The organism is Micromonospora sp. WMMD710 (assembly GCF_029626045.1).
Lineage (GTDB): Bacteria > Actinomycetota > Actinomycetes > Mycobacteriales > Micromonosporaceae > Micromonospora.
In genome coordinates, this window is record NZ_JARUBD010000001.1 from 6,173,121 (window position 1) to 6,403,143 (window position 230,023).

211 protein-coding genes, 4 tRNA genes, 6 pseudogenes and 1 riboswitch (2 of these 222 only partly in view) are annotated in these 230,023 nt (G+C 71.2%); of the genes and pseudogenes, 161 read left to right on the plus strand and 60 right to left on the minus strand.

Features of this window, described 5'->3' with window-relative positions; translation table 11 throughout:
• The 8 genes and pseudogenes from O7620_RS28620 to O7620_RS28655 form a co-directional block, all read right to left on the minus strand.
• Positions 1–1,022, minus strand: the 5' portion of a protein-coding gene (locus O7620_RS28620) for an ISAs1 family transposase (RefSeq protein ID WP_278127191.1). It extends 142 nt beyond the left edge of the window; 1,022 of the gene's 1,164 nt are visible here — the first part of the coding sequence; its start codon is at positions 1,020–1,022; its stop codon lies beyond the left edge, outside the window.
• A 407-nt stretch (positions 1,023–1,429) separates the two neighbouring features.
• Positions 1,430–2,011: an NADH-quinone oxidoreductase subunit B gene (locus tag O7620_RS28625; protein ID WP_151493145.1), complete on the minus strand. Its 582-nt coding sequence runs from the start codon at positions 2,009–2,011 to the stop codon at positions 1,430–1,432.
• 2,286 nt (positions 2,012–4,297) lie between these two features.
• Positions 4,298–4,930, minus strand: a complete 633-nt coding sequence (locus O7620_RS28630) for an ISAs1 family transposase (protein ID WP_278126227.1) — start codon at positions 4,928–4,930, stop codon at positions 4,298–4,300.
• A 57-nt stretch (positions 4,931–4,987) separates the two neighbouring features.
• Positions 4,988–5,769: pseudogene (locus O7620_RS28635) on the minus strand (transposase family protein).
• Between the two features lie 105 nt (positions 5,770–5,874).
• A complete protein-coding gene (locus tag O7620_RS28640; RefSeq protein WP_278126229.1) occupies positions 5,875–6,021 on the minus strand; it encodes a hypothetical protein in 147 nt (48 codons plus the stop codon).
• Between the two features lie 51 nt (positions 6,022–6,072).
• Positions 6,073–6,288, minus strand: coding sequence for a transposase family protein (locus tag O7620_RS28645; protein ID WP_278126231.1), 216 nt, complete (start codon positions 6,286–6,288; stop codon positions 6,073–6,075).
• Positions 6,289–7,001: 713 nt separating this feature from the next.
• A complete protein-coding gene (locus O7620_RS28650) occupies positions 7,002–8,024 on the minus strand; it encodes an ISAs1 family transposase (protein ID WP_278126233.1) in 1,023 nt (340 codons plus the stop codon).
• An 11-nt stretch (positions 8,025–8,035) separates the two neighbouring features.
• Positions 8,036–9,067 (minus strand): annotated as a pseudogene (locus O7620_RS28655) (M28 family peptidase); the annotation flags it as partial.
• Positions 9,068–9,362: 295 nt separating this feature from the next.
• On the opposite strand from O7620_RS28655, the gene O7620_RS28660 reads away from it, so the two are divergent.
• From O7620_RS28660 to O7620_RS28690, 7 genes are all read left to right on the plus strand, one after another.
• Positions 9,363–10,607 carry a fused response regulator/phosphatase gene (locus O7620_RS28660; RefSeq protein ID WP_278126235.1) on the plus strand — a complete coding sequence of 415 codons (1,245 nt, stop codon included), beginning with the start codon at positions 9,363–9,365 and terminating at the stop codon, positions 10,605–10,607.
• On the plus strand, positions 10,604–12,337 hold the full coding sequence (locus O7620_RS28665; protein ID WP_278126237.1) for a sensor histidine kinase: 1,734 nt from the start codon (positions 10,604–10,606) through the stop codon (positions 12,335–12,337). The genes O7620_RS28660 and O7620_RS28665 overlap by 4 nt, the downstream gene beginning before the upstream one ends.
• Positions 12,334–12,786 (plus strand): response regulator, encoded by a 453-nt coding sequence (locus O7620_RS28670; RefSeq protein WP_278126238.1) that lies wholly within the window; start codon positions 12,334–12,336, stop codon positions 12,784–12,786. Before O7620_RS28665 ends, O7620_RS28670 begins: the two co-directional genes overlap by 4 nt.
• On the plus strand, positions 12,779–13,588 hold the full coding sequence (locus O7620_RS28675) for an inositol monophosphatase family protein (protein WP_278126239.1): 810 nt from the start codon (positions 12,779–12,781) through the stop codon (positions 13,586–13,588). Before O7620_RS28670 ends, O7620_RS28675 begins: the two co-directional genes overlap by 8 nt.
• A gap of 143 nt (positions 13,589–13,731) precedes the next feature.
• A complete protein-coding gene (locus tag O7620_RS28680; RefSeq protein ID WP_278126241.1) occupies positions 13,732–14,748 on the plus strand; it encodes a hypothetical protein in 1,017 nt (338 codons plus the stop codon).
• Positions 14,749–14,784: 36 nt separating this feature from the next.
• On the plus strand, positions 14,785–16,350 hold the full coding sequence (locus O7620_RS28685) for a fused MFS/spermidine synthase (RefSeq protein ID WP_278126243.1): 1,566 nt from the start codon (positions 14,785–14,787) through the stop codon (positions 16,348–16,350).
• Between the two features lie 71 nt (positions 16,351–16,421).
• On the plus strand, positions 16,422–18,059 hold the full coding sequence (locus tag O7620_RS28690) for a serine/threonine-protein kinase (protein WP_278126245.1): 1,638 nt from the start codon (positions 16,422–16,424) through the stop codon (positions 18,057–18,059).
• Between the two features lie 38 nt (positions 18,060–18,097).
• Here O7620_RS28690 and O7620_RS28695 read toward each other — a convergent pair whose 3' ends face one another.
• Both O7620_RS28695 and O7620_RS28700 read right to left on the minus strand, forming a co-directional pair.
• Positions 18,098–18,766, minus strand: a complete 669-nt coding sequence (locus tag O7620_RS28695) for a TrkA family potassium uptake protein (RefSeq protein ID WP_278126246.1) — start codon at positions 18,764–18,766, stop codon at positions 18,098–18,100.
• A 17-nt stretch (positions 18,767–18,783) separates the two neighbouring features.
• Positions 18,784–20,118 (minus strand): potassium transporter TrkG, encoded by a 1,335-nt coding sequence (locus O7620_RS28700; protein WP_278126247.1) that lies wholly within the window; start codon positions 20,116–20,118, stop codon positions 18,784–18,786.
• 142 nt (positions 20,119–20,260) lie between these two features.
• On the opposite strand from O7620_RS28700, the gene O7620_RS28705 reads away from it, so the two are divergent.
• From O7620_RS28705 to O7620_RS28740, 8 genes are all read left to right on the plus strand, one after another.
• On the plus strand, positions 20,261–21,382 hold the full coding sequence (locus tag O7620_RS28705) for a glycerophosphodiester phosphodiesterase (protein ID WP_278126249.1): 1,122 nt from the start codon (positions 20,261–20,263) through the stop codon (positions 21,380–21,382).
• 700 nt (positions 21,383–22,082) lie between these two features.
• Positions 22,083–23,282 carry a substrate-binding domain-containing protein gene (locus O7620_RS28710; RefSeq protein WP_278126251.1) on the plus strand — a complete coding sequence of 400 codons (1,200 nt, stop codon included), beginning with the start codon at positions 22,083–22,085 and terminating at the stop codon, positions 23,280–23,282.
• A gap of 3 nt (positions 23,283–23,285) precedes the next feature.
• On the plus strand, positions 23,286–24,029 hold the full coding sequence (locus tag O7620_RS28715) for an ABC transporter ATP-binding protein (protein ID WP_151492453.1): 744 nt from the start codon (positions 23,286–23,288) through the stop codon (positions 24,027–24,029).
• Positions 24,026–24,808: an ATP-binding cassette domain-containing protein gene (locus tag O7620_RS28720; protein ID WP_151492454.1), complete on the plus strand. Its 783-nt coding sequence runs from the start codon at positions 24,026–24,028 to the stop codon at positions 24,806–24,808. The genes O7620_RS28715 and O7620_RS28720 overlap by 4 nt, the downstream gene beginning before the upstream one ends.
• The gene (locus O7620_RS28725; RefSeq protein WP_151492455.1) at positions 24,808–25,698 is read left to right on the plus strand and encodes a branched-chain amino acid ABC transporter permease; all 891 of its coding nucleotides are present in this window, start codon (positions 24,808–24,810) and stop codon (positions 25,696–25,698) included. Before O7620_RS28720 ends, O7620_RS28725 begins: the two co-directional genes overlap by 1 nt.
• Positions 25,695–26,798 carry a branched-chain amino acid ABC transporter permease gene (locus tag O7620_RS28730; RefSeq protein WP_278126255.1) on the plus strand — a complete coding sequence of 368 codons (1,104 nt, stop codon included), beginning with the start codon at positions 25,695–25,697 and terminating at the stop codon, positions 26,796–26,798. Before O7620_RS28725 ends, O7620_RS28730 begins: the two co-directional genes overlap by 4 nt.
• Positions 26,799–26,913: 115 nt before the next feature.
• Positions 26,914–29,049, plus strand: a complete 2,136-nt coding sequence (locus O7620_RS28735; RefSeq protein WP_278126257.1) for a DEAD/DEAH box helicase — start codon at positions 26,914–26,916, stop codon at positions 29,047–29,049.
• Between the two features lie 150 nt (positions 29,050–29,199).
• Positions 29,200–30,129, plus strand: a complete 930-nt coding sequence (locus O7620_RS28740) for a hypothetical protein (protein WP_278126259.1) — start codon at positions 29,200–29,202, stop codon at positions 30,127–30,129.
• A gap of 10 nt (positions 30,130–30,139) precedes the next feature.
• Here the strand turns inward: O7620_RS28740 and O7620_RS28745 are convergent, their stop codons facing one another.
• Positions 30,140–30,556, minus strand: coding sequence for a helix-turn-helix domain-containing protein (locus O7620_RS28745; protein WP_151493105.1), 417 nt, complete (start codon positions 30,554–30,556; stop codon positions 30,140–30,142).
• 249 nt (positions 30,557–30,805) lie between these two features.
• Between O7620_RS28745 and O7620_RS28750 the strand changes: the two genes are divergently transcribed.
• Positions 30,806–31,255 (plus strand): hypothetical protein, encoded by a 450-nt coding sequence (locus O7620_RS28750; RefSeq protein ID WP_278126262.1) that lies wholly within the window; start codon positions 30,806–30,808, stop codon positions 31,253–31,255.
• 57 nt (positions 31,256–31,312) lie between these two features.
• Here O7620_RS28750 and O7620_RS28755 read toward each other — a convergent pair whose 3' ends face one another.
• The 4 genes from O7620_RS28755 to O7620_RS28770 form a co-directional block, all read right to left on the minus strand.
• On the minus strand, positions 31,313–32,473 hold the full coding sequence (locus tag O7620_RS28755; protein WP_278126263.1) for an SAM-dependent methyltransferase: 1,161 nt from the start codon (positions 32,471–32,473) through the stop codon (positions 31,313–31,315).
• A gap of 86 nt (positions 32,474–32,559) precedes the next feature.
• On the minus strand, positions 32,560–34,248 hold the full coding sequence (locus tag O7620_RS28760) for a DEAD/DEAH box helicase (protein WP_278126265.1): 1,689 nt from the start codon (positions 34,246–34,248) through the stop codon (positions 32,560–32,562).
• Positions 34,249–34,752: 504 nt separating this feature from the next.
• Positions 34,753–34,980, minus strand: a complete 228-nt coding sequence (locus O7620_RS28765; RefSeq protein ID WP_030329796.1) for a DUF3107 domain-containing protein — start codon at positions 34,978–34,980, stop codon at positions 34,753–34,755.
• Positions 34,981–35,044: 64 nt separating this feature from the next.
• On the minus strand, positions 35,045–35,683 hold the full coding sequence (locus O7620_RS28770) for a TetR/AcrR family transcriptional regulator (protein ID WP_151493365.1): 639 nt from the start codon (positions 35,681–35,683) through the stop codon (positions 35,045–35,047).
• Positions 35,684–36,633: 950 nt separating this feature from the next.
• On the opposite strand from O7620_RS28770, the gene O7620_RS28775 reads away from it, so the two are divergent.
• The 6 genes and pseudogenes from O7620_RS28775 to O7620_RS28800 all read left to right on the plus strand — a co-directional run bounded on the left by O7620_RS28775 (position 36,634) and on the right by O7620_RS28800 (position 43,947).
• Positions 36,634–38,928, plus strand: coding sequence for a hypothetical protein (locus O7620_RS28775; protein WP_278127192.1), 2,295 nt, complete (start codon positions 36,634–36,636; stop codon positions 38,926–38,928).
• 23 nt (positions 38,929–38,951) lie between these two features.
• A complete protein-coding gene (locus O7620_RS28780; RefSeq protein ID WP_151492288.1) occupies positions 38,952–39,926 on the plus strand; it encodes an alpha/beta hydrolase in 975 nt (324 codons plus the stop codon).
• A 5-nt stretch (positions 39,927–39,931) separates the two neighbouring features.
• Positions 39,932–40,774: a DUF3152 domain-containing protein gene (locus O7620_RS28785; RefSeq protein WP_151492289.1), complete on the plus strand. Its 843-nt coding sequence runs from the start codon at positions 39,932–39,934 to the stop codon at positions 40,772–40,774.
• Between the two features lie 162 nt (positions 40,775–40,936).
• Positions 40,937–41,674, plus strand: a complete 738-nt coding sequence (locus tag O7620_RS28790; RefSeq protein WP_278126269.1) for a DUF3152 domain-containing protein — start codon at positions 40,937–40,939, stop codon at positions 41,672–41,674.
• Between the two features lie 41 nt (positions 41,675–41,715).
• Positions 41,716–42,964 (plus strand): annotated as a pseudogene (gene moeZ / locus O7620_RS28795) (adenylyltransferase/sulfurtransferase MoeZ).
• Between the two features lie 95 nt (positions 42,965–43,059).
• Positions 43,060–43,947 (plus strand): prenyltransferase/squalene oxidase repeat-containing protein, encoded by an 888-nt coding sequence (locus O7620_RS28800; protein ID WP_278127194.1) that lies wholly within the window; start codon positions 43,060–43,062, stop codon positions 43,945–43,947.
• Here O7620_RS28800 and O7620_RS28805 read toward each other — a convergent pair.
• On the minus strand, positions 43,944–45,185 hold the full coding sequence (locus O7620_RS28805; RefSeq protein WP_278126273.1) for a glutamate-5-semialdehyde dehydrogenase: 1,242 nt from the start codon (positions 45,183–45,185) through the stop codon (positions 43,944–43,946). The genes O7620_RS28800 and O7620_RS28805 overlap by 4 nt on opposite strands.
• Positions 45,186–45,195: 10 nt before the next feature.
• Positions 45,196–46,353: a glutamate 5-kinase gene (gene proB, locus O7620_RS28810; protein ID WP_278126275.1), complete on the minus strand. Its 1,158-nt coding sequence runs from the start codon at positions 46,351–46,353 to the stop codon at positions 45,196–45,198.
• Positions 46,354–46,366: 13 nt separating this feature from the next.
• Between proB and O7620_RS28815 the strand changes: the two genes are divergently transcribed.
• The 5 genes from O7620_RS28815 to O7620_RS28835 all read left to right on the plus strand — a co-directional run bounded on the left by O7620_RS28815 (position 46,367) and on the right by O7620_RS28835 (position 54,221).
• Positions 46,367–46,702, plus strand: coding sequence for an MGMT family protein (locus tag O7620_RS28815; RefSeq protein ID WP_278126277.1), 336 nt, complete (start codon positions 46,367–46,369; stop codon positions 46,700–46,702).
• Between the two features lie 11 nt (positions 46,703–46,713).
• A complete protein-coding gene (locus O7620_RS28820) occupies positions 46,714–48,132 on the plus strand; it encodes an MFS transporter (protein ID WP_278126279.1) in 1,419 nt (472 codons plus the stop codon).
• A 27-nt stretch (positions 48,133–48,159) separates the two neighbouring features.
• On the plus strand, positions 48,160–49,644 hold the full coding sequence (locus O7620_RS28825; protein WP_278126280.1) for an aminotransferase class V-fold PLP-dependent enzyme: 1,485 nt from the start codon (positions 48,160–48,162) through the stop codon (positions 49,642–49,644).
• 2,643 nt (positions 49,645–52,287) lie between these two features.
• Positions 52,288–52,869 (plus strand): NADH-quinone oxidoreductase subunit B, encoded by a 582-nt coding sequence (locus O7620_RS28830; protein ID WP_151493145.1) that lies wholly within the window; start codon positions 52,288–52,290, stop codon positions 52,867–52,869.
• Between the two features lie 35 nt (positions 52,870–52,904).
• On the plus strand, positions 52,905–54,221 hold the full coding sequence (locus O7620_RS28835) for a DUF2252 domain-containing protein (protein ID WP_278126282.1): 1,317 nt from the start codon (positions 52,905–52,907) through the stop codon (positions 54,219–54,221).
• Between the two features lie 16 nt (positions 54,222–54,237).
• Here O7620_RS28835 and O7620_RS28840 read toward each other — a convergent pair whose 3' ends face one another.
• Positions 54,238–55,284 carry a glucose 1-dehydrogenase gene (locus tag O7620_RS28840; RefSeq protein ID WP_278126284.1) on the minus strand — a complete coding sequence of 349 codons (1,047 nt, stop codon included), beginning with the start codon at positions 55,282–55,284 and terminating at the stop codon, positions 54,238–54,240.
• Between the two features lie 96 nt (positions 55,285–55,380).
• On the opposite strand from O7620_RS28840, the gene O7620_RS28845 reads away from it, so the two are divergent.
• Together O7620_RS28845 and O7620_RS28850 are read left to right on the plus strand one after the other, a co-directional pair.
• On the plus strand, positions 55,381–56,175 hold the full coding sequence (locus O7620_RS28845) for an NADH-quinone oxidoreductase subunit C (RefSeq protein WP_278126286.1): 795 nt from the start codon (positions 55,381–55,383) through the stop codon (positions 56,173–56,175).
• Positions 56,175–57,137 (plus strand): complex I subunit 1 family protein, encoded by a 963-nt coding sequence (locus tag O7620_RS28850; RefSeq protein WP_139588231.1) that lies wholly within the window; start codon positions 56,175–56,177, stop codon positions 57,135–57,137. The genes O7620_RS28845 and O7620_RS28850 overlap by 1 nt, the downstream gene beginning before the upstream one ends.
• A 193-nt stretch (positions 57,138–57,330) precedes the next feature.
• Here O7620_RS28850 and O7620_RS28855 read toward each other — a convergent pair whose 3' ends face one another.
• Positions 57,331–58,350, minus strand: a complete 1,020-nt coding sequence (locus tag O7620_RS28855; protein ID WP_278126288.1) for a glutathione S-transferase C-terminal domain-containing protein — start codon at positions 58,348–58,350, stop codon at positions 57,331–57,333.
• Between the two features lie 78 nt (positions 58,351–58,428).
• Between O7620_RS28855 and O7620_RS28860 the strand changes: the two genes are divergently transcribed.
• From O7620_RS28860 to O7620_RS28900, 9 genes are all read left to right on the plus strand, one after another.
• Positions 58,429–58,857, plus strand: a complete 429-nt coding sequence (locus O7620_RS28860; protein ID WP_151488727.1) for an ester cyclase — start codon at positions 58,429–58,431, stop codon at positions 58,855–58,857.
• A 383-nt stretch (positions 58,858–59,240) separates the two neighbouring features.
• Positions 59,241–59,852 carry an NADH-quinone oxidoreductase subunit I gene (locus O7620_RS28865; RefSeq protein ID WP_151488728.1) on the plus strand — a complete coding sequence of 204 codons (612 nt, stop codon included), beginning with the start codon at positions 59,241–59,243 and terminating at the stop codon, positions 59,850–59,852.
• Positions 59,853–59,877: 25 nt separating this feature from the next.
• Positions 59,878–60,435: an NADH-quinone oxidoreductase subunit J gene (locus tag O7620_RS28870; protein ID WP_151488729.1), complete on the plus strand. Its 558-nt coding sequence runs from the start codon at positions 59,878–59,880 to the stop codon at positions 60,433–60,435.
• Positions 60,432–60,785 carry an NADH-quinone oxidoreductase subunit NuoK gene (gene nuoK / locus O7620_RS28875; protein WP_278126290.1) on the plus strand — a complete coding sequence of 118 codons (354 nt, stop codon included), beginning with the start codon at positions 60,432–60,434 and terminating at the stop codon, positions 60,783–60,785. The genes O7620_RS28870 and nuoK overlap by 4 nt, the downstream gene beginning before the upstream one ends.
• Entirely contained in the window at positions 60,782–62,716 is a 1,935-nt protein-coding gene (locus O7620_RS28880; RefSeq protein WP_278126291.1) for an NADH-quinone oxidoreductase subunit L, read from the plus strand. The genes nuoK and O7620_RS28880 overlap by 4 nt, the downstream gene beginning before the upstream one ends.
• Entirely contained in the window at positions 62,713–64,221 is a 1,509-nt protein-coding gene (locus O7620_RS28885) for an NADH-quinone oxidoreductase subunit M (protein ID WP_278126293.1), read from the plus strand. The genes O7620_RS28880 and O7620_RS28885 overlap by 4 nt, the downstream gene beginning before the upstream one ends.
• Before the next feature lie 55 nt (positions 64,222–64,276).
• Positions 64,277–65,761: a proton-conducting transporter membrane subunit gene (locus O7620_RS28890; protein WP_278126294.1), complete on the plus strand. Its 1,485-nt coding sequence runs from the start codon at positions 64,277–64,279 to the stop codon at positions 65,759–65,761.
• Between the two features lie 111 nt (positions 65,762–65,872).
• Complete coding sequence (htpX, locus tag O7620_RS28895; RefSeq protein ID WP_278126295.1) at positions 65,873–66,748, plus strand: zinc metalloprotease HtpX; 876 nt, start codon at positions 65,873–65,875, stop codon at positions 66,746–66,748.
• A gap of 144 nt (positions 66,749–66,892) precedes the next feature.
• Positions 66,893–68,152 (plus strand): MFS transporter, encoded by a 1,260-nt coding sequence (locus tag O7620_RS28900; protein ID WP_278126296.1) that lies wholly within the window; start codon positions 66,893–66,895, stop codon positions 68,150–68,152.
• A gap of 73 nt (positions 68,153–68,225) precedes the next feature.
• Here O7620_RS28900 and O7620_RS28905 read toward each other — a convergent pair whose 3' ends face one another.
• A complete protein-coding gene (locus tag O7620_RS28905) occupies positions 68,226–69,026 on the minus strand; it encodes a MerR family transcriptional regulator (protein WP_278126297.1) in 801 nt (266 codons plus the stop codon).
• 71 nt (positions 69,027–69,097) lie between these two features.
• Here O7620_RS28905 and O7620_RS28910 point away from each other — a divergent pair, with 71 nt between their 5' ends.
• Positions 69,098–69,625 carry a dihydrofolate reductase family protein gene (locus O7620_RS28910; RefSeq protein WP_278126298.1) on the plus strand — a complete coding sequence of 176 codons (528 nt, stop codon included), beginning with the start codon at positions 69,098–69,100 and terminating at the stop codon, positions 69,623–69,625.
• Positions 69,626–69,691: 66 nt separating this feature from the next.
• Here the strand turns inward: O7620_RS28910 and O7620_RS28915 are convergent, their stop codons facing one another.
• On the minus strand, positions 69,692–70,126 hold the full coding sequence (locus O7620_RS28915; RefSeq protein ID WP_278126299.1) for a hypothetical protein: 435 nt from the start codon (positions 70,124–70,126) through the stop codon (positions 69,692–69,694).
• Positions 70,127–70,356: 230 nt separating this feature from the next.
• Complete coding sequence (locus tag O7620_RS28920) at positions 70,357–70,851, minus strand: YajQ family cyclic di-GMP-binding protein (protein WP_151488738.1); 495 nt, start codon at positions 70,849–70,851, stop codon at positions 70,357–70,359.
• 147 nt (positions 70,852–70,998) lie between these two features.
• On the opposite strand from O7620_RS28920, the gene O7620_RS28925 reads away from it, so the two are divergent.
• Positions 70,999–71,082: transfer RNA gene (locus O7620_RS28925), tRNA-Tyr, on the plus strand.
• Positions 71,083–71,251: 169 nt separating this feature from the next.
• The gene (locus O7620_RS28930; RefSeq protein ID WP_278126301.1) at positions 71,252–72,178 is read left to right on the plus strand and encodes an epoxide hydrolase; all 927 of its coding nucleotides are present in this window, start codon (positions 71,252–71,254) and stop codon (positions 72,176–72,178) included.
• A 378-nt stretch (positions 72,179–72,556) separates the two neighbouring features.
• Here O7620_RS28930 and O7620_RS28935 read toward each other — a convergent pair whose 3' ends face one another.
• Positions 72,557–72,712, minus strand: a complete 156-nt coding sequence (locus tag O7620_RS28935) for a hypothetical protein (RefSeq protein WP_192580167.1) — start codon at positions 72,710–72,712, stop codon at positions 72,557–72,559.
• Between the two features lie 49 nt (positions 72,713–72,761).
• On the opposite strand from O7620_RS28935, the gene O7620_RS28940 reads away from it, so the two are divergent.
• From O7620_RS28940 to truA, 56 genes are all read left to right on the plus strand, one after another.
• The gene (locus O7620_RS28940; protein ID WP_278126302.1) at positions 72,762–75,287 is read left to right on the plus strand and encodes a bifunctional diguanylate cyclase/phosphodiesterase; all 2,526 of its coding nucleotides are present in this window, start codon (positions 72,762–72,764) and stop codon (positions 75,285–75,287) included.
• Between the two features lie 93 nt (positions 75,288–75,380).
• Positions 75,381–75,453, plus strand: a tRNA-Thr gene (locus O7620_RS28945).
• A gap of 24 nt (positions 75,454–75,477) precedes the next feature.
• Positions 75,478–75,550 (plus strand) — tRNA-Met (locus O7620_RS28950).
• 133 nt (positions 75,551–75,683) lie between these two features.
• Positions 75,684–75,851, plus strand: a complete 168-nt coding sequence (rpmG, locus tag O7620_RS28955) for a 50S ribosomal protein L33 (protein WP_092378713.1) — start codon at positions 75,684–75,686, stop codon at positions 75,849–75,851.
• A gap of 129 nt (positions 75,852–75,980) precedes the next feature.
• The gene (locus O7620_RS28960; RefSeq protein ID WP_151488753.1) at positions 75,981–76,427 is read left to right on the plus strand and encodes a MaoC family dehydratase N-terminal domain-containing protein; all 447 of its coding nucleotides are present in this window, start codon (positions 75,981–75,983) and stop codon (positions 76,425–76,427) included.
• Position 76,428: 1 nt separating this feature from the next.
• Entirely contained in the window at positions 76,429–76,821 is a 393-nt protein-coding gene (locus tag O7620_RS28965; RefSeq protein ID WP_151488754.1) for a MaoC family dehydratase, read from the plus strand.
• A 129-nt stretch (positions 76,822–76,950) separates the two neighbouring features.
• Positions 76,951–77,023: transfer RNA gene (locus O7620_RS28970), tRNA-Trp, on the plus strand.
• Between the two features lie 211 nt (positions 77,024–77,234).
• Positions 77,235–77,627 carry a preprotein translocase subunit SecE gene (gene secE / locus O7620_RS28975; RefSeq protein WP_151488755.1) on the plus strand — a complete coding sequence of 131 codons (393 nt, stop codon included), beginning with the start codon at positions 77,235–77,237 and terminating at the stop codon, positions 77,625–77,627.
• Between the two features lie 39 nt (positions 77,628–77,666).
• Positions 77,667–78,389, plus strand: a complete 723-nt coding sequence (nusG, locus tag O7620_RS28980) for a transcription termination/antitermination protein NusG (protein WP_139582412.1) — start codon at positions 77,667–77,669, stop codon at positions 78,387–78,389.
• Positions 78,390–78,578: 189 nt separating this feature from the next.
• Complete coding sequence (rplK, locus tag O7620_RS28985; RefSeq protein WP_151488757.1) at positions 78,579–79,010, plus strand: 50S ribosomal protein L11; 432 nt, start codon at positions 78,579–78,581, stop codon at positions 79,008–79,010.
• Between the two features lie 77 nt (positions 79,011–79,087).
• Positions 79,088–79,804, plus strand: coding sequence for a 50S ribosomal protein L1 (gene rplA, locus O7620_RS28990; RefSeq protein WP_151488758.1), 717 nt, complete (start codon positions 79,088–79,090; stop codon positions 79,802–79,804).
• Positions 79,805–79,886: 82 nt separating this feature from the next.
• Positions 79,887–80,804, plus strand: a complete 918-nt coding sequence (locus O7620_RS28995) for an ATP-binding cassette domain-containing protein (protein ID WP_278126304.1) — start codon at positions 79,887–79,889, stop codon at positions 80,802–80,804.
• Positions 80,801–81,490, plus strand: coding sequence for a hypothetical protein (locus tag O7620_RS29000; RefSeq protein WP_278126305.1), 690 nt, complete (start codon positions 80,801–80,803; stop codon positions 81,488–81,490). Before O7620_RS28995 ends, O7620_RS29000 begins: the two co-directional genes overlap by 4 nt.
• 340 nt (positions 81,491–81,830) lie before the next feature.
• Positions 81,831–82,379 (plus strand): 50S ribosomal protein L10, encoded by a 549-nt coding sequence (rplJ, locus tag O7620_RS29005; RefSeq protein ID WP_151488761.1) that lies wholly within the window; start codon positions 81,831–81,833, stop codon positions 82,377–82,379.
• A gap of 51 nt (positions 82,380–82,430) precedes the next feature.
• Positions 82,431–82,814, plus strand: coding sequence for a 50S ribosomal protein L7/L12 (rplL, locus tag O7620_RS29010; RefSeq protein WP_151488762.1), 384 nt, complete (start codon positions 82,431–82,433; stop codon positions 82,812–82,814).
• A 571-nt stretch (positions 82,815–83,385) separates the two neighbouring features.
• Complete coding sequence (locus tag O7620_RS29015; RefSeq protein WP_151488763.1) at positions 83,386–86,817, plus strand: DNA-directed RNA polymerase subunit beta; 3,432 nt, start codon at positions 83,386–83,388, stop codon at positions 86,815–86,817.
• An 80-nt stretch (positions 86,818–86,897) separates the two neighbouring features.
• Positions 86,898–90,788 (plus strand): DNA-directed RNA polymerase subunit beta', encoded by a 3,891-nt coding sequence (locus tag O7620_RS29020; protein WP_278126307.1) that lies wholly within the window; start codon positions 86,898–86,900, stop codon positions 90,786–90,788.
• A 92-nt stretch (positions 90,789–90,880) separates the two neighbouring features.
• Positions 90,881–91,249 (plus strand): hypothetical protein, encoded by a 369-nt coding sequence (locus tag O7620_RS29025; RefSeq protein ID WP_278126309.1) that lies wholly within the window; start codon positions 90,881–90,883, stop codon positions 91,247–91,249.
• A gap of 715 nt (positions 91,250–91,964) precedes the next feature.
• Positions 91,965–92,345 carry a hypothetical protein gene (locus O7620_RS29030; RefSeq protein WP_151488139.1) on the plus strand — a complete coding sequence of 127 codons (381 nt, stop codon included), beginning with the start codon at positions 91,965–91,967 and terminating at the stop codon, positions 92,343–92,345.
• Between the two features lie 524 nt (positions 92,346–92,869).
• Positions 92,870–93,244 (plus strand): 30S ribosomal protein S12, encoded by a 375-nt coding sequence (gene rpsL, locus O7620_RS29035; RefSeq protein ID WP_007465318.1) that lies wholly within the window; start codon positions 92,870–92,872, stop codon positions 93,242–93,244.
• A 1-nt stretch (position 93,245) separates the two neighbouring features.
• Positions 93,246–93,716 carry a 30S ribosomal protein S7 gene (gene rpsG, locus O7620_RS29040; protein WP_076466673.1) on the plus strand — a complete coding sequence of 157 codons (471 nt, stop codon included), beginning with the start codon at positions 93,246–93,248 and terminating at the stop codon, positions 93,714–93,716.
• A 74-nt stretch (positions 93,717–93,790) separates the two neighbouring features.
• Entirely contained in the window at positions 93,791–95,887 is a 2,097-nt protein-coding gene (gene fusA, locus O7620_RS29045) for an elongation factor G (RefSeq protein ID WP_151488133.1), read from the plus strand.
• A 214-nt stretch (positions 95,888–96,101) separates the two neighbouring features.
• Positions 96,102–97,295 carry an elongation factor Tu gene (tuf, locus tag O7620_RS29050; RefSeq protein WP_151488132.1) on the plus strand — a complete coding sequence of 398 codons (1,194 nt, stop codon included), beginning with the start codon at positions 96,102–96,104 and terminating at the stop codon, positions 97,293–97,295.
• A 350-nt stretch (positions 97,296–97,645) separates the two neighbouring features.
• A complete protein-coding gene (rpsJ, locus tag O7620_RS29055) occupies positions 97,646–97,954 on the plus strand; it encodes a 30S ribosomal protein S10 (protein WP_007073037.1) in 309 nt (102 codons plus the stop codon).
• An 11-nt stretch (positions 97,955–97,965) separates the two neighbouring features.
• Complete coding sequence (gene rplC / locus O7620_RS29060; RefSeq protein ID WP_151488131.1) at positions 97,966–98,631, plus strand: 50S ribosomal protein L3; 666 nt, start codon at positions 97,966–97,968, stop codon at positions 98,629–98,631.
• Complete coding sequence (gene rplD / locus O7620_RS29065; RefSeq protein ID WP_151488130.1) at positions 98,628–99,278, plus strand: 50S ribosomal protein L4; 651 nt, start codon at positions 98,628–98,630, stop codon at positions 99,276–99,278. The genes rplC and rplD overlap by 4 nt, the downstream gene beginning before the upstream one ends.
• Positions 99,275–99,577, plus strand: a complete 303-nt coding sequence (rplW, locus tag O7620_RS29070; protein ID WP_007465304.1) for a 50S ribosomal protein L23 — start codon at positions 99,275–99,277, stop codon at positions 99,575–99,577. The genes rplD and rplW overlap by 4 nt, the downstream gene beginning before the upstream one ends.
• A gap of 12 nt (positions 99,578–99,589) precedes the next feature.
• The gene (gene rplB, locus O7620_RS29075) at positions 99,590–100,429 is read left to right on the plus strand and encodes a 50S ribosomal protein L2 (protein WP_030329891.1); all 840 of its coding nucleotides are present in this window, start codon (positions 99,590–99,592) and stop codon (positions 100,427–100,429) included.
• Positions 100,430–100,441: 12 nt separating this feature from the next.
• Positions 100,442–100,723, plus strand: a complete 282-nt coding sequence (rpsS, locus tag O7620_RS29080; RefSeq protein WP_151488129.1) for a 30S ribosomal protein S19 — start codon at positions 100,442–100,444, stop codon at positions 100,721–100,723.
• Between the two features lie 41 nt (positions 100,724–100,764).
• On the plus strand, positions 100,765–101,259 hold the full coding sequence (gene rplV / locus O7620_RS29085; RefSeq protein WP_278126313.1) for a 50S ribosomal protein L22: 495 nt from the start codon (positions 100,765–100,767) through the stop codon (positions 101,257–101,259).
• A complete protein-coding gene (gene rpsC, locus O7620_RS29090) occupies positions 101,259–102,128 on the plus strand; it encodes a 30S ribosomal protein S3 (protein WP_007465294.1) in 870 nt (289 codons plus the stop codon). The genes rplV and rpsC overlap by 1 nt, the downstream gene beginning before the upstream one ends.
• 3 nt (positions 102,129–102,131) lie before the next feature.
• Entirely contained in the window at positions 102,132–102,557 is a 426-nt protein-coding gene (gene rplP / locus O7620_RS29095) for a 50S ribosomal protein L16 (protein ID WP_007465292.1), read from the plus strand.
• Positions 102,557–102,793, plus strand: coding sequence for a 50S ribosomal protein L29 (gene rpmC / locus O7620_RS29100; protein ID WP_007465283.1), 237 nt, complete (start codon positions 102,557–102,559; stop codon positions 102,791–102,793). Before rplP ends, rpmC begins: the two co-directional genes overlap by 1 nt.
• The gene (gene rpsQ / locus O7620_RS29105) at positions 102,790–103,068 is read left to right on the plus strand and encodes a 30S ribosomal protein S17 (protein ID WP_109817183.1); all 279 of its coding nucleotides are present in this window, start codon (positions 102,790–102,792) and stop codon (positions 103,066–103,068) included. Before rpmC ends, rpsQ begins: the two co-directional genes overlap by 4 nt.
• A gap of 97 nt (positions 103,069–103,165) precedes the next feature.
• Complete coding sequence (rplN, locus tag O7620_RS29110) at positions 103,166–103,534, plus strand: 50S ribosomal protein L14 (RefSeq protein WP_007073026.1); 369 nt, start codon at positions 103,166–103,168, stop codon at positions 103,532–103,534.
• The gene (gene rplX, locus O7620_RS29115) at positions 103,531–103,851 is read left to right on the plus strand and encodes a 50S ribosomal protein L24 (protein ID WP_007465276.1); all 321 of its coding nucleotides are present in this window, start codon (positions 103,531–103,533) and stop codon (positions 103,849–103,851) included. The genes rplN and rplX overlap by 4 nt, the downstream gene beginning before the upstream one ends.
• Positions 103,851–104,417: a 50S ribosomal protein L5 gene (gene rplE, locus O7620_RS29120; protein WP_088987580.1), complete on the plus strand. Its 567-nt coding sequence runs from the start codon at positions 103,851–103,853 to the stop codon at positions 104,415–104,417. Before rplX ends, rplE begins: the two co-directional genes overlap by 1 nt.
• A 1-nt stretch (position 104,418) precedes the next feature.
• Positions 104,419–104,604 (plus strand): type Z 30S ribosomal protein S14, encoded by a 186-nt coding sequence (locus tag O7620_RS29125; RefSeq protein ID WP_007073023.1) that lies wholly within the window; start codon positions 104,419–104,421, stop codon positions 104,602–104,604.
• 116 nt (positions 104,605–104,720) lie between these two features.
• Positions 104,721–105,128 carry a 30S ribosomal protein S8 gene (rpsH, locus tag O7620_RS29130; protein WP_007465270.1) on the plus strand — a complete coding sequence of 136 codons (408 nt, stop codon included), beginning with the start codon at positions 104,721–104,723 and terminating at the stop codon, positions 105,126–105,128.
• A 16-nt stretch (positions 105,129–105,144) separates the two neighbouring features.
• Positions 105,145–105,687: a 50S ribosomal protein L6 gene (gene rplF, locus O7620_RS29135; protein ID WP_124860508.1), complete on the plus strand. Its 543-nt coding sequence runs from the start codon at positions 105,145–105,147 to the stop codon at positions 105,685–105,687.
• Positions 105,684–106,073: a 50S ribosomal protein L18 gene (rplR, locus tag O7620_RS29140; protein WP_151488126.1), complete on the plus strand. Its 390-nt coding sequence runs from the start codon at positions 105,684–105,686 to the stop codon at positions 106,071–106,073. Before rplF ends, rplR begins: the two co-directional genes overlap by 4 nt.
• Before the next feature lie 33 nt (positions 106,074–106,106).
• Positions 106,107–106,721, plus strand: coding sequence for a 30S ribosomal protein S5 (gene rpsE / locus O7620_RS29145; RefSeq protein ID WP_074314587.1), 615 nt, complete (start codon positions 106,107–106,109; stop codon positions 106,719–106,721).
• Positions 106,721–106,903 (plus strand): 50S ribosomal protein L30, encoded by a 183-nt coding sequence (gene rpmD / locus O7620_RS29150; RefSeq protein ID WP_151488125.1) that lies wholly within the window; start codon positions 106,721–106,723, stop codon positions 106,901–106,903. The genes rpsE and rpmD overlap by 1 nt, the downstream gene beginning before the upstream one ends.
• Positions 106,903–107,346 carry a 50S ribosomal protein L15 gene (gene rplO, locus O7620_RS29155; protein WP_030329906.1) on the plus strand — a complete coding sequence of 148 codons (444 nt, stop codon included), beginning with the start codon at positions 106,903–106,905 and terminating at the stop codon, positions 107,344–107,346. Before rpmD ends, rplO begins: the two co-directional genes overlap by 1 nt.
• 233 nt (positions 107,347–107,579) lie before the next feature.
• Complete coding sequence (gene secY / locus O7620_RS29160; RefSeq protein ID WP_151488124.1) at positions 107,580–108,908, plus strand: preprotein translocase subunit SecY; 1,329 nt, start codon at positions 107,580–107,582, stop codon at positions 108,906–108,908.
• Entirely contained in the window at positions 108,909–109,562 is a 654-nt protein-coding gene (locus O7620_RS29165) for an adenylate kinase (protein ID WP_151488123.1), read from the plus strand.
• Between the two features lie 87 nt (positions 109,563–109,649).
• Positions 109,650–110,501: a type I methionyl aminopeptidase gene (gene map, locus O7620_RS29170; protein ID WP_151488122.1), complete on the plus strand. Its 852-nt coding sequence runs from the start codon at positions 109,650–109,652 to the stop codon at positions 110,499–110,501.
• Positions 110,502–110,657: 156 nt separating this feature from the next.
• The gene (locus O7620_RS29175; protein WP_278126320.1) at positions 110,658–111,230 is read left to right on the plus strand and encodes a DUF1707 domain-containing protein; all 573 of its coding nucleotides are present in this window, start codon (positions 110,658–110,660) and stop codon (positions 111,228–111,230) included.
• Between the two features lie 399 nt (positions 111,231–111,629).
• Complete coding sequence (gene infA, locus O7620_RS29180; protein ID WP_007073013.1) at positions 111,630–111,851, plus strand: translation initiation factor IF-1; 222 nt, start codon at positions 111,630–111,632, stop codon at positions 111,849–111,851.
• A gap of 91 nt (positions 111,852–111,942) precedes the next feature.
• Positions 111,943–112,056, plus strand: coding sequence for a 50S ribosomal protein L36 (rpmJ, locus tag O7620_RS29185; RefSeq protein WP_043965539.1), 114 nt, complete (start codon positions 111,943–111,945; stop codon positions 112,054–112,056).
• 267 nt (positions 112,057–112,323) lie between these two features.
• Positions 112,324–112,704 (plus strand): 30S ribosomal protein S13, encoded by a 381-nt coding sequence (rpsM, locus tag O7620_RS29190; RefSeq protein WP_007465236.1) that lies wholly within the window; start codon positions 112,324–112,326, stop codon positions 112,702–112,704.
• An 87-nt stretch (positions 112,705–112,791) separates the two neighbouring features.
• Positions 112,792–113,199, plus strand: a complete 408-nt coding sequence (rpsK, locus tag O7620_RS29195; protein ID WP_030329919.1) for a 30S ribosomal protein S11 — start codon at positions 112,792–112,794, stop codon at positions 113,197–113,199.
• Between the two features lie 13 nt (positions 113,200–113,212).
• Positions 113,213–113,839 carry a 30S ribosomal protein S4 gene (gene rpsD, locus O7620_RS29200; protein ID WP_030489600.1) on the plus strand — a complete coding sequence of 209 codons (627 nt, stop codon included), beginning with the start codon at positions 113,213–113,215 and terminating at the stop codon, positions 113,837–113,839.
• A gap of 99 nt (positions 113,840–113,938) precedes the next feature.
• The gene (locus O7620_RS29205) at positions 113,939–114,961 is read left to right on the plus strand and encodes a DNA-directed RNA polymerase subunit alpha (RefSeq protein WP_053653923.1); all 1,023 of its coding nucleotides are present in this window, start codon (positions 113,939–113,941) and stop codon (positions 114,959–114,961) included.
• 34 nt (positions 114,962–114,995) lie between these two features.
• Positions 114,996–115,553 carry a 50S ribosomal protein L17 gene (rplQ, locus tag O7620_RS29210; protein ID WP_151488121.1) on the plus strand — a complete coding sequence of 186 codons (558 nt, stop codon included), beginning with the start codon at positions 114,996–114,998 and terminating at the stop codon, positions 115,551–115,553.
• Positions 115,554–115,620: 67 nt separating this feature from the next.
• A complete protein-coding gene (gene truA, locus O7620_RS29215) occupies positions 115,621–116,451 on the plus strand; it encodes a tRNA pseudouridine(38-40) synthase TruA (RefSeq protein WP_278126325.1) in 831 nt (276 codons plus the stop codon).
• A gap of 71 nt (positions 116,452–116,522) precedes the next feature.
• Here the strand turns inward: truA and O7620_RS29220 are convergent, their stop codons facing one another.
• Positions 116,523–117,572, minus strand: coding sequence for a hypothetical protein (locus O7620_RS29220; protein ID WP_225854138.1), 1,050 nt, complete (start codon positions 117,570–117,572; stop codon positions 116,523–116,525).
• 102 nt (positions 117,573–117,674) lie between these two features.
• Here O7620_RS29220 and O7620_RS29225 point away from each other — a divergent pair, with 102 nt between their 5' ends.
• From O7620_RS29225 to O7620_RS29235, 3 genes are read left to right on the plus strand one after another with little or no spacing between them, the layout of a single operon-like run.
• Positions 117,675–118,280: a methyltransferase gene (locus O7620_RS29225; protein ID WP_151488119.1), complete on the plus strand. Its 606-nt coding sequence runs from the start codon at positions 117,675–117,677 to the stop codon at positions 118,278–118,280.
• 40 nt (positions 118,281–118,320) lie between these two features.
• Positions 118,321–120,000 carry an ATP-binding cassette domain-containing protein gene (locus O7620_RS29230; protein WP_278126326.1) on the plus strand — a complete coding sequence of 560 codons (1,680 nt, stop codon included), beginning with the start codon at positions 118,321–118,323 and terminating at the stop codon, positions 119,998–120,000.
• Positions 120,001–120,037: 37 nt separating this feature from the next.
• Positions 120,038–121,000 carry an aldo/keto reductase gene (locus O7620_RS29235; protein WP_278126328.1) on the plus strand — a complete coding sequence of 321 codons (963 nt, stop codon included), beginning with the start codon at positions 120,038–120,040 and terminating at the stop codon, positions 120,998–121,000.
• Positions 121,001–121,122: 122 nt separating this feature from the next.
• Here the strand turns inward: O7620_RS29235 and O7620_RS29240 are convergent, their stop codons facing one another.
• Both O7620_RS29240 and O7620_RS29245 read right to left on the minus strand, forming a co-directional pair.
• Positions 121,123–121,656: a hypothetical protein gene (locus O7620_RS29240; RefSeq protein ID WP_278126329.1), complete on the minus strand. Its 534-nt coding sequence runs from the start codon at positions 121,654–121,656 to the stop codon at positions 121,123–121,125.
• Between the two features lie 65 nt (positions 121,657–121,721).
• Positions 121,722–127,565, minus strand: coding sequence for a ThuA domain-containing protein (locus tag O7620_RS29245; protein ID WP_278126331.1), 5,844 nt, complete (start codon positions 127,563–127,565; stop codon positions 121,722–121,724).
• Positions 127,566–127,858: 293 nt separating this feature from the next.
• Positions 127,859–127,968, plus strand: a riboswitch (TPP riboswitch).
• Between O7620_RS29245 and thiE the strand changes: the two genes are divergently transcribed.
• The 7 genes from thiE (at position 127,963) to thiC (ending at position 133,683) form a co-directional block, all read left to right on the plus strand.
• Positions 127,963–128,589 carry a thiamine phosphate synthase gene (gene thiE, locus O7620_RS29250; RefSeq protein ID WP_278126332.1) on the plus strand — a complete coding sequence of 209 codons (627 nt, stop codon included), beginning with the start codon at positions 127,963–127,965 and terminating at the stop codon, positions 128,587–128,589. Its footprint overlaps the riboswitch before it by 6 nt.
• Complete coding sequence (gene thiO / locus O7620_RS29255) at positions 128,586–129,743, plus strand: glycine oxidase ThiO (protein WP_151488135.1); 1,158 nt, start codon at positions 128,586–128,588, stop codon at positions 129,741–129,743. The genes thiE and thiO overlap by 4 nt, the downstream gene beginning before the upstream one ends.
• A complete protein-coding gene (thiS, locus tag O7620_RS29260) occupies positions 129,734–129,934 on the plus strand; it encodes a sulfur carrier protein ThiS (protein WP_151488114.1) in 201 nt (66 codons plus the stop codon). The genes thiO and thiS overlap by 10 nt, the downstream gene beginning before the upstream one ends.
• Positions 129,931–130,710, plus strand: a complete 780-nt coding sequence (locus O7620_RS29265; protein WP_278126333.1) for a thiazole synthase — start codon at positions 129,931–129,933, stop codon at positions 130,708–130,710. The genes thiS and O7620_RS29265 overlap by 4 nt, the downstream gene beginning before the upstream one ends.
• The gene (locus O7620_RS29270; RefSeq protein WP_278126334.1) at positions 130,707–131,291 is read left to right on the plus strand and encodes a thiamine phosphate synthase; all 585 of its coding nucleotides are present in this window, start codon (positions 130,707–130,709) and stop codon (positions 131,289–131,291) included. The genes O7620_RS29265 and O7620_RS29270 overlap by 4 nt, the downstream gene beginning before the upstream one ends.
• The gene (gene thiD, locus O7620_RS29275) at positions 131,288–132,073 is read left to right on the plus strand and encodes a bifunctional hydroxymethylpyrimidine kinase/phosphomethylpyrimidine kinase (protein ID WP_151488111.1); all 786 of its coding nucleotides are present in this window, start codon (positions 131,288–131,290) and stop codon (positions 132,071–132,073) included. The genes O7620_RS29270 and thiD overlap by 4 nt, the downstream gene beginning before the upstream one ends.
• Before the next feature lie 17 nt (positions 132,074–132,090).
• A complete protein-coding gene (gene thiC, locus O7620_RS29280; RefSeq protein WP_278126337.1) occupies positions 132,091–133,683 on the plus strand; it encodes a phosphomethylpyrimidine synthase ThiC in 1,593 nt (530 codons plus the stop codon).
• Between the two features lie 190 nt (positions 133,684–133,873).
• On the opposite strand, the gene O7620_RS29285 is transcribed toward thiC, so the two are convergent.
• The 4 genes and pseudogenes from O7620_RS29285 to O7620_RS29300 form a co-directional block, all read right to left on the minus strand.
• Entirely contained in the window at positions 133,874–137,185 is a 3,312-nt protein-coding gene (locus O7620_RS29285; protein WP_278126338.1) for a hypothetical protein, read from the minus strand.
• A gap of 77 nt (positions 137,186–137,262) precedes the next feature.
• Entirely contained in the window at positions 137,263–137,571 is a 309-nt protein-coding gene (locus O7620_RS29290) for a cupin (RefSeq protein ID WP_278126339.1), read from the minus strand.
• A complete protein-coding gene (locus tag O7620_RS29295; RefSeq protein ID WP_278127196.1) occupies positions 137,568–138,518 on the minus strand; it encodes an LLM class F420-dependent oxidoreductase in 951 nt (316 codons plus the stop codon). The genes O7620_RS29290 and O7620_RS29295 overlap by 4 nt, the downstream gene beginning before the upstream one ends.
• A 2-nt stretch (positions 138,519–138,520) precedes the next feature.
• Positions 138,521–138,933: pseudogene (locus tag O7620_RS29300) on the minus strand (hypothetical protein).
• Between the two features lie 268 nt (positions 138,934–139,201).
• Here O7620_RS29300 and O7620_RS29305 point away from each other — a divergent pair.
• Together O7620_RS29305 and O7620_RS29310 are read left to right on the plus strand one after the other, a co-directional pair.
• Positions 139,202–140,230, plus strand: coding sequence for an ABC transporter substrate-binding protein (locus O7620_RS29305; protein ID WP_278126340.1), 1,029 nt, complete (start codon positions 139,202–139,204; stop codon positions 140,228–140,230).
• Positions 140,231–140,330: 100 nt separating this feature from the next.
• Positions 140,331–141,182 carry an ABC transporter permease gene (locus O7620_RS29310; protein WP_278126342.1) on the plus strand — a complete coding sequence of 284 codons (852 nt, stop codon included), beginning with the start codon at positions 140,331–140,333 and terminating at the stop codon, positions 141,180–141,182.
• 84 nt (positions 141,183–141,266) lie between these two features.
• Here O7620_RS29310 and O7620_RS29315 read toward each other — a convergent pair whose 3' ends face one another.
• A complete protein-coding gene (locus tag O7620_RS29315) occupies positions 141,267–142,424 on the minus strand; it encodes an ABC transporter substrate-binding protein (RefSeq protein WP_278127197.1) in 1,158 nt (385 codons plus the stop codon).
• Positions 142,425–142,892: 468 nt separating this feature from the next.
• Between O7620_RS29315 and O7620_RS29320 the strand changes: the two genes are divergently transcribed.
• From O7620_RS29320 to O7620_RS29335, 4 genes are all read left to right on the plus strand, one after another.
• Complete coding sequence (locus tag O7620_RS29320; protein ID WP_278126344.1) at positions 142,893–146,054, plus strand: nitrate- and nitrite sensing domain-containing protein; 3,162 nt, start codon at positions 142,893–142,895, stop codon at positions 146,052–146,054.
• Entirely contained in the window at positions 146,051–146,458 is a 408-nt protein-coding gene (locus O7620_RS29325; protein ID WP_007465177.1) for a roadblock/LC7 domain-containing protein, read from the plus strand. The genes O7620_RS29320 and O7620_RS29325 overlap by 4 nt, the downstream gene beginning before the upstream one ends.
• An 89-nt stretch (positions 146,459–146,547) precedes the next feature.
• A complete protein-coding gene (locus O7620_RS29330; protein WP_088950207.1) occupies positions 146,548–146,913 on the plus strand; it encodes a DUF742 domain-containing protein in 366 nt (121 codons plus the stop codon).
• Positions 146,894–147,517, plus strand: a complete 624-nt coding sequence (locus O7620_RS29335) for an ATP/GTP-binding protein (RefSeq protein WP_278126347.1) — start codon at positions 146,894–146,896, stop codon at positions 147,515–147,517. The genes O7620_RS29330 and O7620_RS29335 overlap by 20 nt, the downstream gene beginning before the upstream one ends.
• A 43-nt stretch (positions 147,518–147,560) precedes the next feature.
• On the opposite strand, the gene O7620_RS29340 is transcribed toward O7620_RS29335, so the two are convergent.
• From O7620_RS29340 to O7620_RS29370, 7 genes are all read right to left on the minus strand, one after another.
• Entirely contained in the window at positions 147,561–148,649 is a 1,089-nt protein-coding gene (locus O7620_RS29340; RefSeq protein ID WP_278126348.1) for a uroporphyrinogen-III synthase, read from the minus strand.
• Complete coding sequence (gene nirD / locus O7620_RS29345; RefSeq protein WP_151488098.1) at positions 148,649–148,996, minus strand: nitrite reductase small subunit NirD; 348 nt, start codon at positions 148,994–148,996, stop codon at positions 148,649–148,651. Before nirD ends, O7620_RS29340 begins: the two co-directional genes overlap by 1 nt.
• The gene (gene nirB, locus O7620_RS29350; protein ID WP_278126349.1) at positions 148,993–151,488 is read right to left on the minus strand and encodes a nitrite reductase large subunit NirB; all 2,496 of its coding nucleotides are present in this window, start codon (positions 151,486–151,488) and stop codon (positions 148,993–148,995) included. Before nirB ends, nirD begins: the two co-directional genes overlap by 4 nt.
• Positions 151,485–152,924, minus strand: a complete 1,440-nt coding sequence (locus O7620_RS29355; RefSeq protein WP_278126350.1) for an FAD-dependent oxidoreductase — start codon at positions 152,922–152,924, stop codon at positions 151,485–151,487. Before O7620_RS29355 ends, nirB begins: the two co-directional genes overlap by 4 nt.
• Complete coding sequence (locus O7620_RS29360) at positions 152,921–155,053, minus strand: molybdopterin oxidoreductase family protein (protein WP_278126351.1); 2,133 nt, start codon at positions 155,051–155,053, stop codon at positions 152,921–152,923. The genes O7620_RS29355 and O7620_RS29360 overlap by 4 nt, the downstream gene beginning before the upstream one ends.
• A gap of 169 nt (positions 155,054–155,222) precedes the next feature.
• A complete protein-coding gene (locus tag O7620_RS29365) occupies positions 155,223–155,498 on the minus strand; it encodes a hypothetical protein (RefSeq protein ID WP_278126353.1) in 276 nt (91 codons plus the stop codon).
• Positions 155,495–155,824 carry a hypothetical protein gene (locus O7620_RS29370; RefSeq protein ID WP_278126354.1) on the minus strand — a complete coding sequence of 110 codons (330 nt, stop codon included), beginning with the start codon at positions 155,822–155,824 and terminating at the stop codon, positions 155,495–155,497. Before O7620_RS29370 ends, O7620_RS29365 begins: the two co-directional genes overlap by 4 nt.
• Positions 155,825–156,089: 265 nt before the next feature.
• Here O7620_RS29370 and O7620_RS29375 point away from each other — a divergent pair, with 265 nt between their 5' ends.
• The 9 genes from O7620_RS29375 (at position 156,090) to glmM (ending at position 162,683) form a co-directional block, all read left to right on the plus strand.
• Complete coding sequence (locus tag O7620_RS29375) at positions 156,090–156,857, plus strand: helix-turn-helix transcriptional regulator (protein WP_278126356.1); 768 nt, start codon at positions 156,090–156,092, stop codon at positions 156,855–156,857.
• Positions 156,848–157,045 (plus strand): DUF397 domain-containing protein, encoded by a 198-nt coding sequence (locus O7620_RS29380; RefSeq protein ID WP_278126357.1) that lies wholly within the window; start codon positions 156,848–156,850, stop codon positions 157,043–157,045. Before O7620_RS29375 ends, O7620_RS29380 begins: the two co-directional genes overlap by 10 nt.
• 190 nt (positions 157,046–157,235) lie before the next feature.
• Positions 157,236–157,931 carry a class I SAM-dependent methyltransferase gene (locus O7620_RS29385; protein WP_278126359.1) on the plus strand — a complete coding sequence of 232 codons (696 nt, stop codon included), beginning with the start codon at positions 157,236–157,238 and terminating at the stop codon, positions 157,929–157,931.
• A gap of 53 nt (positions 157,932–157,984) precedes the next feature.
• Positions 157,985–158,272, plus strand: coding sequence for a DUF6364 family protein (locus O7620_RS29390; RefSeq protein WP_278126360.1), 288 nt, complete (start codon positions 157,985–157,987; stop codon positions 158,270–158,272).
• Positions 158,262–158,555 (plus strand): hypothetical protein, encoded by a 294-nt coding sequence (locus O7620_RS29395; RefSeq protein ID WP_151488090.1) that lies wholly within the window; start codon positions 158,262–158,264, stop codon positions 158,553–158,555. The genes O7620_RS29390 and O7620_RS29395 overlap by 11 nt, the downstream gene beginning before the upstream one ends.
• Before the next feature lie 128 nt (positions 158,556–158,683).
• Positions 158,684–160,066, plus strand: a complete 1,383-nt coding sequence (locus tag O7620_RS29400) for a nitrate/nitrite transporter (RefSeq protein ID WP_278126362.1) — start codon at positions 158,684–158,686, stop codon at positions 160,064–160,066.
• 209 nt (positions 160,067–160,275) lie between these two features.
• Positions 160,276–160,719: a 50S ribosomal protein L13 gene (gene rplM / locus O7620_RS29405; protein ID WP_007465158.1), complete on the plus strand. Its 444-nt coding sequence runs from the start codon at positions 160,276–160,278 to the stop codon at positions 160,717–160,719.
• A gap of 20 nt (positions 160,720–160,739) precedes the next feature.
• Positions 160,740–161,207 carry a 30S ribosomal protein S9 gene (gene rpsI, locus O7620_RS29410; protein WP_110563055.1) on the plus strand — a complete coding sequence of 156 codons (468 nt, stop codon included), beginning with the start codon at positions 160,740–160,742 and terminating at the stop codon, positions 161,205–161,207.
• Positions 161,208–161,324: 117 nt separating this feature from the next.
• Positions 161,325–162,683 (plus strand): phosphoglucosamine mutase, encoded by a 1,359-nt coding sequence (gene glmM, locus O7620_RS29415; protein ID WP_278126365.1) that lies wholly within the window; start codon positions 161,325–161,327, stop codon positions 162,681–162,683.
• Positions 162,684–162,744: 61 nt separating this feature from the next.
• Here glmM and O7620_RS29420 read toward each other — a convergent pair whose 3' ends face one another.
• A complete protein-coding gene (locus O7620_RS29420; RefSeq protein WP_278126367.1) occupies positions 162,745–163,941 on the minus strand; it encodes a pyridoxal phosphate-dependent aminotransferase in 1,197 nt (398 codons plus the stop codon).
• An 89-nt stretch (positions 163,942–164,030) separates the two neighbouring features.
• On the minus strand, positions 164,031–164,534 hold the full coding sequence (locus O7620_RS29425) for an MmpS family transport accessory protein (protein ID WP_278126369.1): 504 nt from the start codon (positions 164,532–164,534) through the stop codon (positions 164,031–164,033).
• A gap of 772 nt (positions 164,535–165,306) precedes the next feature.
• Here O7620_RS29425 and glmS point away from each other — a divergent pair.
• Positions 165,307–167,220 (plus strand): glutamine--fructose-6-phosphate transaminase (isomerizing), encoded by a 1,914-nt coding sequence (glmS, locus tag O7620_RS29430; RefSeq protein WP_151493273.1) that lies wholly within the window; start codon positions 165,307–165,309, stop codon positions 167,218–167,220.
• A gap of 58 nt (positions 167,221–167,278) precedes the next feature.
• On the opposite strand, the gene O7620_RS29435 is transcribed toward glmS, so the two are convergent.
• Entirely contained in the window at positions 167,279–168,895 is a 1,617-nt protein-coding gene (locus O7620_RS29435) for an alpha/beta hydrolase (protein WP_278126372.1), read from the minus strand.
• Positions 168,892–169,188: a type VII secretion target gene (locus O7620_RS29440; RefSeq protein WP_278126374.1), complete on the minus strand. Its 297-nt coding sequence runs from the start codon at positions 169,186–169,188 to the stop codon at positions 168,892–168,894. Before O7620_RS29440 ends, O7620_RS29435 begins: the two co-directional genes overlap by 4 nt.
• A 170-nt stretch (positions 169,189–169,358) precedes the next feature.
• On the opposite strand from O7620_RS29440, the gene O7620_RS29445 reads away from it, so the two are divergent.
• The 6 genes from O7620_RS29445 to ung all read left to right on the plus strand — a co-directional run bounded on the left by O7620_RS29445 (position 169,359) and on the right by ung (position 174,748).
• A complete protein-coding gene (locus tag O7620_RS29445; RefSeq protein WP_151489895.1) occupies positions 169,359–169,727 on the plus strand; it encodes a holo-ACP synthase in 369 nt (122 codons plus the stop codon).
• 54 nt (positions 169,728–169,781) lie between these two features.
• Positions 169,782–171,251: an NAD(P)H-hydrate dehydratase gene (locus tag O7620_RS29450; protein ID WP_151489894.1), complete on the plus strand. Its 1,470-nt coding sequence runs from the start codon at positions 169,782–169,784 to the stop codon at positions 171,249–171,251.
• Between the two features lie 89 nt (positions 171,252–171,340).
• The gene (gene alr, locus O7620_RS29455; RefSeq protein WP_278126375.1) at positions 171,341–172,459 is read left to right on the plus strand and encodes an alanine racemase; all 1,119 of its coding nucleotides are present in this window, start codon (positions 171,341–171,343) and stop codon (positions 172,457–172,459) included.
• Positions 172,456–173,562: an alpha/beta hydrolase gene (locus O7620_RS29460; protein ID WP_278126377.1), complete on the plus strand. Its 1,107-nt coding sequence runs from the start codon at positions 172,456–172,458 to the stop codon at positions 173,560–173,562. Before alr ends, O7620_RS29460 begins: the two co-directional genes overlap by 4 nt.
• Positions 173,559–174,047 (plus strand): tRNA (adenosine(37)-N6)-threonylcarbamoyltransferase complex ATPase subunit type 1 TsaE, encoded by a 489-nt coding sequence (tsaE, locus tag O7620_RS29465; protein WP_278126378.1) that lies wholly within the window; start codon positions 173,559–173,561, stop codon positions 174,045–174,047. Before O7620_RS29460 ends, tsaE begins: the two co-directional genes overlap by 4 nt.
• Positions 174,047–174,748, plus strand: coding sequence for a uracil-DNA glycosylase (gene ung / locus O7620_RS29470; protein WP_278126380.1), 702 nt, complete (start codon positions 174,047–174,049; stop codon positions 174,746–174,748). The genes tsaE and ung overlap by 1 nt, the downstream gene beginning before the upstream one ends.
• Before the next feature lie 34 nt (positions 174,749–174,782).
• Here ung and O7620_RS29475 read toward each other — a convergent pair whose 3' ends face one another.
• Positions 174,783–175,487 (minus strand): helix-turn-helix transcriptional regulator, encoded by a 705-nt coding sequence (locus O7620_RS29475; protein WP_278126381.1) that lies wholly within the window; start codon positions 175,485–175,487, stop codon positions 174,783–174,785.
• Positions 175,488–175,778: 291 nt separating this feature from the next.
• Here O7620_RS29475 and tsaB point away from each other — a divergent pair, with 291 nt between their 5' ends.
• From tsaB to O7620_RS29495, 4 genes are read left to right on the plus strand one after another with little or no spacing between them, the layout of a single operon-like run.
• Positions 175,779–176,456 (plus strand): tRNA (adenosine(37)-N6)-threonylcarbamoyltransferase complex dimerization subunit type 1 TsaB, encoded by a 678-nt coding sequence (gene tsaB / locus O7620_RS29480; RefSeq protein ID WP_278126382.1) that lies wholly within the window; start codon positions 175,779–175,781, stop codon positions 176,454–176,456.
• The gene (rimI, locus tag O7620_RS29485; protein ID WP_192580261.1) at positions 176,453–176,935 is read left to right on the plus strand and encodes a ribosomal protein S18-alanine N-acetyltransferase; all 483 of its coding nucleotides are present in this window, start codon (positions 176,453–176,455) and stop codon (positions 176,933–176,935) included. Before tsaB ends, rimI begins: the two co-directional genes overlap by 4 nt.
• Positions 176,928–177,974: a tRNA (adenosine(37)-N6)-threonylcarbamoyltransferase complex transferase subunit TsaD gene (gene tsaD, locus O7620_RS29490; RefSeq protein WP_278126385.1), complete on the plus strand. Its 1,047-nt coding sequence runs from the start codon at positions 176,928–176,930 to the stop codon at positions 177,972–177,974. Before rimI ends, tsaD begins: the two co-directional genes overlap by 8 nt.
• 14 nt (positions 177,975–177,988) lie before the next feature.
• Positions 177,989–178,243: a hypothetical protein gene (locus O7620_RS29495; protein ID WP_030330028.1), complete on the plus strand. Its 255-nt coding sequence runs from the start codon at positions 177,989–177,991 to the stop codon at positions 178,241–178,243.
• 21 nt (positions 178,244–178,264) lie between these two features.
• Here the strand turns inward: O7620_RS29495 and O7620_RS29500 are convergent, their stop codons facing one another.
• From O7620_RS29500 to O7620_RS29535, 8 genes are all read right to left on the minus strand, one after another.
• On the minus strand, positions 178,265–179,002 hold the full coding sequence (locus tag O7620_RS29500; protein WP_278126387.1) for a DUF4142 domain-containing protein: 738 nt from the start codon (positions 179,000–179,002) through the stop codon (positions 178,265–178,267).
• A gap of 124 nt (positions 179,003–179,126) precedes the next feature.
• Positions 179,127–179,426: a DUF1707 domain-containing protein gene (locus tag O7620_RS29505; protein ID WP_151489886.1), complete on the minus strand. Its 300-nt coding sequence runs from the start codon at positions 179,424–179,426 to the stop codon at positions 179,127–179,129.
• A gap of 19 nt (positions 179,427–179,445) precedes the next feature.
• The gene (locus O7620_RS29510; protein WP_151489885.1) at positions 179,446–180,627 is read right to left on the minus strand and encodes an ROK family protein; all 1,182 of its coding nucleotides are present in this window, start codon (positions 180,625–180,627) and stop codon (positions 179,446–179,448) included.
• 21 nt (positions 180,628–180,648) lie between these two features.
• Positions 180,649–181,911 (minus strand): ABC transporter permease, encoded by a 1,263-nt coding sequence (locus O7620_RS29515; RefSeq protein ID WP_278126389.1) that lies wholly within the window; start codon positions 181,909–181,911, stop codon positions 180,649–180,651.
• On the minus strand, positions 181,908–182,732 hold the full coding sequence (locus O7620_RS29520; RefSeq protein ID WP_151489883.1) for an ATP-binding cassette domain-containing protein: 825 nt from the start codon (positions 182,730–182,732) through the stop codon (positions 181,908–181,910). The genes O7620_RS29515 and O7620_RS29520 overlap by 4 nt, the downstream gene beginning before the upstream one ends.
• A 115-nt stretch (positions 182,733–182,847) precedes the next feature.
• The gene (locus O7620_RS29525; protein ID WP_151489882.1) at positions 182,848–183,942 is read right to left on the minus strand and encodes a substrate-binding domain-containing protein; all 1,095 of its coding nucleotides are present in this window, start codon (positions 183,940–183,942) and stop codon (positions 182,848–182,850) included.
• Between the two features lie 179 nt (positions 183,943–184,121).
• Positions 184,122–184,601, minus strand: a complete 480-nt coding sequence (gene ybaK, locus O7620_RS29530) for a Cys-tRNA(Pro) deacylase (protein ID WP_151489881.1) — start codon at positions 184,599–184,601, stop codon at positions 184,122–184,124.
• Between the two features lie 10 nt (positions 184,602–184,611).
• Positions 184,612–185,808 carry a methyltransferase domain-containing protein gene (locus tag O7620_RS29535; protein ID WP_278126393.1) on the minus strand — a complete coding sequence of 399 codons (1,197 nt, stop codon included), beginning with the start codon at positions 185,806–185,808 and terminating at the stop codon, positions 184,612–184,614.
• 259 nt (positions 185,809–186,067) lie between these two features.
• On the opposite strand from O7620_RS29535, the gene groES reads away from it, so the two are divergent.
• From groES to O7620_RS29550, 3 genes are all read left to right on the plus strand, one after another.
• Positions 186,068–186,382 carry a co-chaperone GroES gene (groES, locus tag O7620_RS29540; protein WP_030330046.1) on the plus strand — a complete coding sequence of 105 codons (315 nt, stop codon included), beginning with the start codon at positions 186,068–186,070 and terminating at the stop codon, positions 186,380–186,382.
• Positions 186,383–186,452: 70 nt separating this feature from the next.
• Positions 186,453–188,093, plus strand: a complete 1,641-nt coding sequence (groL, locus tag O7620_RS29545) for a chaperonin GroEL (RefSeq protein ID WP_278126394.1) — start codon at positions 186,453–186,455, stop codon at positions 188,091–188,093.
• Between the two features lie 124 nt (positions 188,094–188,217).
• A complete protein-coding gene (locus O7620_RS29550; protein WP_278126396.1) occupies positions 188,218–189,897 on the plus strand; it encodes a molybdopterin-dependent oxidoreductase in 1,680 nt (559 codons plus the stop codon).
• 69 nt (positions 189,898–189,966) lie between these two features.
• On the opposite strand, the gene O7620_RS29555 is transcribed toward O7620_RS29550, so the two are convergent.
• Positions 189,967–190,350 (minus strand): WhiB family transcriptional regulator, encoded by a 384-nt coding sequence (locus O7620_RS29555; protein ID WP_139583648.1) that lies wholly within the window; start codon positions 190,348–190,350, stop codon positions 189,967–189,969.
• Positions 190,351–190,602: 252 nt separating this feature from the next.
• Between O7620_RS29555 and O7620_RS29560 the strand changes: the two genes are divergently transcribed.
• The gene (locus O7620_RS29560; protein ID WP_151489877.1) at positions 190,603–191,421 is read left to right on the plus strand and encodes a response regulator transcription factor; all 819 of its coding nucleotides are present in this window, start codon (positions 190,603–190,605) and stop codon (positions 191,419–191,421) included.
• Between the two features lie 257 nt (positions 191,422–191,678).
• Here the strand turns inward: O7620_RS29560 and O7620_RS29565 are convergent, their stop codons facing one another.
• Positions 191,679–192,098: a DUF5319 domain-containing protein gene (locus O7620_RS29565; RefSeq protein ID WP_278126398.1), complete on the minus strand. Its 420-nt coding sequence runs from the start codon at positions 192,096–192,098 to the stop codon at positions 191,679–191,681.
• Between the two features lie 186 nt (positions 192,099–192,284).
• Here O7620_RS29565 and guaB point away from each other — a divergent pair, with 186 nt between their 5' ends.
• On the plus strand, positions 192,285–193,847 hold the full coding sequence (guaB, locus tag O7620_RS29570; protein WP_151489875.1) for an IMP dehydrogenase: 1,563 nt from the start codon (positions 192,285–192,287) through the stop codon (positions 193,845–193,847).
• A 31-nt stretch (positions 193,848–193,878) separates the two neighbouring features.
• Entirely contained in the window at positions 193,879–194,997 is a 1,119-nt protein-coding gene (locus O7620_RS29575) for a GuaB3 family IMP dehydrogenase-related protein (protein WP_278126400.1), read from the plus strand.
• 57 nt (positions 194,998–195,054) lie between these two features.
• Here the strand turns inward: O7620_RS29575 and O7620_RS29580 are convergent, their stop codons facing one another.
• On the minus strand, positions 195,055–196,176 hold the full coding sequence (locus O7620_RS29580; protein WP_278126401.1) for a sugar phosphate isomerase/epimerase: 1,122 nt from the start codon (positions 196,174–196,176) through the stop codon (positions 195,055–195,057).
• 287 nt (positions 196,177–196,463) lie between these two features.
• Here O7620_RS29580 and O7620_RS29585 point away from each other — a divergent pair, with 287 nt between their 5' ends.
• A complete protein-coding gene (locus O7620_RS29585) occupies positions 196,464–197,888 on the plus strand; it encodes a M1 family metallopeptidase (protein WP_278126403.1) in 1,425 nt (474 codons plus the stop codon).
• A gap of 106 nt (positions 197,889–197,994) precedes the next feature.
• A complete protein-coding gene (locus O7620_RS29590; protein ID WP_278127199.1) occupies positions 197,995–199,452 on the plus strand; it encodes a M1 family metallopeptidase in 1,458 nt (485 codons plus the stop codon).
• Between the two features lie 119 nt (positions 199,453–199,571).
• Here the strand turns inward: O7620_RS29590 and O7620_RS29595 are convergent, their stop codons facing one another.
• The gene (locus O7620_RS29595; RefSeq protein WP_278126405.1) at positions 199,572–200,690 is read right to left on the minus strand and encodes an LCP family protein; all 1,119 of its coding nucleotides are present in this window, start codon (positions 200,688–200,690) and stop codon (positions 199,572–199,574) included.
• A 146-nt stretch (positions 200,691–200,836) separates the two neighbouring features.
• Between O7620_RS29595 and O7620_RS29600 the strand changes: the two genes are divergently transcribed.
• Positions 200,837–202,534: a GMC family oxidoreductase gene (locus O7620_RS29600; RefSeq protein ID WP_278126406.1), complete on the plus strand. Its 1,698-nt coding sequence runs from the start codon at positions 200,837–200,839 to the stop codon at positions 202,532–202,534.
• Positions 202,535–202,591: 57 nt separating this feature from the next.
• The gene (guaA, locus tag O7620_RS29605; RefSeq protein ID WP_278126407.1) at positions 202,592–204,148 is read left to right on the plus strand and encodes a glutamine-hydrolyzing GMP synthase; all 1,557 of its coding nucleotides are present in this window, start codon (positions 202,592–202,594) and stop codon (positions 204,146–204,148) included.
• Between the two features lie 7 nt (positions 204,149–204,155).
• Here the strand turns inward: guaA and O7620_RS29610 are convergent, their stop codons facing one another.
• On the minus strand, positions 204,156–204,458 hold the full coding sequence (locus O7620_RS29610; RefSeq protein WP_278126408.1) for a PspC domain-containing protein: 303 nt from the start codon (positions 204,456–204,458) through the stop codon (positions 204,156–204,158).
• 143 nt (positions 204,459–204,601) lie between these two features.
• Here O7620_RS29610 and O7620_RS29615 point away from each other — a divergent pair, with 143 nt between their 5' ends.
• The 3 genes from O7620_RS29615 (at position 204,602) to O7620_RS29625 (ending at position 207,859) form a co-directional block, all read left to right on the plus strand.
• The gene (locus O7620_RS29615) at positions 204,602–205,552 is read left to right on the plus strand and encodes an NUDIX hydrolase (RefSeq protein WP_278126409.1); all 951 of its coding nucleotides are present in this window, start codon (positions 204,602–204,604) and stop codon (positions 205,550–205,552) included.
• 116 nt (positions 205,553–205,668) lie between these two features.
• Positions 205,669–206,577, plus strand: a complete 909-nt coding sequence (locus tag O7620_RS29620) for an NUDIX hydrolase (protein ID WP_278127200.1) — start codon at positions 205,669–205,671, stop codon at positions 206,575–206,577.
• 346 nt (positions 206,578–206,923) lie between these two features.
• Positions 206,924–207,859, plus strand: a complete 936-nt coding sequence (locus tag O7620_RS29625; protein ID WP_151488596.1) for a CDP-alcohol phosphatidyltransferase family protein — start codon at positions 206,924–206,926, stop codon at positions 207,857–207,859.
• A gap of 58 nt (positions 207,860–207,917) precedes the next feature.
• On the opposite strand, the gene O7620_RS29630 is transcribed toward O7620_RS29625, so the two are convergent.
• The 3 genes and pseudogenes from O7620_RS29630 to O7620_RS29640 form a co-directional block, all read right to left on the minus strand.
• Positions 207,918–209,171, minus strand: a complete 1,254-nt coding sequence (locus tag O7620_RS29630; protein ID WP_151488597.1) for a phosphatidylserine decarboxylase — start codon at positions 209,169–209,171, stop codon at positions 207,918–207,920.
• A gap of 491 nt (positions 209,172–209,662) precedes the next feature.
• Positions 209,663–209,896 (minus strand): annotated as a pseudogene (locus tag O7620_RS29635) (hypothetical protein); the annotation flags it as partial.
• Positions 209,893–211,662 carry a PspC domain-containing protein gene (locus O7620_RS29640; RefSeq protein ID WP_278126411.1) on the minus strand — a complete coding sequence of 590 codons (1,770 nt, stop codon included), beginning with the start codon at positions 211,660–211,662 and terminating at the stop codon, positions 209,893–209,895. The pseudogene O7620_RS29635 and the gene O7620_RS29640, both read right to left, overlap by 4 nt.
• A 157-nt stretch (positions 211,663–211,819) precedes the next feature.
• Between O7620_RS29640 and O7620_RS29645 the strand changes: the two genes are divergently transcribed.
• The 14 genes and pseudogenes from O7620_RS29645 to O7620_RS29710 all read left to right on the plus strand — a co-directional run bounded on the left by O7620_RS29645 (position 211,820) and on the right by O7620_RS29710 (position 227,139).
• Positions 211,820–213,082, plus strand: coding sequence for an ATP-binding protein (locus O7620_RS29645; protein WP_278126412.1), 1,263 nt, complete (start codon positions 211,820–211,822; stop codon positions 213,080–213,082).
• A gap of 2 nt (positions 213,083–213,084) precedes the next feature.
• Positions 213,085–213,771, plus strand: a complete 687-nt coding sequence (locus O7620_RS29650) for a response regulator transcription factor (RefSeq protein ID WP_278127201.1) — start codon at positions 213,085–213,087, stop codon at positions 213,769–213,771.
• Positions 213,772–213,857: 86 nt separating this feature from the next.
• Positions 213,858–214,168, plus strand: a pseudogene (locus tag O7620_RS29655) (transposase); the annotation flags it as partial.
• Between the two features lie 118 nt (positions 214,169–214,286).
• Positions 214,287–215,543, plus strand: coding sequence for an ammonium transporter (locus O7620_RS29660; RefSeq protein ID WP_151488601.1), 1,257 nt, complete (start codon positions 214,287–214,289; stop codon positions 215,541–215,543).
• A gap of 50 nt (positions 215,544–215,593) precedes the next feature.
• Positions 215,594–216,679, plus strand: coding sequence for a hypothetical protein (locus O7620_RS29665; protein ID WP_278126413.1), 1,086 nt, complete (start codon positions 215,594–215,596; stop codon positions 216,677–216,679).
• Positions 216,672–219,311 (plus strand): nitrate- and nitrite sensing domain-containing protein, encoded by a 2,640-nt coding sequence (locus tag O7620_RS29670; protein WP_278126414.1) that lies wholly within the window; start codon positions 216,672–216,674, stop codon positions 219,309–219,311. Before O7620_RS29665 ends, O7620_RS29670 begins: the two co-directional genes overlap by 8 nt.
• A complete protein-coding gene (locus O7620_RS29675) occupies positions 219,311–219,745 on the plus strand; it encodes a roadblock/LC7 domain-containing protein (protein WP_278126415.1) in 435 nt (144 codons plus the stop codon). The genes O7620_RS29670 and O7620_RS29675 overlap by 1 nt, the downstream gene beginning before the upstream one ends.
• 107 nt (positions 219,746–219,852) lie before the next feature.
• A complete protein-coding gene (locus tag O7620_RS29680) occupies positions 219,853–220,134 on the plus strand; it encodes a DUF742 domain-containing protein (protein ID WP_255473645.1) in 282 nt (93 codons plus the stop codon).
• Complete coding sequence (locus tag O7620_RS29685) at positions 220,112–220,732, plus strand: ATP/GTP-binding protein (RefSeq protein WP_151488606.1); 621 nt, start codon at positions 220,112–220,114, stop codon at positions 220,730–220,732. Before O7620_RS29680 ends, O7620_RS29685 begins: the two co-directional genes overlap by 23 nt.
• Positions 220,733–221,400: 668 nt before the next feature.
• Positions 221,401–223,041 (plus strand): ABC transporter substrate-binding protein, encoded by a 1,641-nt coding sequence (locus O7620_RS29690; RefSeq protein WP_278126418.1) that lies wholly within the window; start codon positions 221,401–221,403, stop codon positions 223,039–223,041.
• A gap of 149 nt (positions 223,042–223,190) precedes the next feature.
• Entirely contained in the window at positions 223,191–224,117 is a 927-nt protein-coding gene (locus tag O7620_RS29695) for an ABC transporter permease (protein ID WP_151488608.1), read from the plus strand.
• A complete protein-coding gene (locus tag O7620_RS29700; protein WP_278126420.1) occupies positions 224,110–225,078 on the plus strand; it encodes an ABC transporter permease in 969 nt (322 codons plus the stop codon). Before O7620_RS29695 ends, O7620_RS29700 begins: the two co-directional genes overlap by 8 nt.
• Positions 225,079–225,104: 26 nt before the next feature.
• On the plus strand, positions 225,105–226,133 hold the full coding sequence (locus O7620_RS29705; RefSeq protein WP_278127203.1) for an ABC transporter ATP-binding protein: 1,029 nt from the start codon (positions 225,105–225,107) through the stop codon (positions 226,131–226,133).
• Positions 226,126–227,139, plus strand: coding sequence for a dipeptide ABC transporter ATP-binding protein (locus O7620_RS29710; RefSeq protein WP_151488610.1), 1,014 nt, complete (start codon positions 226,126–226,128; stop codon positions 227,137–227,139). Before O7620_RS29705 ends, O7620_RS29710 begins: the two co-directional genes overlap by 8 nt.
• 149 nt (positions 227,140–227,288) lie before the next feature.
• Here the strand turns inward: O7620_RS29710 and O7620_RS29715 are convergent, their stop codons facing one another.
• Positions 227,289–227,681, minus strand: a complete 393-nt coding sequence (locus O7620_RS29715) for a chorismate mutase (protein ID WP_151488611.1) — start codon at positions 227,679–227,681, stop codon at positions 227,289–227,291.
• 265 nt (positions 227,682–227,946) lie between these two features.
• Here O7620_RS29715 and pcrA point away from each other — a divergent pair, with 265 nt between their 5' ends.
• Positions 227,947–230,023: the 5' portion of a DNA helicase PcrA gene (gene pcrA, locus O7620_RS29720; RefSeq protein ID WP_278126423.1), read on the plus strand. 329 nt of this gene lie beyond the right edge of the window; 2,077 of the gene's 2,406 nt are visible here — the first part of the coding sequence; its start codon is at positions 227,947–227,949; the stop codon falls past the right edge of the window.

Sequence of the window (230,023 nt, forward strand, 5' to 3'; positions counted from 1 at the left end):
ACGGCGGGTCCGGTGCCTGTCCGGGCTTGGTGGAGGTCTTCACGGAACGTCACGTCGCGTACGTGATGGAGGCAGTTCTCGATGTGCCAGTGGCGGCGGATCCAGGTTTGCAGGTCGCGGGGTAGGGCTTGGCCGGCGGGTAGCGACACGGTCAGGTAGGCGGTCTCGCGGCTGGTTTTGCCGGCGACGGTGCGGGTTCGGGTGATCCGCACGGCCTGCTGGGCGTGCGGGAAGGCGATGCCGCCGGGCGTGGCGACGGTGACGGCTTTGACGGTGTGGGTCTCGCGGCGGCCGTGACCGCGGTCGCGGGTGCGGTCACCGACCGGGATCTGCGCCCAGGGCAGTCGTTTGAGCTGCTTGAACAGGGTCGGCTGGTTGGCCTTCACCTGCACGAGCAGGTGCGCTCGGCGGGCGGTGACCTCGTTGGCGTGACCGGTCTGGGTGTGCAGGGCATCGGCGGTGAACAGCACCCCGGCCAGGGAGCCGAGCACCTGTTCGACGGCGTCGAGCAGCGGCGCGAACGCCGGGATCTCATTACTCTTGGCGTCCACGGTGACCTGGGCGAGGACAACGCCGGTCCCGGTGTTCAGCGCGGAAAGCAGGTGCACCTGGCGGCCGTCGCCGATGCGGGCGCCGCGCAGCGTCTTGCCGTCGATGGCGATCACCGTGCGACACCGCCCCGGCGTGATCACCCCGACGGGAGTCCGGGTACGCAGCCAGCGGGCCAGGACGGTGCCGAGCAGCGCGTCGTCCAGGCGTGTCAGCAGCCGCCAGACAGTGCTGCCGACCGGCACCCCTGCGGGGAACCCGAGCCGACGCTGGGCCTGTTCGTCCAGGTCGTGCAGCCAGTCCGTGATCGCGGCGAACGACGACGCCCCGGCCATGACGGCGCAGACCGCCACCGCCAGCAGCCCGGTCAGCGGATACCGCACGCCTCGTGGGTCGCGTGGATCAGGAACAGCGGCGAGCGCGTGTAGTAGACCGCCGTGTTCACCGTCGGTGACTGGTGCCGCCTCGGCGATGGAGGTGGATGCGGCTACGGCACGTGCGGGGATGAGAGATGATGCCATCAGCGGGTGGGGTCTTCCTCGGAGTCGTGAAGCGGCGCAACTCCATGATCACCGATGCGGCCTCACCCGCTCCTTGCGCCTCCACAGAGGCCGAACTCGTCTCGAAATCCCTGGTCAGCGGCCCGTCAGCCGACTACGCAATCGCCCTGGGGGGTGGGGATGGGATCAGTGAGGTCAGGGTCCAAGTAAGGGATGTCTCGTAACTGGGTGAAGGCGTTGCCCCGGGCCGGGCCGGTGGTCAGCCGGTATGGCCATCGATGCGCCGAACTCCTCGGTGAGCACGTCGATGATGTGGGCGGACCGCTGGTCCACTGAGCTGCTCATGAAGCGCAGGCTAGCCCGGCCCGGCCACCCCGGTGTCAACCGGCGGCGGGTGGGCGTACCGGCGGGGCGGTGAGCGAGTCGACGGAGCGCGCGGCGGCGGCTTCGCGGGGCGGGGCGTCCAGCGGCGCGGCGAGCAGATCCCGCTGCGGCACGCCGCCGATGCCGGACTGCTCGGCGGCGATCTTCTCCTGCAGGCGCAGGATGCCGTGCAGCAGCGCCTCCGGTCGGGGCGGGCAGCCGGGCACGTACACGTCGACCGGGATGAGCTGGTCGACGCCCTTGGTCACCGAGTACGAATCCCAGTAGGGGCCGCCGCAGTTGGAGCAGGCGCCGAACGAGATGACGTACTTCGGCTCGGGCATCTGGTCGTACAGCCGCTTGATGGCCGGGGCCATCTTGTCGGTGACCGTGCCGGAGACGACCATGAGGTCGGCCTGCCGGGGGCCGTGGGCGAACGGGATCACGCCGAGCCGGATGAAGTCGTGCCGACCCATGCTGGTCGCGATGAACTCGATCGCGCAGCAGGCCAGGCCAAAGTTGAACACCCAGAGTGAGTAGCGGCGCCCCCAGTTCAGCACGAACCGGATCGGCTCACCGAGCACTGCCGGTAGCTGCACGCCTGCCCCCTTCTGTCCTCCACCCGACAGTCAACCACAGGGTCCGGCCGCTTCACCGGGAGCGGCGAGCGCCCGTGCTGCTCGACTCGGCGCACCGTCCATCCCGGCCCGGCCGGCACGGCTGGCAGGGCCGGGATGGACACTGAGGTTCCCCCGATAACGCGGAGGCGTTCGGCGTCGCTGCTGGTGGTGCCCGGCCGGCGCCGGTCTCGGCCTTCTTCACCCACGTGCGCAACGTCTCGGGATGAACCCCGAGTTGGCCCGCGATCCGGCGGATCGGGCTGACCGGAGACGCCGGTCCCGGCGGGCCTCGACCGTCAGCCGGGTCGCACGCTCACACAGCTCGGGGCCCTGCCCCTGGCCCCGATCCTGCTCCTTGCCCATACCCATACTGCTGCTGTTGAGCCGCAGAATATCCACCTCCCGTCCCGCTCCGGGAGATGGAAGGATAATAAGGAGTGGCAGAACGAAGGCTCGCGGCCTGCTGACCACCCCAGTTCATCGCCGGTGCAGCGCTAGGCGGTGCAGAACCATACTGGCTGGAGGACGGATACCCCGACGCCCCGTAGGCAGCCGAGGTCGAAGGGCCAGACAGCGGTGCGGAAGCGACCGGCGCGCGCGTGGGGCTGAAGTGTGCGGCGGCGCCAACCCCAGGATGTTCCGGCGAGTAGACGCCTTCCTCGGTCGACCTCGCGGAGGCCTGGCGGGTCTGGTAGTCATCGGCTGGGAGGGCGGGACGGTGGTACATTTCTCGATCCACGTACGCAGGCGCGTTCTTGGCAACCCACTGTGCGAGTGTTTGCGTCCTTAGCACGGGGCGGGGGGCTGCGCCCCAGGTCCGCGACGGCGTCGGGACGGGCGCCGGCGCCGGCGCCGGTGAGCCGGGGTGCGATCCCGGGATGACGCCCGGTGATGCGACAGGCGAGGGAGCAGCAGGCGCGGCAGGCGAAGGCGCGGTTGCTGCCCGAGTCGCGGGCGAGCCTGATGCCGCGAGAGGGGGTGGCACCAGATAGGGAGGGGGTACGCGCGGTGCTTGCTGGGCTTGGCTGTCGAGTGCCGCGGCGCGCCTCACATTCAGGCGATTTACGCTCGGTCCGGCCTGTGAGGCTGACGGCCCGCCGGCGGGGGCGGCGACGACGCGGCTGACCTGCTCGTAGCCGGCGTGCATCGGCAACGTCGGCGATGTGTTGCTGGTGGAAGCAGAGGTGGCGCTGGTGGAAGCACGCAGCCACGCATATCTTTTGCTGGCACCAGCCGCTGCCAGGGCAGTTTCATTCATGGTCGACGCCGAAACTTGTCGCTGCTTTGCCTTGTTTATGAGCTCCTGCTCTTCAGGCGTGAACGTAACCCCGTTCCCTCCAGAAACCCAGCGAATCAGAGACGAATAGTCCACATTGTGTTGCTCTGCGTATTCGGAATAACTCATGACGGGGCCGCTCTGATTCGCAGCCGCCCACGCCAAGGCATGGCTCTTGCGTTCGCTGACCGTGAATTGCCTATGGGCCCAATACCTTGCCTTGTCTATGAGCTCCTGCTCTTGAGGCGTGAACGTAACCCCGCTCCCTCCAGAAACCCAGCGAATCAGGGTCCCGTGGCCCAGATTATTCTGCCGCTCATAGTCGGAATAACTCATGACGAGGCCGCTCTGATTCGCAGCCGCCCACGCCAAGGCATGGTTCTTGCGTTCGCTGACCGTGTATTGACTAAGGGCCCAATACCGCTTTGCCTTGTTTACGAGCTCCTGCTCTTGAGGCGTGAACGTAACCCCGCTCCCTCCAGAAACCCAGCCACTCAGGGTGTCGGGGTGTAACTTGTACCGCCGCGCATAGTCGGTATACCCCATGACGGCGCCATTTTGATTCGCATGCGCCCACCTCAAGGCATGGTTCTTGCGGTCGGAGAGCTCATACTGATCGGACGCATGCCTCCTTGCCGTGTCTATGAGCGCCTGCTGGTCAGCCGTGAACGTAACACCACTGATCCCGTCGGATATCCATCTACCCAGTGTCGAATTGGGAATAGAGTATGTCGCTGCATACTCCGTAATACTCACATCGTGGCCACTCTGATTCGCAGCGGCCCATCGCAAAACATGGCGCTTGCTCTCATCTCTTTCATGGGTCCTGCTCTCATCTCTTTCCATTCCTAGTTAGCCGCCTTTGCAGTCAGATTTCGAAGTCTTCCTACTACACAACGGATGCGCGGGGGCCGCCGGTTCAACCTCGATCGGGCCTGTCATTCGAACAGGGCTATCGCGTAGTCAGTTGGGGGGTGTCCGACCCAGGGTCATTGCGTTGTCGGGTAGCTGCTGGTCACGGCGGTGATTAGGTGGTGTGAGCAGCGGTTGGCTTGGCGGGTGGCTCGGGCGATGTTGGTCGCGCCGGTGGTGCGGTGCCAGCCGATCGCGGTGTTACGCAGGGTTGCGATGACGGCGGGTCCGGTGCCTGTCCGGGCTTGGTGGAGGTCTTCACGGAACGTCACGTCGCGTACGTGATGGAGGCAGTTCTCGATGTGCCAGTGGCGGCGGATCCAGGTTTGCAGGTCGCGGGGTAGGGCTTGGCCGGCGGGTAGCGACACGGTCAGGTAGGCGGTCTCGCGGCTGGTTTTGCCGGCGACGGTGCGGGTTCGGGTGATCCGCACGGCCTGCTGGGCGTGCGGGAAGGCGATGCCGCCGGGCGTGGCGACGGTGACGGCTTTGACGGTGCGGGTCTCGCGGCGGCCGTGACCGCGGTCGCGGGTGCGGTCACCGACCGGGATCTGCGCCCAGGGCAGTCGTTTGAGCTGCTTGAACAGGGTCGGCTGGTTGGCCTTCACCTGCACGAGCAGGTGCGCTCGGCGGGCGGTGACCTCGTTGGCGTGACCGGTCTGGGTGTGCAGGGCATCGGCGGTGAACAGCACCCCGGCCAGGGAGCCGAGCACCTGTTCGACGGCGTCGAGCAGCGGCGCGAACGCCGGGATCTCATTACTGAGCCATTTTCATCCTGCGTTGCGGTCGGCTTCGACGTGGTGCAGGACGAGGATGGCCTGCACGATCGCGGTTGCTCGGCGTGGGCAGCGGCGCAGCTTGACCAGGATTTTCCAGGTCTTGAGTGTGGCGATCGCGCGTTCGCCTCGGGCGCGGATCTTCGCGTGGGCCCGGTTGACCGTCTTGTGCCGGTGTGACAGCTTCGGTCGGAAGCGGTGCCGCTTGAACGGGGTGCGCACGCTGCCGTGGGCGCCTTGGTAGCCCTTGTCCGCGAAGGTCATCACGTGGGCGCTGGTCAGGGCGTCGATGATGCCGTGGGTGCGGGCGGCGGTCAGGTCGTGCGTCGAGCCGGGCAGCGCGGCCGATGCCCAGACGAGACGCCCGGCCGCGTCGGCGATGACCTGCACGTTCACGCCGTGGCGTTTGTGCTTCCCGGAGTAGTACGGCTTCTGGTCGGCGACCGGTCGATCGGGATCAGGGTGCCGTCGAGGATTGCGTAGGCGAGCAGCCGGATCCTGGTCATGGCCGTGGCCAGGTTGTCGGCGGTCGCGGCGAGCAGGTCGATGGCCTCGCGGACATAACGCCAGGCCGTCGTGATGCCAATCTCGAATCCGGCGGCCAGGCGGGTCAGGGTGTCGCCGTTGCGCAGGTGGGCCAGGGCGAGCAGGGCTTGCCGGCCGGGGTCGGGGCGTCGCCACCGGGACCGTCGCTGCTGGCGGCGGGTTCGGATGAGGGCGGCGAGGTGGTTCAGGCTGCGGGTGGACAACGGAATCGCGGCAGGGTAAGACAGCACAGCGAGGCTCCCGGTTGGGGCATCTGATCTTGGTCGACTGCTGTCTTACCGGGAGCCTCGTCCTTCATGGACATCGGCCTCCCGAACCGCCCGTGACCTGCACCGTCACGATGAAAATGGCTCACTCTTGGCGTCCACGGTGACCTGGGCGAGGACAACGCCGGTCCCGGTGTTCAGCGCGGAAAGCAGGTGCACCTGGCGGCCGTCGCCGATGCGGGCGCCGCGCAGCGTCTTGCCGTCGATGGCGATCACCGTGCGATACCGCCCCGGCGTGATCACCTCGACGGGAGTCCGGGTACGCAGCTAGCGGGCCAGGACGGTGCCGAGCAGCGCGTCGTCCAGGCGTGTCAGCAGCCGCCAGACAGTGCTGCCGACCGGCACCCCTGCGGGGAACCCGAGCCGACGCTGGGCCTGTTCGTCCAGGTCGTGCAGCCAGTCCGTGATCGCGGCGAACGACGACGCCCCGGCCATGACGGCGCAGACCGCCACCGCCAGCAGCCCGGTCAGCGGATACCGCACGCCTCGTGGGTCGCGTGGATCAGGAACAGCGGCGAGCGCGTGTAGTAGACCGCCGTGTTCACCGTCGGTGACTGGTGCCGCCTCGGCGATGGAGGTGGATGCGGCTACGGCACGTGCGGGGATGAGAGATGCTGCCATCAGCGGGTGGGGTCTTCCTCGGAGTCGTGAAGCGTCGCAACTCCATGATCACCGATGCGGCCTCACCCGCTCCTTGCACCTCCACAGAGGCCGAACTCGTCTCGAAATCCCTGGTCAGCGGCCCGTCAGCCGACTACGCAATCGCCCTGCCAGGACCCCGCCGGGAAGGCAGCCAGGGCTATTGCGTAGTCGCTTGAGTGCCGGCTGACCTGCGGGAACTCGCGGTCAACCGTCCGGTGTAGGTGGTCGGCTTGGCGCGGCTTGGCCGGGCAACGAAGCTGAAGTGGTTCGACCGAAGGCCCGTAGCTCCGTAGGCCGATGGATCGGGACGGCCACGACGGAGGGCTGCACTGGAGCTGACCTGCGCAAACGGACTACGCAATACCCCTGGGTCGTGTCTAGTACGGCAGCCCCTAGAGAAGCATGATCTTGCGGAACGCAGGGACCGTCGTAACAGCAGTGCAGGTCCCGTCGTAACGAAGGTGCCTGCCGTCGCCATCTTCTGGACGGCAAGCGGCTGAGGGCGATCCCTGCCTGCGCTGACACCCCAGGGCCATTGCGTACGATCGGTGACTTTACGTGACTGCGTCGATGAGTTGGGTTGATCGGCGGTTGGCGGTTCTGGTGGCGCGGGCGATGTTGGTTGCGCCGTTGAGGCGGTGGTAGCCGATCGCGGTGTTACGCGGGGTAGCGAACACGGCGGGTCCGTTGCCGGTCCTCGCGTGGTGGGCGTCCTCGCGGAACGTTACGTCTCGGACGTGGTGGAGGGCGTTCTCGATGAGCCACTCGTTGTGGGCGAACGCGCCCAGGTCGACCGGCTGGGCCAGGCTGGCGGGCAGGCTCATGGTGTAGTGGGCGGTCTTGCTGCTGGTCTTGCCCTTGATTGTGCGGGTCCTGGTGATCCGCGCCGCTTGCTGCGCGTGCGGGAACGCGAGGCCACCATCGGTGCGCACGGTCAACGCTTTGACGGTGCGGGTTTCCCTGCGGCCGTGCCCAACCTCGCGCTGCTGGTCACCGGCCGGGACCTGGTGCCACGGCAACGCTCTGAGCTGCGCGTACAGCCTCGGCTGGTTAGCCTTCGCCGCGACCATGAGGTCCCCGCCCCGGGCGGCGACGGCGCGGGCGTGCCCGGTCTGCGCGTGTAGAGCGTCCGCGACGATCACCACGCCGCGCAGCGACCCGAGCTGGTCGACGACCTGGTCCAGGAGCGGGGCGAACGCGGGGATTTCGTTGGGCTTCGCCTCGATCTGGACCTGGCCGAGCACGATCCCGGTCCGGGTGTCGTACGCAGCGAGCAGGTGCACCTGCCGGCCGTCGCAAGTGCGGGCACCACGCAGGACTTTGCCGTCGATGGCGATGACCAGCCGCCACCGCCGGCCCATGACCTGCAGCGGGGTGCTGCGCGCGCGTAGCCACCGCGTCAACACCTGCTGCAACACGCCCGCGTCGACGCGGATCAGCAGCCGCCACAGCGTCGTCGCCGCCGGGACCGTGTCGGTGAAGCCGAGCGTGCGCCACGCCGGGCGCTCGAGGTCACGCACCCAATCGTGTACGGCGGTGAAGGTGCACGCCCCGGCCAGCACCGCGCACACCGCCACCGCGACCAGGTGAACACGATGGCGGCGGCGAGCGCCAACACGGCCAGCCGGTACCAGATCGGCCGGTACGGGTCGAGCAGCTCCGCGTACCCCGGTCGGATCGTGGTGATCGCCAGCCAGAGCAGCTGGGCGGCGACCGGCGCGGCCAGGATCGGCACCAGGGCCAGCGCGAAGCCGGCGGCCAGCCGGCCGGCGCCGGCCCGGCCACTGCGGCGGGTCAGCCACGCCAGCGCGGCCACCGCGCCCACGGCGAGCAGGGCCAGCGGCAGGGTGAGCCAGCCCGGGTAGCGGACCAGCAGACCGGGGACGGGGAAGTAGGTGGCGTCGTGCCCGGAGCGCAGGTCGGTCAGGTCGGTGCGGCCGAACTCCCGGGCGAGGCCCAGCGCGTTGTCCCCGTGCTGCTGGAGGCTGCCCCGGTCCATCGCCTCGGGGGTGTCCAGCGGAGTGTGGTAGATCGCGCCGCCGTCGATGTACGCCGAGTTCAACCCGACGAACTTCTGGTCCAGGAACGCGGTGAAGTCGGTGTCGTTCGGCAGCGCCCGGTAGATCTCCACCGCGAACGAGGTGCCGACCGGATGCGGGGCGGCCCGGCCGAAGACGTCCACCAGCTTCGCGTTGTTCACCGACGTCTCGAACATGATCACCGGGCCGGTGGAGCCGCGGGCCTCCAGGTTGAGCACCACCCCGCCGTCGGCGGCCAGCGGATGGCTCGCGGCGAACGCGGACGCTCCGCACAGACACGCCTCCTCGGCGTCGGTCAGCACGAAGACGATGTCGTTGCGCGGCCGGGGGCCGACCGTCAGCGCCCGCGCCACCTCCAGGATCGCGGAGGTGCCGGCCGCGTCGTCGTTGCCGCCCGGCCCGGTCTGCACCGAGTCGTAGTGGGCGACCAGGAACACCCGGCCCGTCGAGTCGGTGCCGGGCAGCCGGGCCACCACGTTGCGGACCCGGGCCAGCGTCGCCCCGCCGGCCGCCCCGCTGAGCTGACCGGCCTCCGGCGCCACGGTGTCCTGCACCTCGGTCTCCAGGCCAAGCCCGCGCAGGCGCTGCTCGATGTGCGGGCGGGCCTGCCCGTCGCGGCCTGGGTGGGGGGTGCGCCCACGGGGAGTCCTCGGGGGTGGTGGGGCCTGGGGTGGCACCATCCTGCCGTCCGGCGACCCCGGGCGGGATGGCCGGTCGGCCACCGATCGCCCCGTATGTTCGTCGGCGGGCAGTGACGCGCCCCATCCCCGCCCGCGCCTCGGTCACCGTGTTGTGTGCGACCGTTGTCTAATACAGGATCAGCGGGGCACTCGGAAGGAGCCCGACATCACCAGCGAACTCCCGCGTCTCGCGGCGGTGACCCGGCCGCACCGGGGAGCCGGCCTGGCCGGTTCTGCCGTCGTGCCGTACCCGCACGGCGGCCTGGCGCGGCACGCGAACCTGCCGCCGGGCGAGCGGTTGCGGGTGCTGCTGGTGGAGGACGACGAGGGCGACGCCTTCCTGGTCGGTGAGCTGCTCGCCGAGACCAACTCGATGATCGAACTGCTGGTCGCCACCAGCCTCAGTGAGGCGCGGCAGCGGATCACCGGCGTCGACTGCGTCCTGCTCGATCTTGGCCTGCCCGACGCGCAGGGGCTGGACGGGCTGCGTCAGGTGCTGGAGATGTCCAGCGGCGCGGCCGTCTGCGTGCTGACCGGCCGGACCGACGAGCACCTGGGCATCGTGGCGGTCGCCGAGGGCGCACAGGACTACCTGGTCAAGGGCCAGGTGGACGGGGTGCTGCTGACCCGGGCGCTGCGCTACGCGGTGGAGCGCAAGCGGGCCGACGAGAACGCCCGCCGGCTGCGCGAGGTCGAGCTGCGCCAGGCCGAGTCGGCCCGCCTCGAACGCGGTCTGCTGCCCCAGCCGCTGATGACGACCGACCAGGTGGCGGTGCACACCTTCTACCGGCCGGGCCGGCACGCCGCGCTGATCGGCGGCGACTTCTTCGACGTGGTGCAGACCCGCCCGGACCGTCTGTACCTGATCGTCGGGGACGTCTGCGGGCACGGGGTGGACGAGGCGGCGCTCGGCGTCGAACTGCGGGTGGCCTGGCGGGCGCTGGTGCTCGCCGGCGTGCCGGACGACGAGGTGCTGCCCGCGCTGGAGCAGGTGCTGATGAGCGAGCGCCGACTCCAGGAGATCTTCGCGACGGTGGCCACCACCCGCCTGGACCTGGACGCGAACCGGGCCACCGTCCGACTCGCCGGGCATCCGCCGCCGCTGCTGCTCTCCGGCGGCCAGGTCGCCCCGGTACCCGCGCCCGGCGGCCTCCTGCTGGGCGTACGACCCCGCCGGCCGATCGCCTACGACCTGGAGTTCGACACCGATGACTGGTCCCTGCTGATGTACACCGACGGCCTGATCGAGGGGCGGGTCGGCGACGGCAACGAGCGCCTCGACGTGCCGGGTCTGAGCGGACTGCTCGACGAGCCGGCCAACCGCGAGGTGTCGCTGCCCGAGCTGCCGGCGTGGCTGGTCGGCCGGGCCGAGCAGATCAACGGCGGTCCGCTCGCCGATGATGTGGCCATGCTGCTGGTCAGCCGGGGTGGTGGCCGGTGAAGCCGGTGGTCGGCGGCTGGAGTCTGCGCCGCCGGGTGATCACCCTGCTCACCGTCGTGGGTGTGCTGCTGATCGGTCTGGCCACCGCGGAGGCGGCGATGGCCGCCCGCAACCGCACCCAGATCGACGCCATCCTCAACCAGACGGGCCCGCTGCGGGTGCAGTCGCAGGAGCTGCTCAACGCGCTGCTCGACCAGGAGACGGCGGTTCGCGGGTACGCGGTCAGCGGTAAGCCGGCCGACCTGCGTCCGTACCGGGAGGGGCTCGCGCAGGAACAGAACGTCGTCGGCGCGATGCGGGCGCTGCTCGACGACTATCCGCAGATCGGCCAGGAGCTGCGGATCGTCGAGGAACGTGCCGGCCAGTGGCGGCAGTCGGTGGCCGAGCCGGTGATCGCTATCACCGAGCGCAGCGGCACCAGGGCGGGTCAGGCGCTGGTCACCGACCAGGCCCGGCAGCAGTTCGACCAGGTCCGCTCCGCGGTGGGGGACCTCCAGCAGGAGATCCTGGTCGCCCGGGAGAAGGCCGCCGCCGCGGTCCGCAGCAGCAGCAACATCCTGGTCGTCCTGTTGATCGTCGCCGCCCTGGTGGTGGTCGTGGCCGGCGCGGTGCTGCTGCTCTCGCTGGACCGGATGGTGATCCGGCCGCTGACCGGGCTGGCCACCCAGGTCCGCGAGGTCGCCGAGGGCGACTACCAGCACCGCATCGCGACCGTCGGCCCACCCGAGTTCATCCGGCTCGGCGACGACGTGGACGCGATGCGCCAGAAGATCGCCTCCGACCTGGCCGAGGTCCGGGAGGCCCGGGAACGCATCGAGTGGGTCAACAGCCAGCTGCAGAAGCAGGCCGAGGAGTTGACCCGGTCCAACCGTGACCTGGAGCAGTTCGCGTACGTGGCCTCGCACGACCTCCAGGAGCCGCTGCGCAAGGTGGCCAGCTTCTGCCAGCTGCTCCAGCGTCGCTACGCCGGGCAGCTCGACGAGCGGGCCGACCAGTACATCGCGTTCGCCGTCGACGGCGCGCAGCGGATGCAGCGCCTGATCAACGACCTGCTCGCGTTCTCCCGCATCGGCCGCCTCACCACCGGTTTCACCGAGGTCGACCTGAACAAGGTGCTGGGTGACGTGGCCGGCCAGACCGAGGCCGCCCGGCAGTACGCCGACGCGGAGCTGACCTGGACCGAGATGCCGGTGATCCGCGGCGAGGAGCCGCTGCTCACGAACCTGCTGGCGAACCTGGTCAGCAACTCGATCAAGTTCCGCCGTGCGGACGTGCCGCCGAAGGTGCACGTGTCGGCCCGGCTGGTCGGCACCGAGTGGGAGATCACCTGCCAGGACAACGGCATCGGGATCGAACCGGAGTTCGCTGACAAGATCTTCGTGATCTTCCAGCGGCTGCACTCGAAGGACGCGTACCCGGGCACCGGCATCGGGTTGGCCATCGTCAAGAAGATCGTGGAATACCACGGTGGCCGGGTCTGGGTGGACACCGACGTGGCGGAGGGCACCGCGATCCGGTTCACTCTGCCGGCGCTCCCCGAGGACGTCGAGGCGGCTGCCGCCGCGGCCGCCGCCGTCGACTCGCCGGAGCAGCCGCAGCCTCCCGCGACGGGCGACGCGCCGGTCTCGACCGAGGCGCCGGAGCAGTCCACCGACCCGGACCGGCGGGACCGGGCCGACGGAGCCCCGGAAAGCGGTAGAACGGGTGACATGAGGGAGACGGTGGGATGACCGCGCCAGCGGACGGCAAGAGCCCGATCGAGGTCCTGCTCGTGGAGGACGATCCGGGTGACGTGTTGATGACCCAGGAGGCGTTCGAGGAGCACAAGCTCCGCAACCGGCTGACCGTCGTGTCCGACGGCGCCGAGGCGCTCGCCTACCTGCGGCGGGAGGGCCCGTACGCCGACGCGGTGGCACCCGACCTGATCCTGCTCGACCTCAACCTGCCCCGCCGCGACGGCCGGGAGGTGCTGGAGGAGATCAAGAAGGACGAGGATCTGCGCCGCATCCCCGTGGTGGTGCTCACCACGTCCCAGGCCGACGAGGACATCCTGCGCAGCTACCAGCTGCACGCCAACGCCTACGTGACCAAGCCGGTGGACTTCGAGCGCTTCATCTCGGTGGTCCGCCAGATCGACGAGTTCTTCGTCAGCGTGGTCAAGCTGCCGCCGCGTGGCTGACACCCTGCTCGACGACGTCGGCGATCTCCTCTGGGAGGCCGCCGAGCAGGTCGTGCTGCCGCTGTTCCGCAAGCTCGACGACGCCGACGTGTCGGAGAAGGCCCCGGGCGAGGTGGTCACCGTCGCCGACCGCCGGGCCGAGGAGCTGATCTCCGCGAGGCTGCGTCGTCTGCGCCCCGGCTCGATGGTGGTCGGCGAGGAGGGCGTCGCCGACAATCCCGAGCTGCTGCGGCACCTGCGCGACGGCGGGGACGTCTGGCTGGTCGACCCGGTCGACGGCACCGCCAACTTCGCTGCCGGCCGCCGCCCGTTCGCCCTGATGGTGGCGCTGCTGACCGACGGTCGGCCGACCGCCGGCTGGATCCTCGACCCGCTGGCCGAGACCCTGGCCTCGGGTTGGGCCGATGACGGGGCCCTGCTTAACGGCCAACCGGTGGACGGCGGCGCCGGGGTGCCGCCGCCGGGCGAACTGCGCGGCGCGGCGATGACCCGGTTCCTGCCCCCGGAGACCCGCGACCGGGTCCGCGCCGGCGGCCGGCGACTCGGCGAGCTGCTGCCCGGCCAGCACTGCGCCGGCCGGGAGTACCTGGACATCCTCACCGGTGAGCAGCAGTTCACCATCTTCTGGCGCACCCTGCCGTGGGATCACGCCCCGGGCGCGCTGCTCGTGCGTGCCGCCGGTGGTGTGGCCCGCCGCTTCGACGGCGTCGACTACCACCCCGCCGACGAGGGTCGTGGTCTGCTCGTCGCGGCCAACGAACAGGTCTGGGCCGAGGTGCACGAGGCCCTCCTCAGCTCCTGATCCGCGCACCGCGCGATCGTGGTGGCACGCTGCGTCGACACCCGGGCGGCAGGACGGTCACAGGGCTGGTCACCGGCGGGCGTTCCGGTATCGTGACCGGCGGTCTCCGCCAGCAGGCCGGCGGTCGACGGAAGGACGCTTTCGTGCCCAGGACCAGGCCCAGCCAGCGGCGCGCTCGCCGCGCTCTGCTCGCCGTGCTCGCCGCCGTCGCGCTGGTGCTCGTCGGTGGAGCCGTTCCCGCGTACGCGGAGCCCGACGAGGGTGGCACGAAGAAGCTCCAGGACGCGTTGGAGTTGACCGCCAAGGGCCACATCGAGGCCAAGGCCAGACTCGACAACTCCAAGCGTCGGCAGACGGCGCTGATCGGCGAGTTGAAGACGGTCGAGGGCCGGTTGGTCGGGCTGACCGCCCAGGTCGGTGAGGTGGCCGCGCAGTCGTACCGGGCCGGTCGGCTCACGCCGGCGTCGATGCTGCTCAACACCGCCACGCCGCAGGCGTTCCTGCAACGCGCCGCCGACCTCGACCTGATGGCCCAGCGGGACAGCAAGCGGCTGCGCGATCTCGTCGACGCCCAGCAGCAGGCGCAGCAGGCCAAGATCGCCATCGACGCCGAGGTGCGTGAGCAGCAGAAGCAGCTCGCCGTGATGGCGAAGAAGAAGAAGGAGGCCGAGGCGGCCCTCGCCGAGGTCAGCTCCGGCAGCAGCAGCGGTTTCAGCGGCGGCAGCTCCGCCTCGGCCAAGCCGGCGCCACGCAACCCGGACGGGTCGTGGCCGTCGGAGTCCTGCTCGGTGAAGGACCCGACGACGTCCGGCTGCATCACCCCCCGCACGCTCAACGCCCTCAAGCAGACCCAGGCGGCCGGCTACAAGCGGCACGTCTCCTGCCAACGTTCGGGTGGTGGTGGTGAGCACCCGAAGGGACGTGCCTGCGACTTCGCGGCCGCCACGAACGGCTTCGAGGACCGCAACGCGACCGGCGGCGACAAGGCGTACGGCGACAGCCTGGCCGCCTGGCACGTGCGCAACGCCGACCGGCTGGGTGTGCTCTACGTGATCTGGTATCGGCAGATCTGGCACCCCGGCACCGGCTGGCGCGCGTACAGCGGCAGCGGCAGTCCGGCCGCCAGCCACACGAACCACGTTCATCTCTCGGTGTACTGACCCGAAGCGCCAGCTGCACTGCGTACCATCGCGACGATGAGCACCCCACCATCCGACGTAGCGGCACCGCCCACCTCCGCGGCCGCACCCGTGCCGGTGACCGGCCGGGCGCTGCCCAACGGTCTCGCCGCGTTCCTGGTCTTCTTCTCCAGCGGGGCCGTGCTGGTGCTGGAGACCGTCGCCCTGCGCCTGGTCGGCCCGTACGTCGGGGTGACCCTCCAGGTGACCAGCTCGGTGATCGGCATCGCACTGGCCGCGATTGCCTACGGCGCCTGGTCCGGCGGCTGGCTGGCCGACCGGCGTGACCCGCGTGGTCTGCTGGCGCCGGCGCTGGTGCTGGCCGGCATCGCCACCGCGATCACCCTGCCCGTCGTCCGGTACGCCGGCGAGGTGCTGCGTGGCAGTGCGGTCAGCGCCATCCTGCTGCTCGTCGCCCTGGCCGTGTTCGTGCCGGCCGCGCTGCTCGCCGCGGTCACCCCGCTGGTGGTGAAGCTGCAACTCGCCGACCTGCGGCGTACCGGTCAGGTCGTCGGCCGGCTGTCCGGGATCGGCACCCTGGGCGGCATCACCGCGACCCTGCTCACCGGCTTCGTGCTGGTCGCCGCCCTGCCCAGCACGGTGATCCTGCTGGCGTTGGCGGTGGCCCTCGGGCTGGCCGGCATCGGCCTCGGGGTCTATCTGCGGCGGCAGGCGCGCACCGACCTGCCCGGTCCGGCCCGGACCCGGGCCGCGCTGGCCGTGCTCGGCCTGATCGGCGCGGGACTGACCACCATCGCCCCGAACCCCTGCGACATCGAGACCGCGTACCACTGCGCCCGGGTGACCACCGACCCCGGCCGGCCCAGCGGCCGGATGCTGCTGCTCAACTCGGCCCAGCACTCGTACGTGGACCTGGCCGACCCGAAGCACCTGGAGTACGCGTACACCAAGTGGATCGGCGCGATCGCCGACGTCGCGGCTCCGGCCGGGCAGCGGTTGGACGCCCTGCACCTGGGCGGCGGCGGTTTCACCGTGCCGCGCTACCTGACCGCCACCCGGCCGGGCACCGACAACGTCGTCTTCGAGATCGACGGCGGGCTGGTCGAGCTGGGCGAGCAGGAGCTGGGCGTACGCACCGGACCGGACCTGCGGGTGGTGGTGGGTGACGCCCGGATGCTGGTCGCCGGCGAGCCGGCGGACAGCCGCGACCTGGTCGTCGGCGACGCGTTCGGCCACCTGGTGGTGCCGTGGCACCTGTCCACCCGGGAGATGGCCGCCGAGATCCGGCGGGTGACCCGCCCCGGCGGGGTGTACGTGCAGAACGTCATCGACTACCCGCCGCTGCAGTTCATCCGCGCCGAGCTGGCCACCGTGGCCGCCGAGTTCACGTACGTCGCGGTGATCGCCCCACCGGAGGCGCTCGCCGAGAAGCAGGGCGCCAACCTCCTCATCGTCGGCTCCGACGCTCCGCTGCCGCTGGACGCCATCCGCGCCCGGCTGGGAGAGGTCGACCCGAAGGTCAGCCTGCTGTCCGGCACGGAACTCACCGACTTCATCGGTTCGGCGCTGGTGCTGACCGACGACTACGCCCCGGTGGATCAACTCTTGGCAGCGACCGCCTGATCGGGTGACATCCCTGACCGATTTCGATCCTCAAGGTGTAGGTCGGCTCATCGCGGGCAACAACGGCCACCATGGGTGGTGGGGACCGGAACGGCGCGCAACTCCTCGATGAGCGGTACCGGCTCGTCGAGCAGCTCGGCGCGGGCGGTATGTCGGTGGTCTGGCGAGGCTACGACGAGGTGCTCGGTCGCCAGGTCGCGGTGAAGGTGCTGGCGTCCCGGCTGGCCAGCGACCGGGCCTTCCGGCACCGGATCCGGGTGGAGGCGCAGGCCGCCGCGCGGCTCTGCCACCCCAACATCACCAACGTGTACGACTACGGCGAGTCCGAGCAGGTCGGCCTGACCGTGCCGTACGTGGTGATGGAGCTGGTCGACGGCGCCTCGCTCGCCAACCGGCTCGGCCGGGAGGGCCGCCTGCCGTGGCGGGAGGCGGTGACGATCGCCGCCGAGGTCAGCTCCGCGCTGGCCACCGCGCACGCCCGCGGTGTGGTGCACCGCGACGTCACCCCGGGCAACGTGATGCTCACCTCGACCGGCGTCAAGGTCGTCGACTTCGGTATCTCCGCGCTGGTGGGGGAGAGCGAGAAGGGGCCGGACGGCGCGCTGCTCGGCACACCCGCGTACCTCGCCCCGGAGCGGCTGGACAACGGCCAGGTCTCCCCGGCCACCGACGTGTACGCCGTCGGGCTGCTGCTCTACCGGATGCTCACCGGCCGGCTGCCGTGGCAGGCCAGCACGACCACGCAGATGCTGCGGGCGCACATGTACAACGACCCGGACCCGATGCCCCCGGTGCCCGGCCTGCCGGGCGAGGTGACCGACCTGGTGCGGCGCTGCCTGGCCAAGCAGCCCGCCGACCGTCCGGCGACGGCCGAACTGGCTCGGACCCTCGCCGAGGCGGCCGGGATGCTGGCGGCGGTGCCGGTCTCGCCGGCCGCCGGCCCGGTGGACCCCGCGGCACTGGCCAGCGCGGGCACCACGATCCTGCCGTGGTCCGCGGCGACCGACGCGTTGCCGTTGTCGCGTACCCGTAACCGGACCCGTCGGGAGCACCGACGCCGCCGGCGGGTGGAGGCCGGGGTGGCCGCCGTCGGCCTGATCGCGGTCACCGGCGCGATGTGGGGTTTCACCTCGCGCAGCCCAGCCAGCGGCGACGACCGGCCGACCACCGAGGCCCGGATGAGCCTGCCGAAGGCGGCGCCCTGCGAGGTGGCGTACGCGCTGCGCACCGACTCCGGCAAGGAATTCGCCGCCGAACTGACCCTGACCAACAGCGGTGAGCAGGAACTGCGGGACTGGACGATGAGCTTCACCTTCCCCGGTCAGCAGACGGTGACGAAGGCGGAGCCGACGGCTGTGCAGCAGCAGGGGAGCACGGTGCTGATCCGGCCGGCGGCCCAGCGCACCACCCTGGCGCCCGGCGCGGCCGAGAAGCTCACCCTCGCCGGCACGTACAGCGGCGCGAACCCGCTACCGGTGGAGTTCCGGGTGGGCGACTCCACCTGCGGGGTACGCGTCTCCGGGGTGGCCGGCAGCACGCCGTCCACCGCCCCGCCGAGCAAGGCGGCGACCGCGCCGGCCCCGCCGAAGAAGACGACGGTACGCAGCGGCTCGGGCGGCGGCGCGCCGAAGGCGAAGCCGCCGAAGCCGGCCAAGGCTGCCCCGAAGCCCAACGATGCCAAGGGGCCGGGTGGTCCGGGAAAAGGATGAGACATCCCGAGGGGCACGGACCTCGTCGGCGTTGACGGTCAGCGTCGTCCCGCGAACCGCTGCACCTGGTCGATCCCGCCCTCCACGACCAGCACCCCACCCTGGGCCAGCGCCGTGTTGTCCGAGGCGTACCGGAAACGCTCACCCGGCGCCTTCGCGCCGATCACCCGGACCCCGTAGCGCTCGTCCGGGCGCAGGTCGAGCAGCGTACGACCGACCAGCGACTCCGGCACCCGGACGGTGGCGATCGCGAAGTCGTCGTCGAACTCGATGAAGTCGAGCAGCCGACTGACGATCAGATGGGCCACCCGGTCGCCGGTCTCCGCCTCCGGGAAGATCACGTGGTGCGCGCCCACCGACGACAAGATCTTGGCGTGCTTCTTCGATGTCGCGCGGGCCCAGATCTGCGGCACACCCAGCTCGGCCAACGCCAGCACGGTGAGCACGCTCGCCTCGACCGAGGCCCCGATGGCCACCACCGCCCGGCCGAACCCGGTGACACCGAGCTGCCGTAACGCCCCCTCCTCGGTCGCGTCGGCCTGCACCACCCGGTCGAGCTGGGCCGACCAGCGCTGCACCTGGTCCGGATTGCGGTCGATGGCCAGCACCTCGCGGTCCATCCGGGTGAGTGACCCGGCCAGGTGGCAGCCGAACCGACCCAACCCGATCACCACGATGCCGCCGCCGTCCGATCGTCTCGCCGACACCTCGACCCTCCTCGCAGCTAGCCGACAATGGGTTGTTCCTGGGGGTAGCGGTAGAGCCTGCGCCGGGTGTTCAGGGCGATCGCCGATCCGAGGGTGAGCGGTCCGACCCGGCCGATGAACATCAGCACGGTCAGCACCACCTGGCCGCTGGCCGGCAGCTCACCGGCCAGGCCGATGGTCAGCCCGGTGGTGCTGAACGCGGAGGTGACCTCGAACAGGGCCGCGACGAAGCGCACCCCCTCGGTGAGCAGCAGCAGGAGCATGGTCCCGGCCGCGACCAGCGCGACGCTGAGCAGGGCGACGGTGACGGCCTGCCGCTGGCTGGCGGTGGCCACCCGGCGGTGTCCGACCGTGACGTCGGGCTCGCCGCGCAGCTCCGCCCAGATGGTGAACGCCAGCAGGAAGAACGTGGACACCTTGATGCCCCCGGCGGTGCTGGCGCTGCCACCGCCGATGAACATCAGCGCGATCAGCAGCGGGTAGCTCTCCTCCTGCAGCTCGGCGATGTCCAGGACGCTGAAGCCACCGGTACGGCTCAACGCGATCTGGGTGAACGACGCGAGCACCTTGCCTTCGGCGTCGTACGAGCCGATGGTGCTGGCGTTGGTCCACTCGGCGGCGAGCAGGCCGACGAAGCCGAGCAGCACCAGGGCGACGCTGCCCCAGATGGTCAGCTTGGTGGCGACCGCCCAGCCGGCCGGCTTGCGCCACTCACGGACCGCCTCGAACAGGGCGGGGAACCCGAGCCCGCCGACGATGGCACCGAACGCCAGCGGCAGCGACACCCACGGATCGCGGTCGAAGGCCAGCAGACCGTCGCTGTAGAGCGCGAAGCCGCCGTTGTTGAACGCCTGGACGGCGTGGAACACGCCCGACCAGAGCGCGTCACCGAACGTGTAGTCGTACGCCCACCACAGCCGGCCGGTGACCAGCGCGGTCATCACCGCCTCGCAGGCGAAGACGGTCACCGCGATGCGGCGCAGCAGCCGGGCCACGTCCCCGATGCCGAACTCGGCCGTCTCGGCCTGCACCAGCAGCCGGTTGCGCAGGCCGAGCTGGCGCGAGACCACGAGGATGACCAGCGCCGCGGCGGTGAGGATGCCGAGACCGCCGAGCTGGGTGAGCAGGGTGATCACCAGGAGACCCCCGCCGGACCAGTAGTTGGGGGTGTCGGTCATGGCCATACCGGTCACCGACACCGCCGAGGTGGCGGTGAACAGGGCGGTGACCAGGGGCGGTCGCTGATGTTGGACGGTGGCCCAGCGCGCCATCAGCAGCGCGGTGCCGAGCAGTATCGGCACCAGGAACCCCAGCGGCACCAGCCGCACGGGGTTGCGGAAAAACCGGCGCACCAGACAATCTTCCTTTTCCGCGCAGGCGTCGGAGTGGGAACGCCCATTCCGGAGATTCACCTGCCGTCCAGACATCGACCAACTCCCGGCCAATCGCGGGCGGTCTGCTATCCGCGGCATTCCCCGATGACAGGAGACGGCGTTGCGACGTACCCTCTCGACCCTCGGCGTGGCCGGCGCGCTGCTCGCCGCCGCCGTGGCCGTGCCCACCATGGCCGCCGCCGGCCCCTCGGCCGAGGCGAACCGCACCCGGGCGAACGACCGCCCGATCGTGATCGGTCACCGAGGTGCCAGCGGCTACCGGCCGGAGCACACGCTGGAGGCGTACCGGTTGGCGATCCGGATGGGCGCGGACTACATCGAGCCGGACCTGGTGTCCACCTCCGACGGCGTCCTCGTCGCCCGGCACGAGAACGAGATCTCCGGCACCACCGACGTGTCGACGCACCCGGAGTTCGCCGCCCGCAGGGCGACGAAGACCATCGACGGTGTCGCCGTGACCGGCTGGTTCACCGAGGACTTCACCCTGGCCGAGTTGAAGACGCTGCGGGCCAAGGAGCGACTTCCGCAGGTCCGCGTCGCGAACACCGCCTTCGACGGCCGCTTCGAGGTGCCCACCCTCCAGGAGGTGATCGATCTGGCTCGGACCGAGGGGCGGGCACGGGGCCGCACCATCGGCATCTACCCGGAGACCAAGCACCCGAGCTACTTCACGTCGATCGGCCTGCCGTTGGAGGAGCCGCTGCTGAAGGTGCTGCGGCAGAACAAGCTGGACCACAAGAACTCGCCGGTCTTCATCCAGTCGTTCGAGACCGCCAACCTGCGTCGGCTGAGCCGGCTCACCGACGTGAAGCTGGTCCAGCTCCTCGACGCCACCGGCCGCCCGTACGACTTCACCGCCGCCGGCGACACCCGCACCTACCAGGACCTCGCCACGGCTGCCGGCCTGAAGTGGATCGCGGGTTACGCCGACGGGATCGGCGCGAACAAGAACCTGATCGTGCCCCGCGACGCCGCCGGCAAGCTGCTCGCCCCGACGAACGTGGTGCGTGACGCACACCGCGAGCGGCTGCTCGTGCACTCCTGGACGTTCCGTGCGGAGAACCAGTTCCTCCCCGTGGACTTCCGGATCGGCACCGACCCGAACGCGCGCGGCGACATCACGGCCGAATACGAACTCTTCCTCGGCCTGGGACTGGACGGCGTGTTCAGCGACCACCCCGACACCGCCGTCGCCGCCCGCGCCGGCCTCGCCACGCGCTGACCCGCTCGCGCCTCGGCGGGTGTCCCCGCCGAGCTGACCGCGGTCCGGAGCTGATCCGCTCCGGGCCGAGCGCCGGGCCGATCACGCCCGGCCCACACGCTGGCCCGTCGTCCGCCACCCGGACGCCGGGCCAGCGACACGTCCGGTCCGCCCAGGCGCCCGCCGAGGTGCCCGGCCAGGTGGCCTCGCGGGAGTGGGCACCACCTCCGAGCCTGCCCACGCCCGCCAACCCACGCCCGTCGACGCGTGCCTGTCCAAGGTCACGCTCGATCCCGGATCGAGTGGTATCCCCGCGAGTCCGAGACCACTACATCCACGATCGAGCACGATCGAGACCACGCCGCAGGCGGGACCAGACAGCAACATCAGTGATGTTGTGGTGATCTTCGCTCAGTGCGTACGGCATCGGGTTTTCGGTGATCGTCTGTTCGGCGGTCGTTGGCGGTGTCCGCGCCCGGCCGACCACGACGGGCCCTGTGACCGAGCGAGTGGGGCGGATGGCGCGAGGCGACACACGCCTTGGCTGGTCCGTGGGGTTCGGGGCCATCGAGAGCGCGGACCCTCCGGTGGTAACGCGGTGCGCTGTAACCCCCGGCCACCTCATTCCTGATACTTGTGTGTTTCTGCCACATAGCTCGTGGGTGACGTCACTTCTAGCGTGAGCCGACAACACAGCATCCTGTCCTCACCTGGAGTCGCGATGACGGTCCGGCACACGCGGCGGGCGTTCCTCTCCGCCGCCACGATGATGGCGGCGGCACTGGCCGCCACGGCCTGTGGTAGCCCGCAGGACACCGCCACCGGCGGCGGCGACAGCGCCGCGCCGGTCAAGGTCGGCCTGGTGTACTCCCAGTCGGGAGCCCTGGCCAGCTACGGAAAGCAGTACATCGAGGGGTTCAAGGCGGGGTTGGACTTCGCCACCCAGGGCACCGGCAAGGTCGGTGACCGGAAGATCGAGCTGACCGAGGTCGACGACGCGGGTGACCCGGCCAAGGCGGTCTCCGCGGCGAAGGACCTGATCGGCAAGGGCACCAAGATCATCGCCGGTTCCACCGCCTCGGGTGTGGCGCTCCAGGTCGCGCCGATCGCGGCACAGAACAAGGTTCTGTTCATCTCCGGCCCGGCCGCCACGGACGCGGTGACCGGCGCGAACAAGTACACGTTCCGCTCCGGGCGACAGTCCTACCAGGACGTGGTGACCGCCAAGTCGTTCATCGGCGACCCGGCCGGCAAGAAGGTCGTGGTCTTCGCTCAGGACGGCGCATTCGGCGACGCCAACGAGGCCGCCGTCAAGGCCGTCATCGGTGGTGCGGGCGCCACCGTGAGCAGCGTGCGGGCCCCGGCCAGCGCCACCGAGTTCACGCCGTTCGCCAGCCAGATCAAGTCGGCCAAGCCGGACCTGCTGTTCGTGGCCTGGGCCGGCACGACCGCCCCGGCGATGTGGCAGACCCTCGACCAGCAGGGTGTTCTCTCGTCCACCACGGTCGTCACCGGTCTGGACATCCGTACCTCGTGGCCGACCTTCGGCGCCGCCGGCGCGAAGATCTCGTTCCTGTCGCACTACTTCGACGGTGCCAGCGACACCGAGGCCAGCAAGGCGTTGAAGGCCAAGGTCAGCACCATCGACCTGTTCCACCCGGACGGCTTCGCCGCCGCCCAGATGGTGGTCCGTGCGGTGCAGGAGGGTGGGGACGACGTCGACAAGATGGTCACCGCCCTGGAGGGCTGGAGCTTCGACGGGGTCAAGGGCAAGATGACCATCCGGGCTGCGGACCACGCGCTGCTCCAGCCGATGTTCCAGGCCAAGCTGACCGGCAGCGGCACCGCCTTCACGGCGACCGCGCAGAAGAGCCTCACCGGTGACGAGACCGCGCCACCGGCCGTGGCCATGAAGGGCTGAGAAGTGCTCGCCACCCGCGGTCTGACCTGGCGGATCGGTGAGGTCGCCATCGTCGACAGCGTCTACCTCGACCTGGCGCCCGGGGAGTTCCTGGGCGTGATCGGGCCGAACGGCGCCGGCAAGACCTCACTGTTCAACCTGATCACCGGCCTGCGCCGGGCCACCGAGGGTCGGATCACCCTGGACGGGCAGGACATCGGGGCGCTTCCGCCGCACCGGCGGGCCCGCCTCGGGTTGGGCCGTACCTTCCAGGCGTCCTCGGTCTTCGGCTCGCTGAGCGTGCGGGAGAACGTCCGGCTCGCCGTGCAGGCGCACCGCGGGGGCTCGATGGCACTGTGGCGGCGGGCGGCGGCCGACCGGGAGGTCGCCGCCGCCGCCGACACGGCGCTCGACCGGGTCGGCCTCGCCCACCGGGGTACGGCGCTCGCCGGCACCCTGGCGCACGGCGAGAAGCGCAAGCTGGAGATCGCCCTGCTGCTCGCCGGTGAACCGCGGGTGATGCTGCTGGACGAGCCGATGGCCGGGGTCAGCGCCGAGGACGTACCGGAGCTGGTCGCCGTCATCAAGTCGTTGACCGGTGACAGCGGCCGGGCGGTGCTGATGGTCGAGCACCACATGGACGTCATCCTCGAACTGGCCGACCGGATCGCCGTCATGCACCACGGCGCGCTGCTGGCCTGCGACACCCCGGAGACGGTGATGGCCAACCCCACGGTGCAAGAGGCCTACCTGGGGGAGTCGCTGTGAGCGAACCGATCCTCAGTGTGGAGGACCTGTCGGTCCGGATCTCCGGGCTGCACATCCTCCAGGGGGTGTCCTTCACGGTCGCCCCGACCGGAGTGACCGTCCTGCTCGGTCGCAACGGCGTCGGCAAGACCACCACGCTGCGCGCGATCGTCGGCCTCACCCCGCCCGCCGGGGAGGTCCGCGGCACCATCCGGATGGGCGCGCAGAGCCTGCTGGCCCGGCCCACCCACCGGCTGGTCCGCGGCGGGCTCGGCTACGTGCCGGAGGACCGGTGCGTGTTCGCCGGCCTCACCGTCGCCGAGAACCTGCGGCTCGCCGAGCGGCGCGGCACCAGCCCGGCGTACGACAAGGTCTTCGCGCTCTTCCCGGAGCTGGACCGGCGCGGACGGCAACGGGCCGGTTCGCTCTCCGGTGGGCAGCAGCAGATGCTCGCGATCGGGCGGGTGCTGCTCAACGACAACCGGCTGCTGCTGGTCGACGAGCCGACCAAGGGGTTGGCGCCGAAGGTGGTGACCGAGGTGGCCGAGGTGGTGGAACGGGTCGCGGAGTCGGTGCCGGTGCTGCTCGTGGAGCAGAACCTGGCGGTCGTACGCCGACTGGCCCGCGACGCGGTGGTGCTGGCCGCCGGCAAGGTGGCCTGGACCGGCGACGCCCGTGAGCTGCTGCTGGAGACGGCGCTGACCAAGTCGCTGCTCGGTGTCGGCTCGGCGGAGGTGGCCTCGCCGAGCGCGAGGAGTGAGCTTGCGAGCCCCGCAGTCGCGAGGAAGGACCAACGCTGATGGGCACCGTGATCCTGTTGGCGTTGACCGGCCTGGGTCTGGCGGCGCTGTACTTCCTGGTCGCCTCCGGCCTGTCCCTGGTCTTCGGCCTGGCCGACGTGCTCAACTTCGCGCACGGGCTGTTCCTCGGCGTCGGCGCGTACGGCACCTGGTGGGCGGCGGGCAACCTGCCGGGCGCCGGCTCCGACGGGTTCGGCTTCGTGGTCGCGGTCGCCTTCGGGGTGGCCGCCGGCACGCTGGTGGCGATCCTGGTCGAGTTGGTGCTGATCCGCCCGCTGTACTCCCGCACCATCGAGCAGGTGCTGGTCACCGTCGGTCTGTCGCTGGCCGGCGTGGCGTTGCTCCAGGCGACGTGGGGTGCGGACGCCCGCACCTTCCCGCGCCCCGACTGGACCCGGCAGGTGACCGGGATCCTCGGCGCGCAGGTGCCCAACGGCGGCCTGCTGCTGATCATCGCGGCGGTGCTGGTGCTCGGCGCGATCCTGGCGTTCCTGCGCTGGACCCGGTACGGCCTGGTGATCCGGGCCGGCGTGGAGAACCGGGAGATGGTGACCGCGCTCGGCATCGACGTGCGCAAGGCGTTCACGCTGGTCTTCGCGATCGGTGGGGCGGCCGCCGCGCTCGCCGGCGCGCTGGGCGGGGTCTACTTCGGCACGGTCTCGCCCGGCCAGGGCGGCTCGCTGCTGATCTTCGCGTTCATCGTGGTGGTGATCGGCGGCATGGGCTCGGTGGTCGGCTCCGCGTACGCGGCCGTCGTGGTGGGGCTGGTACAGCAGTTCGTCAACTACTACGGCACGTCCGGGCTGGGCGACATCTGCGTGGTCGGGCTGTTGGCCGTGGTGCTGCTGCTGCGCCCGCAGGGCATCGCCGGAAAGGTGGCAACGGCATGACGGTGATCGACGCTCCTCCCGCGCAGGTGCCCGACGAGTTGACCCCGCAGCGGGGGCGGTGGCACCGCGTCCGCCCGTTCCTGCCGCTGGTCGCGCTTGTCGTGCTGGCGATCCTGCCGTACTCGACGATCTCCCTACCGGGGATCTTCGAGGGGCCGGTCAACTCGCCCGGCACCCTGCAACTGCTCGCCATCTGCCTGATCTTCGGTGGGCTGGCCGCCGGGTACGACCTGCTTTTCGGCCGGACCGGGATGCTCTCCTTCGGGCACGCGCTGTACTTCGCCGCCGGCGTGTATGGCACCGACATCCTGGTCACCCGCGCCGGTCTACCGCTGTGGCAGGCGGCGCTGTTGACCATCACCGGGGGAACGATCCTCGCGGCGCTGCTCGGAGCGGTGGCGCTGCGCACCGTGGGCATCGCGTTCGCCATGGTCACGTTGGCGTTCGCCCAGGTCGGGGCGATCCTGGTGGCCCGGGACTTCGGTGGGCTCACCGGCGGCGAGGAAGGTTTGCCGCTGGACGTGTCCGGCCTGCCCGCCGGGCTGGTGGGGGTGACCAACACGGTCAACCTGTACTGGCTGGCACTGGCGTACCTGACGCTCGTGGTCTTCGTGGTGCACCGGGTGAGCGGTTCGCCGACCGGTCGGGTGCTCGCCGGGCTGCGTGACGACGAGCGGCGGATCGGTGTGCTCGGGCTGGACCCGTACGGCTACAAACTGGTGGCGTTCACCCTGGCCGGCGGGTTGGCGTCGGCGGGCGGGGTGGTCTACGTGCTGATCGTCGGCGGTGCGTCGCCGCACATCACGTCCTCCGAGCTGACCCTGTCGCTGCTGGTCATGGTGGTGCTCGGCGGGCCGGGTACCCGGTGGGGGCCGGTGCTCGGCGGTGTCCTCTACATGTACCTGGACCACCGGCTCACCGCGTTCGGCACGAGCGACGCGGTCGACAACCTGCCGGCCGTCCTCAGCCATCCGCTGAGCCAGCCGCTCTTCGTCCTGGGCACGGTGTTCATCCTGGCCGTCTACTTCTTCCCCGGCGGCCTGACCAGCCTGGCCCCCCGCCTGTCCCACCTGACCAGATCTCTGCGCCCCCCACGCTGACCCCATCCCACCCCACTCCTGTTGATCAAGAGGTTTGCGTCAGGATTCGACCCGAGAATGACGCAAACTTCTTGATCAACAGGGGAATGACGGACGGCGCTGGTAGACATGTCGGGTGGAGACAGCGGAGCGGGCAGGGGTACGGGAGCGGGCCGAGGCGGTATTGCGCCGGTTGGCCGGTGACCACGCCCGGCTGCGCGAGGACCAGTGGCGCGCCATCGAGGCGCTGGTCGTCGACCGGCGACGGGTGCTCTGCGTCCAGCGCACCGGCTGGGGCAAGTCGGCGGTCTACTTCGTGGCCACCGCCCTGCTCCGGGAGCACGCCGGGCGGGAAGGGCAGGCCGGGCCGACAGTTATCGTCTCGCCGCTGCTGGCGTTGATGCGTAACCAGGTCGAGGCGGCCGCGCGGGCCGGCATTCGGGCCCGCACGATCAACTCGGCGAACCTCGACGAGTGGGACGAGATCACCGCCGAGATCCAGGGCGGCGCGGTGGACGTCCTGCTGATCAGCCCGGAGCGGCTCAACAACCCGGACTTCCGCGACGGCGTCCTGCCGAAGCTGGCCGCGACCACCGGTCTGCTGGTGGTCGACGAGGCGCACTGCGTCTCCGACTGGGGGCACGACTTCCGGCCGGACTACCGGCGGCTGCGCACGTTCCTCGCCGAGCTGCCGGAACGCACCCCGGTGCTGGCCACCACCGCCACCGCCAACTCCCGGGTCACCCAGGACGTAGCCGAGCAGCTGGGTGACGCCCTCGTCCTGCGCGGCACGCTGGACCGCGAGTCGCTGCGCCTCGGCGTGCTCGACCTGCCCAGCCCGGCGCACCGGCTGGCCTGGCTCGCCGACCACCTGGACGAGCTGCCCGGCTCGGGCATCGTCTACACGTTGACCGTCGCGGCAGCGGGGGAGACGGCCGAGTTCCTGCGCTCCCGGGGCTACCCGGTGGCCTCGTACACCGGTCAGGTCGAGGACGCCGACCGGCGGGCCGCCGAGCAGGACCTGCTCGACAACAAGATCAAGGCGTTGGTCGCGACCAGTGCGCTCGGCATGGGCTTCGACAAACCCGACCTGGGCTTCGTCGTCCACCTCGGCGCGCCACCGTCGCCGATCGCCTACTACCAGCAGGTCGGCCGTGCCGGCCGCGCTGTCGAGCACGCCGAGGTGCTGCTGCTGCCCGGTGCCGAGGACGCCGCCATCTGGCGCTACTTCGCCTCGCTGGCGTTCCCACCGGAGCAGCAGGTCCGGGCCGTGCTGGCCGCCCTGCACACCGACCGCCCGCTCTCCACCCAGGCCCTCGAACCGCTCGTCGATCTGCGCCGGGCCCGCCTGGAGCTGATGCTCAAGGTGCTCGACGTGGACGGCGCGGTCCGCCGGGTGCGCGGTGGCTGGCTCGCCACCGGCGAGCCCTGGGTCTATGACGAGGCCCGGTTGCGCCGCGTCGCCGAGGCACGCACCGTCGAGCAACAGGCCATGCGGGAGTACGCGTCGACGCCGGACTGCCGGATGCGGTATCTACGGGAACGCCTGGACGACACCGGGGCCACCGACTGCGGCCGGTGCGACCGTTGCGCCGACCCGCTCTTCTCCCCGGACGTGTCGACGGCCGCGCTCGCCGCCGCGCAGACGTTCCTGGGCCGCCCCGGCGTGGAGATCGCGCCGAAGAAGCTCTGGCCGACCGGGCTGGACGCGGTGGGCGTACCCCTGAAGGGCCGGATCGTTCCGGCGGAGCAGGCGCTGCCGGGCCGTGCCGTCGGGCGACTCTCCGATCTGGGCTGGGGTGGCCGGTTGCGCGACCTGGTCGGCCCGGAGGCACCCGACGCGCCGGTGCCCGACGACGTGGCCGCCGCCGTGGTGGACGTGCTGAAGTCGTGGGCGCACGGCGACGACCCGTGGCCGCGACGCCCGGTGGCGGTGGTCGCGGTCGGTTCCCGCGGGCGGCCTCGGCTGGTCGGCTCGCTGGCCGAGCGGATCGCCGCCGTGGGCCGGCTGCCGTTGCTCGGCGAGGTCACCCCGAGCGGTTCGGGCGGGGCCGGCGGGCCGCGCGGCAACAGCGCCCAGCGGGTACGCACACTGCACGACGCCTTCACCGTGCCGGCCGACCTGGCCGATGCGCTGGCCGGGCTGACCGGCCCGGTGCTGCTCGTCGACGACCTGGTCGACTCGGGGTGGACGATGGCGATGGTGACCCGGGCTCTGCGCCGCGCTGGCGCGCCCGACGTGCTCCCGCTGGCCCTCGCCGTGGCCGGCTGAGTCCGCCGGTGCGGAAAAGTTCCCGGGCACGGCGGATTGCGACCGTCGCCACGCCGTCCGGGCGTCGTCCGGGGGCCGCCCGGTGCGGCGGTACCGTGGGCGGCATGACCGATCAGCCGCCCGTCACCGTCCACGCACTGGACGCCGGCGGTGCCTGACCAGGTCTCCGCGGCGCCGGATCGGGGCACGCTCCGGCTGGCGCTGGTGGTCGGCGGGCTGGTGCTCGCGGTGCTGCTCGGCTTCGGCCTCGGCCGTCTCAACACCGGCGCCGCCACCGGCGCGGGTGCCCCGTCACTCGCCGCCGATCACACCGATCCGCCGGGCAGCGCCCCGCACAACCACGGCGCGATGCTGAGCGGGGACCAGGGCGCGGGCGCGGAGCCGGGCGGCCTGTCGGTCAGCTCGGCCGGGTACACGCTGGCCCCGTTGGCCACCGAGTTCCCGGCCGGTCGGCCGGGGCAGCTCCGCTTCCAGGTGCGCGACGCGCAGCGCCGGCCGGTCACCCGCTTCGCGGTCGTGCACGACAAGCCGATGCACCTCATCGTCGTGCGTCGCGACCTGACCGGTTACCAGCACCTGCACCCGAGCATGGCGTCGGACGGCACCTGGTCGGTGCCGTTGACCCTCGCCGAGCCCGGCGTCTGGCGGGCGTACGCCGACTTCACCGCCGTCGCCGACAACGGCGGCCAGACCGCGGTGACCCTCGGCGTGGACCTGGTCGCACCCGGCGCCTACCAGCCCCGTGCGCTGCCCGGGGCGGCCACCTCGACGACGGTGGACGGGTTCATCGTCGGCTACCAGGGCAGCCCGCAGGTCGGTGCGACCGTGCCGCTGACCTTCCGCATCGACGGGGCGGGCGGTGCCGCACCGCTGGAGCGCTACCTCGGGGCGTACGGGCACCTGGTGGCGTTGCGCGAGGGCGACCTCGGCTACCTGCACGTGCACCCGGAGCCGGAGTTGGCAGACGGCCAGGTCAAGTTCTGGGTGACCGTCCCAGGCCCCGGCCGCTACCGCCTCTTCCTGGACTTTCAGGTGCGGGCGGAGGTCCACACCGCCGAGTTCACCCTGACCGTCGCCTGATCCGGGTGCGTCAGCCGGCGCGGCGGATGGGACGGCGGGCCAGGTAGCGGAGCAGGTCGCGAATGTGGTGCTTCTCCTCGGCGGGGACGTTGGGGTCGGCCAGACGGTCGAGGATCGCCCGGACGTCGGCCTCGACCGGGCCGTCGTCGTGGCGGCGGCGGGGAGCCGGGCCGGCGTCGGGCAGGCCGAGCGCCCGGAACGCGGCCGCCACCGGCAGATCCAGGGCGGCGCAGAAGCCCCGCACTTTGGCCAACTCGGGATAATCCTGCCAGTCCCCGGCCAGCCAGCGGAACACGGTGGAACGGCCCACGCCCGTGTGCGAGGCAAGATCGGTGACGGTCCATCCGCGTTCATCGCGGGCGTCGTCGATGGCACGCCGGACGAAGCGGGCGAAGGCCATCTGCGGCGAAACCTCTGCGGAACCCATCCCTGGGGGTCTTCCCTCCCGGCCGGAGCACTGGGCGATGCGCCTTCCGAGGGTAGTACGCCCCGGGCCGGAAACAATTGACTGACCGCACAATCTGTCCCGTGGACGGGACCTTTTTCCGGGCAGCATCGATGAGCAGCCGGATCAGGTGACCAGTAATCATTGCTGTTCATCAACTAAGCTCTGGTCCCGGCGTAGCGCCCGTCCCGTCTGCCGTTTTCGACCGCAGCACTGCCGAGGAGCAGCACCATGGCCGAACCGAGCCGTCCGCAGCCGTACCAGCCCGGTGCGGTGAGCCTCTTCTTCGTCGCCAAGGCCGGCGTGTTCGCCGCCGGGTTCTGGATCTGGCTGCTGGTCCTGGTGCTGCGCACGGATCCGGCGACCGGCCTGCAGGTGTTGGCCGCCACCGGCGCGATCACCACCACGCTGGTCGGTGTGGTGCTGGGGGCCCGGATGGCGTTGCAGCACAACGCCGCGGTGCGGCACGCCGAGATGAAGAAGTTGCTGGTGGACATCTCCTGGAACGCCTTCGCCGCCGCCGGCAACGCGGAGAGCGCGGGCAAGGTCGTGCCGTTCCCGTCCGGCTCGGGGGACAGCGACTGGGCCTCCCAGCGGGCCGGCATCGAGCGGGTGCCGACCCTCGACCGGGGCGCCGGCGACCGGGTCGGGCGCGACCGGGGCGGCGACCGCCGCCGCTAGCGGTGCGCGGCAACTCGGCCAGGCGACCGGCGTCGCCAGCCGTGCGCCGCAGCCCGGCTAGGCGACCGGCGTCCTCTCGGACGACAGCAGTGTCTCCAGCCGGGGCGTGACCCGCCACTGGTCGACCAGCTCGCGGTACTCCGCGCGCTGCGTGTCGGTCGGGTCGCTGCCCGTGCGACGCGCCCGGATCAGCAGGTTACGCGGGGTGTGCTGCGAGTCGACGAACTCCACCACCTCGGCCCGGTACCCGTGCACCCGCAGCAGCCCGGCCCGCAGCGCGTCGGTCAGCACGTCGGCGAAGCGCTCCCGCAGGATGCCCTGGCGGGTCAGCAGCTCGTACGGGCCCGGGGCGGGCTGCGCGCGCAGCTGCTTCGCCAGGTCGTGGTGGCAGCACGGTGCGGCCAGCACCCAGCGGGCGTCCCAGCGCACCGCGCGGGCCAGCGCCTCGTCGGTGGCGGTGTCGCAGGCGTGCAGCGCCAGCACCAGGTCGGGGGAGGGGTCGACGGCCGCGTCGGCGATCGTGCCGGCGACGAAGCTGACCTTGTCGGCCCAGCCCAGCCGTTGCGCCAGTTCGGTGTTGCGCTGCCGCTGGTCCTCCCGGACGTCCACGCCGACCAGCTCGACGTCGAGGCCCCGGCTGGTCAGGTAGCGGTACGCGGCGAACGTCAGGTACGCGTTGCCGCAGCCCAGGTCCACCACCCGCAGTGGGCCGCTCAGGTCGTCGGGCAGGGTCGCGGCGAGGGCCCGCAGGAACGCGTCGACCTGGCGGCGCTTGGCCGCCGATCCGCCGATCTCGGCGAAAATCTCATCGCCCGGGTCGAGCAGGTACTCCTTCGCCCGGTCGTTCCCGCTCGGCGTCGCCGCCGGCCGGGTCGTCGCGGCCCGGTGCACCTGCGCCTCGCCGGACTTGGTGACCCGCAGCTGGAGCGTCGCGTCGGCCGTCTCCACGTGCCAGTTGCCGAACGGCTCGGCCAGCAGCTCGTCGACCGCCGCGCTGGCCTCCGGCCCGGGTGCGACGTTACGGGTGTACGGGCGGGCGCCGTCGGAGGTGGCGATCTGAAGTCGGGGCCCGGCCTTGAGCGTCACCGGCCGCAGCTCGGCCCGCACCACGGTGGGGCGGCGCCCCCGACGGCGACCGGCGGCGACCGCCCGGGTCAGCGCGGGGTCGAGCAGCAGTGCCCGGACCTCGGTCAGGGCGGCGTCCAGTGGTTCCGGCATCGTTCCATCTTCGGCAGGTGGGGTGGGAAGGGAACATCCCCCGTACCGCGCTCAGGCGGTGCGGGGGATGTGGGTGTCGCTGTGCGTCAGTCCGCGGTCGCCTCGGCGGGCGTACCCGCGCCGGAACCGCCACCACGACGGCGCCGGCGGCGACGCGGCTTCGACGGCTCGCCGTCGACGGCGGCGGCCGGCTCGGACGGACCCGCGTCGGCGGAGATCACCGCGGTCGGCTCGCCCACGACCACCTCGCCGGCCCGGCGGCGACGCCGGCGACGCGGGGTACGGGTGCCTTCCTCGGCGGTGTCGTCCGCGGGCGCCTCGGCGGCGACCGGCGTGCCGGCGTCGGAGCGGTCTCGACGGCCGTCGCCCCGGCCACGGCGCTCACCGCGACCGTCGCTACGGCTGTCACCGCGCCGGGAGCCCCGGCCGCCGCTGTCACCGCGGCGCGAGCGCGTCGTGCCGCCCAGGTCCTCCTCGATCTCGGCGGACAACCCGGCCCGGGTGCGCTCGGCGGTGGGCAGGGTGCCACTGACCTCGGTGGAGATGTGCAGGTCGGTGTAGAGGTGCGGGGACGTGTGGTACGTCTCCGGCGGCTCGGGCATCTCCAGACCGAGGGTCTTGTCGATGATGCGCCAGCGCGGCATGTCGTCCCAGTCGACGAAGGTCACCGCGACGCCGGTCGCCCCGGCCCGGCCGGTACGACCGATCCGGTGGGTGTAGGTGTCCTGGTCTTCCGGGCAGTCGTAGTTGATGACGTGGGTGACGCCGGTGACGTCCAGACCACGGGCCGCCACGTCGGTGGCCACCAGGATGTCGATCTTGCCGGCGCGGAACGCCCGCAGCGCCCGCTCGCGGGCACCCTGGCCGAGGTCACCGTGCACCGCGGCGACCGCGAACCCGCGGAAGTCGAGGTCCTCGGCGACCCGGTCGGCGGCCCGCTTGGTGCGGGTGAAGATCATGGTCAGCCCGCGGCCCTCCGCCTGGAGGATGCGCGCCACCACCTCGACCTTGTTCATCGAGTGGGTGCGGTAGACCAGCTGCTCGGTCTGCGGCGACGGCCCGGTCTCGGCGGTGTGCCCGGCGTGGATCGTCATCGGCTGGCGCAGGAAGCGCCGCGACAGGGTGACGATCGGGTCCGGCATGGTGGCCGAGAACAGCATCGTCTGCCGGTCCTCCGGAAGCATCGCCAGGATCTTCTCGACGTCGTCGAGGAAGCCCAGGTCAAGCATCCGGTCGGCCTCGTCCAGCACCAGGGCGTGGACGCGGTCGAGGCGTAGGTGCTTCTGCTTCTGCAGGTCCATGAGGCGGCCGGGCGTGCCGACCAGGATCTCGACGCCCTTGCGCAGCGCCTCGATCTGCGGCTCGTACGCCACACCGCCATAGATCGGCAGCACCCGGACGCCGCGCGTGCGGCCGGCGGCGGCCAGATCCTTGGCGACCTGGATGCCCAGCTCACGGGTGGGGACGACGACCAGTGCCTGCGGCACCCCGTCGCTGCCCTCGCCCGGCGCGAAGACCCGGTCCAGCAGCGGTACGCCGAAGCCGAGGGTCTTGCCGGTGCCGGTGGGTGCCTGGCCGATCAGGTCGACGCCCCGCAGGGCGATCGGGATCGCGTACTCCTGGATCGCGAAGGCGCGGGTGATGCCGGCCGCGGCCAGCGCCTCGACGGTCTCGTCGCGGGCGCCGAGTGCGGCGAACGTGGGGGCCTCGGGTCGAACCGGGGCGGTGGGGGCCAACTCCTGGCCGTCCATCAGGTCTTGAGTCAGATCGCTCATCTGGATGTGGGGGTGCCCTCTCGTGGGTGCGCCCCATCTCGTCCTCAGGGCGCGTTCGGTATGACGCGGGCCACACGGTCGGGGGCAGACTGCCGAGCCGGACCGGGCCGCACGCGCGCCGCGGGCTGAGCTTCGATCAGATCGGCGCCCACGGCAACTGCTCTATGCTACCTGAACAGGCATGCCCACGTCCCGATTCCCGGTCGGCCAGCCGCCACGCGGGGGCGCGCAATGTGGCCTGTGTCACATCTTCCGCGCCGAACGATCCTCGGGCGCTCTCCGCTGGGCTGACGGCGAAGTGTCGTCCCCGGTCGGCCGTGTCGCCGCCGAGCGGGCCGTCCGTCCCGCGCTGCACGGGCGGGGCGACCGGGTCGACGTGCCGGGAGTGTTCGGGGGGATCACCGCGCACACCGCGCGGATGGCCGCCGCCGGCCTCAACAGCCGAGCTGCGGCACCGGCCCGCGGCAGGTGGGACTGCGCCGACCTGCCGCGACGGCCGGACCGTCAGCGGACGGTGAAACCGACCGCGCGGGGCGACGCCTCGGCGATCTCGACGTACGCGACCTTCTCGACCGGCACGATGACCCGCCGGCCCTTCTCGTCGGTCAGGGAGAGCGTGCCGCCGTTCCCGGCGAAGGCGTCGGTCACGATCTGCTCGATCTCGGCCGGCGACTGCGCGCTGTCCAGAACCAGCTCGCGCGGCGCGTACTGCACGCCGATCTTGACCTCCACTGTGCCTCCTCAACTGGGGCGAAAGAACCGCCCTGCGAAGGCTATCCGATCACGGGGCCGGCGGTCAGGCTGACTCACCTTGCAGCGGGAAGCTGGCGATGCCCCGCCAGGACAGCGCGGCCACCAACGCCTCGGCCTCCGCCTTCGGCACCTGCCGGCCGCCGGCCAGCCAGAACTGGGCGGCCGTCTCCGCGGCGCCGACCAACCCGGAGGCCAGCAGCTCCGCGTGCGCCCGGCTCACGCCGGTGTCGGAGATGATCGTGTCGGTGATCGCCGCGATGCAGCCCTGCTCGACCCGCTCCACCCGCTGCCGTACCGCCGGGTCGTTGCGCAGGTCCGACTCGAAGACGAGACGGAACGCCTCGCTCTCGTGGTCGACGAAGTCGAAGTACGCCCGTACCGACGCGCCGACCCGCTCCTTGTTGTCGATGGTGCCGCGCATCGCGTCCTGCACTTTGGCGACGATGGCGTCACAGTGCGTGTCCAGCAGGGCCAGGTAGAGATCCATCTTGCCGGGGAAATGTTGGTAGAGCACGGGCTTGGAGACCCCGGCCCGTTCGGCGATGTCGTCCATCGCGGCGGCGTGGTAGCCCTGCGCGACAAACACCTCCTGCGCCGCCGCGAGCAGCTGCTTACGGCGCGCCGACCGGGGCAGACGGGTAGGCCGTCCGGCGGTCTGTGCGCTGTTCCCCGCAGCGGTCATGGGATCCTCCGAGTTCTCCGTACGAGCCGGCATTTTCCCCCCAGACCGGGCGAGGCCCGTGTCCCTCGTTGTGGAAATGGCCCGCCGCTGTAACTTATCGCCACTGTCGCCACACGGTAGCCTCAGCGGGGGCGACCAAGGAGCGCGCGGTGAGTGAAACAGGGCAACCCGGAGCCGCCACCCCGGGAGAGCACGGTGACGGAGCGGGTCAGCACGACGACCCGAGCCGTTCCGGCGGCGGTTGGGCGCCCCAGTCGGGCGGGTGGTCCCGGGCCGCCGAGCGCGAGGACGACCCGGAGCAGGCGGCACGCTGGCAACCTGACCCCGCGGCCGGGTGGCGTACGTCATCCGCGCGGCACGGCGACCTGCCACCGCCCCTGGCCGGGCTGCCCGATGGCCCCGAGCCACCGGTCCGTGTCAACGGCCACCACGCCAACGGCGTCCGCCACGCCGGCACCGAGGCCAATGGCGCGGCGGGTCGTCCCGCGCCGGTGAGTGCCCCGCCCGGGCTGAACGGCGAGGACCGGCCCGCCGCGACCGGCGACCGGCTGGTGGTGCCCGCCCAACGTCCCGCGCCGCAGCCGGAGCAGAGTGTCGGCGACCCCGGCCCGGCCCGCCGCGCCACCGCCGACCCGGCCGACACACGCGCCGCCCGCTGGGCCGAGCCCGGCCTGCCCACCTCGGCGCCACCGGCCGTCCAGGTGCCACCCGTGGGCACCGCGGCGTCGGGTTTCGAGGTTCCGCCCGGATTCCACGCACCCACCGTCGATCGGCTGGCCGCCGACGAGCCGTCCGCCGCGCCACGCGACTGGCGCGACCCGCTCCCGGCGGAGGCGGCCACCGATCCGGGCCGTACCCCGGGTCGCCCCACCGACGACCCCGCCGAGCCGACCCGTCCCGCCGAGGGCTCCCGCGCCGCGGACGCTCCCCGGGCCGGGGAGTCGTCGGCGATCGAGCCGGACTGGTCCGGCCCGAGCTGGAACCGCCCGAGCTGGGGCGGCGGCTGGGCACCGCCCTGGTCCAGACAGGATGACGAGCCGACCGGCCGCCGGGCCCGGGACGAGCCCGCGCCGGGCTGGGTCGCCGAGCCCAACCTGCCGTACGAGCCGGTACGCGCCGAGCCCACCCGCCCGTACGAGCCGGTGCGCGCAGACCCGCCCCGGGCGTACGACGTGGAGCGGGATGGGCCCGATTCCGAGGCGGCCCCCGAGCGGCCGACCTGGGCCGGTGAGCGTCCGGCGGGCAGCCCTGCCGCCCCGCCGCCGGAGCCGCCCGGAGCCGCGCCCGCGGTGCGACCCTCGTGGGCCGGTGGACCGGCCGAGCCGACCAGCGCCCCGCCGCAGGACCGCCCGTCCTGGGCCGGCGGCCCCGCCCCGACCAGCGCCTCACCATCCCGCCCGGTCAGCGCGCCGCCGCAGGACCGCCCGTCCTGGGCCGGTCCGGCCCCCACCGCCACCCCACCGCCCGGCCGCCCGTCCTGGGCCGGTGGCGCTGATCCGGCGCCGACGAGTGGTGCGCCGTCGCGTCCGTCCTGGGCCGGTCGACCTGACCCGGCGGCGTCCGGCGCACGCACCGGTGACCGGCCGGCCTGGGTCCGCCCGCCGGCGACCGATGCGGCACCTGCCGAACCGGCAGCGGCGCCGACGGTTCCGGCCGACGTGCCACCGACGCCGGTCGTGCCGCCACCGGCTCCGGCCGGACCGGCCCTGGTGGCGGAACGGCCCTCCTGGACCGGTGGGTCGTCGGCGGCCTCGCCCAGCACTCCGCAGCGAGCCGAGCGGCCCGACTGGTCCGAGGGGCGCATTCCCGCGTCCCAGGGCGAGCCTCCGGCCTGGCCGGCGAGCGCGCCCCGGGCGAACGAGGCGGGCGAGCAGCCCGCTCCGCCGCGACCCGAGCCCCGGTCCGCCGCACCCTTCCGACTGCGCCCGGCGAGCCCCGAGCCGCCCGAGCAGACCCGCGCCGCACCGACCTCCGGCGCCGTCCCACCCTCCGCCACGAGCGGGGGCGGACGCCGTGACCGGCCCTCACCCGTGTCCGCCCCTCCCTACGCGGCACGCCGATCCGCCCCCGATCCGGCGTCACCGGCCGAGCCGGCGGACACCGGTGGTCGTGCCGAAACGACGCCGGCGGTGCTGCCGCAGCGCGTCCCCGCGGAACCGGACGTGCCCGTCGTGCCGGAGCCGCCCACCGTGGAGCCCCCCGCCGAAACCCCGGAACTCGCACGTATCGCCACCCACCTGCGCCGCGACGACGAACCCGCACCCCTGCGGGAGCGCCCCGAGGGGTTCGACGTCAACGCCATCCTGGACGCCGTTCGGGAAGTGGCCGGCGTCCGGGACGCGGCGCTGCGGCGTACGCCGGCGGGTGCGCACAGCCTCCGGCTGGACCTGGCCGACGGTGCCGACCCGGCCGAGGTGAGCCGACAGGTCGCCCGGCTGCTCCAGGAGCGGATGGGTCTGGCCGCCGCCCCACAGAACCTGCCCGGCCCGCCCAGCACGCCAGCCCCGCCGGCCCGCCGCCGTGCTGCCGAGCCGCGTGCTGCCGAGCGGCGTTCCCCGGAGACGCGGGACGCCGGCGCGGAGCCGCGAACCGGGGAGATGCGTGCCGCCGAGCCGACCGTGGGCGGACGGTTCGATGCTCCGCCCGGCGACGCGTCCCGTCGGCGCCGGTCGAACGCACCGCACCGGGGTCGTGCCACGGTGGAGGAGCCGGGTTCGGTCTCGGCCGCGCCCGCCGGCGCCGCCACCGGCAGCCCGGCGACGCTGGGTACGTCGTACTCCGGTGGTCAGGTGACCACGACGGAGTCGGCACCGTCGCGACCGCTGGACACCGGCGGCGCGCCGGGTCCGCGGGTGGTGATCGACCACGTGCAGGTCAGCACGTTCGGGCTGGACGCGAACGTGGAGGTCCGGCTGCTGGCCGGCGGCGAGACGGCCTCCGGGTACGCGACCGGGCCGGCGGTGGACGGCTACGTGCTGAGGCTCTGCGCGGTGGCCGCGGCCGCCGCCGTGGACGAGTTGCTGCGTGGTGCCGAGAATGCCGAGCGGGGGCGCTGTTTCGTCGAGCACGCGGCCGTGGTGCCGTTCGGTAACTGCGAGGTGGCGACAGTGGTGGTGCTGCTGGTCTGCGAGGGGTGGGTCGAGCAGCTCGCCGGTTCGGCGCTGGTCGCCGGTGATCCGCGGCAGGCGGTGGTCCGGGCGACGCTGGCGGCGGTCAACCGTCGGCTGGAGGCGCTGCTGTCCTGAGTGGTCCGGGGCAGACTGGAACGATGAAACGCGCCATCCTCTCGCCGGATGAACTCCTCCCGGAGCACCGGATTCCGCCGCCGTGGCCGGGGCGGGAGGTCCGTCTCGGCAGGTCGGTCACGTACGTGCGGGACACTCCGGCCACCGCCGCCGGTGCCGAGCCCGCGTTGTACGTGCACGGGCTGGGCGGCTCCTCGCAGAACTGGACGGACCTGGCCGGGCTGCTGTCCGACCGGCTCGACGGTCAGGCCATCGACCTGCCCGGCTTCGGCCGCAGCGAGCCGGGTCGCCGTTACACGATCCCCGCCTTCGCCGACCTGGTCGTCCGCTGGATCGAGCACTCCGATCGGGGGCCGGTGCACCTGTTCGGCAACTCGTTGGGCGGTGCGGTCGCCGTCCAGGTGGCGGGGCTGCGCCCCGACCTGGTGCGCACCCTCACCCTGATCTCTCCGGCGCTGCCGTTCCTCGACTTCCGCCGCTCGCTGCAGGGTCGGATGCTGCCGGTGCTGGCCATCCCCGGGGGTGAGCGGCTGGTCGCCCGGCGGCTCACCCAGCTCGCCCCCGAGGTGATGGCCGAGCAGGTGTTGGAGGCCTGCGTGGCCGACCTCAGCCGGATCTGCGAGCAGCGGCGGGCCGAGGCGTTGGAGGAGATCCGGGTGCGCTACGAGGCGGAGCACTACGCCGCCGCGTACGTCCGGACGTTCCGTGGGCTGGTCTCCAGCTTTCTGCGGGCGTACCTCCCGGGGTCGGGGTCGCTGTGGCGGCTCGCCGGGTCGGTGCGGGCGCCGACGCTGGTGGTGGGCGGTCGGCAGGACCGGCTGGTCGACGTCCGGGTCGCGCCGCAGACCGCCCGGGTCATCCCGGACAGCCGGCTGCTGATGCTCGACGGCGTCGGTCATGTGGCGCAGTTGGAGGTGCCCCGGCTGGTCGCCCGGGCGGTGGTGGGTCTGCTCACCGAAACGGAGGACGCCGTCGGGCGGTCTGATCTGGCAGGCTGAGCCGGATGCCCAGGTCCTTCCGCCGTCAGCGACGCTTCGCCCTGTTCGCCCAGCTGGTGGCGGTGGGGTTGGCCATCGGTGCGGTGGTGAGCGTGATCGCCGAGGGGCCGGGTGGTCGTCCCGCCGCGGATCGGCTGGCCGCCGACGAGATCCCGAGCGTGGCGCCGCTGGTGGCCGCGCCGCTGCCGTCGTCGGTCGAGCCGTCGCTCTCGCCCTCGGCGTCGCCGAGTGCGCCCCCGGTGCTGCGGCTGCCCGGGGCGGTGCCGAGCGCGGGCACGGGCCGGTTCGGCTACGACGACCGCTCCGGCCCGGTGCTGGGTCGGGCGGGTGAGCTGCGGCGTTACCGGGTGGCGGTGGAGTCGGGCAGTGCCGAGGACGCCGCCGGGTTCGGTGCGGCGGTCGAGACGGCGCTCGCCGGGCCGGGCAGCTGGGTGGACAGCGGCCAGCTGCGGTTGCAGCAGGTGCCGGGCAGCGCTCCGCGCGATTTCACCGTCTATCTGGCCACGGCCCGTACCGCGGGTCGGATGTGCGTCGAGGGTGGGGTGGACATCCGGATCGATGGTCGTCCGTACACCTCCTGCCGGGCGCCCGGTCAGGTGATCATCAACCTGGACCGGTGGCGGTTGTCGGTGCCGCACTACGTCTCGGCCGGTGTGCCGCTGTCGGTGTACCGGACGTACGTGGTGAACCACGAGGTGGGTCACCAGCTGGGGCATCGGCACGAGGGCTGCCCCGGTTCGGGTCGGCCGGCACCGGTGATGATGCAGCAGACGCTCTTCCTGAACGGGTGTCGGGTCAACCCGTGGCCGTACCTGGACGGGCGTCGTTACGCCGGTCCGCCGCTCTGAACATCCAGGGCGCATTGCGTTAATAGCGGTAAAAGAAGCGGAATGCCCGAATAATCTGGCACGCTGGACGTCATGACGCCGTCGTCCCCTTGCGGCCCGCCCCAACCACCCGACCCGTCGGGCCCGCCGGCGTACCAGCACGCGCGTCCCACTCTCGTCCGCATGCGTCGGCGTCGTCGCCGTACCCTGCTGCTCGGCGTGCTGGTGCTCGCCACCGCCGTCGGGGTGACCCTCACCCGGGGCGGTGAACCGCCGGCCGAGGTGCCGCCGGCCGCCACCGAGGGCGGGATGGGGCACGGCGGTGGGGGCGCCCACCCGGTGCCCAGCAGCTACCCGTCGGTCGGCGCGGGACGGTTCACCGCCGCCGACGGCGGAACCGGCGCGTACGGCGAGGACGGGCCGCTGCACCGCTACCGGGTGGCGGTCGAACGCGGCACCGGCCAGGACGTCGACACGTTCGCCGCGCGGGTGGACGAGGTGCTGGCCGATCCGCGTAGCTGGATCGCCTCCGGCGAGCTGCGGGTGCAACGGGTGGCCGACGCGGGGGCCGCCGACTTCACCATCTACCTGGCCACCCCGGTCACCTCCGAGCGGATGTGCGCCGAGGGCGGGCTGACCACCGAGCGCTACACCTCCTGTCGGCTGCCCGGCCAGGTCATCATCAACCTGGCGCGCTGGATGGAGGCGGTCCCCGACTACGGTGCCCCGCTGGACACCTACCGCACCTACGTGATCAACCACGAGGTGGGCCACGAGTTCGGCGAGCAGCACGAGGCCTGCCCGGGCCCGGGCGAGTCGGCGCCGGTCATGCAGCAGCAGACGTACGGCCTGCAGGGCTGCGTCGCCAACGCCTGGCCCTACGTCGACGGCCGCCGTTACTCGGGGGACATCGTCTCCTGAGTTATTCCCGCTCCCGCATCGCGGACCACGTGTCCTCCCTCATGGCCGAGCGGGCCCCCGGCGAGCAACAATGGCGCGGTTCACACCGCCGATCCCGGGGAGTCCACCGTGTCGTTGCCCCCGCTCGTCGAGCCCGCCGCCGAGCTGACCGTTGACGAGATCCGCCGCTACTCACGCCACCTGATCATCCCGGACGTCGGGGTGGCCGGGCAGAAGCGGCTGAAGAACGCCCGGGTGCTCTGTGTCGGCGCCGGTGGCCTCGGGTCTCCCGCTCTGATGTATCTCGCCGCGGCCGGCGTCGGCACGCTCGGCATCATCGACTTCGACACCGTCGACGAGTCCAACCTCCAGCGCCAGATCATCCACGGCGTGTCCGACATCGGCCGGTCCAAGGCCGAGTCCGCCGCCGCGTCGATCCGCGAGATCAACCCGCTGGTCAACGTGGAGATCCACAACACCGCGTTGGACCGGGAGAACGTCCGCGAGATCTTCGCCCAGTACGACCTGATCGTCGACGGCACCGACAACTTCGCCACCCGCTACATGGTCAACGACGCGGCGGTGCTGCTCGGCAAGCCGTACGTCTGGGGTTCGATCTACCGCTTCGACGGCCAGGCGTCGGTGTTCTGGGCCGAGCACGGTCCCTGCTACCGCTGCCTCTACCCGGAGCCGCCGCCGCCCGGCATGGTCCCGTCCTGCGCCGAGGGCGGCGTGCTCGGTGTGCTCTGCGCGTCGATCGGCTCGATCCAGGTCAACGAGGCGATCAAGCTGCTCACCGGCATCGGTGAGCCGCTGGTCGGCCGCCTGATGGTCTACGACGCCCTGGAGATGGAGTACCGCAAGATCAAGGTTCGTAAGGACCCGAACTGCGTGCTCTGCGGCGAGAACCCGAGCGTCACCGACCTCCTCGAGGACTACGAGGACTTCTGCGGCGCGGTCTCGGTGGAGGCCCAGGAGGCGGTGGTCGACTCGACCATCACCGCGCTGGAGCTGAAGGAGTGGCAGGACGCCGGCAAGGACATCTTCCTCGTCGACGTCCGGGAGCCGGCCGAGTACGAGATCGTCCGGATCCCCGGCGCCACCCTCATCCCCAAGGGCGACATCATCTCTGGCGAGGCGCTCGCGAAGCTGCCGCAGGACCGGCAGATCGTGCTGCACTGCAAGTCCGGCGTCCGCTCGGCGGAGGCGCTCGCCGCGCTCAAGGCCGCCGGGTTCCGCGACGCCGTGCACGTGCAGGGCGGCGTGCTGTCCTGGATCAAGCAGATCGACCCGTCGCTGCCCGCGTACTGATCGAGTGAGCCGGGGCGGCCCACACCACCGCCCCGGCAAATCGACGCAGATGGCTCCGACCAGCCCCGTTCCCGGAGCGACGCAGCCATTCCCGGCTGGCCGATTCCCCGAGGCGGGATCGCGTCTTCGCAGGTAGCGTTCCCGCCGTGGTCGACTTGGATGCCGCGATCGGGTTCGTCGTGGCGCATGGGGATGCGGTGGAACGCGCCCGTCTCTCCTGGCTGCGCAACGGCACCCCGGTGCCCGCCGAGCTGTTGGAGACGGCCGAGGTCGGTCAGTCCTCCGACGGTGGTTGGCCGGCGACCTGGGGTGGCGAGGTCGCCTCGATCGACGCCACCTGCTTCCGGCTCGCCGAGCTGGACGACCTGGGCGCGCTGGGCCGTCCCGCCGCCCGAAGGGCACTGGACTGGCTGGCGTCCCGGCAGCAGGCCGACGGTGGCTGGGACGAGGACATCTCGCTGGCCGGCTCGGCGCCCGAGTGGGCCCGCCCCGGCGACCCGGAGGCGAAGCTCTTCGTCACCGCCAACGCGGGCTTCTGGCTCACCGTCGCCGGGCTGGACGCGCGCGCCTCGGGGCCGCTCGACCACCGGGTCGGCGGGGCGTACGCCGGTGTCGTCCAGGCGGCCGCCCACTCGCTCGCGGCACGGCTACGCCCGGACGGCAGCTGGCCGTCGTTCCTCGCCGCCGGCTGGCTGAGCGCGGCGGTGCTGCACCGGCAGGACATGTTCCACGAGTCGGCACGGATCCAGGTGGTGCTCGCCGAGCGGATGCCCAAGATGTCCCCGGGCGACGTGGCCTGGCTCGCGGCCACGCTCCGTCGGGTCGGCATCGACGCGCAAGACTGGATCATGGTGCGGGCGCTCCGCCGGCTGGCCGAGACCCAGCGCAGCGACGGCGGTTGGGAGAGCGACGACGGCCACCAGTTCGACGTGCACACCACGCTGTCCGCGATCCGGGCCTGCCGCCCGACGGTGTCCGCCTAGCGCAGATGGCCGTTGCCGGTGACTACGTACTTGGTGCTGGTCAGCTCGGGCAGACCCATCGGGCCGCGGGCGTGCAGCTTCTGGGTGGAGATGCCGATCTCCGCGCCGAAGCCGAACTCACCGCCGTCGGTGAACCGGGTCGAGGCGTTCACCATCACGGCTGCCGCATCCACCCGGGCGACGAACTCGCGGGCCGCACTCGCCGAGTCGGTGAGGATCGCCTCGGTGTGCCCGGTGCCGTAGCGCCGGATGTGCGTGACCGCCGCGTCCAGCGAGTCGACCACCGCGACGGAGATGTCCGCCGACAGGTACTCGGTGGCGAAGTCCTCCTCGGTGGCCGGGACCACCGCGGCCGAGTAGGCGGCCACCTCGGGGGAGCCGTGCACGGTCACTCCCGCCTCGGCGAACGCGGCCAGCACGGCCGGCAGGAACGCGTCGGCGACGTCGGCGTGCACCAGTAGCGACTCGGCCGTGTTGCAGGTGGACAGGCGCTGCGTCTTGGCGTTCAGCGTCACCGCGACGGCCTGGGCCACGTCGGCGGCGGCGTCCACGTACACGTGGCAGTTGCCCACCCCGGTCTCGATCACCGGCACGGTCGACTCCTCGACGACGGTACGGATCAGCGACGCGCCGCCGCGCGGGATGAGCACGTCGACCAGCCCTCGGGCACGCATCAGCTCCTTGACCGACTCGCGGGAGCTGGCGTCGAGCAGCTGCACCGCGTCGGCCGGCAGCCCGGCCCCGGTGATCGCGTCACGCAGCACCGCGACCAGCGCGGCGTTGGAGTGCGCGGCGGAGGACGACCCCCGCAGCAGCGCCGCGTTGCCGGACTTGAGGCAGATGCCGGCGGCGTCCACGGTCACGTTCGGCCGTGCCTCGTAGATGATGCCGACCACCCCGAACGGCACCCGGATCTGGCGCAGCTCCAGGCCGTTGGGCAGGGTCGAGCCGCGGACCACCTCGCCGACCGGGTCGGGCAGCGCGGCCATCTGGCGCAGCGCGTCGGCGATGCCGCCCACCCGGCCGTCGTCGAGGGCGAGCCGGTCCAGCACGGCCGCGCTCAGCCCGGCCTCCCGGCCGGCCGCCAGGTCCGCCGCGTTCGCGGTCAGGATCTCCGGGGTACGCGCCACCAGCGCGTCGGCCATCGCGGCCAGCGCGGCGTCCTTGACGGTACGGGTGGCCACGGCCAGGTCGGCGGCGGCGTCCCGCGCCCGTCGCGCCTGTTCGGTCACGCTCATCATCGACTCCTTAGAGCAGCACCAGGTCGTCGCGGTGAACGACCTCCCGTTCGTACGCCGGGCCGAGCGCCGCGGCGAGTTCGGAGGTGGAGCGACCGAGTAGCCCCGGCAGTTCCACCGCGTCGTAGTTGACCAGCCCTCGGGCGACCGACGCGCCGGCCGTGTCCACCAGGTCCACCGGGTCGCCGGCGGTGAACATGCCGTCCACGGCGGTGATGCCGGCGGGCAGCAGCGACTTGCGTCGCCCGACGACGGCGGCCACCGCGCCCGGGTCGAGGTGCAGCCGACCTCGGGGTGAGGTGGCGTGGGCGAGCCAGAACAGTCGGGCGGTGGGGCGTTGCCGCTGCGGATGGAACAGCGTGCCGACCGGCTCACCCGCCAACGCAGGTGCGGCCAGGTCGGCGGCGGTGAGCACCACCGGGATGCCGAAGCCGGTGGCGATCCGGGCGGCCTCCACCTTGGTCACCATGCCGCCGGTGCCGACGCCGGAGCGGCCGGCCCCGCCGATGGTGATTCCGGCGAGGTCGGCGTCGCTGCGGACCTCGGCGATGCGGGTGGAGTGCGCTCGGCTCGGGTCCCCGGTCCAGAGGGCGTCCACGTCGGAGAGGAGCACCAGCAGGTCGGCGTGCACCAGGGCGGCCACCAGGGCGGCCAGCCGGTCGTTGTCGCCGAAGCGGATTTCCTCGGTGGCCACTGTGTCGTTCTCGTTGACGATCGGCACGGCGCGCAGGTCGAGCAGCTTGCGCAGTGTCCGGTACGCGTTGCGGTAGTGCGCGCGCCGGGTCACGTCGTCGACGGTGAGCAGCACCTGCCCGACGGTGCGGCCGTGCCGGGCGAAGCTGGCCGAGTACCGGCCGATCAGGAGGCCCTGCCCGACGCTGGCGGCGGCCTGCTGGGTGGCCAGGTCGCGCGGGCGTCGGGTCAGCCCGAGCGGGGCCAGGCCGGCGGCGATCGCGCCGGAGGACACCAGCACCACCTCGCGTCCCGCGGCGGTGAGCCGCCCGAGGGTGTCGACGAGCGCGTCGACCCGCTCGTCGGCCAACCCGCCGGTGGCGGTGGTCAACGAGGAGGACCCGATCTTGACGACGACCCGCCGGGCCGCCGTGACTGCGTCGCGCACCCGTCCATTCTGCGCGGTCACGGCCGCAGCGCCCGGTGGCGTTCCCATATGGTGGCCGATTGTGACTCCTGACGAGTACGTCGAGGCGGTGCTCGACCTGGTCGAGCGGATCCCGGTGGGTCGGGTGATGTCGTACGGCGCGGTGGCCGACGCCCTGGCCGAGTGCTCGGGGCGCGCGTCGGCCCGGTTGGTGGGTGCCATTATGGCGCAGCACGGTGGCTCGGTGCCCTGGCACCGGGTGGTGACCGCGAGCGGCCGGCTGCCGCCGGGGCATGAGCGGGAGGCGCAGGCCCGTCTGCGTGCCGAGGGGGTGCCGCTGCGCGGTGCGGGGGTGGACATCGCGGCCGCGGGTTGGTCGCCTGATGAGGGGATGTGGCCTCCGGAAAATCGTGAGTAACGTTCAGCTTCATGAAAACGCCGCCCGGCACCGGCTCGTCGACCGCCGGTCCGCTGCCCCGGACTGTGCACGCCGGATACGCGCTCGGATCCCTGGCCACCGGCGCGTTCGGCACCGTGCCCGGTCTGCTGCTGCTGCCGTACCTGACCGACACGCTGGGCGTCGCCGCCGGGCTGGCCGCCCTGCTCGTCCTGCTGCCGAAGGCATGGGACGTGCTGGTCAACCCCGTCGCGGGGCGGATCTCCGACCGCACCCGGTCGCGCTGGGGCGCCCGCCGGCCGTACCTGCTCGTCGCCGGTCTCGCGCTCGCCGTGCTCTTCGCCGCCATCTTCGCCGCCCCGTTCGGTCACGGCGCGGGTGCCGCGGCGTACGTGGCGCTGGCCTTCCTCGCCACCGCCACCGCGTTCGCCTTCTTCCAGGTGCCGTACGTGGCCATGCCGGCGGAGCTGACCGACGACTACGCCGAACGCACCCGCCTGATGACCTGGCGGATCGCCGTGCTGGCGTTGACCATCCTGGTCTCCGGCGCGATCGCCCCGCTGGTGGTGACCGCCGGTGGCGACGGCCTGGCCGGGCACCGTTGGTTGGGCGTGTTCGTGGCGGCGCTCATCGCTCTCGGTGCCGTCGGCGCGTTCGTCGGCACCCGTTCCGCGCCGTCCGGCACGGTGGGCGGCAGCGAGCCGACCCTGCGCGCCCAACTCGCGGTGGCCGGCGCCAACCGGCCGTTCCGGGCGCTGCTGATCTGCTTCGTCGTGCAGTCCGCCGGGGTGGCGACCATCCTGGCCGGGGTCAACTACTTCGCCGGGCAGATCCTGCGCGGCGAGAAGAGCGGCCCGACCCTGCTCTTCGCCTGCTTCGTCGGGCCGGCGCTGCTGGTGATGCCGATCTGGAGCCGGGTCGGTGCCCGACTGGGCAAGCGGACCGGGCTGGTCGCCGCCTCGCTGTTCTTCGGTGCTGGGGCGTTCGTGCTGGTCGCCGCGCCGGTGCTGCCGTCGGTCGCCGTCTATCTGGTGGTGGCGTTGATCGGCGTCGGGTACGCCGGGCAGCAGGTCTTCGCGTTCGCGATGCTGCCGGACTGCATCGCGTACGACACGGCGCGCACCGGTCGACGTCAGGCGGGTGTCTTCACCGGCCTGTGGACCGCCGGGGAGACGCTCGGCCTGGCGCTCGGCCCAGGCATCTACGGCCTGGTGCTCCAGCTCTCCGGCTACGTGTCATCCGACACGGGCACGGCCGCCGCCCAGTCCGACGGCGCCCGCCTGGGGGTCCTGTTGGGCTTCACCGTCCTCCCCGCGCTCCTGATCACGCCGCCGATCCTCCTGCTGCGCCGCTACACCCTGACCCCCGCAGCCCTGGCCGCCGCGACGAGCGCCCCCACGCCCGACGGACCGGTCGATCATGGAGTTGTGGTGGGGGACGAAAGCCGTTGACCGTCACGAGAAGGGCACCATAACTTCATGATCGACGAGAGCAGGGTTCTACCTTCCGGGGTTGCCGCTGACGTTGCGCTTTCCGAGGTTCGGGGGCTTCGGTCTGGGGACCGGCCCACGCACGGGGGTCGGCTGTTCGCGTACGTGTACGACCCGGCGGTGCCGGGGCTCGACGAGTTGGCCGCTGCCGCGCACCGGGAGAGTGCCCACGTCAACGGCCTCGACCCGACCGCGTTTCCGTCCCTGCTGGCGATGGAGAACGCGCTTGTCGGCGCCGCCGCCCGGGTGCTCGGCGGCGGCCCCGGCACCACCGCACCGGACGTCGTCGGCAGCGTCACCAGCGGCGGTACCGAGTCACTGATCCTCGCCGTCAAGACGGCCCGGGACGCCCACCCGGAGATCGCCGCACCCCGGATCGTGGTGCCGTCGACCGCGCACGCCGCGTTCGCGAAGGCGGCGCACTACCTGCGGGTGGCGGTGGACGTGGTGCCGGTGTCCCCGGGCACGCTGCGCCCCGACCCGGCCGCGATGGCCGCCGCGATCGGGCCGGACACGGTGCTCGTGGCCTGCTCCGCGCCGTCGTACGCGCACGGGGTGGTGGACCCGGTCGCCGAGATCGCGGCGGCCGCGGCCGAGCCCGGGGTGCGCTGCCACGTGGACGCCTGCTTCGGTGGCTGGACCCTGCCCTACCTGCGTCGCCTCGGGCAGTCGGTGCCGGCGTTCGACTTCGCGGTGCCCGGCGTCACCTCCATCTCCGTGGACCTGCACAAGTACGCGTACGCGCCGAAGGGGGTGTCGGTGCTGCTGCACCGCGACGCCGCGCTGCGCGCCCCGCAGTACTTCGCGTACGCGGACTGGCCCGGCTACACCATGATCAACCCGGTGATCGCGTCCACCCGCTCGGGCGGGCCGATCGCCGCCGCGTACGCCACCGTGCGGCACCTCGGCGACGACGGCTACCTGCGGCTGGCCGCCGTCACCCGGGACGCGGTCGCCGGCCTGGCCGACGCCGTCCGCGCCGTCGACGGGCTGCGGCTGATGGCCGAGCCGGAGTCGACGGTGGTCTGCTTCACCGCCACCGAGGGCGGCCCGGACCTGTTCGTCCTGGTCGACGAGCTGACCGCGCGCGGCTGGCACACCCAACCCCAGCTCACGTACGCCGGTCTGCCGGCCAGCGTGCACCTCACGGTGACCGCCTCGGTCGCGCCGCGGGTAGCCGAGTTCGGGCCGGACCTGGCCGACGCGGTGGCCGCCGCCCGGACGGCCGGTCCGGTCTCCCTCCCGCCCGAACTGACCGCGCTGGCGACGTCGCTGACCCCGGACGCCCTCACGCCCGAACTGGTCGCCGGTCTCGCCGCCGGGCTCGGTCTCAGTGCCGGGGGCGCGCCGACGCCGGACCGGATGGCGGTGGTCAACACGCTGCTCGACGCCGCACCGCCCGCGGTGCGCGAGCGGCTGCTGGTCGAGTTCGTTGGCCTGCTGCAACACCCCAGATGGGGCGTGGACGACTGAACAACGGTGCTCCGCCCCCAGTGCCCTTCGTTGTCTCCTTCTGTCCGACTTGGTAATGGTTTGCTAGATGCCGTAGACGGTGAAGACCTCAGCGCGGCCGTGGAGGTCATGGCGGGCGTGGGCGATGTTGGCGCGTCCGGCGAGCCGGTTTGGTTCCGATAGCTAGGTTACGGAAGGTAGCCAGGGTGCGTGGTGCGGTGTCGGTCCTGAGCATGTTCGTCGACATCGACTCGCTGCTGCGCCCGGGTACGGTCCTGTTCTGGGTCATGGGTCTTCGTAAACTCCATGATCACCAAAGGGTCGCACCCGTCCTACCTGGACCCTGACCTCACTGATCCCATCCCCACCCCCCAGGTCGGACACCCCCCAACTGACTACGCGATAGCCCTGTTCGGATGACAGGCCCGATCGAGGTTGAACCGGCGGGCCCCGCGCATCCGTTGTGTAGTAGGAAGACTTCGAAATCTGACTGCAAAGGCGGCTAACTAGGAATGGAAAGAGATGAGAGCAGGGCCCATGAAAGAGATGAGAGCAAGCGCCATGTTTTGCGATGGGCCGCTGCGAATCAGAGTGGCCACGATGTGAGTATTACGGAGTATGCAGCGACATACTCTATTCCCAATTCGACACTGGGTAGATGGATATCCGACGGGATCAGTGGTGTTACGTTCACGGCTGACCAGCAGGCGCTCATAGACACGGCAAGGAGGCATGCGTCCGATCAGTATGAGCTCTCCGTCCGCAAGAACCATGCCTTGAGGTGGGCGCATGCGAATCAAAATGGCGCCGTCATGGGGTATACCGACTATGCGCGGCGGTACAAGTTACACCCCGACACCCTGAGTGGCTGGGTTTCTGGAGGGGCCGGGGTTACGTTCACGCCTCAAGAGCAGGAGCTCATAAACAAGGCAAAGCAGCATGTGGTCAATACTCGTACTCAATTCACGGTCAGCGAACGCAAGAGCCATGCCTTGGCGTGGGCGGCTGCGAATCAGAGCGGCCCCGCCATGAGTTATATCGACTATGAGCGGCAATATAAGGTGGACGAGAGGACCCTGAATAGCTGGGTTTCTGGAGGGAGCGGGGTTGCGTTCACGCCTCAAGAGCAGGAGCTCATAAACAAGGCAAAGCAGTATTGGGCCCATAGGCAATTCACGGTCAGCGAACGCAAGAGCCATGCCTTGGCGTGGGCGGCTGCGAATCAGAGCGGCCCCGCCATGAGTTATGCCGACTATGAGCGGCAATATAAGGTGGACGAGAGGACCCTGAATAGCTGGGTTTCTGGAGGGAACGGGGTTACGTTCACGCCTGAAGAGCAGGAGCTCATAAACAAGGCAAAGCAGCGACAAGTTTCGGCGTCGACCATGAATGAAACTGCCCTGGCAGCGGCTGGTGCCAGCAAAAGATATGCGTGGCTGCGTGCTTCCACCAGCGCCACCTCTGCTTCCACCAGCAACACATCGCCGACGTTGCCGATGCACGCCGGCTACGAGCAGGTCAGCCGCGTCGTCGCCGCCCCCGCCGGCGGGCCGTCAGCCTCACAGGCCGGACCGAGCGTAAATCGCCTGAATGTGAGGCGCGCCGCGGCACTCGACAGCCAAGCCCAGCAAGCACCGCGCGTACCCCCTCCCTATCTGGTGCCACCCCCTCTCGCGGCATCAGGCTCGCCCGCGACTCGGGCAGCAACCGCGCCTTCGCCTGCCGCGCCTGCTGCTCCCTCGCCTGTCGCATCACCGGGCGTCATCCCGGGATCGCACCCCGGCTCACCGGCGCCGGCGCCGGCGCCCGTCCCGACGCCGTCGCGGACCTGGGGCGCAGCCCCCCGCCCCGTGCTAAGGACGCAAACACTCGCACAGTGGGTTGCCAAGAACGCGCCTGCGTACGTGGATCGAGAAATGTACCACCGTCCCGCCCTCCCAGCCGATGACTACCAGACCCGCCAGGCCTCCGCGAGGTCGACCGAGGAAGGCGTCTACTCGCCGGAACATCCTGGGGTTGGCGCCGCCGCACACTTCAGCCCCACGCGCGCGCCGGTCGCTTCCGCACCGCTGTCTGGCCCTTCGACCTCGGCTGCCTACGGGGCGTCGGGGTATCCGTCCTCCAGCCAGTATGGTTCTGCACCGCCTAGCGCTGCACCGGCGATGAACTGGGGTGGTCAGCAGGCCGCGAGCCTTCGTTCTGCCACTCCTTATTATCCTTCCATCTCCCGGAGCGGGACGGGAGGTGGATATTCTGCGGCTCAACAGCAGCAGTATGGGTATGGGCAAGGAGCAGGATCGGGGCCAGGGGCAGGGCCCCGAGCTGTGTGAGCGTGCGACCCGGCTGACGGTCGAGGCCCGCCGGGACCGGCGTCTCCGGTCAGCCCGATCCGCCGGATCGCGGGCCAACTCGGGGTTCATCCCGAGACGTTGCGCACGTGGGTGAAGAAGGCCGAGACCGGCGCCGGCCGGGCACCACCAGCAGCGACGCCGAACGCCTCCGCGTTATCGGGGGAACCTCAGTGTCCATCCCGGCCCTGCCAGCCGTGCCGGCCGGGCCGGGATGGACGGTGCGCCGAGTCGAGCAGCACGGGCGCTCGCCGCTCCCGGTGAAGCGGCCGGACCCTGTGGTTGACTGTCGGGTGGAGGACAGAAGGGGGCAGGCGTGCAGCTACCGGCAGTGCTCGGTGAGCCGATCCGGTTCGTGCTGAACTGGGGGCGCCGCTACTCACTCTGGGTGTTCAACTTTGGCCTGGCCTGCTGCGCGATCGAGTTCATCGCGACCAGCATGGGTCGGCACGACTTCATCCGGCTCGGCGTGATCCCGTTCGCCCACGGCCCCCGGCAGGCCGACCTCATGGTCGTCTCCGGCACGGTCACCGACAAGATGGCCCCGGCCATCAAGCGGCTGTACGACCAGATGCCCGAGCCGAAGTACGTCATCTCGTTCGGCGCCTGCTCCAACTGCGGCGGCCCCTACTGGGATTCGTACTCGGTGACCAAGGGCGTCGACCAGCTCATCCCGGTCGACGTGTACGTGCCCGGCTGCCCGCCCCGACCGGAGGCGCTGCTGCACGGCATCCTGCGCCTGCAGGAGAAGATCGCCGCCGAGCAGTCCGGCATCGGCGGCGTGCCGCAGCGGGATCTGCTCGCCGCGCCGCTGGACGCCCCGCCCCGCGAAGCCGCCGCCGCGCGCTCCGTCGACTCGCTCACCGCCCCGCCGGTACGCCCACCCGCCGCCGGTTGACACCGGGGTGGCCGGGCCGGGCTAGCCTGCGCTTCATGAGCAGCTCAGTGGACCAGCGGTCCGCCCACATCATCGACGTGCTCACCGAGGAGTTCGGCGCATCGATGGCCATCGACCCGGCCGCCTTCCGGCGCAAGTTCCGCAAGATGGCCGCGTCGCCGTTCGCCTTCTACCGGGGCAGCGCCGCGCTGTTCTACGCCGACCAGCTCGGCGACTTCGCCGACGACCGGTTCCTCGACGAGCGGACCAGCCGGGTGTGGATCCACGGTGACCTGCACGCGGAGAACTTCGGCACGTACATGAACGCCTCCGGGCACCTGGTGTTCAACGTCAACGACTTCGACGAGGCGTACGTCGGGCCGTTCACCTGGGACCTGCGACGCTTCGCGGCCAGTGTGGCGCTGCTCGGCTACGGCAAGGCGCTCTCCGACACGGTGATCGGTGAGCTGGTGGCGGGCTTCGCCCGCTCGTACCTGACCGAGCTGCGGGCCATCGCCGCCGGCGGAGACGACGCGATCGGCTCGATCACTTTGGAGAACGCCGACGGGGTGCTGCGCCGGGTCCTCCAGCAGGCGCGGCTCAACACGCGCGTCGACCTGCTCGCCGCGCAGACCACCGTCGACAACTACGAGCGGCGGTTCTCGGTCGGCGACGGGGTCTTCGAGATCGACGACGCGACCCGGGACAAGGTTCGCGCCGCCTTCGAGGAGTACCTGGGCACCCTGCCCGCCGCCGCGGCACGGCTGCGCCCGGTGGCGGCCCGGATCAAGGACGTGGTGCTGCGCAAGGGGGTGGGCATCGGCTCGGCCGGGCTGCCGTCGTACAACCTGCTGTTGGAGGGGCACACCGAGGCCCTGGAGAACGATGTCGTCATCTATATGAAGCAGGCGCAGGTGCCGGCGGTGGCGCGGTACGTCACCGACGAGACGGTCCGCGACTACTTCCAGCACCAGGGGCACCGGACCGCCGAGTCGCAGCGGGCATTGCAGGCGCACGCCGACCCGTGGCTGGGCTTCACCGAGCTGGACGGGGCCGGTCAGCTCGTCGCCGAGGTCTCCCCGTACGCCGCCGACCTGGACTGGTCGGACGTCAACGAGCCGGAGGACCTGAGCGGGGTGCTCGTCGACCTGGGTCGGGCGGTGGCCCGGATGCACTCGGTTGCCGACGACGAGTCCAGTCACGACCTGGTGGACTACTCCACCGAGGAGGCGATCGTCGCCGCGGTGGGCGTCGACGAGTCGGGATTCGTCACCCACCTGGTGGAGTTCGCGCACGCGTACGGGGTGCGCGCCCGGCAGGACCATCAGCTCTTCGTCGACCTGTTCCGCAACGGCCGGCTGCCTGGCATCTGATCCGCCGCGACGTCGCTCAGGAGGCGAACTCCAGCACCACCTTGATGTCGTCCGGCCCGGCGGTGTACGCGTCGGCGTACCTGTTGACCGGCACCCGGCGGGTGATCAGTGACGAGAGCCAGACCTGGTCGGCGCGGGTGAGTGCCTGCGCGGCCATGGTCCAGTGCCGCCGGTTGGCGTTCACCGAGCCGAACACCACGTTGTTCTCCAGCACCAGGGCCCGGTTGAGCGCTCCGGCGTCGAAGTCGATGCTGCGGCCGCCGCTGGACACGCCGGCCAGGCAGACGATCCCGGTGGGCGCTGCCTTGCACATGACGTCGAGGACGACCGTGGGTGCGCCGGTGCACTCGATCACCACGTCCGGCTCGAACGGCAGGTCGTTGACCGGCACCGCGTGGTACGTGGCGCCGAGCCCGGCGACCAGCTCCGGCTTCGGCCCGTCGGTGGCCCGGTCCAGCACGTGCACGGAGAGCCCGCGCTGGCTGCCGAGCAGGGCGGCCAGCAGCCCGATCGGTCCGGCCCCGGTGACCAGGACGGTCTGTGGCTGCCACTCGGCCCGGTGCCCGATCCGCTCGATGTGGTCCCACGCCTTGGCCACCACGCTGGTCGGTTCGAGCAGCACGCCGACCTGGGCCAGCGCCGGGTCGAGCCCGACCGCGAACCGGGGCTCGATACGCCAGCGGTCGCGGGCGAACCCGGGCAGTGCCTTGATGCCGTGTTCGGTGTACTGACCGTTGCGGCACATGTCCCACTCGCCGACCGCGCAGTTCGGGCAGGGCACCGGGTCGGGATGCCGGACGATGCCGGCCACCAGGTCACCGGGTTGCAGGGTGCCGCTGGAATCCTTGATCACCCGACCCAGGGACTCGTGCCCGATGACCAGGCGGTCCGCTCCCGGCGGCGCCTCGCCGTACGCCCCGGAGATGATCTCGTGGTCGGTGCCGCAGATGCCCACCGCCAGCGCCTCCACCAGGACGGAACCCTCCTCGGCCGCTGGCTCAGGCTGATCCTCGACGAGGCTCAGCGAGTTGGCGACTCCGGGTCTCACAGTGACAGCGCGCACGCCCTCATCTTTCCCCGCCGGCCGCCGCGCCGCCTGGCAAAGCCGGCAGATCGACGGCGGGTCGGCGCGGGTCGGGCCCGCACTAGGATCAGCGGCATGACTCCCGAAGAGGTCGGCGCTCGGCTGGTCGCGCTGCTCGCGCCGGTCGAGGCGACCCCGTCGGTCTCCGGCGGGCAGCGGTTCGCCCGCGCCACCGTCGACGTTCCGCCGGCGACCTGGTCGGAGGCGCTGCGCACGGCCCGCGACGACGACGAGTTGGCCTGCGACTTCTTCGACTGGCTGTCGGCCGTGGACGAGCTGGCCGAGGGCTTCGACGTGGTGGCGCACCTCTGGTCGACGCGGCTGCGGCACGGGGTGCTGCTGCGCACCCGGGTGCCCCGCGACGCACCCACAGTGCCCTCGGTGGTGGACGTCTACCCGGGGGCGGCCTGGCACGAACGGGAGACGCACGAGATGTTCGGCATCGGCTTCACCGGCCACGGGGAGCTGCGACCACTGCTGCTGCCGCCGGAGTTCGAGGGCCATCCGCTGCGCAAGGAGTTCGTGCTCGCCTCGCGGGTGGCCAAGCCGTGGCCGGGTGCGAAGGAACCGGGCGAGTCGGAGGCCGGCGGTGGCCGTCGGCCGATCCGCCCGCCGGGTGTGCCCGCTCCGGGCGAGTGGGGCAGCACGCCCACCCCGGCGGGCGCGGGCGGTGTGGGGGAGGGCCCGCGCGGCGGCACCCCGGCCCGACCGGCCGGTGAGCGGCCCGCGCGGCCGGCGCCGGGGGCCCGTCCGGCGCGTACTCCCCGGCCCGCCGGCACCGCCGACGGCCCTGCGGGGTCCGCGCGGCCCGATCCGGTCGCGGACCCGCCGGCGGCCGACGGCACCGACGACGACGGGGGTACGCGCTGATGCCGCTCTGGGTGGAGCTGGTGCTGCGGGTGGGCGGTGTGCTGGTCGCGTTCCTCACCCTGCCGCTGCTGGTCGGCCAGACCGAGCACAAGGTGATGGCGCACATGCAGGGCCGGCTCGGTCCGATGTACGCGGGCGGCTTCCACGGCTGGGCGCAGCTGGTGGCCGACGGCGTCAAGTTCGTGCAGAAGGAGGACGTCACCCCGCGCGAGGCGGACCGGGCGGTGTTCCGGCTGGCCCCGGCGGTGGCCCTGGTGCCCTACCTGCTGGTGCTGCTGGTCATCCCGCTCGGCCCGAACGACCTGGTCGGGCAACCTCTGGACATCGGCCTGTTCTTCGTGCTGGCCGTGGTCGGTGTCGGGGTGGTGGCGGTGCTCATGTCGGCGTGGGCGTCGGCCAACAAGTACAGCCTGCTCGGTGGGCTGCGCGGGGCCGCGCAACTGCTCGGCTACGAGCTGCCGCTGGTGCTGGCCGCCGCCTCGGTGGCGATGGCGGCGGGCACGCTCAGCCTGTCCGGCATCGTCGAGGCGTGGCAGCCGTGGTGGCTGCTCTGGCAGGCGCCCGCCATGATCATTTTCTTCGTCGCCGGACTGGCCGAGATCCGCCGGCCACCGTTCGACATGCCGGTGGCCGACTCGGAGCTGGTCTTCGGCTACATGACCGAGTACACGGGGTTGCGCTTCGCCTTCTTCCTGCTCGCCGAGTACGTCGGCATCGTGGTGATCGCCGCGCTCACCACGGTGCTGTTCCTCGGCGGCTGGCAGGGCCCGTTCGCCGACGATCAGCTCGGCTGGCTCTGGACGCTGCTCAAGGTGTTCGCCGTGGCCTTCGTGATCATCTGGCTCCGGGTCTCCTACCCCCGGCTCCGCGAGGACCAGCTGCAACGACTCTGCTGGCTGGTCCTGGTGCCGGCCTCCCTCGCGCAACTGGTCCTCACGGCAGCCGTCCGCGTAGCCCTGTAGCCCCGTCCGCGCCCCCGCCCGCGCCTGCCGCGCGCCCGCGCCCCCCGCATGATCGCGCTCGATCCTGGTTGTAGTGGCCTCGGTGTTCCGGGAGGCCACTACATCCAAGATCTAGCACGATCTTGCGGCGACTCCACCGTCCCGCTCGCCGCAGGCGGCGGCGCGGCGCGGCGCGGGGCCCGTGGGTCTCCGGTCAGCGCAGCGGAGTGTGGGCGGGGTCTACCGGCTCGACGGGGGGTGGGGGTGGGGTGCCGTCGCCGAAGGGGCGGCCACCCAGCGACTCGCGGCCGTGCGGCGTGAGCCAGTTGGACAGGTCCGGGCCGAGCGGCACGATGCCGGTCGGGTTGATGTCGCGGTGCACCTCGTAGTAGTGCCGCTTGATGTGGTCGAAGTCGATGGTGTCGCCGAACCCGGGGGTCTGGAACAGGTCCCGGGCGTACGCCCACAGCACCGGCATCTCGCTCAGCTTCTGCCGGTTGCACTTGAAGTGACCGTGGTAGACCGGGTCGAAGCGGACCAGCGTGGTGAACAGCCGCACGTCGGCCTCGGTGATCGTGTCGCCGACCAGGTAACGCTGGTCGGTCAGCCGCCCGGTCAGCCAGTCCAGTCGGTCGAAGAGTTGGTGGTACGCCTTGTCGTACGCCTCCTGGCTGCCCGCGAAGCCACACCGGTAGACCCCGTTGTTGACGTCGCGGAACACCACGGCGTTGACCTCGTCGATCTGCTCCCGCAGGTGCTCGGGGTAGAGCTGAGGTGCGCCCTCGCGGTGGTACGCGGCCCACTGTGTGGACAGGTCCAGGCTCATCTGGGCGTAGTCGTTGGTCACCACCTGCCCGGTCGGCACGTCCACGATCGCCGGCACGGTGATGCCGCGCTCGTAGCCGGGGAAGCGCTTGAAGTACGCCTCCTGGATGCGCTCGATGCCGAGCACCGGGTCGCGGCCGTCCGGGTCGAGGTCGAAGGTCCAGCTCCGGGCGTCGTGGGTCGGGCCGGCCACCGCCATCGAGATGGCGTCCTCCAGGCCGAGCAGGCGCCGCACGATGATCAGCCGGTTGGCCCACGGGCAGGCTCGGCTGACCGCCAGCCGGTACCGGCCGGGCTCCACCGGGTACCCGTCGCGCCCGTCCTTGGTGATCCGGGTCGCGATGTACCGCTGGTCCCGGGTGAACTCGCCACCCGGCTCGACGTACTTACCGCCTGTTTGCTCGCCCACGTCGCCCTCCCGGTTCGCGCACTGTCCTCTACCCAATCCTCACGGATCTACGGCTGGGTGTCCGGCTACCCTGCCGAGGTGACGGATGTGGAGGCGGCGGCCCGGCGGTTCATCGCCGACGTGTGGAACTCCCGCCGGGAGGAGTCGGCGTACGAGCTGGTCGCCGACGAGTGCCCCGGGCTGGGCGGGACCGGGCCGGAGGCGACGTTGGCCTGGCACCGCGAGCGGCGGGCGGCCTTCCCGGACCTGCGCTACAAGATCGTGGACGTGGTGGCGGCGGGTGAGCGGGTGGCCGTGCACTGGCGGGCGGCCGGCACCCAGGCCGGGCAGTTCGGGCCGGTGCCGCCCACCGGTCAGGTGGTCAGCTACTCGGGTGCGACGTTCCTGCGCTTCGACGCGGCGGGCCGGATCGTCGAGGTGTGGAGTTGCAACGAGCTGTTCCAGCTGCTTCAGCAGCTCGGCGTCGAGATGCTCCCACCGGCCGTGGTCAGCGGACCCGGGGCGTGATCCGGCTGATCGGCAGGTTGATCGGGAAGGGCTCGCCGGTGCCGACGAAGGTCGTCCACCGCCCCGTCTCGGTGTAGACCTCGTTCACCGCGTCGATCCGGTAGGTGACGACCTCCAGCGCGCCACCCTCCGTCTCGATCCGCCAGTAGCGCTGTCATGAGATGTGCCGCGACCCACTGGTGCGAGGTTCGAGGAGGCGCTGGCACGAGCAGAATGCCGTCGGGGAGTCTGTCGAGACCATCGGTGGTCCAGCCGCCGGCCGGGGTGTGAAACATGTCCAGTTCGGTCGTCATCGATTCTCCGCGCGGTTCGCGCTTCCCGGGTACACCCTGGGGTCGTCGACCTGTGGGTGGTGGTCGCGCGTGCCGAGGCCACAGGGCAGGATGGTCGACATGAGCGACCCCAGCGAGCGCGGTGACGCCAGCGAGCGCGGCCTTCCCGGCGCGGGCCTGGTGAAGGGGCTGGCGGTCACCCTCAAGACGATGACCAGCCGCTCGACCACCCAGCAGTACCCGGACGTCGCCCCCGAGCTGCCGCCCCGCTCGCGTGGCGTGATCGCGCTGTCCGAGGAGAACTGCACGGTCTGCATGCTCTGCGCCCGCGAGTGTCCGGACTGGTGCATCTACATCGACTCGCACAAGGAGGAGGTGGCGGTGCCGGGCGCCGCCCGCCCCCGCCAGCGCAACGTGCTCGACAAGTTCGACATCGACTTCTCGCTCTGCATGTACTGCGGTATCTGCATCGAGGTCTGCCCGTTCGACGCGCTCTACTGGTCACCGGAGTTCGAGTACGCCGAGTACGACATCAAGGACCTGCTGCACGACAAGGACCACCTCGGCCAGTGGATGGCCACCGTCCCGCCGCCGCCGGCGCACGACCCGAACGGCGAGCCGGCCAAGGAGGAGACGTCCGCCGCCCGCAAGGCGTCCGCCGCACGTCCGGCCCCTTCATCGGTACGCCCGGAGCCCGACGTCGACCCGGGTCCCGCCTCGTGAGCGCCCGAGCCGCTGGGGTGGCCCGGTGACCGGGGCGGATGTGCTGCTGCTCGCGCTCGGCGCGGTGGCGGTCGGTTCCGGCGTGCTGGTGGTGACGACGAAACATCTGGTCCGGGCCGGTCTCTACCTGGTGGTCTGTCTGGGCGCGCTGGCCGGTGACTATCTGGTGCTCGGCGCCGAGTTGGTGGCCTGGGTGCAGGTGCTGATCTATGTGGGCGCGGTGGTGGTGTTGCTGCTGTTCGCGGTGATGCTGACCCGGGCGCCGATCGGGGCCTCCGACGACCTGGACCGGCCCGGCTGGCCGGCCGCCCTGATCGGGGGCGGCGCGGGGCTGGGGTTGACCGTTCTGCTGGTCGACGCGTACCGGTGGGGCACGGTCGAGCTGCCCGGTGCGGGCAGCGCGGAGCGGCTGGGGGAGCAGATCTTCCAGTCCTGGGTGCTGCCGTTCGAGGTGCTCTCGGTGCTGCTGCTGTCGGCACTGGTCGGCGCGGTGGTGTTGTCCCGCCCGGACATCGGCCGCCCTCGCCCGGCCGACAGCACGGCCCGCAGCGGGGTCGACGTGACGACCGGGGGTCGCCGGTGAGGCCGGTCATCCCGTACGTCACCGCCGCCCTGCTGTTCGGCCTCGGCGTGTACGGCGTGCTGCGCCGCCGCAACGCCGTGCTGGTGCTGATGGCGGTCGAGTTGATGCTCAACGCGGTCAACCTGATCCTGGTCACCGCCGACACGACCGCCCGCGCCGTGCTCCCGCACTCGGGGCAGGTCTTCGCGCTGTTCGTCATCGTCCTCGCCGCCGCCGAGATCGGGGTGGGGCTGGCGATCGTCCTTCAGCTCTACCGGCTGCGGGCCACCGTGGCGGTGGATGAGGTGGCGTTGACCGAGCCTGCCGTGTCGACGCGGGCCGTCGGCCAGGATGTGGAGGCGGGCCGGTGACGGGTCTGCTCGGGGCGTTGCTGCCCGCCGTACCGCTGGTCGCCGGCCTGCTCGGCCTGCTGCTGCCACCGGCTCCGCGGCACCGGGGTGGTGCGGCCGGCGGGGACCGGGCCCGGACGGCCGCCGTGACGCTGGGGGTGGCCGGCGCGGCCGTCGCGTTGGCGCTGGCCGTCGCCCTGCTGGTGACGGTCGACGGTCCGACGCAGACGTCCACCACCTGGGTCGACATCGGCGGGCTGATGGTGACCCTGGGTGTCCGGCTGGACGGCGCGGCCGCACTCGTCGCGGTGGCGGTCACCGCGGTCGCCCTGGCCGTGCAGGTCTACTCGATCGGCTACCTGCGGCGCGGCCCGCACGACGACGTCGACGTCGACCACCGCTACCCGCCGTACGCGGCGCAGATCAGCCTCTTCACCGGCGCCATGCTGCTCGTGGTTGTCGCCGGTGACCTGATCATGCTGCTGGTCGGGTGGGAGGTGATGGGCCTCTGCTCGTACCTGCTCATCGCCCACGACCGCCGACTGGCCGGCGCACCCGCCGCCGCCATGAAGGCGTTCCTGGTGACCCGGGTGGGTGACGTCGGGTTCCTGCTCGGCATCGCCCTGCTCGGCGTGTCGACGGGCAGTTTCCGGATCACCGACGTGCTCACCCACGACCACTCCGGCGCGACGTTGACGGCCGCCGGTCTGCTGCTGCTGGCCGGGGTGGCCGGCAAGAGCGCGCAGTTCCCGCTGCACACCTGGCTGCCGGACGCGATGGCCGGCCCGACGCCGATCTCCGCGCTGATCCACGCGGCGACGATGGTCGCCGCCGGGGTGTACGCGGTGGCCCGCCTCTATCCGCTGTTCACGGCCGCGCCGGTGACGCTGACCGTGCTGGGGGTGCTCGGCGCGATCACCCTGCTGCTCGGTGCGCTCGCCGCCACCTCCCAGGACGACATCAAGCGGGTGCTGGCCTGGTCGACCGTCTCCCAGTTGGGCTACATGACCGGCGCGCTGGCGGTCGGTTCACCGTCGGCGGCGCTGTTCCACCTGCTCACCCACGCCGCGTTCAAGGCGCTGCTGTTCCTCGCCGCCGGCGCGGTGATCCACGCCGTGGGCACCACCCTGATGTCGGAGATGGGCGGCCTGCGGCGCAGCATGCCGGTGACCTTCTGGTGCACGGTGGTGGGCCTGGGCGCGTTGGCCGGTGTGCCGCCGCTGGCCGGCTTCTGGAGCAAGGACGGCGTGCTGACGGTCGCCGAGTCGGCCGCGCTGGAGGGCACCGGCCCGGCGCCGTCCTGGGTGGGCTGGCTGGTCTGGATCGCCGGGCTGGTCGGCGTGGCGGTCACCGCCTGGTACGCGGGCCGGCTGCTGCTGCGGGCCTTCTTCGGCGAGCCCCGGCTGCCGCTGGTCGCCCCGCACGACCCGCCGGCGCTGCTGCGCTGGCCGGTGCTGCTGCTGGCCGTGCCGGCCGCGCTGCTCGGCCTGGCCGGTTTCGTCGGGGCGTTCGCCGATCGGCTGCGGTTCGCCACCGTGCCGGTGGCGGGCTCCGAGGACGGGCTGGTCCACGTCGGGCCGGAGGCGCTGCTGCCGTTGGCGCTGCTGGTGGTCGGGGCGGGGCTGGTGGCGGTGGGCTGGCGTCGGGACACGGCCGCCGATCCGGCGTCCGCGCTGGGTCCGCTGCGGCCGGTCTTCGCCCGCGCGTTCCGGCTCGACGACGTCCAGCGCACCCTCGTCGTACGCCCCGTCCGGGCGCTGGCCCGCGCCGCGCGTACCGGCGACGAGGTGGTGGTGGACGGCGCCGTCGAGGGCAGCGGGCGGGCCGCGTCCGGTCTGGGTGCCGGGCTGGCGGCGCTGCACCGGGCCGCGCTGCCCCGGGCCGCCGCCGGTGTGCTGGCCGGCGCGCTGCTGATCGGCCTGGCCGCCGCCCTGATCGGAGCCAACCGATGACCGTTGGACAGGTGTTGCTGGTGGCCGTCCTGGCGGTGCCGGCGCTGGGTGCGGTCGCGGTGGCGGCGACACCCCGGGACCGGGCGGCCCGGCTGGTCGGCACGGTCGCGGCGGCGCTGACCCTGCTGGCTGCGGTGCCGCTGGTGTTCGGCGGGCGGAGTTGGGTGGCGTGGTCGGCGGGCGAGCCGGCGGTGCGCCCGTGGCACCAGCTCGACCTGCCCTGGGTGCCCGGCCTCGAGCTGCGTTTCCATCTCGGTGTCGACGGCATCTCCTGGCCGTTGGTGGTGTTGACCGCGCTGCTCACGCTGCTCTGCTGCGCGTACACGATGTGGCGGGTGCCCGACGGCGGCAGCGGCCGGGCGTTGGTGGCGCTGCTGCTGGTGGTCGAGGTGGGCATCCTGGGCACGTTCCTCGCACTGGACCTGGTGTTGTTCTTCCTCTTCTTCGAGGTCGTCCTGCTGCCGATGTACGCGATCATCGCCGGCTGGGGTGGCCCGGACCGGCGTCGGGCGGCCCGCAAGTTCACGCTGTACACCCTGTTCGGGTCGGTGTTGCTGCTGGTCGGCGTGTACGTGGTGGTCGCGGCCGCCGGTACCGCCGACGTGGTGGCGCTGACCGGGGGCGACGGGTTGTCCCGGGGTACCCAACTGGCCGCGTTCACCCTGCTGGCGTTGGCCTTCGCGGTGAAGAGTCCGCTTTGGCCGCTGCACTCGTGGCTGCCCGACGCGCACACCCAGGCGCCCACGGTGGGCAGTGTCGTGCTCGCCGGGGTGCTGCTCAAGATGGGCACGTACGGCCTGATCCGGGTGGCGGTGGGCGTGGCGCCGGAGGGCGCGCGCTGGGCGGCCCCGGTGCTGGGCGTGCTGGCCGTCGCCGCGATCCTCGTCGGTTCGCTGGTGTGCCTGGCCCAGGCGGACGTCAAACGGCTGATCGCGTACTCCAGCGTGGGGCACATGGGGTTCGTGCTGCTGGGCGTCGCCACGTTGACCGCCACCGGCATCCAGGCGGCGCTGATCGGCAACGTCGCGCACGGCGTGATCACCGGACTGCTGTTCTTCCTGGCGGGTGCCGTGAAGGACCGTACCGGCACGGGCACTCTCGCCGAGCTGTCCGGGCTGCGGGAGACCGCGCCCCGGCTGGCCGGCCTGCTGGCGTTCGCGGCGGTCGCGTCGCTCGGCCTGCCCGGGCTGGCCGGCTTCTGGGGGGAGGCGTTCGCGGTGGTCGCGGCGATCCAGCGGGGCGGCCCGCTGTGGACGACCCTCGGGGTGCTGGCGGCGGTCGGCGGCGCGCTCACCGCCGCGTACTTCCTGCGGCTGCTGCGCCAGGTCACCCACGGCCGGCCGAGTCCGGCGGTCGGCGGGGTCGGTGCCGGCCTGGCCGGTGCGGAGCTGACCGCGTGGGTGCCGCTGGTGCTGCTGGCGTTGGCCATCGGACTGGCACCGGCTCTGGTCCTCGGCGTCGCCGAGGCGCCCGTCGACGCCCTGATCGGGGTGGTGTCCCGGTGAGCGCGAGGAGTGCGGCGAAGCGGAGCACCGCGGTCGTGAACGAGGGCAGGCGCAGATGAGCGTGGTGCAGAGCGTGGACAGCGTGGCGCTGCTGCCGGCCTATCTGGCCGCCGGCACCGCCGTACTCGTGCTGATCACCGACCTGCTGCTGGCGCGGCCTCGGGTCACGGTCGTGGTGGCCGGGCTGGGCGCCCTCGGCACCGCGGTCGGCGCGGCCCTGGTCGGCGCGGCCGGCGAGCGGCGGACGTTCTGCGCCGGCGCCGACTGCTCCTGGGTCTTCGGCGGACGCGCGGCCCTGGTCGGTGCGGTGGTGGCGCTGCTGACGCTTGGCGTGCTCGGGTTGTCCGCACCCGCGCTGCGGGCCGGGCGGTCGCCGGTGGGGGAGTACTGCTTCCTGCTGGCCTGCTCGATGACCGGCGGCGTGGTGCTCGGCGCGGCCGGCGACCTGATCACCCTGATCGTCGCCCTGGAGACGCTGACCCTGCCGCTGTATGTGCTGGTCGGCCTGCGTCGCGGGAGCCTGGCCAGCGCCGAGGCGGCGGTGACCTTCTTCGTTGTCAGCGTGGTGGCCACCAGCGTGACGCTGCTCGGCGCGGCGCTGCTGTACGCGGTGACCGGCGGGCTGCACCTGGATCGGCTCGGCGCGCTGCTGGCCGAACGGCCGGAGCTGCGGGACCTGCCACTGACCACCGCCGCGGTGGCGTTGCTGCTGGTCGGGTTGGCGTTCAAGGTGGCGGCCGTGCCGTTCCACGCCTGGGCGCCGGCCACCTACGACGGGGCGCCGCTGCCGGTCGCCGCGTACCTGTCCACGGCGTCGAAGCTGGGCGGGCTCGTCGCGCTGCTGGCCGTGGTGCAGCGGGCGCTGCCGGCCGACCAGACCGGCCCGGTGCTCGCCGTGCTCGCGGTGCTCACCATGACCGTCGGCAATCTGGTCGCGCTGCGTCAGCGGCGTACCGTCCGGCTGCTCGCCTGGTCGTCCGTCGCGCAGGCCGGTTACATCCTCGCCCCGCTGGGCGCGTTGGCGCTCGCCGCCGGCCGTACGGGTGAGGCCCGCTCGGCGGCGTACGCGGCCGCGGTGGCGTACGCCGTGTTCTTCGTGCTGCTGGAGCTGGCCGCGTTCGCGGGGGTGACCGCGCTGCGCCCGGTGGGGGCGGACGGCGGCACGCTCGACGACCTGCGCGGGGCGGCCCGCCAGCACCCGTGGCGCGGCGTGGCGCTCGGTCTCGCGCTGGTGGGCCTCGCCGGCCTGCCTCCGGGGCTGGCCGGGCTGTTCGCGAAGGTGACCGTGGTCCGGGCGCTGCTCGACGGTGGCGCGGGTTGGCTGGCGCTGGTGGTGGCGCTGAACGCGGTGATCGGGCTGGCCTACTACCTGCGCGTGACCGCCGCCCTGTGGGCGCCGTCGACACCACCGACGGCGGCGGGCGGCGCGGTGGCCATACCCCTGGTGGGTGTGGTGGCGGTGGTGCTGGCGGTGGCCACGGTGGCCGCCGTGGTGGTGGGTGTCGCCCCGCAGTTGGTGCTCGACCTGGCCGGGCGCTGACCTGCCGATCCAGTCTCAGTGAACTCTCAGCGTTGAGACGGATGGTTGACGGGTACCGGGTTGTTGGACCGGTCAGCGGATCCCGGCGATCCGTGCACCGAAGGAGAGATCGTGCACCACAACCGTCTGAAGACCGCCGCGCTGCTCGGCCTGCTCACCGCCCTGATCCTCGCGGTGGGCTACGGGTTCGGCGGCAGTGGCGGCCTGGTCATCGCCGTCCTCATTTCCCTGGTCATGAACGGCATTTCCTACTTCTACTCCGACAAGCTCGCGTTGCGCTCGATGCGCGCGCAACCGGTCAGTGAGGCGCAGTTCCCCGAGCTGTACCGGATGGTCCGTGAACTGGCGGCCGAGGCCCGGCAGCCGATGCCGCGGCTGTACGTCAGCCCGACCGCGCAGCCCAACGCGTTCGCCACGGGTCGTAACCCGCAGCACGCGGCGGTCTGCGTGACCCAGGGCATCACCGAGATCCTCGACTACCGCGAGCTGCGCGGCGTGATCGGCCACGAGCTGTCGCACGTCTACAACCGCGACATCCTGATCTCCAGCGTGGCGGCCGGTCTGGCCGGCATCGTCACGTTCCTGGCTAACATCGCCTGGTTCATCCCGCTGGGCGGTGGGGACGACGAGGATTCGCCGAACCCGGCCGTGCTGCTGCTGACCCTGATCCTGGGTCCGATCGCGGCCACCATCATCCAGCTGGCGATCAGCCGGAGCCGCGAGTTCCAGGCGGACGCTTCGGGTGCCGAGCTGAGCCGCGACCCGCTGGCCCTGGCCAGCGCACTGCGCAAGATCGACGCCGTGGCCCGTCGGCGCCCGCTGCCGGCCCAGGGCACGCTCACCAGCACCGCCCACCTCATGATCGCCAACCCGTTCTCCGGTGGCGCGGTGGCCGCGCTCTTCTCCACCCACCCGAAGATGGAGGACCGGGTCGCCCGCCTGGAGCGGATGGCCGCCAACTCGGGGCCGGTGCAGTTCCAGCGCTGACCCGCTGATCCTCACTCCGCCCGTACCCGGTCGCCCCGGGTGCGGGCGGAGTGCTGTGTCGGGGCCGATATCCGGTACCCGCCGGCAAGCGTCGGCGTTAGGGTCGTAACGGCTCACGCTCATTACATCCTTGGGAGGTTCACGGTGGCCGCGCTGCGTCAGTACCTGGGTGTCTGGCGGATCCCCGGCGCGCCGATGCTGCTGGTCACCGGCATCATCGGGCGTCTCGGGATCGGCATGACACCGCTGGCGCTGCTGCTGGTGGTCGAGCAGGTGACCGGGCGGTACGCGCTCGCCGCCGTGGCGGGCGGCATCTACGCCATCGCCGGTGCCGCGCTCAGCCCGGTGGCCGGGCGGGTCGCCGACCGGGTCGGCCCCAGCCCCGTCCTCCTGGTCACCGCCGTGGCCCACCCTCTGGCGCTCACCGGGCTGCTGCTGGCCAGCAGGTCGGGCGAGGACGCCCTCGCGGCCATCTACCTGGCGTCCGGCGTCGCCGGGGCGACCTACCCGCCGCTCACCGCCGCCATCCGCGGTGCGTGGAACGAACTGACCGGTCCCGCCTCGGGCCGCTCCGCCCTGCGCAACACCGCGCTCGCCGCGGAGACCACGCTGTTCGAGATCGTCTTCGTGCTCGGCCCGCTGCTCGTGGCCGGCTTCGTGCTGGTCGCCGACGCGGCGGCGGCCCTGATCGGAGCGGCCGTGGTCACCCTGGTCGGCACCACCGCCGTGGCCCTCGGCCAGGTGATGCGCGGCTGGCGGTCGCACCCCCGCGAGCACCAGGCCCGAGGGCTCGGCCCACTGCGCGTCGCCGGCTTCCCGGCCCTGCTGGTCTGCGTGGCCGGCCTCGGCATCGCGTTCGGCGCCGCCGGCGTGACCGTTCCGGCGTACGCCCGCGACTACACCACCGACGATCCGGAGAGCCTCGCCGGGCTCCTGCTGGCCGTGTGGGGGATCGGCAGCGCCGTCGGCGGGTTCTGGTTCGGCGTCCGCCGTCCGGCACCGAACATGACCCGGCAGTTCGCCGGGCTGCTCGCCGCGCTGGCCGGCACCTTCGTGGTGTTCGCGGTGATGCCCACACCGCTGGCGCTGGGCATCGCGCTGATCGTCGGCGGTGCCACCATCGCTCCCGCGCTGACCCTGGAGAACACCCTGGTCGGGCGGATCGCCCCGACGGGCATGCTGAACGAGGCGTACACCTGGGTGGTCACCGTCGCGGTGGCGGCGAGCGCCGCCGGCGGCGCGGGGGCCGGCCTCATCGTGGACCACGCCGGCGGCGTGCCGTGGGCGTTCCTGTTCGCCGGGGCGGCGGTCGCCGTCGCGGCCGGGGTCGCCGCGCTGCCCGCCGGGCCCATCGCCCGCGCGGAAACATCGGCGGTACGCGCCGAAGAGCCGATCGCCGTCTGATCAACTCGGGTTCCTGCACACCGCGGTGTCCCGCCAAAGCGGATGCCCCGACATCCAGGAACCCGGGTCGATCTCAGCGTGCCGCAGGGATGGGCGGCGGATCCGGAAACGGCAGCGGGCACCATGAGGTGCCGGCGCAGTCCACCAGGTCGTCGCAGCCGGCCTCGACAGCCGCCCGCAGGGTGTCCCGGACGGCTGTCAGGTCGACCAACCTCCGCTCCACCTCGGCCAGCTTCGCCCTGGCCCGGGCGGGCAGGCCCGCACCCGGCTCGTGCCGCCCCGCGTCGAGCAGGTCGGCCACCTCACCCAGGGTGAAACCGAGGCGCTGGGCCGTCTTGACGACCCGCAACCGGGTGACCGCGTCCGCCGGGTACAGCCGGTGCCCGCCGGGTGAGCGCCGAGGCGCGCTGAGCAGGCCGCGACGCTCGTAGTAGCGCAGGGTCTGCGGATTCACCCCCGCCGCGGTCGCCAGCTGACCGCTGCGCAACCAGGGCGCGTCCGGCGCCGGCGTGCCGCCTCCCGTTGGGGTGCCGCCGCTTCGCACCCGTTCGGTGAGGGCATCGAGGATGCCGACGTGCGAGGCCGGCACCCGCGCCTCCATGGTCACCGCGTCCGGGCCACTCCGGGTCACCTCGAAGGTGAAGAACGAACAACACGCCGACTCCCGGGCGGCCAGGTCCCGTGCGGAGCGCTCCGCCTGCTCCGTACCGGTCAGGTGCAGCCGCAGGCGTTGCGCGGACGGCCGGTCGAACCACCGGACAGCCACGGCGAAGAAACTGTCAAACTCGGCGAGGCGGACCGGCCGCTCCGCCGTGGGTAGGCTGCAGGATTCAGGAACCCAGGCGTCGTCCGCCGCAGGGCGTTCGTCGGTCACCACCCGACGGTAAGCCCGTACCCGGGTACCGGTTGCAAGCCGCAGCCTGACCCGTCGACGGGAGGGGAACCATGGCCAAACTGCTCTACTCGGCGACGGCATCGCTCGACGGCTATATCGCCGGCCCCGGCGGGGACATGTCCTGGCTGACCGAACACCTCGCCGGCGACAACCCGACGGCGGACCGCCTGCTGGCCGACGTCGGCGCGATCCTGGCCGGCAACCGCACCTTCGGCGGCGACGACCCGAACCGCGGCACCGAGAGCGAAGGCGCGTTCGGCGGCCAGTACCACGGACCGGTGTTCGTCCTGACCCACCGGCCGCCGGACGAGCCATCCGCGGATGTCACGTTCGTCGGTGACCTCGACAGCGCCGTCGCACAGGCCAAGGAGGCCGCCGGCGAGAAGTACGTGAACATCCTCGGCGCGGACGTGGCCAAGCAGTGCCTCCGCGCCGGGCTGCTCGACGAGATCCTGATCTTCTTCGCGCCGGTGCTGCTCGGGGACGGCGTGCGCATGTTCGACGACCCGGGCGGGGAACAGGTGCGCCTGGCACCGATTCCGGGCGAGACCGCGCACTGGTACAGCGTCGTCCGCTGACAGTCGGTGGACGGCATGGAGGCAGCACCGGCGCAGCCTGGCGATCCGGACGCAGGCCAGTAGGAACTACGCCCAGGGTGGGGTGTACAGGCGCACATAGGCACGAGCGCGGGCGAGCGGGTCCTGCCAGTACTGATGCGGCATACGGGAGTGGTGCGTCTCGCAGAATTCGGCGAGACTCTCCGTGATCTTGACGCTCTCCAGTTGGCGGCCTTCGAAGGCTGTGTTGGTCGCCAACAGCTCCGGCTCGGAGTTCCAACCTGAATGATCGAACGCCCAGCTATTCCAGAGCGCGTAGACGTGGAAGACCTGCCAGCCGCCTGCCGAGCGCACACCTGCGATCTCGATCGGCCGATCTGGGTAGAAGTCCCGGCACACCCAGGCCAGGATGTGACACGCGCCGGCAGCGAAGAAAGCCTGGTCCGTCCGGTCCCAGGCGATGCGCTGGTCCGATCGCTCCATTGCTGTCCGACGAAATGCCCCCGCTGCTTCGGCCACCACCAGCCAGACGTTAGCGGAGTCCCCCGTCCCCTCGGGAGTGCGCGACGCCCCGGTCGCAGTCGTAGGGTCCGCTAGCAGAGGACACGCAAGCTCCGAGCGTGCCGACGAGGCCCAGGTCGTCACCAGGCCGTCGGAGGGCGATCGTGAGCGACCCACGACGACTACCGGTGACGACGTTGCCTATCTGACAAGGCATGGCCAACGCGATCGCCAGGCCAAACCGGGCGCCCTTACCTGTAGTTGGTGAACTGGAGGGCGACGCCGAAGTCCTCACCCTTGAGCAGCGAGATGACCGCCTGGAGGTCGTCGCGCTTCTTGCCGGTGACCCGCAGTTGGTCGCCCTGGATCTGGGCCTGAACGCCCTTGGGGCCCTCATCGCGGATCTTCTTGCTGATCGCCTTGGCCTTGTCGGTCTCGATGCCCTGGATCACCTTGCAGTCGATCTTGAAAACCTTGCCGGACGGCCGCGGATCGCCAGCGTCCAGCGACTTCAGCGAGATGTTCCGCTTGACCAACTTCTCCTTGAACACGTCCAGCGCAGCGGCGACCCGCTCCTCGGTCTCCGCCTGGAGGCCGATCGCCTCCTCGCCGGACCAGGAGATCTCCGCGCCGGTGCCACGGAAGTCGAACCGCGTTGCGAGCTCCTTCTCCGCCTGACGGAGGGCGTTGTCGACCTCCTGGCGGTCGACCTTGCTCACGATGTCGAACGACGGGTTCGCTGCCATGCTGATGCTCCTGCTGTCCGGCGGTCTGGGCCTGTTGTCGGCCACCGACCAGCGGCACGACCCCCTGACCGTACCCGGTTGCACCAGGCCCGGGGGGAGCCGCTATCCTTGCTTCCGCCGCCGCGTTGCGACGCGGTGGGGTGCCCTGGCGGGTTGCCCGAGCGGCCAATGGGAGCGGACTGTAAATCCGTCGCGAAAGCTACAGAGGTTCGAATCCTCTACCCGCCACCAGGTGCAGATACGGCCCCTGACCAGCAGAGATGCTGATCGGGGGCCGTTGTCGTTCGTCTGGCCGAGTCCCACTGCGTCCAGCGATGAACCCGCAGCGAACCCGGTAAGCCGGACTCGGGGTGAAATCGCGCTTCGGTCCAGCGGTCGCCGTCGCTGCGAGACTGAGCGCGTGCCCAGCCGCGCCGGCGCGCAGGTCGACCCGATTCGGCAGGTGCAGGACATGTCCGACGACATCGAAATTCGCCCCTTCCGGCTGGACACGCCGGAAGAAGTGATCACTGACCTGCGTCGCCGGGTTGCGGGCACGCGCTGGCCCACCCGCGAGCTGGCCGCCGATCGTTCCCAGGGCGTGCAGTTGGCGACGATCCAGGAGGTGGCCCGTTACTGGGCGACGGAGCATGACTGGCGCACGCTCGAGGCGAAGCTGAACGCCCTGCCGCAGTACACGACCGTCATCGACGGCGTCGAGATCCATGTCATCCACGTGCGGTCGCAGCATGAGACCGCCCTTCCGCTGATCATGACGCACGGTTGGCCGGGCTCGGACGTCGAGCTGCTCGGGGTCGTCGGCCCGCTCACCGACCCGACCGCGCACGGCGGCTCACCCGAGGATGCGTTCCACCTGGTGCTGCCGTCCCTGCCTGGCTACGGCTTTTCGGGCGAGCCGGCCGAGCCCGGTTGGGACTCGAACCGCATGGCGCGCGCCTGGGCGGTGCTGATGATGGACCGTCTCGGCTACCCGCGGTACGTCGCGCAGGGGGGCGACGTGGGCGCGGCCGTGACCGACGCGATGGGCCGGCAGGGGCCTGATGGGCTGCTCGGCATCCACGTGAACCTGTTGGCCGGGGCGATCGGTATCAAGGACCAGTTGCCGGCGAAGTCCGAACAGGAACGAGCGGCGCACGACGCTCTCAACCTGTTCACGACGGACGGCTTCGGCTACCTCCCGGAGCAGTCCACCCGACCGCAGACGATCGGCTACTCGCTGACGACCGCCCCGTCGGCCACGACGTCGTCGTGTCGGCGCCCGCGGCCATGTCGGGGCCGGACCTCGCCAAGGGTCGACCCGGTACGGCGGCGATCCACCGTGCATTGATGATTGTGGTTTACTGCCTGAGGCGTCACAATCTGCTGCAGGCGAGCCACGCATGGTCGCCGGTCTCGGTCTCGGTCCCGGGGAGGCGGAGCGCCGTCCGGCTGATCTCGAGGTGGCACAGCGAGATCCCAGGTCCGGTAGGGGCGCTAAGCGGCTTAGGGGTTGATAGCGGAGCTTGTCGTTTGTTTGGCGGCAGCGATCGGTCGGACGGTAAGAGGATCTGGCCAGACGTGGTGAGTGGGCAGGCCGACCGGCTCGTAAGTTCCCGGTCCGCCGGCCGGGTGGGTCGTGGAACTTTCCCCCTCTGCCACCGCTGTGGCACCATCGGGGAACGCAGTTTTCTGACACCCCTGATGGTAGGAGTTCCCGATGTCTGGTCTAACGCGTGGCCGGCTGCTCGGTCTGATCATGGCGACCATGGGTCTGGTAGTAGTCGTCGGTGGCGTTGTCGTCGTCGGTGGCGGCGATTTCCAGACCGCAGGGGTTGAATGGGGCGCACCGGCCAGCCAGAGTGGGGCAGGAGTCGTTGCCCACGGGCGTTGATGCCAGCGTGCGCCAGCGCCACCGATGAGGGGACACAGGAGTGCCGGCCAACAACGTCCCCCGTCGATCGACGGACCGTGCGTGGCTGATCACCGGGCCCCTGGCCGTTCTGGCCATCCTCATCACCACGTTTCTGGCCGTCACTGAGACCATCGAACCCCGCGACCTGCTGGTCGCGGGGTTGCTCGTGCTTGTCATGGTGGTGGCGGGCGTACCCACGCTGAGTTTCGTCGTCCGGCGCCAGGCCGTCGTGGTCACCCTCACCGAGATACCGCTGGTGCTGGGGCTGTACTGGCTGTCACCGGTGCTCGTGGTCCTGATGGCGACCATCGCCGCGGTCGTCACACAGGCCCATCGCCGCTATCCGCCGCCGAAGTTCTGGTTCAACGTCGCTCGGGACGCCGCCGGCGTGTCGGTGGCGGGCCTGGTCGTGGTGACCGCCAGACCGTTCGACGGGGTGGGACCGGCCACCTGGGGATTGCTGTTCCTCGCGGTCAGCGCCAACACCCTGATCAGTCTGGCGTCGGTCGTCGGTGTCATCACGCTGCTGCAGGGGTGGCAGGGGCTGCGCGGTGCGACGGCGATGGCCGTGCAGGTCTTCCTCACCACCGCGCTCAACGTGGCGGTGGGTCTCCTCATTCTGATCGCGTTGGTGACGACTCTGTGGTCGGCCCTGCTCCTGGTGGCCATCACCGTCGCCGGCGTCATGCTCTACCGCGCGTACTCCCGGTTCCTTCGTCAGCACCGGACGCTGGGGGACATGTACGAGCTGACCAGGGCGATGACCGGCTCGGGCCCCGGCGACGTCCTCGCGGATGTGCTGCTGGACCGCATCCGCACCCTGATGCAGGCCGAGTACGCGACTCTCTGGCTGCCGGCGCAGGGCCGGCATCCTGAAGTGCTGCTGACCGCGCGGCTGGATGACCGGGGTCTGCTCGACGTGGCGCCCACCTCGTCGGTGATTCGTGAACGGGCTTTCAAGGAGGGGCAGAACGTCACTCTCGGGCGACTGCTCGGCGGGGACGCGGAGGTCCGGCATGCGATGGACGGCCGTCAGGTGAAGGACGTCATCGTCGTTCCGCTGCGGTCGGGGCAGGTCGTGATCGGCACGTTGGAGGTGGTCAACCGGCTCAGCGACGTCGGCCACTTCACCCGGGCCGACGTACCTGTGCTCGAGACCGTGGCCGCGCACGCGGCCGTCGCCCTGGAGAATTCCCGGCTGGTCGACCGGCTGCGGCACGACGCGTACCACGACACCCTGACGCGGTTGCCCAACCGGCGGCGGATCACCGGGGCGCTCGACGAGTCGGTCAAGATCGGGGCGCCCGACGAGGTGGTGGCGTTGCTGCTGTTCGACGTCGACGGGCTGCGCCAGGTCAACGAGTCCCTCGGTCACGCGGCGGGCGACAAGGTCCTCGTCGAGGTCGCCAACCGGTTGCGGGCCAGCGCGCCGTCGTCGGCCCTTGTCGGCCGCGTCGGCGGGGACGAGTTCCTGGTGACGTTGCGGCTGGAGAGCGCCGCCGCGGCGTTGGAGTTGGCGGGCCAGTTGCGTGACCAGATCCGCGACGAGATGGTCTTCGACGCGCTCACCCTCGACGTCAACACCGCCGTCGGGGTGGCCGTACACCCGGATCACGGCAGCGACGCGGCGACCCTGCTGCTACGGGTGGACCTGGCCGCCACGGCGGCCAAGTCGGTGCCGGGCAGCGTGCAGCTGTTCAACCCCGCCCTGGAATCCCGGTCGCTGCGCCGGTTGGGTCTCGCCGGCGACCTGCGCCAGGCCCTCGACCAGGACGAGCTGGAGGTCTACTTCCAGCCGAAGGTGACGTTGCGGGACCGCCGCCTGGTCGGCGTGGAGTGTCTGGCCCGGTGGGAGCATCCGACGCACGGCACCGTCGCTCCGGAGGACTTCGTCGCGGTGGCCGAGCACACCGGGCAGTTGAGTCGGCTCACCGAGGTGGTGCTGCGTGAGGGGCTGCGTCGCAGCCGGGACTGGGCCGAGGCCAACCAGCCGCTGCCCATCGCGGTCAACCTGGCCGCCCGGACGCTCACCGACCAGCACTTCCCGGATCGGGTGCAGGAGTTGCTGACCGAGTACGGGGTGCCGGCGCAGCGCCTGACCCTGGAGATCACCGAGGCGGGCGTGCTGGACGGCACGGACCGGCCCATCCCGACCCTGCAACGGTTGCGCGACCTCGGCGTACGGCTGTCGGTGGACGACTTCGGCACCGGGGACTCGTCCCTGGCGCACCTGCGCCGGCTGCCGGTGCACGAGGTGAAGGTGGACCGCTCGTTCGTGCAGGGCATGGCGACCGATCCGGGCGACCTGGCGATCGTGAACGCGGTGGTGACGCTCTCTCAGCAGTTCGGCCTGGCCGTGGTCGCCGAGGGCGTGGAGAGCGAACTGACCCTGGAGCTTCTGCAGGACATCGGCTGCGAGATCGGGCAGGGCTTCCTGTTCAGTCGGCCGCTGCCGTACGAGCGGCTGGCCGCCTGGTTCGGCGCCCAGGTGGACCCGGAGACGATCTCCGGTCCGGAGCTTCCGCGCCTGCGTGTCGTGCCCTGAGCTGGGCGAAGACGATCACCGGGGATCCGATTTCACCTGCCGAGCCGGGCCGTGTATTCTAACTTCTGCGCGCCCCACGGGGAGATCGCGCAGGCCCCCTTAGCTCAGTCGGCAGAGCGTCTCCATGGTAAGGAGAAGGTCTACGGTTCGATTCCGTAAGGGGGCTCGAGGGTTCAGCTGGACCCACCGCGGCGGTGTAGCTCAGATGGTAGAGCAAGCGGCTCATAATCGCTGTGTCGCCGGTTCAAGTCCGGCCACCGCTACTCTCGCCTTCCGAGCTCGTTCTCGGTGGTCGTGGGGATGGGCGCCACTGGCGCCCACTTTGCATGTCCGCGCAGTCAGCGACTAGGCTGGCGCGTCGTAGTTCGTTTCCGTTAGCGAGGAAGGCACTCCGCCGTGGCGAAGGCTACCGATGTCCGGCCGAAGATCACTTTGGCGTGTGTGGAGTGCAAGGAGCGCAACTACATCACGCGCAAGAACCGGCGCAACGACCCCGACCGCATCGAGCTGAAGAAGTTCTGCCCGCGTGACGGTCGGCACACGGCCCACCGCGAGACCCGCTGATTCATGGCCGGCTCCGCGCCGGTCATTGTTCTGACGTTTTTCTCGATCGCCGATCTGACCGGTTTGGCGCGGCTTCGCCGCCGCCTACCGATCAGGTCGGCGATTGTGCTTTCCGTGTAGGTTCGCGGCATGCCTCTGGACCCTTCCTTCGTCGGCCGGACGTATCCGCCGACCGCCCCCTACCAGGTGGGCCGAGAAAAGATCCGTGAGTTCGCGTCCGCCATCGGTGCCACCGACGCGGCTCACCACGACCCGGAGGCCGCCCAGGCGCTGGGCCACCCGGACGTGGTGGCGCCGCCGACCTTTCCGGTGATCGTGACGATGGCGGCGAGCCGTCAGATCATCGAGGATCCGGCCCTGGGCGTCGACTACAGCCGGCTGGTGCACGGCGACCAGCGGTTCGCGTACACCCGGCCGGTGGTCGCCGGCGACGAGCTGGTCTGCACCAACACCATCGAGGACGTCAGCACCCGGGGCGGGCACGGCTTCCTGACCACGCGCACCGACGTGAGCACCGTCGCCGGGGAACCGGTGGTTGCCGTGTGGGCCAGGTACGTCATTCGTGGGGAGGCCTGAGATGGAACTGCCAGCCAAGACGTTCCAGGTGACCCGTGCGGACCTGATCCGTTACGCCGGCGCGTCGGGTGACTTCAACCCGATCCACTGGAGCGACCGGGTCGCCACGAAGGTGGGGCTGCCCGGGGTGATCGCCCACGGCATGTTCACCATGGCTCTGGTCGGCCGGGCGGTCGCCGAGTGGGCCGGGGCGCCCGACGCGGTGGTCGAGTACGGGGTCCGCTTCACCCGCCCGGTGGTGGTGCCGGACGACGACCAGGGGACCGAGATCGAGGTCACCGCGAAGGTCCGTGACGTCACCGAGGACGGCCTCACCCGGCTCGACGTGACGGCCACCTGTCTGGGCGAGAAGGTGCTCGCGCAGGCCCGGGCGGTCATCCGGACCGCACGCTGAACCGGGCCCGCCACGCGTGGCGGGGAGACCGGTTGGGAAAGTCGGGCGGCTACCCGTACACTGGTCCGCCGTGGGGCAAGTGACCCCTGCTCGGTCGTCTGTGACCGGGTGGGGCGAGTGTTGCCGCACAGGGGTGTAGCTCAATTGGCAGAGCAGCGGTCTCCAAAACCGCAGGCTGCAGGTTCAAGTCCTGTCACCCCTGCGCCTCAGGCCTGACCGTTCCCGTGGGTCGCGCCGCCGACATGGCGGCGTCCGGCCCGTGGTGGTGGCATCGGCGGGGTGGTCCGAGGCATTCGGGCCCCCGGTTGATCCACCGGCCGCGGCCCGTCGCGGGACGGTTGGGCCCGGCCGGCGTGACCAGCGCCGCGCACGCCACCCGGCGTGTGACCCGAGATTCCGCGACGGAGGGCGAAGTGGCCGACAACAAGCGGCGCGGCGAGGACGCCGGCGACGATCGTCTGGACGACGATGTCGTCGACGAGGTAGCCGACGACGACGCCACCAGCGCGGACGAGCCGGTCTCTCGGGGAGGCACCGCGACGCGGTCGCGTGCCCGCGCGGAGTCGGCGGACAGCCGGCCGACCACCCGGTCGGAGACCGGTCGGGTGGGCGTCTTCGGCCGCGTCGCCCGGTTTTTCCGCGAGGTCGTGGCCGAACTGCGTAAGGTCATCTGGCCGACCCGCAAGGAGTTGCTGACCTACACCGCCGTGGTGGTGACGTTCGTCGCGGTGATGCTGACGATCGTCGGTGTGCTGGACTACGGCTTCGCCAAGGTCGTGCTGTTTGTCTTTGGCAACTCGAGCTGACCGGCTGCCTCCAGCCGATAGTGACGGAAGTGAGCGAGCGTGCCTGAGTACGACGAGACCGCCGGACCGGTGGACGAGCAGTCCACCGTCGCGACGGCGGCTGGTGACGAGTCGGTCGAGGCCGCCAGCGAGCCGGAGTTCCCAACGACCGAGCCCGAGCCGGACGAGGAGTACGACCCGGTCGCCGAGCTGAGGCAGAAGCTGCGCTACGCGCCGGGCGACTGGTACGTGGTGCACTCGTACGCCGGCTACGAGAACAAGGTCAAGACCAACCTCGAGACCCGGATCACGAGCCTCGACATGGAGGACTTCATCTACCAGGTCGAGGTGCCGACCCGGGAAGAGGTCGAGGTCAAGAACGGTAAGCGTTCGCAGATCCAGGCCAAGGTCTTCCCCGGTTACATCCTGGTCCGGATGGAGCTGACCGCCGAGTCCTACTCGTGTGTCCGTAACACCCCGGGCGTGACCGGCTTCGTCGGCGCGACCGACCGGGCCGACCGGCCCGCGCCGCTCTCCCTCGACGAGGTGTTGAAGTGGCTGGCGCCGGCCGTCGAGACCGAGCAGAAGAAGGCGAAGCCGGAGATCAAGGTTCTCGACTTCGAGGTGGGTGACTCCGTCACCGTCACCGACGGCGCGTTCGCGTCGCTGCCGGCCACGATCAGCGAGATCAACGCCGACCAGCAGAAGCTCAAGGTGCTGGTGTCGATCTTCGGCCGGGAGACCCCGGTGGAGCTCAACTTCAACCAGGTCGCCAAGATCTGACCGGTCGTCGGCGGCGGGCCTGGCCCGCCGCCGGTGACGGCGTTCGCCCTCCCGCTCGACCTCGGCGGACGAGCGGGCTGCGGCCTGCGCTACTCTTGAACGTCACCGCTGTCGCACCGCGCTGACCGTGCGCGCCCGACAGGGCGGTGTTCAGCCGCATTTTCCCAGCTCCAAGCCCCAGGAAGTGACATGCCTCCGAAGAAGAAGCTCGTCAAGACGTTCACGCTTCAGCTGCCGGCGGGCCAGGCCACGCCGGCGCCGCCGGTCGGCCCCGCGCTCGGCCAGCACGGCGTGAACATCATGGAGTTCTGCAAGTCCTACAACGCGCAGACCGAGTCCCAGCGGGGCGACATCGTCCCCGCCGAGATCAGCGTGTACGAGGACCGCACCTTCACCTTCGTGCTGAAGACCCCGCCCGCCGCCCGGCTGCTGATCAAGGCCGCCGGTGTGCAGAAGGGCTCGGGCGTCCCGCAGGCCGAGAAGGTGGGTTCGGTCAGCCGCGCCCAGCTGCGTGAGATCGCCGAGAAGAAGATGGCCGACCTCAACGCCAACGACCTGGACCAGGCCGAGAAGATCATCGCCGGCACCGCCCGGTCGATGGGCATCACCGTCAACGACTGACGTCGGCCCCGCCGACGACCCGATCGTGGGAGGGCTCGCGCCGAGCGGCCCGCCAGAGACCACAGGAGTAATCAGCAATGCAGCGCAGCAAGAGCTACCGCAAGGCCGCCGACGTCATCGACCGGTCCAAGCTCTACACCCCCGCCGAGGCCGTGAAGCTGGCCAAGGAGACCACCAACGTCAAGTTCGACGCCACGGTCGAGGTCGCCATGCGCCTCGGCGTCGACCCCCGCAAGGCGGACCAGATGGTCCGCGGCACGGTCAACCTGCCGCACGGCACCGGTAAGACCGCCCGCGTGATCGTCTTCGCCGGCGGCGCGAAGGCCGAGGAGGCCGCCGCGGCGGGTGCCGACGAGGTGGGCACCGACGAGCTGGTCGCCCGGATCCAGGGTGGTTGGCTCGACTTCGACGCGGCGATCGCCACGCCGGACCAGATGGCCAAGATCGGCCGGATCGCGCGGATCCTGGGCCCGCGCGGTCTCATGCCGAACCCGAAGACCGGCACGGTGACCATGGACGTCACCAAGGCGGTGCAGGACATCAAGGGCGGCAAGATCACCTTCCGGGTGGACAAGCACTCCAACCTGCACCTGATCATCGGCAAGGCCTCCTTCACGGAGAGCCAGCTGGTGGACAACTACGCGGCGGTGCTCGACGAGGTGCTGCGGGCCAAGCCGTCCGCGGCGAAGGGCAAGTACCTCCGCAAGGTCATCCTCACCACCACGATGGGCCCGGGTGTCCCGGTCGACCCCAACCTGGTGAAGAACCTCACCGAGGAGCCGGCCGAGGCCTGAGCCCGACCTGTTCGCTCCGCCGGGGCGCCGCCACACCTGTGGCGGCGCCCCGGCGCGTTCGTGGTGTGGCAGGCTCGTCCGCATGCGGCTGGAGAACGTCTGGTTGCGGTACCACCGGCGGGGGCCGTGGGTGCTGCGCGGAGTGGACGTACGGATCGGCCCGGGTGAGGTGGCGGTCGTGCTGGGCCGCAACGGGGTGGGCAAGTCGACGCTGCTCCAGGTGGCCGCCGGGGTGCTCCGACCGGGCCGGGGCCGGGTCACCGACCGCCCGGCGCGGGTCGGTTGGGTGCCGGAGCGTTTCCCGTCCGACCAGCCGTTCACCGTGGCCCGCTACCTGACCGGGATGGCGCGGGTCGCCGGGTTGGGTCGCGCCGCCGCCGATGACGCCGTGACCGCCTGGACGGACCGGCTCGGGCTGGCCCGGTTCCGCGCGGTCCGGCTGCCGGAGCTGTCCAAGGGCACCGCGCAGAAGGTGGGCCTCGCCCAGGCGATGCTGCGTCCCCCGGGCCTGCTGGTGCTCGACGAGCCGTGGGAGGGGCTGGACGCCGCCACCCGTGACCTGGTCCCCGAGTTGATCGACGAGGTGCTCGCCGGCGACGGCGCGGTCCTGGTCAGTGACCATCGGGGGGAGACGGTCCGGCTGCCGGGCGCGCGCCGCTGGACGGTGGCCGACGGCTCGCTGACCGAGGAGACGCCGTCGGCGGACGAGGCCGTCGCCGTGGTCGAGGTCGCGGTGCCGGCCGCGCGGGTCGCCAGCACCGTCGCCCGCCTGCGGGCCGACGGCCACCAGATCCTTCGGGTACGCCCCGACCCCTCCACCGCCACACCGGAGGTCGGCTCCGCGGCACCGCCGGTGCGGCCGGCCGCCGCCACACCGGAGGACGGCTCCGCGGCACCGCCGGTGCGGCCGGCCGCCGAGCGGGCGACTGAGCAGCCTGGCGGCACCGACGCGGCGGGCGAGCCGGCGACGGTCGAGCCGGCGGCGGGGGAGGCCCAGTGACCGCCCTGGTCCGGCTGCGGCTGGCCGGCTTCCTGCGTACCGGGAGGGCGCTGGCGCCGCTGCTCGCGGGTCTCGTCGCGCTCGGCACGCTGTACGGCGGCGGCCGGGCCCAGCCCGCGGAGGCGTACGGCGTCTCCGCCGTGGTGCTCTTCCCGGTGCTCGCCTGGCAGACCAAGATCCTGTTGGACGTCGAGCCGGACGTGCAGCGCCGCCTCGCCCAGGTGTCCGTCGGGGTGGCCGGGGAGAGGGTCGCGGGTCTGCTCGCCGCCGGCCTGGCGGCGCTGGCGACGGTGGCCGTCGCGCTGGTCTTCCCGTGGCTGGTGGCCGGGGTCACCGGTCCGGTGGACCCGGGGGACCGGTCGGTGCCGGTCGGTCTCGCGCTGGGGCTGTTTGCGCATCTGCTGGTCGTACCCGCGGCGGTTGCTCTTGGCGCGTTGGCCAGCCGGGCGTCGGTGGGCGGCGCCGGGTACGGCGTCGCGGTGCTGGCCCTCGGCGGCGTCGGCGCGGTGGTGCTCGGTCTGAGCGGGTCGGTGGCCCCCTGGCTGGCTCCGCCGATCATGGCGACCGCCCGGACGGTGGCGGGCGACGCCGCCGCGCTCACCCTGCTGGGGCTGAGCGTGTGGGCGCTGGCCTGGAGCGCCGCGGTCGTCGGCGGCTACCTGTGGCGGCGGTGCGCCCAGGGTTGAGCGGCGCCGGCGTCGGTGGTCCGGCTCACAGGTGGCGATTTGGCGCTGGTGGCGCGGGCGCGTACTCTTCAACAGTCATCCGTGTTCTCATGGATGAGGAACCACCCAGAGACCGCTGGTCACCGTGTTTCGGCACGGTCGAAGGTCCCGCGACAGACGGGCGACCCGCGTAGGGCGGCAAGCGTAACTCGGCAGTGAGCATGGTCCGCCGACCGTGACGATCCGCCGGCCCTCGCCCCGTGCGCCCTGCGCCGGGGCTTTCTCGTTGTCGCTGCCTCCGCCCCCGTTCCAGGCTTCGGCCGTGACGGGGACCAGCCTCGAGTAACGAGAGAGGAGGGACATGGCGGACAAGCCGATCCGAGCCGACAAGGCCACGGCCGTCTCTGAGCTGACCGAGAGCTTCCGCAGCGCGGGCGCCACCGTGCTGACCGAGTACCGCGGTCTGACGGTTTCCCAGCTCACCCAGCTGCGGCGCTCGCTCGGTGCCGAGACCAGCTACACGGTCGCGAAGAACACGCTGGCGAAGCGTGCTGCGACGGACGCGGGCATCACCGGCCTCGACGAGCTGTTCACCGGTCCTACCGCGCTGACTTTCGTTTCGGGCGACGTCGTCGAGGCGGCGAAGGGGCTTCGCGACTTCGCGAAGGCCAACCCGAAGCTCGTCATCAAGGGCGGTGTCTTCGAGGGCAAGGCCATTTCCGCGGCCGAGGTCACGAAGCTCGCCGACCTGGAGTCCCGCGAGGTGCTGCTGGCCAAGCTGGCCGGCGCGATGAAGGGCAACCTGAGCAAGGCCGCGGCCCTGTTCCAGGCACCGCTCTCCAAGGCCGCCCGCGCGGCGGCCGCCCTTGCGGACAAGAAGCGCGAGCAGGAGGGCGCCGAGGCGGCCTGAGGCCGCGCGGCGCACCCACGTTCTTAACAACCTTTAGAAAGGACGCCAGACATGGCGAAGCTCAGCACCGACGAGCTGCTTGACGCGTTCAAGGAGATGACGCTGATCGAGCTCTCCGAGTTCGTGAAGCAGTTCGAGGACACCTTCGAGGTCACCGCCGCGGCTCCGGTCGCGGTTGCCGCCGCTGGTGGCGCCCCGGCCGCCGCCGAGGCCGAGCCGGAGAAGGACGAGTTCGACGTCATCCTCGAGGCTGACGGCGGCAAGAAGATCCAGGTCATCAAGGTCGTGCGTGAGCTGACCGGCCTGGGCCTCAAGGAGGCCAAGGACGCGGTCGAGTCCGCGCCGAAGGCCATCCTGGAGAAGGTCAACAAGGAGACCGCCGACAAGGCGAAGGCCAAGCTCGAGGGCGAGGGCGCCAAGGTCACCCTCAAGTGACCTGACGTTCCACCTGCGCGTGCCTCGGCTCGGTGAGCCGCGACACGATCGCGTCGCGGCGGGCGGTGATCCGACACGGATCACCGCCCGCCGTGTTGGTGGATCCGGCGGCACCGGCCCTGAGCTGGGCGTCGACGATCGGTGTGGGGCCCCGGACGAGCGCGACGGGTCCACCTCCGGTGGGAAAGAACAGACGACCCGGATACCGGGCCTTGACGCGGCCCCGGGCTGCCAGGCACGCTGACACCAGCAAGACACCGCGCTTGCGACGGCCACAACGTGGGTAATGACAGCGGCGGCACCAACGGCCGCGGCAACCCGCGTGGCCCAGTGGGGACGTTGCGTTCTGAGCGGCCCGGCAGACCCCGGTTGACGGGGGCCGAGGCGCGTTCCGCGAACGACCTGCGGGGTGGGCTGGACAGCGGTTAGCCTCTCGGCTACACTGCTAGTTTGCGCTGCCTTCCGACTTGACCCCTGCTCGGAAATGTCCGTTTACGGATATTTCTGGTGGGGTCATTGGAGTGCACGCGTACCAGCCGTTCTGCAGCACCGGTCCTCGGAAGGACGCATCTTGGCAGCTTCCCGCCCTGCGAAGACCAGTCGTACGTCGAGCGCATTCGCTCCCCGCCGAGTTTCATTCGGCAGGATCACCGAACACCTCGAGGTCCCCAACCTCCTTGCCATCCAGAACGAGTCCTTCGACTGGCTCGTCGGCAACGAGGCTTGGCAGGGCCGGTCGGCGGACGACCCGCACGCACGCTCGGGTCTCGCGGAGATCCTTGAAGAGATCAGTCCCATTGAGGACTTCTCCGGCACCATGTCGCTTTCCTTCTCGGCGCCGCGCTTCGACGAGGTCAAGGCCTCGATCGAGGAGTGCAAGGAGAAGGACCTGACCTACTGCGCTCCGCTCTTCGTGACCGCGGAGTTCACCAACAACACCACTGGCGAGATCAAGAGTCAGACGGTGTTCATGGGTGACTTCCCGATGATGACGCCCAAGGGCACCTTCGTCATCAACGGCACCGAGCGCGTCGTGGTCAGCCAGCTCGTCCGGTCCCCGGGCGTGTACTTCGACAAGCAGCCGGACAAGACCTCCGACCGCGACCTCTCCAGTGTCAAGGTCATCCCGAGTCGGGGTGCCTGGCTGGAGTTCGACATCGACAAGCGCGACACGGTCGGCGTACGTATCGACCGCAAGCGTCGGCAGGCCGTCACGGTCCTGCTCAAGGCCATCGGATGGTCGGCCGAGCGGATCCGTGAGAAGTTCGGCTGGTCCGAGCTGATGATGACGACGCTCGAGAAGGACCACATCGCCGGCCAGGATGAGGCTCTGCTAGACATCTACCGCAAGCTGCGCCCTGGCGAGCCGCCGACGCGCGAGAACGCCCAGACCCTGCTCGACAACCTCTTCTTCAACCCGAAGAGGTACGACGTCGCCAAGGTCGGGCGCTACAAGTTCAACAAGAAGCTCGAAGTGGACGTGCCGATCACCACCGGCACGCTCACCGAGGACGACATCGTCGCCACCGTGGAGTACCTGTGCCGGCTGCACGCCGGTGAGGACGGCTACGAGGCCGACGACATCGACCACTTCGGCAACCGGCGCCTGCGCACCGTGGGTGAGCTGATCCAGAACCAGGTTCGGGTCGGCCTGTCCCGCATGGAGCGGGTCGTCCGTGAGCGGATGACCACGCAGGACGTCGAGGCGATCACCCCGCAGACCCTGATCAACATCCGCCCGGTGGTGGCGGCGATCAAAGAGTTCTTCGGGACGTCGCAGCTGTCCCAGTTCATGGACCAGACCAACCCGCTGGCGGGCCTGACCCACCGGCGCCGGCTGAGCGCGCTCGGCCCGGGTGGTCTGTCCCGGGAGCGGGCCGGCTTCGAGGTCCGTGACGTGCACCCGTCCCACTACGGCCGGATGTGCCCGATCGAGACGCCGGAAGGCCCGAACATCGGCCTGATCGGCGCGCTGTCCACCTTCGCCCGGGTCAACCCGTTCGGCTTCATCGAGACGCCGTACCGGAAGGTCGTCGAGGGTCGGGTCACCGACCAGATCGACTACCTGACCGCGGACGAGGAGGACCGGTTCGTCAAGGCCCAGGCCAACGCGCGGTTGAAGGCTGACGGCACGTTCGCCGAGGACCGGGTTCTGTGTCGTCGTAAGGGCGGTGAGACCGAGGACGTCGTTCCCGGTGCCGTCGACTACATGGACGTCTCGCCCCGGCAGATGACCTCGGTCGCGACCGCCATGATCCCGTTCCTCGAGCACGACGACGCCAACCGGGCACTGATGGGTGCGAACATGCAGCGCCAGGCGGTGCCGCTGGTCAAGGCCGAGGCGCCGCTGGTGGGTACGGGCATGGAGTACCGGGCCGCGGTCGACGCCGGCGACGTGGTTGTCGCCGAGGTCGGCGGTGTGATCGAGGACCTCTGCGCCGACTACGTCACGATCCACCAGGACGACGGCCACCGCCGGACGTACCTGCTGCACAAGTTCCGCCGCTCCAACGCCGGCTCCTGCGTCAACCAGAAGCCGGTCGTCTTCGAGGGCGACCGCGTCGAGGCCGGTCAGGTCATCGCCGACGGTCCGTGCACCGACGAGGGCGAGATGGCACTCGGACGCAACCTGCTGGTGGCGTTCATGTGCTGGGAGGGTCACAACTACGAGGACGCGATCATCCTGTCGCAGCGCCTCGTGCAGCAGGACGTGCTCACCTCGATCCACATCGAGGAGCACGAGGTCGACGCCCGGGACACCAAGCTCGGCCCGGAGGAGATCACCCGCGACATCCCGAACGTCAGCGAGGAAATGCTCGCCGACCTCGACGAGCGCGGCATCATCCGGATCGGCGCCGAGGTCGTCCCCGGCGACATCCTGGTCGGCAAGGTCACGCCCAAGGGCGAGACCGAGCTGACCCCGGAGGAGCGGCTGCTCCGCGCGATCTTCGGTGAGAAGGCGCGTGAGGTTCGGGACACCTCGCTGAAGGTGCCGCACGGCGAGACCGGCACGGTCATCGGTGTGCGGACCTTCTCCCGCGAGGACGGCGACGAACTGCCGCCGGGCGTCAACGAGTTGGTCCGGGTCTACGTCGCCCAGAAGCGCAAGATCCAGGACGGCGACAAGCTCGCCGGCCGGCACGGCAACAAGGGCGTCATCTCCAAGATCCTTCCGGTCGAGGACATGCCGTTCCTTGAGGACGGCACCCCGGTCGACATCGTGCTCAACCCGCTCGGCGTGCCGAGCCGGATGAACATCGGCCAGGTTCTGGAGACCCACCTCGGTTGGGTCGCCAAGACCGGCTGGAAGGTCGAGGGTGACGACGCCGACTGGAAGCGGCAGCTGCGCTCGATCGACGCGCACGAGTCCGAGGGGGACACGAACGTGGCCACCCCGGTCTTCGACGGTGCCCGCGAGGAGGAGATCTCCGGTCTGCTCGAGTCGACCCTGCCCAACCGGGACGGCAAGCAGCTGATCGGGCGTACCGGCAAGGCGCAGCTGTTCGACGGTCGTTCCGGCGAGCCGCTGCCCGACCCGATCGCGGTCGGCTACGTCTACATCCTGAAGCTCAACCACCTGGTCGACGACAAGATCCACGCTCGGTCGACCGGCCCGTACTCGATGATCACGCAGCAGCCGCTGGGTGGTAAGGCGCAGTTCGGTGGTCAGCGTTTCGGTGAGATGGAGTGCTGGGCGATGCAGGCGTACGGCGCTGCCTACGCCCTGCAGGAGCTGCTCACGATCAAGTCCGACGACGTTCTCGGCCGGGTGAAGGTCTACGAGGCCATCGTCAAGGGCGAGAACATCCCGGAGCCGGGCATCCCGGAGTCGTTCAAGGTGCTGCTCAAGGAGCTGCAGTCGCTGTGCCTCAACGTTGAGGTGCTCTCCAGCGACGGTGTGGCCCTGGAAATGCGCGAGACCGACGACGAGGTGTTCCGGGCCGCCGAGGAGCTGGGCATCGACCTGTCCCGGCGCGAGCCGAGCTCGGTCGAAGAGGTCTGAGGTGAGCGGTCGGGGGCCGGCTCGCCGGCCCCCGACCCCACCCGAGAATTAGCAGTACAGACGACGACATAGGGGACAGAGTGCTCGACGTCAACTTCTTCGACGAGCTGCGCATTGGTCTCGCCACCGCCGACGACATCCGTCAGTGGTCGCACGGCGAGGTCAAGAAGCCTGAGACGATCAACTACCGCACCCTGAAGCCGGAAAAGGACGGACTCTTCTGCGAGAAGATCTTCGGTCCGCAGCGGGACTGGGAGTGCTACTGCGGTAAGTACAAGCGCGTCCGGTTCAAGGGCATCATCTGTGAGCGCTGTGGCGTCGAGGTGACCCGCTCCAAGGTCCGTCGTGAGCGGATGGGGCACATCGAGCTCGCTGCTCCGGTGACCCACATCTGGTACTTCAAGGGCGTGCCGAGCCGGCTGGGCTACCTGCTGGACCTCGCCCCCAAGGACCTCGAGAAGATCATCTACTTCGCCTCGTACGTCGTGACGAGCGTGGACGCTGAGTCGCGTCACCGTGACCTCTCGACGATCGAGAACGAGATCCTGGCCGAGAAGCGGCAGTCCGAGAACAGCCGCGACTCGGAGATCGAGAAGCGGGCCGCCAAGCTCGAGGCCGACCTGGCCGAGCTGGAGGCCGAGGGTGCCAAGGCGGACGTCCGGCGCAAGGTCAAGGAGGGCGGAGAGCGCGAGATGCGCCAGATCCGCGACCGGGCCCAGCGCGAGATCGACCGCCTGGACGAGGTGCTGGACACCTTCCGCAAGCTGGAGCCGAAGCAGCTGGTCACCGACGAGCTGCTCTACCGCGAGCTGCGCGACCGGTTCGGTGAGTACTTCACCGGCTCGATGGGCGCCGAGGCCATCAAGGCGCTGGTCCAGAACATGGACCTCGATGCCGAGGCCGAGAGCCTGCGGGAGACCATCCGGTCCGGCAAGGGCCAGCGGAAGATCCGGGCGCTCAAGCGGCTCAAGGTCGTGGCGGCGTTCCTGAACACCCGCAACTCGCCGCTCGGCATGGTGCTGGACTGCGTCCCGGTCATCCCGCCGGACCTGCGCCCGATGGTGCAGCTCGACGGTGGCCGGTTCGCGACCTCGGACCTGAACGACCTGTACCGCCGCGTGATCAACCGGAACAACCGCCTCAAGCGACTGATCGACCTCGGCGCGCCCGAGATCATCGTCAACAACGAGAAGCGGATGCTCCAGGAGGCCGTCGACGCGCTGTTCGACAACGGCCGCCGCGGCCGGCCGGTCACCGGTCCGGGTAACCGCCCGCTCAAGTCGCTCTCCGACATGCTCAAGGGCAAGCAGGGCCGCTTCCGGCAGAACCTGCTGGGCAAGCGCGTCGACTACTCCGGCCGTTCGGTCATCGTGGTCGGCCCGAAGCTCAAGCTGCACCAGTGTGGTCTGCCCAAGCAGATGGCGCTGGAGCTGTTCAAGCCGTTCGTGATGAAGCGGCTGGTCGACCTCAACCACGCACAGAACATCAAGTCCGCCAAGCGGATGGTCGAGCGTCAGCGCCCGGTCGTGTGGGACGTGCTGGAAGAGGTCATCGGCGAGCACCCGGTGCTGCTCAACCGGGCGCCGACCCTGCACCGCCTGGGCATCCAGGCCTTCGAGCCGCAGCTGGTCGAGGGCAAGGCGATCCAGATCCACCCGCTGGTCTGCACCGCGTTCAACGCCGACTTCGACGGTGACCAGATGGCGGTGCACGTGCCGCTGTCCGCCGAGGCCCAGGCCGAGGCTCGGATCCTGATGCTGTCGTCGAACAACATCCTCAAGCCGGCCGACGGCAAGCCGGTCACCATGCCCACCCAGGACATGGTCATCGGCCTGTACCACCTCACCCACCTCACCGCCGGTGAGAAGGGCGAGGGCCGGGCGTTCAGCTCGGACGCCGAGGCGCGGATGGCGTTCGACAACGGCGAGCTGCACCTGCAGGCTCCGGTGAAGATCCGCCTGCGTGACGTGATCGGTGTCGACAACGGCGCCGGCGCCGAGGCGTGGACCGCCCCGGAGGGCTGGGTCGAGGGTGAGCCGCTGACCGTGGAGACCACCCTCGGTCGGGTGCTGTTCAACGAGACGCTGCCGCAGGGCTACCGCTTCGTGAACTACGAGATCCGCAAGGGTCAGCTCTCCGCGATCGTCAACGACCTCGCCGAGCGCTTCCCCAAGGTGGCGCTGGCCGCCACCCTGGACGGGCTCAAGGAGGCCGGTTTCCACTGGGCCACCTGGTCCGGCGTGACGATCGGCATGGAGGACGTCATCGCTCCGCCGCGCAAGGCGGAGATCCTGGCGAAGTACGAGAAGGAAGCCGACCGGATCGACAAGCAGTACCAGCGTGGTCTGATGACCGCCGAGGAGCGTCGCGGCGAACTCATCGAGATCTGGACCAAGGCGACCAACGAGGTCGCCAAGGAGATGGACACCGCGCTGCCGCAGGAGAACCCACTGTGGAAGATGATCAACTCGGGTGCCCGCGGTAACCTGCTCCAGCTCCGGCAGATCGCGGCGATCCGTGGTCTGGTGGCCAACCCGAAGGGCGAGATCATCCCGCGGCCGATCAAGGCCAGCTACCGGGAGGGTCTGTCCGTGCTGGAGTACTTCATCTCCACGCACGGTGCCCGTAAGGGTCTCGCCGACACCGCGCTGCGGACCGCCGACTCGGGTTACCTGACCCGTCGTCTGGTGGACGTCTCCCAGGACGTGATCATCCGCGAGGAGGACTGCGGCACCGACCGGGCGATCCCGATGCAGATCGGCGAGCGCCTGGAGGACGGCAGGCTGGTCGTGCACGAGCACGCCGAGACCAGCGTGCACGCCCGTACCCTGGCCGACGACATCAAGGGGCCGGACGGCACCGTCGTCGCCGAGCGGGGTCAGGACATCAACTCGATCGGGGTCGACAAGATCGTCGCCGCCGGCGTGGAGACGGTCCGGGTGCGCAGCGTGCTCACCTGCGAGTCGAAGCTGGGTGTCTGCGGTGCCTGCTACGGGCGTTCGCTGCCGACCGGCAAGACCGTGGACGTCGGCGAGGCGGTCGGCATCATCGCCGCCCAGTCGATCGGTGAGCCGGGTACGCAGCTGACGATGCGTACCTTCCACACCGGTGGTGTCGCGGGTGAGGACATCACCCAGGGTCTGCCGCGTGTCCAGGAAATCTTCGAGGCTCGGGTCCCGAAGGGTAAGGCGCCCATCGCCGACACCCCGGGTCGGATCCGGATCGAGGACGGCGAGCGCTCCCGGAAGATCATCGTGGTGCCGGACGACGGCAGCGACGAGATCGTCTACGACAAGATCTCCAAGCGGGTCCGGCTGCGGACCCACGACGGTGGTCACGTCGAGGTCGGCGAGAAGCTCACCGAGGGCACCATCGACCCGCACGAGCTGCTGCGCATCCTCGGTCCGCGCGCGGTCCAGGTCCACCTGACCCAGGAGGTCCAGGAGGTCTACCGCTCGCAGGGCGTGCTCATCCACGACAAGCACATCGAGATCATCATCCGCCAGATGCTCAAGCGGGTGACGGTCATCGACTCCGGCTCGACCGAGTTCCTGCCGGGTGTGCTGGTCGACCGGGCGCTGTTCGAGTCGGAGAACCGCCGACTCGTCTCGGAGGGCGGCGAGCCCGCCGCCGGTCGTCCGGTGCTGATGGGTATCACCAAGGCCTCGCTGGCCACCGACTCCTGGCTCTCGGCGGCCTCCTTCCAGGAGACCACCCGGGTGCTGACCGACGCTGCGATCAACTCGCGCAGCGACTCGCTGGTCGGCCTCAAGGAGAACGTGATCATCGGTAAGCTCATCCCGGCCGGTACCGGCATCAGCAAGTACCGCAACGTCCGGGTCGAGCCGACCGAGGAGGCCAAGGCCAAGGTCTACTCGATGACCGGTTACCCGGAGACCGACTACGGGTTCGGGCCGGCCAGCGGGCAGGCTGTGCCGCTGGACGACTTCGACTTCGGGTCGTACCGCTAAGCACCAACACCGACGAGGCCCCCGGCACCTGCCGGGGGCCTCGTCGTGTCCGGACCTGCCCACCCGCACATCGGGTTGGGCAGAATGGGGGCATGACCACCGCAGCCGGCCAGGTGTCCAGCGCGCAGCAGGGCCCCCGTCATCCGCTGGATCCCGATCCGGCCCGGGCCACCAAGGCGCGGGCGGTGTTCGCGCTGGGGCTGCTCGGGATGCTGACCGGCCTGTTCATCGGTGGTGTGGTGCCGGCGACGGTGGCCCTCCAACTGTCCCGCCAGGCGCGCCGCGAGGCGTACGCCTCGGGGGGTTTCCTGACCGGCGGCGCCTGGCTGCGGCGCGGGGAGCGGATGGCCTGGGCCGGCCTGGTGCTGGTCGCGGTCAGCGTGGTGGTCGCAGTGGTGATCGGCGTGGTCCGGTTGGCGGGCGCGCCGTTCGGCCACGACTACCCGACGAACATGGACTGACCCGATCCGCGGTCGCGCCCGGCGTGGGCGGTGGAACCTCCGGCGGTAGCCTGGCCGTGTCCGCCGCACGGCGGTGGTGGCCTGTCGACAGGAGGACCTCGTGACGGAACCGGCGCGGCCCCCGGCGGACGAACCGGCCGGGCATCCTGGCGCGCCGACCTCGCCGCCGGCCCCGACCCCGGCCCCGACCCCGGCTCCGGCTCCGGTCGAGCCAAACGCCTGGGCGCGGCCCGATCCGGACCGGCAGCCGGACGCGCCGGCGGCCGTGTCGCCGGCGCCCGCGCCGCACCCTGACGTGCCGACCTGGGGCGCACCGCCGCCTTCCGCGACGCCGCCGGGCTGGGGTGCACCGCCTCCCTCGACCCCGCCCGGCTGGGGCGGGCCGCCGCCTTCCGCGACCCCGCCTGGCTGGGGCGGGCCGCCGCCTTCCGCGACCCCGCCTGGCTGGGGCGGGCCGCCGCCTTCCGCGACGCCGCCTGGCTGGGGTGCACCGGCACCCGGCTCAGGGTTGACGCTGCCCGGTGGGGGTGCGGTCGCCGCGCCCGGCTCCGGCCAGCCGTACGCGGTCTCCGGTGCGCCGGCCCCGCCGCCCGGTTGGGGGCAGCCGCCGTCCGGGTACGGGCCCCCGCCGGGGTGGGGGCAGCCGGCGCACGCCCCCGGTTATGGGCCCCCGGTGCCGCCACCGACCGACGACCGGCCCCGCCCGCCGAAGCGGGTGGAGTCGGTGCCCGGTACGCCGTACGGCGTGGTGTACCTGGATGTGGCCCCGGTCACCTCGGGCCTGGCCGTCGGGGCGTTGGTGGCCGGCATCGCGTCGATCCTGGTGTCGTTGCTGGTGATCTGCTTCGGCGTGGCCTTCGCGAACGAGGGTGGGGTCTGGGCGGCCGGCGCGTTCGCCGTGCTGGGCGCGCTGGCCGGGGTGGCCGCCGTCGTCGCCGGCCTGCTCGGCCAGCGGCAGATCCGCCGGCCCGCGGGTCCGTCCGCGGTCCGGTTCACCGGTCGAGGGCTGGCGGTGGCCGGTCTCAGCTGCGGTGCGGCGGGAGCGTTGCTCAGCCTGCTGGCCCTGGGCCTGTCCCTGGTGATCTCCCTGACGTGAGGCTGGTCACCGTCCGGATCGCCGTGCGGCCCGGTTGTCGCAGGTCCCGGGACGGGTCCGCGGTGCCGGCTGCGGGGGCGACGGGTGGTCCGGTGGGGAAGCCGGTACACTTGTATTCGTAGGTGCCCATCACGGGCGACGGGGCAGGGCATGATCCGGCTGGCGGGTGTGAGACGGCCGCCGGGCCAATCCGTTTTGACCTGGGCGGCTGTGGTAGGTACTCTTTCCCCTTGTGCCCGGGCATGCCCGGGCAACTCGTGCGTGCGCTGGTTCCGGCGATCCGGATGGCGAGCACGACAAGCCAAAGATCCGGCGCGGGGCGACCCGCGTGCCGGTGACAGAAAACCCCGGTAGGTCCGCGAAAGCGTCCGTACCGGGACCGTGAGCCGGGCGACACGCCCGACCGCGGGTGCCGGGACCTCCGCAAGGTGGCCCTGGTCGGAATGTAGGAGAGCCGGTCATCAGGCCGGCTAACGAGCAGACGGCGCGGCCGCGACAGCGGCCGAAGGGAGCGGAGAAACCCGGTGCCCACGATCCAGCAGCTGGTCCGAAAGGGCCGCCAGGCCAAGACGACCAAGACCAAGACCCCGGCGCTGAAGGGTTCCCCTCAGCGGCGCGGCGTGTGCACCCGCGTGTACACCACCACCCCGAAGAAGCCGAACTCGGCGCTGCGCAAGGTCGCTCGTGTGAAGCTCAGCAGCCAGATCGAGGTGACCGCCTACATCCCCGGTGTGGGTCACAACCTCCAGGAGCACTCGATCGTGCTCGTGCGCGGCGGCCGGGTGAAGGACCTCCCCGGCGTGCGTTACAAGATCGTCCGCGGTTCGCTGGACACCCAGGGTGTCCGTAACCGCAAGCAGGCGCGCAGCCGTTACGGCGCGAAGAAGGAGAAGAGCTGATATGCCGCGTAAGGGACCCGCTCCGCGGCGACCGCTGGTCGCTGACCCGGTGTACAACTCGCCGCTGGTCACCCAGCTGGTGAACAAGATCCTGCTCCGCGGCAAGCGTCAGCTCGCCGAGTCCATCGTGTACGCGGCCCTCGAGGGCTGCCGCGAGAAGTCCGGCACCGACCCGGTCGTCACCCTCAAGCGGGCGATGGACAACGTCAAGCCGACCCTCGAGGTGCGCAGCCGTCGTGTCGGTGGCGCCACCTACCAGGTTCCCGTCGAGGTTCGCCCCGCCCGGGCGACCACGCTGGGCCTGCGGTGGCTGGTCACCTACTCCCGCGCACGCCGCGAGAAGACCATGGTCGAGCGGCTCATGAACGAGCTGCTGGACGCGAGCAACGGCCTCGGTGCCGCCGTCAAGCGGCGCGAGGACACGCACAAGATGGCCGAGTCCAACAAGGCCTTCGCGCACTACCGCTGGTAACACCCTGGTTCCGGCGCTCTCGGGCGCCGGAACCGCCACCAGTTGAGTCGAGACGACGATAAGTAGGGATTGAAGTGGCCGCCGCAGACGCGCTCGCCAACGTACGCAACATCGGCATCATGGCGCACATCGATGCCGGTAAGACCACGACCACCGAGCGGATCCTGTTCTACACCGGTATCACGTACAAGATCGGTGAGGTCCACGAGGGCGCTGCCGTCATGGACTGGATGGAGCAGGAGCAGGAGCGTGGTATCACCATCACCTCCGCTGCTACCAAGTGTGAGTGGAAGGGCCACACGATCCAGATCATCGACACGCCTGGCCACGTCGACTTCACGGTCGAGGTCGAGCGGTCGCTGCGGGTACTGGATGGTGCGGTCGCGGTCTACGACGGTGTCGCCGGCGTGGAGCCGCAGACCGAGAACGTCTGGCGGCAGGCCGACAAGTACAACGTCCCGCGTATGTGCTTCGTCAACAAGCTCGACCGGACCGGCGCCGACTTCTTCCGCTGCGTGCAGATGATGATCGACCGGCTGAACGCGACCCCGCTGGTGCTCCAGATCCCGATCGGGCTCGAGGGCGACCACATCGGCGTCGTGGACCTGGTCGGCATGCGCGCTCTCACCTGGCGCGGGGAGACCCAGAAGGGTGAGGACTACGCGATCGAGGAGATCCCGGCCGAGCTGGCCGACTCCGCAGCCGAGTGGCGCGAGAAGCTGATGGAGACCCTGGCCGACGTCGACGACTCGGTGATGGAGAAGTACCTGGAAGGCGAGGAGGTCTCCGTCGAGGAGATCAAGGCCGCCATCCGGCGTGCCACCATCGCCGGCAAGGCCAACCCGGTGCTGTGCGGCTCGGCGTTCAAGAACAAGGGCGTCCAGCCCATGCTCGACGCCGTGGTCGACTTCCTGCCGTCGCCGCTGGACGTTCCGGCGATCGAGGGTACGGCCCCCGACGGCGAGACCCCGCTGCTGCGTAAGCCGTCCAACTCGGAGCCCTTCTCCGGCCTGGCCTTCAAGATCCAGACGGACAAGCACCTGGGCAAGCTCACCTACGTGCGGGTCTACTCCGGCACGCTCGATTCCGGTTCCCAGGTGGTCAACTCCACCAAGGACCGCAAGGAGCGGATCGGCAAGATCTACCAGATGCACGCCAACAAGCGGGAAGAGCGTCCGTCGGCGCAGGCCGGTGACATCATCGCCGTGCAGGGTCTCAAGCAGACCACCACCGGTGACACGCTCTCCGACCCGGCGAACCCGGTCATCCTGGAGTCGATGACCTTCCCGGAGCCGGTCATCTCGGTGGCGATCGAGCCGAAGACCAAGTCCGACCAGGAGAAGCTGGGCACGGCCATCCAGCGCCTGGCCGAGGAGGACCCGACCTTCCGCGTCCAGCTGGACGAGGAGACCGGTCAGACGGTCATCTCCGGCATGGGTGAGCTGCACCTGGACATCCTGGTGGACCGGATGCGCCGCGAGTTCAACGTCGAGGCCAACGTCGGCAAGCCGCAGGTGGCGTACCGCGAGACGATCCGCCGCAAGGTGGACAAGATCGAGTACACCCACAAGAAGCAGACCGGTGGTTCGGGTCAGTACGCCCGCGTCATCGTGAGCGTCGAGCCGCTTCCGCTGGACAACGACTCGCCGACCTACGAGTTCGCCAACGCCGTCACCGGTGGCCGCATCCCGCGGGAGTTCATCCCGTCGGTCGACGCCGGTGCCCAGGACGCCCTGCAGTACGGCATCCTGGCGGGCTTCCCGCTCGTCGGTGTGAAGCTGACGCTGCTGGACGGCCAGTACCACGAGGTCGACTCCTCGGAAATGGCATTCAAGATCGCCGGCTCGATGGTGATGAAGGAGGCGGCCCGCAAGGCCGACCCCGCACTGCTCGAGCCGATGATGGCCGTTGAAGTCACCACTCCTGAGGAGAACATGGGTGACGTCATCGGCGACCTCAACTCCCGCCGCGGCATCATCCAGGCGATGGAGGAGCGCAGCGGCGCCCGCATCGTCCGGGCCCTGGTGCCGTTGTCGGAGATGTTCGGCTACGTCGGCGACCTGCGGTCGAAGACCCAGGGCCGGGCTAGCTACAGCATGCAGTTCGACTCCTACGCCGAGGTTCCGCAGAGCGTCGCGAAGGAGATCATCGCCAAGGCAACGGGCGAGTAACCGCCCCGAGCAGGTGATTCGTGGTCGGTCGCGGGAGGATTCACCCGCCCGCGGCCACCACGATCGGGTTGCGTGAGACCGGGCCTGTAGGCTTCATCGCCGCAGAACCCACAAAAGCTCTCCGGCCGTTCAGGCCGGAAAGGCTGTCGACAGAGTCCTAAGCGCCGACCGGCGCGCCGGGCGTACGAACCAAGAAGTCCACAGGAGGACACCAGTGGCGAAGGCGAAGTTCGAGCGGACTAAGCCGCACGTCAACATCGGCACCATTGGTCACATCGACCACGGTAAGACGACGCTGACGGCGGCCATCACCAAGGTCCTGCACGACCAGTTCCCGGACCTGAACCCGTACACGCCGTTCGACGAGATCGACAAGGCGCCGGAGGAGAAGGCCCGCGGCATCACGATCTCGATCGCGCACGTCGAGTACCAGACCGAGGCGCGGCACTACGCGCACGTCGACTGCCCCGGCCACGCGGACTACATCAAGAACATGATCACCGGTGCCGCGCAGATGGACGGCGCGATCCTGGTGGTCGCGGCGACCGACGGCCCGATGCCGCAGACCCGCGAGCACGTGCTGCTGGCCCGCCAGGTTGGCGTGCCGTACATCGTCGTGGCGCTCAACAAGAGCGACATGGTCGATGACGAGGAGCTCCTGGAGCTCGTCGAGCTCGAGGTGCGCGAGCTGCTCTCCTCGCAGGAGTACCCGGGTGACGACCTGCCGGTCGTTCGGGTTTCGGCGCTGAAGGCCCTCGAGGGTGACCCCGAGTGGACCGGCAAGCTCCTGGACCTGATGACCGCGGTCGACACCGCGATCCCGCAGCCGGAGCGCGAGACCGAGAAGCCGTTCCTCATGCCGATCGAGGACGTCTTCACGATCACCGGTCGTGGCACCGTCGTCACCGGTCGCGCCGAGCGCGGCATCCTCAAGCCGAACGAGGAGGTGGAGATCGTCGGAATCCGCGAGAAGTCGCAGAAGACGGTCTGCACCGGTATCGAGATGTTCCGCAAGCTGCTCGACGAGGCCCGCGCGGGCGAGAACGTCGGTCTGCTGCTGCGTGGCATCAAGCGCGAGGACGTCGAGCGCGGCATGGTGGTCGTCAAGCCGGGCACCACGACCCCGCACACGGAGTTCGAGGCGACGGTCTACATCCTCTCCAAGGAGGAGGGCGGCCGGCACACCCCGTTCTTCCAGAACTACCGTCCGCAGTTCTACTTCCGGACCACGGACGTCACCGGTGTCGTCACCCTCCCCGAGGGCACCGAGATGGTCATGCCGGGTGACAACACCACCATGTCGGTGAAGCTGATCCAGCCCATCGCCATGGAGGAGAACCTCAAGTTCGCGATCCGCGAGGGTGGCCGCACCGTCGGCGCCGGGTTCGTCACCAAGATCATCAAGTGAGCTAGGTAACCCCGATTAGACCCGCCGCCGGTCGTGCGGCATACTAGTCAGGTTGCGTAACGACAGTTCGTCGCCTGTGTTCGGTTTTCGCTGAACCTCCGGGTGACGGCACAGTCGAGCGTAGGGTGGTTGGCGGCCCAGTCGCCAACCACCCTCGCACGGCGTTCAGGTCGCGGTAATGCGATCGGCGCCTTGACCCACCGCGCGGTCAGGACCGCTCCGGAGACCCGGGGCGGAGCCCGGCCCGAGGGCGCGACACGCCCGACCGCGGGGGTCGGCGAAGTGGGCCTGTACCAGCCGGTACAGGCGCCCGCAACACAGCGGCATCGAGAGAAGGAACAGAAGCCACCATGGCGGGACAGAAGATCCGCATCCGGCTCAAGGCCTATGACCACGAGGTCGTCGACTCCTCGGCGCGGAAGATCGTCGAGACGGTGACGCGTACCGGGGCGCAGGTCGCGGGCCCGGTGCCGCTGCCCACGGAGATCAACCGTTTCTGCGTTATCCGCTCGCCGCACAAGTACAAGGACTCGCGCGAGCACTTCGAGATGCGCACGCACAAGCGGCTGATCGACATCATCGACCCGACCCCGAAGACGGTCGACTCGCTCATGCGCCTCGACCTGCCGGCTGGCGTCGACATCGAGATCAAGCTGTAGGGACCGGACAAATGGACAGGCAAGTCAAGGGGATCCTGGGCGCCAAGCTCGGCATGACCCAGGTCTGGGACAACAACCGCGTTGTTCCCGTGACCGTGGTCGAGGCCGGCCCGTGCGTCATCAGCCAGGTTCGTAGCGCCGAGAAGGACGGTTACTCCGCGGTCCAGCTGGCCTACGGCACCATCGACCCGCGCAAGGTCAAGAAGCCGATCAGCGGGCACTACGCGAAGGCGGACGTGGCGCCGCGCCGGCACATCGTCGAGCTGCGCACCACGGACGCGTCGGAGTACTCGCTCGGCCAGGAGGTCACGGTCGAGGAGTTCCCGGCGGGCGTCACGATCGACGTCACCGGCAAGACCAAGGGCAAGGGCTACGCCGGCCCGATGAAGCGGCACGGCTTCCACGGTCTGCGCGCCAGCCACGGTGTCGAGCGCAAGCACCGCTCGCCCGGCTCCATCGGCGCCTGCGCCACTCCGGGTCGTGTCTTCAAGGGCACCCGGATGGCCGGCCGGATGGGTGGCGTGCGCTACACCGTGCAGAACCTCACCGTCCAGGCGGTCGACACCGAGAACAACCTCCTGCTCGTCCGTGGTGCCATTCCTGGCCCCAAGGGCGCGCTGGTTCTGGTCCGTACCGCGGCCAAGAGCAAGGTGAAGAAGGGCGGTGCGGCCAAGTGACCACCGTTGACGTGCGCACCGTCGAAGGCACCACCAGCGGCTCCGTCGAGCTGCCGGCGGACATCTTCGACGTGCAGGCCAACGTCGCGCTGATGCACCAGGTCGTGGTGGCCCAGCTCGCGGCGGCCCGACAGGGCACGCACAAGACCAAGACCCGCGGCGAGGTCGCCGGCGGCGGCAAGAAGCCGTACAAGCAGAAGGGCACCGGTCGCGCCCGGCAGGGCTCGATCCGCGCCCCGCAGTTCGCCGGCGGTGGCGTGGTGCACGGTCCCGTGCCGCGCGACTACAGCCAGCGGACCCCGAAGAAGATGAAGGCCGCCGCGCTGCGCGGTGCCCTCTCCGACCGGGCCCGCGCCGGGCAGGTGCACGTCGTCGAGGCGTTCGTCTCGGGCGAGAAGCCGTCGACCAAGGCGGCCCTGGCCACGCTGACCAAGCTCACCGAGGCCCGTCGGGTCCTGGTCGTGCTGAGCAGCACCGACGAACTGAACTGGGTGTCGCTGCGCAACGAGCCGCGGGTGCACCTGATCGAGTCCGGCCAGCTGAACACGTACGACGTGCTGGTGGCCGACGACGTGGTCTTCACCAAGGACGCCCTGGACGAGTTCCTGGGCGTGCCCGCCGAGACCACCGAGGAGGGTGGCAAGTGAGCACGATCGCCGACCCGCGCGACATCATCGTGGCGCCGGTCGTCTCGGAGAAGAGCTACAGCGAGCTGAACCGGAACTGGTACACCTTCCTGGTGCACCCGGACGCGAACAAGACCGAGATCAAGATCGCTATCCAGCAGATCTTCAACGTCCGCGTCCTGACGGTCAACACGCTCAACCGCCAGGGTAAGCGCAAGCGCACCAAGACCGGCTTCGGTCAGCGCAAGGCGACCAAGCGGGCGATCGTGAAGCTGGCTGACGGTGACCGCATCGAGGCCTTCGGCGGCCCGGTCAGCTGAGGGGTGTAGACAATGGCTATCCGTAAGTACAAGCCGACGACGCCGGGCCGACGTGGCTCCAGTGTCGCCGACTTCGCCGAGATCACCCGGTCCACGCCGGAGAAGTCGCTGCTGGCTCCGCTGCCGAAGAAGGGCGGGCGTAACGCCCACGGCCGGATCACCACGCGGCACCACGGTGGAGGTCACAAGCGCCAGTACCGTCTGATCGACTTCAAGCGGGTCGACAAGGACGGCGTGCCGGCGAAGGTCGCTCACATCGAGTACGACCCGAACCGCACGGCGCGCATCGCGCTGCTGCACTACGCCGACGGCGAGAAGCGGTACATCATCGCGCCGAAGGACATGAAGCAGGGCGACCGCGTCGAGTCCGGTCCGGGCGCCGACATCAAGCCCGGCAACAACCTGCCGCTGCGCAACATCCCGGTCGGTACCACGATCCACAACGTGGAGCTGCGCCCGGGTGGCGGGGCCAAGCTGGCCCGTTCCGCCGGCGTGGGCATCCAGCTGCTCGGCCGTGAGGGCGCGTACGCGACCCTGCGTATGCCGTCCGGTGAGATCCGGCGTGTGGACGTGCGCTGCCGCGCCAGCATCGGCGAGATCGGCAACGCCGACCAGTCGAACATCAACTGGGGCAAGGCCGGCCGTATGCGGTGGAAGGGCAAGCGCCCGACCGTCCGTGGTGTCGCCATGAACCCGGTCGACCACCCGCACGGTGGTGGTGAGGGTAAGACCTCCGGTGGTCGCCACCCGGTCAACCCGCAGGGTAAGCCCGAGGGCCGCACCCGCCGTAAGGGCCAGCCGAGTGACCGGCTGATCGTCCGCCGCCGCTACGCCACGCGTAAGCGCGGCTGAGGGAGATAAGACATGCCTCGCAGCCTGAAGAAGGGCCCGTTCGTAGACGCCCACCTACTCAAGAAGGTGGAACTGCAGAACGAAAAGGGCACGAAGAACGTGATCAAGACCTGGTCGCGGCGCTCGACGATCATCCCGGAGATGCTCGGGCACACGATCGCGGTGCATGACGGACGCAAGCACGTCCCGGTGTTCGTGACCGAGGCGATGGTCGGGCACAAGCTCGGCGAGTTCGCGCTGACCCGCACGTTCAAGGGTCACGAGAAGGACGACCGGAAGAGCCGTCGGCGCTGACGCCGCGGGCATACGGATAGAGGGAACAAGGGGTTACAGCGATGCCAGGAAAGGGCGACGCTCCGGTGCTTCCGGGCGCGCGGGCGGTTGCGCGGCACGTGCGCATCTCGCCGATGAAGGCGCGCCGGGTGGTCAACCTCGTCCGCGGCCTGCCCGCGAAGGAGGCGCTCACGGTGCTGCAGTTCGCGCCGCAGGCTGCGAGCGAGCAGGTGTACAAGGTGCTCGCTAGCGCGATCGCCAACGCGGAGAACAACGAGCGGCTGGACCCCGACGCGCTGCTCGTCAGCGAGGCGTTCGTTGACGAGGGCCCGACGATGAAGCGGTTCCAGCCTCGGGCGCAGGGTCGGGCGTACCGGATCCGCAAGCGGACCTGCCACATCACCGTGGCGGTCGAGGCGGTCGCGCCGGCAGCGCCGAGGAAGGCCGCGGCCAAGAAGGCCGCACCGGCCACGGAGGCCGCACCGGCCACGGAGGCCGCACCGGCCACGGAGGCCGCACCGGCCGAAGCGCAGAGCAAGACGGAGGGCGCCGAGTAATGGGTCAGAAGGTTCACCCCACTGGGTTCCGGCTCGGCATCTCGACCGACTGGAAGTCCCGCTGGTTCGCGGACAAGCTCTACAAGGACTACATCGGCGAGGATGTCAAGATCCGCCGGATGATGTCCAAGGGCCTCGAGCGCGCCGGCATCTCCAAGGTCGACATCGAGCGCACCCGCGACCGGGTCCGCGTCGACATCCACACCGCTCGGCCGGGCATCGTCATCGGCCGTAAGGGTGCGGAGGCCGACCGGATCCGCGGCGAGCTCGAGAAGCTCACCGGCAAGCAGGTCCAGCTGAACATCATCGAGGTGAAGAACCCCGAGTCGGACGCTCAGCTCGTCGCGCAGGGCGTGGCCGAGCAGCTGTCCAGCCGGGTCAGCTTCCGTCGGGCGATGCGCAAGGCCATGCAGTCGGCGATGAAGAACCCGGTCTGCAAGGGCATCCGGGTTCAGGTCTCGGGTCGCCTCGGCGGCGCCGAGATGAGCCGGACCGAGTTCTACCGTGAGGGCCGGGTTCCGCTGCACACGCTGCGGGCCAACATCGAGTACGGCTTCTTCGAGGCCCGTACCACGTTCGGCCGGATCGGTGTGAAGGTCTGGATCTACAAGGGCGACGCCGTCCCGGGCCGGGAGGCTCCGGCCGAGGCCGGTCCGTCCCGCCCGCGTCGTGGTGAGCGTGGCGACCGTCCCGAGCGTCCGCGCCGTGGCCGGTCGGGTTCGTCCGGCACGACGGCCGGTGGCACCGAGGCCGGCCGGGCTGCTGCGACCACCATCGCGCAGCAGGCCGAGACGCCGAGCGGCGAGCCGGTCGACAGCGCAGCTGTCGCGGCCGCGGCTGCTCCGGCAGAAACGCAGCAGGAGGGCTGACAGATGCTGATGCCGCGCAAGCCCCCGAAGGGCTTCCGCAAGCCGCACCACCCGGACCGTAGTGGCGCGTCCAAGGGTGGTAACCGGGTGGTGTTCGGCGAGTTCGGGATCCAGGCTCTCGAGCCGGCGTACGTGACCAACCGCCAGATCGAGTCGGCGCGTATCGCGATGACCCGTCACATCAAGCGTGGCGGCAAGGTCTGGATCACGATCTTCCCGGACCAGGCCCTCACCAAGAAGCCTGCCGAGACCCGGATGGGTTCCGGTAAGGGTTCGCCCGAGTGGTGGGTCGCCAACGTCAAGCCGGGGCGGGTTCTCTTCGAGATGTCCTTCCCCAACGAGCAGATCGCGCGAGAGGCCATGCGTCGCGCGATCCACAAGCTCCCGATGAAGTGCCGCATTGTTACGCGCGAAGTGGGTGAATCCTGATGGCAGCGGGCGTTAAGGCGACCGAGCTGCGTGAGCTCTCCGAGGAGGAGCTGGTCACGAAGCTGCGGGAGGCCAAGGCGGAGCTGTTCAACCTCCGCGTGCAGGCCGCAACCGGGCAGCTGGACAACAACCGGCGGTTGCAGGTCATCCGTCGGGAGATCGCCCGGATCTACACGATCATGCGCGAGCGCGAGCTGGGGCTCTCGGCCGCGCCGACTGAGGTGACTGCATCATGACCGAAGACACCGCCACCGCCGCCGCGCGGTCCCGCCGTAAGGTCCGTGAGGGCCTGGTGGTCAGCGACAAGATGGACAAGACCGTCGTGGTCGAGGTCGAGGACCGGGTTCGGCACGCTCTGTACGGCAAGATCATGCGCCGTACGAGCAAGCTGAAGGTGCACGACGAGCAGAACGCCGCCGGCACCGGCGACCGGGTCCTGATCATGGAGACCCGGCCGCTGAGCGCCACCAAGCGTTGGCGGATCGTGGAGATCCTGGAAAAGGCCAAGTAGCGAAGGCTCGAGCTCGCCCGGCGTTGCGTCGGGCGTAGGTTCCGCCAGGCTCCGGCCGCTACGGCGGCCGGAGAACCGGCAGACATAGGAGATAGACGTGATTCAGCAGGAGTCGCGACTGCGCGTCGCCGACAACACGGGTGCTCGGGAGATCCTGTGCATCCGGGTTCTCGGTGGCTCCGGTCGGCGCTACGCGAGCATCGGCGACGTCATCGTGGCCACCGTCAAGGACGCGATCCCGGGTGCCGGTGTCAAGAAGGGCGACGTCGTCAAGGCCGTCGTCGTTCGCACCGCCAAGGAGAAGCGGCGGCCGGACGGCTCGTACATCCGCTTCGACGAGAACGCCGCCGTCATCATCAAGGACGGCGGGGACCCGCGCGGTACCCGCATCTTCGGCCCGGTGGGTCGGGAGCTGCGGGACAAGCGGTTCATGAAGATTATTTCCCTCGCGCCGGAGGTGTTGTGACCGTGAAGGTCAAGAAGGGCGACACGGTCGTCGTCATCGCCGGCAAGGATAAGGGTGCCAAGGGCAAGGTCATCGCGGCCTACCCGCGGCAGGACAAGGTCCTGGTCGAGGGCGTGAACCGGGTCAAGAAGCACACCCGCATCAGCACCACCCAGCGTGGCGCCAAGACCGGCGGCATCGTCACCCAGGAGGCCCCGATCCACGTCTCGAACGTGCAGGTCCTGGACTCCGACGGCAAGCCGACCCGCGTCGGTTACCGGATCGACGACAACGGCCAGAAGGTCCGCATCGCGCGTAGCACCGGTAAGGACCTGTGATGACCACGGCTACCGAAAAGACCATGCCGCGCCTCAAGGAGCGGTACCGCAACGAGATCGTGGCCCAGCTGCGTGAGCAGCACAGCTACGGCAACCCCATGCAGGTGCCGCGGCTGGTCAAGATCGTCGTCAACATGGGTGTCGGCGAGGCTGCTCGCGACGCCAAGCTGATCGACGGCGCGGTCCGCGACCTCGCCACGATCACCGGCCAGAAGCCGCAGGTGCGGCGGGCGACCAAGTCCATCGCGCAGTTCAAGCTCCGCGAGGGTATGCCGATCGGCGCGAAGGTGACCCTTCGCGGCGACCGGATGTGGGAGTTCCTGGACCGGCTGCTCTCCATCGCGTTGCCGCGTATCCGCGACTTCCGCGGTCTGGACGGGCGCAAGCTGGACGGGCACGGCAACTACACGTTCGGTCTGACCGAGCAGTCGGTGTTCCACGAGATCGATCAGGACAAGATCGATCGCCAGCGGGGCATGGACATCACGGTGGTCACGACCGCCACGACTGACGACGAGGGCCGGGCGCTGCTCAAGCTCCTGGGCTTCCCGTTCAAGGAGAACTGAGATGGCCAAGAAGGCGCTGATCCTCAAGGCGGCCGCGAAGCCGAAGTTCTCGGTTCGCGCGTACACCCGCTGCCAGCGGTGCGGGCGTCCGAAGGCGGTCTACCGCAAGTTCGGGCTCTGCCGGGTCTGCATCCGGGAGATGGCCCACCGCGGTGAGCTGCCGGGCGTGTCCAAGGCTTCCTGGTAAGGGCGACCGCGTCCCGGCTGTCAGCCGGGAACTCCTGCACCGATTAGGTATTGCTCTTCGCCGTAGGCCCGGGGCTGATGCCCCGGGAACCCCGGCGAGAAAGGCTGACGAAATCCATGACGATGACCGACCCGATCGCAGACATGCTCACGCGTCTGCGTAACGCCAACCAGGCGTACCACGATCAGGTGAAGATGCCCTACTCCAAGATCAAGGCGAACATCGCCGAGGTCCTGAAGGCCGAGGGTTACATCGCCACCTGGTCGGTCGAGGAGCCCGAGGAGGGCGCCGTCGGCAAGCGACTGGTCGTCGAGCTGAAGTACGGCCAGAACCGCGAGCGGAGCCTGGCCGGCATCAAGCGCGTGTCCAAGCCCGGTCTCCGGGTGTACGCCAAGTCGGACGGGCTCCCGCGGGTGCTCGGTGGGCTGGGCGTGGCGATCATTTCGACGTCCCAGGGGCTGCTGACCGACCGGCAGGCCCGCAAGCGGAGTGTTGGCGGGGAAGTCCTCGCCTTCGTCTGGTAACGGGAGACAGGTAGAAATGTCGCGAATTGGACGTAAGTCGATCCCGGTGCCAGCCGGCGTCGACATCACGATCGACGGGCAGACCGTCAAGGTCAAGGGCCCCAAGGGCCAGCTCCAGCACACCCTCGCCGAGCCGATCACGATCGAGCGGGCCGAGGATGGGCAGCTGAGCGTCAACCGGCCGAACGACGAGCGCAAGGCCAAGGAACTCCACGGCCTGAGCCGTACGCTGGTTGCCAACATGATCGTCGGGGTCACCGAGGGCTACCGCAAGAGCCTGGAGATCGCCGGCACCGGTTACCGGGTCACCGCCAAGGGTTCGGACCTCGAGTTCGCGCTCGGGTTCTCGCACCCGGTGGTCGTTCCCGCCCCGGCGGGCATCACCTTCACGGTGGAGCGGCCGACCCTGTTCCACGTGGCCGGCATCGACAAGCAGCAGGTCGGTGAGGTCGCCGCCAACATCCGGAAGATCCGTCCGCCGGAGCCCTACAAGGGCAAGGGCGTGAAGTACCAGGGCGAGGTCATCCGCCGCAAGGCCGGAAAGGCAGGTAAGAAGTGAGCGCCACGCTGCTCAAGCGCCGCCGCGGCGTCGCCGCCAAGCGCGCCGTTGGGCGTGCGCGTCGGCACTTCCGCGTCCGCAAGAACGTCAGCGGTACGTCCGAGCGTCCGCGCCTGGTCGTCACCCGTTCGCTGCGGCACATGGTCGCCCAGATCGTCGACGACACCAAGGGCCACACCCTGGCGTCGGCGTCGACCCTGGACGCCTCGCTGCGCGGTGCGGAGGGCGACAAGAGCGCCCTCGCCGGCAAGGTGGGCGCGCTGCTCGCCGAGCGGGCCAAGGCCGCCGGCGTCTCCAAGGTCGTCTTCGACCGCGGTGGCAACCGGTACGCGGGGCGAGTCGCCGCGCTTGCCGACGCCGCCCGCGAAGCCGGGCTCGAGTTCTAACAACCCCGTCACGAGAGATAAGGAAGGCTGCTGATGCCAGGTCAACAGCGCCGTGGCGGCGGGTCCGGTGGCAACGAGGGTGGTCGCCGCGACAACCGCCGTGAGGGCGGCCGCGGAAACGCGCCCGTCGAGAAGACCCCGCACCTTGAGCGGGTCGTCGCGATCAACCGCGTCGCCAAGGTCGTGAAGGGCGGTCGTCGCTTCAGCTTCACCGCCCTGGTGATCGTGGGCGACGGCGACGGCACGGTCGGCGTGGGCTACGGAAAGGCCAAGGAGGTGCCCGCGGCCATCGCCAAGGGTGTCGAGGAGGCCAAGAAGCACTTCTTCAAGGTTCCGCGTATCGGCCAGTCGATCCCGCACCCGGTGACGGGTGAGGACGCCGCTGGCGTGGTGCTGCTCAAGCCGGCCTCGGCCGGTACGGGTGTCATCGCCGGTGGTCCGGTGCGTGCCGTGCTGGAGTGTGCCGGGATCCACGACGTGCTCTCCAAGAGCCTCGGCTCGTCGAACCCGATCAACATCGTGCACGCCACCGTGGCGGCCCTGAAGGGGCTTGAGTCCCCCGAGCAGGTCGCGGCGCGTCGTGGCCTGCCGGTGGAGGACGTCGCGCCGGCCGCCATGCTGGCGTCGCGTGCGGGGGTGGCGCACTGATGGCGCGTCTGAAGGTCACCCAGCTCCGGTCCGGTATCGGGACCAAGCAGAACCAGCGTGACTCGCTGCGTTCGCTCGGTCTCAAGCGGATCAACGACGTGGTGGTCAAGGAGGACCGGCCCGAGATCCGCGGCATGATCTTCACTGTGAGCCACCTCGTGAAGGTCGAGGAGGTCGAGTAATGACGATCAAGGTGCATCACCTGCGCCCGGCGCCCGGTTCCAAGACCGCGAAGACCCGTGTGGGTCGCGGTGAGGGTTCCAAGGGCAAGACCGCTGGTCGCGGTACCAAGGGTTCCAAGGCCCGCAAGAACATCTCGGCGGCGTTCGAGGGTGGGCAGATGCCCATCCACATGCGCCTGCCGAAGATGAAGGGCTTCAAGAACAAGTTCAAGGTGGTCTTCCAGGTGGTCAACCTGGACCGACTCGCCGAGCTGTTCCCGAACGGCGGCCAGGTTGGCCCGCTGGAGCTGGTCGAGTCCGGCGCGGTCCGCAAGGGCCACCCGGTGAAGGTTCTCGGCACCGGCGACCTTGGCGGAGTGGCGCTCCAGGTGTCGGCGCACGCGTTCAGCGCGTCGGCCAAGGAGAAGATCGCCGCCGCCGGTGGCTCCGTCACCGAGCTGTAAGGCGTACGACCCATGGCGCCCGTCCAGTTGTGAGCAACTGGCGGGCGCCATGGTCTACCCGGGGCGTGTGCGCCCGGTAATATCGGAATCGGTTTATGTAGCCGGGCACATCTGCCCGGACCGGGATAGGGCTGTTAGAGTCCCATCCCAGCCATGGATTCCGGGCGCTCGCCCGGGATCCACCCCGACCCGCCAGGGATCACCGGCGGCCCGCCTCGCGCAGGAGGAAGAAGTTGCTGTCCGCCTTTCTCAGTGCGTTCCGTACGCCTGACCTGCGCAAGAAGCTGCTGTTCACAGTAGGCATCATCGCGGTCTACCGGCTGGGTGCCACGCTGCCCAGTCCGGGCGTCTCGTACGGCAACGTGCAGAAGTGCCTCGACACCATCCAGGGTGACACCACCGGGGTGGTGAACCTTCTCAACCTCTTCTCCGGCGGGGCGCTGCTACAGCTCTCGGTCTTCGCGCTGGGCATCATGCCCTACATCACGGCGTCGATCATCCTGCAGCTGCTGACCGTCGTGATCCCGCGCCTGGAGCAGCTCCGCAAGGAGGGCCAGGCCGGCCAGGCGAAGATCACTCAGTACACGCGGTACCTGACCCTCGGTCTCGGTGTGCTGCAGGCCTCGGCGTTCGTCGCCCTGGCCCGCTCGGGGCAGCTCTTCCAGAACCGCTGCGACCAGTTCCCGATCATCCCGACCGGCACCGGCATCCCGGACTGGCTGACCCTGACCATCCTGGTGATGACGATGACCGCCGGCACCGGCATGGTCATGTGGCTCGGTGAGCTGATCACCGACCGGGGCGTCGGCAACGGCATGTCCGTCCTGATCTTCACCTCGATCGCGGCCCGGCTGCCCAGCGAGGGTTGGCAGATCAAGACCAGCAAGGGCTGGGACATGTTCGCCCTGGTCATCGCGCTGGTCCTGGTGGTCATCACCGCGGTCACCTTCATCGAGCAGGCGCAGCGCCGGATCCCGGTGCAGTACGCCAAGCGGATGATCGGCCGGCGGATGTACGGCGGCACCTCGACCTACATCCCGCTCAAGGTCAACCAGGCGGGTGTGATCCCGGTCATCTTCGGTTCGTCGCTGCTGTACCTGCCGCAGCTGGCCCTGCAGTTCTTCGACCAGAACGACCCGGGCAAGACCCAGGCGTGGATCCAGAACAACCTGGTCAACCCGAGTAGCCCGATCTACATCACGGTCTACTTCCTGATGATCATCTTCTTCACGTACTTCTACGTCTCGATCACGTTCAACCCGACCGAGGTCGCGGACAACATGAAGAAGTACGGCGGGTTCGTGCCGGGCATCCGCCCGGGCAAGCCGACCGCCGACTACCTGGACTTCATTCTCAGCCGGATCACCCTGCCGGGCGCGCTCTACCTCGGCGTCATCTCGATCCTGCCGAACTTCTTCTTCATCTGGCTGGACAACCAGCAGTACCAGAACTTCCCGTTCGGCGGCACCGCTGTGCTCATCATGGTCGGCGTCGGTCTGGAGACCGTGAAGCAGATCGAGAGCCAACTCATGCAGCGGAACTACGAAGGGTTCCTGCGGTAGATGAGACTCGTTCTGGTTGGTCCGCCGGGTGCGGGCAAGGGCACTCAGGCCGAGTTCATCGCCGCGCACCTCTCGGTGCCGAAGATCTCGACCGGAGACATCTTCCGGTCGAACGTCACCCAGGGCACTCCGTTGGGTGTCGAGGCGAAGCGGTACATGGACGCGGGCGAGCTGGTTCCGGACGAGGTCACCATCAACATGGTCCGGGACCGGCTGGCCGAGCCCGACGCCAGCGAGGGTTTCCTGCTCGACGGTTTCCCGCGGACCACTCCGCAGGCCGCCGCTCTCGACAAGCTCCTCGCCGACCTGGGCACCGCCCTCGACCTGGTCCTGGAGCTGGTGGTCGACGACGACGAGGTGATCCGACGGCTCTCCGGCCGGCGTACCTGCCGGGGCTGCGGCAAGATCTGGCACGTCGAGTTCGACGCCACCACCCGCCCGGGCATCTGTGACCGGTGCGGCGCCGAGCTGTTCCAGCGCGACGACGACAAGCCGGAGACGATCGCCACCCGGCTTCGGGAGTACAGCGAGAAGACCGCGCCCCTGGTCGACTACTACGGCGCCCAGGGCAAGCTGGTCGGGATCGACGCCACCGGCCCGGTGGAGGACGTCACCAGCCGGGCCATCGACGCGCTGCGGTCGTACGGCGGCTGAGGTCCTCGCCGGTCCACGCGGATAGAGTGCGAACAGCGGGGTACGCGAGACGTGCCCCGCTGAACAGCCACGAAAGGTAATCGCTCCATGCGTCGTCCCCAGCTGGACATCCAGCTGAAGACCCCTGACCAGATCGAGAAGATGCGGGCCGCCGGGCTGGTGGTGGCGGAGGCGCTGCGCCGGATGCGCGAGGCCGTGGCCCCCGGTGTGAGCACCGCCGATCTGGACGCCATCGCCGAGTCGACCATCCGCGAGGCGGGCGCCGTCCCGTCGTTCAAGGGCTACCACGGGTTCCCGGCGTCGATCTGCTCCTCGGTCAACGAGCAGATCGTGCACGCCATCCCCTCGCCGAAGCAGGTGCTCGCCGAGGGCGACCTCATCTCGATCGACTGCGGCGCGGTGCTGAACGGCTGGCACGGCGACTCCGCGATCACGGTCGGGGTCGGCGAGGTCGACCCGGCGCTGCTCAAGATGGCCGAGGTGGCCGAGGACGCCATGTGGGCCGGTATCGCGGCCGCCGCCCGCGGCGCGGCCAGCGGCAAGGGCCGCCTCACCGACATCTCGCACGCGGTGGAGACCGCCGTCCGCAAGGGCGGCCGGTACGGCATCGTTGACGGCTACGGTGGGCACGGCATCGGCACCGAGATGCACCAGGACCCGCACGTGCTCAACCACGGCCGGCCGGGCAAGGGCCCACGGTTGGTTCCCGGTATGGCACTCGCCATCGAACCGATGATCACGATGGCGTCCCCGCGGACGGTCGAGCTGGCCGACGGCTGGACGGTCGTCACCCGGGACGGTTCGGTGGCCGCGCACGTCGAGCACTCGATGGCGTTGCTGCCCGACGGCGTCTGGGTGCTCACCGCCTTCGACGGCGGCCGCGCCCGACTGGGCGACCTGGTAACGGCTCGCCAACCCGCCACCTCGACCGCCCCCTGACCGCTCCAGCCGCCGCCCTGGCACGTTGATCGACTCCGATTCGCCGATCCGGCGGTATCCAACCGATGCGATGTAACCAGGACGGCGAACCGGGTGGATCGAGGAGGGCGGCTCGGGGTCGGATGGGACTGGCGTGGCGGTGGCATGCTTGCCGGCATGGACGGGCGCGACGGGATGCGAGCGGCGGACGCGGACCGTGAGGCGGTGGCCGACCGGTTGCGCGTCGCCCTCGGCGAGGGCCGACTGGACCTGCACGAGTACGACGAGCGGTTGCAACGGGCGTACGCCGCACGGACGTATGCGGAGTTGGACGCCCTGCTGACCGACCTGCCGCCGGTGCCGCCCACCGGGGGGTCGACGCTGGCGCCGGTCACCCCGCCCGCCCCGCCGAGCGCCGGCGCGGGTCACCAGCCCGCCCCGACGGCGGGTGCCGGCACGGCCCGCTGGTTGGCCGAGGTGTGGCTGCCGTACCTGAGGGTGATCGCCGTCGTGGTGACCATCTGGGCGGTGATCTCGCTGCTCAGCGGGGAGCTGCTCTATTTCTGGCCGATCTGGGTGGCCGGGCCGTGGGGCGCGGTGCTGATGATCCAGACGGTGACCGGACTGGGTCGGGGAGAGCCCCGGCGTCGGGCCGTCGAGCGGGAGCGCAGGCGGGCGAAGCGGGAGCGGCGACGGGAACTGCGCGCCGACGAAGCGAACGAACGGGACGAACCCCCAGCGCCAGCCTGATCATCTGCGGCGGCCTGGGGCGGACAATCCGCGGCACCGTCCGGAGCTCGTGCCTTGATCCACTCGGATTCGCTGAAGTTGTGTTGTCCACCACCCGTGGATGCCGCGGTTTCACGGAAGGCGAGTGGATCACGCGCAGGTGGGGCTCGGGCGGAGATCATCGGGCGTCCGGACGGGGGGCCGGCACCGACACGGCGGCGTGGTGGGTGGCCGGTTTGGCGACGGACCGCAGGCGGGCGTACACTTTCAGATCGGCGCACAGCGTCCACTCCGGCATGCCCACCCTGCGCTTCGGTGGGTCCTGGAGCCGCGGCTGGCGCGGGCTCCTGATCAAGGTCAGGTTTCCGTGTAAGACGTTGTGGGCCGCCCGGAGCAATCGACGTCAGGACAGCGGAGGACATGCCGAAAAAAGACGGAGCCATTGAGATCGAGGGTCGGGTCATCGAGCCCTTGCCGAACGCTATGTTCCGGGTGGAGCTCGCGAACGGCCACAAGGTGCTGGCTCACATCAGCGGCAAGATGCGGCAGCACTACATCCGCATCCTGCCGGAGGACCGGGTCGTCGTCGAACTCTCGCCGTACGACCTGACCCGCGGGCGCATCGTCTACCGCTACAAGTAGTCCTGACGACGGCCGGGAAGTCCCGTGTCCGTCTTCGACGTCCGGTCTCGCGTACTCCGCGTCGCCGGGCCAGATGGGAAGTAAGGCAACCGTGAAGGTCAAGCCGAGCGTCAAGAGGATCTGCAACAAGTGCCGGGTTATCCGCCGGCACGGCCGGGTCATGGTCATCTGCAGCGACCCGCGCCACAAGCAGCGCCAGGGCTGACTCAGCCCGTCCGGCCGTAACACCGGCCGGTTGGCGTTGGTCCGGGCAGATCCCCAGCGACACACACATCACACATGCTCGTCCCAGCCGCGAGCGGTACGCGAGACGTACTCCTGCGTGGCTGACCCCCGGTCGGAGGCCGGGGCCCGCTCGGGCAGCGACCGATCCCGGTCGCCGGCGCTGACAGCGTCGGAAAGACGGGACGGCCGGTAGCGGGATGGGACGGGTCCACACCTCCGCCACACATTACGAGGAGTACGCCCGCACATGGCACGTCTAGTCGGCGTGGATCTCCCCCGCGAGAAGCGGATGGAGATCGCGCTCACCTACATCTTCGGGGTCGGTCGCACCCGCGCCCTGGAGACACTCGCCGCCACCGGCATCTCGCCGGACAAGCGCGCTCGGGACCTCACGGACGAGGAGCTCGTGCAGCTCCGCGACCACATCGAGGGCAACTACAAGGTTGAAGGCGACCTGCGCCGCGAGGTCGCCGCTGACATCCGCCGCAAGGTCGAGATCGGCTGCTACGCCGGCATCCGGCACCGCCGGGGACTGCCCGTGCGTGGCCAGCGGACCAAGACCAACGCGCGGACCCGCAAGGGCCCGAAGCGGACCGTCGCCGGCAAGAAGAAGCCCGGCAAGAAGTAGTTCTTAACCGGATGACGGGGGTGGCCGCCGCCGAGGTGGGCCAGGCCGCAACCCGATCCGGAAAGTCAACTAGGAGCGCACAGACTTATGCCACCGAAGGCTCGTGCCGGAGCCGCTGTCAAGAAGGTCCGGCGCAAGGAACGCAAGAACGTCGCCCACGGGCAGGCGCACATCAAGAGCACCTTCAACAACACCATCGTGTCCATCACGGACCCGACCGGTGCGGTCATCTCCTGGGCCTCCGCCGGCCAGGTTGGCTTCAAGGGCTCCCGCAAGTCGACTCCGTTCGCCGCGCAGCTGGCCGCCGAGGCCGCCGCGCGTCGGGCCATGGAGCACGGCATGCGCAAGGTCGACGTGTTCGTCAAGGGCCCCGGCTCCGGCCGGGAGACCGCCATCCGTTCGCTGCAGGCCGTGGGCCTCGAGGTCGGCCAGATCGCCGACGTCACCCCGCAGCCGCACAACGGGTGCCGTCCGCCTAAGCGTCGTCGGGTCTGAGAGGTAGAGAGAGATGGCTCGTTACACCGGTGCTGACTGCCGCCGTTGCCGGCGGGAGAAGATGAAGCTGTTCCTCAAGGGCAGCAAGTGCGATGGCCCGAAGTGCCCGTTCGAGTCCCGGCCGTTCCCGCCCGGGCAGCACGGCCGCGGCCGCACGAAGGAGACGGAGTACCTGCTCCAGCTCCGTGAGAAGCAGAAGGCCCGCCGGGTTTACGGCGTGCTGGAGAAGCAGTTCCGCGGTTACTACGAGGAAGCCGTCGGCAAGCAGGCCAAGACCGGTGAGGTCCTCCTGCAGATCCTCGAGTCGCGGCTGGACAACGTCGTTTACCGGGCCGGCTACGCCCACTCGCGGGACATGGCCCGCCAGCTGGTCAAGCACGGTCACTTCACGGTGAACGGCAAGAAGGTCGACATCCCGTCGTACCGCGTCAAGGAGCACGACATCATCGAGGTTCGGGGCAAGAGCAAGGAGCTCACCCCGTTCATCGTCGCGCAGGCTCAGGCCGGCTCGAAGACGGTTCCGGCGTGGCTTGAGGCCATCCCGAGCCAGATGAAGGTGCTCGTGCACTCCCTCCCGGCCCGGCAGGTCATCGACACGCAGGTCCAGGAGCAGCTGATCGTCGAGCTCTACTCCAAGTAGTCGGAGCTCGTTGCGGTGGCCCGCCCTCCGGGGCGGGCCACCGGAACAGTTTGTGTCGTGGGCGTCAAATAGCGGGCGTCCCGGAAGAGAAGAGAAAACATGCTCATCAGCCAGCGACCCTCCCTCTCCGAGGAGTCGATCAACGAGACCCGGTCGCGGTTCGCCATCGAGCCGCTGGAGCCGGGCTTCGGTTACACCCTGGGCAACTCGCTGCGGCGCACGCTGCTGTCGTCGATCCCGGGTGCGGCCGTCACCTCGATCAAGATCGACGGCGTGCTGCACGAGTTCACCACGATCCCCGGTGTCAAGGAGGACGTGGTCGAGCTCGTCATGAACATCAAGGAGCTGTGCGTCAGCTCCGAGCACGACGAGCCGGTCAGCATGTACCTGCGCAAGCAGGGCCCGGGCGACGTGACCGCGGGTGACATCCAGCCCCCGGCCGGCGTCTCCGTGCACAACCCGGACCTGAAGCTCGCGACCCTCAACGGCAAGGGCCGGCTCGACATGGAGCTGACCGTCGAGCGGGGCCGGGGCTACGTGACGGCTGCGCAGAACAAGCAGTCCGGCGCCGAGATCGGCCGGATCCCGGTCGACTCGATCTACTCGCCGGTGCTGAAGGTGACCTACCGCGTCGAGGCGACCCGTGTCGAGCAGCGCACCGACTTCGACCGGCTGATCATCGACGTCGAGACCAAGCCGTCGATGGGTCCGCGTACCGCGCTGGCCTCGGCCGGTTCGACGCTGGTGGAGCTGTTCGGTCTGGCACGGGAGCTGGACGAGACCGCCGAGGGCATCGACATCGGGCCGTCCCCGCAGGACGCCCAGCTGGCGGCGGACCTCGCCCTGCCGATCGAGGAGCTGGACCTCACCGTCCGCTCCTACAACTGCCTCAAGCGCGAGGGCATCAACTCCGTTGGTGAGCTCATCGGGCGTACCGAGGCCGACCTCCTCGACATCCGCAACTTCGGTCAGAAGTCGATCGACGAGGTCAAGATGAAGCTCGCCGGGATGGGTCTGGGGCTGAAGGACTCTGCCCCGAACTTCGACCCGGCGAACGTCGTGGACACCTTCGGCGAGGCCGACTACGACACCGACGACTACCGCGAGACCGAGCAGCTCTAGTCCGCGCTGCCGCCACAACTGAGGAGCACCAAAAATGCCCACGCCCACCAAGGGCCCCCGCCTCGGCGGCAGCCCCTCGCACGAGCGGCTGATGCTCGCCAACCTGGCGACCGCGCTGTTCCAGCACGGCAAGATCCAGACCACCGAGACGAAGGCCCGGCGGCTGCGTCCGCTGGCCGAGCAGCTCATCACCAAGGCCAAGCGCGGTGACCTCGCCGCGCGTCGGCGGGTGCTGGGCGTCGTCAAGGACAAGGACGTGGTCTACGCCCTGTTCGACCAGATCGCGCCGCGGTACGCCAACCGGCCCGGCGGCTACACCCGGATCGTGAAGACCGGTCCGCGCAAGGGTGACGCCGCTCCGATGGCGATCATCGAGCTGGTGGAGGAGCTTCAGGTCGCCGAGCCGAAGGCGAACAAGAAGACCGCCGCCCGCAAGGCCGCGCAGCAGGACAAGGTCGAGGCGCTCGCCCCGGCTGAGGAGGCCCCGAAGTCGGCCGACGCCGACCAGGACTCCGAGGCGCCGGTGTCGGCGTCCGGTGACACCGACGCCGCCCGCGAGGACAGCGACGAGGCCACCGAGAACAAGGCCTGATCAAGGGCAACGTCGGGCCCGGCACCCCATCGGGGTGCCGGGCCCGACCCGTAACAGGAGGTACGAGGTGGACGAGCGGATCCGGCTGCGGCTGGACGTCTCGTACGACGGGGCGGGTTTCTCCGGTTGGGCGGCCCAGCCGACCCGGCGGACCGTCGCGGGGGTGCTCGTCGAGACCCTGGCCCTGGTCCTGGGCGACGGTACGGCCACCGGGTTGACCGTGGCGGGCCGGACCGACGCGGGGGTGCACGCCACCGGGCAGGTCTGCCACCTGGACCTGCCCGTCGACGTGTGGCGCCAGCAGGAGGGGCGGTTGTTGCGCCGGCTGGCCCGTCTGCTCCCCACCGACGTGCGGGTGCGGGCGATGACCGAGGTGCCCGCCGAGTTCGACGCCCGGTTCTCGGCCACCTTTCGGCGCTACGAGTACCGGGTGACCGACGCGCCCTTCGGGGCGGAGCCGCTGCGCCGGCACGAGGTGCTGGCCTGGCCGAGGCCGCTGGATCTGGCCGCGTTGAACGCCGCGGCCGCCGGCCTCGTCGGGGAGCACGACTTCGCCGCGTACTGCCGGCGCAAGGAACACGCGACGACGCTGCGCGAGGTGACGCGGCTGGACTGGCGTCGGAACCCCGACGGCCTCCTGGTCGCCACCGTGCAGGCGGACGCGTTCTGTCAGGCCATGGTGCGCAGCCTGGTGGGGGCCATGCTGGTGGCCGGCGACGGCCGTCGTCCCGTCCAGTGGCCGGGAAGCCTGCTCACTCACCGGGAGCGGTCCAGCGAGGTGACGGTGGCGCCGGCACACGGGCTGACCCTCGTCGCGGTCGGCTACCCGCAGGACCCGGCCGAGTACGCGCGTCGCGCGGACCTGACCCGCCGGCTGCGGGTCCCCGTCGAAGGCTGACCGCCGCCGGGCGGGGTCGGTCGTCGGGAGGGCTGACCGCCGTCGGGAGGGCTGACCGCCGTCGGGCGGGGTCAGTCGCCGGGCAGTTCGCCGTCGCCGCTCTGGGTGCCGCTGCTCTCCGTCGGCGCCGCCGTCGGTTGCCCGGCCGTGCCGCCGTCGGCCCGCCGTTGCAGCACGCCCTTGCTGAGATGCAGCTCGATCATGTCGAACAGGATCTCCCGGATCTTCGGGTCGCCGGACTTGACGGCCGCACCGTCCGCGCGGACCACCAGCGCGTACGCCAGGTAGTGGCCGCGCACCTGCCAGCCGACGCGGGCGGGGGCGGTGCCCAGCACGGCGGTGTCGTCGCCGGCGGTGAGGCCCCGGAACCGGCCCTGCCGTTCGTCGAGGAGCTGGCGGATCCGTTCCCGGGTGCGCTCGGCGCTGGCCTTGTCGGTGAGGTTGAACAGGCCGGTGGTGACCAGGTGGTCGCCGTCCGGGGTCCGCAGCGTGGCCCGTACGACCTGGTTGCAGCCGAGGCGGACCAGCATGTCGGCCACCTCGCCGGTGGCGGCGACGGCACAACTGCCGCTGGAGTGCGTCTTGAGCACCTGGTAGGCCGCCTGGCCGTCGGAGAGCTTCAGTTCCTTGCCGGGGAAGACCTCCTTGGCGGTGAGGGGGGCCTGGTCGGTGTCCCGGGAGTCGAGGTCCTGCCGCTCGGCGGCGGGAGCGGACGCGGCGGTGTTCGGCTGGTACGTCGGGGTGGTCTCCGGCTGTTTGCCGCGTTCGGACAGGAGTGCGGCGGCGCCCAGCCCGCAGAGCGCGAGCAGGACCAGGACGGCTGCGCCACCGACCAGCACCTGCCAGAGGCGGCCGCCGCCGCGCCGGGAAGTCTGCTCGATCGGCTGCGCGGAGGTGTAGACCCGTTCGCGGGGTGCGGCGAGCGGAACGTCGGCACGGGCGGGCGGCGGCGGCTGCGACGACGGCAGGACGAGTTGGTTCGGCCGGGGCAGCGACGGCGCGGGGAAGCGCGACGGAGAGGGCCCGGCCGGCGGGGGCGGGCCGTCGAACGCGGCCACCTCGGAGCCGGGCTCCGGGTACTCCTCGAAAGCGTCCTGATCGGACTCGTACCGATACACCATGTCGCCTAGAGTAGGAGCCATTGTCCCTTTAGGGGGTAATAACGGGAAATGTGTGCGTGGGCCGTGTCGGGACGTGTCCCGGCCGGTGCGAGAATTGCCGACGTGACCGGCGACCACTACTTCACCGCTGAACCCGCCAGCGACGCCCCGCCGCGCGAGGTCGAGTTCTCCGTCGCCGACCGCGACTACCGGCTCGCCTCCGCCGGCGGGGTCTTCTCCGCCAGCCGACTCGACCCGGGCACCGCGGTGCTGCTGCGCAAGGCCGAGCTGCCCACCGCCGACACCACCGGTGACCTGCTCGACCTGGGCTGCGGGTTCGGGCCGATCGCCTGCGTGCTGGCCGACGTGGCGCCGTCGAGCACGGTCTGGGCCGTCGACGTCAACGCCCGCGCCCGTGACCTCACCGCCGCCAACGCGGCCCGGATCGGTGCCGGTGACCGGGTCCGGGTCAGCGCACCGGACGACGTGCCGGCGGACCTGCGGTTCGCCGAGCTGTGGTCCAACCCGCCGATCCGGATCGGCAAGGAGGAGCTGCACGAGCTGCTGCTGCGCTGGCTGCCCCGGCTCGCCCCGGACGGCGTCGGCTGGCTGGTGGTCGCCCGGCACCTCGGTGGCGACTCGCTGCAGCGCTGGCTCACCGAGCAGGGTTGGCAGGTCGAGCGGCACGCCAGCCAGAAGGGCTTCCGGGTGCTGCGGGTCACCCGGTAATTGGATATCCCCCCGCCGCCGCCTGGGGCAGGATCCCGGCGTGGGATACGTGGACGTGGCAGGGGTTGGGCACATCCTGCCCGACGGTCGGGAACTCTTCGCCGACGTGTCGTTCCGGGTCGGCGAGGGCGCCAAGGTCGCCCTGGTCGGCCCGAACGGCGCGGGTAAGACGACGCTGCTGAGGATGGTCGCCGGTGACCTGCCGGTGCGTACCGGAGTCGTCGCGCGCGCCGGCGGGCTGGGCGTGATGCGCCAGTTCATCGGCATGATCGGTGACGAGTCGACGCTCGCCGACCTGGCGTTGTCGCTGGCCCCGCCGCCGCTGCGCGACGCCGGCCGCCGGCTCGGCGAGACCGAGGCGGCCATGCGGGCGGCCGAGGTCCGCGGCAAGTACAGCACCGCGGCCGGCAAGGCCCAGCTGGCGTACGCCGACGCCCTCGGCGCCTGGGGCGAGGTCGGCGGGTACGACGCCGAGGTGCTCTTCGACACCGTCGCGACCATCGTGCTCGGCCTGCCGTGGGACGCCGCCCGGGACCGTCCGGTGCGGACCCTCTCCGGTGGCCAGCAGAAACGGTTCGCCCTGGAGTTGCTGCTGCGCGGCCCGGACGAGGTGCTGCTGCTCGACGAGCCGGACAACTTCCTCGACGTGCCCGGCAAGCGCTGGTTGGAGGCACGGCTGCGCGAGTCGACCAAGTCGGTGCTGTACGTGTCGCACGACCGCGAGTTGCTGGCCCAGAGCGCCGACCGGGTGGTCGCCGTGGAGGGTGGCAGCGCCTGGGTGCACCCGGGCGGCTTCGCCAGCTGGCACTCGGCACGGGTGGCCCGGCACGCCCGCCTCGACGAGCTGCGCCGACGCTGGGACGAGGAACACCAGAAGCTGCGCGAGCTGATGCTGATGTACAAGCAGAAGGCGGCGTACAACGATGGGTTGGCCTCGCGGTACCAGGCCGCGCAGACCCGGCTGCGCAAGTTCGAGGAGGCCGGGCCGCCGCCCGTACCGCCGAAGGACCAGGACATCCGGATGCGGCTGAGCGGCGGGCGGACCGGCAAACGCGCGGTCATCTGCGAGCAGCTGGAGCTGGACGGCCTGACCTTCCCCTTCGACCTGGAGATCTGGTACGGCGACCGGGTGGCGGTGCTCGGTGCCAACGGCACCGGCAAGTCGCACTTCCTGCGGCTGCTGGCCCGCGGCGGCACCGATCCCGACCCGGCGAACGGCCCGGTCGACGGGGCGGGTGCGCTCGCCCCGGTCGCCCACGACGGCACGGCCCGGTTGGGCGCCCGGGTCCGCCCCGGGCACTTCTCCCAGACCCACGACCGGCCGGAGCTGATGTCGAAGACGCTTGTCGAGATCCTCTGGCGGGGTGACGACCACCGCACCGGGATGGACCGGCACGCGGCGATGGGGGTGCTCAGCCGCTACGAGCTGGCCGGTCAGGGTGACCAGCGCTTCGGCACGCTCTCCGGCGGGCAGCAGGCCCGTTTCCTGGTGCTGCTGCTGGAGCTGTCCGGGGCGACCCTGCTGCTGCTCGACGAGCCCACCGACAACCTCGACCTGGCCAGCGCCGAGGCCCTCGAAGCGGGCCTGAACGCGTTCGAGGGGACGGTGATCGCGGTCACCCACGACCGGTGGTTCACCCGCTCCTTCGACCGGTTCGTGCTGTTCCGGGGCGACAACGAGGTCGTGGAGACCCCGGAGCCGGTCTGGGACGTGGGCTGATCGGTCCCCGGGCAGGGGTGCGTCCGGCCGGCATAGGGTGGATCTCGTGACTGAGATGACCTATCGCCGGCTGGGCGACTCCGGGCTCGTAGTGTCCGTGGTCGGCATCGGCTGCAACAACTTCGGCCGCAAGTTGGATCTCGACGGCACCCGCGCGGTGGTGGACGCCGCCCTGGACGCAGGAATCAACCTGTTCGACACCGCCGACATCTACGGCGAACCGCAGGGCGGCTCCGAGGAGCTGCTCGGGCAGGCGCTCAAGGGTCGCCGCGACGACGTGGTGGTGGCCACCAAGTTCGGCATGGACATGAACGGTCTCAACGGGCCGGACTTCGGCGCGCGCGGTGCGCGACGCTACATCGCCCGCGCGGTCGAGGCGTCGCTGCGCCGACTCGGCACCGACCACATCGACCTGTACCAGATGCACGAGCCCGACCCGGGCACTCCGATCGACGAGACCCTCGCCGCCCTGGACGACCTGGTCCGCGACGGCAAGGTGCGCTACCTGGGCAACTCCAACTTCGCCGGCTGGCAGATCGCCGACGCCGACTGGGTCGCCTCGTCCAACGGGCGGTCCCGCTTCATCAGCGCGCAGAACCACTACAGCCTGCTGGAGCGGTCGGTGGAGACCGAGGTGGTCCCGGCCTGCGAGCGGTTCGGCCTCGGCATGCTGCCGTTCTTCCCGCTCGCCAACGGCCTGCTCACCGGCAAGTACAAGCGCAGCGAGCAGCCGCCGGCCGGCAGCCGGCTCTCCGGTGGCGGCCGGTACGCGGAGCGGCTCGCCGCCGCCGACTGGGACACCATCGAGGCGATCGAGGCGTACGCGAACGAGCGGGGGCTGACCATTCTCCAGGTGGCGATCGGCGGACTGGCCGCCCAGCCGGCGGTGACCTCGGTGATCGCCGGTGCCACCACGCCCGAGCAGGTGCACGCCAACGCGGCCGCCGGCACCTGGGAGCCCAGCGACGACGATCTGGCCGCGCTGCGCTTCATCCTCTGAGCGCGGCGGAGCCGGCCGGACGACACCGGGCCGGGCCGCTCATCGCGGCCCGGCCCGGTCGGCCAGTGGATGGCGCCGGAGCGCCGCTGGGTCAGTCGGTGCGGCGCTGGGGCACCGCTGGGTCAGTCGGTGCGGCGGCGGCCGAACAGCATGGCGACCCCCATCGCGGCGGCGACGAGCACCAGCCCGGCCGCCGCGAACGGCCACCACCCGGCGTTCCCCCCGCGTCCATCGGCCCGGTCCGCGGTGACCGCGACCGGCTTGGGCGCCGGCGGTGACTGTGCCGCCCGGGCCTGCACCGTGGCGGTGGCCTGGGTCTGCAGCGGGGCGGGGGAGTTCACCGTCACCCGCCAACTGCCGGCGGAGAGCACCGGGCCGCTGGTGTAGAAGCCCTGCCCCTCGGGCTGCGGTTCGAGTTGCACCGGGCCGACCTTCTGCCCGTCCGGGCCGGTGGCGGTGAGGATCAACCGCACCAGCTTGTCCAGCCGACGGCCGTCGGCGTAGGTGGCCTGGATGGTGACCCCCTCGGCCCCGTCGCCGGCCACCGTCAGTGTGAGTTTGTCGGCCTGCGCCGCCGCCGGGGGTGCGGCGAGCAGGGTCAGAGCCAGTCCGGCGAACACGGCGGCCAGCACCTTGCGGATACCCGTCACGGACATCTCCTCACTACCGATGAGGGAGGCCCCTCCCCGACGCCGCAGCGCCGGGGAGGGGCCTCGTCGGATCAGAGCTGGCGACCGGGTGCCAGCCGGGTGGTGTCGCCACCGAGCCGCCCGGCGCCCTTGACCGGTTCGCCGTCGTTCGCCTTGACTCCGGCCTTACTGGCCGTACCGCCCAGCCGGACGATCATGGCGTCGGCGTCCCGGATCAGGACGTCCCGGACCTCCGCCTCGGCCACCAGGGTGGCGTCGGCGGCGAGCGTCCGGAACTGCGTCAACTGCTTGATCGCCTTGCTGTCGTTGCCGGCCGCCTCGGCCTGGCGGGCCGCGTCGAGCTTCGCCTTCAGCTGCTTGTGCGCCGTGGCCGAGAGTCGACCCGTCGCCTTGAACCGGTCCAGCAGGTTCTGCATGTCCCGGAACGAGGTGGTGACGAAGAACCGGACCGTCGAGGTGGTCGTGTTGCCCGCCTTGTCGGTCGCGGTGACGGTCAGCTCGTGCAGGCCGAGCGGCAGCTCGTACATGGCCTGCAGGGTGCCGCTGGCGTACGCCCTGCCGTCGAGCTGACCGACCACCGACGCGATGCCCGAGGTCGGGTCGACGGCCTGCCAGGACACCCGGACGTCCTGGCTGTCGCCGTAGAGCTGGCCGTCGGCGATCCCGGACACCAGCAGCGTCGGCTTGGTGCCGTCGATCTTCAGGATCGCCGACTTGAGCGTCTCGGCGTTGCCCGCCTTGTCGGTCGACCGGTACAGCAGCTCGTGCTGCCCGTCGCCGGTCACCTCGACCGGCGCCGTGTACGGCGTCCACGCGCCACCGTCCAACGACCACTCCACCGTCTTGACCCCGGAACCGGCGTCGGTAGAGGTCAGCACCACCGGGATCGTCCCGTTGTGCCAGCCGGCGTCGTTCGCGGGAGCGAACGTCGCCGTCGTGACCGGTGCGGTGGCGTCGATCTTGACCGTGACGGTCTTCGTCGACTCCACGTTGCCCGCCTCATCGGTCGAGCGGAACCGCAGCTCGTGCTCGCCGTCCCCACTGATCGCCACCGGAGCGGTGTACGCCGTCCAGGTGGTGGCCCCGTCCAGCTGGTACTCGGTGCTGGCCAGCCCACTGCCGCCGGCCTCGTCGGCGGCGGTGAGGGTCACCGTCACCGGACCGGTGTACCACCCCTCGGTCGGGGTGCCCGAAACCGCCGCCGTGGTGACCGGCGCGGTCTCGTCGGCGACCTTCGTGCTCAACCGGAAGTAGTCGAACGCGGCGGTCTTCGAGGCGGTCTGGTTGGCGCCGAGGGTGAACAACCCGACCTTCGGGGTGGCGCCCACCGCGCTGTTGGTCAGCGCCTCCAACGCGGTCCAGGTCGTCCCGTCGGCCGAGTACGACGCGGTGAACGTGTCGCCGGTGCGGGCCAGTCGCAGGTGCCACACCGCCGAGGTGAGGCTGGTCGCCTCCGGCTGCGGGTTCTGCACCGCCCCGCCGATCTCGCTGCGGAACTCGATCCGCCGCGTCACCGCCTGGCCGGCCTGGTTGTCCGCGATGAAGTCGAACTTCAGGTAGTTGTCGTCGTCGGCCTGCACGAGCAGACCGGCCTGCTGGTACTGCTCGTTCAGCAGACTGCCGTCGACCTTCGTCTCCAGGGTCCAGTCGCCTGACGGCGCGGTCTGGAGGATGAAGTTCTTCGGCCCGGTGTTGTCGGTGCCGTAGATGTCACCGTTGGGCACGTCGATCCGCAGCGCGCCGCCGGTGACCCGGTAACCGGCCGGGTCCTCCCGCAGGATCGCGTCCCAGCGGCACTTGTCCAGCGTGTCGCCGGTGAACTCGTCCGACGGGTCGACCGGGCCGGCCGGGGCGTCCGGCGTCACCTGGAACGAGTCGAAGGCCGCGTCGACCACCGGCGCCTCGGTGCCGCCGTTGAGTGCGAAGACCCCGATCCGCGGGTTGGTGATGCCGGCGAGCGCGGCCGAACGGCCGACCGGGGTGAACGTCTGCCCGTCGCCCGAGGCGGCGGCGGTCAGGTTCGTCCCGTCGCTGGTGATCCGCAGGTACACGGTGTCACCCGCCGGTGCGGCGGCGCTGTCGGCGCCCTCGTTGCGAGGCGTCGCGGCCGTCTCCCGGATGAACTCCACCCGCCGGCTGCCGTTGTACAGCAGGTCCACCTTGGCGTAGTTGTCGTCGTCGCCGTACACCAGCAGACCGGCCTGCTGGTAGTTGGCGGTGACCGGGAGGGTGACCTTGGTGGTGATCTCCCAGGCGCCGGTCGGAGCCGGCTGGAGCACCAGGTTGGTCGCGTCGTTGCGGGCGCCGTAGAGGTCGCCCACGCCGGTCGGCAGCCGCAGCGCGCCGCCACTGACCGAGTAGAGCTGGTTCTCCCGGATGACGCTGGACCAGCGGGTCTTGTCGAGGCTGGTGCCGTCGAAGGCGTCCGAACGCGCCCCGAAGCAGGACGTGTCCGGGGCGTCCACCCGCACCGGCACCGTGGCGTACGACTTGGCGCCCTTGCTGTCGGTCACCGTGAGGGTGGCCGTGAAGGTGCCCGGGCTGGCGTAGGTGTGGCTGGCGTCCAGCGTGGACGCCGTACCGCCGTCACCGAAGTCCCAGGCGTACGTCAGCGGGGTGTCGCCCTCGGCGTCGGTGGCCGTGCCGTCGAACGCCACGGTGACCGGCGCGGTGCCGGCGGCCGGGGTCGCGGTGGCGGTGACCACCGGCGGCGCGTTCTCGGTGACGCCGCGGCCGACGAAGTCCATCCAGTTGACGTTGAACAGCGAGCCGGAGCCGCCGTTCGGGTCACGGGCCACGAAGTACAGCGAGCCGCTCGCGGCACCGGTGACCGGCGCGCTCACGTCTGTGTACGTCTGCCACGCGCCGGTCGCCGGCACGGTGGCCGTGGCGACCACCGGTCCGTCCACCGCGCCCGCCCGGACCTCGATGCGACCGCCAGCGGCGGCCGAGGCGGCCCGGAACCGGATCTCGCTGATGTTGGTCAGGTCCGCCGGGGCGAGCGACCACCAGTCGCCGTCCTCGATGAACCCGATGTTCTGACCGCCGCCGGCGGTGTCGGCGCCGGTCTCCCGCTGCACGCCGGCGTCTCCGCCGCCGGTGCTCACCGGTGCCCGACCGGTGGCGGTGAAGAACTCGGCCTGCTTGCGCTTGGGCTGCAGCACCTCGATGACCCGACCGGTGAGCGGGCTGGCTCCGCCGGCCCCGCCGTCGTCGGTGTAGGTGGCCTCGAAGACCGCGAAGACGTTCGCCTCGGCGCCGTGCCCGGAGGCGAGCGATGTCTGGACGGTGCCGGTGCAGCCGGTGTGCTGCTCCAGCGGGTGGGCGTGCTCGTCGTGACCCAGCAGCACCTGGAGGTTCACCCGGGCACAGTCGATCTCCCCGTCCTCGGGGTCGGTCACCTTGATCGTGTAGCGGACCTGGTCACCCCAGTCGAAGAACCCGCCGTCCGGCGGGAACTCGATGGTGACCGTCGGGGACGTGTTGCCCACGGTGATCGGCACGTTGGCCACCGCGGTACGGCCCTTCGGGTTGGTGACGGTGAGCTGGGCGGTGTAGTTGCCCGCCGTGGCGTAGGTGTGCGTCGGGTTCGCCTCGGTCGAGGTCTGCCCGTCGCCGAACGCCCAGGCGTAGGTGAGCGCGCCACCGTCCGGGTCGCGGGAGCCGGCGCTGGAGAAGGTGACGGTCAACGGCGCCGCACCCGAGGTCGGGGTGGCGGACGCCGCCGCGATCGGCGCGCGGTCACCGGCGGTGTAGTCGATCCGGTAGACACCCGAGTTGTCGTTGTTGCCACCGAAGCCGCTGCCCCACTCGATCAGGTACAGGGCGCCGTCGGGGCCGAACTCGAAGTCCATCGGCCGGACCATGGTCATCCCGGTGAGCAGCTGGTTGATGTCCACCAACGACTTGCCGTCGGGGGTCAGCTGCATCGTGTACATCTTGTTCTGGTTCCACTCGCCGAGCAGCGCCTTGCCGTCGTAGTAGGCCGGCCACTTACGGGTCGAGTTGAGGTCCGTGTCGTAGCGGTAGACCGGGCCGCCCATCGGGGCGCCACCGCCGCCGATCTCCGGGTACCGGGCGTCACCGGCGTACCCGTAGTCGACGGTCGCGGGGACGACCGGCGGGAGGTTGGTCAGGCCGGTGTTGTTGGGCGAGTTGTTCACCGGCGCCGCGCAGTCGAACTTCGCGCCGCTCGGGCCGGACGGGAACGTGTAGTCGTTGTACGCCTCGTTCGTGCCCGTGCAATACGGCCAGCCGTAGTTGCCGGGGGTCACGATGTTCCACTCGACCAGGCCACGCGGGCCGCGGGTGGGGTTGTCCGCGTTGGCGTCCGGCCCGTAGTCCGCGACGTACAGTGTGTTGGTCTTCGGGTCGGTGCCGATCCGGAACGGGTTGCGAAAGCCCATCGCGTAGATCTCGGGTCGGGTCTTCTCGGTGCCCGGAGCGAAGAGGTTGCCGGCCGGAACGGTGTACGACCCGTCGTCCTCCGGGTGGATCCGGATCACCTTGCCGCGCAGGTCGTTGGTGTTGGCCGAGGTGCGCTGCGCGTCGTAGTCCTGGCGGCCCGACCGCTCGTCGAGCGGCGAGTACGAGTTCGACTCGAACGGGTTGGTGTTGTCACCGGTGGCCAGGTACAGGTTGCCGGCGCCGTCGAAGGTCATGCTGCCCCCGGCGTGGCAGCAGGTGTTGCGCTGGGTGTCGACCCGCAGCACCTGCTTCTCGCTGGCCGGGTCGATGGTGTCGCCGGTCACCGTGAACCGGGACAGCAGGTTGCGCGTGACGCCGTCGTTCGGGGCGTAGTACAGGTACACCCACTTGTTGGTGGCGAAGTCCGGGTCGAGCCGGATGCCGATCAGGCCGTCCTCGTTGCCGGTGAAGACGTCCAGGTCGACGGCGGTGACGGTGTTGCCGGTGTCCGGCTTGATGATCTGCACCCGACCGTCGCGTTCGATGTAGAAGACCCGCCCGTCTCCGGCGATGTCCAGCTCCATCGGGTTGCTCGTGTTGCTGTCAAGGGAGACCTTCTCGAAGTTGGAGGTCTTCGAGGCGCCACAGTCGGCGTCCACCACACCGGCGGCGGTCTGGATGCCGCCGAGCAGGTGCTTGAGGAACTCCGGTTCGGCGTACGACTCCCGGGTGTGCCCGCCGCCGGTGTACCAGGAACGACCACCGTCGAAGTCCTGACACCAGGCGGTCGGGTGGTCGGCGCCCATCGCACCGGCGCCCGGGGTGTAGCTCTTCTCGTCCAGGCTGGCCAGCACGTGCACGTCCGGCCGGGGGTTGGTCTGGAAGTTGTACCACTCGTCGAAGCGGGACCAGCGGTCCGGAAGCTCGGCGGTGGACGGGTGTGCGTGGTCCTCCACCTTGACCGTGGCCTGCTGGTTCGCCGGGTGGTTGGCGAAGTACGCGCCGACCAGGTCGCCGTACCAGGCCCAGCTGTACTCGGTGTCCGACGCGGCGTGGATGCCGACGTAGCCGCCGCCCGCCTTCACGTAGCGCTCGAACGCCGCCTGCTGGTCGGCGTTGAGGACGTCGCCGGTGGTGGAGAGCCAGATCACGGCCTTGTACTTGGCCAGGTTGGCGTCGGTGAATACCGCGCCGTCCTCCGAGTTGTCCACGGTGAATCCGTTGGCCGCGCCGAGTTGCTGGATGGCGGCGATGCCGGTGGGGATGGAGTCGTGCCGGAAGCCGGCGGTCTTGGAGAAGACCAGGACGGAGAAGGGATCGGCGGCGGCGGCCTTGGGCGCCTTCGGCACCACCTGGGTCACCGGGGCCGCGGCCTGCGCGTCTTTCGGGGGGACCTGGGCGGCGGCGGGAGCCGCCTGCGCCGGCGACCCGAGCAGGGTCGTCGAAGCGAGGGCCAGGGAGATGAGGGTCGCGGTGATGGGTTTTCGGGCACGACGAGAACGGGACACGCCGCCTCCAATGTCGCAGTGGACAGGAATCGCGGGGGCCGGCTCGCCGAAGACCGTCCCAGATGGAGCCGGTGGGGACACCGTGCCAGGGCGTCCACGCCGGCATTTTGTCGAATCGCTGAACAAATTAATTCGGCTCGCTCGATGTCGGGCAAGATGCCGGCGGGTAACGGTTCTGCAACGGGGGGCGACATTCCGAACAGGACCGGGATGAAGCACCCCAACTGATTCGGCCTTCCGGGCCCGTCGACCCCTCCCTTGGCAGGCCGACGGATCTGTCGTACGGTGACACGCAAGTAACCCACGGGAGCCCGGTGTACCGGGCTGAGAGGGGGGCTGACAGCCCCCGACCGTCGAACCTGATCCGGGTAATGCCGGCGCAGGGAGGAGCGTTGCCGTGCCGTCCCTTGGACGACTGCATCTCATCACCGACACCCGACCCGGTCGGGACCCGCTCGCCGTGGTCCGCGCCGCCCTCACGGTGGCCCGCGCCGACCTGGTGGTGCAGGTCCGCGTCGAGGACTCGGCCACCGACCGCGAGACGTACGAACTGGCCCGGCAGGTGCTGGCGCTCTGCCGGCCGTACGGGGCGACCTGCCTGGTCAACGACCGGTTGCACGTGGCGCTGGCGGTGGGCGCCGCCGGCGGGCACGTCGGCGCCGACGACCTGCCGGTCGCCGCCGCCCGCCGGGTGCTCGGCCCCACCGCCGTGCTGGGCGCCACTGCCCGCGCGCCCGGTACGGCGAGCGCGGCCGTCGCGGCGGGAGCCAGCTACCTGGGCGTCGGACCGTGTCACGCCACCACCACCAAGCCCGGGTTGCCGGACCCCATCGGCCCCGCCGGGGTACGCGCCGTCGTCGACGCCGTCGACGTACCGGTCATCGCGATCGGCGCCGTGACCGCCGACCGGGTACCGGCGCTGCGGGCCGCCGGGGCGTACGGGGTGGCGGTGGTCGGCGCGATCTCCGCCGCCACCGACCCGGCCCACGCGACCGCCGAGCTGATCGAGGCGCTGACGTGCTGACCGGCCGGTCACCGGCACCGCGATCGAGCGACCGGGCCCGGCTGGACGTGGCGGTGGTGGGGGCGGGCCCGGTCGGGCTGGCGATCGCCTGGCGCTGCTCCGCGCGCGGGTTGCGGGTGGCGGTGCACGACGCGGCACCCGGGTCGGGGGCGTCGGCGGTGGCCGCCGGCATGCTCTCCCCGGTCGCCGAGGCGTACTTCGGTGAGCGGCGGCTGACCGAGCTGCTGCTGGCGTCCGCGGCCCGCTGGCCGGCGTTCGCCGCCGAGCTGACCGAGACGACCGGCGTCGCGATCGGTTACCGCACCGAGGGCACCCTGATGGTCGGGCTGACCGGTGACGACCTGGCCGAGGCGCGCCGGCTCTGGGCGTACCAGCAGGGGTTGGGTCTGCCGGTGACCCCGCTGCTGCCCAGCGGGCTGCGCGACCGCGAACCGGCGCTCGCGCCGCGGGTGCGCGGCGGCGCGCTCGCGCCCACCGACCACCAGGTCGACCCGCGGCTGCTGGTGCCGGCGCTGCGCACGGCCGCGCAGCGGGCCGGCGCGGCGTTCGTGCCGCAGGCGGTCCGACACTTGTCCGATGTGGAGGCGAGGGTCACCGTGGTCGCCGCCGGCTGCGGGGCCGCCGCCCTCACCGGGCTGCCGGTGCGGCCGGTGAAGGGCCAGATCCTGCGGCTGCGCGCGCCCGGCGGCGTCGCGCCGGGCTTCCGGCACGTGATCCGGGGGTACGCCGACGGCGAGCACGTCTACCTGGTGCCCCGCGCCGACGGTGAGGTCGTGCTCGGCGCGACGGTCGAGGAACGCTCGGACACCACGGTCACCGCCGGCGCCGTGCAGCGGCTGCTCCGCGCCGGGGTCGACCTGCTGCCCGAACTGGCCGAGTACGACCTGGTCGAGGCGGTCGCCGGGCTCCGCCCCGGCACCCCGGACAACGCGCCCATCCTCGGGCCGCTGCCCGGCCGACCGGACGTGCTGGCCGCCACCGGGCACCACCGGCACGGCATCGTGCTCACCCCGGTCACCGCCGACCTGATCGCCGACCTGGTGGTCACCGGCGTGCCCGACCCGCTGCTCGCCGCGTTCCGGCCCGACCGGTTCGTCGGCGCGGCGACCGGCGGTGGACCCGATCGGACGATGGAGGGCGACCAGTGGAGTTGACGGTGAACGGGGCCGGGCGCAGCGTCCCCGGTGGCGCGTCGGTGGCGGACCTGGTCCGCGACGTGGTGCCCGAGCAGCGTGGCGTGGCGGTCGCGGTCAACGGCGAGGTGGTGCCCCGGGCCGGTTGGCCGGTGACGGTGCTGCGCGACGGTGACCGCGTCGAGGTGCTCACCGCGGCGCAGGGCGGGTGAGCGGCGTGTCGTTCGAGCTGGGTGGGGTGACGTTCGGCTCGCGGCTGATCCTCGGCACCGGCGGGGCCGCGAACCTGCACGTGCTGGAGCAGGCGATCCGCGCATCCGGCACCGAGCTGGTCACCCTGGCCCTGCGCCGGGTGGACACCGCCCCGGGCACCGGCGGCGGGCTGCTCGACCTGCTGGACCGGTGCGGGGTACGGCTGCTGCCGAACACCGCCGGCTGCCACACGGCGACCGAGGCGGTGAAGGTGGCCCGGCTGGCCCGGGAGGCGTTCGACACCGACTGGATCAAGCTGGAGGTGATCGGCGACGAACGGACGCTGCTGCCCGACGGGGTGGAACTGCTCCGCGCCGCCGAGGAGCTGGTCGCCGACGGGTTCACCGTGCTGCCGTACACCAGTGACGACCCGGTGCTCGCCCGCCGGCTCGCCGACGTGGGTTGCGCCGCGGTGATGCCGGCCGGTTCCCCGATCGGCTCGGGCCTCGGCGTCGGTAACCCGCACCACATCCGGCTCATCCGGCAGGGCGTGGACGTGCCGGTGATCCTGGACGCCGGCATCGGCACCGCGTCCGACGCCGCCCTGGCGATGGAGCTGGGCTGCGACGCGGTGCTGCTGGCCAGCGCGGTCACCCGGGCCGCCGACCCGGTGGCGATGGCCACGGCGATGCGGTACGCGGTCGAGGCGGGCCGCCTCGCGGCGGGCGCCGGCCGGATCGCCCGTCGCTTCCACGCCCTCGCCTCCACCCCCGACGAGGGAAGACCCGACCTGTGACCGCGCCGTCCGGTGTCGTCGTGTTGACCGACCGGCTCGTCGCGCGCGGCGGACTCGACCGGGTGGTGGCGGGAGCCGTCGCCGGGGGAGTGCGCTGGGTGGTGCTGCGGGAGAAGGACCTGCCCCGCGCCGAACGCGCCGCCCTCGCCGCCGACCTGCGTGCGATCCTCGCTCAGGTCGGCGGGACCCTCATCGTGGCCGGCCCCGACCCGCTCGGCGGCGACGCCGTCCACCTGCCCGCCGCCGGCCCGTACCCGCCACCAACCCACCAGCTGGTCGGCCGCTCCTGCCACAACCAGGCCGAGCTGGCCCGTCTCACCACCGAGCACTACGCGACGGCCTCCCCGGTCTGGCCAACGCCATCCAAGCCCGGCTACGGTCCGCCCCTGCACGTCGCGGGGTTGGGCAGCCTCGTCCGCGCCAGCCCGGTGCCCCTGCTGGCCCTCGGCGGAGTGGAAACCCCGGAACAGGTGACCGCCTGCGTCCAAGCGGGAGCCAGCGGAGTAGCAGTACTGGGCGCACTGATGCGGGCAGCAGACCCAGAAGAAACAGCCGCCACCCTGAGCAGCGCTTTACCATGACACCGCGCACAATCCTCACCATCGCCGGCTCCGACTCCGGTGCCGGTGCCGGCATCCAGGCCGACCTCAAGGTCTTCGCGGCTCTCGGCGCGTACGGCACGAGCGTCCTCACGGCGGTCACCGCGCAGAACACCCGGGGTGTCGACGCCGTCCTGCCGTTGCCGCCGCGCACGGTCACCGAGCAGTTGGACAGCGTCCTGGGCGACTTCACCGTCGGCGCGGTCAAGACGGGGATGCTCGGCACGCCGGCGGTCGCCGACGTGGTGGCCGAGGCCGCCCGGGACGGCCGGTTGCCCCAGCTCGTCGTCGACCCGGTGCTGGTCGCCACGAGCGGCCACCGGCTCGGTGTGGTGGGCGCGGTGGAGCGGCTGCTGCCGTACGCCCGGGTGGCGACACCAAATTGCGCGGAGGCCGCGGCCATCACCGGACGCGGGGTGGACGACGTGGCGGGGATGGTCGTGGCGGCCGAGGCGCTCGCGGCCGGCGGCCCGGAGTTCGTCGTGGTCACCGGCGGTGACCTGGACGGCGGCGAGGCGGTCGACGTGCTGCACGGCGGCGGCGTCACCACTCTGCTGCGCGCGCCCCGGGTGGACACCCGGCACACCCACGGCACCGGGTGTTCGTTCTCGGCGGCCATCGCGGTGCGGCTCGCGCTGGGCGATGAGGTGCCGACGGCGGTCGAGGCCGCCAAGGAGTACGTGCTCCGCGCGCTGACCGGTGCGCGGAGTTGGGAGCTGGGCGCGGGACGTGGGCCGCTGGATCACTTCGGCTGGTCCGCTTGATCACCAGGGAGGTTGTCGTGCAGGCACGAGGCAAGGTGTACGTCGAGGGTTCGCGGCCGGATGTGCGGGTGCCGTTCGCGGAGGTGGCGCTGACCGGCGATCATCCACCGGTGCGGCTCTACGACACGTCCGGTCCCGGGTCGGACCCGGAGGTGGGGCTGCCGCCCCTGCGGGGGCCGTGGATCGCCGAGCGGGGTGACGTGGCGCCGGTGCGTGGCGCGGGTACGCCGCTGGCCGGTGCGGACGGGCGTCGTCCGACGCAGCTCGCGTACGCACGGGCCGGTGTGGTGACGCCGGAGATGGAGTTCGTGGCGATCCGGGAGAACGTCGACCCGGAGCTGGTCCGCGCCGAGATCGCCGCCGGTCGGGCGGTGTTGCCGCTGAACGTGAACCACCCGGAGTGTGAGCCGGCGATCATCGGCAAGGCGTTCCTGGTCAAGGTGAACGCCAACATCGGCACGTCGGCGGTGAGCTCGTCGGTCGCCGAGGAGGTGGAGAAACTGACCTGGGCCACCCGTTGGGGTGCGGACACGGTGATGGACCTGTCCACCGGCAAGCGGATCCACGAGACCCGGGAGGCGATCGTGCGGAACTCGCCGGTGCCGATCGGGACGGTCCCGATCTACCAGGCGCTGGAGAAGGTCGGCGGTGACCCGGTGAAGTTGAGCTGGGAGGTGTTCCGGGAGACCGTCATCGAGCAGGCCGAGCAGGGCGTCGACTACATGACCGTGCACGCGGGGGTGCTGCTGCCGTACGTGCCGCTGGCCGTGGACCGGGTCACCGGGATCGTCTCCCGAGGCGGTTCGATCATGGCGGCCTGGTGCCTGGCGCACCACGAGGAGAACTTCCTCTACACGAACTTCGCCGAGCTGTGCGCGATCCTGGCCCGCTACGACGTGACGTTCTCCCTCGGTGACGGGCTGCGGCCCGGCTCGATCGCGGACGCCAACGACGAGGCGCAGTTCGCCGAGCTGCGCACCCTCGGTGAGCTGACGACCGTCGCCTGGGAGCACGACGTCCAGGTGATGATCGAAGGGCCGGGGCACGTACCCATGCACAAGATCAAGGAGAACGTGGACCTCCAGCAGGAGTGGTGCCACGAGGCGCCCTTCTACACACTCGGTCCGCTGACCACCGACATCGCGCCCGCGTACGACCACATCACCTCGGCGATCGGCGCCGCGATGATCGGCATGTTTGGCACCGCGATGCTCTGCTACGTCACCCCGAAGGAGCACCTCGGACTGCCGGACCGCGACGACGTGAAGGCGGGCGTGATCGCGTACAAGATCGCGGCGCACGCGGCGGACCTGGCCAAGGGGCACCCCGGCGCACAGGACTGGGATGACGCGCTGTCGAAGGCGCGGTTCGAGTTCCGTTGGGAGGACCAGTTCAACCTCTCGCTGGACCCGGACACGGCGCGCTCGTACCACGACGCGACGCTGCCGGCCGAACCGGCGAAGACGGCCCACTTCTGCTCGATGTGCGGGCCGAAGTTCTGCTCCATGAAGATCACCCAGGAGCTCAAGGAGTACGCCGCCCGTGGCATGAGGAACAAGTCGGAGGAGTTCGTGTCCGGCGGGAGCCGCGTCTACCTGCCGTTGACCTGATCCGCCTGACCGTTGCCGGCCGGTCTGCGGCTGGCGAGTGTGCCGGCCGGCCGGTGTGCGGGCTGGCGAGGCGATGATCGACTCGGGTTCATTGATGTCGCGGTGTCCACGTGGGTGGGACAGCCCGGTATCAGTGACCCGAGTCGATCAGGCAGGTGGGTTGATCCGTCGACATGTCGGCGGGGGACGGTCAGTCGCGGTGGTGCCGTCCGGTGGAGCGCAGCGACCGGCGACCGCTCTCCTGCTCCGGCTCGTTGTCCGGCACCGGCTTGCCCAGGCCGGCGACCCAGTCGACGAACTCCTCGTCCTGCGCCGGCAGCGGCTCCTCCCCGTTCGACACGTTCGAGGTCTCCTCGTCGGTGCGGGACCGGTTGCGGCGGAACAGTCCGCCGAGCCGTCCGCGCCGGGTCGGCTGCTCCGGCTCGTTCCGAGGCGTCGGCACGACCGGCGCCGGGTCGACGCTCGCCGGACCGTCGTCGGTGAGCGTTCCCGCCTGCCCCGGTACGACCGGGGACGACGAGGTCGGGATTGGGTCCGTCGCCGGGTCCGCCCCGGACGGTGCCGACCCGGTGTTCCGGTCCGATGTGCCGACGGCCCGGCGCCAGCGAGCGGCCGCCCGGTCCAACGCGCTCTCGCCACGCTCGTCCGGCGTCGTCGCACTCGCCGCCTCGGCGGGAGCCGGCGGATCGCTCGGCTCGGTCGTGCCGGTCGGTGCCGTCGAGGAGTCGTCCGTCGAACCGGGCTGCGCGTCTGTCGACCCTCCCCGACGGGTGGTGTTGAAGGCGTCCCAGGTGCTGGCGCGGCTCAGGTCCGGCAGCGGTGCCCGGTGCCGGGGGCGGGGCGTCCACTCGGCCGGATCCGGCGTACTCCCGGCCTCCGGGACCGTCGACCCGGCGTCCTCGGCCGGCGCGGACACGATCCGCCCCGGGGTGACCGGCCAGGCCGGCGGGGCCGGCGTCCACCGGTCCGGCTGGGCGCCACCGGCGGGCTCCGAGCCGAACAGCGGAGCGTGCGAGCTGTCCCCGGCCATGAAGCGGTCGGTTCCGGTCTGCTCGGTGCCGGTGTGGTCGGTCCGTCGCGTGGTGCCGGTGCTCCGGGTGGCCGTGGCGGCCTCGGTGGCCGACGGGGTCGTCGCTCCTCGCGCGGCCTCGTCGGGCGAGGGCCGGGCGGCGGAAGCGGCCGGGGCTGCCGGAGCGACCGAGGTGGCGGGAGCAGCCGGGGTAGCGGGAGCAGCCGGGGTAGCGGGAGCAGCCGGGGCTGCCGGAGCGACCGGGTTGGCCGGAGCGGCCGGGGCTGCCGGAGCGACCGGGGTAGCGGGAGCGGCCGGGACTGCTGAAGCGGCCGGGGCGGCGGGGACGTCGACGGTGGACTGCGGGCCGTCGGTGCCGGACCGGGCGGCCTTCCTGGCTCGCCCGGTGCTCGCGGCGGTCGTGGGCATCGCGGTCGCGGCGGGCGTGGCCGTCGCGGTGGTGCCGCTCCCGGCTGGCGCGTCGGTCGCCGCCCTGGCCGATGCGTCGGCCTCGGCCCTGCCCGGCGCAACGGCCCCGGGCCCGGCTGGCGTGCCCGCTCCGGCTGGCGTGCCCGCCTCGGCTGGCGTGCCCGCCTCGGCTGGCGTGCCCGCCTCGGCTGGCGTGCTGGCTCCGGCTGGCGTGCTGGCTCCGGCTGGCGTGCTGGCTCCGGCTGGCGTGCCCGCTCCGGCGCGCGGGTCGGCCGGCGTGCTGGCTGGCCCGTCGGCAGTGGTGCTGGCTGGCGCGTCGGCCGGCGTGCTGACTGGCGCGGCGGTGCCGGCGGCGGCCAGGTCGGTCGGTGCGGCCTCGGTGGTCGACAGCGTGCCGGCCGCGTCCCGGGCCGAGGCGACGGGGGTGGACTTCGGCTTGCGGGACCGGCGTGGCTTCGGCGTCGACGCTCCGGGGGCGGCGTCAGCACCCGTCGTGGTCATGTCGCCGAGGTCGGTGCTGCTCGCGCTGGTCATGTCCCGGTCGGGCGTGGTCGGGTCGGTGGTCGTCGGGTCGAGCGTGTCCCGGTCGGTCATGGTCGGGTTGTCGGCGTCCGTGCCGGTCCGGCCGGTGGGGCGGCGATCGCCCGTCGGGATGGCCTCGGTCGGTGGGGTCGTGCCGCCCTCGACGGTCGCTGCGGCGTTCGACAGCGGGCGGTCGGTCGGATCGGCTGCGAGCGACGAGTCGAGCCCGGCCAGCGGAGAGGAGACGGCTGCCGCCTCGTCCCGGCCCGCGGCGGGCTCGTGCCGTGCGGCGCTGAACTCGCCGGTCGGCGCGGTCACCCAGGGGGCGGCGGCCGGTCGGGAAGCGCCGGCCCCGTCCGGCCCGGTCAGGTCGGCGGGGACCGGGCCGTGCTGGCCGCCCGCCGTGGCCGCCGGCCAGTCCCAGTGCGCCGGGACGGTGCGTACCCCGCTGTCGGCGGCGTGCGGGGGGCGCCCGGTGCCGGTCCGCTCGATGGCGGAAGGCTCGCCCGCGATGGTTCCGAGTGCGGTACGCGCGCCGGCGGTCGGCTCGCCCGTGGTGCTGTCGGCGGCGGTGCTGTCGTCGGTGCTGTCGTCCGCCGAGCCCGCCGGCCGGGCGTTGGGCAGGGCGAGACCGGTGGGCAGCGGACGCAGGATGGTGGTCGGCTCGATCGCCTGCGAATCGGTGCGGTTGGCGCGTACCGGCCAGCGCAGCAGGGCGGCCGCCGCCGCGCCGAGCGCACCGGCGAGGACCGCGATGAGCGCGCCGTAGTAGGGGGTGGTCTGGTAGCGGTCCACCGCGTCACCGGGGCCGGCGGTCAGGTAGGCGAACGCCACCAGGACCGGACCGGCCACTCCGGTGGCTCCGCTGATCAGCGGGACCTGGCCCCGCCATCGGGCCAGGCCAGCGGTCGCCGCGCCGGCGAGCAGCGCCGTGATGGGCAGCAGCAGCAGCGCGAGGCGCTGTGCGACGTCATCGTCGAGCCAGCTCGGCTCCAGCACGCCGAGCCGCACGGTGGGCAGCGGGCCGGCCGTACCGAGCGACGGCAGGACGGAGATCAACGCCAGCAGCCAGACGGCGCCGGCCACGGCCGCCATGTTCCAGCCCAGCTCGGGCCGGAGCAGGACGGCGATGGCCGCGCCCGCCCCGATGACCGCTCCGAGGATGGCGCAGATGCCGACCGCCCAGACCGGGTCAACCGAGATCAGCTCGGCGGCTCGCGCGGGCTGCATGCAGAGTGGCGCGACGGCGGTGGCGCCGAGCGCGGCGGCACCGCCGATGGCCAGTTGCCGGCCGGTGCTGGCCGCCGGGATGTCTCGGCGGGCCAGGCGTCCGGTCAGGACGGCGCCGGCGACGGCGGCGTTCGCGGCGAACCAGCCCACCCAGACGAGCTGGGCCGGCCACTGGTTGACGGTCGTGCCGGTGAAGGCGCCGGTGAGCCGGACGATGCCGAAGCCGTACGCGACACCGAGCTGACCGGCCCCGGCCAGCACGCTCACCCCGAGCGCCGTGAGCAGCAGTCTGCCCCAGGTCCGAAAGGCCATGTCCGGCACGTTACGCACCCGGTACACCGGATCGCCACCGGCGCGCCGCGCGGCGCGTCGGCCCGCGCCCGGCGGGTCTACTTGAGTTCGACCAGTCGGGCCAGGTAAGTCGTGTCCCCGACATTGGTGAGCATGTGCACCGCCCCGGGGCCGCGGTAGACCACTCCACCGGTCGGCTCGTCGGCGTCGATCCGGGTGCCGTCGACGGTCTGTACGACGTTCTTCGCGCCCTCGATCGCCACCACGAGGTAGGGGTGGTCGTGCCGGTGCAGGGGCTGCCGCTCACCCGGTTCGAGTCGGATGTGCCAGACCCGGACCCGGTCGTTCTCGTACACGATCTCCTGGCCCACCGGCCCGAGCTCGGTGCCGTCGATCACGTCGCTCATCGTTCTCCGTCCAGTTGGGGGAGCACCTCGGCGGCGATCAGCTCGAGGTGGTCCAGGTCGACGAGGTCGGTCATGCGCAGGTGCACCCGCGTGGTGCCGATCTCGGCGAACTCACCGATCCGCTGCACGAGCTGCGCGGGCGAACCGACCACCGGGTCCTCCGGCGGCAGCGCGCTCTTCTCGTGCAGGGGCGCGGCGCGCCGCTCTGCCTCCGCGTCGGTCCGGCCGATGGCCACCACGATCCCGGCGGAGAGCACCAGCGGTGCACGCCCGGCCTCCGTCCGACCCGCGCGGTCGCACGCCTCCCGGACCCGGTCGTACGCCGTGGCGGTCTCCGCGACGGACTTGAACGGCATGTTGAACTCGTCGGCGTACCGGGCGGCCAGTTCGGGGGTGCGCTTGGGACCGCGTCCGCCCACGATGATCGGTGGGCCGGGCACCTGCACCGGCTTGGGCAGGGCGGGCGCGTCCACCAGCCGGTAGTGGTCGCCGGTGAAGCTGTACGTCTCGCCCAGTGGGGTGCGCCACAGCCCGGTGATCACCTCAAGCTGTTCGGCCAGCCGGTCGAAGCGTTCACCGACGGCCGGGAACGGGATGCCGTACGAGGTGTGCTCGCGCTCATACCAGCCGGCGCCGATGCCCAGGTCGACCCGGCCGCCGCTCATCTGGTCGACCTGCGCGACCTGCACGGCGAGTGGGCCGGGCAGCCGGAAGGTGGCCGACGTCACCAGGGTGCCGAGCCGGATGCGTTCGGTTTCCCGGGCGAGGGCGGCGAGGGTCAGCCAGGCGTCGGTGGGGCCGGGCAGGCCCGGGTCGTTGCCCATCGACTGGTAGTGGTCGGCGCGGAGGAATCCCTCGTAGCCGCCGGCCTCGACCAGCCGGGCGAAGCGGAGCTGGGTGTCGTAGGTGGCGCCGCGGTTCGGCTCGGTGAAGACCGACACCCGCATGTTCATCGTCCTTCCGCGCCGGCCGCCGCCGGCTGGTCGCGTTCCATCAACAGCTCGTGAAGGTCGGCGCTGACCTGGGCCACGTCGGCCAGGTGGGCGTTGCGGCCCAGGGTGCGGGGGCTCAGCACGACCACCCGGGCGGCGAGCAGCACCGCTTCGTCGATCCAGTGGGTGACGAAGGTGATGGTCGACTTGGTGTCGGTGTGCACCCGCTGGAGTTCGCCGGAGAGTTGCTGGCGGGTGGGCGCGTCGCGTCCAGCGCGGAGAACGGCTCGTCCATCAGCATCACGCGGGGTTTGCGGCCGAGTACGGCGACGAACTCACCCTCGGCGGCGTCGAGGTCGATGCCGCGCAGGGCATCGACCCGGCGGGACCAGCCCTCGAAGGTGCGCGACACCTCGGACACTCGGATCATCTCCAGCGAACCTCCCGGAATGGACGGTCAAGAATCCGACAAAGGCTAGCCGGGTCGTTGGTGTATCGCACCGTCCGAGGTGGTCGTCATGTTGTTTCCGTTCCGTAACCCGACGCGTCTGGCGTCGCAACTGTGGGTTTCTCGTACGCTGTGCCCGCGAAGAGTCCCCTCACGATGGCGGTGCCGGCTTCCACCACTCCTGTCGGTTCCCGCCGCGACAACCCCTCCGGTGGTCTGCGGCCCCGGTCGGAAAGGACCTGGTGCACTGATGAGAAGGCTGACCCGTACGGTCACTACGGCCGCGCTCGCCCTCGCCCTCGTCTCCGCCTGCGGCAGCGGGTCGGACTCGTCCGACGACGCCAAGGGCGGCGACGGCGGGGCGCTGGATAAGGTGACCTACCTCACTTCCTTCGGCAACTATGGTCGTGACTCCTACGTCTGGGTGGCGAAGGAGAAGGGCTTCTTCAGGGAGGCCGGCTTCGACGTCGAGATCAAGGCCGGTCAGGGCACCGGTGGTGTCATCCAGACGGTCGTCGGCGGCCAGGCCGACTTCGGGCCGATCGACCTCACCGGCGGTCTGCTCCAGCTCGGGAACGGCCAGGCGAAGGACTTCGTCGCGGTGGCCGCGATCCAGCAGCGCACGATGGCCGGCATCGCCACCCTCGAGGGCAAGAACATCGCCTCGCCGAAGGATCTCGAGGGCAAGAAGCTCGCCGACACCCCCGGCTCCGTGGTCCGCAACCTGTTCCCGACGTACGCCCGGCTCGCCGGCGTGGACGCCAGCAAGGTGACCTGGGTCAACGGTGAGGCGCAGGCTCTGATCGGCACGCTGGCCGCCGGCTCGGTGGATGGCATCGGCCAGTTCGTCGTCGGTCAGCCGACGATCGAGGCGGTGGCGAAGAAGAAGGCCGTCATGCTGCCGTACAGCAACGTGATGCAGGACCTCTACGGCAACGTGCTGATCACCTCCTCCCAGATCGCCAAGGAGAAGCCCGAGATGGTGAAGCGGTTCACCGCTGCGCTGCTCAAGGGCCTGGAGTACAGCCTGGCGAACCCGAACGAGGCCGCTGACCTCCTGAAAAAGAACGTCGACGCCACCGTCGTGGCGTCGGCCGCCGCCGAGCTGGAGCTGATGGCCTCGTACGTCCGCTCCGACAACTCTGCCGGCGCCGCCATCGGCACCCTGGACAGTGGCCGGGTCGCCAAGAGCATCGCGGTCCTGCGGGGTGCCGGCGCGCTCAAGCAGAACATCACCCCCGAGCAGATTATCGACTTCAGCCTCGCGCCGAAGGCCTGACCGTCCGGTCGTCACCAGGGGGTACGTCCCGCCGGCTCCGGTGGGACGTACCCCCGTCGCTCGTCGGCCCCCGCGGCCGTGGGATTTCGAGGAGATCAAGATGACCGACGTCCGCTCAGCAGAGCCGGCCGTGGCGGTGCCCCCGCCGGCGGGCACCGGCCGCGACGCGGGTCGGGGCGCCGGCCTGCGCGCCGGGACCGGGGCGGCGCTGCTGCCCGCGGCCGGTATCCTCGTCGCCCTGGCGGCGTGGTGGCTCATCGCCCGGCTGGAGCTGGTCCACCCGGCCGCCCTGCCGCCGCCGGATGACGTGCTCGCCGCGTTCGTCGACAAGCCCGCCCGGATGCTGGAACACACCGGGGACACGCTGCTGGAGATCCTTTTCGGGTTCGCCCTGTCGGCGGCGGCCGGTGTCCTGATCGGACTTTCCCTGGCCAGCTCCCGCACGGTGGAGCGGATGTTCACCCCGCTGCTGGTCGCGGTGAACGCGGTGCCGAAGATCACGCTGGGCCCGCTGCTGGTGGTGGCGCTGGGCTGGGGTCAGAAGCCGATCCTGACCATGGTGTTCCTGCTCTGCTTCTTTCCGATCGTGCTCTCCACCGCGACCGGGCTGACCACCACGCCGGCCGACCTGGCGGAGCTGGTCCGGTCCTGGAACGCCTCCCGCTGGCAGGCGTTCCGCAAGGTGCGTTTTCCGGCCGCGCTGCCGCAGATCTTCGTCGGCCTCAAGGTGGCCATGCCGTTGGCCGCGATCGGTGCGGTGATCGGCGAGTTCCAGGCCGGGGAGAGTGGCCTCGGTTACGTCATCCTCCAGTACGCCGGCGTCGGCGACACCGCCACCGCCTGGGCGGCGATCATGCTGGTGGCGTTGGTGAGCATCCTGCTCTACTCGGCGCTCCTGCTCATCGAGCGGATCGCCCTGCCCTGGGTCCGCGAGACTACCAGCAGCCGCTGATCGCTCGATCCCCGACAACGCGAAGGGCCGGCCTCCCGCTCGGGAGACCGGCCCTTTCGCCGTTCGTGGGCGACGCGCTGCGGCTCAGCCCGCGAGTCGCCAGCGGCCGTTGCGGGCGACCAGCGTGGTGAGTGCCTGCGGCATGAGGCCGGAGTGGTTGTCCGGCGTCATTCGGATCGGGCCGGAGAGGCCGTCCATCTGGGACGTCTCCAGCACGTCGCGGATGCCGTTGCGGTCCACCGTGCCGGTCTCGCCGCCGGCGCGCAGCTCGGCGTCGGTGATCAGTTGCACCGCGTCGGCGGCGAACGACGACGATCCGTTGTAGCCGCCGTAGCGCGCCGTGTAGTCCTGGAACCACTGCCGCCGGGCCGCCTTCGCCGGCGTGGTGGCGATCACGTCGTCGATCACCATCGTCTGGGTGAAGATCAGCGTGGCCCGTTCGGTGGCGCGGGCCGCCGCGCCGAGGAAGAGGTCACCGGCCGCGCCCGCGTCGAAGAACAGCGAACCGCGAAAGGCGGCCTGCTGGGCGCTGGTGGCGGCCAGCGCCGCCTGCTCCGGAGGCGTCCAGATGACCAGCGCGTCGGGCCTGTCCGAAGTGAGCTGGCCGACCTGCTGGCCGACCTCGGTGTCGGTGGTCTTCACCGCCTGCTCGCCGACCGGCTTGATGTTGGCCTTGGTCAGCTCGCGGCGCAGGGCGGCCGCGCCCTCCCGGCCGTAGTCGTCGTCGCTGTAGAGCAGGCCCACCTTGCGGACCGACTTGCGACGCAGTTCGGTGGTGAGTGCGGCCGCACTGTCGGCGGCGTTCGGGCCCAGCTTGAACACGTAGCGCCGATCGGCGACCGGAGCGGCGATCGCCCCGGAAGCGGCGAGCGCAATGGTGGGAATCCGCTTCTCGTTGATGGTTCCGACCGCGCCGACCGCGCATTCGTTACAGCCGCCCATGATGATGGCGCTGACTTGGGAATCGCTGCTGAAGTCGGCGATGTTGCGCAGTGACTCGGCGGCGTCGGAACGGTTGTCCTTCACCTTCAGCTTGATCTTCCGGTCGTTCAGTGCTCCCGAGGAGTTCAACTGCTCGACCTTGAGCTCCAGGGCCCTCTGGTATGCCCGGCCCACCGGCGCGGCCGCGCCGGAGAGTTCGAGGTCCGCAGCGATCACGATCGGACTCGTGTCCTTGTCGGCCCCGCCGAACTGGCAGCCGGTGAGCGTGGTGGCAACTACGGCCGATGCGAGCGCCGCGATGGTCGCGGAGCGGATGGGGCTCAACTCAGTCCTCCAGGTGCGGGCGCGGGCGCTGCCCGGTCACCGCCGCTAATCCGTCCTCAGTGGAGGACGGGGTCTCCTCTGCCGTACGGTGTGCGCGAAGCCTGCAAAACCTTGCCAATGGCCGGCGCTGTGGTCAAGCGCGGACCCCGGTTGCATTTTCGGGACGGCCATCCCACATGCTGGGGTAACGCAATGTTTGCAAAAGCTCACTTTGCACACACGTGTGACCACTCTGGAGTTACAACCCCTGTTCAGGGGCTTGCGGAAATGAAGGTATCAGTTGACCGGATCACGGGTTCCGCGCCGTCGGACCGTTTCCTACCTCACTGCGGCTTCCCAAACGGGATCTTCTCTGATGAAATCGCGGCCGTGCCGCGCGTGGTCCCCTCCGCCCACGGCACGGTTCGGCGGGCCAGGCGGGGAAGAAACGACGGAGGCGATGTCGTGAGCACCGGACCGACGACCCTGCCCGCAGTTGGCGACTCCACGCGGCGTTCGCGCCGCGGGTTGCCGCGGCTGCGTGACGCCCGGATCCGGTCCAAGTTGGCGCTGATCCTGGTCGTCCCCGTGGCGGCGGTGATCGCACTGGCCACGGTCCGGCTGATCTCGGTCGGCGAGGGCGCCTTCGACGCCACCCAGGCACGATCGCTCACCGCGCTCTCCATCGACGTCAGCGCGCTCACCCAGGACCTCCAGTCCGAGCGGATGGCCGCGGCGGCCTACCTGGCCGCCCCGCAGCAGCCGGCCGACGCGTTCAACCTGCGGGTCCGTCAGACGCAGCAGCGGGTCGAGGAGTACCGGGCCGAGCGGGGCCGGATCGGCGAGGTGCCGGCGGCTCTGCGGGACCGGCTGGCGGCCATCGACAGTCACCTGGCCACCCTGGACGGCACCCGGCAGGAGGTGCTCGACCGTCGTCAGATGGCGGTCGCCGAGGCGGTGCTGAGGTACGGCGTCATTCTCACCGACCTGGTCGGCTACGGTGACGGGCTCGCCCAGCTGCCCGGCGACGAGAGTCTGTCGGACAGCCGCCGGGCCGTCGCCGCGTTCGCCCGCGCCAAGGCGTCGGTGGCCGAGGAACAAGCGGTGGCCTTCACCGCGCTCACCGCCGGCCAGCTCGACGAGGAGCAGTTCTCCTCCTTCGTAGCCACCCTGACCAGCCAGCAGGAGGCCCTGGTCGCCTTCTCGCTCGCCGCCGACCCGGTGCAGCGCGCCCTGGTCGACAGAACCGTCTCCGGTGACGCGGTCGGCCTGTCCGACCGGGTGGCCACCGACCTCACCCGCTCGGTCGGGCAGCGTTCACTGGTCAACGCGCAGGACGCCACCGCCGCCATCGGCGCGGTCACCGACCTGATGCGCTGGGCCGAGGTCCAACTGCAGAACCGACTTCTCGAGCAGTCCGACCAGGCCCGCTCGGACGTCATCCGGCAGGCCGTGGTCGAGTCGGTGCTGGTGCTGCTCACCCTGATCATCGCCGTCACGCTGGCCGTGGTGCTGGCCCGCTCGCTGAACCACTCGCTGCGCCGACTGCGCGAGGGCGCCCTGTCGGTGGCCAACCATGACCTGCCCGACGCCGTGCAGCGGCTGCAGAACATGGGCAGCGTGGGTGACGGCGGCGTGGAGGAGATCGTCCGGCAGGTCCGGGATCCGATCCAGCTCACCAACCGCGACGAGGTCGGTCAGGTGGCCCTGGCGTTCAACGTCGTCCACCGGGAGGCGGTCCGGGTCGCGGCCGAGCAGGCCGCGCTGCGGACCAGCGTCTCGGCGATGTTCCTCAACCTGGCCCGTCGTAGTCAGACCCTGGTCGACCGGATGATCGGCGAGCTGGATGCGATCGAGCGCGGCGAGGAGGACCCGAAGCGGCTGGCCCAGCTCTTCGAGCTGGACCACCTGGCCACTCGAATGCGCCGCAACGACGAGAACCTGCTGGTCCTGGCCGGTGCCGACTCTGCCGTGCCGCGTCGCGACGACGCGCTGGTGGTGGACGTGCTGCGCGCCGCGCAGTCCGAGGTGGAGCTGTACAACCGGATCGAGTTCGGCACCGTCGACACCGACATCTCGGTGGCCGCGCACGCGGTCAACGACGTGGTGCGGCTCGTCGCCGAACTGCTCGACAACGCGACCCGGTTCTCGCCGCCGACCACCACCGTGGTCGCCGACGGCCGCCGGATCCGGGACTACGTGCTGATCCAGATCGAGGACCGCGGCCTCGGCCTCACCGACGACCAGCTCGACTCGCTCAACCGGCGCCTGGCCGCGCCGCCGAGCGTGGACGTCGCCGCGTTCCGACTGATGGGTCTGGCCGTGGTGAGCCGGCTCGCCTCCCGCTACGGGATCCGGGTGGAGTTGCGCCGCAATGTCGAGGGCGGCACCGTCGCTCAGGTGACCCTGCCCGCGGCCACCGTGATCCTGCCCAGCAACCGGGGCCGCGAGCAGGTGCTGACCCGGCCGCGCCAGCCGATGGCCGTCGAGCAGACGCCGCTCACCCCGATCGGTCACGCCGAGTCGTACTCCGGTGCCACGGCCGCAGCGGCGACGCTGCCCGACCAGTGGCGGACCAGCACGCCCGCGCCGGCGCAGTGGCAGTCCCCGTTGGACTCCCGCGACACCACCCCGTCCGTGCAGGCCGGCGGCTTCACCGGCGCGCACCAGACGGTGCCGCCCGCGCCGGCCCCGGCCGCCCCGGTTCCGCCGGCCCGGCCCGCCTACAGCAACGGCGGCGGTCCCTCGGTGGGCAGCCCGACCGTGGCGTACCCGACCATCGACCCGCTGCCCCGGCGTGGCTCGGGGGCGGACACCCCCAACGAACGTACCGCGCCGGTGTTGCCGGTCGGGCCGGTCGCCGGGCTCGGTGCGGTCGCGCCGCCGGCCGCGCCAACCGTGCCCTCGGTGTCGGCCGCCCCGGTCAGCACCCGTCCGGACTTCCCGGCCGAGGCGCCGATCTTCCGGGAGATGGAGGCGGTCTGGTTCCGGTCGCACGGCGACGACGCGACCGCGATCTTCACCCGGCCGCAGTTCGACGGGCCGCCGCCCTCCACCGGGACGGCGGACACCGCTCTGCGGTCGAACGGAGGCGGTCAGCAGGCCGCCGCGTTCGCGCCGGCCGCCGCGCCGGCCCGTCCGCCACTGCCGACCCGTACTCCGGGCAGCTCCGGTGAGGCCGCCGGAGTGCAGACCGCGGGAAGCATGGACGGTTTCGGCAACGGGAACGGCGGCGGCAGCCGGGGCGCCTCGACGCCCACGCCACCGCCGTCGTACACGCCGCCTCCGGTGCCCCGCACGGCACCGGCCGCGCCCGTCCAGCCCGCCGCGCCGAGCGCACCCACCGTGGATTCGAGCGCCTGGCGGACCGCGGCGGACGAAGGCTGGTCGCGGGCCAGCCGGGCCGCCGAGCCGGCTCCCGCCGGTACGACCCGGTCGGGCCTGCCCAAGCGGGTGCCGCAGGCGCAACTCGTGCCCGGCGGCATCGAACCGAAGGGTGGCCGGGACCGCAGCCGGCGGACCCCCGATGAAGTACGCGGCCTGTTGTCGGCCTACCACCGCGGTGTGCAGCGCGGCCGGACGGCCGGGACGGACCAGAACAGCACCTCGACCAAGGAGAGCCGATGAACAGGCCAGCTGCCATGCAGGACATGGGTTGGCTGCTCACCAACTTCGCCGACAGCGTGGCGGGTATCGCCCACGTGGTGGCGGTGTCCGCCGACGGGCTGCTGCTCGCGTCCTCCCGGGACCTGCCGGGGGACCGGGCGGACCAGCTCGCCGCGATCACCTCTGGCGTGGTGAGCCTGACCGAGGGCGCGGCCCGGATGTTCAGCGCGGGCGGGGTGTTGCAGACCGTCATCGAGATGGACAGCGGCTACCTCTTCCTCATGTCGATCAGCGACGGCTCGTCGATGGCCGTGCTGGCCGCGCGGAGCTGCGACGTGGGCCAGGTGGGCTACGAGATGGCGTTGCTGGTCGAGCGGGTCGGTGCCGCGCTGGTGCCGCTGCCGCGAGACGCGGTGCGTTCGTAGCACCGAGACCCGGCGCGCGGACCGCGCGCCGGACCAGGGATGGGGGGCGGTGTACGCCGACTCCGTACGGGACGAGGAGGTGATCGGGGATGGACCAACGGCGCGTTGACCCGCGCGGTGCTCTGGTGCGTCCGTACGCGGTCACCCGTGGTCGTACGGAGCCCCGGCAGGACATCGCTCTCGAGGCGGTCCTCACGGCCTCCCTCACCCAGGTCGCCGAGTCCCGCTTCGCCGGGCACGACAAGCACCGAATCGCCACGGTCTGTGAGGGCCGTGCACAGTCGCTGGCGGAGATCGCCGCGTACACCCGGATGCCGCTGGGCGTCGCCCGGGTGTTGGTCGCCGACATGGTGGCCGAGAGCCTGCTGACGTTACACACTGCTGCTCCCGCCGAGGGGTTCGAGGAGCGGATGGAACTGCTTGGAAGGGTGCTAAGTGGACTTCGCAGGCTATGACCCCGCTGGGGGGCGGCCGAGCCGGGGAATCGTCTCCGCGAAGATCGTCGTCGCGGGCGGCTTCGGCGTCGGTAAGACGACGCTGGTCGGTTCGATCTCCGAGATCACGCCGCTGACCACCGAGGCGGTGATGACCGCGGCCGGTGTCGGCATCGACGACCCGTCCAAGGTGCCGGGCAAGGAGACCACCACGGTCGCCATGGACTTCGGCCGGATCACGATGGCCCAGGACCTGATCCTGTACCTGTTCGGTACGCCGGGTCAGACCCGGTTCTGGTTCATGTGGGACGAGATCATCCGGGGTGCGGTGGGCGCCGCCGTGCTGGTGGACACCCGCCGGATCACCGACGCGTTCGCCCCGCTGGACTACTTCGAGAACCGCAATCTGCCGTACGTGGTGGCGCTGAACCGGTTCGACGGTGCTCCCGAGTACGAGGCGGAGGAGGTCCGCGAAGCACTGGCCATCTCGCCGCAGGTGCCGCTGGTGATGACCGACGTCCGGCACCGGGATTCGGTCAAGCAGGTGCTGGTGACGGTGGTCGAGCACGCCATGCTCCGGCTCCAGGCCGAGCACGGCCGGGGTTTCCCCACGCCCGTCGGCTGATCCCGTCGCGGTCGGCCGGTCCGCACCGGCCGACCGCGACGCGTCAGTCCACCCGGAGCCGGTAGCCGCGCTTGACCACGGTCTGCACCACGCGCGGGGCGCGCAGGCCGGCCCGGAGGCGGGCGACGGCCATCTCCACCGCGTGCTCGTCCGCGCCGCGGGGCAGCGTGCGCAGCAGGGCGGTCCGCGACAGAACCCGGCCGGGGGACTGGGCCAGCGCCCGCAGCACCGCCATCGGCGCGGGAGCGAGCGGTCGCAGTTCGCCGTCGATCACCGCGGCGTGACCGCGCAGGGTGAGCAGATGCCCGGCGGCCTTGAACGTCATGGTCCGGCGGGGCAACTCGTCGACGATGGTCCGTACGAGCGCCCCCAGCCGGGCCCGACCCGGGGCGCTGACCGGTATCCCGTGCCGCAGCAGCGGTTCGGCGGTGACCGCGCCCACGCAACTGGCGAGCACGTCGGTGCGGAACGCGGACAGCACCGCCTCGCTGCGGTCCCCGGCGGCGCGCAGCAGGGCCTCGGCCGCCGGCGCCGAGGTGAACGTCACCGCGTCGACCAGCCGGCCGGCGATCAGGTCGATGAGTCGGTGCAGCGGTGCCGGGTCGGTCGGCGGTGCCCACCGGTAGACCGGTACCTCGATGACCGTCGCGCCGGCCGCCTCCAGCGCGAGCGTGCACTCCGGTTGCCGTTCGCCGTGCAGCTGCATGGCGATGACCTGCCCGGCCACGCCGCGCCGACGCAGGTGGTCGACCACCTCGTCGCAGCTCTCCGAGGCGGGCGACCACTGGTCGTGCAGTCCCGCCGCTCGGATCGCGCCGCGTGCCTTGGGTCCTCGGGCCACCACGTACGACCCGGCCAGCACCGAACGCAGCGGCTCGGCGAGCCCCCAGCCCTCGGCCGCTTCCAGCCACCCGCGCATGCCGATGCCGGTGTTGGCCATCAGGATGTCCGGCGGTTGGTCCAGGCAGGCGCGGGTCGCCTCGCGCAGTTCGGTGTCGTCGGACAGCGGCACGATCCGCAGTGCCGGGGCGAGCACCACCCGGGCACCCCGCCGCTCCAGCAGCGCGGCCAGCTCGTCGCGCCGCCGGTCGGCAGTCACCCCGATGGTGAAGCCGGCCAGTTCTTCCCGCATCAACCCTCCCGTCGCAGCCGCACTTCGACCAGCCCGTCGCGGCAACGTGCGTCGTGTCGGGCCACGGCGACGCCGGGCAGGTCGAGGCACCGCCCGGTGTGCAGGTCGTACACCTGCTTGTGCAGCGGCGAGGCGACGGTCGGCACCCCGCCGCGGCTGCCCACGATGCCCCGGGACAACACGTAGGCGCCGGAGACGGGATCGCGGTTGTCGATCGCGAACAGCCCGTCCGCGGTGCGGAAGAGAGCGACCTGCACGCCGTCGACCAGGGCGGCGACCCCTCGATCGGGTTCGAGCCGGTCGAGGGGGCAGATCGTGGTCCAGTCCAGTGTGGTGGTGGAGTTCATCGCCGTACCTCCGGTAGGCCCAGTGCGACCGGCTGCCGGTCCCGCACCGGCACCGGCTGGCCGCGTTCCAGCGCGAAGGTGATCGACGGGTCGGGCACGTCGGGTGCGTTGACGAACGAGGTGTAGCGGCGCAGCCGGTCCGGGTCGTCGAGCACGTCGCGCCACTCGTCGGAGTACGACGACACGTGCCGGGCCATCGCCGCGTCGAGGTCGGCGCAGAGGCCCAGCGAGTCGTCCACGATCACGGCGCGCAGGTGGTCCAGGCCGCCGTCCATCGCCTCGATCCAGCCGGCGGTGCGTTGCAGCCGGTCGGCGGTACGGATGTAATACATCAAGAATCTATCGATTAGTCGAATCAGCACTTCTGTCGACAAATCAGTGGCGAACAGGTCGGCGTGCCGGGGCCGGAAGCCGCCGTTGCCACCGACGTACAGGTTCCAGCCGGTCTCCGTGGCGATGATGCCGAAGTCCTTGCCGCGGGCCTCGGCGCACTCCCGGGCACACCCCGACACCGCCGACTTGATTTTGTGGGGAGCGCGCAGCCCCCGGTAGCGCAGTTCCAGCGCCACCGCCAACCCCACCGAGTCCTGTACGCCGTAGCGGCACCAGGTCTCGCCGACGCAGGACTTCACCGTGCGCAGCGCCTTGCCGTACGCGTGACCGGACTCGAACCCGGCGTCCACCAGTCGTCGCCAGATCAGCGGCAACTGCTCCACCCGTGCCCCGAACAGGTCGATCCGCTGTCCGCCGGTGATCTTCGTGTAGAGCTGGAAGTCCCGGGCGACCTCACCGATCACGATCAGCTTCTCCGGGGTGATCTCGCCACCCGGGATCCGGGGCACCACCGAGTAGCTGCCGTCGCGTTGCAGGTTGGCCAGGAAGTGGTCGTTGGTGTCCTGCAACGACGCCTGCTCCCCGTCGAGCACGTGCCCGCTGCCCAGCGAGGCGAGGATCGACGCCACCACCGGCTTGCAGATGTCGCAGCCACGGCCCCGACCGTGCTCGGCCACCAGTCGGGAGAAGGTGCGGATGCCGCGCACCTGGACGATCTCGAACAGCTCCCGCCGGCTCACGTCGAAGTGCTCGCACAGGGCCGTGGACTGCGCCACCCCCGCCGCGTCCAGCAGCTGCTTGAGCATCGGCACGCAGGAGCCGCAGCTGGTGCCGGCCCTGGTGCACGCCTTCAACGCCGGCACGTCCGCGCAGCCGTCGGCGATGGCGGCGTCCACGTCGCCACGGGTGACCGCGTTGCAGGAGCAGACCTGCGCGGTGGCGGGCAACGCGCCCGCGTCCGCGCCGCCGCCGTCGGGGGCGAGCAGTGCCAGCGGCGCGGCCGGCAGCGGGCCGCCCACACTGGCCCGCAACGTCGGGTACGCGCTGGCGTCGCCGACCAGCACCCCGCCGAGCAGCGTGTGCGCGTCGTCGGAGAGGACCAGCTTCGCGTACGCCCGGGTCGCCGGATCGGTGAACGTGACGTCCAGGCAGCCCGGCGTGGTGCCGTGCGCGTCGCCGAACGAGGCCACGTCGACGCCGAGCAGCTTCAGCTTGGTGGCGGTGTCCGCTCCCGGGAACGTCGCCGCGCCGCCGACCAACCGGTCGGCCACCACCTCGGCCGTCGCGTAGCCCGGCGCGACCAGGCCGTGGCAGGTGCCGTCGACCGCCGCGCACTCGCCGACCGCCCAGATCCGTTCGTCGGCGGTGCGGCACGTCTCGTCGACCAGCACCCCACCGCGCGGCCCCGTCGGCAGACCGGCGGTACGGGCCAGCTCGTCGCGCGGTCGGATGCCGGCGGCCACCACCACCAGCTCGGCGTCGACCGCGCTGCCGTCGGAGAGTTCCAGGGCGGCGACCGCACCGTCCGGGCCGGGACGGATCGCGGTGGTGGCAACCCCGAGGTGGGTACGCACACCCAGCTCCTCGACGTAGCGCCGCAGCATCGCGCCGCCGGCCTGGTCCACCTGCACCGGCATCAACCGGGGCGCGAACTCGACCACGTCGGTGCTCAGGCCCAGCAGCCGCAGGGCGTTCGCCGCCTCCAGCCCGAGCAGCCCGCCGCCGATCACCGCGCCGACCCGGCGGCCGTCCGCGTACGCCCGGATCGCCGCCAGGTCGTCCAGGGTCCGGTAGACGAAGACCCCGGGCAGCTCCGCGCCGGGCACCGGTGGCACGAACGCGTACGAACCGGTGGCCAGTACCAGCGCGTCGTAGTGGTACTCGCCGACGGCGGTGGTCACCACCCGCCGGTCCCGGTCGATGGCGGTGGCCGGCTCGCCGAGACGCACCCGCACCCCGTCGTGCGGGGTGTGCAGGTTCAGGTCGCTCTCGCTCACCCCGTCGAAGAACGCCGACAGCCGCACCCGGTCGTACGCCGCACGGGACTCCTCGCCGAGCACGGTCACCCGCCAGCGTCCCTGCGGATCCCGGGCGCGCAGCGCGTCGACGAAACGCTGCCCGACCATCCCGTTGCCGATGACCACCAGGTCGCCGCTCATCGCGTCACCTCCACCGATTCCGCCTCGGACAACCAGTCGACGATGCCGCCCACCGCGTCCCGGCAGCCGCCGCATCCGGTGCCGGCCCGGGTCGCCGCGACCACCGCGTCGGCCGTCCGGGCACCGGAGCGCCAACAGCGCACCAGCGCGCCCTTGGTCACCGTGTTGCACTGACAGACGATGGCCGCGTCCGGCATCAGCGCCGGTGACGCGGCGGGTGCCGCGCCGGTCGCGCCGAGCGCTCGGCCCAGCAGCAGCGCCCGCCGGTCGGCGGGCACCGGATGGCCACGATCGAACAGTTGGATCACCGTGCCGACCGCCGGGTTGTCGCCGAGCAGGATCGCGCCGATCAGACGCTCGTCGCGGATCCGCAGCCGGGCGTACGTGCCCCGGGTCGGGTCGGCGAAGGTCAGCTCCTCGCCCGGCTCGCCGCCCACCGCGTCACCCATGGCGGCCAGGTCGATCCCGGCCGCCTTCAGTCGGGTCACCACCGGCCGGGGCCGGTAGCGGGCCAGCGGGTCGGTGCCGCTCAGCACGTCGGCGAGCACCCGGGCCTGGGCCCAGGCGGGTGCCACCAGGCCGGTGAGCGCGCCGTCGTGCTCGGCGCAGTCGCCGATCGCCGAGATGCTCCGGTCGTCGGTGCGCAGCCGGTCGTCCACCACCACACCACGTCGCACGGTCAGGCCGGCGGCCCGCGCGAGGGCGGTGTCCGGGCGTACGCCGCAGGAGAGCACCAGCAGATCGGCGCGCAGCGACCGACCGTCGGCCAGGTCGAGGCGTACACCCGTGTCGTCCGCGACCACGCCGGTCGCCGGCACGGCGAGTTGGATGGTGACGCCGAGGCCGGTGAGGGTGCCGGCGAGCACCGCGCTGGCCGCCGGGTCGAGCTGCCGTTCCATCAGGTGCCCGGTGTGGTGCACCACGGTGGTGGTCAGCCCTCGGGTGGCGAGCCCTCGGGCGGCCTCCAGGCCGAGCAGCCCGCCGCCGAGCACGAGCGCGCTGCGCGCGCCGTGGGCCGCCGCGATGATCCGCTGGCAGTCGTCCAGGGTCCGGAACGGCACCACCCGCGGCGGGAGGTCGGCCGGGTCGAGGCCGGGTAGCGGCGGCACCACCGCCCGGGCGCCGGTGGCCAGCACCAGGTGGTCGTATCCGATCCGTTCGCCGTCGGCGGTGCGGACCTCCCGGGCGGAGCGGTCCACCGTGGTCACCGGTACGCCGGTGCGCCTGTCGATGCCGTGCCCGGCGGCCTCGGTCAGCTCCACGTCCGGCTCGCCGATCCGGCCCGCCAGCAGGGTGGAGAGCATGATCCGGTTGTACGCGCGGTGCGGCTCGGCCCCGAGGACGGTGACCTTCCGGTCGCCTTCGCGGGCGTGCAGTTCACCGGCGAGGCGGGCGCCCGCCATCCCGTTGCCGACGATCACCACCCGGGTCGTCATGCCTTCTCCACCCGTACCGCGCAGATCTTGAATTCGGGCATCCCGGAGATCGGGTCCACCGCGTCGTTGGTCACCGAGTTGGCCCGGCCGGCCCCGGCCCAGTGGAACGGCGCGAAGACGGTGTCCGGTCGGATGCCCGCGCTGAGGCGGGCCGGAGCGCGCAGTTCACCCCGGCGGGACGTGACCAGCACCGGGTCGCCGTCGTCGATGCCCAGCCGGACGGCCAGGTCGGGGTGCAGCTCGACGAACGCCTCGGGTGCGGCGCGGCGCAGGGCGGCAACGCGGCGGGTCTGGGTGCCGGACTGGTACTGGGCCAGCACCCGGCCGGTGGTGAAGTGCAGCGGGTACGTGTCGCAGACCTCCTCGGCGGCCGGCCGGTGGTCGACGGGGTGGAACCGGGCCCGGCCGTCCGGGGTGGCGAAGCGGTCGGCGAAGAGTCGGGGTGTGTCCGGCCCGTCCTCGCTGGGGCAGGGCCAGTGGACGCCGTCGGCGGCGTCGATCCGCGCCCAGGTGATGCCGGCGTAGTCGGCGGTGCCGCCGGCGGACGCGCGGCGCAGCTCGGCGAAGACGACGGCGGGGTCGGTCGGGAACCGGGCCGCCGCGTTGGTGGCCGCCGCCTGTTCGGGGGCCAGCCTCGCCGCGAGGTCGGCGATGATGGCCAGGTCGGTCCGGACGCCGGGCGGCGGCGGGCGCAGCGCACGCCGGCGCAGCACCCGACCCTCCAGATTGGTCATCGTGCCGTCCTCCTCGGCCCACTGCGCGGTGGGCAGCACCACGTCGGCCAGCGCCGCCGTCTCGGACAGCAGCAGGTCGGCGACGACCAGCAGATCGAGGTCGCGCAGCCGGCGCTCGATGCGGGCCGCCCGGGGCGCGGAGACCACCGGGTTCGAGCCGAACACCAGCAACGCGCGCGGGCCGTCGGGCGTGCCGAGCGAATCGAGCAGCTGGTACGCCGGCACACCCGGGCCGGGCAGCTCGTCGGCGGGCACGCCCCAGACCCCGGCCACGTGCTCCCGGGCCACCGGGTCGTCGATCTTCCGGTAGCCGGGGAGCTGGTCGGCCTTCTGCCCGTGCTCCCGCCCGCCCTGGCCGTTGCCCTGGCCGGTGAGGCAGCCGTACCCCGAGCCGTCGCGGCCGGGCAGGCCGAGGGCGAGAGCCAGATTGACGTACGCGGTGACCGTGTCGACGCCCTTGGCGTGCTGCTCGGCGCCGCGCGCGGTCAGGATGATCACCCGTCCGCCGGTGCCCAACGCGCGGGCGGTCGCCTCCAGGTCGGCGACCGGCACCCCGGAGAGCTGCTCCGCGCGGGCCGGCCACCAGGCGGCGACGCTGCGGCGGACCGCCTCGAAACCGGTGGTCCGCTCGGCCACGTACGCCTGGTCGACCCAGCCCTCGGTGAGCGCGATGTGCAGCAGCGCGTTGGCCACCGCGAGGTCGGTGCCGGGCAGCGGTTGCAGGTGCAGGTCGGCCTGGCGGGCGGTGGCGGTGAGGCGGGGGTCGACGACGATCAGCCGGCCGCCGGCGCGGCGTTGCTCGGTGAGCCAGCGCACCAGCGGCGGCATGGTCTCCGCCGGATTGGCGCCGACCAGCAGCAGCGTGTCGGCCCGGCCCAGGTCGGCGAGCGGGAACGGCAGCCCCCGGTCGACGCCGAAGGCGCGCATCCCGGCGGCGGCCGCCGAGGACATGCAGAACCGTCCGTTGTAGTCGATGTGCCGGGTGCGCAGCCCGATCCGGGCGAACTTCCCCAGGGTGTACGCCTTCTCGTTGGTCAGGCCACCGCCGCCGAAGACGGCGACCGCGTCCCGGCCGGCGTCGTCCTGCACGGTGCGGATGCCCGCGACGATCCGGTCCAGTGCGGCGTCCCAGCTCGCCGGGCGCAGCTCGCCGGTGGCCGGGTCGCGCAGCAGGGGAGTGGTCAGCCGGTCCGGGTGGTCGAGCAGGTCGGCGGCGGTCCAGCCCTTCTGGCACAGCCCACCGCGGTTGGTGGGGAACTGGCGGGGGTGCACGGTCACCCCGTCGCCGTCCGCGCGCAGGGTCATGCCGCACTGAAGGGCGCAGTACGGGCAGTGCGTCGCCACCTCCCGGGGCGCCAGCCCCGGCCGAGTGGCCGACCATGCACCGTCTGTCATGTCGGCAAAGCGTGCCGCCGGGCGGTTTCCGGTCCGGGTCCCTTCTGTTTCGGTCCTGTCAAGTGGGGCTCACACCGCACAGGGGCAACGGGCGTGACGGGTGGGTGCTGGCGGTCTCGGACGGACGCTTGACCAGCGCGGCGGCGCCGGGCTTCAGCTCGTGGGGCGGTCAGCGCAAGTCGGCGCGCCGAGGTCGGCGAGTCAGGGACAGCCAGCCCAGGAACCGGGCGTGATGCGCCCGCAGATTGGGGCGGACGCCCAGGGAGTACAGGTCGTCAAGAGCGTCCTGCATGTTCGCTCCCAGGTAGAACGCCAGGGCGATCGAGTGGCCGTAGAACTCGGTCGCGAGGTGAAGCTGAGCCGGCGGACACGGCCAGGGCGCGGCGCAGTTGCGACAGAGCCACGCGGGGCGCATCGGATGGTGCGGACGAGGGCGGCGGGTCATCCGGCCCTCACCGGGCCTCGCTTGACCTGAGCGCGCGTGGTTGAGCGACGTGCCACCAGGGCGGGCGTGTCCGGCCAGATCAGGCCTGCTGGCATCACGAAGAGGGATCGGCGCGCGACCGCATCGCCATTCGCGGCCAGCTCATAACCGTCAATCCACAGCCACCCGTCGTACGTCGGCCAATCGAGAACGCGAATCACGCGGACGAAGATCGGGCGCAGGAACTGCACACTCGCGGCGCGGGTCAGGTGCAGGACGTCGCCCGAGTGCGGCTTCCGCGCGGTGGGCTTCGGCTTGGGTGTCCAATCGGGTAGCTCGTCCGGCACGGTGCTCCCCCTGGTCGTCACGTCGGGAAGAGGCCGCCCCCATGAGTGCTCGCCCGTGGAGATCTTGGACAGTTTCCGTTGAGAGAGAACGGAAACTGTCCAAGATCTGGGCAGGTCAAGGTTGGCCCCGGTGCGAACGCGTCCGCCGGGCTCTGTGGTCCCTACCGGATGCGACACCTGCTCCCACCTTGCGGCCAGTGATGGAACAGAAACAGCCCGTATCGATATGGTCGGGAGACATTCCGCGCATCCGATGGAGGAAGTCGTGAACGATGCGCTACGCGCCGCGTTAGCCGAGACGGGGCACTCGATTGAGTCCCTGGCGGGACTGGTCGGGGTCGATCGAAAGACGGTCGCTCGTTGGCTGAACCACGACCACATCCCCCACCCCCGACACCGGGAGGCGGCGGCGAGCGCGCTCCGACGGCCCATAGGGGACATCTGGCCGGACACTTCAAGACGCCGCGAACCAGTTTGGTTCCGACCATGGCAAGAGATCGAGCGCGAGGCGATCTCGCTGCGGTCGTTTCAGTCGACCGTCCTCCCCGGGCTGCTCCAGACCGAGGCATACGCTCGCGCGGTACTCGCCGGAGCCGACGTCATCGCCCGCAGCGACGTCGAGCGGCACCTGGCCTCACGACTCGCCCGGCAAAGCATCCTGACCCGCGAAGACCCGCCCCACTTCACCGCCGTTGTAGACGAAGCCGTGTTGCGGCGGCCAGTCGGTGGACGAGCCACCATGCGTGAGCAGGTCCAGGCCCTCATCACCGCGTGCGAAGCCCCGCACGTCCGCGTGCACATCGTGCCCTCAACCGTCGGTGCGTACGCTGGCCTGAACGGTCCCTTCGTGATCGCCGTGGGGTCCGAGCATCGGATTGCCGGCTACCTCGACAATCAGCTTCAGGGGCACGTCGTTACCGGTGCCGAGGACATAGCGGCGATGCTGGTCGCGTGGGAGAACGTACGCGGTGAGGCGCTGTCCCACTGGCAATCCGTCGATCTATTTACGGAGATGGCGAAGACATGGAACTGACCGGCGCGCAGTGGCGTAAGAGCACTCGCAGCAGCGGCAATGGCGGCGACTGCGTCGAGGTTGCGGACAACCTGCCTGGCATCGTTGCCGTGCGGGACTCGAAGGACGCGGCAGGGCCGGCGTTGGTCTTCGGCCCGATGGCATGGCGGGCGTTCGTCGACATGGCGAAGGCCGACAACGCGGCTTGACCAGCAGCAACGCAGAGGCCCCCGGTTCGCCGGGGGCTTTTTTGCATGTTCGGGGCCAGGAGCGCTGGCGTGGGAACGGGAGCGCCGCGGCGTTCGCCATTCGTCGGCGCGGCCCACCTTGTACACAGCAGCGCCCTTGACCCACCGAGTTTATAATGTGGGAAAACAGTCTCAAATTTTGGGAGCCGCGATGAGCGTGACGGACGTCTTCGACGCGGTGGCCGGCAGCTACGACGAGTCCCGTCGGCGACTCATTCCCTGCTTCGACGCCTTCTACGGCACTGCGGTCGAGGTGGCCGCACCGCCACTGCGCGCCGCGCTGGCCGCCGGTCGTACCCCCGAGGTGTTGGATCTGGGCGCCGGCACCGGCCTGCTCTCGCTGCTGCTCGCCACGGCGGTGCCCGGGGTTCGGCTGACCCTGGTGGACGGGGCGCCGGCGATGCTCGCCCGCGCCACCGACGAACTGCGCGCTCGGTCCGTGCCGCACCGGACGGTGCTGGCCGACCTGGCCGACCCGCTGCCGCCCGGCCGGTACGACGCGGTGGTCAGCGCGCTGGCGATCCACCACCTGGACGACGACGGCAAGCGGGCGCTCTACCGACGGGCCGCGGCGGCGCTGGCACCGGTTGGCGTGTTCGTCAACGCCGAGCAGGTGGCCGGTCCCACCCCGGCCCTGGACCGGCGCTACGACGAGGTGTGGATGCGGCGGATCACCGAGCTGGGCGCGTCGCCCGACGAGATCGCGGGCTCCCGGCAGCGGATGCGGCACGACCGTCCCGCGACCGTGGCCGACCAGTGCCGCTGGCTCGCCGAAGCCGGCCTGGGCGACGTCGACTGCTACTTCAAGGAGTGGCGCTTCGCGGTGTTCGGTGGACGGGCCCGGTGACGGCATGTCCGTTTCGACGCCGAAGGACGAGCCGGTCGACGCGTGGATGACTGATGGTCATACCGATGGGTAGTCTCAGCCGCATGACTGCCAAGGTGACTCTGTCGTTCACCGACGAGACGATCGAGGAGGCGCGGCGGTTCGCCAAGCGCGAGGGGCTGTCGCTCTCCGCGTGGATGGACCAGGCCGCCCGGGAGAAGGCGCTGCGCGAGGTGTTCACCGCGCACGCCGCCGCCGTGGGCCGCGCCAACCTCGACCTGGAGTCCGCCGCCCTCGCCGACGCCCGCGAGGTGGGCATGGTCAACGACCTGCTCTCCGGCGGCCGGCCGCGTGCTGCGTAGGGGTGAGGTCTGGCGCATCGAGGGCGCCCGGGAACGCCTCGGTCTCGTGATCAGCTCGGACGTCTACAACTCCACCGACGTACCCATCGTGATCGTGGTCGAGGTCGTCGAGGAGTCGCTGCTGCGCGACTCCCCGCTCGCCGTGTCGATGGGCCGGTACGTGGTGATGCCCGACCGCATCTCCTCGCCGATGAAGAAGTGGTTCACCGACTGCGTGGACGTCGCCGACACCGACACCATGCTCCGGGTGGGCCGCGCGCTGCGCATCCTCCAGCAACTCTGACGCCGACCTCACCACCGCCGCCCGCCCGTGGTGCGCTCCCCGTTTCCCGTCCGACCCGCGACGGGCACTGCCAGGTAACCCCGCGTTCCTAGCGTTTCCCCTCGTCACATCGACGAGGAGGAGCCGCCGTGAGCACGCTCACCAGCACCGCAGTCACCGCCGGACCGCCTGCCGTCACCGGCCGTCCGCGCGCCCTCGACGACTGGCGTCCCGAGGACCCCGACTTCTGGCGGACGACCGGTGCGCCCATCGCCCGGCGCAACCTCTGGGTGTCGATCTTCGCCGAGCACGTCGGGTTCTCGGTGTGGAGCCTCTGGTCGGTGACCGTGCTCTTCCTCGGCCCCGCGTACGGCATCGACCCGGCCGGCAAGTTCCTGCTCACCGCCGTGCCGGCCGCACTGGGCGCGGTGCTGCGACTGCCGTACACGCTGGCCGTGGCCCGCTTCGGCGGGCGGCGCTGGACGATCATCAGCGCGCTGCTGCTGCTCGTGCCCACGGTGCCGATGACGGTGCTGCTGGAACCCGGGGTGTCCTACTCCACGCTGATGGTGCTCGCGTGCCTCACCGGGGTCGGCGGCGGCAACTTCGCCTCCTCGATGGCGAACATCAACCTGTTCTATCCGTCCCGGCTCAAGGGCCGCGCCCTCGGCCTCAACGCCGGCGGCGGCAACCTGGGCGTACCCGCGGTGCAACTGGTCGGGCTGGCGGTGCTCGCCACCGCCGGTGCCGCGTACCCCCGGCTGGTCCCGGCCGTCTACCTGCCGCTCATCGTGCTGGCCGCGCTGGCGGCGGCCCGCTGGTTGGACACGGTCCCCGGGGCGCGCAACGAGCCGGGCGCGCTGCGCGAGGCCGCCCGCGACCCGCACACCTTGGTCATGTCGCTGCTCTACATCGGCACCTTCGGCTCGTTCATCGGGTTCGGCTTCGCGTTCGGCCAGGTGCTCCAGCTCCAGTTCGCCGAGCGCTTCCCCACCCCCGTCGACGCCGCCTGGTTGACCTTCCTGGGTCCGCTGGTGGGTTCGCTGATCCGGCCGCTGGGCGGGCACCTCGCCGACCGGCTCGGCGGCGCCCGGGTGACCTTCTGGAACTTCGTGGCGATGGCGGCCGGCGCCGCCGTCGTCCTGTACGCGGCCCGGGAGCGCTCGTTCGGGCTCTACCTGACCGGTTTCCTGGCCCTCTTCGTCTTCTCCGGCGTCGGCAACGGCTCCACGTACAAGATGATCCCGGCGATCTTCCGGGCCCGGGCGGCGGACGCGGTGGCCACCGGCCGGCGCGACCCCGAGGCCGCCGCACGGTGGGCGCGGCGGATGACCGGAGCGTTGATCGGCATCGCCGGTGCGGTGGGGGCCTCCGGCGGGGTGCTGGTCAACATCGCCTTCCGCCAGTCGTTCCTCGGCTCAGGCAACGCCGACGCCGCCTACCTGGCATTCATCGGCTGGTACGCGCTGTGCTTCGCGGCCACCTGGGTCGTCTACCGTCGTCCGAGGGCCGGACGGCTCGCCGGGGTGTGAGCTGGGCCACGCCCGGCGCGTTGGCGTGCGAGGCCGGACCCCCGTTTTGACCTGCCGATGGGGCGCCGGGTATCGTTGCCTGCTGTTGTACGACATCCAGAGGCGTGCCCCATCAGGTACGCTTGGTCGTTCGTGCGCGCTGGTCCGGCCTGCAAGATCTGGTCACCTCGGCGCGCGACCCCAGACCGACGACGAGACAAGGTAGACCTGTGCGTACGTACAGCCCGAAGCCGGGTGAGATCGAGCGTCAGTGGCACGTCATCGACGCCTCTGATGTCGTGCTGGGCCGCCTGGCCACCCACGCCGCCACGTTGCTGCGTGGTAAGCACAAGCCGACTTTCGCGCCGCACGTCGACACGGGCGACTTCGTCGTCATCGTGAACGCGGGCAAGGTTGCGCTGACCGGCAACAAGCGCCAGACCAAGGTCGCTTACCGCCACTCGGGTTACCCGGGTGGTCTGAAGCAGGTCGGCTACGACGAGCTGCTGACCAAGCGCCCCGAGCGGGCCATCGAGCTGGCTGTGAAGGGGATGCTCCCGCACAACAAGCTCGGCCGTCAGCTGATCAAGAAGCTGAAGGTCTACGCCGGTGCCGAGCACCCGCACCTCGCGCAGCAGCCGGTGCCGTTCGAGATCAAGCAGATCGCGCAGTGAGCGCGGGCGAAGGAAGCAGCATGACCGACATCACCACCGAGACCGAGGTTGCCCCTGAGGCCACCGAGGCGCCGGCGCCCGTCGCCCGCGCGCCGCGTGGTGACCGCCCGATCCAGACCGTGGGTCGGCGCAAGGAGGCAATCGTCCGGGTCCGTATCGTTCCGGGCACCGGCAAGATCACCTGCAACGGCCGCGACCTCGAGGCCTACTTCCCGAGCAAGGTGCACCAGCAGCTCATCAAGGACCCGCTGGTCACCGCCGAGAAGCCCGAGGCGTTCGACGTCATCGCCAACCTGCGTGGCGGCGGCACCACCGGCCAGGCCGGTGCGCTGCGGCTGGCCATCGCCCGTGCGCTGATCGTCAACGAGCCGGACGACCGCCCGGCCCTCAAGAAGGCCGGCTTCCTCACCCGGGACGCCCGGGTCAAGGAGAGCAAGAAGTACGGCCTCAAGAAGGCCCGTAAGGCTCCCCAGTACTCGAAGCGCTGATCTTCACCAGCGCGTTGTACTTCTGACGGACGGCCGGTCCGCCTCCCCTCGACCGGGGAGGTGGGCCGGCCGTTCCGCTTTCTCCTCATCGGCAGTGCTCATCGGAGGTTGGCGGGTATGGGTCGGTTGTTCGGCACGGACGGCGTACGCGGGCGCGCGAACGCGGATCTCACACCCGAATTGGCGCTCGCGCTCGCGGTGGCCGCCGCGCACACACTCGCCGAGACGGACCGCAGCCATCCGCCGCTGGCGGTCGTCGGCCGGGACACCCGCGCCAGCGGCGAGATGCTGGAGGCGGCCGTCGTGGCCGGCCTGACCAGCGCCGGCGCGAACGTGGTGCGGGTCGGGGTGCTGCCCACCCCGGCCGTGGCGTTCCTCACCGCCGAGGCGAAGGCCGACCTCGGGGTGATGCTGTCCGCGTCACACAACCCGATGCCGGACAACGGCATCAAGCTCTTCGCCGCCGGCGGCCACAAGCTGCCCGACGAGATCGAGATGCAGATCGAGGCGGCCGTCGAGGCGAACGCCACCACCGCGTGGGACCGGCCGATCGGCGCCGGCGTCGGCCGGGTGCACGACCTGCTCGACGGCGCCGACCACTACGTCCAGCACCTGGTCGGCACCCTGCCGCACCGGCTCGACGGGATCAAGGTCGTGGTCGACTGCGCCAACGGCGCCGCCGCCGAGGTGGCCCCCGTCGCGTACCGGGAGGCCGGCGCGGAGGTCGTGGCGATCCACGCCGAGCCCGACGGGCTGAACATCAACGACGAGTGCGGCTCCAACCACATCGAGGCGCTGCGCGAGGCCGTGGTGCAGCACGGCGCCCACCTGGGCATCGCCCACGACGGTGACGCCGACCGCTGCGTGGCGGTCACCGCCGACGGCGACGAGGTGGACGGCGACCAGGTCATGGCGATCCTCGCGCTGGCCATGCGCGACGCCGGCACGCTCACCCAGGACACCCTGGTCGCGACCGTGATGAGCAACCTCGGCCTGCGACTGGCCATGTCCGCACAGGGCATCCGGCTGATCGAGACGAAGGTCGGCGACCGGTACGTGCTGGAGGAGCTGCGGGCGTCCGGGCTGGCGCTCGGCGGCGAGCAGAGCGGCCACATCGTCATGCCCGCCCACGCCACCACCGGCGACGGGGTGCTCACCGGGCTGCACCTGATGGCCCGGATGGCGGCCACCGGCCAGTCCCTCGCCGAACTGGCATCCGTGGTCACCAAGCTGCCCCAGGTGCTGATCAACGTGCCGGTGGGGGACCGCACCGTCGGTGCCGCCGCGCCGGTCGTCCGCGCCGAGGTCGAGCGGGCCGAGGCCGAGCTGGGCGAGACCGGGCGGGTGCTGCTGCGGCCCTCGGGCACCGAGCCGCTGGTCCGGGTGATGGTCGAGGCGGCCACCGAGGCGACCGCCCGCGCGGTCGCCGAGCGGATCGCCGCGCTGGTCCGCACCGCCAGCCCCACCGCGTCCTGACGGTTCACGCTGTGGAGCTGAGGTCGTGGACCGACTCAGCTCCACAGCGTCAGGGCCGGGATCAGCCGGCCGGGGTCAGGGCACGCAACCGGGTGACCGCCTCGGTGAGCACCTCCGGGCGCTTGCAGAAGGCGAACCGGACCAGCCGCCGGCCCGCGTCGACGTCGTCGTAGAAGACCTGGGTGGGCACCGCCACCACCCCGCACCGCTCCGGCAGGGAGCGGCAGAACTCCACCCCGTCCGTGCCGCCGAGGGCCGTGATGTCGGCGGTGACGAAGTACGTCCCCTCCGGGGCGAGCACGTCGAAGCCGGCGTCGGTGAGACCGCCGACGAGCTGGTCGCGGCGCTGCTGGAGCCCGTCGCGGAAGCCGAGGTAGTAGTCGTCCGGCAGCGCCAGCGCCACGGCGACCGCCGGTTGCAGCGGTCCGGCGTTGACGAAGGTCAGGAACTGCTTCACCCGCAGCACCGCCGACACCAGCGCCGCCGGGCCGCTCGCCCAACCGACCTTCCACCCCGTGCAGGAGAACGTCTTGCCGGCCGAGGAGATGCGCAGCGTCCGCTCCCGCATCCCGGGCAGGCTGGCCAACGACACGTGCGGGCTCGCCGCGTCGGTGAAGACCAGATGCTCGTACACCTCGTCGGTGACCGCGTACGCGCCGAACTCCTGGCACAACTCGGCGACCAGCGTCAGCTCGGCCGGGGTGAACACCTTGCCGGTCGGGTTGTGCGGTGAGTTGAGCAGCACCAGCCGGGTGCGTGGCCCGAACGCCGCGCGCAACGCCGCCGGGTCGAAGGCGTACCGGCCGTCGGCCGCGGGGCGCAGCGTCACCGGCCGCCGGACCGCGCCGGCCAGCGCGATCGAGGCGGCGTACGAGTCGTAGTACGGCTCGAAGCAGACCACCTCGTCGCCCGGCTCGCAGAGGGCGAGGATGCTCGCCGCGACGGCCTCGGTCGCGCCCGCCGTGATCACGATCTCGCCGTCCGGGTCGTACGCCAGGTCGTGGAACCGCCGCTGGTGGGCCGCGACCGCCGCGCGGAGAGCGGGGATCCCCGGGCCTGGCGGGTACTGGTTGTGGCCGCCGCGCAGCGCTTCGGCCGCCGCGGCCAGCATCTCCGGAGGGCCGTCCGTGTCGGGGAAGCCCTGGCCCAGGTTGACCGCGCCGGTGCGCACGGCGAGGGCGGACATCTCGGCGAAGATCGTCGTGCCGAACGGCCGCATCCGGGCCACCAGCGGGTCGACATCGGTGCTCGTCGTCACCTGCGCCAGCCTACGGGCACCCGCCGGTCGAACCCCAGCCTCACCGTCGCGTGCTTGGTCGACGGAGCCGCGCCCGGCTGCGCTCGGCCTCATCCGACCTCGCAGGTCGTCCGCCAGTACCCCCGCGTCTTGTCGACGATCGGCTTGCCGGCGTCGGTGCCGGTGACCGTGACCGTGCAGTCGATCGGCCCGTGATAGTCGATGTCCGGCCAGGTGGCCTCCACCATGACCCGGCTCTGGCCGTCGGTCCGGATGGTGGTGCGCCAGGGCAGCTTCGCGGCGTCGACGTGGATGAGGTCGCTCTCGGCGTCGTAGTAGGCGATGTCCGCCGTACCCGAACCGGTGACCTCGTAGACCACCGTCACCGGTGCCGGCCCCGATGTCGGTCGGGTGATCGGCTTCTTGGTCGGGCTGGGTGCCGCGGTCGTCGGCCCGGCGGTGCCCGGCTCGGCGCTGGGGGCGGTCCAGCCGTCGTCGGGGACGGGGTACGGCTCTCCGGCGACCGGATCCGGGCTGGACGCTTCGAGCAGCAGGCCGGCCCCGCAGACGCAGCCGCAGACGATCAACACCAGCGTCACGACGACCGCGATCACGATCCCGACGACCCGACCGCTGCCCGCGGAGGCGCCGCCGGCCGGTGGGTACCCGGGATGGGCGTAGGGCGGTGGAAAGCCGGGCGGCGGCCATCCGGCTGGTGGTGGCCAGCCCGCCGGCGGTGCCTGGCCGACGGGTACCGGCCAGCCTGCGGGTGTCGGCTCGCCGGGTGGCGGTGGACCCTGGGCTTCGGGTGGGGGTGGCATCCACGGGGTCGCCGACGGCTCCGCCGACCAGGACGTCGCGGGCGGATGGGGCGTCCACTGGTGGGCCGGTGGGGTCGGCGCCCACGGGGCGGCCGGTGGGGCCGGCGTCCAGGAGGAGGCGGTCCACGGGGCCGGTGGCGCCCACGGCTGACCCGGGGCCAGCGGGTCGGGCGCCGGGAACGGGGTCGACGACGGCGGTGCCGTGGGGTCCGGCGACGGTGGCGGGCCGGCGCCCGGGGCGGCCGACGGTTCCGGCGCGGCCGAGCCGCCGGGAGGCGGGTCCGCGGGCGGGGAGGGGGACGGATCGGGCGGCGGCGCGTCGGACATGGCTGCTCCGGGCGGGAGTGGGTATGGGACGAACGGGCCATCGAAGGGACGCGCCGAACCCGCCGAGAGACTGTCCTAACCCCGCGTCTCGGCGCAACCCCGTCGCCGGTCACTGCGCCGCGTGGCCTGTGACGCTCGTCCCGTTGTGCCCCTCCAGGTGCCGATCGCTCAGATCCCGTGCTCGATTAGCCGACTTTCGAGCACCCACGATGAGCGAAACTGGGTTAGGCTGCGGGCCATGTGTGGAATCGTGGGATACGCGGGCGCGCGCCCCGCACTCGGGATCGTGCTCGACGGGCTGCGGCGGCTGGAATACCGCGGCTACGACTCGGCGGGCGTGGCGATCGTCTGCGACGACCAGCTGCTGACCGAGAAGAAGGCCGGCAAGCTGGCCAACCTGGAGAAGGTGCTCTCCGAGCGGGCCGCCGGCAACCCCGACGACTGCGCGGCCAGCCCGATCGGCATCGGTGACGGCACCACCGGCATCGGGCACACCCGCTGGGCCACCCACGGCGGCCCGACCGACCGCAACGCCCACCCGCACGTCGCCCCCGACGGCCGGGTCGCGGTGATCCACAACGGCATCATCGAGAACTTCGCCCGGCTCCGCGCCGAGCTGGAGGCCGACGGCGTCCAGTTCGTCAGCGACACCGACACCGAATGCGCCGCCCACCTGCTCTCCGCCGCGCTGGCCGACCTGCGCGCCGCCGGCCAGCCGGACAGCCCGCAGCTGCTCGCCGCCGGCATGCGGGTGGTCTGCCAGCGGCTGGAGGGCGCGTTCACCCTCCTCGCGGTGGACGCCGCCGTGCCCGGCGCGGTCGTCGGCGCCCGGCGCAACTCGCCCCTCGTGGTCGGCCGCGGCGACGGTGAAAACTACCTGGCCAGCGACGTGGCCGCGTTCATCGAGCACACCCGGGAAGCGGTCGAGCTGGGCCAGGACCAGATCGTGCTGATCACCGGTGACAGCATCGAGATCACCGACTTCGACGGCCAGCCCGCCGCCGGCAAGGACTTCCACATCGACTGGGACTCCTCGGCCGCCGAGAAGGGCGGCTACGACTGGTTCATGCTCAAGGAGATCGAGGAGCAGCCGCAGGCCATCGCCGACACGCTGCTGGGCCGGCTCACCGAGAGCGGCGAGATCGCCCTCGACGAGGTCCGCCTCAGCGACCAGGATCTGCGCGACGTCGACAAGATCTTCATCGTGGCCTGCGGCACTGCCTACCACGCCGGCATGGTCGCCAAGTACGCCATCGAGCACTGGACCCGGATCCCGTGCGAGGTGGAGCTGGCCAGCGAGTTCCGCTACCGCGACCCGGTGCTCGACCGGTCCACGCTGATCGTGGTCATCTCGCAGTCCGGCGAGACGATGGACACCCTGATGGCGCTGCGCCACGCCAAGGAGCAGAAGGCCCGGGTGCTGGCCATCTGCAACACCAACGGCTCGACCATCCCCCGTGAGTCGGACGCCGTGCTCTACACCCACGGCGGGCCGGAGATCGCCGTCGCCTCCACCAAGGCGTTCCTCACCCAGGTCGTCGCCTGCTACCTGATCGGCCTGCACCTGGCCCAGGTGCGTGGCATCAAGTTCGCCGACGAGGTGGGCGCGGTGGTCGCCCAGTTGCAGGAGATTCCCGGCAAGCTGCGCGAGCTGCTCGACCGGATCGAGCCCGTCCGCGAGCTGGCCCGGGAGCTGAAGTCCGAACCGACGGTGCTCTTCATCGGCCGGCACGTCGGCTACCCGGTGGCCCTGGAGGGCGCGCTGAAGCTCAAGGAGTTGGCGTACATGCACGCCGAGGGCTTCGCCGCCGGTGAGCTGAAGCACGGCCCGATCGCTCTGATCGACAAGGGCACCCCGGTCATCTGCGTGGTGCCCTCGCCGGTGGGCCGGGGCATGCTGCACGACAAGGTCGTCTCCAACATCCAGGAGGTCCGGGCGCGCGGCGCACGGACCATCGTGATCGCGGAGGAGGGTGACGAGGCGGTCGTCCGGTACGCCGACCACCTGATCTACGTGCCGCGTACGCCCACCCTGCTGGCTCCGCTGGTCACCACGGTGCCGTTGCAGGTGCTCGCCGCCGAGATCGCCGCCGCTCGGGGGCACGACGTGGACCAGCCCCGCAACCTGGCCAAGTCGGTCACCGTCGAGTAGCCAGCACCGTCGTTGCGAGCCCCGGTCACCCGTACAGGTGGTGGCCGGGGCTCGACCGTCAGCGGCCCAGCACGACGCGGGCCATCCCGTCCAACGCCGGGTTGCCCGGCTCCCAGTAACCGGCGTGCCCGCCGCGGCCACTGGGGAACACCCGGCCACCGAAGCCGGGGTCGGCCGGGTCGCGGCCGAACCACAACTCGTGCCCGTTCCGGTCGGGCCAGCCCAGCACCGCGGCGAGCGGCGCCACGCCGAGCAGGGCACGCCGGCCCAGCTCGTCGACCGGTCGGGCCAGCCGGATCACGTCGTCGGGGGCGCTGCTCGCCCAGACCTGCCCGGGTGGAACACCCAACTCGGTGGCGTGCGCCGCGCCGACCCCCGGTGAGCCGACGAACATCAGCGCGTCGGCGGCCAGGCCGTGCTCCCGGGCCGCCACGCCCACCACCAGCGACCCGTAGCTGTGCCCCAGCACCGTCTGCCGGGCTGGTGGCCCCTCGTGGCTGGCCCGCATCCCCTCCTGGAAGCGGTGCAACGCCCCGCCGGCGTCCCGGGCCTGCTCGGCCGAGGCCGCCTCGGTCAGGAAATCGGGAGCGTCGTAGTCCAACCACAGCACCGCCGCGCTGCGCTCGCCCGGGGCGAGCGCCGCGCACCGGTCCAACACGCGGGCCGCCCGACCCAGCTCACCGGGGGCGTCGTCCAGGCCGGCGGTCATCCCCGGCACGTAGGTCAGCACCCGATCGGCGTGGTCCGGGTCGCCGAGCGCCACCACCACCCGGCCCTCACCGGCCGGGTCCAGCCCCAACAGGTACGCCCGCGGCTCCCCGGCCGCCAGTCGCTCGGTGAGCGCGTCCAGGCCGGCCAGCTTCGCCGCCACCGCCCGCAGCCGCAGCGACGCGACCGGCCCCGGCGGCACCCGGGCCAGCAACCGTCGACGCTCGGCCAGCAGCTCCTCGCGCCGGACGTCGAGCCGCAGCCGGTTCGCCTGGTCGCGGGCGGTCACCGGCACCCCGTCCAGGCTGCCGACCAGGGCCGGTTCGTGCCCGACCAGCCACCGTCGCTGCGCCGGGGTCAGCCCGGACCACCAGGCCCTCACCAGGGCCGGTGTGGCACCGGGCGCGGGCCGGCCCGGTGGCGGCGGCGACGCCCAGCCGGAGCGGGCCGCTCGGGCCAGCTCGTCCAACCGGTCTGCGGCCGCCCGGTCCGCCGCATCGGCGCAGCCGAGCGCGTCCCGCAGCGCCGCAGCCACTCCGGCCGCCACCGCCGAGGCCGCCACGCCCGCCCCCGCCACGCCCGCCTGCTCGGTCGATCGAGGCCGAGCCGGATCGACCCGCACACCGCCGGACCGGTCCACCACCAGACCGGCCGCTTCGGCCCGGGCGACCGCCTCGACGAGCCGCGCCTTCGCCACCACGAGGCGTCCGGCCAGCTCCGCCAGCACCTGATCGGTCTCGATCAACGCGGGCGCGACCGAGGTCAGCTCACCGCGCAGACCACCCAGCCGGGCGTCGGCCGCCGTGGCCGCCGCCCCGGACCAACCGCTCCGCAGCCGCCCGGCGGCCTCGGCCAGCTCGGCGGCACGCCTGTCGACCGGCCCGGTCAACCCCGCCCAGGCCATTCCGGCGACCCGCCAACCGCCCGGGTCGGCGGCCCAGAGCTGCCGGTAGCCGACGGCGGTCATCGCGGCCGCGCGGCGAACCGACCGGCGGCGCGGTCGTCCACCGACTCGTACGCCTCCGCCGCCGCCCGCACCCCGCCCGAGGCCGCCGCCACCAGCGCGCCCAGCCGGCCGAACCAGGCCTGCCCGGCCGCCTCCAGCTCGACCAGGGACGCGGCGGCCCGCCAACCGGGCGCCGCCACCAGCAGACCGGGCACCCCGGACAGGCCCAACGCCAACCGGTGCGCCTCACCGTCGAGCGCCGCGGCCACCACCCGCAACGACTCCGGCTGAACGGCGAACGGCTCCTCGGTCATGACCCACCCCCACAGATCGGCATCGACGCGCTGACGCTAGGCGGGTGCCGGGCGGCCGGAGGTGCCCTGTGGACAGCGGCAGCGGTCGTACCCCCGGGCCTGTCCACAGGCGTTGCCCACGGCGGGCCCGACGGCTAATCTGCCGCCCTCGCCGCCGGTAGGGTGAAGTGGTGATCGTCGCTGTCGGCATCGACGTCGTCCTGGTCGACCGGTTCGCCCGGGCCCTGGCACGGACGCCGCTGCTCGCCGACCGGCTCTTCACCCGGGCCGAGCGGTCCACCCGCTCCGGCCACCCGCGCTCACCGGAGTCGCTGGCCGCCCGCTTCGCCGCCAAGGAAGCCGTCGCCAAGGCGCTCGGCGCCCCGGCGGGGCTCAACTGGCACGACTGCGAGATCGTGCCCGACCCGGACGGGCGCCCCTGGCTGACCGTCTCCGGCACGGTCGCGGCGGCGGCCGACGAACGCGGGGTCAACCACTGGCATCTCTCGCTGTCGCACGACGGCGGGATCGCGTCGGCGATGGTGGTCGCGGAACGGTGACGTCGACCGGGCGGGCCGACCGGCTCGTCCGCGCACGGAATGGGACACGGTGGTATGAGACCGGTGTGGCGGGTGGCCGACGTACGGGCGGCCGAGGCGGGACTGATGGGCACGCTGCCGGAGGGCACGCTGATGCAGCGGGCCGCCGCCGGGCTGGCTCGCCGGGCCGCGTTGCTGCTCGCCGAGCGGGGCGGCGTGTACGGCGGCCGGGCGCTGCTGCTGGTCGGCTCCGGCGACAACGGCGGAGACGCGCTCTACGCCGGTGCGCGGCTGGCCCGCCGGGGCGTCGAGGTGTCCGCCCTGCTGCTCACCCCCGGGCGGGCGCACGCGGCCGGGATGGCGGCCCTGCGCGCCGCCGGCGGCCGGCTGGTGGACGGCCCGACCGACCCGGTCGACGTCGTCCTCGACGGCATCGTCGGAATTGGCGGCACCGGCGGGCTGCGGGCGAACGCCGACGACGTGGCCCAGCGCCTCGGCGAGCTGCGTGGCCGCGACGGCGGCCGGGCCACCGTGCTGGCGGTCGACGTCCCCAGCGGCGTGGCGGTGGACACCGGCCACGTGCCGCTGTCCGCGTCCGGCCGGCCCACCGCGGTCCGCGCCGACGTGACGGTGGCCTTCGGCGCGCTGAAACCCGCCCTGGTGGTCGGGCCGGCCGCCGCCCTCGCCGGCCAGGTGGAGCTGGTCGACATCGGGCTGCGGCCATGGCTGCGCGGCACCCCCGCGCTGCGGGTCACCGAGTGGTCCGACCTGGTCAGCTGGTGGCCGCGGCTGGGCCCGTCGTCGGAGAAGTACACCCGGGGCGTGGTCGGCGTCGCGACCGGCTCGGCGACGTACCCGGGCGCGGCGGTCCTCTCCGTCGGCGGGGCTCTCGCGGGGCCGACCGGCCTGGTCCGTTACGCCGGCGGCGCCCGGGCCGAGGTGCTGCACCAGCACCCGTCGGTGATCGCCACCGGCCGGGTCGCCGAGGCGGGTCGGGTGCAGGCGTGGGTGTGCGGCTCCGGGCTGGGCACCGGTGAGGACGCGGCGGCGGAGCTGCGGGCCGTCCTGTCCGCGCCGGTGCCGGCGGTGCTCGACGCCGACGCGCTGACCCTGCTGGTGGACGGCTCACTCGCCGACCGGCTGCGCGGCCGGGACGCGCCCATCGTGGTCACGCCGCACGACCGGGAGTTCACCCGACTCTGCGGGGAGGAGCCGGGCGCCGACCGGGTCGGCTCCGCGCTGCGGCTGGCCGCCTGGATGAACGCCGTGGTGCTGCTCAAGGGGGACCGCACGGTGATCGGCACGCCGGACGGTCGGGCGTACGTCAACCCGACCGGCACCCCGGCGCTGGCCACCGGTGGCACCGGCGACGTGCTGGCCGGGCTGCTCGGTTCGCTGCTGGCGTCCGGGTTGCCCGCCGAGCAGGCGGCGGCCTCGGCCGCGTACCTGCACGGGCTGGCCGGCCGGGAGGCGGGCCGGGGCGGGCCGGTGACCGCGCCCGACGTGGCGACGGCACTTCGCCCGGTCGTCGCCCGGCTGGGCTGAACGTCACCGTTGCGGGCACGGCGACCGGATCAACCGCCCCGCCGTGCGTCGCCACCCGCGGTGATCACAGCGGAAAGTAGGCTGGGCGCATGTGGCAGGCCGAGGTACGCGTCGATCTTGACGCGATCCGTGAGAACGTGAGCCGGCTCCGTTCCGGCACGACCGCCGAGTTGATGGCGGTGGTGAAGGCCGACGGGTACGGCCACGGCATGCTTCCGGCCGCCCGGGCCGCCCTCGACGCCGGTGCGGACTGGCTGGGGGTCTGCACCCTCGACGAGGCGCTCACGCTGCGCCGGGCCGGGGTCACCGCGCCGGTGCTCGCCTGGCTGCTCGCCCCCGGATTGCCGCTGCACGAGGGCGTCCGCGCCGGGGTCGACCTCGCCGCGGCCAGCCTCTCGCAACTGGACGAGATGATCGAGGCGAGCCGGCTCGCCGAGCGCCCCGCCCGGTTGCACCTGAAGATCGACACCGGGCTGTCCCGGGGTGGGGCGACCGTCGCCGACTGGCCAGCCCTGCTGGAGGCCGCCGCGAAGGCCCAGGCCGACGGCCTGGTCGAGGTGGTCGGCGTGTGGAGCCACTTCGTGTACGCGGACATGCCCGGCCACCCGACCACCGATCGCCAGTTGGCCGTCTTCCACGAGGGGCTGGCCATGGTCGAACGGGCCGGGCTGCGCCCCCGCTGGCGGCACCTGGCCAACTCGGCGGCCACCCTGACCCGTCCGGACACCCACTTCGACCTGGTCCGCCCCGGGCTGGCCATCTACGGGCTCTCCCCGGTGGCCGGCGAGACGTACGGGCTGCGGCCGGCGATGACCGCCCGCGCCCGGGTGATGCTCACCAAGCGGGTGCCCGCCGGCACCGGTGTCTCCTACGGGCACACCTACACCACGGAGACCGCCGCGAACCTGGCCGTGGTGCCGCTCGGGTACGCCGACGGGGTGCCCCGGCACGCGTCCAACAGCGGTCCCGTCCAGCTCGCCGGCAAGCGACGGACCATCTCCGGACGGGTCTGTATGGACCAGTTCGTGCTTGACTGCGGCGACGACCCGGTGGCCGACGGCGACGTGGCGACGCTCTTCGGCAGCGGCGCCGACGGAGAGCCGACCGCCGACGACTGGGCCGAGGCGGTCGGCACGATCAACTACGAGATCGTCACCCGGTTCGGGGGGACGCGGGTGCCGCGCGTCTACGACGGCGAGCGGGCATGAGCCCGTACCGCATCCCGCGTCCGCGGACCGCGGCCGGTCGGGTCGCGGGGATCGTCGGCGCCGCGGTCGGCGTCGCGGCGGCCGGCCTGGCCGCCGGGGTCGCGACCGAACGCACGCTGGTCCGCCGGCTCAAGGCCGACCCGGCCGACCGCTATGCGCACGAGACGTTCGGCGAGCAGCGGTACGACGAGGCGTTCCGGCTGGAGTTGCCGGACGGTACGGACATCCACGTCGAGGTGGTCGAGCCGACCCGGCCGGTGCCCGGGCACCCGACGGTGGTGCTGGTGCACGGCTTCTGCCTGGACATGGGGACGTTCCACTTCCAGCGCCAGATGCTGGCCGCGCGCGGTGACTACCGGGTCGTCGCGTACGACCAGCCCGGCCACGGCCGGTCCGGCCGTCTGGAGACCGGGGAGTACGACCTCGCGGTGCTCGGCCGCACACTGCGTGACGTGATCGACCGGACCGCCCCGGAGGGGCCACTGGTGCTGGTCGGGCACTCGATGGGCGGCATGACGATCATGGCGTTCGCCGAGTTGTTCCCGGAGCTGTTCGGCGACCGGGTGGTGGGCACGGTGCTGATGGCCACCTCGGGCGGTCTGATCGCGGAGACCAAGCTGGTCGCGCCGGCGCTGCTCGGCCGGGTCGGCGGCCCGGTGCTGTACATGGTCAGCAACGCCACCCGCTACGGCGGACCGGTGATCGACAAGGCCCGCAAGTCGACGTCGAACGTCGCCTGGCTGTTGACCCGCAAGTACGGCTTCGGCACCCGTAAACCGAGCCCGTCGCTGGTGTCCTACGTGGAGACGATGAACTCCCGGACGTCGGCCGACACGGTGACCCGCTATCTGCGGACTCTCGCCACCCACTCGCGCTTCCCGGCGCTCGCGGCGCTGGCCGCGACGCCGGTGCTGGTGGTGGTCGGCGACAAGGACATGATCACTCCGGTGACCCACTCCGAGGAGATCGTCCGGCGGTTGCCGCACGCCGAGTTCGTGAAGATCGAGGACAGCGGGCACGTGGTGATGTTGGAGCACGCCGACGAGGTCAACGCCGCGCTGGCGCGGTTTCTCGAGTCATTGCAGAGCGTGGAGGAACGGTGAGTCACGTCGTCAAGCTGCCGACCGTCGAGGACACCCGGGATTTCGGTCGCCGGTTGGCCGGGCTGCTGCGGGCCGGTGATCTGGTGCTGCTGACGGGTCCGCTGGGTGCCGGCAAGACCGCCCTCACGCAGGGCATCGGCGCCGGGCTCGGTGTCCTCGGCGACATCACCTCGCCGACCTTCGTGATCGCCCGGGTGCACCGGCCCGATCCGGCACGGGGCGGCCGGGTGGCTCTGGTGCACGCCGACGCGTACCGGCTGGGTGACGCCTCCGACCCGCGCGCCGAGATCGACGACCTCGACCTGGACGCCTCGGTGGACGACTCGGTGACCGTGGTGGAGTGGGGCGAGGGCCTGGTGGAGCAGTTGGTGGACGCCCATCTGCGGGTCCGCATCGACCGCCGTGACGACGACACCCGGATCGTCGAGCTGGACCCGGTGGGTGGAGACTGGGCGCGTCGATTGGACGACCTGAGAGGTTCCTGATGCCCGACGACACCCCCGCCCTGGATCTGCTGGCTCTGTTGCCGGAGCAGTGGCGTGCCGTGCTCACCCCGCACCTCGACCCGGAGCGCACCGCCGCGCTGGCCGAGTTCGTCGCCCGGGAATATGCGACGCAGACCGTCTTCCCGCCGCTGGAGGACCTGTTCTCGGCATATCGGCTCTGCCCGCCGCAGGCCACTCGGGTGCTGATCCTCGGGCAGGATCCCTACCACCGGGCCGGGCAGGCGCACGGGCTGAGCTTCAGCGTCCGCGAGGGCGTCTCGGTGCCGCCGTCGTTGCGTAACGTCTTCAAGGAGTTGGGCGAGGACGTCGGCGTGCCCAAGCCGCGCAGCGGCAACCTCGACGGCTGGGCCGCCCAGGGTGTGCTGCTGCTCAACGCGGTGCTGACGGTCCGCCAGGCCACCCCGGGCTCGCACGCAAACGCCGGCTGGGAAGAGTTTACTGATGCCACCATCCGGGCGCTGGACGCGTCGCCGCAGCGGGTGGTCTTCCTGCTCTGGGGCGGGTACGCCCGTAAGAAGGCCGCCCTGGTCACCAACCCGCAGCACGTGGTGCTGGAGGCCGGTCACCCCAGCCCGATGAACCCGCGCGGTTTCCTCGGCAGCCGCCCGTTCAGCGCCGCCAACAAGGCTCTCGCCGACGCCGGTCTGCCCACCGTCGACTGGGAACGCACCGCCGGCTGACCAGGCCGGCCGCCCCGGTCAGCCGGCCGGTGGGTCAACCCCCGCTGGCCGACTGCCGGGCCCGGTAGCGGCGCAGCAGTTCGGCGGCCCGTGGCTCGGTCAGCTCCAACTCGACCAGCGGGACCACCCGGTAGCTCCGCCCACCGTGGTGCACCTCGATCGTCTCGGGCAGCTCGTCGCACATCGTTGCCCTGATCTCGCCGTAGCGGGTCGACCAACGATGCTCGCCCGGCTCCTCGGGTTCCAACCACACGCCGCCGAACTCGCCCCAGCGGTCGTTCCACCGCTGTCCGTAGGCCGCTTCCAGCCATCGGGTGAACAGTTTCGAATCCTGCCATCGCACGGCGATCTCCAGCGCGTCGACCGGCACCGGCGCGCCCTGCAGCAGTGCCGCGGTGCAACCGGTGATCACCTGCGGGAAGTCGGTGAGTCGGTCCAACGTCCGATCCAGGTCCAGCTCGTTGATCCGCTCGGCGATCGGCCGGGCGGCCAGGTCGTCGATCCGGGCGTCGAGGTGCGCGTCCAGCGGCTCCACGGCGACGACCAACTGCACGTCCATGGCGGCGAGTAACCGCTCCAGCACGGGGATGGTCGGTGCGCGTTCGCCGCGTTCGATCCGGGCCACCGCCGCCTGGCTGACCTCGGCGAGCTGAGCCAACTGACGCTGGCTCAGCTCGCGCCGGTGTCGTTGGTGTCGCACCGCGGTGCCGATGAGAGTGACGAGACGAGTCGATGGCATCCCGGCATGGTCGACCAGGTCGCCGTGCCGCGGTACCTCTGCGGCGGATTGACGACTCGCCGCGCGCCACCCTGTTGGCCGGCGATCGTCGCGGGTTGACTGCCGGCCGACCAGGGGTGTCCCAGTGAGCGTGATGCCTGTGAGTCATCTTGATGACTCACAGGCATCACGCTCAAAGAAGGACTCGGTGCCGCTCAGCGCCCGCCGGGGGGACGAAGGTGGCACGGCCGGGCCGTGCGGCGGGGCGGGGCGTGACCGGGGGCGGTGGCCGGGCCGCTAGGCTGGCTTACCGTGCTCGTACTCGTGGTGGACAGCTCGACCCCTGCGGTGACCGCCGCGCTGGTGGAGGTCTCGGCGGACGGTGTCGCGTCCCGGGCGCACCGGTGCACGGTCGATGCCCGTGCGCACGGCGAACTGCTGGCGCCCCAGGTCGACGCGGTGCTCGCCGACGTCGACGCGCGCCCGCGTGACCTGACCGCCATCGTCGCCGGGCTCGGCCCGGGGCCGTTCACCGGGCTGCGGGTCGGCCTGGTCACCGCCGCCACGATGGGTCAGGTGCTCGGCATCCCCACGTACGGTGTCTGCTCGCTGGACGCCATCGGCTACCCGGCGGCGTCCGGCGAGCCGGTGCTGGCCGCCAGCGACGCCCGCCGCAAGGAGCTCTACTGGGCCGTCTACGACGGTGCCGGCCAGCGCGTCGTCGGACCGGAGGTCTCCACGCCCGTGGTGGCGGCGGCCCGGGCCCGCGAGCTGGGCGCGCTGGTCGCGGTCGGTGACGGCGCGCACCGGTACGCCGATGTCCTGGACCTGCCGGTCCGGGTGGAACCGCGCTACCCGGACGCCACCGTGCTGGCGCTGCTCGCCGCCGAGCGGATCCGGGCCGGCGCACCCGGTGAGCGGCTCACCCCGCTCTACCTGCGCCGCCCGGACGCCGTGGCGGCCACCGGCCGCAAACCGGTCCTGCCGTGACGGCCGTGCGGCTGGGGGCGTTCCGCTGGTGGCACGTCGATGAGGTGCTGCCGATCGAGGCGGACCTCTTCGGTGCCGGACAGTGGTCCCCGGCCATGTTCTGGAACGAGCTGGCCAGCCGCCACTACTACCGGGTCGCCACCGACGACGGCGGCGCCGTGCTCGGCTACGCCGGGCTCGCCGGAGCCCCACCGGACGAGGTGTGGGTGCAGGTCATCGCCGTCCGGCGGGACGCCCAACGGCGCGGCATCGGACGCGTCCTCCTGGAAGACCTGCTCGCCGAGGCGAACCGACGCGGTGCCCGCAGCACCCTGCTGGAGGTCGCCGTGGACAACGTGGCCGCCCAGCGGCTCTATGCGACGTACGGGTTCGAGCCGATCGGGGTACGACGCGGCTACTACCAACCGAGCAACACCGACGCGCTGGTCATGCAGCGTGACGCCGAGCTGACCGGGGACGGACCACACGACCATGGCTGACGAACCGCTGATCCTGGGCATCGAGACCTCCTGCGACGAGACCGGCGTCGGCATCGTCCGGGGGCACACCCTGCTGGCCGACGCGCTCGCCTCCAGCGTCGAGGAGCACGCCCGGTTCGGAGGCGTGGTGCCCGAGGTGGCCAGCCGCGCGCACCTGGAGGCCATCGTGCCGACCATGCAGCGGGCGTTGACCGACGCCGGTGTCACCCTGGCCGACATCGACGCGATCGCGGTCACCTCCGGCCCCGGGCTGGCCGGCGCGCTGCTGGTCGGCGTCGCCGCCGCCAAGGGGTACGCGCTCGCCGCCGAGAAGCCCGTGTACGGCGTCAACCACCTGGCCGCGCACGTCGCGGTGGACACCCTGGAGCACGGCCCGCTGCCGGAGCCCGCCATCGCCCTGCTGGTGTCCGGCGGGCACTCGTCCCTCCTGCTCGTCGACGACCTGGCCCGGGGCGTCACCCCGCTGGGCGCCACCATCGACGACGCGGCCGGTGAGGCGTTCGACAAGGTCGCCCGGCTGCTCGGGCTGCCGTTCCCGGGTGGCCCGCCCATCGACCGGGAGGCGCGCGCCGGCGACGCCGCCGCGATCGCCTTGCCGCGCGGTCTCACCGCCGCCAAGGATCTCGCGGCGCACCGGTACGACTTCTCGTTCTCCGGCCTCAAGACGGCGGTGGCCCGCTGGGTCGAAGCGCGGCAGCGCGCCGGCGAGCCGGTGCCGGTGGCCGACGTGGCCGCGTCCTTCCAGGAGGCGGTGTGTGACGTGTTGACCACGAAGGCGCTCGCCGCCTGCCGCGCACAGGGCATCGAGACCCTGGTGATCGGCGGGGGAGTGGCCGCGAACTCGCGGCTGCGGGCGCTGGCCGAGCAGCGGGCCGAGAAGTACGGCATCCGGGTCCGGGTGCCCCGGCCGAAGCTGTGCACCGACAACGGGGCGATGGTGGCGGCGCTCGGCTCGCACCTGGTCGCCGCCGGGGTCGCGCCGAGCCGGCTGGACCTGCCGGCCGACTCCGCGCTGCCGCTGACCACCGTCAGCGTGTGACGGGGGCGACGGACATGATCGTGCGGATGTGGGAGGCGCGTGCGGAGGCGTACGGCGTCGCCGACCTGATCACCTGGGTGTGCGACACGGCTCTGCCCGAGGTGGAACACGACCCGCTGCACGTGTCCAGCGAGGTCTTCTCCTCCACCGACCACCGGGTGGTGGTCATCTCCAAGTGGCGCAGCAATCCGCGCCCACTGCCCGATCCGCCCGCCCTGTTGGTGGCCCGCGCCCCGCACTCCTGGGACTTCACCCAGGTCGACCGCTGACCCGGGCCACCGACAAGGCGGTCAGCTGCGGCGCAGCATCCGGTAGGTGGCGATCCCGCCGGTGCCCAGCGCGGCGAGGAAGACCAGCCAGACGACGGTGCTGCTGACCCCGACCTGCGGGCCGGTGTTCGCCGCGGCCGCGGCCAGCAGCCCGTCCTGGCCGGGGGCGGGTAGCGCGGCCGGTGGCAGCTCCGGCCAGCGGACCAGCCCGGTGCTCTCCAGCATCTGCATGTGGTGCATCACGAACCCGTTGGCGTCGTCGCAGAGCTTGCGGACGGTCGCGTCGCGGGTGCTGGCCCGTACCGCGCCGATCACCGGGAAGATCTTGCCGTGGGCCACCCGCAGGCGGGTCACGAAGATCTGGTCGAAGCGGGCGCCGGAGGCCTTCTGCATCTCCGCCAGCCAGCCCTTCTGCTCGGCCGTCGGCTCGGTGGGGATGGTCGCGCCCAGCTTGTTGGCCGCGTCCACGACGAGTTGGTCGAGCCGTTGATGCTCGTTGGCGATGCCCGCGCCGATCTCCCGGACCTTCGCCGACTGGCCCTTCTCGGCGGCCATCTGACCGGCCGGCATCTCCCACAGCCCGGCCAGCCGGACCCCGTTGAGCAGGGTCATGTCGGCGGCGTTGAGCTGTTGCCCGGCGGGTGCGGCGACGGCCACGCCGGGCAGGACGCCCACCCCGGCGATGATCGCGATGAGCAGCATCGCCGCCCGGTGGGTCCGGTTGCCCAGCCGGCGACGGGCGGATCTGAGCGGTGCCATGTCTGCGGTGCCTCCTCGGTCCGGACCGAAACGCGTCGGGACCGGGCAGCCGTACCTGCCGGCTGCCCGCCCGCCCAGTGGTACGGACTGATCGTGCGATCAGTTCACCGGTCGGCGGCGCGGTTCAGCGGGTGACGGCGAGGAAGCCACCGAGCAGCAGCAGCGTGAGCGCGGCGACGGCGAAGAGCACCAGCAGCTCCCGCCGGCCGTGCCCGATCGTGGTCGCCCCGGTGGCCGGGTCGTCGGGCAGGGCCGGCAGGTCGCGGGTCAGCGCGGCCAGGTCACCGAGGGTACGGGCCGTCCACACCGCACCGACCCGGTCGGAAAACTCGTCCAGGGTGAGCCGACCGGCTGTGGTGTGCCGGTGCAACTCGGCGACCACCCGGTGGCGGTCGTCGTCGGAGGCGCGCAGCTCGACATCCACGCCGGACAGGGTACGCGGATCAGCCCACGTCGAGGGGGTCGGCGAGGAGCCGTTCGAAGGCCAGTTCGGCGGCGCCGATCAGAGGTGCGTCCTCGCCCAGCTTGGGGGTGCGCAGCCGGACGTGTTCCAGGCAGGCGCCGAGCGCGTTGGAGTTGAGCCGGCTACGGATCTGGGCCGCCGCGGCGAGGTAGAGGTCCCGCATGGTGCCGCCGAAGATGACCATCTCCGGGTTGAAGACGTTCACCAGGTTGGCGACCCCGAAGCCGAGCCAGTCACCGGCCTGGCGGACGGCCGTCTGGGCGCGGGCGTCACCCCGGTCGGCGGCGTCGAAGACGGCCAGCAGCGCCTCGCGGCCCCGGGCGTCGGAGCGTCCCGCCGCGCGGAGCAGGCCGTGCTCGCCGATCTCGGTCTCCCAGCAGCCCCGGGCGCCGCACTCGCAGGGCATGCCGTCGCGGACCACCTTCATGTGGCCGACCTCGCCGCCGTACCCGCCGTGCCCGGTGAGCCGGCGACCACCGGCGATGATGCCGGCGCCGACACCGACATCGCCGTACAGGTAGATGACGTTGTCGCAGCCGGCCGCCACCCCCCGGGCGTGCTCGGCGAACGCGGCCACGTCGGCCACGTTGCCGACCGTGATCGGCACGTCGAGGCCCAGTTCGGTGCCGAGTGCCGCGCCGATCGGCTCGTCCACCCAGCCGGTGGTCGGGCCGAGCCGGACCAGGCCGTCCTCGCGGCGGACCATCCCGCAGACGGCGACACCGGCACCGACGCAGATCGCGTCGCCGGGCACCGCCTGCTGCATGTCCTTGACCGCGCCGGCCAGCAGCGGCGCGGCCTCGGCGGCCAGCAGGCCGCGCGGTCGGTCCAGCTCCCGGCGGTCCAGCACCGCGCCGCCCAGGCCGACCCGGGCGGCGCGCAGCCGGTCCACCTCGACGGAGTACGCGTACGCGTACACCCGGGCCGACTCGGGCCGGACGACCAGTGACGGCCGTCCGGCCCGGCCGGTCTCCTTCGGTGTTCCCTCGCTGACCAGGCCGACGCCGGCGAGGTCGGCGGTGAGCGCGCCGATGGTGCTGCGGTTCAGTCCCAGCGTGGTGGTGAGTTCGGCGCGGGTGGTCGCCCCGTGGACGTGTACGTGCCGGAGCAGGGCCCCGAGGTTCTGCCGCCGGACCTCGTCCTGGCTCGGTGCCGGGCGCATGGGTGGTGCCCCTCCCCGCGGTCAGCGGGTGCCGGTGGCTGCCGCGCGGCGGCGGGAGAGCGCGTCGACGGTGGCGGCGAGCATGAGCACGACGCCGGTCACCACGTACTTGACTCCCGCGCTGTACCCCATCAGGCCCATTCCGTTTTCGATGACCGCGACCACCGCGCCGCCGAGGACGGCGTCGAGGACACGGCCCTTGCCACCGAAGAGGCTGGTGCCTCCGATCACCGCCGCGCCGACCGCGTAGAGCAGTACGTTACTGCCCCCGGTGTTCGGGTCGACCGAGTTGGCCCGGCTGGCCGCCACGATGCCACCGATCGCGGCCATGGACGAGCAGATCACGAAGACCGAGATCCGGATCCGGTCGATCCCGATGCCGGCCCGGCGTGCCGCTTCCCGGTTGCCGCCCACGGCGTAGATGTGCCGGCCGTAGCTGGTGCGTTGGAGCACGAAGGTCCAGATGACCAGCAGCACCGCGATGATCGGCACGACGATCGGCACACCCTTGAGTGAGACGACCAGTACGTTGCGGCTGCGCTCCAGGTTGAGGACGTACACCGCCGCTCCGAGGATGACGGCGAGCCCGCCGATCCGCAGCGCCACCACCGCGATCGGGTCGGTGATCAGACCGCGGGCCACCCGGTTGCGGTGGCGCAGCAGCTGCACCGCCCCGTAGCCGACGACCGCGAGGGCGGCCAGCGCCCAGCCGAGGGTGGGGGTGAGGTTGCGGTTGGCGATGGCGACGAGCACCTCGTCGCGGACGGAGATGTTGGTGCCGTCCTTGACGAGCATCAGCACGATGCCCTGGAAGGCGAGGAAGCCGGCGAGGGTGACCACGAAGGACGGAACGCCGATCTTCGCGACGAGCAGGCCGAGGGTGGTGCCGATGACCAGACCGGTGCCGACCGCGGCGAGCACGGCGACCCACCAGGGGTAGCCGAGTACGGTGACCACATTGGCCAGTACCGCCGCGCAGACCCCGCTGGCGAAGCCGGCGGAGAGGTCGATCTCGCCGAGCAGCAGCACGAAGACCAGGCCCATCGCGATCAGCGTGACCGCGGCACCCTGGGTGAAGAGGTTGGCGAAGTTACCGGCTGACAGGAACGACGACGGCCGCATGACCGCGAAGACCGTGCAGAGCACGATCAGGCCGAGGACGGCGGGGAGCGCGCCGACGTCGCCGCCGCGTACCCGGCTCAGGTAGGTGCGGACGTGGCTCCCGACGGTCGGCGCCGGTGTGACGGCCGCGGGGCCGTCCTTCCGCACGGCGGTGGTGGTCATCGGTGGCCTCCTGAGGTCGAGTCGGCCGGCTGCGGGCCGTTGCCGTTGCCGCCCGTACCCGGGTCGGTGGCGAGGCCGAGCCCGCCCGAGCGCCCGGCGGTGATCAGCTCGACCACCTGGGCGTGGGTGATGTCGGTGGTCTTCACCTGGGCGACCATCTGGCCGAGGTACAGCGCGGCGATGCGGTCGGAGACGGCGAAGACGTCGTTCATGTTGTGCGAGATGAGCACCACGGCGAGGCCGTTGTCGGCGAGGCGGCGGACCAGTTCGAGCACCTGGGCGGTCTGTGCCACGCCGAGCGCGGCGGTCGGCTCGTCAAGGATGACCAGCTTGCTGTTCCACAGCACGGCCTTGGCGATGGCCACGGTCTGACGCTGACCGCCGGAGAGGCTGGACACGTGTTGACGCAGTGAGGTGACGGTGCGGATGGAGAGCCCGGCCAGCGTCTCGGCGGCGAGTTGCTCCATGGTCGGCTCGTCGAGGACGATGCCGCTGCGCTTCTCCCGGCCGAGGAACATGTTCTGCACGATGTCCAGGTTGTCGCAGAGCGCGAGGTCCTGGTAGACGACCTCGATGCCGAGGGCGGCGGCGTCGCGAGGGCTGTTGATGTGGACCTGCTCGCCGTTGAACAGAACCTCGCCGGCGTCGGTGGGGTAGATGCCGCTGATGCACTTGACCAGGGTCGACTTGCCGGCGCCGTTGTCGCCGACCAGCGCGGTCACTTCGCCCGGGTGGACGGTGAATGCGACGTCGCGGAGCACCTGGACGGGACCGAAGCTCTTGTCGATCCCGCGAAGTTCCAGCAGGGGGGTCGCGGACACGGGGGGTCTCCTTCGCAAGGGAGGTCGGGGCCCGTCCGGCGGGCGCCGCCCGGCACGGGAGGGGTGCTCCCGTGCCGGGCGGCGATGGTCGTCCCGGCGGGTACTGCGGCGTCGGTCAGCTGATGCCGGCTTCGGCGCAGAGCTTGGCGTACGTCCCGGTGCAGACCTGCTCCTTGGTCACGTAGCCGTCGGCGATGACGTCCTTGACGGTGTCCTTGTAGATGGCCTTCGGGGTGAGCAGCACCGAGGGGACGTCGCGGCCACCCTCCGGGTCCTTCACCGTCTGGCCGGTCTCCTTCTTCTCGCCCTTGGCGAGCGCGATGGCCAGGTCGGAAGCGGCCTTGGCCTCTTCCCGGACCGCCTTGTAGACGGTCATGCACTGGTCACCGACGAGGATGTTCTGCAGGCCCTCGACGCTGGCGTCCTGCCCGGTCACCGGCACCTTGCCGTTGAGCTTGTTCTTCTTGAGGATCGAGATGGCCGCGTTGCCGAGACCGTCGTTGGCCGACAGCACACCGTCGATCTTGCCGTTGGCCTTGGTGAGCTGCTGCTCGAAGATCGTGGCGGCCTGGGCGTTGTCCCACGCCGGCACCGCGTCCTCGGGGCCCTTGACGTATTCCTTGGAGTCGAACTTCGGCTTGAGCACCGAGTCGTAGCCGGCCTTGAACAGGGTGGCGTTGTTGTCGGTGGGGGAGCCGTTGAGGTACGCCACGACCGGGTTCTTGACACCCTTCTCGGTCAGGCACTTCGTCAGACCCTCGCCCTGCAGCTTGCCGACGGTCTCGTTGTCGAAGCTGACGTAGTACTGGGCGGAGCCGCCGAGGGTGAGCCGGTCGTAGTCGATGGTGGCGACACCCTGCGACTTGGCCTTGTCGAGCACGGCCTTGCCGGTGCCGGAGTCCAGGTTGACGATCATCAGGGCGGTGACGCCGCCGGTGATCATCTGGTCGGCGATGGTCTGGAAGGCAGTCTTGTCGTTCTGGGCGTTCTGAATGTCGTACTGAACGCCGGCGGCCTTGAACGCCTCTTCCAGGAATCGACGGTCCGCGGTCTCCCAGCGGACGGAGGACTTGCTGTCCGGGAGGATCACGCCGATCTTGGGGGTCTTGGCCGAACCGGACGGGTCGTTGCTGGAGTCGTCGCCGCAGGCGGTCAAGGCGCCGGCCGTGAGCAGGCCCACGGCGGCGATGGTGAGGATCCCCTTACGCATGTGCAGGGTCCTTTCGGGGGTGGGGGAGGTGTTGTTTTGTTGTGTCCGGCAACGTATTTCGCGTCACACCAGCTCCACAAGACTGCGCAGGTGCCAAGTTTGTTGGGGGCGATAACAATTCAGCAACGCGACTGTTACTCCCCGGTCATCCCACCGGGGAGTCGACGTAACGACAGGTGTTAGCGCGTGTGCAACGGCGCGGTGCGCGCCTCGGTCAGCGCCACCAGATCAGCAGCCGCCAATTCGAGTTGCAGACCGCGTCGGCCTGCGGAGACGTAGATCGTCGGCAGGTCCAGTGCGGAGTCGTCGAGCACAGTGGGCAGTCGCCGGCGCTGCCCGAGCGGGCTGATCCCACCCCGCACGTAGCCGGTGGCCCGCTCGGCGACCACCCGGTCGGCCAGCGCGGCCCGCTTGCCGCCTACCGCCGCCGCGAGCGCCTTGAGGTCCAGTTCACCGCTGACCGGTACGACCGCCACGGTGAGTGCGCCGTCCACGTCGGTCACCAGCGTCTTGAACACCCGCTCCAGCGCCACGCCGAGCGCCGTCGCCACCAGCGCGCCGTAGTTCGGGGCGTCCGGCGCCACCCGGTACGGGTGGGTGCGATGCGCGATGCCACGCTTGACCAGTAGTGCCGTCGCCGGAGTGCCCTGTCCCGCCACACCGACGACGCTAGTCGACCGGCCGGCCGATCAGTACGGTCGGCGCCCCGGCGACCCGGGTGAGCACCAGACTCGCCGCCTGGTCGCCGGTCAACCGTAGGTCCCGCCGGAGCTGCTCCGGGGTGAGTGCCGAGCCCCGCTTGAGGATCTCCACCCGACCCACCCGGCGGTCCCGCAGCAGCGTCCGCAGGCGCTTGAGCGAGAACGGCAGCACGTCGGTGATCTCCAGGCAGCGGGCGTACGGGGTGCGGGTCGGGTGCTCGGCGTAGAGGTAGGCGATGCTCGGGTCGCCCAGCGTGGCGTGCAGCTCGTCGGCCAGTTCGGCGACGAGGTGCGCGCGGACCACCGCCGGGTCGGGGTCGTAGAGGTAGCGGCCCACCGTCCCGACCGGCGCCTCGGTGGCACCTGAACCGGTGAGCTGGTGGCGGCGGGTCTCGCCGCTCTCCTGGCGGTACAGCGTGGCGCGGCGGGGCACCTCCGCCAGCTCCCCGCACCAGAGCGCGGCCTCGACCAGGTCGCCGTCCACGCCGACCCACTCGGCCTCCGCGCCGGGCGGGATGAGCGAGTGGTCCAGGCCCGGCGCCACCTTCACCACGGTGCGCGGCACCCGCTCGGCCAACCCGGTCACGAAGTCCCAGGGTGGCGAGTAGGCGCGCGGGTCGAAGATCCGCCGCCCGGTGCCGGTCGTCCGGCGGGCCGGATCGCAGAAGACCCCGTCGACCCGGGTGACGTCGAACGCTGTGGCGTCGCCGCACTCGACCGTGAACAGGTCGGCCAGCCCCGCCGCGGCCGCGTTGGCGGCGGCCATCGCGGCGGTCACCGGGTCGGCCTCCACCCCGTACACCCGGATGCCGGCACGGGCCGCGGCCAGCGCGTCGGCGCCCAGGCCGCAGCCGAGGTCGGCGAGGGTCCGAACGCCGGCCGCGGCCAGCCGGGCGGCCCGCCGGTCGGCGACCACCCGGCGGGTGGCCTGCTCCAGCCCGGCGCGGGTGAGGAACATCCCCGCCGCGGCCGGACCGAACTTGCCGACCGCCCGGTGGCGCAGCTCGGCCTGGGTGAGCGCCGCCGCGGCCAGCGGCGGCGGCACCCCGGCCGCGCGCAGGGCCGACGCCGCGGTCAGCGGATCACCGCCGGCCAGCTCGGCCGCCGCCGCGAGCGCGGCCGACCCCTCGGGGGTACGCAGCGTCGCCAGCTGGTCGAGATCCACTCCGCCATTGTCCCGGTCGATTCGGAAATCCTGGCTGGCGGGGCGCGACGCGCTGGCACTCTCCTTGACGGAGTGCTAGCCACGGAATAACCTGCGATTAGCACTCTCACCATGAGGGTGCCAGCTTCCGGGTCTCGCGACCCGGGTGCGCACGCCAGGCGGACCGGCACCCGCGACGACGGTCCCGCCCGGTGGCATGAGGCAGATTGACGCTGGTCAGCCCCGCTGGCCAGCAACGAAACCAGTACCCCAGGAGGGTATGCCCGTGACTACCGCGACCAAGGTTGCGATCAAGCCGCTCGAGGACCGCATCGTGGTCCAGGCGAACGAGGCTGAGACCACCACGGCGTCGGGCATCGTGATCCCCGACACCGCCAAGGAGAAGCCGCAGGAGGGCACCGTCCTCGCTGTGGGCCCGGGGCGCGTCGACGACAACGGCAACCGGGTTCCGGTTGACGTTCAGGTCGGCGACACCGTCCTCTACTCGAAGTACGGCGGCACCGAGGTCAAGTACGCCGGCGAGGAGTACCTGGTGCTCTCCGCCCGCGACGTCCTCGCGGTCATCGAGAAGTAAGCAACCGATCAGTGCCATTGCCCCGGTCCGGCTCGCCGGGCCGGGGCAATGACGCTTCGAAGGGACATTCATGGCGAAGATCCTGAGCTTCTCGGACGACGCCCGGCACCTGCTGGAGCACGGTGTCAACGCCCTCGCGGACGCGGTCAAGGTCACCCTCGGCCCGCGCGGGCGCAACGTCGTCCTGGACAAGAAATTCGGTGCGCCGACGATCACCAACGATGGTGTGACCATCGCCAAGGAGATCGAGCTCACCAACCCCTACGAGAACCTCGGCGCGCAGCTGGTCAAGGAGGTGGCGACCAAGACCAACGACGTCGCCGGCGACGGGACCACCACCGCCACCGTGCTGGCCCAGGCGATGGTTCGCGAGGGTCTGCGCAACGTGACCGCCGGGACCAACCCGGCCGGCCTCAAGCGGGGCATCGACGCGGCGGCCGCCAAGGTCTCCGAGGCGCTGCTCGGCCGGGCCGTGGAGGTCGCCGGCAAGGACTCGATCGCGAACGTGGCGACGATCTCCGCGCAGGACGCCACCATCGGCGACCTGATCGCCGAGGCGATGGAGCGGGTCGGCCGCGACGGTGTCATCACCGTCGAGGAGGGCTCGATGCTCACCACCGAGCTGGACGTGACCGAGGGTCTCCAGTTCGACAAGGGCTTCATCTCGCCGAACTTCGTCACCGACCTGGAGGGTCAGGAGTCCGTCCTCGAGGACGCGTACATCCTGGTCACCACCCAGAAGATCTCGGCGATCGAGGAACTGCTGCCGCTGCTGGAGAAGGTCCTGCAGAACAGCAAGCCCCTGCTGATCATCGCCGAGGACGTGGACGGCCAGGCGCTCTCCACCCTGGTGGTCAACTCGCTGCGCAAGACCCTCAAGGTCTGCGCCGTGAAGGCCCCGGGCTTCGGCGACCGTCGCAAGGCCATGCTGCAGGACATCGCGATCTCCACGGGCGCCGAGCTGGTCGCCCCGGAGCTGGGCTACAAGCTCGACCAGGTCGGCCTGGAGGTGCTCGGCACCGCCCGGCGCGTCGTGGTCGACAAGGAGAACACCACGATCGTCGACGGTGGCGGCCAGAAGACCGACGTCGCCGACCGGGTGGCCCAGATCCGCAAGGAGATCGAGGCCTCCGACTCCGACTGGGACCGGGAGAAGCTGGCCGAGCGGCTGGCGAAGCTCTCCGGCGGCATCGCCGTGATCAAGGTGGGTGCGGCGACCGAGGTCGAGATGAAGGAGCGCAAGCACCGCATCGAGGACGCCATCGCGGCGACCAAGGCCGCGGTCGAGGAGGGCACCGTGCCCGGCGGCGGCGCCGCCCTGGTGCAGATCCTCCCGGTGCTCGACGACGACCTGGGCTTCACCGGTGACGAGAAGGTCGGCGTCTCGGTCGTGCGCAAGGCGCTCGTCGAGCCGCTGCGCTGGATCGCGCAGAACGCCGGTCACGACGGCTACGTCGTCACCCAGAAGGTCGCCGACCTGAAGTGGGGCAACGGCCTCGACGCCGCCAAGGGCGAGTACGTCGACCTGGCCAAGGCCGGCATCATCGACCCGGTGAAGGTGACCCGCAACGCGGTCACCAACGCCGCCTCGATCGCCGGTCTGCTGCTCACCACGGAGAGCCTCGTGGTGGAGAAGCCGGAGCAGGCCGAGCCGGCCGCCGCCGGTGGGCACGGCCACGGCCACGGCCACCAGCACGGCCCGGGCTTCTGACCCGGTAGCGACACCTCCCGGGGCACACCGTCGTACGGCGGTGTGCCCCGGTCCGTCTTCGCCGGTCATTACCAAGCGCTGACGTCGTTGGCGACCCGGCGCGGTGATCGCGCACACTGGGCCGATGAGCACCACGTCACGGCGGTACGCCGCGCTGGCCGGAGTGACCGCTGCCGCCGTCGCGATCGGGATCGCCGAACCGGTGGCGGTGCTGACCGGCCCCCGGTCGGCGCCGCTGGTCGCGGTCGGTGGGGTGGTCGTCGACGCCGTCCCCGAGTCGGTCAAGCAGTTCGCCATCGACGTCTTCGGCACCGCCGACAAGATCGCCCTGCTGGTCGGTACGGCCGTGCTGCTCGGCGGCTTCGCCGCCCTGTTCGGAGTGCTGGCGGTGCGCCGGTTGGCCCTCGGTCTGGCCGGCATCGCGGCGTTCGGCGTCATCGGCGTGGCCGCCGCGCTGACCCGCCCCGGCGCGGACGTCCTCGACGCGCTGCCATCACTCGTCGGCGGCGGCCTCGGTGCCCTGGTGCTCTGGCTGTTCATCGCCGGCCCGTTCGAGCTGGACCCCTGGCCCTGGACCTCACCCGCGCCCCGGGTGGCCCCGGTGTCCCCGGCGGGTCCGGTGTCGCCGGCTGGCCCCTCGGGCCGTGACGGACTGCCGGTGCCGGTGACCCCTGCCGCGCCGGTGCCGGTTACTCCCGCCGCGCCGGTAGCGGTGAGCGCGGCCGACGGGGTCGACCCGGAGTCGCGTCGGCGGTTCCTCAGCGGTGCCGGGGCGCTGCTCGGCACCGCCGCCGTGGCCGGCCTGGGCGGGCGGTGGCTGGCTGGGCAGCGCGGGGTGTCGGCCGCCCGGGACGCGATCCGCCTGCCCGCGCCGGTCGCACCGGCACCGGCCGTGCCCGCCGGCGCGGACCTGTCGGTGACCCAGCTCGCGCCGTATGTCACCCCGAACTTCGGGTTCTACCGGATCGACACCGCCCTGGTGGTGCCCCAGGTGGACCCCGACACCTGGCGGCTGCGGATCCACGGCCGGGTCCGTACCGAGCGCACCTACAGCTACGCCGACCTGCTGGCCCGGCCGCTGGTCGAGCGGTACGTCACGCTGGCCTGCGTCTCCAACGAGGTCGGGGGCGACCTGATCGGCAACGCGCGCTGGCTCGGCGTACCCCTGCGGGAACTGCTCGACGAGGTCGAGCCGGAGGCCGGCGCCGACCAGGTCGTCGGCCGGTCGGTCGACGGCTGGACCTGTGGCACCCCCACCGCCGCGCTGCGCGACGGGCGGGACGCCCTGCTGGCGATCGGCATGAACGGGGAGCCGCTGCCGGTGGAGCACGGCTTCCCGGTCCGGATGGTGGTGCCCGGCCTCTACGGTTACGTGTCGGCCTGCAAATGGGTGACCGAGCTGGAGCTGACCCGGTTCGCCGACTTCGACGCGTACTGGGTGCCGCGGGGCTGGTCCGCCCAGGGACCGATCAAGACCCAGTCGCGAATCGACGCGCCGCGCGCCCGCAACCGACTGACCGCCGGACCGGTCACCGTGGCCGGGGTGGCCTGGGCGCAGCACCGGGGCATCCGCCGGGTCGAGGTACGCGTCGACGGCGGCGCCTGGCAGGAGGCGGAGCTGGCCCCGACGGTGTCGGTGGACACCTGGGTGCAGTGGTCGTGGCGCTGGGACGCGACGCCGGGCGAGCACCGGCTCCAGGTCCGGGCCACCGACGCGACGGGTGAGACGCAGACCGAGCGTACGCAGGGCGTCGCCCCGGACGGCGCCACCGGCTGGCACACCGTCACGGTCAACGTCCGCTGACTCCGCCCGCATGACGCGGGAAACCGCGCCCCGGTGGGGGCGCGGTTCGCGGTGCTGGGAAGAGTCGGGTCAGGCGACGTTGCGTTGGGCGGGGACGGTCGACTTGTGCGGGCGGCCCAGTCGGGCCTCCAGTCGGGCCACGTCCACCCTGGCGTGCCGGCGGTCCGCCAGGTCCTCCCAGCCGACGGCGAGCAGCCGCAGCCGCTCCGACTCGCTGAAGCCACCCCACACGCCGTACGGCTCGCGGACCGACAGCGCGTGCGCGGCGCACTCGGCGCGAACGGGGCAGGCCCGGCAGACCGCCTTGGCGGAGGACTCCCGACGCAGTCGGGAGGAGCCCCGCTCACCGTCGGGGTGGAAGAACTGGGCGCTGTCCCGCCCTCGACAGGCACCGAGCCGCTGCCAGTCCCACAGATCGACGATGGGTCCGGGCAGTCTACGTACGTTCGACATCAGCACCCCTCCTCCCGCGCGGCACCGCGAGATCCTTGTGGCCGGCTTCCGGGCGGCGGGCCGCGCAGGCGCACCGTTCCCGGCCTGGCCCTCCCGGTACCCGGGCCGTCGCCGACTCACACGTGTGTGATCGAAAACGACCTCCAAGTTGCGGCTTTTGCCCCATCTGTCGGAAAAGTTCGAAGGATTGCCGGGAACCTCCTCCCCAGCCGACCCCGTCATGGTCTGCTCGTTGGCGGAGAGGAGACCACAGTGCGTACCGTTCTCGTGTGCGTTCGGACACCACTCGCCGCCCAGCACCTGACTTCTGCTGCCGCGCGACTGGGTTTGTCCGCGATCGTTCGTACCGCCGTCTCCGATCCCGAGGTGATGTTGCGGCTCGCTGAGCGACCGGCCGACGTGGTGCTGGCCGACACGGCCCTGACGCGGCCGGACAGCGCCGGCTTCGTCCGCCGGGTGCTGGCCCGCGCGCCGCAGGCCGCGGTGGTGCTGCTCGGCGCCGAGGAGTCCGAGGCCGCGGCGGCGAGCATCAGCGCCGGCGCCCGCGGTCTGATCCAGAACGCCGACCACGACCTGACCAGCGCGGTCGCGAAGGCCCTGCTGCTGCTCACCGCTCCCGGCCGGGCGACCCGGCAACGGATCACCGATCCGGCCCGGGACACCGCGACGGTCGGCGGCGCGGGCCGCTCCGGGCCGTCCCTGCGCGGCTCCGCCGAGCCCGGCCGGTCCGCCACGGCAACCGGCGAGGGGCCGGCAGGCGTGCCGTCGGTGCCGGTACAGCGAGGTGACGATGAGGCCGAGTCCGCGAACGGCGATTCGCCCGACCAGACCGACCAGGCCCGCAGCGCCCAGAGCACCCGGCCCGCCCGGGCGTCGATCGGGCTCACCGAGCGGGAGCTCCAGGTGCTGCTGGGCATGGCCGAGGGCAAGAGCAACGCGGAGATCGGCCGGGAGCTGTTCGTCTCGGAGGACACCGTCAAGACCCACGCCCGCCGGCTGTTCCGCAAGCTCGGTGCCCGGGACCGGGCACACGCGGTGGCCGCCGGCTTCCGCGCCGGCCTGGTCGCCTGACCCGCACCCCGGTCCCGCACGCGCCGCACGCGCCGCGCCGCGCGCGCCGCGCCGCGCCGCGCCGCACCGCGCCGCACCGCGCCGCACCGCGCCGCACCGCGCCGCACCGCGCCGCACCGCGGCGCGCCGCACCGCACCGCAAGATCGTGCTCGAACCAGGATGTAGTGGCCTCCTCGGACCGGGAGGCCACTACATCGTGGTTGCAGCACGATCTTGCGGCGGCCGGGCTTGCTTGCCGAGGGTGGGACCGCGGGGGTCAGTCCGTGGCGGTGGTGGTGCCCGACTCGTCCTCGGTGCCCTCGGTCAGGGTGTCGTGCACCCCGTCGGCGTACCCGCGGGCGTAGTCCCACGTCACGTAGTGGTCCGGGTCCGGGTCGTAGGCGGGCTCGTGCACCCGGGGCCGACCGGAGTTGAGCAGGTGTCGCAGGTTGCCCCGGAGCAGATCCCAGTCGAAGTAGTGCGGCTCCCGGCAGTCCTCGCATTCGATCACCAGCCCGCGGACACCGATCGGCGCCAGCAGGGCCTGGTAGATCTCCAGGTCGGCGAGGTCCTCCAGCACGTCCTGCCGCTCGACGTCGGTCAGTGGATCCGGCGTCGCGTCGTCGCCCGGATCGTCCAGCCCCGCAGTCGGGTCGGCCGGGTCGCCGTTGAACGGGTCGATGGGCTCGTCGTGCACCCCCTCACCGTAGACCCAACGCGGCGGGGACGTCCGCCCCCCGGGCTGCGCGACGAGCCGGCCCGCCACGAGGGAGTCGCCCAGCTCACTGGGTACGATGGGACGACGTGCCGGCACCGTGGCGCGTTCCGGTGCCTGCCCGCGCCACCTCGCTGAAGCCCATTCGAGCAGCTCAGGGGAGCAATCGTGGAAAATTCGCCCAGCACCGATCTTCCGGCCGGCGCCGAGCACGCCGACCTGGGCGGCCACCTGCCCGAGCTGCCGGCCGGCTCCGCGCGGGTGGTTCCGCTCGGTCTCACCTTCGACGACGTGCTGCTGCAGCCGGGCGAGTCGGACGTGGTGCCCAGCAGGGTCAACACCCGGACGAAGCTCACCCGCAACGTCGAGCTGTCCATCCCCCTGCTGTCCAGCGCCATGGACACCGTCACCGAGGCGCGGATGGCGATCGCCATGGCCCGCCAGGGCGGCATCGGCGTGCTGCACCGCAACCTTTCGCTGGAGGACCAGGCCCTTCAGGTCGACCTGGTGAAGCGCTCCGAGTCCGGCATGATCACCAACCCGGTGACGGCCAGCCCCAACGACACGCTGCGCGAGGTCGACGAGCTGTGCGGCCGCTACCGCATCTCCGGCGTGCCGGTCGTGGACTCCGACGGTCAGCTGGTCGGCATCGTCACCAACCGGGACATGCGCTTCGTCTCCGAACCGGACACGCCGGTCCGCGAGATCATGACCCACACGCCGCTGGTCACCGCCAAGGTCGGGGTGAGCAAGGACGACGCGCTGGCCCTGCTGCGCCAGCACAAGGTCGAGAAGTTGCCGATCGTGGACGACTCGGGCCGGCTGCGCGGGTTGATCACCGTGAAGGACTTCACCAAGAGCGAGCAGTACCCGGACGCCAGCAAGGACGACGCCGGCCGGCTGCGGGTCGCGGCCGCCATCGGTGTGGGCGAGGACGCGTACAAGCGGGCCCGTGCCCTGGTCGACGCGGGCGTGGACGTGCTGATCGTGGACACCGCGCACGGCCACCAGCGGGCCGTGCTGGACATGGTCCGCCGGCTCAAGGCCGACGTCAGCATCGACATCGTGGGCGGCAACGTGGCCACGTACGCCGGCGCGAAGGCGCTGGTCGACGCCGGCGCCGACGGGATCAAGGTGGGCGTGGGTCCGGGCGCGATCTGCACCACCCGGATCGTCGCCGGGGTCGGCGTGCCGCAGATCACCGCGATCATGGAGGCGGCCCGGGCCGCCCGTCCGGCCGGTGTGCCGGTGATCGGTGACGGCGGGATCCAGTACTCCGGCGACATCGCCAAGGCGCTGGTCGCCGGCGCCGACACGGTGATGCTCGGCAGCCTGCTGGCCGGCTGCGAGGAGAGCCCCGGCGAGCTGATCTTCGTCAACGGCAAGCAGTACAAGGCGTACCGCGGCATGGGGTCGCTCGGCGCGATGCAGTCCCGGGGCCAGGCCAAGTCGTACAGCAAGGACCGCTACTTCCAGCAGGACGTGCTCAGCGACGACAAGCTGGTCCCCGAGGGCGTCGAGGGCCAGGTGCCCTACCGAGGGCCGCTGTCCCGGGTGGCCCACCAACTCGTCGGTGGGCTGCGTCTGGCCATGGGGTACGCGGGCGCGGAGAACATCCCCGACCTGCACCACCGGGGCCAGCTCATCCGGATCACCGCGGCCGGGCTGAAGGAGAGCCACCCGCACGACATCCAGATGACCGTCGAGGCGCCCAACTACCACACCCGCTGACCCCTCCACCCCCAACCACCTGGAGTCCCCCATGCGTGACGTGGTCGAGATCGGGCTGGGCAAGACCGCGCAGCGCGGCTACCACCTGGACGACATCGCCATCGTGCCGAGCCGGCGAACCCGGGACGTCGACGACGTCTCGACCGCCTGGCAGCTCGACGCGTACCCGTTCGGCATCCCGTGCGTCGGGCATCCCTCCGACGCCACCATGAGCCCGTCGTCGGCGGTGCGGCTCGGTCAGCTCGGCGGCCTCGGCGTGCTCAACGTCGAGGGGTTGTGGACCCGCTACGAGAACCCGACCAAGGTGCTGGACGAGCTTGCCGGCCTCGACGAGGACGCCCGCGCCACCAAGCGGCTCCAGGAGGTGTACGCGGAGCCGATCCGTCCGGACCTGATCGCCGAGCGGGTGCGTGAGCTGCGCGCCGGTGGCGGCACGGTGGCGGTGCGGGTCTCCCCGCAGCACACCCTCGCGCTGGCCCCGGTGATCCTGGACGCCGGGGTGGACATCCTGGTCATCCAGGGCACCATCGTGTCGGCGGAGCACGTGTCGACCACCGATGAGCCGCTGAACCTCAAGGAGTTCATCGCCGACCTCGACCTGCCGGTGATCGTGGGTGGCTGCACCGACTACAAGACGGCGCTGCACCTGATGCGTACCGGCGCGGCCGGCGTGATCGTGGGCATCGGTGGTGACGAGTGGTCGACCACCGAGTCGGTGCTGGGCATCCGGGTGCCGATGGCCACCGCGATCGCCGACGCGGCGGCGGCCCGCCGTGACTACCTCGACGAGACCGGCGGCCGGTACGTGCACCTGATCGCCGACGGCGACATCCAGACCTCCGGTGACATCGCCAAGGCGCTCGGCTGCGGCGCGGACGCGGTGATGCTGGGCGAGCCGTTGTCGCTCTGCGACGAGGCGCCCGCCGGCGGTGCCTGGTGGCACTCGGCGGCCAGCCACCCGTCGCTGCCCCGGGGCGCGTTCGAGGTGGCGGGTGAGCCGCTCGGGTCGATGGAGGAGCTGCTCTTCGGCCCGGCCGACGAGGCCGACGGTCAGCTCAACCTGTTCGGTGGGCTGCGCCGTGCGATGGCCAAGTGCGGCTACCGCGATCTCAAGGAGTTCCAGAAGGTCGGTCTGGTCCTCGACCGCTGACCGTCACCCGCTCGGCGAAAGGCCGGCCCCGCGACGCTGCGGGGCCGGCCTTTTCCGTTACTTCTTGAGGTAGATGGTCAGGTCGGACATGTTGCGGTAGCTGAGCGCCGCGAAGTCGAGCGACTGGGCCCGGTTGGTGGTGCCGCCCGGGGCGGTGTCCATCTCCCAGTTGGCGTGGTGGAAGTCCCGCTCGCCGATGGTCTGGAAGAACTGCTGGAAGTTGATGTCGCCCTCGCCGAGCGGGGTCATCTGGTGGCCGTTGGGCACGCTGGTGTCCCGGTCGCCGTCCTTCGCGTGGAACAGCGGGAACCGGGTGGTCCGGTCGGCCACGTTGAGGATCGGGTCGAACAGGTCGATCTGCGCGCGGCCGGCCGGGTCGACGTACTTCTGGTGCTTGTAGCGGGCGACGTAACCCCAGTAGATGTCGAACTCGAAGAAGACGTACCGGGGGTCGGTCCGGCCGAAGAAGTACTCCAGCCGCCGGATGCCGGAGGAGCGGGTGGGGCGGCCCTGCTCGTCGAGCGGCCCGGAGTCGAGCAGGAAGCTGTACGCGACGTCGTGGTTGTGCGTGTAGAGCCGCAGGCCCCGGGCTCGGGCCTGCCGGCCCAACTCGTTCCAGGTGTCGGCGGCGGCGTCCCAGTCGGCCTTGTACGCGCTGTTGGTCGGGTCGCTGCCGGTGCCGATGTTCTTCATGCCGAGTTCCTCGGCGATGTCCATCTGCTGCTGGAAGGTGGCCGCCTGGATCGAGGCGTGGGTGCCGTTGGCGACGAGACCGTTGTCGTCGAGGATCTTGCGGATCTCGCGCGGGGTGATCTGCCGGCCCAGGATCTCGGTGCTCTGGGTGTATCCGGCGAACTCGATCTCCTTGTAGCCGATCTCGGCGAGCCGGGCGAGAACGCGCTCGAAGCCGTACGGCACACCACTGTCGTCGGGCGCGGCGGTGATCCGGTCCCGGACGCTGTAGAGGATGATGCCCCGGTTCTTCGACGGGATCAGCGGTTCGACCCGCAGCCTGCTCCTGCCCTTGTCCTTGGGGTTCGCGAGTGCGGGGGCGCCGGTGGCGAGCACCGGCAGACCGGCCGCGCCGAGCGCGGCGGCGGCGCCGGCGGAGGCGGCGAGCAGGGACCGGCGGCTGAGCCGGCCGGCAGAGGAGGCGTCGGGTGCGGTCTGGTCTGGCATCGTTCCACCTTTCGCGACGGCGGTGGCCGTCGATGACGATCAGCAGAGGGTGCGACGAGAGTCCGGTCGCGGGGCGCCGCCGAGCGCCCAGGTCCGCGTCTGAATGTTCCGAACGCGTTACAGCTTGGAGACAGACACTAACGGCGGTCGAAGCCGAAAGAAAGTATCGATCGAGGTTAACTTTTGTTTGTATCGACGAAAGTGACTGATGATCGTCGATACGGGCCGTGGGTCCGTCGGCGCTGACTACGCTCGTCCTGATCGGGATCGTCGCAGGAGGAGGGTGCATGGTCCGGACCGGACAGACGCCGACCGGCAGCCGGCTGGCCGCCACCGCCACCGCGTTGACCTGTGTGATCGCGCTCATCACGGCCGGCTGCACGGGTGCGGACACCGACGGATTCCGGCCCGGTGCCACCGACGCCGGTGATCCGTACGTGCCGGGGCGCGGTAACGGCGGCTACGACGTCACGCACTACGGCCTCGACGTCCGCTACGACCCGGCGACCGACCGGCTCACCGGCCGCGCCGTCGTCACGGCCACGGCCACCCAGGACCTGTCCCAGTTCAACCTGGACCTGCACGGTCTGGACGTCGACTCGGTCAGCATCTCCGACGCGCGGGTCGACCATCGACGCGACGACGACGAACTGGTCGTGACCCCCCGCGACGGGTTGCCCCGTGGCCGGCAGTTCACGGTGACGGTCGAGTACGCGGGCGTACCCGCCGCCGTCACCGACGGCGAACTGGGCAGCGGCGGCTTCCTGCACACCGCCGACGGCGCGGTCGCGCTCGGCCAACCCGACTCCGCGGCGACCTGGTTCCCGGTCAACGACCATCCGTCGGACAAGGCCAGCTACGACATCGCGGTGACCGTTCCGGACGCGCTGTCGGCGCTGAGCAACGGGGTGCCCGGCCCGAAGAGCAGCGCCGACGGCTGGACCACCTGGCGCTGGTCGGAGCGTGCCCCGATGGCCAGCTACCTGAGCACCCTGGTGATCGGAAACTACCGGGTGAGCAGTGGCACGCACGGCGGCCGGCCGATGGTCACCGCCGTGGCCGCGAGCCTGCCGGCCAACGGGGGCGCGGCCAACTCGGTGGCCCGCACCGGGGAGATCGTCGACTTCCTGGCCAGCCGCTTCGGCCCGTACCCCTTCGACTCGTACGGCGGGATCGTCGTCGCCGACGACCGGATCGGCTACGCCCTGGAGACCCAGTCCCGGCCCGTCTACGGGCCCGGCTTCTTCACCGGCGACCGGCCCGATCCGGGAGTCGTCGCCCACGAGCTGGCCCACCAGTGGTTCGGCGACAGTGTGTCGCTGAGCAGGTGGGGCGACATCTGGCTGAACGAGGGCTTCGCCAGCTACGCCGAGTGGCTGTGGGAGGAGCACGACGGCGGCCGGACCGCGCAGCGCAACTTCGAACTCCAGTACGTGGCGACCGACTGGACCCAGCCGTCGGTCGAGCCGGGCCGGGAGCGCATGTTCGGTACCGCCGTCTACAAGCGCGGCGCGCTCACCGTGCACGCGCTGCGCCGCACCGTCGGCGACGACACGTTCTTCCGCATCCTGCGGACCTGGACCGCCGAGCGGGCGACCGGCAACGCGACCACCTCGGATTTCGTCGCGCTCGCCGAGCGGGTGTCCGGCCGACAGCTACGACCGCTCTTCGACGCCTGGTTGGTGGGCGGCTCGGCGCCAACCCTGCCGTGACGGGGCCGTGATCGCCGGTCGATAGGCTGCCGCCTGCGATCGGCGGGAGACCCCCGTCGCGCGGGGCGGCCCGACCGTCACCGCAACCGTACGGGGAGGGTTCGTGATGAGGGTGACGCGGCGCGGGCTGCGGGTGGGTGCCGGTCTGCTGGTGACCGGGGCGCTCGCACTGTCCGGATGCGACTCGGCCGCCCCGGAGGCCGCACCCTCGCCGAGCACGTCGCCCACGCCGGCGCGGACGTTCACCGCCGGCGCCGCCGGGGTCGGTGACGACTACTTTCCGAGCTACGGCAACGGTGGCTACGACGTCGGGCGGTACACCATCAAGGTGCGCTACGACCCGGCGAAGGACCAGCTGACCGGCACGGCCACGGTGCAGGCCACCGCGACGGCCGACCTGTCGACGTTCAACCTCGACCTCGCCGGCCTGACCGTCGAGCGGGTCACCGTGGACGGCGCCCCGGCCACCCACACCCGGGTGAAGAACGAGCTGGTGATCAAGCCGGCGGCCGGCCTGATCAACGGCAACGGGTTCGTCGCCGAGATCGCCTACGCGGGCGTGCCGAAGCCGCTGAAGAACGAGGTGCTCGGCGACGGTGGCTTCGTGCACACCTCCGACGGTGCGATCGCGTTGGGTCAGCCCGAGTCGGCGAGCACCTGGTTCCCGGTCAACGACCACCCGTCCGACAAGGCGTCCTACGACTTCGAGATCACCGTCCCGGACGGCCTCACCGCGGTCAGCAACGGTGTGCCCGGCGGCAAGACCAGCAAGGGCGGCTGGACCACCTGGAAGTGGTCGGAGAAGTCGCCGATGGCCAGCTACCTGAGCACGCTGGTGATCGGCAAGTTCCGGGTCACCACCGGCGAGCACAGGGGCCGGCCGGTCTACAGCGCCGTCACCACCAAACTTGCCAAGGGCCCCGCGGACACGGCGATGGCGCAGACCGTCACGGTCGCCGACTACCTGGAGAGCGTGTTCGGGCCGTACCCGTTCGACGCGTACGGCGGCGTGGTCGTCTCCGACAGCCGCATCGGGTACGCGCTGGAGACGCAGAGCCGCCCGGTCTACTCCGGCGGCTTCTTCCGGCAGGGCGCGAACACCGGTGTGGTCGCCCACGAGCTGGCCCACCAGTGGTTCGGTGACAGCGTGGCGTTGGCCAGGTGGGAGGACATCTGGCTCAACGAGGGCTTCGCGACGTACGCGGAGTGGCTCTGGGCCGAGCACACCAAGGAGTCCACCGCCAAGGCGGAGTTCGACAAGCGGTACGACGCGGTGCCGAGCGTGGTGTGGAGGACGCCGCCGGGCAAGCCGGGGGTGAAGGACCTGTTCAGCCAGTCGGTCTACCAGCGTGGCGGGATGACCCTGCACGCGCTGCGGGTGGCCGTCGGCGACAAGGCGTTCTTCGAGATCGTCAAGACCTGGGCGGCGGACAAGCGCAACGGCACCGCCACCACCGCCGAGTTCGTGGCCCTCGCCGAACGAGTCTCCGGCAAACAACTGGACGCCCTCGTCGACGCCTGGCTCTACGGCACCAAAAAGCCCGCCCGCCCCAAGCCCCTCTGACCCCCGCCCCCGCGATCTTGCACTTTCTGCCCCGGCAAAAGGGGTGAGTGAGCGCGAATCAACGACCGAAAGTGCAAGATCGCGGGCGGGCGAGGGGTGCCCGGGTACGGGGTGCCGGGTTAGTTCTTGACGACCAGGTTGGGGTGGGCGGCCAGGTAGGCGTCGGCGCGGCCGGCGCGCAGCTCCGTGATGAACTTCCGGCCCTCGCTGGTGAGCTGTTCGCCCTGGTAGGCGTTGCCCTTGCCGACGCCGGAGCCGGGCAGGCCGACCAGCACGAACTTGTCCTCCGGCACCCCGCTCAGCGCGTACGCCAGGTCGACGATGCGGTTGCCGCCCACGTACACCAGGGTGTCGCCCAGCGCGGCGACCACCTGGTCCACCCGCTCCGGTTGCCGGGCCAGGCCCTCGTCCAGGATCTTGCGGGTCAGCGCGCGGATCAACTGCTGCTGGTGGCGCTGCCGGGCGTAGTCGCCGCCGGTGATGTAGCGCTGCCGCGCGTAGTCCAGCGCCTGCCAGCCGTTGAGATGCTGGGTGCCCTTCTCGTAGACCTTCTGCGGCCCGGTGTACCCGCCGGGCGCGCTGTCCCGGTATTTGCCGTCCGGCTTGCGGTGCAGTGACGCGACCCGCTGGTCGACGTAGATGTCCACCCCGCCGAGGGCGTTCACCAGCCGGTCGAAGCCGTTGAACGTGAGCACCGCGCCCGCGTCGATGCGCAGCCCGGTGTAGCCGCTGACGGTGCTGCGCAGCAGCTCGTACCCCTGGGCCGTGCTCGGTTGCTTGGGTTTGCCCGGCACCCGGCTGCCGAAGCTCATCGAGTGGGTGAGCTTGGTCTTGCCGCCCTTGTAGCCGGCCTTCGGGAACGCCGGGATGTCCACCAGCAGGTCGCGGGGGAGCGAGAAGAGGTACGCCCGACCCAGCCCCTTGGGCACGTGCAGCACCAGCACGGCGTCGGAGTGCGGCTCCCAGCCGGGCACGCTGACCCGGGTGTCCACCCCGACCAGCAGCAGCGTCAGCGGGCCGGTGATGTTCGCGCCCGGCGGCGGACCGCTCGGGCTGGGGGTGGGCGTTCCCAGCGGCGACGGGGTGGGTGAGCCGGCCACCGGGGCGCCACCGGGCTTGCTGTCGCCGGTGAGCCGGGTGACCACCACCGCCCCGGCGGCGATCAGCGCGACGGCGGCGAGGGCCACCAGGCCCAGCAGCAGCCACCGTCGGCGCGGTGCCATCGACCCGAGGATCATCTTGGATTCCTTCCACCCGTCTGGTGAACAACGCTCCGACGGGTACTCCGGGTTGCGGCCCGGAAAGCGCCAGGTCGGTTGGCCGGTGCATGATCGCGCGAAAACTGCCGCTGGCGCGAGCGCTACTGGCGAGTAATGATGCGTCCATGCGGTATGGCGTGGTCGTCATCGGGTCCGGCTTCGGTGGCAGCGTCACCGCGCTCCGGCTGGCCGAGAAGGGCTGGTCGGTCGGCGTTCTGGAGGCCGGCCGGCGGTTCGCCGACGACGAGTTCCCGCAGACGTCCTGGCGGGCCCGCCGGTTCCTGTGGGCGCCGAGGCTGGGTTGCTACGGCATCCAGCGGCTCACCCTGCTCCGCCCCGCCGACCGGCGATCCGGCGGTGGCCTGCTGGTGCTCTCCGGCGCGGGCGTGGGCGGCGGCTCGCTGGTCTACGCGAACACCCTCTACGAGCCGCTGCCGGCCTTCTACGCCGATCCGCAGTGGCGCGACATCACCGACTGGCGTGACGAACTGGCCCGTCACTACGACCAGGCGAAGCGGATGCTCGGCGTCACCACGTACCCGATGGACACCGGCGCGGACCGCGCCATGCGGGCGGTGGCCGAGCGGATGGGGGTGGGGCACACCTTCCATGCCACTCCGGTGGGCGTGCACATCGGCCGACCCGGCCAGCGGGTCGCCGACCCGTACTTCGGCGGCGCCGGCCCGGAACGCACCGGCTGCCTGCACTGCGGCTCGTGCATGACCGGCTGCCGGCACGGGGCGAAGAACACGCTGGTCAAGAACTACCTCTGGCTCGCCGAACGGCAGGGTGCCAGGGTGCACCCGTTGACCACGGTGACCGCCGTGCGACCGGCCTCCGGCGGCGGGTACGAGGTGCACACCGTCCGCACCGGGGCGTGGCTGCGGCGCGAGCGGCAGGTGATCCACGCCGACCAGGTGGTCTTCGCCGCCGGCGCGCTCGGCACCCAACGACTGCTGCACGCGATGCGGGCCGAGGGCGCGCTGCCGGCGCTGTCGCCCCGCCTCGGCGAGCTGACCCGGACCAACTCGGAGGCCATCCTGGGCGCCTCGGTGCCGCGCCAGCGGGCCCGGGCCGACCGACTCGACTTCAGCGAGGGGGTGGCGATCACCAGCTCGTTCCACCCCGACGCGCAGACCCACATCGAGCCGGTCCGCTACGGGCGCGGCTCCAACGCGATGGGACTGCTCCAGTCGCTGCTCGTCGACGGTGGCCCGCACCGGGTGCGGCGATGGTTGGGCAGCATCGTGCGGCAACCGGGGCTGGCCGCCCGGATGCTGTCCGTGCGCGGCTGGTCGGAGCGGACGGTGATCGCCCTGGTGATGCAGTCGGTGGACAACTCGCTGACGACCCGGTGGCGGCGCGGCGCGTTCGGTCGTCGGCTGGTGACCGGCCCGGGTCACGGCGCGCCGAGCCCGACCTGGATCCCGGCCGGCAACACCGCGACCCGACTGCTCGCCGAGGAGATCGGTGGCACCCCCGGTGGCTCGCTCACCGAGCCGTTCGACATCCCGATGACCGCGCACATCCTGGGTGGGGCGGTGATCGGCGCGACCCCGGCCGACGGGGTGATCGACCCTTGGCACCGGGTGTACGGCCATCCGGGGCTGCACGTGGTGGACGGGGCGTCGGTCTCGGCCAACCTCGGCGTGAACCCGTCGCTGACGATCACCGCGCAGGCGGAACGCGCGATGTCCTTCTGGCCCAACAAGGGCGAGGAGGACCCCAGGCCCGCGCTCGGGTCGCCGTACCGGCGGGTACCCCCCGTACCCCCGCGAAACCCTGCGGTCCCCGCGGACGCCCCGGGCGCGCTGCGACAGTGACCCCGGCGGGCGAGCCGGTGCCGGGGGCGCTCGTGACACTCGGTAGGCTTTGTGCACATGAGCCTGCCTCGCCCCGTCCTCGTGGTGGACTTCGGAGCCCAGTACGCCCAGCTCATCGCGCGCCGGGTCCGCGAGGCGAAGGTCTACTCCGAGATCGTGCCGCACTCGATGCCGGTCGCCGAGATGCTGGCGAAGAACCCGGCCGCGATCATCCTCTCCGGCGGTCCGGCCAGCGTGTACGCGCCGGACGCCCCGCAGATCGACGCCGGCGTGTTCACGGCCGACGTGCCGGTCTTCGGCATCTGCTACGGCTTCCAGGCGATGGCCCAGGCGCTCGGCGGCACCGTCGCGCGGACGGGTAACCGCGAGTACGGCGGCACGCCGCTGCGTCCGCGCCTCCTCGAGCCGGGTGTGCTGCTCCGCGATCTCCCGGCGGACCTGCCGGTCTGGATGAGCCACGGTGACGCCGTCACCGAGGCGCCCGAGGGCTTCACGGTGACCGCCGAGTCGGCGGGCGCGCCGGTGGCGGCGTTCGAGGACGTGGCCGGGCGTCGGGCCGGCGTGCAGTTCCACCCGGAGGTCGGGCACACCCAGCACGGCCAGGAGATGCTGCAGCGCTTCCTGTACGACATCGCCGGCATCGAGCCGACCTGGACGCCCGAGAACATCATCGACGAGCAGGTGGCCCGGATCCGCGCCCAGGTCGGCGACAAGGAGGTCATCTGCGGCCTGTCCGGCGGGGTGGACTCGGCGGTCGCCGCGGCGCTGGTGCACAAGGCGGTCGGTGACCAGCTCACCTGCGTCTTCGTCGACCACGGCCTGCTGCGCGCGGGTGAGGCCGAGCAGGTGGAGAAGGACTACGTCGCGGCCACCGGCATCAGGCTGAAGGTGGTCGACGCGGCGGACCGGTTCCTCGGCGCGCTGGCCGGCGTGACCGACCCGGAGCAGAAGCGCAAGATCATCGGCCGGGAGTTCATCCGGGTCTTCGAGGCCGCGGCCCGCGAGATCGCCTCGCACGGCGACGTGGAGTTCCTGGTCCAGGGCACCCTCTACCCGGACGTGGTCGAGTCTGGCGGCGGCACCGGCACGGCCAACATCAAGAGCCACCACAACGTCGGCGGCCTGCCGGAGGACCTGAAGTTCGCGCTGGTCGAGCCGCTGCGCACGCTGTTCAAGGACGAGGTCCGGGCGCTCGGCCTGGAGCTGGGCCTGCCCGAGGCCATGGTCTGGCGGCACCCGTTCCCCGGCCCCGGCCTGGCCATCCGGATCATCGGCGCGGTCGACCGGGAGCGGCTCGACCTGCTGCGCCGGGCCGACCTGATCGCCCGCGAGGAGTTGACCGCCGCCGGCCTGGACCGGGGCGTCTGGCAGTTCCCGGTGGTGCTGCTGGCCGACGTGCGCAGCGTCGGCGTGCAGGGCGACGGGCGCAGCTACGGGCATCCCGTGGTGCTGCGCCCGGTCTCCAGCGAGGACGCGATGACCGCCGACTGGTCCCGGCTGCCCTACGAGGTGGTGGCCCGGATCTCCACCCGGATCACCAACGAGGTCGCCGAGGTCAACCGGGTGGTGCTGGACGTGACCAGCAAGCCGCCGGGCACCATCGAGTGGGAGTGAGCGCGCCTCAACCGGCCGGCGGCGCGCTCGGCGGGGTCGTCGGAGGGTAGGGCTGCGGCGCGGCGCCCGCCGGGTGCGGCCAGGCGGGCGCGCCGGTGGGCTCCTCGGGCATCAGGAACCACATGATCGGGTACGCGAACAGGGCGAGCCCGCCGGTGAGCAGGCCGGTGACCGCGAAGACCACCCGGACCAGGGTGGGGTCGACGTCGAAGTAGCGGCCGAGGCCGCTGGCGACCCCCGCCACCATGCGGTCGGTGGTGGGTCGCCGGAGCTGCTTGTACGGGGCGTGGGGAGCGGCGGTGGTTGTCATGTCTCCACGGTCCGCGCTGGTGCCCGGCCTGCCCTCGGTGACTGCCCGGATCCTTACCCTGACCGATCCCTGATTGGGGCCAGACAGTCAGGAATCCGACTCTTTTCCGTTCCGGTAACCCGGCCCGGGGAGAATTTGCTCCCGTGACCACCTTGCTGGAGCCGCTCCGCAGGATCGCGGCATACGCAGTTTGTGCTGATTCAGACGGCCGAGTGTTGCTGGTCCGCGCATCGGAGCGCTCCGGCACACCCGGCACATGGTCGCTGCCCGGCGGGGCGGTCGACCACGGTGAGGACCCGAACCACACGGTGGTCCGGGAAACCGCCGCCGAGACGGGCCTCTCGGTCGCCGTCTCGGGCCTGGCCGACGTGCTCGCCGACATGCGGGCGCTGCCCGAGCGTGGCATCACCATCCACACCGACCGGCTGATCTACCGGGTCGGGGTGCGCGGCGGCACCCTCGCCGACCGGGTCGGCGAACGCCCCACCGACCTGGCCCGGTGGTACACGCTCGATGAGGCGCGCGAGCTGCCGCTGCGGTCGTTCACCGCGCGTGCCCTCGGGTTGCCCGCCTCCTCGGCCGACGTGGTGCCCGACGAGGTGCCCGAGTTCCCTTCCTTCTACGCGGTGCCCGGCCCCGACGGGCTGCACCGGGCGCAGCGCTTCGCCGCGTACGCGGTGTGCACCGACCCGGCCGGTCGGGTGCTGCTCACCCGCATCTCCGACGGCTACCCGGGTGCCGGCTGCTGGCACCTGCCCGGAGGCGGCACCGACTACGGCGAGCAGCCCGGCGCGGCACTCATCCGCGAGCTGGTGGAGGAGACCGGCCAGGCTGGCCGTCTCGTCGAGCTACTCGGAGTGGCCAGCCACCGCGACGCCGCCTCGCTCGGCCCGGAGGGCTACCCGATCGACTGGCACGGCGTACGCGCCTTCTACCGGGTGGTCGTGGACGATCCCAACCCGCTGACGATCGCCGACGTGGGCGGCTCGACCTGCGAGGCCCGCTGGTTCGCCCGCGAGGAGTTGGGCGCCCTGCCCACGGACCGCCTGACCGAGGTGACCGCCGAGGCAGTCCAAGCAGCCCAGCTCACCTAACCCCACACCCACCCCACCCCGACGCTCGCGGTCGATCATGAGGTTGACCGGGCGGTATGTCCGTCCCGGTGCCGCTAACCTCATGATCGATGAAGTCGGCGGGTGGAGGTGGCGGCGTGCGGGAGCGGCGGCGCGTCGGGGCGTACGGGATGCTGCGGGACGGGCGCGGGCGGGTGCTCTTGGCGCGCGGGTCGGAGACCTGCCCGTACCCGGGGGTGTGGCAGCTTCCCGGCGGCGGGGTCGAGCACGCCGAACACCCGGTCCGGGCCGCCCAGCGTGAGTTCGCCCGAGAGACCGGGCTGGCCGTCACGGTGGGCGCGATCCGGGCGGCGGTCGCCGACGTCGCCACGTACCCCGACGACGATGTCGCGGTGCACACCGACCGGCTGATCTTCGACGTCGAGGCGACGGGCGGTGACCTCCGGCCGGAGCCCGCCGGCGGCATCGCCGAGCTGGGCTGGTTCGGCCCGGACGAGGCGGCGGCCGTGCCGCTGATGCCGTTCACCGCCGAGCTGCTCGGGCTGCCGGTGTCGCCCCTGCCGGCCGGCCTGCCCCGGGCACTGCCACCCGACCCGGCACCGCACCCCGACCGCCGGCTGCGCTTCGGGGCGTACGGGCTGGTCACCGATCCGGCCGGGCGGTTCCTGCTCACCCAGATCGCGGACGGCTACCCGGGCGCCGGCAGGTGGCACCTCCCCGGCGGTGGCACCGACCACGGCGAACAGCCGACCACCGGGCTGCTGCGGGAGCTGGTCGAGGAGGGCGGGCAGCTGGGCCGGGTGGTGGAACTGCTCGGCGTCGACAACCTGCACAACCCCGCCGCGCTCGGCCCGGAGGGTCGCCCGCTGGACTGGCACGGCGTACGGGTGATCTATCGGGTGCTGGTGGACGTACCCACCGACGCGGTGGTCACCGAGTCCGCCGGTGGTTCGACGGCTCGGGCCGGCTGGTTCACCCGGTCCGAGACCGCTGACCTGCCGTTGACCGGCATCGCTGCCTCGGCAATCGGACAAGCGGGCGGATAGCACCCCGCTCGCTGAGCCGGAATGGTGACCCTCCGGTACAGTCAGTGGAGGGAATGGTGGAGGAAACGGGCGTTGAGGCCCGGGATGGGAATAAGAGAGCGGTTCGCGCGGTTTAAGCCAGTTATAAGTACCGCCGGCAGCTATCGCCAAGTCCTGTTCCCCTATGCGATGGTGTACTCCGCAAAAGGCTGCCGGGCCATCGAAGGGTCCGGCACGAGACAGCCGGACACCCGCCCCCGCGGCGGCCAGCCGATCCGGTGATGGAGGAAACGTGCCGAGAGCCCCATGGCGCCGGCGTCGTACGACTGACAGTCCGCGCCCCGCAGGGCGTCGCTGGGCGGGCCCGTTGCGCCGCAGCAGCACGTTCGCCCGCCAGGTGCTGCTGGTCCGAGTGGGTCGCCGTGACGACGACCTGCGGACCACCGACCTCGCGTTGCCCGAGCACCGGTACGCCGACCGGCAGCGCCGCCGCTACGGTCTGGACCGGCTCAGCCGGCCGCCGATCGACGCCACCCGGGCGGAGATCGAGGCGGTCATGCCGATCAGCCCGGCGTTGCCCATGGTGCACACCGACGAGGCCACGGCCGGGTCGATCCCCCTGCTCCCCGGCGAGCGCACGATGGCCCGCCGGATGAAGTTCGGCGTGGTCAACGCCTGCACCCTGGCGAGCCTGATGCTCGGCATGCTGGCCATCTTCCTGGCCATGCAGGGTGAGGTGCGCCTCGCCGCGCTCTGCCTGATCGCCTGCGTCGTCTTCGACGGGTTGGACGGCGCCCTGGCCCGCCGGCTCGGCGTGGCCAGCCCGTTCGGCGCGCAGATGGACTCGCTGGCCGACATGTGCTCGTTCGGCCTCGCCGCGCCGGTCGTGGTGTACGCCTCGCTCGCCGGCTCCGTCTCGACGGCGGCCGCCGCGGTGGCATGCGCCCTGGTCGCGGCCTGTGCCGCGATCCGACTGGCCCGCTTCAACGTTTCACCGAAGGACGGCCGGTTCTTCTGCGGCGTGCCCACCACCATGGCGGCCGCGGTGCTCGCGGTGACCGTGGCGATCGGCCTGCCGGTGCCCGGCCCGGTGCTGGTGGCCGGCGTGGCGCTGCTCGCCTTCGCGATGGTCTCCAGTTTCCCGTACGCCAAGCTCGCCCGCCTGGTCAAGATGCCGCCGTGGCTGTGGCTGGCCCCGGTGATCGGCGCGCTCGTCGACGTCCGGCTCACGTTCGCCCTGATCGTGGTCGGCTACCTGGTCAGTGGGCCGGTGCTCTGGTTGCGGCAGCGTCGTACCGCCTGATCGAGACATGCAGAACGGGGCGCCGCGAACAGCGGCGCCCCGTTCTCGCTCTGCTGGGTCAGCGCCAGCGGGCGATGACCGTCGCCCCGCCGACGACCTTGTCGCCCGGACCGACGAGCGGGTCGGCGGCGTCGGCCGGCAGGTACACGTCGGTGCGCGAGCCGAACCGGATCAGACCGAAGCGTTCGCCCTTCGCCAACAGCGCGCCGATCGGCGCGCGCTGCACGATGCGGCGGGCGATCAGCCCGGTCCGCTGCGCGACCACCACCGTGCCGCGTGACGTGTCCAGCACGGTGTACGCGGCGACGTTGTGTTCGGCGTCCGGCTTCATCGCGTTGACGAAGCCGCCGTCGGCGACGAAGTAGTCCACCACCTTGCCGGCGACCGGTGACCGGTTGACGTGCACGTCCAACACCGACAGGAAGACCGCGACCCGCAACCACTCGCCGTCGCCGAAGCGCTCGTCGTGCAGTCGCTGCACCGACAGGACCTGTCCGTCGGCGCTGGCGACGATGGCGGTCGGGTCCTCCGGCACGTCCCGTTCCGGGTCGCGGAAGAACGCGGCGACCGGGCCGGCGGCCAGTGCCGGCAGCAGCCACAGCTTCGATGACGGACGTGCCACCCGGGCCAGCGCGGCCAGGCCCAACGTGATGCCCGCCGCCGCCACCCCGTTGGAGTCGATGTGCATGCCGCGGGTCAGCTTCACGCTCGACGGCCGGTACGCCGGGGTCAACCGGTCCGCCGCGGCCGGTGCGGCCGGGGTGAACCGCAGCCGGTAGATCCGCAGCGGCGGTGAGTTGCGCAGGACCAGGTCGGCGCCGACGCCGTGCAGGGCGTCCTGCCGGGCCAGCTCGGCGGCGGCACCGGCCGTCCGGCCGGGAGTCGCGGTCGTGGCCACGCTCAACACCGCACCGTCGGTGAGGTACTTGACCAGCCCTTCGATGGCGCCGCGGGTCTCCTCGACGGTGCCGGCGAAAACCTCTCCGGCGATGACCACGGTGGCGGCCTCCGCCTCGGCGAGCGTGTCGACCACGCGGACCCGCTCGGAGACCCACCGGCCCTGGGCGGTGACGTGCTCGCGGAGCACGGTGGCGTCGGACGACTCGGCGGGCACCACGGTGAGCCGGTCACCGGGGAGCAGCGCCTCGATCGCCGCGGCCAGCACCGCGGACTCCGGGCTCGCGCCGACCAGCAGGGCGGCCTTGGGATCGTTGATCCGGGCCAGCTCGGTGACGAGCGTTCGGGCGGCTCGCTCGCCGATGCGGACCGGACCGGACCGACCGGTGGTACGCACGGCGGGGGACTGGGTCATGTCGGACGGGCTCCTGACGGGGTAGCGACGGGAATCGCGGCGGGACCGCCATGGCGGGTCGGGCCGGCCGGCGGAGGCGAGATCTCCATCAGCCAGCATATGCGCCTGCCCGCGCCGGCCGCACCGCCGTGGCGGTGGAGCGGGCCGACGCGGGCACCCCCGCTCGGTCAGGGTTGCGTGCGCCGCCCCTCCCGCTCGTCCGCCGGCCGGTCGTCGACGACCTCGACCGGTTGCTCGGCCCAGGTCGGCTCGTCGGCCCCGGAACGAGCCGGACCGGGCACCGGCGTGGTCTCCGGCTCCGCCGGCGGATGGGCCAGCCACGCCGGGTGGATCACCTCCGCGGTCGGCGCCTCCGGTGCCGGCGCGGTGTCCCAGGTGGAGCGGTCGGCCTCCCAGGACGGCAGCGGGGCACCGGAGGTCGGAACGGTGACGGCCGGAAGTGGCACGGTGTCACCGGACACGGGCGCGGCGGCACCGGAAACCGGCGCGCTGGCACCGGACACGGGTGCGGTGGCCTGCACGGCCGGCTCCGGTTGGCTCGGCCGGCCCGAGCGCAGCGCACCGACCAGCCCGAACACCCCGATCAGGATCAGTGCGCCGGCCAGGAACCAGCCGACCGGCGGCAGTGCGAGCCCGAGCAGTTGAGCGAGCAGCCACCAGGCGGACAGCGCCAGGAACACCAGCCCGAAGGCGAACGACACCAGGTCGGTACGGTGAGCCTTCATCGGGTCACCTCCAGGTTTCCGGCATTGACGTGGATGTACAGGCGTAGCTTCCCGCCGCCGGGCCCGTCCGCGCCGAGGTCGGTGGACTCCCGCAGGCTGCCGTCCAGCCCTCCGGACCGGTTGCCGAACACGGTGGCGTCGCCCGCGTTGACGTCCGCCACCGTGGTGACGTCCACATTCGGCGGGACGACCACGGTCGCCTTGCCGAAGTTGATCGCCACGGTCACCTGGGTGTCCCGGTTCGCGAAGTCGATCCCCCGCAGGTCGAGCACGGCGTCACCGAAGCTGTTCTCGTACCGGTCGGCGAGATCGCGATAGTCGGTGGGTGCCCAGGTGACCGCGCCGTCGACCCCGCGGATCCGGTCGTAGGACTCGGCGACCGTCGCCGTGCCCAGCGCGGCGGCGGTCACCAGGCCGAGCGCGATCAGCCAGCGGGCACGGCCGAACCAGGTGCCGACCAGCAGGCCGAGCCCGATGGTGGCCAGCGCTGCCGCGAAGTACGCCGACGCGCCGATGTTGAAGACGTCGAGCAGGTCGAGCAGGGCGACCAGACCGAGGGCCAGGAAGATCAGGGAGAACGTCACCGCGCCGAGGGGCGATCGCTCCTTCGGCCGCTTTGGCGGCTTCGGTGGCTTGGGCGGCGGGTACGCGGCCGGAGCCGGAGACGCGTACGGGCCGTGCGGGGCGAACGGAGGGCGGTAGCCGCCCGGAGCCGCCGGGGTCGGGTAGCCGGCGGGGGCGCCGGTGGCGGGCACGCCGGTCACCGGCGCCGCCGGCCAGCCTTCGCTGGGCGTGCCGGTGGTCGGCCAACCGGGCGCGGGCGCCGGCCAGTCCGGCTGCGGCGGGGAGGTCGTGCCGGCCGGCTGCCCGGAGGTCGACCCCACCCCGGAGACCGGTCGTGCGTCGGCCACCGGCTGGGCGCGGTACGCCGGGGCGGGAGGTGCCGCCGTCACGTACGCCGGGTCGCCGCCGACCGGCGGTGCCGTCGCCGGTGGGCCGGCGGGCGGTACGGTGCCGGGCGCCGGGGCCGGCCAGGTGACCGGCGGGACCGGGCCGGGTGGTGTACCGGCCGGTGCCGGACCGCCGGGTGTGCCGAGCTGCGGCCCTCGGCTGTCCCGGTTGAGCAGCAGCGCGCCACCGATCAGGATGGCCGCGCCGAGCAACACCGCGCGGAAGGCGTCGGTGACGATGTAACCGAAACTGGCCGCGACCAGGATGCCCAGGATGATCACGGTCACCGGCGACATGCTGGACCGACCGCGCCCGAGCATCGACTCCACCGGCGACGCCGTGTCGCCCTCGTTCGGGATGATCAGCCACGCGGCGACGTACACCAGGATGCCGATGCCGCCGAAGAACCCGAGCACCGCGAGCAGCACCCGCCACAGCACCGGATCGGTGTTGGTGGCCCGTCCGATCGCCGCGCAGACCCCGGCGAGGTAGCGCCCTTCACGCGGGCGGACCAACCCGTACCGCGAGGTGAAGCCGGCGCCGCCCAGCGGCGGTGGCGTGCCCGGACCGGGCGGTGTGCCACCGGCCCCGGCCGCCCCGTGGCGGGCGTCCGGCCCGTAGCCGGTGCCGGGCGGGTAGCCCGCGCCGCCGCTGCCGGGATCGCCCGGTGTCGGGGCGGCGGTCGGACCGGCGCTGGGCGGGCCGAACGTGGTGGGCTCGGCCCAGCTGGACGGTGTCGCGGCTGGTGGGGGCGGTGATGAACCGCCCGGCTGTGCCGACCCCGGGCGGGGCGGCGGGGCAGCTTCCTCGGTCATACGTCGATACTGCTGCCCGGTCCGCCCGAGCGACCTCAGGACCCGACCCTGACCCCACCCTGAGATATCGGCGGCCGGAATGTCGGGGGCGTCCCCGTGGTCGTGGCCGCCGCAGCGTGTGACGATCGGACTCACCGAACCCGACCAGTCCACCACCGTGACCAGGGAGCCCGCGATCAGCACCGTCACACCGCCCCCGCGTCTGTACCGCGCCCCCGAGCATCGGATGGCCGCCGGCGTCGCCGCCGGCATCGCCGACCACCTCGGCATCTCGGTGCTGCGCGTCCGGGTCGCGTTCATGGTGCTGCTCGGCCTGAGCGGCTTGGGCCTGCTGCTCTACGCGGCCTTCTGGGCGGTGGTGCCGCTGCGACCCGGTGACACCGCCGTCCCGCCCCGGCGGGACGTGGCCCAGCTCCTGCCGTTCGTGGGGATCGGGCTGGGTGTCCTGCTGATTCAGGTGATGGTGTTCGACTCGGTCGGTGCGGCGGGCACCGCCGGCTGGCTGGTGGCCATCATCGCGGTCGGCGCCGGGGTCATCTGGCACCAGTCCGCTCCCGAGCGGCGTCGACGCTGGGGCGACGCACCGGTGCCCTGGCTCGGCGCGGTCGTCGAGGAGAGCGACCGGCGGGCCTTCGTCCTCCGGTTCATCGGCGGCGGGGTCCTGGTCGCGGTCGGCATCATCGGTGTGGCGGCCGTCTACTCGCCAGCCCAGAACTTCGACGCGGTGATCAACGGCGTGATCTTCGCGCTGGTGGGGCTGGCCGGTGTCGGCGTGGTCGCCGCACCGGTGCTGTGGCGGACGTACAGCCAGCTCCGCTCCGAGCGGGAGGGACGGATCCGCGAGCAGGAGCGGGCCGAGCTGGCCGCGATGGTGCACGACCAGGTGCTGCACACGTTGGCCCTGATCCAGCGCAACGCCACGGACGTCAAGACGGTCCAGCGGTTGGCGCGGGGGCAGGAACGGTCGCTGCGCAACTGGCTCTACAAGCCCACCGCGTCGCCGCACGAACGGTTCGCCGCGGCCCTGGAGCAGGCGGCCGCCGAGGTCGAGGACACGTTCGCGATCACCGTGGAGACGGTGGTGGTAGGCGACCGGGAGACCGACGAGAAGGTCGGTGCGCTGGTCGCCGCCGCGCGGGAGGCGTTGGTGAACGCGGCCCGGCACGCCGAGGTGCAGACCGTGTCGCTCTACGCCGAGGTGGAGCCGGATCAGGTCAGTGTCTTCGTCCGGGACCGGGGGAAGGGCTTCGATCCGGATACCGTGGAGGACCACCGGCACGGCGTACGCGGCTCGATCATCGGGCGGATGAAGCGGCACGGCGGACGGGCCGAGATCCGGTCCGGACCGGGGGAGGGGACCGAGGTCCGGTTGATCCTGCCGATCTCCCGGGACTCGTCCGCAGCGGAGAGGAACAGATGAGCATGCCCGAGCAGTCGACGGAGCACCTCGACCCGGCGGACGCCCGCCCCGAGCGGCTGCGGGTGTTCCTGGTGGACGACCACGCCATGTTCCGAGCAGGCGTACGCGCGGAGTTGGGTGCCCACGTCGAGGTGGTGGGTGAGGCGAGCACCGTGGCCGAGGCGGTGACCCGGATCGCGGCCACCGGCCCGGACGTGGTGCTGCTCGACGTGCACATGCCCGACGGTGGCGGACGCGCGGTGCTGGAGGCGATGCGGCGCAGCCATCCGCAGGTCAAGTTCCTGGCGCTGAGCGTCTCCGACGCGGCCGAGGACGTGATCGGGCTGATCCGTGCCGGCGCCCGGGGGTACGTGACCAAGACGATCTCGCCGGACGAGCTGGCGGCGGCGATCCGCCGGGTCGCCGACGGTGACGCGGTGTTCAGTCCGCGGCTGGCCGGGTTCGTGCTGGACGCCTTCGCGGCCCGACCGGACGCGCCGGTGGCCGACCCGGAGCTGGACCAGCTCACCAACCGTGAGCGGGAGGTGCTGCGACTGCTTGCCCGGGGGTACGCGTACAAGGAGATCGCGAAGGAGCTGTTCATCTCCATCAAGACGGTGGAGACGCACGTGTCCAACGTGCTGCGCAAGCTCCAGATGTCCAACCGCTACGAGCTGTCCCGCTGGGCCGCGGACCGTCGGCTGGTGTGATCTATTCCTCCTCCCCGGCGATTGGGGCAGATGCGGCGGATGCCGCTGCCCGGTGATCCTGCTGCCGGACTCGGTCAGGCGGCGAGGGCCGGAGGTATCCGTCGATCATCCGGTTGTGGGAGCAGGCGCACGGCAGAGTTCGTGCCGTTCCTGGCTTTTGACGCCGAGATCCGTACCGTCATCTGCTCCACCAACGCCATCGAGTCCGTTATCGCCCGGATCCGCCGAGCTATCCGTGCCCGCGGCTACAACCGCAACCGAAGGTGCCGCCCTGAAGGGCGGCTACCGCCCGGTGAGGGGCCTCGACCTGACCAGGCAAGCCCGCCGGCCGGTGGACCATACGCTGAGTGCCGTCGAGATGTCCTTCGAAGGCCGCCTGACCGCAGGCCGCGGGTAACCCTCAACAACTAGAGTCGCACCGTTCTCGGTTCAGTTGACAGACCCTTGAACCAAAACCGATTCTAGGCCGTTGTGCGGACAAGGCGATCTTGCTCTGCGGGTGGAGGAGAGTACGGATGAGTCAAGCGGGCCTTGACGGTGGAGCAACTGCCTGGGTTTTGGTTTCGGCCGCCTTGGTGCTGCTGATGACGCCGGGAGTGGCCTTCTTCTACGGCGGCATGGTTCGCGCCTCGAACGTCGCCGGTACGGTGATGCAGAGCATGATGACGATCGGCGTTGTGACGGTCCTGTGGTTACTGCTCGGCTACTCCCTGGCGTTCGGGCCCGGCAACTCATTCGTCGGTGGGTGGTCATTCGCCGGGCTGACCGATCTCGCGGCCGCAGTGCCGGGGATCGACCTCGCCGGGGTGCCGTCGATGGCTTTTGTGCTGTTCCAGATGATGTTCGCGGTGATCACACCGGCTCTGATCACCGGGGCTGGGGCGGAACGCTGGCGCTTCAGCGCCTCGATGCTCTTCATCGCGCTCTGGTCTCTGTTGGTCTACGCGCCCGTGGCGCACTGGCTGTTCTCGCCGCTTGGTTGGGCGCACCAGCTCGGCGCGCTTGACTTCGCCGGTGGAGCTGTGGTTCACGCGAACGCCGGAGCGGCGGCGCTTGTCGTCGCCGCTCGTCTGGGCCGTCGGGCCCGTGCGGAGCACCGTCCGCACAATTTGCCGTTGATGCTACTCGGTACGGCGCTGCTCTGGGTCGGCTGGTTCGGATTCAACGGTGGTTCGGCGCTCAGCGCCAATGGCCTGGCTGTGCTTGCCGTCATCAACACGCAGGCAGCCGCAGCAGCGGCGATGATCGCTTGGGCGGCTGCGGAGCGACTTCGGTTCGGTAAGCCCACAACGCTGGGTGCCGCGTCTGGGGCGGTGGCCGGCCTGGTCGCGATCACCCCGGCGGCCGGGTACGTCACGCCGTCGAGTGCGCTGTTGATCGGTCTCGCCGCAGGCGTGCTGTGCCACTTCGCGGTCGGGCTCAAGGTGCTGCTCCGACTTGACGACGCGCTCGACGTTGCCGCCGTCCATCTCGGCGGTGGGTTGATCGGCGCGCTCTCGGTCGGCCTCTTCGCCACCGCCTCGGTCAATCCTGGAATCGCGAATGGCCTGTTCTATGGTGGAGGATACCGACTGCTCGGCGTTCAGGCGTTGAGCGTCTGCGCTGTGGTGGTGTACTCCGCATTGGTCTCCCTGATCATCATGAGCCTCGTGTCGCGGATTCGTGGCAATCGGGTCAGTGGCCGTGCCGAGAGTGTCGGAGCTGACCTGGCGGAGCATGGCGAGACCGCGTACGAGTTCCCGTCGACACCGCAGCCGGCGGCCCGGTCGTGACCAGTCCAACATCGGCCCTCCGCCGGCGCGGACCTTGGATCGTAGTCGCGTTGCTGTTGATCATCGCGCTCTCCGCGGTGCACGTGATGCTTGCCGTGCAGTCACGTAGCCGCATTGATTCCGACGTCGCTCAGGTCACCAGTGCACAGCAGGGGGCGCGCTACCTGCGGGCGACCATCGACCTGCTCAGCGAGTTGACCCGGCTCAGGGCGCAAGCGGTGCGCAACACTCCAGCCAACCCGGGCGCACTGCAACGGGTGGTCACCGAGCTCGATGCCCTCGACGGACGCGAGGGCGAGGAGCTTGGCCTCGGCCCGCGCTGGTCCGGCCTACGCCCGAAGGTCGGGCAGCTCATCGACGACATGCCGACCGGGCGTCAGGCGCTCGACCGGTACAGCGAGGTGCTCACTCTTGCGGTGGATATGGCCGCTAAGGTGGTGCGTCTCGCGCACCTGACCAGCAGTGCGGACAGCTACGTCAACTACCTCGCCGATGCGAGCTTCGTTCAGTTGCCCATCGTGTTGATCGGCGCGAATCTGGTTGCTGACCAGACGTACCTCGGCGGCGGGTCTGGGTCGGCCGCACTCGTCATCGCGGTGACCCGCGCGCAGGTGGCGGCTGCGGCAGCCGCGATCGACGCAGGCCTGCGTGACGCGACCGGAGCCGCCGGCCACGCCGCGCTGGTCGAGCCCCTCGACTCGTTCCGCGACACGGTCAGCCGGTTCGGCGACAGTGCGCCGGCCGGCACTGCTGGTGCGAGGGCAACCGCCGCCAACGCCGCCCTGGTGCAGGACGCGAGTCTGGCCGTGGCAGACGCGATGTCCAAGCAGCTGGACCGGCTACTCAAGGATCGCGTCCGGACCCTCGACAGGCTCCGGCAACAGCAGATCGCCTTGGTGATCGGCGGGGTATTGGTCGGTCTGCTGCTGCTCTGGTGGGCGATGCCGGGTCGTGAACGGGAGTCGGCCGACGACCGGGACGATGAGGTTGGGGCGGATCCGACTGCCGACATCGCGGCCGTGTCCGTCGCGATGCCCGAGGTTGATGCTCGGGACCTACTCGCGGCCGAAGAATTGCTTCGGGTCGGGCGCGGCGTACGGCCTCGATCGGGTGACGACGAGCTGACAGATGCTTAGCGGACTGCGCGTCGCGCAGCGACTCAGCCTGCTGTCGCTGCTGTCGGTGACCGTGGCGCTGTGCGCCACGATACCGCTCGTCGCACGCGGGATCGACCAGGCGCGCTCGGCCACGGTCGTCGCGAACAGTGCAGAGGATGCGCGCTCGGTTAGCCGAGTGATCCGGGACCTACAGCGAGAGCGCCTACTCGTCGTGGGTCGGCTCGCCGGAGCGCCGGTCAGTCACGACGCGCTTCTTGTTCAAATGCAGCAGGTGGACGACAGTTGGGAGAGCGCGGCGCGCGCGCTGCCGTCGACCAGTGCCGCCGAGCTCCGCATGGCGCTGGGCCATCCAGAGCACTTGCGAGAGCTTCGTGCCCGGGTGTTGGGGGACGCCCGCACGGCGGCGCAGTTCGCCCGCACCTACGACGAGCTGATCCGGGAACTGCTCGATGGCTTACGTCTGGCCGGCTCAGCAGGTGTTGACGCGCCGGGACTGCGACAGATGGCGTCGGTGGATGCCCTGCTGCGACTGAACGAGGTAACCAGCCAGAGCCTCACTGCGGTGCTCCTCGAGCCGGTGGACCCAAACGCAGCCCAACAACTGGCGGTCACGGCGGAGTCTGCGGCCGTGATATACCGGGAGACTTTCAGACAAGAGGGTGACGCGCACCACGAGGCATTGATCACGGCAGCGGATGCGGGGCCGACATCCGGGCGGGCAAGAGCGGCGGTGGCCGCCGTGACGAGCCGCCGCGGGCCAGCCCGGACCCTGCCGATTAGTCGACTGATGTCGATGATGGAGGGGGCGCTTTCAACGAGGCAGGAGGTCCAGGACGAGATTACGCGCGATATCACGCAGCGAGCGGTGAACGCCGCGGTCGCTGGCCGTCGCGCCGCTTCCCTGGAGACCGGAGTGTTGGTGGCGCTGCTGGCCGCGATCTGCCTCTTCGCCGCTGCGATTAACAGGTCCGTGGCACGGCCCCTGAAGCGAATGGCGCGCGCGGCCAACGCGGTAGCGGACCTCGCCACGCGCGAAATGAATCGAATCAACGAGCTTGAGTTCGACGACGAGGAATTTCAACCGAAGTTCGCGGCCGTCATGCTGCGGTCGGCTGACGAGATTGGCGAACTGGCATCGGCGATCAACCGTGTTCAGGCGACTGCGGCGCTGCTGCTGCAACAACAGGCACTCAACCGGCGCAACGTCTCCGTGATGTTCGGTAACATCGCGAACCGCACCCGCAGTCTGGTCGAGCGGCAGGTTGCTCGTATCGATCAGTTGGAGCGCGACGAGTCCAATGAAGAGCGGCTGGCCCAGCTGTACCAGTTGGATCATCTGACCAGCCGCCTCCGGCGGGGGACCGAAAGTCTGCTGGCGATTGCCGGTCGGCGGGACGAGGAGCAGCTGCGCGCGCATGCCCCCACACCGCTGATCGATGTGATCCGTTCTGCGATCGGCGAGATCGAGCGCTACCAGAACGTCCACGTGAATTCCGTGGCCAACACAACGGTGGCGGCGGGCGTCGTAGCCGACCTGACCCTGATCCTTGCCGAGGTGCTGGAGAACGCCACGTCGTTCTCGCCGCCGTCCGCGCCGGTCGACGTTTCGGCAAGTCTGGGTTCAGACTGCCTGATTCGCGTCGTCGACTCCGGCATCGGCATGAAGCCGGACCGAATCGTCGAGGAGAATCGCCGCCTTGTCTCTGCGGGACGCCCTGACGTCGCGCCGACCAACATGCTCGGACTGATCGTCGTGGGACGGCTGGCCCGCAGGCACGGAATGATGGTACGACTGCTGCCATCGCCGGTCGCCGGGGTGACCGTCGAGATCACGGTTCCGCGGCATTTGCTGCTGCAGATGGGTGTCGATCAACCGGCGGTCCGGCCGCAAGGATGGACTCAGCCCATGCCGGCGCGACCGAAAGTCGGCCGGGCAGCGGCGAAGGCCGGCGTCGGCAGCGCATCCGCCGTGGGTCTGGCACCGTCGTCCCCGCCGCTGACCGGGGCGCTCGGCAAGAATGTCTTCAACTGGTGGAGCGGGCGGTTGGACGGCGCTCAGGAGATACCCCACCATCACGATCCTCTGCCAACTGTCCCGAGGGGGAACCAGCCCGACGCGACGTCGCCCCGAACGGCAGCGGAATCGGTAGCCACGGAAACCCGCGCTGGGCTGCGGCGACGCCGTCCAGGACTGAGCCAGACGTCGCTGGGCTGGGATGACCCCGGACCTCTGCCGTATCCGCCGCGACGTCCCGACGTGGAGCGCGCCGAGCTGGACGAGATGGTCCGTGCGGAAGCCCAAGCTGAGGGCGCGGTCGGGTCTGCGGCTCGTCGGCCAGGCCGGGATGCGCAACCGTCAGCCGGGCCGGCTCCGGGCGTCGGGGCATTGCCGCCGCGCGTTGCTCCCTCGCCGACGGCTCGCGGGACCGCTCCACTCAGCGCGAGCGGGCTGGAACGGCGCCGTCCGGGAGAGCATCTCGACGTGCAGTTGGCCGAGGAACTCGCCGCTCGCGCGCGGTACCGGGCGGCTCCGCCGCCCGCTGAAGGCGTAAGTACCCTGCGTGATCCCGAAGCCGAACGGGCAGCACTGGACGACTTTCACGAGGGGCTCGCTCGGGCGGCGGCCCTTTACAATGACCGGAGCCGATAATGACCGTACCCGCTCACCAGACAAGCAACGAGGCGCAGCAGTTCAACTGGCTGCTCGAAAGGTTCGCCAGCGAGACCGCAGGCGTCCTGGAGGCGATTGCTGTCTCCTCCGACGGGCTGCTCGTGGCGCTCTCCTCCACCCTCTCCCGCACAGACGCCGATCGTCTCGCGGCCATCACCTCTGCTCTCGCGAGCCTGGCGAGCGGCGCTTCACGTGTGTACGACCTCGGTGCCACGAACAAGGTCATCATCGACCTGCAGCGGGGCTATCTGCTAGTCAGCGCCATCAGCCCGGGCTGCTCACTCGGAGTGCTCGCACAAAAGGACGCCAGCCTGGGCAACCTCGCCTATGAGATGGCGGTCTTTGCCAACCATGCCGGCCCAGTACTCACGCCGCAGCTTATTGACGAACTGAAGCTGACGGTCCGGGCCTGACCGGGATGGTCGCAGACGGGGTTAACGAAACAGTCGGCGGACATCATCGCCGAGTGTCACGGGTACGGCCTTATCTGCTGACCGGTGGGCGGGTACGCCCCATCGGGATGAAGTTGAACATGGCGGCGCAAGTGGTGGCGACACGGGATGGCCTGGACTCGACGTCTCGCCTGCACTACGAGCATCGTGACATCGTCGAGTTCTGCAGGGAGTGGGTTGCGATCGCGGAGATATCGGCCCACGTCGGGCTGCATCTCGGAGTCACCCGAGTGCTGGTCGCCGATTTAATTGCGTTGAACTTTCTCACCACCCGCGGATTGCACCTGCCCGAGGACCGGCAGAGGCAGATCATCGAGAGGGTTATCCGTGGACTCACTGCCATTCGCTGACGCGGCTCCCGACCAGGGCCGGCCGCCTGTACCGGTGAAAATCGTCATCGCCGGTGGTTTCGGAGTAGGCAAGACCACTGCGGTCTCCCAGATCTCCGAAGTTCCCGTACTGACCACCGAGGCACCGATCACCGAGGTCGCGGCTGCATTCGACCGTGCCGAGGAGGTGCCGAGTAAGACGACCACGACGGTTGCACTCGACTTCGGTCGCATCACCATCGACGACGAGATCAAGCTCTATCTCTTCGGTACGCCGGGCCAGGACCGCTTCGGATTCATGTGGCGGGATCTGACGGAGGGGGCGCTCGGTGCGTTGGTGATTGTGGATGCGCGTCGCCTCGATGACTGTTATCCGGCGGTCGACTACTTCGAGCGGACCGGCATTCCTTTCGGGGTGGCGGTCAACCTGTTCGACGGCTTGCTGACCCATGATCTTGACGATGTCCGGTGGGCGTTGGCGATCTCCGACGACACACCACTGATCACCTTCGATGCCCGCGACCGGGGCTCGGTGCTGGATGCGTTGTTGGTGGTTCTGCGCCGCAGTCTGACGATGCCGCGACGGGCCGGCCCGCCAACCGATGTGACTGGTTCATGAGTCACGGCCGGGGCTCAGTACCCCAACGTCAGTTCGCCTGTCTGTACTGGTAATGGCTCGTCGGGTTCGGGCTTGGGCTGTTCGTCGCCAGATCGACCGGTGCAGGGTTTGCGCGGGTGGGAGCGTCACGGCGAGGAAGACGGCGGTGAGGAGTCGGCCCCGGCCCCGGCCCCGCTTCGCGCGGTGTCGGGGTCGGCTGCGCTCCGCCAGCGCCGAGGGAGAGTGCGGACAAGCTCACGCAACGCAATTCCCCGCCGAGCGTCGCGGCCGGCTTGGCTACGTATTTCTTGCTCGGAGTTGTCCGTCCCGACCGCTTTATGATCATTTTTCAAGTATCGGCAACGTGGCGGGCAACTAACGGCTTGATAACGGCACCTTCACGGCAGCGGCCAGTGGGTGTCACAGTGGCAGCACTTCACCCTTGGTGTGTGGCACTCCGCACGGCCCACGACCACGACCCTCGCTGTTTTGGCGGCGGTTCGTGGCCGTGTCGCCTGGATAGGGTCACGCGCCGGCGGGTGGGGAGCCCGGCGGATCGGAACATCAGGGATGTCTCCAACTTCCCTGTGATCCCGACGACCCGCGCCCCGGGGTGGTCGGGCGGTGTCACCCCCAAACGTGCGTGAAACCCACGACGGAACCTGGTTAGAAAGAGGAGGCCCCTCGGAATGAGAGTCTCGAAGCGGGCGACGAGCGCGATCGCGCTCAGCGCGGCTGCCGCGCTTGTCGCGAGCGGTTGCTCGAGCGGTGACGGTGACGGCAACGCCGCCGCCAGCAAGGACGGCGCGATCGTCATCCACGGTGTCCAGCCGGAGAACCCGCTGGTCCCGTCGAACACCACGGAGACCGGCGGCGGCAAGGTCATCGACTGGCTGTTCACCGGCCTGGTCGAGTACCCGAACGACGGTGGGGCCCCGCGCAACGCGCTGGCCGAGTCCATCGACTCCAAGGACTCCAAGGTCTTCACGATCAAGATCAAGAAGGGTACCAAGTTCCACGACGGTACCGAGGTGAAGGCGAAGAACTTCGTCGACGCCTGGAACTGGGCCGCGTACTCGCCGAACGGCGCGCAGAACGGCACGTTCTTCTCGGACATCGCCGGCTTCGACAAGACCTACACCGAGGACCCGGACGGCGCGGACGGCCCGCAGAAGGCCCCGCCGCCCGCGGCCAAGGAGCTGTCCGGCCTGAAGGTCATCGACGAGCAGACCTTCGAGGTCACTCTGGCGGCCCCCACGGCGGTCTTCCCGACCAAGCTCGGCTACAGCGCCTTCATGCCGCTGCCGGACGCCTTCTTCACCATGAAGCCCGAGGAGTTCGGCAAGAAGCCGATCGGCAACGGCCCGGTGAAGTTCGTGTCGTGGGAGGACAACGTCCTCATCAAGCTGACGCGCTTCGACGACTACAACCTGCGCGACAAGATGAAGATCAAGGACGTCGACGTCAAGCTGTACCAGGACGAGACGGCGGCCTACAACGACCTGCTGGCCAACAACCTCGACTTCATGGAGACGGTCCCCACCTCGGCCCTCGCCGGTGACAAGTGGAAGACCGACCTCGGTGACCGTGGGCTGTCGACCACCACGCCGTCGACCGCGCTGATCGCGTTCCCGATCTACGACAAGCGCTTCCAGAACCCGAAGCTGCGTCGGGCCGTGTCGCTGGCGATCAACCGGCAGGAGATCTCGGACAAGATCTTCTTCGGTACCCGTAAGCCGGCCGACAGCTGGGCGAACCCGCTGACCCCGGGCGCCAAGCCGGGCAACTGCACCGCCTGCAAGTTCGACCCGACCACGGCCAAGCAGCTGCTGACCGAGGCCGGCGGCTTCACCGGCGAGATGGTCTTCTACTACAACGCCGACTCCAGCCACAAGGACTGGATGGACGCCGTTGCGCAGCAGGTCAAGACCAACCTCGGCATCGAGGCTCGCGCCGAGGGCGTCCCGACCTTCGCGGTCTTCCGCCAGAACATCAACGCGCACAAGATGACCGGCCCGTACCGTGCCGCCTGGCAGCAGGACTACCCGGACGTGGAGAACTGGGTCAACCCGCTCTACGTCAAGGGTGGCTCCTCCAACGACGGCCTGTACAGCAACCCGCAGGTCGACGCCCTGGCCAAGCAGGCCAGCGCCGCGCCGAGCCTGGAGGCCTCGCACGAGGCGTTCTCCAAGGCCGTCGAGCTGGTCGACCAGGACGTCCCGAGCATCCCGATCTACTTCTACGGCCAGCAGTCCGGCCACTCGGAGAAGATCAAGAAGCTCGAGCTGAACAACGTCGGCGAACTCGACATCACCTCGGTCGAGCTCTGATCCGAACGGTCTGACCCCGGGTCGGGCTCGCCACATCCGGTGAGCCCGGCCCGGGGCCGTTCCGCGAGTGGGTGTTACAACACTCCACTCGCCACGTCGTCACCACCGTGTCGGCCGTCCGACGCGCCCCCTGTCTGGAGGACCACCCCATGGGCCGTTATCTGTTGAGACGGCTGCTCCAACTCGTGCCGGTCTTCATCGGTACGACGTTCCTGATCTACGCCCTCGTCTGGGCCGTTCCGGGCGATCCGTTCGCCGGCAAGTGCGGCGAGCGCCGCTGCCCGGACCAGTACATCGCGTTCATGACCGAGAAGTACCACCTCGACCAGAACGTCTTCGTGCAGTACGCCAACTACATGAAGAACCTGCTCCAGGGGGACTTCGGCACCACGTTCTCGCAGCGTGAGATCAGCGACATCATCCTGACGTCGTACCCGAACACGCTGAAGCTGGCCCTGGTGGCGCTCGCCATCGAGGCCGTGATCGGCCTCGGCGCCGGCGTGCTGACCGGTCTGCGGCGCAACGGCTTCCTAGACAACCTGGTCCTGGTCTCCACGCTCTTCCTCATCGCGCTGCCGGTCTTCGTGGTCGGCTTCGTTCTCCAGTGGCTGCTGGGCGTGCAGTGGGGCATCATCAAGCCGACCGTCTCCTCGGAGATGCGGCTCTCTGAACTGATCGTGCCGGGCTTCGTGCTCGGTAGCGCATCGGTGGCGTACATAGCCCGGGTGGCCCGCACGAGCATCGCGGAGAACCGCCGTGCCGACTACGTGCGTACGGCCATCGCCAAGGGTCTCCCGATGCGCCGGGTGGTGGGTGTGCACCTGCTGCGCAACTCGCTCATCCCGGTGGTCACCCTGCTCGGCACCGACCTCGGTGCCCTGATGGGCGGCGCGATCGTCACCGAGGGCATCTTCGGCATCAACGGAATCGGCCGCCAGGTCTTCCGCGCGATCGTCACCAAAGAGAGCGCTACCGTGGTAGGGATCGTGGTCGTCCTGGTGCTGGTCTATCTCGTGATGAACCTGCTGGTTGACCTGCTCTACGCCGCCCTGGACCCGAGGATCCGCTATGAGTGACCCGAGTACCGCATCGATCGTCAGCACCCCTGCCGCGCACCCGACCGACGCTGCCACCCCCGCAGCCCTGGGCGCGCCGCAGAGCAACGAGAAGCCCCGTGGCCTGCTCGGCGACGCATGGCGGGATCTGCGCCGTAAGCCGCTGTTCTGGATCTCGGCCACGCTGATCGTGATCTTCCTGCTGATGGCCGCCTTCCCGGCGCTGTTCGCCCCGGGTGACGCGGTCAACGGTTCGCTGTCGCGCAGCCTCAACAAGCCGGGCGCCGAAGGCTGGTTCGGTTACGACGTGCAGGGCCGCGACGTCTACGCCCGGGTCATCTACGGCGCGCGGGCGTCCATCGTGGTCGCCGTCCTCTCCGTGATGGGCACCCTGCTGGTCGGCGGCACCATGGGCATCATCGCGGGCTACCGCGGTGGCTGGGTGGACGGTCTGCTCAGCCGGATCGCCGACGTCTTCTTCGGTCTGCCGTTCGTGCTGGGCGCGATCGTCATCCTGACCACGTTCAACGGCTCGGGCTCCGGCAACAGCAAGGCCCAGATCATGGGCCTCGTCATCGTCTCCCTGACCGTCCTGAGCTGGCCGGTGGTCATGCGGCTGATGCGGTCCTCGGTGCTCGCCACCAAGGAGGCCGACTACATCGTCGCGGCCCGCGCGCTGGGTGCCGGCACCGGTCGGATCATCCTCAAGCACCTGCTGCCGAACTGCCTGGCCCCGCTGCTGGTCTACGGCACGATCATGGTCGGCTCGTTCATCGGCGCCGAGGCGACGCTGTCGTTCCTCGGTGTCGGCCTGAAGTCGCCGGTGGTGTCCTGGGGCATCATGATCAGTGACGGGCAGCAGTTCATCCGGGTCGCGCCGGGGCTGGTGTTCTTCCCCGCCGCGTTCCTCGTCACCGCAGTGCTGAGCTTCGTGATGCTCGGTGAGGCGGTCCGCGAGGCCCTCGATCCGAAACTCCGCTAGGGGAGATCCAGTTGTCCGACATTCTCGTGTCCGAGCAGTCCGCGCCGGGATCCGGCGGGTCCGGACGTCCCTCCGGCCGGCTGCTCGAGGTCGACGACCTGCGGGTGGAGTTCCGCACCCGGGACGGCGTCGCAAAGGTCATCAACGGGGTCACGTACCACGTCGACGCGGGGGAGACCCTCGCCGTGCTCGGCGAGTCCGGCTCCGGCAAGAGCGTCACGGCGCAGACCATCATGGGCATCCTCGACACCCCGCCCGGGTTCGTCACCGGCGGGCAGGTTCGCTTCCACGGCAAGGACATGCTGCGCATGTCCGGCGAGGAGCGCCGCCGGATCCGCGGTGAGGGCATCGCGATGATCTTCCAGGACGCGCTCTCGGCACTGAACCCGGTCTTCACCGTCGGGTTCCAGATCGCCGAGCAGTTCCGCGTCCGGCGGGGCCTGGGCCGCGCGGAGGCCAAGAAGCGCGCGATCGAGATGCTCGACCAGGTCAAGATCCCGAACGCCAAGAGTCGGTTCAACAACTATCCGCACCAGTTCTCCGGCGGTATGCGGCAGCGCGCGATGATCGCGATGTCGCTGGCGCTCGACCCGGAGGTGCTGATCGCGGACGAGCCGACCACCGCGCTCGACGTGACCGTGCAGGCCCAGATCATGGACCTGCTGGCCGAGCTTCAGCGTGAGCGGCAGATGGGCATGATCCTGATCACCCACGACCTCGGCGTGGTCGCCGACGTCGCGGACCGGATCGCGGTCATGTACGCGGGCCGGATCGTCGAGGAAGCCGACGTGTACGACCTGTACGCCAAGCCGGCGCACCCGTACACGATGGGTCTGATCGACTCGATCCCGCGCCTGGACGAGAAGGGGCAGCAGCTCCGGACGATCAAGGGCCTCCCGCCGAACCTGATGAACATCCCGCCGGGCTGCCCGTTCAACCCGCGTTGCCCCATGGCTCAGCCGGTGTGCCGGGAGAAGGTCCCGCCGCTGCTGCAGGTGGGCGCCGCCCGGGCCAGCGCCTGCCACTTCGCCGAGGAGCTGGTGAACCGTGACTGAGAACATCCTCGAGGTCCGTGACCTGGTCAAGCACTACCCCGTCACCCAGGGTGTGGTGTTCAAGAAGACCGTCGGCCAGGTCAAGGCGGTCGACGGGGTCTCGTTCGGTCTGCGCGCCGGTGAGACGCTCGGCGTCGTCGGCGAGTCCGGCTGCGGCAAGTCGACCCTCGCCCGGGTGCTGATGAACCTGGAGAAGCCGACCGCCGGCAACGTGGTCTACAAGGGCCAGGACATCTCCAAGCTCTCCGGTGGGGCGCTGCGGCGTCTGCGTCGGCAGATCCAGCTGGTCATGCAGGACCCGTACACCTCGCTGAACCCGCGGATGACGGTCGGTGACCTGATCGGTGAGCCGTTCGAGATCCACCCGGAGGTGGCGCCGAAGGGCAGCCGTCGGGCCAAGGTACGGGAGCTGCTCGACCTGGTCGGGCTCAACCCGGAGCACATCAACCGGTACCCGCACCAGTTCTCCGGCGGTCAGCGCCAGCGCATCGGCATCGCCCGTGCGCTCGCGCTGCGGCCGGAGGTGATCGTCTGCGACGAGCCGGTGTCGGCTCTGGACGTGTCCATCCAGGCTCAGGTGATGAACCTGCTGGAGCAGTTGCAGGCCGAGTTCGGGTTGTCGTACATCTTCATCGCCCACGACCTGTCCGTGGTCCGGCACCTGTCGGACCGGGTCGCGGTCATGTACCTCGGTAAGATCGTCGAGATCGGCACCGAGGACGAGATCTACGAGCGGCCGACGCACCCGTACACGCAGGCGCTGCTCTCCGCGGTGCCGGTGCCCGACCCGACGCAGCGGCACCACAAGACGATCATCCGGCTCTCGGGTGACGTGCCGTCGCCGATCAGCCCGCCCTCGGGCTGCCGGTTCCGGACCCGCTGCTGGAAGGCGCAGGACGTGTGCGCCGAGAAGGTCCCGCTGCTGGAGGTCCGGCAGGGCTCGGACCACCCGAGCGCCTGCCACTTCGCCGAGAAGCGCGAGATCGTCGCCACCCACGAGGTGTGAGTTCCCCGGGACCGCCTGCCGACGTCGTCACGACGTCGGCAGGCGGTTTCGTCTGTCCGGAGCCCCGCACGGCCGAGTCGTCGGGGTGAGAGCGGAGTCCCCCGGGCCGCCCGGATGGCTCACAGCGGGCCGCGGCCCGCCGGGATGGCTCACAGCGGGCCGCGGCCCGCCCGCAGCAGCAGCAGCGCCAGTTGGGTGCCGTCGGCACCGAGCGCCGTCCGGAAGCGCTCCAGGATCTCCCGCTCCCGGGAGAGCACGAGCCGCGTCCCCCCGGAAGCCATCCGGGTCGCCCCGACCTCCTGGGACAGCGTCGCCCGTTCCTGCCAGAGCGAGATGAGCGCGTGGTCGATCTCGTCGATCCGTTCCCTGATCTCCACGATCCGGGCGGCGGCCATCGGCTCCGCGGTGCCGGTACGTGCCTCGACCGGGCCGCCGTCCCCGCTCGGAGGCGCGACCGCCGTCGCCGGCTCGCTCCCGGTTGTCGGGGACTGCTCCGTCGGTCGGATCGCGCCGCCGCTCTGCTCCACCACGTCTGTCATCATCGGGTACCTCTCGCACTGTGGTGCCCGGTGCCCGGAACCTGGGACGGAAAAGCCCCGGACTCCAGGAGCCCGGGGCTTTCGTAGGTCTGATTCGATCAGGCGCGACCTACGGCAGCCGGACTCCCGGTGCCGTAGTAAAAGTAGTAACGCGCTGCGAACACGCCGTCGAGTATGCCCATGCCCCCGCCCCGTACGCAAGCGGTTCGCCCGGGACGACCGTGGGAGGTCGGGAAGTGTCCGCCCGGCGGCATAGACTTGTCCGGCGATGCATCCTCTCTTCGACATCCCCGCGTCCTCGCCTGCGCCGGAGTCCGCGCCGACCCGTCCGGAGCGGCCCCGGCCGGCCGCCGTCCGCCTCGACCCGCAGCAGCTGCTCGCCGGACTGAACGGCCCGCAACGCGACGCGGTCAGCCACGCCGGTTCGCCGCTGCTGATCGTGGCCGGCGCGGGATCCGGCAAGACCCGGGTGCTCACCCACCGGATCGCCTACCTGCTCGCCGCCCGGGACGTCCACCCCGGTGAGATCATCGCGATCACCTTCACCAACAAGGCGGCCGGCGAGATGAAGGAGCGCGTCGCCGCGCTCGTCGGGCCGCGCGCCCGCCTGATGTGGGTGTCGACGTTCCACTCCGCGTGTGTCCGGATCCTGCGCGCCGAGCACGAGCACGCCGGCCTGAAGTCGACCTTCTCGATCTACGACGCGGACGACTCCCGGCGACTGATGCAGCTGGTCACCCGCGAACTCGATCTCGACCCCAAGCGCTACCCGGCGCGCGGGCTGGCCGCCCAGGTCTCCAACCTGAAGAACGAGCTGGTCGACCCGGAGCAGTTCGCCGCGCGGGCGTCGGGGCCCAACGAGCGGGCCCTCGCCGAGGCGTACACGCTGTACCAGCGCCGGTTGCGGGAGGCGCACGCACTCGACTTCGACGACCTGATCATGACGACGGTGCACCTGCTCCAGTCCCACCCGCACGTCGCGGAGAGCTACCGCCGGCGGTTCCGGCACGTGCTCGTGGACGAATACCAGGACACCAACCACGCCCAGTACGTCCTGATCAAGGAGTTGGTCTCCGGCACCGAGGGGCTGGAGCCGGCCGAGCTGTGCGTGGTCGGTGACGCCGACCAGTCGATCTACGCCTTCCGGGGCGCGACGATCCGCAACATCCTTGAGTTCGAGCGGGACTTCACCGACGCGCGGACGATCCTGCTGGAGCAGAACTACCGCTCCACCCAGACCATCCTCAACGCGGCCAACGCGGTGATCGACCGGAACACCTCCCGCAAGCCGAAGCGGCTGTGGAGCGAGGCCGGCGCCGGCGAGCGGATCGTCGGGTACGTCGCCGACACCGAGCACGCCGAGGCGGACTGGGTGGCCCGGGAGATCGACCGGCTGGTCGACGCCGACGAGACCCGTCCCGGTGACGTCGCGGTCTTCTACCGCACCAACGCCCAGTCGCGCGTCTTCGAGGAGGTGTTCATCCGGGTCGGCCTGCCCTACAAGGTGGTCGGCGGGGTGCGCTTCTACGAGCGCAAGGAGGTCCGCGACGCCCTGGCGTACCTGCGGTCGGTGGTCAACGACGACGACACGGTGAGCCTGCGGCGGGTGCTCAACACCCCCCGCCGTGGGATCGGCGACCGCGCGGAGGCATGCGTCGAGGCGCTTTCCAGCCGCGACCGCATCTCGTTCGGCGCGGCCCTGCGCCGGGCCCGGGAGGCACCGGGCATCTCCACCCGGGCGGCCAACGGCATCGGCGACTTCGTCGCGCTGCTCGACGGTGCCCGGGAGCTGGCCGAGACCGGCACCCCGGAGGAGGTGCTGGAGGCGCTGCTGACCCGCTCGGGCTACCTGACCGAGCTGGAGGAGAGCCTGGACCCGCAGGACGCCGGCCGGGTGGACAACCTCCAGGAGCTGGTCAGCGTCGCCCGGGAGTACACCGAGCGCATCGAGGCGCTGGGCGAGGAGGGGGAGCGGGCCACCCTGGCCGGCTTCCTCGAGCAGGTCGCGCTCGTCGCCGACGCCGACCAGATCCCCTCGGACGACCCCGACCACCAGGGCGTGGTCACCCTGATGACGTTGCACACCGCCAAGGGCCTGGAGTTCCCGGTGGTGTTCCTGACCGGGCTGGAGGATGGGGTCTTCCCGCACCTGCGTTCGCTGGGCGACACCCGCGAGCTGGAGGAGGAGCGCCGTCTGGCCTACGTCGGCATCACCCGTGCCCGGCAGCGGCTCTACCTCTCCCGGGCGGTGACCCGCTCGGCGTGGGGGCAGCCGGCCTACAACCCGCCGTCGCGGTTCCTGGAGGAGCTGCCGACGGAACTGGTGCACTGGGAGCGCACCGAGG

Coding starts and splice junctions, on each gene's coding strand:
- O7620_RS28670 (WP_278126238.1), top strand. CDS start 12,334: ATGACCGCGCCAGCGGACGGCAAGAGCCCGATCGAGGTCCTGCTCGTG.
- O7620_RS28685 (WP_278126243.1), top strand. CDS start 14,785: ATGAGCACCCCACCATCCGACGTAGCGGCACCGCCCACCTCCGCGGCC.
- O7620_RS28690 (WP_278126245.1), top strand. CDS start 16,422: ATGGGTGGTGGGGACCGGAACGGCGCGCAACTCCTCGATGAGCGGTAC.
- O7620_RS28710 (WP_278126251.1), top strand. CDS start 22,083: ATGACGGTCCGGCACACGCGGCGGGCGTTCCTCTCCGCCGCCACGATG.
- O7620_RS28725 (WP_151492455.1), top strand. CDS start 24,808: ATGGGCACCGTGATCCTGTTGGCGTTGACCGGCCTGGGTCTGGCGGCG.
- O7620_RS28730 (WP_278126255.1), top strand. CDS start 25,695: ATGACGGTGATCGACGCTCCTCCCGCGCAGGTGCCCGACGAGTTGACC.
- O7620_RS28745 (WP_151493105.1), bottom strand. CDS start 30,556: ATGGGTTCCGCAGAGGTTTCGCCGCAGATGGCCTTCGCCCGCTTCGTC.
- O7620_RS28750 (WP_278126262.1), top strand. CDS start 30,806: ATGGCCGAACCGAGCCGTCCGCAGCCGTACCAGCCCGGTGCGGTGAGC.
- O7620_RS28755 (WP_278126263.1), bottom strand. CDS start 32,473: ATGCCGGAACCACTGGACGCCGCCCTGACCGAGGTCCGGGCACTGCTG.
- O7620_RS28760 (WP_278126265.1), bottom strand. CDS start 34,248: ATGAGCGATCTGACTCAAGACCTGATGGACGGCCAGGAGTTGGCCCCC.
- O7620_RS28770 (WP_151493365.1), bottom strand. CDS start 35,683: ATGACCGCTGCGGGGAACAGCGCACAGACCGCCGGACGGCCTACCCGT.
- O7620_RS28780 (WP_151492288.1), top strand. CDS start 38,952: ATGAAACGCGCCATCCTCTCGCCGGATGAACTCCTCCCGGAGCACCGG.
- O7620_RS28785 (WP_151492289.1), top strand. CDS start 39,932: ATGCCCAGGTCCTTCCGCCGTCAGCGACGCTTCGCCCTGTTCGCCCAG.
- O7620_RS28790 (WP_278126269.1), top strand. CDS start 40,937: ATGCGTCGGCGTCGTCGCCGTACCCTGCTGCTCGGCGTGCTGGTGCTC.
- O7620_RS28805 (WP_278126273.1), bottom strand. CDS start 45,185: ATGAGCGTGACCGAACAGGCGCGACGGGCGCGGGACGCCGCCGCCGAC.
- proB (WP_278126275.1), bottom strand. CDS start 46,353: ATGGGAACGCCACCGGGCGCTGCGGCCGTGACCGCGCAGAATGGACGG.
- O7620_RS28820 (WP_278126279.1), top strand. CDS start 46,714: ATGAAAACGCCGCCCGGCACCGGCTCGTCGACCGCCGGTCCGCTGCCC.
- O7620_RS28825 (WP_278126280.1), top strand. CDS start 48,160: ATGATCGACGAGAGCAGGGTTCTACCTTCCGGGGTTGCCGCTGACGTT.
- O7620_RS28835 (WP_278126282.1), top strand. CDS start 52,905: ATGAGCAGCTCAGTGGACCAGCGGTCCGCCCACATCATCGACGTGCTC.
- O7620_RS28845 (WP_278126286.1), top strand. CDS start 55,381: ATGACTCCCGAAGAGGTCGGCGCTCGGCTGGTCGCGCTGCTCGCGCCG.
- O7620_RS28850 (WP_139588231.1), top strand. CDS start 56,175: ATGCCGCTCTGGGTGGAGCTGGTGCTGCGGGTGGGCGGTGTGCTGGTC.
- O7620_RS28865 (WP_151488728.1), top strand. CDS start 59,241: ATGGTCGACATGAGCGACCCCAGCGAGCGCGGTGACGCCAGCGAGCGC.
- O7620_RS28885 (WP_278126293.1), top strand. CDS start 62,713: ATGACCGTTGGACAGGTGTTGCTGGTGGCCGTCCTGGCGGTGCCGGCG.
- O7620_RS28890 (WP_278126294.1), top strand. CDS start 64,277: ATGAGCGTGGTGCAGAGCGTGGACAGCGTGGCGCTGCTGCCGGCCTAT.
- O7620_RS28910 (WP_278126298.1), top strand. CDS start 69,098: ATGGCCAAACTGCTCTACTCGGCGACGGCATCGCTCGACGGCTATATC.
- O7620_RS28920 (WP_151488738.1), bottom strand. CDS start 70,851: ATGGCAGCGAACCCGTCGTTCGACATCGTGAGCAAGGTCGACCGCCAG.
- O7620_RS28960 (WP_151488753.1), top strand. CDS start 75,981: ATGCCTCTGGACCCTTCCTTCGTCGGCCGGACGTATCCGCCGACCGCC.
- O7620_RS28965 (WP_151488754.1), top strand. CDS start 76,429: ATGGAACTGCCAGCCAAGACGTTCCAGGTGACCCGTGCGGACCTGATC.
- rplK (WP_151488757.1), top strand. CDS start 78,579: ATGCCTCCGAAGAAGAAGCTCGTCAAGACGTTCACGCTTCAGCTGCCG.
- rplA (WP_151488758.1), top strand. CDS start 79,088: ATGCAGCGCAGCAAGAGCTACCGCAAGGCCGCCGACGTCATCGACCGG.
- O7620_RS28995 (WP_278126304.1), top strand. CDS start 79,887: ATGCGGCTGGAGAACGTCTGGTTGCGGTACCACCGGCGGGGGCCGTGG.
- rplJ (WP_151488761.1), top strand. CDS start 81,831: ATGGCGGACAAGCCGATCCGAGCCGACAAGGCCACGGCCGTCTCTGAG.
- rplL (WP_151488762.1), top strand. CDS start 82,431: ATGGCGAAGCTCAGCACCGACGAGCTGCTTGACGCGTTCAAGGAGATG.
- O7620_RS29025 (WP_278126309.1), top strand. CDS start 90,881: ATGACCACCGCAGCCGGCCAGGTGTCCAGCGCGCAGCAGGGCCCCCGT.
- rpsG (WP_076466673.1), top strand. CDS start 93,246: ATGCCGCGTAAGGGACCCGCTCCGCGGCGACCGCTGGTCGCTGACCCG.
- rpsJ (WP_007073037.1), top strand. CDS start 97,646: ATGGCGGGACAGAAGATCCGCATCCGGCTCAAGGCCTATGACCACGAG.
- rplC (WP_151488131.1), top strand. CDS start 97,966: ATGGACAGGCAAGTCAAGGGGATCCTGGGCGCCAAGCTCGGCATGACC.
- rplB (WP_030329891.1), top strand. CDS start 99,590: ATGGCTATCCGTAAGTACAAGCCGACGACGCCGGGCCGACGTGGCTCC.
- rpsS (WP_151488129.1), top strand. CDS start 100,442: ATGCCTCGCAGCCTGAAGAAGGGCCCGTTCGTAGACGCCCACCTACTC.
- rplV (WP_278126313.1), top strand. CDS start 100,765: ATGCCAGGAAAGGGCGACGCTCCGGTGCTTCCGGGCGCGCGGGCGGTT.
- rpsC (WP_007465294.1), top strand. CDS start 101,259: ATGGGTCAGAAGGTTCACCCCACTGGGTTCCGGCTCGGCATCTCGACC.
- rplP (WP_007465292.1), top strand. CDS start 102,132: ATGCTGATGCCGCGCAAGCCCCCGAAGGGCTTCCGCAAGCCGCACCAC.
- rpmC (WP_007465283.1), top strand. CDS start 102,557: ATGGCAGCGGGCGTTAAGGCGACCGAGCTGCGTGAGCTCTCCGAGGAG.
- rpsQ (WP_109817183.1), top strand. CDS start 102,790: ATGACCGAAGACACCGCCACCGCCGCCGCGCGGTCCCGCCGTAAGGTC.
- rplE (WP_088987580.1), top strand. CDS start 103,851: ATGACCACGGCTACCGAAAAGACCATGCCGCGCCTCAAGGAGCGGTAC.
- O7620_RS29125 (WP_007073023.1), top strand. CDS start 104,419: ATGGCCAAGAAGGCGCTGATCCTCAAGGCGGCCGCGAAGCCGAAGTTC.
- rpsH (WP_007465270.1), top strand. CDS start 104,721: ATGACGATGACCGACCCGATCGCAGACATGCTCACGCGTCTGCGTAAC.
- rplF (WP_124860508.1), top strand. CDS start 105,145: ATGTCGCGAATTGGACGTAAGTCGATCCCGGTGCCAGCCGGCGTCGAC.
- rpsE (WP_074314587.1), top strand. CDS start 106,107: ATGCCAGGTCAACAGCGCCGTGGCGGCGGGTCCGGTGGCAACGAGGGT.
- rpmD (WP_151488125.1), top strand. CDS start 106,721: ATGGCGCGTCTGAAGGTCACCCAGCTCCGGTCCGGTATCGGGACCAAG.
- rplO (WP_030329906.1), top strand. CDS start 106,903: ATGACGATCAAGGTGCATCACCTGCGCCCGGCGCCCGGTTCCAAGACC.
- O7620_RS29165 (WP_151488123.1), top strand. CDS start 108,909: ATGAGACTCGTTCTGGTTGGTCCGCCGGGTGCGGGCAAGGGCACTCAG.
- map (WP_151488122.1), top strand. CDS start 109,650: ATGCGTCGTCCCCAGCTGGACATCCAGCTGAAGACCCCTGACCAGATC.
- O7620_RS29175 (WP_278126320.1), top strand. CDS start 110,658: ATGGACGGGCGCGACGGGATGCGAGCGGCGGACGCGGACCGTGAGGCG.
- infA (WP_007073013.1), top strand. CDS start 111,630: ATGCCGAAAAAAGACGGAGCCATTGAGATCGAGGGTCGGGTCATCGAG.
- rpsM (WP_007465236.1), top strand. CDS start 112,324: ATGGCACGTCTAGTCGGCGTGGATCTCCCCCGCGAGAAGCGGATGGAG.
- rpsK (WP_030329919.1), top strand. CDS start 112,792: ATGCCACCGAAGGCTCGTGCCGGAGCCGCTGTCAAGAAGGTCCGGCGC.
- rpsD (WP_030489600.1), top strand. CDS start 113,213: ATGGCTCGTTACACCGGTGCTGACTGCCGCCGTTGCCGGCGGGAGAAG.
- O7620_RS29205 (WP_053653923.1), top strand. CDS start 113,939: ATGCTCATCAGCCAGCGACCCTCCCTCTCCGAGGAGTCGATCAACGAG.
- rplQ (WP_151488121.1), top strand. CDS start 114,996: ATGCCCACGCCCACCAAGGGCCCCCGCCTCGGCGGCAGCCCCTCGCAC.
- O7620_RS29220 (WP_225854138.1), bottom strand. CDS start 117,572: ATGGTGTATCGGTACGAGTCCGATCAGGACGCTTTCGAGGAGTACCCG.
- O7620_RS29240 (WP_278126329.1), bottom strand. CDS start 121,656: ATGTCCGTGACGGGTATCCGCAAGGTGCTGGCCGCCGTGTTCGCCGGA.
- thiD (WP_151488111.1), top strand. CDS start 131,288: ATGACACCGCGCACAATCCTCACCATCGCCGGCTCCGACTCCGGTGCC.
- O7620_RS29285 (WP_278126338.1), bottom strand. CDS start 137,185: ATGGCCTTTCGGACCTGGGGCAGACTGCTGCTCACGGCGCTCGGGGTG.
- O7620_RS29290 (WP_278126339.1), bottom strand. CDS start 137,571: ATGAGCGACGTGATCGACGGCACCGAGCTCGGGCCGGTGGGCCAGGAG.
- O7620_RS29295 (WP_278127196.1), bottom strand. CDS start 138,518: ATGCGGGTGTCGGTCTTCACCGAGCCGAACCGCGGCGCCACCTACGAC.
- O7620_RS29305 (WP_278126340.1), top strand. CDS start 139,202: ATGAGAAGGCTGACCCGTACGGTCACTACGGCCGCGCTCGCCCTCGCC.
- O7620_RS29310 (WP_278126342.1), top strand. CDS start 140,331: ATGACCGACGTCCGCTCAGCAGAGCCGGCCGTGGCGGTGCCCCCGCCG.
- O7620_RS29325 (WP_007465177.1), top strand. CDS start 146,051: ATGAACAGGCCAGCTGCCATGCAGGACATGGGTTGGCTGCTCACCAAC.
- O7620_RS29330 (WP_088950207.1), top strand. CDS start 146,548: ATGGACCAACGGCGCGTTGACCCGCGCGGTGCTCTGGTGCGTCCGTAC.
- O7620_RS29340 (WP_278126348.1), bottom strand. CDS start 148,649: ATGCGGGAAGAACTGGCCGGCTTCACCATCGGGGTGACTGCCGACCGG.
- nirD (WP_151488098.1), bottom strand. CDS start 148,996: ATGAACTCCACCACCACACTGGACTGGACCACGATCTGCCCCCTCGAC.
- nirB (WP_278126349.1), bottom strand. CDS start 151,488: ATGAGCGGCGACCTGGTGGTCATCGGCAACGGGATGGTCGGGCAGCGT.
- O7620_RS29355 (WP_278126350.1), bottom strand. CDS start 152,924: ATGACGACCCGGGTGGTGATCGTCGGCAACGGGATGGCGGGCGCCCGC.
- O7620_RS29360 (WP_278126351.1), bottom strand. CDS start 155,053: ATGACAGACGGTGCATGGTCGGCCACTCGGCCGGGGCTGGCGCCCCGG.
- O7620_RS29365 (WP_278126353.1), bottom strand. CDS start 155,498: ATGACCCGCCGCCCTCGTCCGCACCATCCGATGCGCCCCGCGTGGCTC.
- O7620_RS29380 (WP_278126357.1), top strand. CDS start 156,848: ATGGAACTGACCGGCGCGCAGTGGCGTAAGAGCACTCGCAGCAGCGGC.
- O7620_RS29385 (WP_278126359.1), top strand. CDS start 157,236: ATGAGCGTGACGGACGTCTTCGACGCGGTGGCCGGCAGCTACGACGAG.
- O7620_RS29390 (WP_278126360.1), top strand. CDS start 157,985: ATGGTCATACCGATGGGTAGTCTCAGCCGCATGACTGCCAAGGTGACT.
- rpsI (WP_110563055.1), top strand. CDS start 160,740: ATGACCGACATCACCACCGAGACCGAGGTTGCCCCTGAGGCCACCGAG.
- glmM (WP_278126365.1), top strand. CDS start 161,325: ATGGGTCGGTTGTTCGGCACGGACGGCGTACGCGGGCGCGCGAACGCG.
- glmS (WP_151493273.1), top strand. CDS start 165,307: ATGTGTGGAATCGTGGGATACGCGGGCGCGCGCCCCGCACTCGGGATC.
- O7620_RS29435 (WP_278126372.1), bottom strand. CDS start 168,895: ATGACCGCCGTCGGCTACCGGCAGCTCTGGGCCGCCGACCCGGGCGGT.
- O7620_RS29440 (WP_278126374.1), bottom strand. CDS start 169,188: ATGACCGAGGAGCCGTTCGCCGTTCAGCCGGAGTCGTTGCGGGTGGTG.
- O7620_RS29450 (WP_151489894.1), top strand. CDS start 169,782: ATGAGACCGGTGTGGCGGGTGGCCGACGTACGGGCGGCCGAGGCGGGA.
- alr (WP_278126375.1), top strand. CDS start 171,341: ATGTGGCAGGCCGAGGTACGCGTCGATCTTGACGCGATCCGTGAGAAC.
- O7620_RS29460 (WP_278126377.1), top strand. CDS start 172,456: ATGAGCCCGTACCGCATCCCGCGTCCGCGGACCGCGGCCGGTCGGGTC.
- ung (WP_278126380.1), top strand. CDS start 174,047: ATGCCCGACGACACCCCCGCCCTGGATCTGCTGGCTCTGTTGCCGGAG.
- O7620_RS29475 (WP_278126381.1), bottom strand. CDS start 175,487: ATGCCATCGACTCGTCTCGTCACTCTCATCGGCACCGCGGTGCGACAC.
- tsaD (WP_278126385.1), top strand. CDS start 176,928: ATGGCTGACGAACCGCTGATCCTGGGCATCGAGACCTCCTGCGACGAG.
- O7620_RS29495 (WP_030330028.1), top strand. CDS start 177,989: ATGATCGTGCGGATGTGGGAGGCGCGTGCGGAGGCGTACGGCGTCGCC.
- O7620_RS29500 (WP_278126387.1), bottom strand. CDS start 179,002: ATGGCACCGCTCAGATCCGCCCGTCGCCGGCTGGGCAACCGGACCCAC.
- O7620_RS29510 (WP_151489885.1), bottom strand. CDS start 180,627: ATGCGCCCGGCACCGAGCCAGGACGAGGTCCGGCGGCAGAACCTCGGG.
- O7620_RS29515 (WP_278126389.1), bottom strand. CDS start 181,911: ATGACCACCACCGCCGTGCGGAAGGACGGCCCCGCGGCCGTCACACCG.
- O7620_RS29525 (WP_151489882.1), bottom strand. CDS start 183,942: ATGCGTAAGGGGATCCTCACCATCGCCGCCGTGGGCCTGCTCACGGCC.
- groES (WP_030330046.1), top strand. CDS start 186,068: ATGCCCGTGACTACCGCGACCAAGGTTGCGATCAAGCCGCTCGAGGAC.
- groL (WP_278126394.1), top strand. CDS start 186,453: ATGGCGAAGATCCTGAGCTTCTCGGACGACGCCCGGCACCTGCTGGAG.
- O7620_RS29550 (WP_278126396.1), top strand. CDS start 188,218: ATGAGCACCACGTCACGGCGGTACGCCGCGCTGGCCGGAGTGACCGCT.
- O7620_RS29555 (WP_139583648.1), bottom strand. CDS start 190,350: ATGTCGAACGTACGTAGACTGCCCGGACCCATCGTCGATCTGTGGGAC.
- O7620_RS29575 (WP_278126400.1), top strand. CDS start 193,879: ATGCGTGACGTGGTCGAGATCGGGCTGGGCAAGACCGCGCAGCGCGGC.
- O7620_RS29580 (WP_278126401.1), bottom strand. CDS start 196,176: ATGCCAGACCAGACCGCACCCGACGCCTCCTCTGCCGGCCGGCTCAGC.
- O7620_RS29585 (WP_278126403.1), top strand. CDS start 196,464: ATGGTCCGGACCGGACAGACGCCGACCGGCAGCCGGCTGGCCGCCACC.
- O7620_RS29590 (WP_278127199.1), top strand. CDS start 197,995: ATGAGGGTGACGCGGCGCGGGCTGCGGGTGGGTGCCGGTCTGCTGGTG.
- O7620_RS29595 (WP_278126405.1), bottom strand. CDS start 200,690: ATGATCCTCGGGTCGATGGCACCGCGCCGACGGTGGCTGCTGCTGGGC.
- O7620_RS29600 (WP_278126406.1), top strand. CDS start 200,837: ATGCGGTATGGCGTGGTCGTCATCGGGTCCGGCTTCGGTGGCAGCGTC.
- guaA (WP_278126407.1), top strand. CDS start 202,592: ATGAGCCTGCCTCGCCCCGTCCTCGTGGTGGACTTCGGAGCCCAGTAC.
- O7620_RS29610 (WP_278126408.1), bottom strand. CDS start 204,458: ATGACAACCACCGCCGCTCCCCACGCCCCGTACAAGCAGCTCCGGCGA.
- O7620_RS29630 (WP_151488597.1), bottom strand. CDS start 209,171: ATGACCCAGTCCCCCGCCGTGCGTACCACCGGTCGGTCCGGTCCGGTC.
- O7620_RS29640 (WP_278126411.1), bottom strand. CDS start 211,662: ATGACCGAGGAAGCTGCCCCGCCGCCCCGCCCGGGGTCGGCACAGCCG.
- O7620_RS29650 (WP_278127201.1), top strand. CDS start 213,085: ATGCCCGAGCAGTCGACGGAGCACCTCGACCCGGCGGACGCCCGCCCC.
- O7620_RS29660 (WP_151488601.1), top strand. CDS start 214,287: ATGAGTCAAGCGGGCCTTGACGGTGGAGCAACTGCCTGGGTTTTGGTT.
- O7620_RS29670 (WP_278126414.1), top strand. CDS start 216,672: ATGCTTAGCGGACTGCGCGTCGCGCAGCGACTCAGCCTGCTGTCGCTG.
- O7620_RS29675 (WP_278126415.1), top strand. CDS start 219,311: ATGACCGTACCCGCTCACCAGACAAGCAACGAGGCGCAGCAGTTCAAC.
- O7620_RS29680 (WP_255473645.1), top strand. CDS start 219,853: ATGAAGTTGAACATGGCGGCGCAAGTGGTGGCGACACGGGATGGCCTG.
- O7620_RS29690 (WP_278126418.1), top strand. CDS start 221,401: ATGAGAGTCTCGAAGCGGGCGACGAGCGCGATCGCGCTCAGCGCGGCT.
- O7620_RS29695 (WP_151488608.1), top strand. CDS start 223,191: ATGGGCCGTTATCTGTTGAGACGGCTGCTCCAACTCGTGCCGGTCTTC.
- O7620_RS29700 (WP_278126420.1), top strand. CDS start 224,110: ATGAGTGACCCGAGTACCGCATCGATCGTCAGCACCCCTGCCGCGCAC.
- O7620_RS29715 (WP_151488611.1), bottom strand. CDS start 227,681: ATGATGACAGACGTGGTGGAGCAGAGCGGCGGCGCGATCCGACCGACG.